The organism is Cupriavidus metallidurans CH34, assembly GCF_000196015.1.
Classification (GTDB): Bacteria; Pseudomonadota; Gammaproteobacteria; order Burkholderiales; family Burkholderiaceae; genus Cupriavidus; species Cupriavidus metallidurans.
Genome location: NC_007973.1, coordinates 1 through 228984 on the forward strand (window position 1 = coordinate 1; position 228984 = coordinate 228984).

Here is a 228984-nt window from a genome sequence, read left to right on the forward strand (position 1 = left end):
TTGGGAATGACGCGGAGACGGCTTGGCAGGGCAGAGTCCGTGGCGCGCGTACGTTGCGATACTCGTGACACGTCCGCAAGGATGTGATCACTTAGAAGAACACATGCAAGATTTCTGGCAGGCAGCAGCCGCGCAACTCGAGCGCGAACTGACGCCGCAACAGTTCAAGACCTGGATCAAGCCGTTGGCGCCCGTGGCCTTCGACGAGGAAGCGCATGCGCTGCGGATTGCCGCGCCCAATCGCTTCAAGCTTGACTGGGTCAAGAGCCAATTTTCGGGTCGGATCACGGCCCTTGCGTGCGAGTACTGGGAAACGCAGGTTAGCGTTCACTTCGTGCTCGACCCCGCTGCATCGGGGCGCGCGGCCGCATATACCCAGCAAGCAATGCAACAGGGCCAGGATGCGCCCGCTGCAATGGGTACGGCCATGGGCGCAGGCCATGCGCCTTATCCGGGCATGGCTGGCATGGCCGGAGGCCAATCCTACGGGCCGGCTGGCGCGCAGGTTCCCGGCGCGCATCCGAACCAGATGGCTGGATATCCCGACTATCCCAGCCAGTCCAATGGCGCGCCCGCTGGCTATGGCGGCGCGGCGGGTGGACAAACGCCCTATTCCCAGTCGCAGCAGTCCGCGCAGGGACGCGGCGCGGCACCCACCGGGCATCCGCTTCAGGGCAATTCGGCCGCGCATTTGCCGGACATGGGCGAGATCGACGTGGCCCAGATGGACCCGGCCGAAGCCAGCGCCCGCTCCTATCGCGTGCCGTCGCCGCAGCCGGCAGCGCCGGCCGGGGCGCAGCAGCAGAGCGACACGGTGCACGAGCGCTCGCGCCTGAACCCGATCCTGACGTTCGACAACTTCGTCACCGGCAAGGCCAACCAGCTCGCGCGTGCCGCGGCGATCCAGGTGGCCAACAACCCGGGCAAGTCGTACAACCCGCTCTACCTGTACGGCGGCGTTGGCCTCGGCAAGACTCACCTGATTCACGCGATTGGCAACTTCATGCTGATGGAGAACCCGCGCGCGCGCATCCGGTACATCCATGCGGAGCAGTACGTTTCCGACGTGGTGAAGGCCTACCAGCGCAAGGCGTTCGACGAGTTCAAGCGCTATTACCACTCGCTGGACCTGCTGCTGATCGATGATATTCAGTTCTTCTCCGGCAAGAACCGCACGCAGGAAGAATTCTTCTACGCATTCGAGGCGCTGATCGCCAATCGCGCCCAGGTGATCATCACCAGTGATACCTATCCGAAGGAGATCACCGGCATCGACGACCGGCTGATTTCGCGTTTCGACTCCGGCCTGACTGTGGCGATCGAGCCGCCCGAGCTGGAGATGCGCGTCGCCATTCTGATGAAGAAGGCCGCCGCCGAGAACGTGAGCGTGCCCGAGGAAGTGGCCTTCTTCGTGGCCAAGCACCTGCGGTCGAACGTGCGCGAGCTGGAAGGCGCGCTGCGCAAGATCCTGGCGTTCTCGAACTTCCATGGCAAGGACATCACGATCGATGTCACGCGTGAAGCGCTGAAGGACCTGCTGACCGTGCAGAATCGCCAGATCTCCGTGGAGAACATCCAGAAGACCTGCGCAGATTTCTACAACATCAAGGTCGCGGACATGTATTCCAAGAAGCGGCCCGCCAATATCGCGCGGCCGCGCCAGATCGCGATGTATCTGGCGAAGGAACTGACGCAGAAGAGTCTGCCGGAGATCGGCGAGTTGTTCGGCGGGCGCGATCACACCACGGTGCTTCACGCCGTGCGCAAGATTGCCGAAGAGCGTAGCAAGGACGCGCAGCTCAATCACGAGTTGCACGTGCTGGAACAGACGCTCAAGGGCTGACACACGTGCAGGTTGCGTGCGCCGAATGCGGCGCCGCAGCCTGCCGAAAGCGGCTCATCGACGATTTCGAGAGCCAGCCTTGCCGGGCTGGCATACTACTGGGTGCGCGTCCGACGGCAAGCGGGCGCCGGTAAACTGTTGGATCGCGGGAATCTGGCCTCAGATAAGGCTTTGCGGTGAGTCGGGACGGATTGGCAGAGGTTGGCGGCGGAATGTGGCATTTTGTGCACAATCGGACGCCGTGCCGGGTTCGCCCCGCTTCACCGCAGCGGCTTATCCTTGGTACAATGCGACATTAACTCCTTGATTCCTAAGTGAATTTGGAGTTGTGCGAAACCCTGCGGTCGCTATCGACAAACGACGAAGGATAAATTCAATGCAATTGGTCAAAACCTCGCGAGACAATCTGCTGCGTCCGCTGCAAATCGTGAGCGGCATCGTGGAGCGCCGCCACACCCTCCCGATCCTGGCCAACCTGCTGATTCGCAAGTCCGGCTCGAACGTATCCTTCCTCTCGACCGACATCGAGATCCAGATCACGACCCATGCCGAATGCGGTGTCGGTAGCGACAGCGTGGCGACCACCGTGGCCGCGCGCAAGCTGCTGGACATCCTGCGCGCGATGCCTGACGGCGACGTGGCGCTGTCGCTGAACGACAAGCGCATGACCGTGCAGTCGGGCAAGAGCAGGTTTGCGCTGCAGACGCTGGCCGCGGAAGAATTCCCGACCGTTGCCGAAGCCGCCGAATTCAACGCCAGCGTGAGCCTGCCGCAGAAGACGTTCAAGCATCTGCTGGCGATGGTCCACTTCGCCATGGCGCAGCAGGACATCCGTTACTACCTGAACGGGATGCTGCTGGTGGTCGATGGCAAGAAGGTCATGGCCGTGGCGACCGACGGTCACCGCCTGGCGTACTGCGGCGTGGAGCTCGAGAATGAAGCGACCGGCGTCGGTTCGCGCCAGGAAGTGATCATCCCGCGCAAGACCATCCTGGAACTGCAACGCCTGCTGGAAGACACCGATGATCCCGTGCAGGTGCAACTGGCCGCCAATCAGGTCAAGTTCACCTTCGCCAATATCGAACTGATCAGCAAGCTGGTGGAAGGCAAGTTCCCGGACTTCCAGCGCGTGATCCCGAAGGGCTACAAGAACGCGTTTGCGATCGACCGCGTGCAACTGCAACAGGCGCTGCAACGCACGGCGATTCTGACTACCGACAAGTTCAAGGGCGTGCGTTGCATTCTCGATACGCACGTGCTGAAGATCAGCTCCACCAACGCCGATCAGGAAGAGGCGCAGGAAGAGCTGGAACTCGATTATTCGGGCGATGCGCTCGATATCGGCTTTAACGTGACCTATCTGCTCGATGTGCTCGCCAACCTGAAGAGCGAGCAGGTGCAGGTCAGCCTCGGCGACTCCAATTCGAGCGCGCTGATTACGGTGCCGGAAGACGACAACTTCAAGTATGTCGTCATGCCGATGCGCATTTGATGGCCACCATCAGACGCCATCCAGACCACAATCGGGCACACACCGCAGCAGGGGCCGGATCGAACCGATCCGCCCCTTTTGCCGTTTTTAAGTAACCCGCGAAACGCGGATCTACCGCACCCGCCGCATTTTTGGCGCAGGTTCGGTTTTCCGCTTTTTGCCGTCAGTATCGTGAGTAGAAAGACATGACCGATCAGCAGAAACCGCAGCAGGAAAACTCTTACGGCGCCTCTTCGATCCAGATCCTGGAAGGCCTGGAGGCGGTACGCAAGCGTCCCGGCATGTACATCGGCGATACGTCCGACGGCACCGGCTTGCACCACCTCGTGTTCGAGGTACTCGACAACTCGATCGACGAAGCCCTGGCCGGTTATTGCACCGAGATCCAGGTCACGATCCACAGCGACAACTCGATCTCGATCGTCGACAACGGCCGCGGCATTCCGCCGGCCGTGAAGTTCGACGACAAGCACGAGCCGAAGCGCAGCGCGGCGGAAATCGCCATGACCGAACTGCACGCCGGCGGCAAGTTCAACCAGAACAGCTACAAGGTTTCGGGCGGCCTGCATGGCGTGGGCGTGTCCTGCGTGAACGCGCTGTCGAAGTGGCTGCGCCTGACCGTGCGCCGCGATGGCCAGGTCAACCTGATCGAGTTCGCGAAGGGTGAAGTACAGAACCGCGTTATCGAGACGGTGACCGGCCCGGACGGCCAGCCCGTTGAAGTGTCGCCGATGAAGGTCATCGGTGCGACCGACAAGCGCGGCACCGAAGTGCACTTCCTGGCCGACGAGGAAATCTTCACGAACGTCGAGTTCCACTACGAAGTGCTGTCCAAGCGCATCCGCGAACTCTCGTTCCTGAACAACGGCGTGCATATCAAGCTGGTGGACCAGCGCACGGGCAAGGAAGAGGACTTCGCGTTCTCCGGTGGCGTGAAGGGTTTCGTCGAGTACATCAACCGCTCGAAGACCACGCTGCACCCGAACATTTTCTACGCGAACGCCGAGAAGGATGGCATCAGCGTGGAAGTGGCCATGCAGTGGAACGATGGCTACAACGAGCAGGTGCTCTGCTTCACGAACAACATTCCGCAGCGTGACGGCGGTACCCACCTGACCGGCTTGCGCGCGGCGATGACCCGTGTCATCAACAAGTACATCGAAGAAAACGAGGTCGCCAAGAAGGCGAAGGTCGAAACCTCCGGCGACGACATGCGCGAAGGCCTGGCCTGCGTGCTGTCCGTGAAGGTACCCGAGCCGAAGTTCAGCTCGCAGACCAAGGACAAGCTCGTTTCCTCCGAAGTGCGCCTGCCTGTGGAAGAGCTCGTCGGCAAGGCGCTGACCGACTTCCTGCTGGAAACGCCGAACGACGCCAAGATCATCTGCGGCAAGATCGTCGATGCGGCCCGCGCCCGCGAAGCCGCGCGCAAGGCCCGCGAAATGACGCGCCGCAAGGGCGTCATGGACGGCATGGGCCTGCCCGGCAAGCTCGCGGACTGCCAGGAGAAGGATCCGGCGATGTCCGAGCTGTTCCTCGTCGAGGGTGACTCCGCAGGCGGCTCCGCCAAGCAGGGCCGCGACCGCAAGTTCCAGGCGATCCTGCCGCTCAAGGGCAAGATCCTGAACGTGGAACGCGCGCGCTTCGACAAGATGCTGTCGAGCCAGGAAGTGCTGACGCTGATCACGGCACTGGGCACCGGCATCGGCAAGGAGGACTACAACCTCGAGAAGCTGCGCTACCACCGCATCATCATCATGACCGATGCGGACGTGGACGGCTCGCACATCCGCACACTGCTGCTGACGTTCTTCTATCGCCAGATGCCGGACATCATCGAGCGCGGCTACGTGTACATCGCCCAGCCGCCGCTCTACAAGATCAAGCACGGCAAGGAAGAGCGCTACATCAAGGACGACAACGAGCTGAACGCCTACATGCTGAAGCTGGCAATGGAAAAGGCTTCGCTCAGCCGCCCGGATGGCAGCGAGATCAACGGTGAAGCCCTGACCGAACTGGCACGCCAGTACCAGCTCGCCGAAGGCGTGATCGGCCGCCTGTCGCGCATCGTCGATGTGGACGCGCTACGCGCGATCGCCGACGGCGTGGCGCTCGACCTCGACAACGCCGCCGCAGCCGAAGCCTCGGCCGTGGCGCTGAAGGCCAAGCTCGCCGAGATGCACGCCAAGACGCTGCTCGGCGCCGCGGTCAACGACGACGGCACCGCCGACGTCTATGCCCAGTTCGACGAGAAGACCGACAAGCACCGCCTGATGATCGCGCGTCGCCATCATGGCAACGTGCGTCTGTCACACGTGGATGCGGACTTCGTCCACGGCGCCGACTACGCGGCACTCGCCCGCGCGGCCACGACCTTCCAGGGCCTGATCCCGGACGGCACCAAGGTTCGCCGCGGCGAAGGCGAGAAGATGCGCGAACAGACCGTCGCAGACTTCCACCAGGCCATGCAGTGGCTACTCTCCGAAGCCGAACGCGGCGTCTCGCGCCAGCGCTACAAGGGCCTGGGCGAAATGAACCCCGAGCAGCTCTTCGAAACCACGCTCGACGTCACGCAGCGCCGCCTGCTGAGGGTCCAGATCGAAGACGCCATCGCCGCCGACCAGATCTTCACGACACTGATGGGCGACGAGGTGGAACCGCGCCGGAACTTTATCGAGTCGAATGCGCTGGTGGCTCGGAATATTGATGTTTGATTGTGTCGGATGACACGGGAAGTGAAATCTGTGCCGAGTTACTGAAAACTTTGTGACGCAGTAAATGAAAAAACCGCCTTCGGGCGGTTTTTTTGTATGTAGGAAATCTGAGGGGCAAGCCGCCGGCAGGAGCCGACCGGTTGCGGTCGCCCAGGGTCTTGCTGCAAACGGCTGCTTTGCCGTGCGAAAGCGGAAGTCCGCACAAGATCCGAGGCGGTCTGCTTCACCCTCACCGCGCACGCGGCGGCCGCCTAACCTCGCTTGCGCGCCCAGATAACTCAGAACTTGCCATCCAACGACGGGCGAGACTATGGGAAGGAATAGCGGCGAGAGATATCCGAGTCAACGCATTCGACCTGAACCGCATCGGCCAAATTTTGCTGCGCCTCTGGGCGCCCCCGCGCGAAAAGACCGCATAGAGCGATCATTAGGGCATGCGTTCGCGCTAATGGACTTGCTGAGCGACTTGATCGAGTGACAAATTGGACGTATCGCTCACCCCGGCATTTGTTAGGCCAGTAGCAACAAGCTAGTCCGACTGTTTGAGCGCTGCGTAGCGGGGGCGCTTTTCACGCTTTTGATTCCTTAAGACTAGCGAGAGCGCTTCCTGTCGTCCCTACTGGATGAAAATGGTGAGTGGGCGGCGGTCGTAAGTCGCCGTCAGCCATAGCATATCTTCAAAGAAATGCCTCACTCGAGGTCATTCTTTCGTCGCTCGGAAACGGAGGGCTAGCCGTTTTTGGTATTCTGTTGCGGTTTGTTGCATGGCAGTGGCCAAGTAGGCGATACCACAACCATCTGATGCCCCACTACGATGACCAAGATTATTCCTTTTGATGCCCTCGCGACGGCCGATCTCGTTGTCGATGCGGTTTATCAGAGTCGGGCAGATGGTCAGATTGCCGGTGAGCCAATTGCAAAGCTCTTACCGGGTTCCGGCAACATGGGGGGATTCCGTGTCACCGGGAGAGGTGAGCAAAAAAGCTGGGTCGTGCTGTTCACGACTGGCGAGGATAAAGATTGGCCTGACACGCTGGATTTAAGTACTGGTAAGTTTGTCTACTTCGGTGATAACAAGACCCCGGGTCATGAATTGCATGAAACGCGTGGTGGCAACAAGGTTCTTCGATATTCGTTCGAGCGACTCCACGCTGCAGTGAATCCGCGAGCGGACGTGGCTCCGTTTTTGGTGTTCAAGAAGTACCCACTCGCACACGGTGCGAGGTCTGTTCAGTTCAAGGGCCTTGCGGTACCGGGCTTCCCAAGCTTGTCGTCGACGGAGGACCTGGTTGCTGTCTGGAAGTCCTCTGAGGGCCAGCGATTCCAAAATTATCGCGCTGTCTTTACGATCCTAAACGCGCCTGTGTTGAGCCGTGCTTGGATCAACGATCTCAAGGCAGGAGATTTAAACTCTTCCAATGCACCAAGAGCGTGGCGTCAGTGGCGCGAGTCCGGAAAATATTCGCCGCTTGCTGCGGCGCCGACCACGAACATTCGATCTGCGAACGCGCAAAGTCCAGATACGGCTCTGAAACGTGAGCTGCTCGAATGTATTTGGCAGCACTACAAAGGCGCACCGATTGCTTTTGAAGCGTTTGCCGCCCGCGTCTTTCAAATGACCGATGAGCGCGTCGTCATCGACGAAATCACGAGAGGGGTTGTCGATGGTGGTCGAGACGCAATTGGGAGATATCGGCTTGGGTCTATGGCCGATCCGGTCTATGCAGAATTCTCGCTGGAAGCAAAATGCTATCGTCCGCCACTAAACGGTGACACGCCGATTACGGTCAGCGTTAGTGATGTTGCGCGTTTAATCTCGCGTATTCGCCATCGGCAGTTTGGCGTTCTTGTCACAACCTCAGTGATTGCCTCCCAGGCTTACAAGGAGGTGCGCGAAGATCGCCACCCGATTGTCTTTATTTCGGGTGGCGATATGGTCAATATCCTCATCGACAAGGGCTACAACACCAGAGGAAGGGTGCAAGAGTTACTTTCCTCGGACTTTGCGCTTGTTGCGGCTGCTAGCAGCGAGCCGGTTGATAAGCCGCGCTAGTACCGCCAGGAGGCCACTGGGCGAAGCTATGTCCGGCGACGATCCGGGTCACCCCACAGCCTTATGACAAGGCTCTGGCAGCTATTCCATGGCAAGCAAGAATGCAAGGATCCAGAAATCGGTGAGTTTCTTGACGAGCAAGGGGCGCCTCTTCAATTTCGCTTCACGACAGATGTGCGCATGAACGCGGCAGCAAAAGACCGCGAAGCCATGCAAACCTGAAGCGGAAATGACGCCGAGCGCCATTTCCGCACCAACATCCCCCCCTCAAGCCGCAAACCGCCTCCGTCCCTCCGACCAAGTCTCCATCACCTTCAACTTACCAATCTCCTCCTGCGCCATCTGGAGCGGGTCCTTATCCACAATCACCAGATCCGCATACTTCCCGGTCTCCAGGCTGCCAACGATCTGGTCCATCTGGCATTGCCACGCCGCGTCGATCGTCACCGCCCGCAGTGCCTGCGCCACGGTAATGCGCTCCGCTGGGTTGAGCACGCCACCGCCGTCGCGCATGGTGCGGTTGACGGCGTTGTCCATGTAACGGATCGGTTCGATCGGCGTCACGTTGTAGTCGGAGTGGAGCGAGATGCGCAGGCCGCCGCGCAGTGCCGATGCGCAGGGGGCGTAGAACTGGGCGCGCTGGGGGCCGAGGATGTTGTCGCGGAATGCCTTGCCCCAGTAGTGCACGTGTCCGATCAGGAATGACGGCGACACGCCGAGCTTTGCCATTCGCTGAATCTGCTCGGGGTGCAGGACGCTGCAGTGTTCGATGCGGTGTCGATGATCCGTGCGTGGTGAGCGTTTCAGCACGTGTTCGTAGACGTCCAGCGTGGTGTCGATGGCGGCGTCGCCGTTGGCGTGGATGGCGACTTGCCAGCCGAGGTCGTGCGCGCGTTGTACGCCCTCGATCAGTTGCTCGGCGGTGTAATTCAGCGCGCCACGGCTGGTGGAGTTGAGGTATGGCTCGCGCTGGTATCCGGTGCGGGCCTGGTTGGAGCCGTCGGACCAGAACTTGATGCCGTGTAGCCGGAAGCGATCTGTGCCGGCGCCCGGCTTGATGCCTCGCTCTACCCAGCCATCCATCCGGTCGGACGTCAGGAAGCCCGAATAGCGGACAGGAGGATCGTCGCGCATGGCGGCGTTGACGATATCGAGGTCATGCACGCCGCTGGTGCCAATGCCGGCATCGTGCAGGCTGGTACAGCCCACGGCGCTGGCGCGGTCGAACAGCTTGCGAATGCTGGCCACCATTTGCGCGGCGTTGGGCATCGGGGCGACTTTCAGAAAGGGGCCGTATGCGGGGCCTTCCTCGAGCCGGCCGGTTAGTTCGCCCTTGTCGTCGCGGACAAAGCGGCCCTGGGCCGGGTTCGGCGTATCGCGCGTGACGTTGGCGAGCTTCAGGGCCGCGCTGTTGACGTAGGCAATATGTCCGTTCGATTCCAGGATGAAGACCGGATTGTTGGGCGCCACGGCATCGAGCCGTTGTCGCGTGACGGGTGCGCCGGGCATCAGCGAGGGATCGAGCGCCTGGGCGCGGACCCACTCGCCCGGTTTGGACTTTGCCGCCTCGGCGCGGATCTTCTCGAGTGCCTGGTCAATCGACGTGGTGGTGAACGGGCCCACGTCGAGCCATGCGTCGAGCACGGCCAATGCGGAGTGCATGTGTGGTTCGACAAATCCCGGCAGCAGCGTGCGTCCACCGAGGTCGATGGTTTGCGTGTCCGGGCCACGGAACTGCGCGACCGCATCCATCGAGCCAACGGCAACGATGCGGCCATCGCGCACGGCCAGGGCCTTGGCCGTTGGCGAGCCGCTGGCCATGGTGTAGATCGGCCCGTTGGTGAAGATGAATTGCGCGTAGGGAGATGTCGAAGGAGACGTAGCCGGGGGGTTCTCGGCGTATGCCGACGGGAATCCGAAGGTGGACATTGCACCGAGCGCCAGCGCGCCCGTCAGGAAGTCTCGGCGCGACGCGCGCGCGAGCAGGACTGCTGCACCACCAGGACTGCAGTAGAAGCACATGTGGTTACCCCATCGTTATCGTTGCTGTGTTGGGAATGGCGCGTATGTGGCGTCGACTGTAGCCTGCCGGACGATAGCGGTGACCGTCCATCCGCGTTTTCGTCAATTGTCGGCGTGGTTCGCAAAAGCGAATGCTGCCTATCGGTGCGAAGTGGCATCGCCTTCGGCATCTGCCATCGCACTATCGGTCATGTCAGCAGACTGAGACATCCCAAGGCTGAACACCGCGACCAGCACGCAACCGATGCCGATGATCTGGCTCTGGCCGATCTGTTCGCCGAGCAGCGCGGCAGCGAGCACCACCGCTGATACCGGTGCCACCGCAGTGAACAGCGCCGCCTCTGCACCGCTCACTCGGGCCGCGCCGGCGTACCAGAGCAGGAAGCCCCCCACGGTTGGAATCAGCGCGTAGTACGCGACGGCGGCGACCGCGTTGCCGGAGAGCGCGTGCATCCACGGCATCTCGAAGCCGGCCGGTATCACCGCCACCGCGAGTCCGAACACCGCCATGATGGTCGAGAGCGCAAGCGGCGCGATCGGTGTCTGGATCCGCTTGTTGAGCAGGATGAAGACACCCTCGCAGCCCACGGCGCCGAAGATCAGCAAGCTGCCGAGCAACGAGTGCGCGCTGCCAGCGTCGTTGCGGAATACGATGGTCAGGACACCGGCAGCCGCCAATGCGATGGCCAGCAACACGGCGCGTCGCGGCCGCTCGCCAAGCACCATGATGGCGATTGCCGCGGAGACCACTGGCAGCGTGCCAATGATCACGCCCGCGTCGGTGGCAGAGGCATGTCGGAGCCCCAGGATCAGCAGCGTCGTATAGCCGACGCTTCCAGCGCCTGCCTGCACCAGCAGCAGGCCCCATTCCCTCGGCGCCAGGATTGGCCAGGTTATTCGGGTCACGCGCATCAGCACGAGAAACAGCGGAAGCGCGATGGCGAAGCGAAGCGCCGTTGCAGTGAACGGTGGCAGGCCCGCGGCCACGATCTTGCTGGCCACCACGGTGCTGCCGACCGTAATCATCGCCAGCGTCAAATAGAGATAGCCGTGCATTCGTCTGGACATGGTCCTTCCTTTCTTCCCCGATGGGGGATGGCGGAAAGGTGCAGGATCGCGAACCGGACGCGGTGTCGTCTTGAATGAAATTGCGAGCGTGGCGGGGAAGGCCGGCTACGATGCGCCGCAGGCACGCGCGTACATGCTGGGCGAAATGCCGTACGTGCGAACAAAGATGCGCGTCATATGGCTCTGGTCGGCGAAGCCGCTCGCTGCGGCAGCGTCCGCGAGCGACATGCGGCGCGCGATCAGATGCCGTGCGGCGATGATGCGGCGCTGGATCATGTAGGCGTGTGGTGTCATGCCAGTCGCCCGCGAGAACGCGCGGATGAACTGGAAGCGGCTCAGGCGGCACTCGTTGGCCAGTTCGCCGAGCGTGAGCGGCGCGGCTGAATCGTCGTCGATGCGACGTCGCGCCAGTGCGATCTCTGCGAAGCCCGGGCCGCGTGTGTCCGAGCGGGTCTGCCCATGCATCGTGTCGGCCAGCAAGGTGAGCAGCAATTCCTCGCGCAGCACCGAGGCATGTTCCGCGTGCGCGGCCGTCATGGCGGTGAACAGTGTCAGGAAGCGTTGCGCGAGCCGCACATCGCGCATGACTGGGTGGGCGAACTCGAAGCTCCGCGTCCGCCCTTCCGTCACGTCCAGGATCGCGTCGGCGACCACGGGTGGATCGAAATAGAGCATCTGCCAGGCACGGCCGGCATCGCCGATCGGCATGCCGTCGTGCACTTCGCCAGGGTTGACCGTGATCGTGTCGCCGGGGCCGGCCTCCACGATCCCCTGCCCGCTGGCCGATCTTTGCGCGCCCTTGCCGATCACACCGATGCCGAACTGATCATGCGTATGCCGACCGAACGCGTGGCGCGAGTCGGCCTGCACAGCCTGTGTGCCGGCAACATGACAGCGGAATATCTGGAACTGGCCTCCGGCCATTTGCGCTCCCATTCGTCTGGCCATTCGTGCGACACCGCTACTTTATCGCGCCCACGGTGAAAGCGGTGACAAAGCGATCGAGGAACACGTTGTACAGCAGCGCTACCGGCACGCTGACGATCAGGCATGCACCCATCAGCGAGCCCCAGAAATAGACGTCGCCGCGCACAAGGAAAGTGGGCACGCCCACGCTGACCGTGTACTGCGAGGAACTCGTGATGAACGTCAGCGCGTAGACGAACTCCTGCATCACCAGCGTCAGCGTGAAGATGATCACGGTGAGAATGCCCGCTGACGATAGCGGCACGATGACTTTCAGGAACGCGCCAAAGCGGCTCATGCCATCCATCATCGCGGCTTCCTCGATGTCCCGGGGCACCGCCTTGAAGAAGCCCATCATCAGCCAGGTGCAGAACGGCACGGTAAAGCTCGGGTACACGAGCACGAGCGACCAGAGCGAGTCCTGCAGGCCCAGCGCGCCGACGATGCGGGAGAACGGAATGAACAGGATCGTGGGCGGAATCAGATAAGTCAGGAAGATGGCGATGGCGAGTTGCCGCCCTCGGGGTCCCGATAGTCGCGCCAGGCTGTAGCCCGCCGGTACCGCGAGCACGAGCGTGATGATGACCACGAAAACGCCCACCAGCAGCGTGTTGAGCAGCCATCGCAGGAATGCGGTTTCCTGGAACAGCACCCGCAGGTTCTCCGTCGTGGGTGGCAGATTGAACACGAACGGATTGTTGGCCGTGTTGATCAGGTCGTGCACATCCTTGAACGTGGTGATCAGCATCCAGTAGAACGGAAAGGCGCAGAACACGGCAAAAGTCGCCAACGTGGCGAACACCGCTACCCACGCGCAGCGTGCGGGCCAGCGCGACCCGAGCCACGCCAGCTTCCAGCCTCCGGATGTCGATATCGCTTCCATGTCACGTCACCTCGGAGCGATGCGCCACAGTCAGCAGCAACGTGACGACTGCCACCAGCAGTGGAAACAGGAAAAGCGAGATCGCTGCGCCTTCAGCCAGATCACCGCCTTGTATGCCTGTAAAGAAGGCCAGGCTGGCCAGCACCTGGGTCGTATCGTAGGGGCCGCCGCGCGTGAGCACGTAAATGATGACCATGTCGGTCAGCGTGAAGACGATGCCGAACAACAGGGCCACCAGCATGACCGGCATCAGCAACGGCACGTCGATCCTGAACAGCCGCCGCCAGAAGCCTGCGCCGTCCATGGCAGCGGCATCGTGCAGATCCTGCGGGATGCCTTGCATCCCGGCCAGGATGATGACGGTGGCCAGTGGCAGCAATCGCCAGACATCCACCAGAATCACGGACGCCATTGCCAGATCAGGCTGGCCGAGCCAGATCGGCCACGTGTTAGGGCCGAAAAGGCCGATCGCGCGTAACGTCCAGTTGATGATGCTGTAGACCGGGTCGAAGATCCACAACCAGCCAATCGATCCCAGCGAGATCGGCGCCACCCATGGCAACAGGATCAGCAGTCGCACGAGCCACTTGCCGGGGAAGTCACGCACCAACGCCAGCGCCAGCGCTTTGGCGAGCACGACCACCAGCGCTTGCGAGACCAGCGTGAACACCAGCGCGTTGCGCAGCGATTGCCAGAACGTCGGGTTCGCTACGACGCTCCGGAAATTCTCCAGCCCGATGAAATGCGGCATCGGACTTCCGACGGTGACATCGGTCAGGCTGTACCAGATCGACAGCAGGAAAGGAAAGCCAAGCAGCAGCGCGATATAGATGAGTGCAGGCGCCAGCATCATTGCGCCTAGCCTGCGGTCATCATCCGGCGTATCCGACGTCTCGTGGTCCGGTCTGCCAAGGGTGGCCGATAGCGCGCTCATGTCACGCCTTCCGCCACGCTCAGGCTTGTGCCACTGCTCGTGTCGAAGTGGTGCAGATCAGCACGGCGCACGGCGAACATGTGACGCGTGCCAGGTTGCGGTGACACGTTCACCGTGCACGGTATCCGGGAGATGACTTTCACGGGCGGCTGCGGTGGTGCCAGCACGCCGTACACGAGCCGGTCCGCGCCCAGGTTTTCGATGCGAGTGATGTCCAACGGAAACCGTTCCAACGATGCATCGGCGGTGAAGACGTCATCCGGTAAAAAATGCTCGGGTCGGAAGCCGATCTCCATGCCGTCGCTGGCAACGAGATTCATGGGAGGTGACCCGATGAACGTGGCGACGAACCGATCGACAGGATGCGCATACACGCGCTGCGGCGTGTCGAGTTGACGTATGCCGCCATGATCGAGCACGGCCACGCGATCCCCCAGCGCCAGTGCCTCCACCTGATCGTGGGTCACGTAGATCGTGGTGGTGCCGAGGCGGCGTTGGAGTTGCTGCAGTTCCTCTCGCGCCGAAGCACGGAGCTTGGCGTCGAGATTCGATAGCGGTTCATCGAGCAGGAATGCAACGGGGTCGCGCACGACAGCACGCGCAAGCGCCACGCGTTGACGTTCGCCGCCCGAGAGCTGACGTGGTTTCCGCGCGAGAAGATGGCCGATGCCGAACAGCGAGGCGGCCCACTCGACCTTGCTGTCGATCTTGTCGCGTGCCATATGCTGGGCCTGCAGCGGAAAGGCGATATTGCCCGCCACGGTCAGGTGCGGATATAGCGCGTAACTCTGGAAGACCATCGCCATGTTGTGCGCGCGCGGCGGGAGCCCCGTGACGATGCGCCCGCTCACCAGCACATCGCCGGAGGTCGGCGTCTCGAGTCCCGCGATCATGCGCAGCAGCGTCGTCTTGCCCGAGCCGGATGGGCCCAGCAGCACCAGGAACTCGTGCTCGCGCACGGCGAGGTCGATCGCGTCGACGGCGGTGGTGCTGTCGTAACGCTTGGTCAGCGAGCGTGTTTCCACTGTGGCCATGATGATTGCGCAGGCGGGGCTATACCAGCCCCCTCGCCTTCCATTTTGCGAAGATCCGCTTGCAAGCGTTCTCGGCATCGCGGATGGCGTCCTCCGGAGACGCGTCGCCGGTTGCGGCGCGGGCGAACATCGTGTTGAGGACCCACGTGTTGAAGATCTCGTCGATAGCGGCGTTGGCGTATCCGGGGTAGCCCACGTTGGTGGCCTGCTCCATCAGCACGCCCAGCACCTTGTACTTGTCATGCGGCGTGGCCTTGGCGTCCGCTTCGATCATCGTCTTGAGGTCGGGCACGGTGCTCGGGAAGCAGGGGAAGTTGTAGAACTCGCTGCCAACGAAGCCATCGCGAAAGTTGTCGATGTAGTCGACGAGGAACTGCTTCGCGCCGGCAATGTTCTCGGCGAATTTCCAGATCACGTAGCAGTCCATCACGTGTTCCAGGCAGATGCGTTGCGCGGGGCCGCGCAGTGCCTGCGTCAGCCAGATGTCGGGCGTGACCGGGATCTGCTTGTTTTCGCCTTCGCGCGTGATCGAGATGGCGTTCAGGCAGAGCGAGATCTTGCCGGCCAGCATGGCCCGGTTGTTCGAGGATGGGTCCCAGGCCAGCACTTCGGGTGTCATGGTGTCGCGATACAGCGCTCGCACGTACTTGACGGCCTCGAGCGTGCCGGGCGAGTTCAGCACGACATTGCCGCGCATGTCCTGCACGGCGCCACCGAATGCATAGAGGATCGTGCGCATGGCCATGGCGGTATCGAGTTCCGCGGAGAGGCCGATACCCACCGGCACGCCCTTCGCCTGCTTGATCTTGCGCCCGGCGGTCAGCACGTCGTCCCAGCTATCGGGAGGCTTCGCGCCGATGGCATCCCACAGGTCCTTGCGGTAATTGACCGGGTCCGGTACGAAGCTGTCGGAGAAGGCGAAGTACTTGCGGGTCTTCGGGTTGTAGGTACTGCGAACCGCCAGGTCCACGGGCTTGCCATGCTTGCGCTGGCATTCCTCGTAGATGTCGCGATGATCGATGACCTGGTCCTCGTACACCGGCGGCGGCGACAGGAACATGAAGAGATCGTGCCCCTTCTGGGCCGACACCTCGGCAGCGGCACGCGTAGCCAGCGCCGGAATGCCGACGTGATCGACGATGACTTCCGTATCGTGGCGCTGCCCCCATTCCTTCACATACGTGTTGTCGAACCACTTGTCGTAGCCCGGCACGAAATGGTTCCACTGAAGAATCCTGAGCGTATGCCTGGCCGCCGCGTGCGCGGCACCGGGGCGCGCCAGCGGTGCCAGGCCCGTGGCCAGTGCAGCGGCGGCCGCGGCTTGCATGACGTGGCGACGCTGCAAACTGGTGACGGAAGCATTGCCACCGCTGGGCCGGGTACGGAGCCCGGCAACGGGCGTGGTGTTCTTCATGAGAGCCTCGCAAACATGATGAGAGCCTCATGTGCTCTGTTTGCGTGGCTACTGGGCAGGGTGGCTACGCGCCGGGGCGCATGTGCCTATTTTTCAAGCATAGGCCCGTGTGCGGGAAATTCAATCACGGTGTGATGCCAAGGGCTTGATTCGATTGGATTCCCGCCACGTGATCCGCGCGCGGGCCTAGCGCGGGCCTAGTACAAGCCCGGCAACATGCGCCACGTACGTGCGCAGTACTGTTCGTACTCGACCCCGAACTGGCTCTGCAACAGCGCTTCCTCGGCCCGGATGCGGGCTACAAGCGGCGGGAGCATCAGCAGCGCCAGCAGCACGCCCACCCATGAGCGGAACACCAGTCCCCATCCCAGCGAGCTGATCACGAAGCCCACATAGCTTGGATTGCGAATGACGCTGTAGATGCCCGTCGTGACCAGGGTATGCCCGGGCTGGATCGCCACGAGCCCGCTGAAACGCCGGCCCAGCACGAAGACGGGCCAGAGCCGCAGCGCGCCGCCGGCGACAAACAGGAACAGGCCGATCCAGCGAATCGTATTGCCGTCGATCGACCAAACGTCGAGGCGGTCCGTATAGGCCGGCAGGAATCCCGCGAGCAGGCTGAGCACGCTGAATGCCACCAGTACCCATCGGTTATCGCGGTCCTCGCGTTCGCCAGCGCTGATATTGCCGCCGGAGAAGATGGCGATGACAGCCATCACCAGCGTCGCAACGACTGCCAGCGTGCGCGCGGTATCGGCGAAGTACGCCGTGATACCACCCCATCCGAACACGGGCAACGCCAGGTACGCGAGGGCGCCCGCGATGGTGATGATCGCCATTTTTGGAGTGGGACGCATGAGTGCCTCCGTCTGCAGTGGGCTTCACATGCGAGCCTATGCCTCGCGCGCGGCCGTGTCGAGAGGTGGCGTGTGGCGGCGTGTGGGAGCATCCGGCTGCCGTTCGGTGTGACAATACATGCCTGTCAGCGACATCCACATTGCATTCACAATGGCTCTCATCGATATCAGCAATCTCCAGCAAGCGGCGGCCGCCTTCGGCGAGGCCCGGGGCTGGGGCAAGTATCACAGCCCGAAGAACCTCGCGATGGCGCTCAGCGTCGAAGTGGCCGAACTGGTGGAGATCTTCCAGTGGCAAACCGAAGAGGAATCGCGCGGGATCATGTCAACGGACGAGCGCGCGCACGTCGAGCAGGAACTGGCCGATATCACCATCTACCTGACGCAGCTCGTGACCGCGCTTGGCGTCGATCTCGACGCGGCGGTGCAGGCGAAGATGGAGATGAACGCACGTAAATATCCCGCGCCAAAGTAAGGCCGGAGACGAGCAGGAGGGCTGCGCCGCCCTCGCCCACCGGCGTGTTTCGATTCACATGTCCGCGGGCTTCCGCCACGCCGCTCAATTCCGGCTAGACTTCCTCCACCAATCCTCGCGGAGATCGGGTCATGGCGGTTACCAGACAGGGCAAGTCGGCGAGCAACATCCATATTGGCATCGGCGGCTGGAACTATGCGCCGTGGCGCGATAACTTCTATCCGGCAGGTCTCGCGCAGGCACGCGAGCTGGAATATGCAAGCCGGCATCTGACCGCGATCGAGATCAACAGCACGTACCACGGCACGCAGAAGCGCACGTCGTTTGCGAACTGGCGCGACGCCACGCCCGATGGCTTCGTCTTCTCGGTCAAGGCTTCGCGCTTTGCGACCAATCGCCGCGTGCTGGCCGAAGGGAGTGATTCGATCAGCCGGTTCATCGACAGCGGCATTGCCGAATTGCGCGAAAAACTGGGCCCGGTCGTCTGGCAGTTCGCACCGACCAAGCAGTTCGTGGCCGACGATTTCGAGGCCTTCCTGAACTTGTTGCCGACCTCGGTGGAGGGTGTGAAGCTGCGGCACGTGATGGAGGTGCGTCACGAGAGCTTCATGTGCGACGCGTACCTGAAGCTGGCGCGCAAGTTCAAGGCGGCCACCGTCTTCACCGACTCACCGAAGTTTCCGTCGTTCGCTGATCTCACTTCGGACTTCGTGTACGCGCGGCTGATGAACGCCGACGAGAAGGTCGCGACGGGCTATGCGCCGAAGGTGCTGGACCAATGGGCGCAGCGGGCATCGGCGTGGGCTGGCGGCAAGTCACCGGACGATCTGCCACGTGTGGAAGACGAACCCGCTGGCAAGCTCAAGCCGAAGGAAGCGTTCCTGTTCTTCATCAACGGCGCGAAGGAGCGCGCGCCGGCGGCGGCTGGCGCCTTGCTTGAGAGGCTTGGCTGGGTGCCGACCGAGGCAGTGCCGATGAAGGCTTCAACGCCGAAGCCGCCCGCCGCGAAGAAGATCGCGGTGGTCAAGACGGTGACCAGGAAGCCGGCGGCCACGAAGACCGTGGCGCGAAAGACTGCATGACGGTGTCTCTGCCATGCGCGTCACCAAGTTCTCCGCATCGATTCCGCTTTCGACCGGCACACTGTTTTCCGCGCTTCCGCTGGCGCCTGCGTTGCAGGTGACGCTGACGGAACTCGGATGGCATGCCATCAATCCGCTTCAGGCGGCCATGCTGCCAGAGGCGCTGGCCGGCCGCGACCTCATCGTGCAGGCGTCTCCCGGCAGCGGGCGTACCGTGGCCTTCACCGTTGCCCTGCTCCATCATCTCGATCCGCGCCGGTTCGATGTGCAGGCGCTGGTGCTCTGCCCGACGCGCGAGCGCGTGCAGCATGTGGCCCAGTGCATCAGGGACTGCGTGCGCGCCGCCCGGCACGTGAAGGTCGTGGCGCTGATGCATGGCGCGGCGATGCGTCCGCAGATCGACAGTCTGATCCACGGCGCGCATGTCGTGGTCGGCACACCGGGCAGGGTTGTCGACCACCTGGATGCCGGCAGCCTCGATCTGCGCGCGATCGGCATCCTGGTGATCGACGACGCCGAATCGATGCTCGACCTCGGACTTGTCGACGATGTCGGCTTTGCGGCGAGCCGATGTCCGAAGAGCCGGCAGACGCTGTTGTTTTCCACATCGTTCAATAGCGACCTGGATCCCGAGGTGGAGCGGTTCTCCAGGCTCTGGCTCAGGAAGCCGCGACGCATCGCTCACTTGCCGGATTGACGCCGGGGTGCGTGCCCCATTCCGATGCGCGTTCTGCGTGAAACAAAGATTCGTGAAAGTCACCCTGTGAGTGCCGCGATTCCTTTGCTAATCTGAATGGACGCAGCCGGATGCACGTTGCGCAGTGCCGCTGGCGCGGCCCGCACAGGGCAGTGAATATTTCCAAAACGGCAACAAGGAGTCGGTGTCATGAAAACCGCGCGGCAGGTTCTGGAAAGCAAGGCAAATCAGGCGATCTTCAGCATTCCTCCCACGGCGACGGTCTATGCTGCGCTGCAACTCATGGCCGAGAAGGGCATTGGTGCCCTGCTGGTGATGGAGCAGCAGAAGATCGTCGGCATCATCAGCGAACGGGATTACGCGCGCAAAGTGATCCTGATGCAACGCACGTCGCGTGAGACCCTCGTGCGTGAAATCATGACCACCGCGGTGATCTATGTCCGGGCCGACCAGACCACCGACGAGTGCATGGCGTTGATGACCCGGCATCGCTTGCGTCACTTGCCGGTGATGAATAGCGATCAACTGCTCGGCATGATCTCGATCGGTGACCTCGTGAACGACATCATCAGCGAGCAGCGCTTCACCATCGAGCAACTGGAGCACTACATCCACGGCGGTTCGCGCTAAGCGGGCTGTTATCGCGGCCGATCGCATGGCGATCGGCCGCGATCTCCGGATAACGTCAAATGTGATGCGAGGACGCCCGCAGGCCGGCCTTTGCCTGTCCGGTATTCGGACAATTCCGCCAGCGCCAAATGCTAAGCATGCATATAATTATGCGGTTACTGAATTAGGCCGCATACACCGACTTGCGGCCGCACCCTCCCTCCCCGCATGTCGTCGACCGCCCCCGCCAGCCAGTCCACCGCAGAGGCCCTAGAGGCCACAGCTTCCCTCCCCCAAGCCGCCGTTCACGATCACGCGTCGATCATGCGTGTGATCGGTGGCATCGTGCTGTGCATTCTGCTCGCGGCGCTCGACCAGACCGTGGTGATCCCGGCCGTGCCGGCGATCGCGAACGATCTCAACGGATTCGGGCACCTGTCGTGGATCGTGACCGCGTACCTGATCGTGTCGACGGTGACCACGCCGCTGTACGGCAAGCTGTCCGACAGTTTCGGGCGTCGCCGTCTGCTGATGGTGGCGATCTCGCTGTTCATCCTGGCCTCGGTGGCCTGCGCGCTGGCGCAGACGCTGCCGCAGCTAATCCTGTTCCGCGCGCTGCAGGGCCTCGGCGGTGGCGGCCTGATGTCGCTGGCGCAGGCGGCCATTGCCGACGTGGTGGCGCCGCGCGAGCGCGGCCGCTATCAGGGCTATCTGGCCACGGTCTGGGCGATCTCGTCGATCGCGGGGCCGCTGGTAGGCGGCTGGGTGTCCGATCACATGTCGTGGCGCTGGCTGTTCTGGATCAACGTGCCGCTCGGTCTGCTGGCGATGACCATGTGCTATCGCGGGCTCGCGCATCTGAAGCCGCGCGGCGGCCGGCCCCAGGTCGATTGGCTAGGCGCCCTGCTCCTGGCCGTGGCCATTGTCGCGTTCCTGCTTGCCATGAGCTGGGGCGGCGAGGCGTTCGCCTGGATCTCGCCCGAGATGGCCGCCCTGCTGGCGATCTCGCTAGTGGCCGTGCTGTTGCTGGCCTGGCAGGAGCGCCGCGCCGCCGACCCGATGCTGCCGCCGCGCCTGTTCCGCAATCGCGCCTATGTGATGGGCGTGGGCGCATCGGCGCTGGCCGCGCTCAATATCTTCCTGTGCATCTTCGCCCTGCCCCTGCATTTCCAGCTTGTTCGTGACGCCGATGCGTCGATGTCGGGCCTGCTGGTGGTGCCGTTCCTGCTGGCGACCGTCGCCGGCAACTTCGTGGTGGCATGGCTCGCGCCGCGTCTGGGCCGTATGCGCGTCATCCTGACCATCGGCTTCGTTGCCGCGGCGGTCGGGCTAGTCTCGCTGGCTGCCGTGACGGTCGCCGTACCGACCTTCTTCGTTCTGCTGGCGATGACGATCGGCGGTATCGGCCTGGGTATGGCGATGGTTGGCACGCTGATCAGCGTGCAGAACGCGCTGGAGCGCCGTGACATGGGCGCGGGCACCGGCGCCTTGCTCGTGCTGCGTTCGCTCGGCAGCTCGATCGGTGGCGCGCTGGCCGGCACGCTGCTGGCCATGGAGTTTCGCGACGCGCTGGCCCGGGCCGGCGTCACGCAGGCGCTGGACCTTGGCGCGCTACGGCATGGCAGCGAGGCGCTGGCGCACCTGTCGCCAGCCGTGCGCCATGTGCTGGCTGGCGGCGTGGAATCGGGCTTTCATCTGATTTTTGCGGCCGGCGCGGTGGCCACGATCATCGCGCTGCTGATCGTGCGTCGGATGCCGGATCTGGAACTGCGCAGCAGCGTGACCGAGCACGCGGCCAAGATCCACATGGAATAAGGACGTCAAACCAGGGAAGAGGCCGGGTGTGCCCGAATGACGCGAATCGGCCGAGAGCGTAGACTTCCTTGCACCTAAAGTCACTCCTCAAGCCACCGGAGCCCCGATTCATGTCCCGCCAACGTACCCTGGAATCCGTGCAACGAACCGCTCTGGCTGGCGCGCTGACGCTGGCTGCCGCCGTGGCAGTCATGCTGCCGCCACCTGCTCACGCCGCCGAAAAGGCCGTGCCGGCGGCCGCGCAGCCGGCGGGCAATTGCCCGGCGTCGTTGAACTTCCGCTTCCCGCGGCTCCAGGACGAATCGCCGCAGAACCTGTGCCAGTACGCTGGCAAGGTGGTGCTGGTCGTGAACACGGCCAGCTATTGCGGCTTCACGCCGCAGTACGAGGGCCTTGAGGCGCTCTACGCCAAGTACCGCGAACGCGGGCTGGTGGTGCTCGGTTTCCCGTCCAACGACTTTTCCCAGGAACCCGGCTCGTCCAAGGACATTGCAGACTTTTGCTACAACACCTACGGGGTCAAGTTCCCGATGCTCGGCAAGAGCCATGTGCGCGGCAGCGACGCCAATCCGATGTACGCACTGCTGGCCCAGGAGACGGGCACCGCGCCGAAGTGGAACTTCTACAAGTACCTGATCGACCGCAAGGGGCAGGTCATCGGCAGCTACAACAGCATGGTCAAGCCGGACGACAAGCAGTTTGTCTCGAAGATCGAAGAACTGCTGAACGCGCGCTGATGCGCGGCTTGCCCCGCAGCGTGTCCATGCGGCTGTCGTTTCGTAGCTTGTTTCTGCCATAGTTTGATCACCGTCAATAAAGAAACGCCTACGTCTCATTACTTTCGCCCCTAGCCATTTACAACAAAACTAGAGCGGCGAGAGAGGGATCATGAGTAACGTGTTGTACGAAGCGGGCGGGCATGTCTGTCTGGCATTCACGGATCTGGTCGACGAGGGTCAAGGCGAGGTCGTCCAGAGCAACCAGTTTCTGGTGGTCGACAACGGCCATGCGGCGTTGATCGATCCGGGCGGAAACATGACCTACAGCGAGCTGTATCTGACGATCAGCCGCTATTTCCCACCCAAGCAGCTTGACTACGTGCTGGCGTCCCATGCGGACCCGGACATCGTCGCTTCGGTGGGGCGCTGGCTGACATCGTCGGACAGCCGCGTGCTGATCTCGCAGGTCTGGGCACGCTTTCTGCCGCATTTCTGCCAGGCAGGCAAAACGGCGGGGCGCATCGTAACCATCCCGGATGGTGGCATGGTGATACCGCTCGGCAATTGCCAGCTGATCGCGGTGCCCGCGCACTTCCTCCATTCCGAAGGCAATTTCCAGTTCTACGATCCGGTCAGCAAGATCCTGTTCTCGGGCGACCTTGGGGCCACGATGACATCGGGGACGGAAGCCGGCACAGTGGTCACCGATTTCGATGCCCACGCCCGCCGGATGCTGGCGTTCCATCGCCGCTATATGAGCGGCAACCGGGCGTGCCGGCTCTGGGCCGCGATGGCGCGGACCATGGATATCGAGTGGATCGTGCCTCAGCACGGGCCCTCGTTCCGGGGCCGCGAGATGGTCAATCGCTTCATCGACTGGATCGACCAATTGCAGTGCGGGCTGGATCTGCTCGAGCCCGCCCACTACCGTGTGCCGTCGATGCTGGGCTGAACGGGCAGGGGTCTCGCGCTTGCGCTATGCTCGCGGGCTGGTGCTACCGCAAGGAGACGAGACCCATGAAACTAGTCCGCATTGGAGAACCCGGCGCCGAGCGCCCCGGCATGTTGGACAGCGACGGCCGCGTGCGCGACCTGTCCGGCGTGATCGACAACATCGGCCCGCAGGAACTGGCGCCTGGCGTGCTGGCCCGTCTGGCGAACATCGACCCCGCCACGCTGCCGGTGGTGGAGGGCGGACGCTTCGGCGTGCCCTGGAGCGGCGTTGGCAAGATCGTTGCCATCGGCCTGAACTATGCCGACCACGCCGCCGAAGCCGGCATGCCGCTACCGACCGAGCCGATCGTGTTCCTGAAGGCCAACACGTCGCTGAACGGCCCGAACGACAACGTGATGTTGCCGCTCGATTCGCAGAAATCGGACTGGGAAGTGGAACTGGGCGTGGTGATTGGCACCCGGGCTCGGAATGTGTGGAAGGAGCAGGCGCTCGACTACGTGGCCGGCTACTGCGTGGTCAATGATGTCTCCGAGCGCGAATTCCAGCTCGAGCGCGGCGGCACGTGGGACAAGGGCAAGGGCTGCGACACCTTCTGTCCGGCGGGCCCGTGGCTGGTCACGCGTGACGAGGTACCCGACGCGCAAAAGCTGGGGATGTGGCTCGACGTCAATGGCGAGCGCATGCAGAAGGGCAGCACGGCCACCATGGTTTTCGATGTGGCGACGATCGTCAGCTATGTCAGCCGCTTCATGACGCTGGAGCCCGGCGACCTGATCGCCACCGGCACGCCGCCGGGTGTGGGCATGGGCTTCAAGCCGCCGCGCTACCTGCGTGCCGGCGACGTGATGCGCCTGGGCGTCGAGGGGCTTGGCGAGCAGTCCCAGAACGTCGTGGCCTACGTCGGGCGCGGTGGCGCAATACGAATCTAGGCGGATTCAGACGGATCCAGGGCAGGGCGGTTGGGTGTCCGCGGCGACATCGGCGCGGGTTCCCAACGGAAACGTCTTCACACAAATCGTCGCAGTTCCACACAAAGCGTCCGATCAGGGCAACAGTTTTGCCGTGATTCCGGGCGTTTTCGCACGAAATCAGCATTCCAGGTTTTCTTCCTTGGGGTGCGTGAAATACTGTTCATACATGTCTGCCGTTTAGAGCACTGTCATGTCTGAACACGCCCCCGAAATCGAAGACCCCGACATCGACGCCCCTGAAGTCGCATCGATCCTCAAGTCTGTCTCCGTCCGCCTCGCCAAGGATTCCCCCACCCGGTCCTTCTGCACCCTGCACGACACGCTCGACTCGCGTGACGAACTGCAGGACATCCGCCGCCATATCCACCAGCATCCCGAGCTTGCCTTCAACGAGGTCCACACGGCCGAACTCGTCGCCAGCAAGCTGGAGAACTGGGGCTACACGGTCACACGTGGCGTGGGCGGTACTGGCGTGGTGGCCTCGCTGCGAGTGGGCGCGGGGCAACGCAGCGTCGGCATTCGCGCCGACATGGATGCATTGCCGATCCACGAGCGGTCGGGCTTGCCCTATGCCAGCGTGCACGACGGCAAGATGCACGCGTGTGGCCATGATGGCCACACCGCCGTGCTACTGGGTGCCGCGCGGCAACTGGCACGTACCCGGCAATTCGATGGCACCGTGCACCTGATCTTCCAGCCGGCCGAGGAGATCGGGGCGGGCGGTGGCGCGGAACGGATGCTGGCCGACGGCCTGTTCGAACGCTTTCCGTGCGATGCGATATTTGGCCTGCATAACCATCCGGGTGCCGAGGCCGGTACCTTCATGTTCCGTTCGGGCCCGTTCATGGCCGCGTGCGACACCGTAGCGATCACCATCCGAGGGAAGGGGGGCCATGCCGCGCGGCCGCATCAGTCGATTGATCCGATCCTGGTCGCGGGCAGTCTGGTCATGGCGCTGCAGTCCATCGTGGCGCGCAACGTCGATCCGAATGAGACTGCCGTGGTGACCATCGGCACGCTGCATGCGGGCCACGCGCCCAATGTGATTCCAGATAGCGCGCGCATGGAACTCAGCGTGCGCTCATTCAGTGCGGATGTCCGGGCATCCATGGAAACGCGCATCAAGCAGCTTGCCACGTCACACGCCGAGGGCTACGGCGCGACGGCCGATATCGAGTACGTGCGTGGCTATCCGGTGCTCGTCAACAGCGAAGCGGAGACCGAGTTCGCACGCCAGGTGGCCGAGGAACTGGTGGGCCCCGAACGTGCAATCGCGAATTTCCACCGCATCGCCGGCAGTGAGGACTTCGCTTACTTCCTGCAGCAGCGGCCCGGGTGTTTCGTCCGGATGGGCAATGGGGTCAACCAGCCGCTGCTTCACAACGCCGGCTACGACTTCAATGACGACAACCTGACCGTCGGGGCGGCTTACTGGACGCGGCTGGTCGAGCGTTACCTCGCCGGGTAGGACAGGGCGACAGGACTATTTGAAGAAGGCACTCGGCGGCACGCCGAACTGCCGGCGGAACATCGTCGCGAAGGCGCTCGGGCTGCCATAGCCCATGTCGAGCGCCACATCCACCACCTTGTCGCCTGCCGCCAGCCGCTCTAGCGCGGCCAGCAGCCGTGCCTGCTGGCGCCACTGGCCGAACGTCATCCCGGTCTCCCGCGCGAATCGGCGCTGAATGGTCTTGGGGTCCACGCCAAGCCTGTCGCCCCAGTCAGCCAGCGTCAGGCCAGAGTCGGGGCTGTCGGTGATCCGCTCGCAGATCACGCGCAGGTCCTTGTCCTTCGGGCGGGGCAGGTGGAGCGGCAGCGTGGGTACCAGCGTGACTTCATCGAGCAGCAATTGCATCAGCCGGGATTCGCGCGAGTCGGGCGAATAGGGCAGGGGAATGTCGATCGCGGCCAGGATCAACTCGCGCAGCAGCGGAGAAATACCGAGTACGGTACAGCGCGTGGGCAGGTTCGGCGCGGCGTCGGGGCGAATGTAGGCCGTGCGCATCTGCACGTGCCCGACCATGCGGATCCAGTGCACGGTGCCACCGGGCATCCACATGCCGCGTGTCGGCGGCACGATCCACTGTCCTTCTGACGTCGAGACCACCATTACCCCGTGCACGGCGTGGATGAGTTGCGCGTGCGGGTGCTGATGGGGCTTGGTGACATGGGTCGGCAGGTAGTCCGCCGCCATGGCCGCCACAGGCATCGGGCCGCGGTCGTACTGGAGGTAGGCGGGCTGTTCCGAGTAGGTATCGGGCCGCCCGTCGGCATGGGCAGCGTTCGGCGCTTCGGCTGGCATGTCCTTTTCTCCAAAGTTACGGCCTCATTCTCGCAGGACAGGCGGCAGTTTGCCAATTAGCATCGTCACACTTCCCGGCCGCGCGCTGTTCGGGCGCCCGGGCTTTTGCCAAGCATGACTGGCCAATGCGCCCCCGCACCATGAGCACAACCATCAATCCGGCCCATCCGGCCGACCGTGAGGAAGGCACACGCTTCCGCGTGCTGTACGCGATCAGTTTCGCGCACTTCCTCAACGACATGATCCAGTCGCTGATCCTTGCCATCTATCCGATGCTCAAGGGCGGCTTCAACCTGAGCTTCACGCAGATCGGTCTGCTGACGCTGACGTATCAGGTTACGGCGTCGCTGCTGCAGCCGGTGGTCGGCCTGTACACGGACAAGCATCCGAAGCCGCATTCGCTCGCCATCGGCATGGGATTCACGCTGTGTGGCCTGTTGCTGCTGTCGGTGGCCCCGACCTATGGCGTGCTGCTGGTTGCCGCAGCGCTGGTGGGAACCGGTTCGTCGATCTTCCACCCGGAATCGTCGCGTGTGGCGCGGCTGGCGTCGGGCGGACAGCATGGGCTGGCTCAGTCGATCTTCCAGGTGGGCGGTAACGGTGGCAGCGCGATGGGTCCGCTGCTGGCGGCGTGGATCGTTCACTCGCAGGGCAGCGTGGCGTGGTTCTCGCTGGCCGCGCTGCTGGCCATCACCGTGCTGTGGCAAATCGGCGGCTGGTACGGCCGGCACCTGGCCGAGCGCGCCGCGAAGAAGAAGGGCGCCGGCGTCGTGGTCAACAAGCTGCCGAAGTCGACAGTGGTGCGCGCCATCGTGGTGCTGCTGCTGCTGATCTTCTCGAAGTACTTCTACATGGCCAGCCTGAACACGTACTACACGTTCTACCTGATGGAGAAGTTCGGCCTGGCGCGTCAGACCTCGCAGATCTACCTGTTCCTGTTCCTGTTTGCCGTAGCGGCGGGCACGATCATGGGCGGGCCGATTGGTGACCGTATCGGCCGCAAGCGCGTGATCTGGGCGTCGATCCTGGGCGTGGCGCCGTTCACGCTGATGCTGCCCCATGCCAACCTGTTCTGGACCGCCGTGCTGTCCGTGGTGATCGGCTTCATCCTGGCCTCGGCCTTCTCGGCCATCCTGGTGTTCGCCCAGGAACTGATCCCGGGCAAGGTGGGCATGGTGTCCGGGCTGTTCTTCGGGTTTGCCTTCGGCATGGGCGGTATTGGCGCCGCCGTGCTCGGCCGGCTGGCCGATGCGCACGGCATCGAGACCGTGTACCAGCTTTGCGCGTTCCTGCCGCTGCTGGGCCTGCTCGCGGTATTCCTGCCGGACCTGCGCGAGAGGGCGAAGGCGGCTTGAACGGCTGATGGTTTTAACCCCCTCGCGCCAGAGCGGGAGGGGGCGTCACTTCCCTCCCGCGATCACTTCCCCGTCTTGTCCTGCGAGACATCCATGATCATCCGCGTCAGCAGATACAGACGCGGCGTGACCGAGTTCAAGTCCACATACTCCGCATCGTTCGAATGCGCGCCGAAGCCGCGCAAGCCGAAGCGCTCGATCACCGGTGCCTTGGTGGCCGCCGCCGCAAATGCCGCATCGGTGCCGCCGCCTTCGGCGGTGTCATAAACAGCCAGCTTTTCGCCGATTTCGGCATAGATGCCCTGCGCGTGCACAGCCAGCGCACGCGATGCCGGTGTCGCTTCCAGCGGCGGGCGACGGCGCTCGAACTTCACCTCGACCTTCGTGTCGGGAATCAGCTTCTTCTGGATCCGCTCCTGTAGCGTGCGCTCCAGGCTGTCGTAGTCGGCGGTGCGCAGCACGCGCACATCGGCCTGCGCGGTGGCTACGGCCGGAATCACGTTGCGGTTGGTGCCGGCGTGGGACAGGGTCCAGTTGACCTTGAGGCCAGTGTCCGGGTTGGACAGGTCGCGCATCTGCAGGATTTGGTGCGATAGCTCGTAGAGCGCATTACGCCCCAGTTCCGGCGAGCTTCCCGCATGGGAGGACTTGCCGTCGACCTTGAGCGAGATGGCGCCAATGCCGCTCGTAGCCAGCGAGAGCCGGTCGCCGGTGACGCGCGAGGCTTCGCACGAGAACACGGCATCCTGCTCCGCCCCCAGCTTCGTCAACGTGGCGCGCGCGCCCGGCGAGCTGATTTCCTCGTCGCCATTGATCAGCACGGTCAGCGTGCCATAGTCCTTGAACTTCATCTTCTGCAGGATGGCCACGGTATGCAGGATCACCGCCACACCGTTCTTGTCGTCGGCAATGCCCAGGCCGTAGGCGCGATCCCCGTCGACGCGGAAGGGCTGCTGCGCGAGCATTCCGCGCAGGTACACCGTGTCCATGTGCGCGATCAGCATGATCTTGCGTTGGCCGGTGCCCTTGAACTGGGCCATGACCATCTTGCCCACCTTCGCCGGGGTGTCCTCCATGCGATAGATCTCAGTTGGCTCGACCAGCTTCGCGTCGCCGCCGAGCGCGGCCAGGCGGTCGCGAAGCAGGTTGGCGATGCGGTCCAGGCCTTCGATATCCTTGCTGCCAGACTCGATCGAGACCAGGTCCTTGAGCGTGTCGATCAGCGCCGGCTTTTCCTGCTGCGCAAGCTGAAAGGCCGGCTGCACGGGCTCGGCCTGGGCCGGCAGGGCGCAGATCGCGCCAGCCAGCGCCAGCGCGGCGGGCAAGAGGGCCAGGCGGGCCAGGCGGGTACGCAGGGCAGGGTGAGGGGCAGCGTGCATGACGGGAACACTCCTTGTGGTGTCTTCTGTGCGGAAAGTTGGAATGTTGCGGAATCGGGGCGTCGCGGTAAAGGCCCCGGCGTGGGTCTCGTCACGATTCACGCGCCGTCCGCGCATCCTGTCGCGCGGGCGCTGCAGACATTGGTCATCCTGGCATCGAATTTGCGGCATCATGGTGGTCATGAAGTCCGCCGTACTCCAGCCCCCCGGGACCCCCGCCATGCCTGCCGCCGTGCCTTCCCGTGCGCCTGCGCACCCTGCCTGTGCCCATTGCCTGGCACTGGCTGACGACCCGCGCCGGCGCGAACCCCATCCCTGCCTGGCCCTGCACAACACGGCGCCGCTGGTCAGCCAGAGCGCGGCCGGCGTGCCGTTCAGCATGTTGTCGTTCAGGTGCCGGGAATGCGGTACCGCATGGCGGCTCTATGACCGGGCCAACGAGCTGTTCGTGTCGTGGGTGCCGGAGCATCCGCTGGTGCGATAACCGCTCGCCCGTTTCAGGGGCGCGGGCCGGATCGGCTAAGATGGCGGCAATTCGGACGCGGCCATGCATTTCCCGCCACGTCCCGCCAAATCCGCAGATTCCCGCTAATTTCCCGCCAATTTCCCGCTCAAGCCCGATCATGGTCGCCTTCCGATCCCTGCCGCTGCACGCCGCGTTCATCGCGGCCGCTGCCCTGACCGCCTCCATCTCCGTCCCGGCCTTCGCCGCGGACAACTATCCGAGCCGCCCGATCCGCATGATCGTCGCCTATCCGACCGGCGGCATCAGCGACGCCGTGGCGCGTGCGCTGGGCGAAAAGCTCTCGGTGCAGATGGGCACCTCGGTGGTGGTCGAGAACAAGGCCGGAGCGGGTGGCAGCATCGGCATCGACGCCGTGGCCAAGGCCGCGCCGGACGGCTACACAGTCGGTTTCTCGTCGACCAGCCCGCTGACGCTCAATCCGCACGTGGGCCACGTCAACTACGACCCGCAGCACGACGTGGCGCCGGTGATGAGCGTGATGTACTCGCCGGTGCTCGTGGTCGCCACGCCGAGCTTCTCCGGCAAATCGTTCCAGGACCTGATCGCGCAGGCCAAGGCCAAGCCGGGCTCGGTGCGCTGGGCCACGTCTGGCCTTGGCACGGTGGGCCACGTGATGCTTGAGCAGATCAAGGCCAAGTCGAAGACCGAACTGACGATGATCCCGTACAAGGGTGCCGGCCAGCAGATGAATGACGCGCTCGGCGGACAGTTCGAGGTGATGAGCACCAACGCCAGCCCCATGCTGACGCAGCACATGCAGGCCGGGCGCCTGCGCGCCATCGCCGTGGGCGCGCCGAAGCGCATCGACTCGCTGCCCAATGTGCCGACCATGGACGAACTGGGCTATCCCAAGGCCAACCTGACCTCGACGTTCGGTATCTTCGCGCCGGGCAAGACGCCGCCGGCCATCATCAACAAGCTCAATGCGGAACTGAACAAGGCGCTGGCCGAGCCCGACGTGCGCGACCGCCTGCTGCGCGGCGGCGAGGTGCCCACGGGTGGATCGGCGGCACAATTCGGCGCGGCCATTCGCGCCGAGTCGGCGGAGAACGCGCGCATCGTCAAGGAAGCCGGCATCAAGATCGATTGAGATGGATTCCGCTCAGCCGAAGGCGGCGGCCACATCTGCCACATTCGCCTCATCCGCCTCATAGGGCAGCCAATGACGGCCGGCCGCGTGTCGCGACGGCTGTTTCTATCGGGTCCAGGCGGCTCCCGAGCCGATAGACCGAACGCAGCATGATGCCGTTGAACGGCCAGAGCGCGAGTTTGGTGCGTACCCGTGACAGGTGGCTGTCGATGGTGCGCGCCTGCTCCTTGATACCCGTGGCAGGCCAAACGTGCTCGATCATCGCGCGGCGCGTCACCAGCGCGCCAAGGTTGCGGAACAGCAGCAGCGCCAGCGCGTATTCCTTGGGCGACAGGGCCACGGTCATGCTGTTGACCCACACGCGGTGCTCCGCTACCGCAAAGCGGAACACGCCGCAGACGAGTTGATCGGAGGTGTCCCCTAGCGCGCCGGGCGGCACGGTGGCAACCGTCATGCCGGGCACCGCTGCCCGCCGGGTCAATGCCTCGATGCGGGCCCGAAGTTCATCGCATCGCGCGGGCTGTGGCACGTACGCATCCGCGCCAGCCGCGAGGCAGCCCACGACCACTTCCTCCGCATCGCTCTGGCCCAGCATCATCACCGGCATCCCGTGTCCCAGTGTGCGCCGCACCCAATCGAGCAGATCATCGGCGTTGGTACCGGCCACGTCCCGGTCCAGCAGCAGCAGATCGAACGGCTCACGACGCATGGCCTCGATCATCGGCTGGCTGCTGCGAAATCGCGCAAGCGTGTGTCCGCCGGGATGCAACGCTCGCTCCAGCACGATGGCGCGGGCGGGGTCGTCTTCGAGCGCGGCGATTCTCAAGATGCGTTTCCTTCCTGTTCAGGTCAGATGTTCCGGGTCATGGTAGGCCGATGCGCGCGCCAAACGAAAGTAAACATTTGTGGCCGATGCAGAAAATGAGCATCGTCTTATAGGGTTTTCTCGCTCACACGCCTCTAATGGTCGTCAGCGATTTCACTGGACGCTCCACGTGGGAGCGACGACGCATGACAAGGATGGGACTGAGGGTTGCCTCGCTGGAGGACGACGCCGCCGAGGCCGCGAGGATTCGCGAGATCGTGACGGCGGAAGGGCACGAGTGCGTAACGTTCGCCGATGGCAGGCGCATGCTGGTCACGTTGCGCAAGGTCACGTTCGACCTGCTGCTGCTTGACTGGCACGTGCCGCATGTCTCGGGCCGGGAAGTACTGGACTGGGTGCGCGCGCACCTGGACCCGCGCATACCGGTGATGTTCCTGACTGGGCGTGACACCGAGGCGGACATTGTCGCAACGTTGAGTGCCGGCGCCGACGACTATATGGTCAAGCCGATCCGGCCGCGCGAACTCGGCGCGCGCATCGCAGCGCTGCTGCGGCGAGCGTACCCGGACTCTCGCCAGCCAGACGATGGACGGCTGACCTGGGGCTGTTTCCGCTTTGATGCCGTGACGCGCGAAGCCACGTGCCACGGGCAGGAGGTACGGCTGACGCCGAAGGAGTTCGAAGTCGCGCTGCTCCTGTTCCGCAATGAGGGCCGCGCCGTGCCGCGCGAATACATGCTTGCGGCGATCTGGGGCAAGGAACTGCCACCGCTGTCGCGCACCATCGATACCCATGTCTCGCGCGTGCGTACCAAGCTCGGCCTGTGGGAGCACAACGGCGTGCGGCTCCAGCCGCTCTACACGCATGGCTATCGTCTGGAACTGCTGACGACGCCGGGGATGGCGCCACCGTCAACACCACCGCCAACTCCACCTTCGACTCCGCCATCGCAAAAAAAGAAAGGCACCCGAAGGTGCCTTTCTGCCAACTGATCAAACCAACAATCAGAAGATGTGGCGGATGCCAGCGCCGAAGCTGGTCTGGTTGTTGCGGCCCGGCAGTTCGGTCGTGGTAGCGCCCGAAACCTTGTTGAAGTCCGCAGCACCATAGACTTGCGTGCGCTTCGACAGCGAGTACTCGGCGATCAGCGCGGCCGTGTAGCGGCGGCCATTGTTGTCGGCGATACCGTTCTTGTTTTCGACGTAATCGGCGTAGAACGCACCGGTCAGCGCCAGGGCCGGAGTGGCCTGGTAGGTCGCGCCGATGTAGCCCAGCGTGTCCTTGCGCGGATTGGCGTTGGCAGCAGCCGTACCGACGGTGTTCGGAGCCGGGTTGGCGTTCGTCGTGACGACGGCGGCGTTGTTCAGGATGTTGTCCATCAGGCCGGTGTGGTCGCGACCACCGATGTAGCCCAGGAAGATCTTTGCCGGGCCGATCGAGTACTTACCAGCAGCGCCCCACATTTGCTGCTTGTTGCCATTGGCGTCGCGAATTTCCTGGTACACGCCACCCACGCCGAACGGGCCGTAGTTGTAGGCTGCGCGCACGCCAAAGTACGGCGTGTTGATGCCGGCGCCCGAACCGCTTGCCTTCGTGAAGCTGCCCGGGGTTTCGCCGAAGCCGTAGCTTGCGCCGAAATCAAAACCGCTGAACGAACCGCCGTAGCTGACCACGTTGTTGCGACGGAGCTGCGTCAGGCTGTAGTACATCCACGAGTTACCGGTGTAGTTACCGATGGTCAGCGGATCGTAGTCACCGAAGAAATTAAACCCTTCGGTGTACTGACGGCCCAGCTTCACGGCGCCGAAGTCACCAGCCAGGCCAACGTAGGCTTGACGGTTGAGCTTGCCCCCGCAAAACGAATCCCTTGCTGAGGTTAAACTGAAGCAAGGAGAGATGTGATGACAAGCAAGACAAAGCGGGCGCAGTACACGCTGGAATTCAAGCTGGAAGCGGTACGGCTGGTGAAGAGCGGGCAGAGCATGGCAGTGGTTAGCGCGACCCTGGGCATCAGAGCGCAGACGCTGCATAACTGGGTCAAGGCGGAGCGGGAAGGCAAGCTGACTGGTGCGGGTATGAAGCCGGTCAGCCCGGAGCAGATGGAGCTGGCCCGGCTTCGGGCGGAGGTGGCGCGCTTGAAGATGGAGCGCGATATTTTAAAAAAAGCCGCAGCATACTTTGCGAAGGAGTCGGTGTGAGGTATGCGTTCATCGAGCGAAACCGACGTTACTGGCCGGTCTCGGTCCTGTGTGAGCTGTTAGGGGTCAGCCCCAGCGGCTATCACCAGCGCAAGCAACGCACAGTAAGCACCGACAGGCCAGATAGAGGCCGACTCAGTGACGATGCCTTGTTGGCCCACATCAAGGCGATTCACGCCGGGGTCAAGGGGGAGTACGGCTGGCCGCGCATGTGGAAGGAACTGCTGGCGCGTGGGGTGCGGGTGGGCAAGGAGCGTGTTCGCAAGCTGATGGCGCTGCACGGCATCCGTGCCCGCCACAAGCGCAAGTACATCGCGACAACCAACTCGAACCACGATTTGCCGGTGGCCCCCAATCTGCTGCAACGCGACTTTAGCCCAGCAGCACCCAATCAAGTCTGGACGAGCGACATAACCTATGTGGCGACCGCCGAAGGCTGGCTCTACCTGGTGGTCATCATCGACCTGTTCAGCCGGCAGGTGGTTGGCTGGTCGATGCAACCACACATGAAGGCCGAATTGGTCACGGACGCGCTGCGCATGGCCTGGTTCCGGCGCCGCCCGGAAGCCGGTGTGATTGTGCACACCGACCGGGGAAGCCAGTATTGCAGCCATCTGTTTCAAGACGCCCTGAAGGCGTATGGCATGCGCTCGTCAATGAGCCGCAGGGGCGATTGCTGGGACAACGCGCCGACTGAGAGTCTGTGGGGGTCGTTGAAGGTCGCTCGCCTGCACGGTCGCCAGTTCGCTACCCGCCGCGCCGCAATGGACGAGGTAATTGACTGGCTTGGCTTTTATAATGCCAGCCGACTCCACTCGACGCTGGGCTACGTCAGCCCCATGACGTTCGAGAAAAACTGGTCCGCAGCTCAGCAACACCGGGCTGCCTAATTCCCTCGGTTATGGGATTCGTGGAACAGGGGCAAGGTCAGGTTGAAGATCTGGCCCGACGAGCTCATCGTGCCGTTGGGCACGTTGAAGCCGTTTTCCAGTTGGAAGATGGCCTTCAGGTTGTTGCCCAGGGCTTCGGCGCCCTTCAGGCCCCAGCGGCTTTGCGTGATGGCACCATTGTCCATCGCGAGTTGGCCGTGGTTGTTGGCATCGGCGTTGGTCGTGTAGTGGATGCTGGCGTCGGCAATGCCGTACAGCGTGACCGACGTTTGCGCGTAGGCGCCGCCGGCAAACAGCGAACCGAGTGCGAGGGTCAGTAGCGATTTCTTCATGGTGCTCCTTTTCTGTCTTGTGGTTGTCCGCTGCCGGATCACGGCGCGTCCATTTGAATAACGTTTGCTGTAAACGCCGCGAAAATTTAACAAAAGGCGGATCGTTCGGACATAAAACCAAGCAAGAGCAGTGCTTCAGGAGGAGATTTGGTGCAATTCCGTTGGTTTGCCGCTACACAATGCCTCCGCACCCTGAAAATGGTGCGCAGCAGCACGCGTCGTTCTGGTGCAAGGGCACGAACGGGCAGCGACAGGGCAACGAAAAACAGGGGGATAAACGGAAGTGCGGAGGACAGCGCAGCGGTCGTGAAATACGACTGCTGCGCTGCAATAACCTAATCGAAAATGCGGGTTTTCCCTTAGAAGAAAATACCGCGGATTTATCGCGGATTTACTTTGGAATTACCCACAGCCTCGATCTCAGGCTTGTGGAATTTCTATCTTGACCTCGAGAACCTCGAGGTTGTCCTGACGCTCCAGGCTGACGCGCAGGTCCTGATCGCTGATTTTGACGTACTTCGAAATCACGGCCACCAGCTCGCGCTGAAGGGCCGGCAGGTAATCGGCCGGCGCCGAATGGCCCGAACGTTCATGGGCAAGAATGATCTGCAGGCGCTCCTTGGCGACCGATGCGGATTTCTTCTTCTCTCCCAGCAGGAAGGACAGGATCGACATGTGGATGAGCCCTCCTTATTTGTTGCCGAAGATGCGCGAGAACAGCCCCGGCTTCTGATAATCGGTAAAGCGCAGCGGTTTGTCCTTGCCCAGGAAGCGGTCCACGATGTCGCCGTAGGCATCGGCCACATCGGTGCCTTCCAGGTGGATCGCCGGCGTGCCCTGGTTGGAGGCATGGAGCACCGCCTCCGATTCCGGAACCACGCCGATCAGCTTGATGCGCAGGATTTCCTGAATATCGGTAAGCGACAGCATCTCGCCACCGTGCACGCGCTTGGGGTTGTAGCGCGTGATCAGCAGGTGTTCCTTGATCGGCTCGCCTTCGCTGGCGCGCTTGGTCTTCGACGACAGGATACCGAGAATGCGGTCCGAATCGCGTACCGACGATACCTCGGGGTTGGTCACGATCAGCGCCTCGTCAGCGAAATACATCGCCATTAGCGCGCCCGTCTCGATGCCGGCCGGCGAGTCGCAGATGATGTACTCGAAGCCCATTTCCTTCAGGTCGTTGATGACCTTCTCCACGCCCTCGCGCGTCAGCGCTTCCTTGTCGCGCGTCTGCGACGCCGGCAGGATGAACAGGTTTTCGCACTTCTTGTCCTTGATCAGCGCCTGGTGCAGGTTCGCTTCGCCCTGCACCACGTTGATCAGGTCATACACCACGCGACGCTCGCAGCCCATGATCAGGTCGAGGTTGCGCAGGCCGACGTCGAAATCGATCACGGCAGTCTTGTGGCCACGCAGGGCCAGACCGGCGGCGAAACTCGCGCTGGTGGTGGTCTTGCCAACGCCCCCCTTGCCGGAGGTCACTACGATGATTTTTGCCATGGCTCTATGGTCCGGTATGAGTGGAATTCGTTCGATTGCGTGCTGCCGTTATTTCATGCGCAGCGGTTCAAGGATCAGCTTTTCGTCGGCCAGGCGAACCTGTGCCGACTTGCCGAGCACGTCGGCCGGGAGTGTCTGCTCCGCGGTCCGGTAGATGCCGGCGATGGAAATCAGTTCGGGCTCCAGGCACGTGCAGAAGATGCGCGCATCGGGATTACCCTTGACACCCGCCAGTGCGCGGCCGCGCAGCGGGGCATAGATATGGATATTGCCTTCGGCGATGACTTCGGCGCCGTAGCTGACCAGGTCCAGGATCACCACGTCGCCCTGGGCGTAGATCTGCTGGCCCGAGCGCAGCGGCTTGTCGATCAGCAGCGTGGGGATTGCGCGGGGGGCGGAAGCCGCGTTCGCGGCCGCCATGATCTCGGCGATTTCCGAGGCCTTGCCATTGACGGCGGCGCCCTCGCTGTCCTTGCCCTTGCCGGTGTTCCCGGCCGCCTCGGCGTCCGTCTGCCCGCTTGCCGCCGTGGCTTCGGGTTTGCCCGCCTTCTCTTTAGGGGCCTCGTCCTTGCCGCCACGCCGGCTCTGGCTGTCCAGCAGCGGCAGGCCGAAGCCGCCGGCCCAGTCGCGCTGGTCGGCACGGGCCACCACGCCGATGGCACGGGCCTTGAGGGTGGCCAGGGTGTCGATCACACGGTCCAGCGCCAGCGCCCCGGTGCCTTCCAGGCGGCGCAGGTCCAGCGCGACAACGTCATCAGAAAAGAAATCGGGGGTTGACTCGAAGCGGGAGAGGAGGTCGTCCCGCACCGCGTCCAGGTCGGCGGTATTGAGAGCGAGAAGGAGGGCGTCGACGTTGCCACTGCGCAGCTCGAAGCGTGGCGATTTCTTCTGAGACATAGCCGGGTGACCGTGGAAATGCCACATTCTAACGTCGTATCTCCGGGGAACTGTAACAAATGTCGGACGGCCGGCCCCAGGTGGCCGATGCGGACCACGGGCGCGCCAGCCGCACGTCAAAAAGTGGTGATGGCGGGGATGGTTCACATCAAATGCCTCGGCTTGTTACGATTGCACGTCCTCAAGTACGGAGCATCCATGGGAGCCATCGTTAACTGCGCGGCCTATCGCGACGGCAGAAAGGTCGGAGATGTGGAGTTCGACGGCATTGCCAGAGCGCTGGCCGAGCCCGGCACCTTCGTCTGGCTGGGGCTGCACGAGCCAGACCTGCCGCTGCTGCGCAAGGTGCAGCAGGCGTTCGGTCTGCACGATCTGGCCGTGGAGGACGCGCTGGAGCCACATCAGCGCCCCAAGATCGAGGCCTACGGTGACTCGGTGTTCGTGGTGCTGGGTACCGCGCGCCTGGTCGACGACGAAGTGGTGGTGGGTGAGACGCATCTGTATGTCGGCCCGAACTACGTGGTTTCGGTGCGGCATGGCGCCAGTTCCACCTACACGCCGGTGCGCGAGCGCTGCGAGGAAGACCCGCGCGGCATGGCGCATGGCACGGGGTTCGTGCTCTATGCGTTGATGGACTACATCGTCGATCACTACCTGCCAATCGTGAACCGGCTCGAGGAAGCCTTCGAGGCGCTGGAGCAGGATATCTTCCACGACGAGTTCGATCGCGCGGCCATCGAGCGCCTCTATAAGGTCAAGCATCAGGTCCTGCGCCTGCGCAACGTGGTCTATCCGGTCGAAGACATCTGCAGCCAGTTGATCCGCCTGCATGAAGACCTTGTGCCAAAGGATCTGCGCGCGTACTTCCGCGATATCCAGGACCACAGCAGCCGCGTTGTGCGCACACTCGACGTGGTACGAGAGATGCTGACGACGGCCGTCCAGGTCAACCTGGCGCTGGTCACCGTGACACAGAACGAGGTGGTCAAGCGGCTGGCCGGGTGGGGTGCGATTCTGGCGGTGCCCACCGTCGTGTTTTCGCTCTATGGCATGAACTTCAATTTCATGCCGGAACTGAAGTTTCACTACGCGTATCCCGTGGTGATCGGCTTCACGGCGGCCGCGTGCAGCTTTCTCTGGCGCAAGCTGCACCGCGCGGGCTGGATCTGACGGTTTCGTCGCCATGATCTCCCTTCTCCCGCATGCTGGAGTGGGGGGATCCCCCTCCTGAAGACATCGGCCGAACCGTCTTCCAGCGCCAGCAGTTGCTGGTCTTCTGCATTTTTATATTTCGTTTACACCCCCCTCCCGCCTCTCTACCCCGTTTTTACCCCCCGATCCCTAACCTGCTATCCGTAAATCACTCAGTCAGGTGTTATCGCCTGCACAAGTCATGGACGGGATCTACTTCCTTGTATTGCTGGCCTTCGGCGCGTTGACGGGCGCGCTGCTGGCTCTGTGCGCCGCGCTTGGCGCCAATCCGCCGGCCAGTCGAGGTAACGGCGAAGCCGCCGCTGCCGATTCCAGGCCAGCCGCCGACAACAGGGGGCAGTAATGGAATGGACTGACCTGCTTAGCGCCGGCCTGGCCGCTGCGCTCTTCATCTACCTGCTCATTGCGCTGTTCCGGCCGGAGAAATTCTGATGTCGACACCGCACTTCACTCAATTTCTCGGACTGCTGGTTCTGTTTCTGGCCATCCTGTTCGTGGTGGGCCCATTCCTGGGCCGCTATATGCGCCGTGCCGTCGAGGAGGGCAACTTCAGCCTGACCGCCTGGGGGCGGCCCATCGAGCGCGTGCTGTATCGCGTGGCCGGTGTGCGTGCCGATGCCGAAATGGGCTGGAAGCAATACGCCATCGCGGTGCTTGTCTTCAATGTGATCGGCGTGATCGCCGTCTACGCGCTCCAGCGCGTGCAGGGTTTGCTGCCACTGAATCCGCAGGCGTTTGGCGCGGTCTCGCCCGATTCGTCGTTCAACACCGCCATCAGCTTTGTCACCAATACGAACTGGCAAGGCTACAGCGGCGAGTCGACGATGAGCTACCTGACGCAGATGCTGGCGCTGACGGTCCAGAACTTCGTCTCCGCAGCCACTGGCATTGCCGTGGTCTTCGTTCTGATCCGTGGCTTCGCGCGCCATACCTCGGCCACGATTGGCAACTTCTGGGTCGATATCACGCGCACCACGCTCTACGTGCTGCTGCCGCTGTCGGTGATCACAGCGCTGCTGCTGGTCAGCCAGGGCGTGATCCAGAACTTCGACGGCTACAAGGACGCGAATCTCGTCACGGCGGTCGAGTACACGCAGCCCAAGGTCGACGCGGCGGGCCAGCCCGTGCTCGACCCGCAAGGCAAGCCCGTGACAGAGGCGATGAAGACGACCACGCAGACGCTGGCGATGGGGCCCGTGGCTTCGCAGGAAGCGATCAAGATGCTCGGCACTAATGGTGGCGGCTTCTTCAACGCGAACTCGGCGCACCCCTATGAGAACCCGACGCCGCTGTCCAATTTCATCGAGATGCTGGCGATCTTCCTGATCCCGGCGGCCCTGTGCTTCACGTTTGGCGAGATGGTGCGGGACCGGCGTCAGGGCGTGGCCGTGCTGGCCTCGATGACGGTGATCTTCGTCGTGATGGCCGTGGCGGCGATGGCGTCCGAGCAGCACATCACGGCGGCCCTGTCGTCTCTGTCGATCGACCATGCCGCGTCCGCACTGCAGGCAGGCGGCAACATGGAAGGCAAGGAAGTGCGCTTCGGCATATCGGCCACTTCGCTGTTCGCCACGATCACGACCGCCGCTTCGTGCGGCGCGGTCAACGCCATGCACGACTCGTTCACGGCCATTGGCGGTCTGGTGCCGATGTTGCTGATGCAACTGGGTGAGGTCGTGTTTGGCGGCGTGGGATCGGGCCTCTACGGAATGCTCGTGTACGCCGTGCTGGCCGTGTTTATCGCGGGCCTGATGATTGGACGCACGCCCGAGTACCTCGGCAAGAAGATCGAGGCCTACGAGATGAAGATGACCGCCGTGGCGATCCTGGTCACGCCGCTGCTCGTACTCGTGGGTACCGCCATCGCGGTGATGCTGGAGCCGGGTCGCGCCGGCGTGTTCAACCCGGGCACGCACGGTTTCTCCGAGATCCTGTATGCGCTGTCGTCGGCGTCGAACAACAACGGCAGCGCGTTTGCCGGCCTTTCCGCCAACACACCCTTCTACAACACGCTTCTGGCTGCGGCTATGTGGTTCGGGCGCTTCTGGATCATCGTGCCGGTGCTGGCGATGGCCGGTTCGCTGGCCGCCAAGCGCCGTACGCCGGTCACGGCCGGCACCATGCCGACGCATGGCCCGCTGTTCATCGTTTTGCTCGTGGGTTCGGTGCTGCTGGTTGGCGCGCTGACCTATGTGCCGGCGCTGGCCCTGGGGCCGGTGGCGGAGCAACTGCAGCCCGCGGCGGTGACCGCGGCTGCCAAGTAATCCTGCGGAGAATCGCACATGCAACAACAATCCACCGCGACACGCTCCAGCGCTGCCGGCACGGCGTCGCGCAATCCGGCACCGGGTTCCACGGTGATGACAGGCGGCGGCCTGCCAGGCCATCCGCGTCCCTCGCGCGGCATGATGTCGCCCGAGCTGGTGAAGCCGGCCATCATCGATGCCTTCCGCAAGCTGAATCCACGCGATCAGTTGCGCAACCCGGTGATGTTCGTGGTCTACGCCGGCAGCATCCTGACGTCGATCCTGTGCGTGCGTGCCTGGCTGCACCCGACGCCGGGTGGCGAATCGGCAGGCTTCATCCTGGCCGTGACGGTATGGCTCTGGTTCACGGTACTGTTTGCGAACTTCGCCGAAGCACTGGCTGAAGGTCGCAGCAAGCAGCAGGCCGCTGCGCTGCGCGGACTCAAGACCACCACCATGGCACGCGTGGTGCGCGCCGGCCATCGCGATGCGCGCGCGCAGGGGGCTACCGAGCAGCGTGCGGCCACGGAACTGCGCAAGGGCGATGTCGTGCTCGTCGAGGCCGGCGACATGATCCCTGGCGATGGCGAAGTCATCGAGGGCGTGGCGTCGGACGATGAAAGCGCCATCACCGGCGAATCGGCGCCGGTGATCCGTGAGTCGGGTGGCGACTTCTCATCGGTCACTGGTGGCACGCGTGTGCTGTCGGACTGGATCATCGTGCGCATCACGGCCAACCCCGGCGAGAGCTTCATCGACCGCATGATCAGCATGGTCGAAGGTGCCAAGCGCCAGAAGACACCGAACGAACTCGCGCTGACGATCCTGCTGGTGGGGCTCACGCTGGTGCTGTTGCTGGCCACAGCCACGCTGCAGCCGTATTCGCTCTACGCGGTGCTGGTGACCAAGGCCGGCGTGCCGGTCTCGGTGACGGTGCTCGTGGCGCTGCTGGTCTGCCTGATTCCGACCACGATCGGTGGCCTGCTGTCGGCGATCGGCGTAGCCGGCATGAGCCGCATGATGGAAGCGAATGTGATCGCCACGTCGGGCCGCGCGGTGGAAGCGGCGGGCGATGTCGACGTGCTGCTGCTCGACAAGACCGGCACGATCACACATGGCAATCGCCAGGCCTCGCGCTTTATCTGTGCGCCCGGCGTTACCGAGCGTCAGCTCGCCGAGGCCGCGTGGCTGTCGTCGCTGGCCGATGAAACACCGGAAGGCCGCAGCATCGTTGTGCTGGCACGCCAGCAGTCAGACGTGAGCGCGCCGGAGATGGGCGAGCGGGGACTGGCAGCGCCGGTGTTCGTGCCGTTCACCGCGCAGACGCGCATGAGCGGTGTCGACGTGGCCAATGGCCAGATCGTGCGCAGCGTGCGCAAGGGCGCGGCCGATGCGGTGCGCCGCTACGTGACCGAGCGCGCGGGCAAGTTCCCCGATGTGGTGATGCAGGCCGTCGATGATGTGGCGCGCGCGGGCAGCACGCCGCTGGTGGTGGCGGAATCCATCGCGCAGGGTACCGAGGAATCGGTGCGAGTGCTCGGCGTGATCGAGCTCAAGGACATCGTCAAGGCCGGCATCCGCGAGCGCTTTGTCGAACTGCGCAAGATGGGTATCCGCACGGTGATGATCACCGGCGACAACCGGTTGACCGCTGCGTCGATCGCGGCCGAGGCCGGTGTCGACGACTTCCTCGCCGAGGCCACGCCAGAGGCCAAGCTGGCGCTGATTCGCGAGTACCAGAGCGAAGGGCGTCTTGTGGCGATGACCGGCGACGGTACCAACGATGCACCGGCGCTGGCGCAGGCCGATGTGGCCGTGGCGATGAACAGCGGCACGCAGGCCGCGCGCGAGGCCGGCAATATGGTCGACCTGGACAGCAATCCAACCAAGCTGATCGAGATCGTAGAGATCGGCAAGCAGATGCTGATGACGCGCGGGTCGTTGACCACGTTCAGCGTGGCCAACGACGTGGCCAAGTATTTCGCCATCATCCCGGCCGCGTTCGCGACCACCTATCCGCAGCTCAACCTGCTCAACGTGATGGGGCTGTCGACACCGGGCTCGGCCATCATGTCCGCCGTGATCTTCAATGCGCTCATCATCGTCGCGCTGATTCCGCTGGCGTTGCGCGGCGTGGTGTACCGCCCGCTGGGCGCGGCGGTGCTGCTGCGCCGCAACCTGCTGATCTATGGCCTGGGTGGCATCGTGGTGCCGTTCGTCGGGATCAAGCTGATCGACATGTTGCTGACGATGTTCGGCTGGGTCTGAGCATCGCAAGGAGAATCGCAAATGACTACACAAAGCAATACCGTCGCGCAGGTGCCGCGTCAGACTGGGCTGCTGCGTCCGGCGCTGACTGTTTTCATCGTGCTGTCGGTGGTGACCGGCCTGCTCTATCCCGGCGTTGTCACCGGCATCGCGCGCGCGGTGTTTCCGCATCAGGCAGCAGGCTCGTTGATCGTCAAGGATGGCAAGACGGTCGGTTCCGAACTGATCGGCCAGCCGTTCTCGGACCCGAAGTACTTCTGGGGCCGCCTGTCGGCTACGGCGCCGATGTCTTACAACGCCACGGCATCAGGTGGCTCAAACCTGGGGCCGACCAATCCGGCGCTGACGGACGCCGCGAAAGCACGTATAGACGGGCTCAGGGAAGCGGATCCGGACAACAAGGCGCCGGTTCCGGTGGATCTGGTGACGGCCTCGGGCAGCGGTCTCGATCCGCATATCAGCCCGGCAGCGGCGCAGTACCAGGCGGCCCGCGTGGCGCGGCTGCGCGGTGTGTCATTGGAGAAGGTCGAGGCGCTGATCGCCGCCAATACCAAAGACCCTGGTCTGGCGGTGCTTGGCGAGCCGGCGGTCAATGTGCTTGCGCTGAACCTGGCGCTGGATGGGCTGAAATAGATCTGGTGGCCGTTGATACCTGGTTTGCCCTCCGTCTTCCCCTCGCCCTTGCCCTGCCCGTGCAGGCGGGAGCCGGGGGAACGCCGAAGGCCTGTGAAACGCTGATGGTTTGCCCCGCCCTCCCGTGTGTGGAGTTGGGGACAGACGCATGTACGCATGGCAATCGCCTGCGTGGCACAATCATCGCCACCAACCGCCGTTGCCGATGACCGATCCAGACGCCCGCCCGGACCCCGACGCCCTGCTGCAACGCATGCAGGCGGAGCGCGCGCGTGCCGCTCGCGGCAAACTGCGCGTGTACTTTGGCGCGTCGGCCGGCGTTGGCAAGACCTTTGCCATGCTGGGCGCCGCGCGTGCGTTGCGCGAGCAGGGCGTGGACGTGGTGGTCGGCGTGGTCGAGACACATGGCCGCGCCGAGACCGAGGCTCTGCTCGATGGACTCGAGCGCCTGCCGCTGCGCGAGGTTCCATATCGGGACCGCGTCCTGGCGGAGTTCGATCTCGACGGCGCGCTGGCCCGACGCCCCGCGCTGATTCTGGTGGATGAACTCGCGCATTCGAATGCTGCGGGCAGCCGGCATCCGAAACGCTGGCAGGACATTCAGGAACTACAGGCCACGGGCATCGACGTCTGGACCACGGTCAATGTGCAGCACCTGGACAGCCTCAATCAGGCCGTGGGTGGCATCACCGGTGTGCGCGTCTGGGAGACCGTGCCCGATGCGGTGTTCGACGGCGCCGACGAAGTGGTGCTGGTGGACCTGCCCGCCGATGAACTGCTGCGCCGGCTGCGCGAGGGCAAGGTCTACCTGCCCGATCAGGCGCGCCACGCCGCACGTAATTTCTTCCGCAAAGGCAACCTGATCGCGCTGCGCGAACTCGCGTTGCGGCGGACCGCCGATCGCGTCGACGACGATGTGCGCGCGTATCGACATGCCGAATCGATCGATCTGGTCTGGCGCACGCGGGAAGCCCTGGTGGCGTGCATCGGCGCCGGCGACGATGCCGAGCAGGTGGTGCGCAGCGCGCAGCGTCTGGCGGGCCAGCTCGATTGCGACTGGCATGTGGTGACGATCGCCACGCCCCAGTTGATGCCGCCATCCAACGAGGTCCGCGCGCGCATGCGCGCCGCCATGCAATTGGCAGAGGAACTGGGGGCCCGCACGGAGACGCTCGCCGGCAACGACATGGTCAAGGCGGTGGCAGGCTACGTGCGACGCCACAACCTGACCAAGGTGCTGCTTGGCCGTGCCCCCGCCGACTGGTATGCGCGAGGGAACTGGATCGACAAGGGGCGTGCCTTGCTGGCCCGTGCGCTGTCGCCGTTGCTTGGTGTCGGTAACCGGCTGTTCGGCCGGCAGATGTTCGCCGATGCGCTGGCGGCGGGTTGCCCGGAGATCGACGTGATCAGGGTGGCGGCCGACTCCACACGGGCGGACCTGCGTCCGCGAGTCCAGGAGGGGCTATCCACCGAGGCGCACGATGCGGAGGCCGAAGCCGAGTTGGCCCGCGTGCGCCGTCATAACTATGGCTGGGCCGTGGTCTGGTGCATGGCGGCGACGTTCCTGTCGACGTTGACCAGACCCTGGTTCGACCTGGTCAATATCGCGATGCTGTTCCTGGTTGCCGTGGTAGGCGTGGCGTTGCGTCATGGCCGGGGACCGGCGGCATTGGCATCGGTGATTTCGGTGGCGGCGTTCGACTTTTTCTTCGTGCCGCCGAGAATGTCGTTCGCCGTCAGCGACGTGCAGTACCTGTTGACGTTCTTCGTGCTGCTGACGGTTGGTCTGGTGATCGGCCAGCTTACGGCGGGACTACGCGAGCAGGCTCAGGTGTCCGTGCGGCGCGAAACCGATGCGCGCACGCTCTATGAGCTGGCGCGCGAGTTGTCCGCTGCGCTGACGGCGCAGCAGATCGTCGAGATCGGCGGTCGCTTCCTGCGTGCCGCCTTTGACGCGGATGGCACTTTTTTCCTCGTCGCAGAGAACGGACGGCTCATGCCGATGGCCGGCGGAGAAAAGACACCGGAGCCGCGGACAGGCAAAGGCGATGCCATCGACAAGGTGTTGGCGCAATGGGTGTTCGATCACGGTCAGCCTGCCGGCACGGGCACGCACACGCTACCCGGCAGCACGGTGCTGTATCTGCCGCTGAAGGCGCCGATGCAGACGCGCGGCGTGCTGGCCGTGGAGCCGCGCGCGTGGCGGGCGCTGGCGGACCCGGCGTTGCGTCGTCAGGCCGATGTCTTTGCCACGCTGATCGCGATCGCGATCGAGCGTATCCATTACGTCGACGTGGCGCAGCGCGCGCTGGTGTCGATCGAGTCGGAACGGCTGCGCAGTTCGCTGCTGGCCGCGGTGTCGCATGATCTGCGTACGCCGCTGACCGGGCTGATCGGCATGGCCGAAACGCTGCAGCGCGCGGAGATGCCGCTGCCGGCCAGCGTCGCGGAGACAGTCGAGGCAATGCGCGTTCAGGCACAACGGATGCGCACGATGGTCGTCAACCTGCTCGACATGGCGCGCCTGCAGCATCACGACCTGGCGCTCAAGCGTGGCTGGCAATCGCTTGAGGAACTGATTGGCGCGGCGCTGGCGTCGATGCGCGACGTGCTCGGTCGGCACCATGTGGAAGTGATGAATCTTGTGGAGCTGCCGCTGGTGGAGTGCGACGATGTGCTGATGGAGCGTGTGCTGTGCAACCTGCTGGAGAACGCGGCGAAGTACACGCCGGCAGGCACCGCCATCCGCATCCGCGGCGCGGTGGTGGGCGACGAGGTGCAACTGTCAGTGGAAGACGAAGGCCCGGGCGTGCAGTCGGGCCAGGAGCGCTACATCTTCGAGAAATTCACGCGTGGCGAGCGCGAATCGGCCACCTCCGGCGTCGGGCTCGGCCTGGCGGTCTGCGAGGCGATCATGCAGGCCCATGGTGGTCGCATCTGGGTGGAGGCCGCCCACCCACATGGTTCGCGATTCACGCTGGCGCTGCCGCGCGGCAATCCACCGGCTATCGAGCCAGAGTCGCTGGACGAACCCATTCCGGATCATCACTGACATGCCTTTTGATTATTCGCCGACCGTGTTGCTGGTCGAGGACGAACCCCACATCCGCCGCTTCGTGCGTGAATCGCTGCAGTCCGAGGGCTGCACGGTGCACGAGGCCGATACGCTCAAGCGCGGCCTGATTGACGCCGGCACGCGCCAGCCGGATGTGGTGATCCTGGACCTTGGCCTGCCTGATGGCGATGGCATGACACTGATCCGCGAGATGCGCACCTGGACCGAGGTGCCTGTGCTGGTGCTATCGGCACGCACTGGCGAAGCCGACAAGATCGCCGCGCTCGATGCGGGCGCGGACGACTACCTGACCAAGCCGTTCGGCGTCGGTGAACTGGTGGCGCGCGTGCGCGTGCTGCTGCGCCGGCACGCCAAGGCGAATCCACAAGGCACGCCCCAGATCACGTTCGGCGACGTGCGCGTGGACCTGGCCAACCGGCTCGTCACGCGCGGCGAAGATCAGGTGCATCTGACGCCGATCGAATACCGCCTGCTGGCCGTGCTGATCGCCAATCGTGGCAAGGTCATGACGCACCGGGAACTGCTGCGCGAGGTCTGGGGCCCCTCGCACTCGGAGAGCAGCCACTACCTGCGGGTCTATATGGGCCACCTGCGCCACAAGCTCGAGGTCGATCCGGCCCAGCCCGCGCATCTGCTGACAGAGGTGGGCGTCGGATACCGGTTCGCCGGCTGAGCCAGATTATAAGAATGACGAATAATAACGAAGAATAATTTGAGTCGATAATCTGTTATCGACATATAAGTTCCCACGGATCGCCCACTACACTGAATCAAACACCCCCAGACGCGCCTAGCCGGATCGGAGCCAGCCATGTCGCAACTTGCCGCCCCTACGATCCGCCAGTCCGTCGTTGCACTGGCGCTGGCCTGCGCCCTGTCCGGCTTGAGTGCTTACGCGGCCACCGAGCGACCGCAACCGGCACAGGAACAGACCCAGGCGGCGGTGGCCGCCTACGAGGCTGGCAATTTCGAGGTGGCGATCCAGGGCTTTGCAGCGGCCGCGCAGAAGGGCAACCGGCTGGCCCAGTTCGACTACGCGATGATGTTGCTGCGTGGCGAAGGCACGCCGGCGAAGCCGCAGGAGGCGCTGGTCTGGCTGCGCCGCGCGGCGGACAACCAGATGACCCACGCGCAGTTCACATTCGGCGATCTGTACGAACGCGGTGACGTGGTGCCGAAGTCGCTGCCCGAGGCCAACCGCTGGTATGAACTCGCGGCGCAGGGGGGACATGTGCAGGCGCAGGTGGCGCTCGCCACCAATTACTTCACCGGCCGGGGCGTGCCCCTCGACTACGGTCGCGCGTTCCACTGGTACAGCAAGGCCGCCGCAGCCGGCGACGAAGGCGCGCAGTACATCGTCGCCAGCTATTACGAGCGCGGGTATCCGGGGGTGGTGGATCGCGATATCGAACAGGCCAAGCTCTGGTACGCCCGTGCCGCCGCGCATGGCGATCCGGGCGCGCTGGCCAAGCTGCGTTCGCTGCAGGACGAGGGGGCGCAGCCCGCGAAGGGCCCAATGTGAGCGCTATGCGCGACGCGAGCGCCGATCCTGTCATACTCGCAGCGCATTGCGCCGATGCATCCCGGAGACCGTAGCCCTTGCCCTCGCAGTCGTCACTGCCTCTTGAAGGACCCGATGCGCCTGCCCTGATGGCTGGCCAACTGGCGCTGCCCGTGCCGGATGGCCACCTCGACGAGTTGCGCCTGCCAGATGGCGCGTTGCGCGAATGCTGGGCACGCTTCTTCTCGGTACTCGGCGATCCACCGCCAGACGTACTGAATGCCCACGCGTCTGCCGTGGCGCGGCAGATTCGCCAGAACGGCGTCACGTACAACATCCGTGCCGACCAGGGCGATGGCGCGCGCGCGTGGCAACTCGAAGTGTTTCCGCTTCTGGTGCCGGAGCAGGACTGGGCCACTATCGAAGCGGGCGTGGCGCAGCGCGCGACGTTGGCCAACGCGATCATGGCCGACATCTACGGCCCACAGCTGCTGCTCAAGCGCGGCCTGCTGCCACCGGGGCTCGTCTACGGGCATCCCGGCTACATGCGGCCACTAAAGGGATACCGGCCGCCGGGTGGCAGCTACCTGCAGACCGTGGCAGTCGACCTCGTCCATACCGCGAGCGGCTGGACCGTGATTGCGCATCGGACGGAGACGCCGTCCGGCATGGGCTATGCGCTCGAAAATCGCCTGATCGTCTCGGGCCAGTTCGCCGAGGCGTTCCGCGAGATGCGTGTGCGGCGGCTCCCGCAGGCGTTCGCCCAGTTGATCTCCACACTCGCGCTGGCGCCGCTGACGCCGCTGACGCCGCTGGGGGGCGAGCCCGGCAGCCCGAGACCCTTGCAGGCGGGGCGGCAGATCGTGCTGCTATCGCCGGGGCCATACAACGAGACGTTCTTCGAGCACACGTTCCTGGCGCGCTATCTCGGCATCACCCTGGTCGAAGGCAAGGACCTGACCGTGCGCAATGACGTGGTCTATCTGAAGACGTTCGGCGGTCTGGAGCGCGTGGACGTGATCCTGCGTCGCCTCGACGATGTGTTCTGCGACCCCCTCGAACTGCGCGGCGATTCGATGATCGGCGTGCCGGGCCTGCTCGAAGCGATGCGTGCGGGCAATGTGATGGTGTCGAACGTGCCGGGCTCTGGCTTTCTCGAGTCGCCCGCGATCCACGGTTTCCTGCCCGGCGTGGCGCAGGCGTTGCTCGGCGAACCGCTGGTCCTGCCGGCGGTGTCGAGCTGGTGGTGCGGCGAGGCGCCGGCGTGGCAGGAGGCACTGGGTCTGCTTGACGAAGCGTTCGTGATGCCCACCTATCCGCGCACGCCTGCAGACGCGCCGCTTGGCATGGAGCAGGGGCTGCAGACGCTGGCGGACTGGCGCGCGCGCATCGACGCGTCGCCCGATCGCTATACCGTGCAGGCGCCGCTGCCGCTCTCGCATATGCCGTGCTGGGAACCCGACGGCCATGGCGGCGGCCGCATTGGCTCGCGCCCGGCCATGCTGCGGGTTTATGCGATTGCCGATGGCAATGGCGGCTGGCAGGTGATGCCGGGCGGATTCACGCGTCTGGCCCCGCCGCATCGCGAGGCGGTATCGATGCAGATCGGCGGTACCAGTGCCGACACGTGGGTGTTGTCGAGCCAGCCGACGCACGCGGTGCCGCTGACCTCGGCGCGCGCCGGTTTGGCGGCGATGAGCGCGACGGCAGGATCGGCGCTTGCCCGGCAGCTGACGGTGTCGAGCCGCGCGGCCGAGAACCTGTACTGGGCGGGCCGCTACGCCGAGCGCGCCGAGAACCTTGTGCGTCTGTGCCGGCAAATCCTTGGTTCGATCGAATCGAACGACGAAACCGACGACGGCACGCTGACGATGATCGGTGACCTGGCAACGTGGTTCGGGCTGGTGCCGCCGCAGACGCCATCGCCGCGAGCATCGTTGAGAGCGTTCGAACATGCCCTCGTTTCCACGCTGGCCAACCCTGACGCGGACTCCGGGCTGGGCCCGACGCTCGCCAGCCATGCCGGCGCCGCCAACGAGATCCGCAACCGGCTCTCGAACGATCACTGGCGCACGATCTTGGCCGCGCGTAATGACTTTCGCGATGCGATGCAGGCAGCCTGCCCAGATGGTCCATCGGCGGGGGAGGGCACTTACGATCGCTCGAAGGTGCTGGCAGCGCTCGAGCACCTGTCGATGCAGCTTGGCGCGATCAGCGGCGCGCAGGGCGACCGCATGGCGCGCGACGTGGCGTGGCGGCTGGTATTCATCGGCCGCCATATTGAACGGCTCGGCACGCTGGCGCTGTTCCTGGAAGTGGCCGAGCGCAGCGGCGCGCTGTACTCGCGCAGTGGTGTGGACCTGCTGCTGCATCTGTTCGACAGCACGTTGTCGTTCCGATCGCTGTTTCCCGGCCGCGCCGATGTACCTGCGCTGGTCGATCTGCTCGTGCTCGATCCGACCAATCCGCGCGGCATCTATGGTGTGCTGGATCGCTTGCGCGCCAAGCTCGTGCAACTGCCCACCGGCGCCACGGGGCAGACGCGTGTGCCGCTGGCGGAGATGCTGCCGCCAGCCAGCGCGCTACCTTCGCGCACGCTGCTGTGCGCGAGCAATCGGCAGGGGCGTCAGACCACGCTCGGGGCGCTGTGTGATCAGCTTGGCGCGCGCATGGCAAAGTTGTCCGAAGAGATCGGCGGCCGCTACTTCAGTCATGCCGGCGTGACAATCGAAACCGAACTGCCATGAGCGACATCGGCACGACCACGCTCAGCGTGCACCACACCACCACCTACCACTACGCATGGCCGGTAGAGCTTGCGCAGCAGCGTGCCGTGGTGACGCCACCGTCCTGCGCGTGGCAGACCGTCGGGGCCCATTCGATCGAGGTGGACCCCGCCCCGTCCCACCAGCACATGCGCACCGACGGGTTCGGCAACAACGTGCTGCATTTCATGCTCGACGTGCCGCACGAGACGATGTGGCTGACGGCTACCAGCACCGTCACACTGAAGCCGCGCTGGCAGGCGCTCGATATCGCCCGCAGTCCGCGCTGGGAAGACGCAGCGGAGCGGCTACGCTATCGCGCAGGCCAGCCCTTTCATCCCGAGACGGAGTTTGTGTATGCGTCGCCCAACGTCGCATTGCATGACAGCCTGCGCAACTACGCGCTCCTTAGCTTCGCGCCTGGCGTGACGGTCGCGGCTGGCGCCATCGATCTGATGCATCGTATTCACGCCGACTTCGACTATCACAGCGAGATCACGGAGGTGCATACGCCGGCGCTGGAAGCGTTCGCGCTGCGCAGCGGCGTCTGCCAGGACTTCGCACAGGTGATGATCGGCTGTCTGCGCTCGATTGGCCTGCCGGCACGCTACGTCAGCGGTTACCTGTGCACCGATCCACCGCCAGGCGAGCCGAGGTTGCTGGGCGCCGATGCCTCACATGCGTGGGCCGGCGTCTGGTGCCCGGAGAACGGCTGGATCGATCTCGATCCCACCAATGCAATGCTGGCCGACACGCGACACGTGACGCTGGCCATCGCACGCGACTATAGCGATGTGCCGCTGCTGCATGGCGTGATCGTGGGGGGCGGGGAGCATACGGTGGGGGTGGAGGTCAGCGTGGTGCCGGTGATGTCGGCATAGCGAACGCCAGGCGCAAAAAAACCGGCCACGCTTGATGCATGGCCGGCTTCTTCACTTCCGGAGCGCCGATATCAGCCCAGCTTCTTCTTCAGCAGTTCATTGACCTGCGCCGGGTTAGCCTTGCCCTTGGTGGCCTTCATGGCCTGGCCGACCAGTGCGTTGAACGCCTTCTCCTTGCCAGCGCGGAATTCCTCGACTGACTTGGCGTTGGCGGCCAGCACGTCGTCGATGATCTTCTCCAGCTCGCCAGTGTCGGACATCTGCTTCAGGCCCTTGGCCGCGATGATCGCGTCGGCGTCGCCGTCGGACTCGCCAGCCCACATCGCCGGGAACACGTCCTTCTTGGCGGTGTTGTTCGACACCGTGCCGTCCGTAATGCGTGCCAGCAGCTTAGCCAGTTGCGCCGGGCGCACGGGCGCTTCGTCGATCGAGATGCCTTCGCGGTTCAGTTGCGACGCGATCTCGCCCATCACCCAGTTCGCCGCCGGCTTGGCGCTGGCTGCGCCAACGTTGGTCACGACGGCCTCGTAGTACGCCGCCAGCGCCTTCGTCGCCGTGATGGTGCTTGCGTCGTACGCCGACAGGCCGTACTGGGACACGAAACGGGCCTGCATCGTGGCCGGCAATTCGGGCAGTTCGCTCTTCACGCGCTCGACCCACGCCGCGTCGATCTCCAGCGGCATCAGGTCCGGATCGGGGAAGTAGCGGTAGTCGTGCGCGTCTTCCTTGGTGCGCATCGCGCGTGTCTCGCCGGTGTCCGGGTCGAACAGCACGGTGGCCTGCACGATCTCGCGGCCATCCTCGATCTCGGCGATCTGCCACTGCACCTCGTAGTCGATGGCCTGTTGCAGGAAGCGGAACGAGTTCAGGTTCTTGATCTCGCGGCGTGTGCCGAATTTTTCCTGGCCCACCGGACGCACGGACACATTGGCGTCGCAGCGGAAGCTGCCTTCCTGCATGTTGCCGTCGCAGATGCCAAGCCACACCACCAGCGAATGCAGGGCCTTGGCATAGGCCACGGCCTCGGCCGAGCTGCGCATGTCGGGCTCGGTCACGATTTCTAGCAGCGGCGTGCCCGCGCGGTTCAGGTCGATGCCGGTCATGCCCGCGAAGTCCTCGTGCAGCGACTTGCCGGCGTCCTCCTCAAGGTGGGCGCGCGTCAGGTTGACGGTCTTCTCGTACACGCCCTGCTTGCCTTCCACCTGAATCGTGATCTGGCCGCCTTGCACGACGGGGATCTCGTACTGGCTGATCTGGTAGCCCTTCGGCAGGTCAGGATAGAAGTAGTTCTTGCGCGCGAAGATGCTGCGTGGCGCAATCGTCGCGCCAATGGACAGGCCGAACTGGATGGCGCGCTCCACGGCGCCGCGGTTCAGTACGGGCAGCACGCCCGGCAGCGCCAGGTCCACGGGCGAGGCCTGCGTATTGGGCTCGGCTCCGAACGCGGTGGAGGTGCCGGAGAAAATCTTGGAGGCCGTGGAGAGCTGCGTGTGCGTCTCCAGGCCGATCACCACTTCCCATTGCATGGCGGTTGTTCCTTCGTAAGCCTGATTTGAGTCTTTCTGTATCTGTGTTCGGTGCTCGTCGAGCCGGGTCCCGGTTGTATCAGGGATCCGGGCTCGCAAGCCATGAATCGAGCTGTCCCAGCGCTGCCACGCGGGCCACGGCATCGCCGCCCACCGTGACGCCGCCGTTGCGCCGCGCTGCGATCACATCGCGCCGCACATGCAGTTCGCTCGTGCCGTCGAAGCCATGGTACGCGCCCGGATAGATCTCCAGCCGGAAGCGCGCCCCCGGCTGCCGCGACTGCACGGCGTTCTGCAGCATCGCGCAGCGCGTGGCGGGCGTCCAGTCGTCCGCGCCGCCGATCAGCAGCAGCAGCGGCGAGCGCAGCCGGAAGTTGTGCTGTTGCACCGCGCGCTTGCATCCCGGATAGAACGCCACCGCACGGTCCACCGTGGGCGTGCCGCCGGGCCAGGGCCGGCTGGCGTCGATCGTGGCCAGCACGGCTTGCGCACCGTTGGACCAGCCCAGCAGCACGATGCGGCGGGCATCGATGCCAGGTTGCCGGGATACCCATCGCATTGCGGCCAGTGCGTCGCTGCGGCGTGTCCGGTCGTCGATCGCACGCGATTCGAGGGCGTCGCCGCAAGTGCCCTGGGCCCTGCCGCGCACGCTGTAGCTGTCCGGCATCAGCACCGCATAGCCGCGCTCGGCAAGCCAGTGCGCGTACTCGCGGTAGCGGCTCTGCAGCGCGCCGGCCGGATCGATGACTTCCTCGATCGTGCCCGCGCGTTTCGCGGCCACGCGCATGTCGATCAGACCATTGCAACCGTGCAGTGCCACTACCACGGGCAGTGGCTGCGAACGCGGCAGGCCACCATCGCGGGGTGTGAACCAGTATCCGGTCAGCTCCGGCGAGCCGCCATCGCCGGGAATGCGCACCCGCTGGGCCGCTGGTTCCATGGCCGCCGCTGCCGGTGTCATGGGTGCGCTGGCGGAAGCGGCCGGCGCCGCCGACGGTACTGCCGATGACACAGCAGGCTGCGCGGGCGCGGCCTGCAGGAGCGCCATGCCGATGGCCACCGCCGCCACGCTCGCGCGCAGCCAGTGCCCCGCCATGGTCGGAACCAGCGGCGTGGGGGTCAGCGTGGAAAGGTGCGGTCGGCGCCTCATGATCGGTCGATGGACGGTGTCGCTTCGTGCGTGTTAGCGCGTGCGGGCGCAGTCGCCCGAACCCGGTTCGAACATCACCGGCCATGCCTGCTCATAGATGCCCGGCGTGCAGTGCGCCTGGCAATTCGCGTGCGCCAGCGTGATGCGGCGCGGGTCCTGCCAGACCATCAGCTCGCAGGCGCTGCCGTCGTTGGCGCGCAGTTCGATATGCGGCGTTTTCTTGACCTGACGGAAGTCGGCCAGATTGAAGCTGCACGAGCCGCGCTTGCCCACCCAGAGCTTCCACTGGAGCTGCTGCACGGTGTTGTTGGCCACGCGCAACTGCGCGTCCTCGCGGAAGCCATCCTCCTCGGTGCGGCGGCAATCGCCAACGAGGTCGATATCGCGCGCGGCGATCGGCGTCGAGCGGCCGCCGAACGGCAGCGGAATGCAGCCGGCCAGCGTCGCCAGCAGGGCCATGGCCGCAGCGGCGCGCATGCTGACGATGGGCAGGGGGCGTGTTTGCATGGCGTTGTCAGGCCGGGCGGCGCAGGTGCCAGTCGGTGGCCTGCTGGAACGCATGGGCCGTCTGCAACAATTGCGCTTCGTCGAAATAGTTGCCGATAAGCTGCAGGCCAACAGGCATGTTGCCTTCGCCAAAGCCGCACGGCACGCTCATGCCGGGCAGGCCCGCCAGGCTGGTGGACAGCGTGAAGATGTCCGCCAGGTACATCTGGACCGGATCGGCAGTCTTCTCGCCGAGCTTCCATGCCACCGTGGGCGCCACCGGACCCATGATCACGTCGCACTGGGTGAACGCGCGCTGGAAGTCGTCGGCGATGATGCGGCGGATCTTCTGCGCCTGCAGGTAGTAGGCGTCGTAGTAGCCGTGCGACAGCACGTACGTGCCCACCATGATCCGGCGCTTGACCTCGGGGCCGAAGCCTTCGGCGCGGCTCTTCTTGTACATGTCGAGCAGGTCGCCATACTGCGCGGCGCGATGGCCGTAGCGCACGCCATCAAAGCGGGACAGGTTCGACGATGCCTCGGCCGGCGCGATGATGTAGTAGACGGGGATCGACAGTTCGGTCTTCGGCAGGGTCACGTCGACCAGCGTCGCGCCCAGCTTCTCATACTCGGCCAGCGCGGCGCGCAAGGCCTGTTCGACGTCGGCCGAGAGGCCTTTGCCGAAATACTCGCGCGGCAGGCCGATGCGCAGGCCGGCCAGCGGCTGGCTGGCGGTGGCGCCGGCGCGGGGCTGGCCCAGCAGGCGCGTGAAGTCCTCGGTGACGCCGCCCAGTTCCGGGGTCAGGCTGGTCGAATCCTTCGGGTCGAAACCGGCCATGCCATTAAGCAGCAGCGCGCAGTCCTCTGCTGAATGGGCCATCGGGCCGCCCTGGTCCAGCGACGACGCGAACGCAATCATGCCGTACCGCGACACGCGGCCATACGTCGGCTTGATGCCGGTGATGCCCGAGAACGAGGCCGGCTGGCGAATCGAGCCACCGGTGTCCGTGCCGGTGGCCGCAGGTGCAAGGCCGGCGGCCACGGCGGCGGCGGAACCGCCCGAGGAGCCACCCGGCACGCGGCTGGTGTCCCACGGGTTGCTCACCGGGCCGAAGAACGAGTTCTCGTTCGACGAGCCCATCGCGAACTCGTCCATGTTGGTCTTGCCCAGCGTGACCATGCCGGCGGCGGCCAGGCGTTCGACCACGGTGGCGTCGAACGGGCTTTCGTAGTTGGCCAGCATCTTCGAGCCGGCGGTGGACTTCCAGCCGCGCGTCACGAAGACGTCCTTGTGGGCGATGGGCACGCCGGTCAGCGGCGTGGCCTGGCCCTGGGCGCGGCGCTCGTCGGCGGCGCGGGCCTGGGCCAGGGTCAGTTCGGGGTCGACGGCAACGAACGCATTGAGGGCGCGGCCGGCCTCGATGCGGGCCAGGTACTCGCGGGCGAGTTCCTCGGCGGAAACGGAGCGCGCCGCCAGGGCATCGGCGATCTGGCGCAGGGAAGTCACGGAATCAGCTGAAAAGGGCATGTCGATGATGGCGTCTGGGTGGTGGGCAACGTGGTATCGGAGACCGCGTTGTCACTCGATGACCTTCGGCACCAGGTAGAGGCCGTTTTCGGTAGCTGGCGCGGGGCGCTGGTAATCGGCGCGGCGGTCGGATTCCGTGACGGCGTCCTCGCGCAGGCGCTGGGCGATGTCGCGCACGGCGGACAGCGGGTGCGCCAGCGGCTCGATGCCGGTGGTGTCCACCGCCTGCATCTGCTCCACGAGCGAGAAGAAATTGTTCAGTTGCGCAAGCGTTTGCTCGGCCTCGGCATCGCTAGTTTCGATGCGGGCCAGATGCGCGATGCGCTTGACGTCGGAGAGTGCGAGAGCCATGGCGTGATGCGGCGCGTGCGCCGGGTTCGGTCCGTTGGACTGGAAGTATCTTGGCCGGATTCGGGGGTGCCGGCCATCTGGGGGCCGGAAGGGCGCTTCGGGTGGCACGGCGGCGGGGTGGCCAGGGCGTGCCGGACTGGTGCGCCCGGGGAGGCGCCCCAGGATCGTCGAAGTTACAAGTTTTTCCGGGGCCAAACGCCCCGAAACAGCGAGAATTATAAGGTATGATTATGCGTTGCAGATTCCCCGCAACGCGCGCTCCACTTCGGATGGGCAGGGATGCCCGATGGTGACGCCGTCGGCACAGTCCGGACGGTTTTCGCGGTCGACCAGAACGGCCCCGGGACCCGGAACGGACCAGTTCCGAGCGTCGGCCGTCGCAGCCGTGCAACACTGGCGGCGCATGATAGCCGTCGGCGCCATACAAAAGGGGGACGCACTATCCGGTACGGCGTGGAAGTCCGGCGCGTATTGGACACGGGGTTGCGCGGTGACCATCCTGCGATATGCAGAGGGAAATCATCGCATTTTCAGTCGTAACAATCAGGTTCCTCCGATTAGGCTACTGCCACACGTCAGGTGTATTTGACCTGTCCGGCGCATCTGGCGGCGAACTTTCGCGCAGAGTCTAATCAAAGGTTCCCGTAAGGGGTGCTAACAAAGCGAAGCCTGGTGGGTCTGGCCGGGCGCGGCGAAGGCGTTTGTCCGTCACCGCGCTGCCAGAATTGCCAGAGTCGTTTTGTTAGCACCTCTCGGTTCGGCGCGTGCAGGTCTGCGCCGGTTGCGGAGCGCCGTGGGCTGCCGATCCGGCGTGTCAGCGGCATCGGCCCGCGCCAGCATGACTGGCGCGGGCCGCACGCACCGGGGAGCCGTGAACCATCACCCTTGCAAACGATTCGTGGCCGGGCCGCAGGCGGCGCCGGCCGCTTCGCATACCCGCGAAACAACAGAAGACAGGATTCCTGATGTTCGGATTTCTCCGCAGCTATTTCTCCAACGACCTGGCCATCGACCTGGGCACCGCCAACACCCTGATTTACATGCGCGACAAGGGCATCGTCCTGGACGAACCGTCGGTCGTGGCTATCCGTCAGGAAGGTGGCCCCAACGCCAAGAAGACGATTACCGCGGTGGGCAAGGAAGCCAAGCAGATGCTGGGCAAGGTCCCGGGCAACATCGAGGCCATCCGCCCGATGAAGGACGGCGTCATTGCCGACTTCACCGTGACCGAGCAGATGCTCAAGCAGTTCATCAAGATGGTGCACGACTCGAAGCTGCTGCGTCCGAGCCCGCGCATCATCATCTGCGTGCCGTGCGGTTCCACCCAGGTGGAACGCCGCGCCATCCGTGAATCGGCCCTGGGCGCCGGCGCCAGCCAGGTGTACCTGATCGAGGAGCCGATGTCGGCGGCGATCGGCGCGGGCTTGCCCGTGTCGGAGCCGTCGGGCTCGATGGTCGTCGATATCGGCGGCGGTACCACCGAGGTGGGCATCATCTCGCTGGGCGGCATGGTCTACAAGGGTTCGGTGCGCGTGGGCGGCGACAAGTTCGACGAGGCGATCGTCAACTACATCCGCCGCAACTACGGCATGCTGATCGGCGAGCAGACCGCCGAAGCGATCAAGAAGGAAATCGGCTCGGCCTTCCCGGGTTCGGAAGTCCGCGAAATGGAAGTCAAGGGCCGTAACCTGTCCGAAGGCATTCCGCGCGCGTTCACGGTGTCGTCGAACGAAATCCTCGAAGCGCTGACCGATCCGCTGAACCAGATCGTGTCGGCCGTGAAGATCGCGCTGGAACAGACCCCGCCGGAACTGGGCGCCGACATCGCCGAGCGCGGCATGATGCTGACCGGCGGCGGCGCGCTGCTGCGTGATCTGGACCGTCTGCTGGCCGAGGAAACCGGCCTGCCGGTGCTGGTGGCCGAAGACCCGCTGACCTGCGTGGTACGCGGCTCCGGCATGGCGCTGGAGCGTATGGACAAGCTCGGCAGCATCTTCTCGTACGAGTAATGCAACCGGACCCGGCAACGTGGTGAGTCGCGTCGCCGGGCCCTCCCCCATCTTGAACGTTTTCTCCGCCAGCCCGACCCGCCCCGTCCCGCAAGGGACGGGGCGTCGCGCTGGCGGATTGGCATCGCCTGCGCACGGGTAAATGGATTACTCTCCACCGCCGCTCTTCAAGCAAGGCACGTCCGCCGTTGCGCGTCTGGTTATCTTCGTGACGATCGCGCTGGTGCTGCTGATCGTCGACGCGCGCTTTGACGCCATGCGCAACGTGCGCCAGGTGGCTGCCACCGTGCTGATGCCGGTGGAGCGTCTGGTGCTGGTACCGCGCGACGCCATCCGTGGCGTCTTCGACTACGCCCAGTCTTCCGTCGAACTGGCCAACGAGAACCGCGAGCTGCGGCGTGCGGCGCTCGAGCAGGCCAATGCCTCGGTTCGCCAGGCCCAGCTCGAATCCGAGAACAACCAGCTTCGCAAGCTGCTGAACCTGACGCAGCAATCGACCACGCCGGTGACCCCGGCGGAAATCCTCTACGACGCCCGGGACCCCTACAGCCAGCGTATCGTGATCGATCGCGGCAGCATGCAGGGCCTGCGCGCCGGCTATCCGGTCATCGACGAGCGCGGCGTGATCGGCCAGGTGACGCGCGTTTCCCCGTTCCAGTCGGAAGTGACGTTGCTGACCGACAAGGACCAGGCGATCCCGGTCCAGGTGGTGCGCAACGGTCTGCGCAGCGTGGCCTTTGGCGGCTCACGCGCCGGTCTGCTGGACCTGCGCTTCATGGCGGCATCGGCCGATCTGCAGCAGGGCGACCTGCTGGTGACGTCGGGCCTCGATGGCACCTATCCGCCGGGCCTGCCGGTGGCGAAGATTGTCCAGATCGAACGCAAAGCCGATACGGCGTTCTCCCGCGTGTATTGCGAGCCCGTGGCCGGTGTGCGTTCGCACCGCCAGTTGCTAGTGGTGCGCTATGAGTCGGGCCTTGCCCCGCGCCCGCCGGAGGCAGCCACGTCGCAGAAGGCCGAGCGCGGCTCGCGGTCGGCGGCGGCACGCGCTGGCGCCGAGCAGAAGGCAGACAAGGCGGCCACGTCGGCCGACAAGCCCGCGGACACGCCCACGGCCGCGCCGGCGCAGAAACCCTCGGAGCCCGCACGGTGACGACATCCCAATACCTGCTGCGCCCGGTCAATCCCGCGTTCATCGCGCTGACCTTCGTGCTGGCCTTCCTGATCAACCTGATGCCCTGGGGCGAGACGCTCTGGATTCCGGACGTCGTGGCGCTGGTGCTGGTGTTCTGGAACATCCACCAGCCACGCAAGGTTGGCATGGGCGTGGCGTTCCTGCTGGGTTTGCTGATGGACGTGCATGACGCTCGCCTGCTTGGCGAACATGCGCTTGCCTACACGCTGTTGGCCTACTTCGCGATCACGATCCATCGCCGGGTACTGTGGTTTTCGGTCTACGCGCAGGCGCTGCACGTGCTGCCGTTGTTGTTCATCGCGCACGCGGTGCCGGTGGTTATCCGCCTGGCCATGGGCGCGCCGCTGCCCGGCTGGCAATTGCTGCTGGCCCCGGTGATCGAGGCGGTGCTGTGGCCGATGGCCACCAGCCTGCTGCTGGCGCCGCAACGCAGATCGAACGAAGTCGATGAGACGCGTCCGATCTAGTCCCAATCCCTGACGCGCTCACCACGCCGCCCGCAGTACCGCCATGACCGAAATTCGCAACGTCGAACTGGAAATCGGCCGCTTCCGCATCCGCGTGGCGGCCGCCGCCCTGTTCACGGTCGTCTGCTTTGGCCTGCTGTTCTCCCGCTTTCTGTGGCTGCAGTGGTACAAGCACGACCAGTACTCGGCCAAGGCCGAGGACAACCGCATCTCCGTGGCGCCGATCGAGCCTAACCGCGGCATCATCATGGACCGCAACGGCGTGGTGCTGGCGCGCAACTACTCCGCGTACACGCTTGAAATCACGCCGTCCAAGCTGACCGACACGCTCGACAACACGATCGAGGAGCTGGCCACGCTCGTCGATATCCAACCGCGCGACCGTCGCCGCTTCAAGCGGCTGCTGGAGGAATCGCGCAGCTTCGAAAGCCTGCCGATACGCAGCCAGCTCACCGACGAGGAGGTAGCCCGGTTTTCGGCGCAGCGCTTCCGCTTTCCGGGCGTCGACGTGCGCGCGCGGTTGTTCCGCCAGTATCCGCTGGGCGAAGCGGCCAGCCACGTGGTCGGCTACCTGGGTCGCATCTCGCAGCGTGACCAGGAGCGGATCGAGGCCATGGACGAGGCCAACGACGCCGCCGATGGCGACAAGTACGATCCGCGCAAGGACGCCGACAACTACAAGGGCTCCAACTACATCGGCAAGATCGGGCTGGAACAGAGCTACGAGACCGAGCTGCACGGCCTGACGGGCTTCGAGGAGGTGGAGGTCAGCGCAGGTGGGCGGCCGATTCGCACCCTGTCCACGTCGCCGGCCACGCCGGGCAACAACCTGATCCTGTCGCTCGACATCCGCCTGCAGCAACTGGCCGAGCAGCTGTTCGGCGATCGCCGTGGAGCGCTGGTGGCGATCGAGCCCGAAACGGGCGACATCCTGGCCTTCGTGTCCAAGCCGACCTTCGATCCGAACCTGTTCGTCGAAGGCATCGACTCCAAGACCTGGGACGAACTGAACAACTCACCCGACAAGCCGCTGCTGAACCGACCGTTGCGCGGCACCTATCCGCCTGGCTCGACGTACAAGCCGTTCATGGCGCTGGCTGCGCTGACCACGGGCAAGCGCACTGCCGCCTGGGGGATGCACGATCCAGGGTTCTTCACGCTTGGCAACCACACGTTCCGCGACGACAAGCCCGGCGGCCACGGCTGGGTGGACATGCAGGCGTCGATCGTGCAGTCGTGCGACACCTATTACTACATGCTGGCGCGTGACATGGGCGTCAACGCGATCCACGATTTCATGAAGCCGCTCGGCTTCGGCCAGATCACCGGCATCGATATCGAGGGCGAAAACCGCGGCATCCTGCCATCCACGGACTGGAAGCGAAAGGCGTACCGCCGCCCCGAGCAGCAGAAGTGGTATGACGGCGAAACCATTTCGCTGGGCATCGGGCAGGGCTACAACAGCTTCACGATCCTGCAGTTGGCCAACGCGGTGTCGATCCTGGTCAACAACGGCGTGGCGATGAAGCCCCACCTGGTCAAGGCCGTGGAGGATTCGGTCTCGCGCAAGCGCACGCTGACCGTGCCCAAGGAAAGCTATCGCATCCCGCTCAAGCAGGGCGATATCGACGTGATCAAGCGTTCGATGGTTGCCGTGACGCACTCCGGTACCGCTGCACGGGTGTTCGCCGGCGCTGCCTACGAGTCGGCCGGCAAGACCGGTACGGCGCAGACCTACACGCTGGGCAAGAACGAGAAGTACAACCACCATGCGCTGGACGAGCGCAAGCGCGACCACTCGCTCTACACCGCGTTCGCCCCGGCCGATCATCCGAAGATCGCGCTGGCGCTGATCGTCGAGAACGCGGGTTTTGGCGCCGCCGTGGCCGCGCCGATCGCGCGCAAGGTGATGGACTACTACCTGCTGGGCAAGTGGCCGGAGGAACTGGCCGCGACGGCCCCGCCGCCCGCGGAGCGCGAGCGCGCTGGCGGCAAGCCGCCTGTCGACACGCCGAGCGTGTTCACGACTGGCCAGACCGCCAATGCCGCCAGTGCCACGGTGATGCAGACAGCACCGGCCGCCGCGTCGGATGCCACGACGGGCGCTGCAAATGCCGCAGGCGCGAGCGCGGCGGGGGCTTCCGCATCGGTGCCGGCGGCACGGTCGGCATCCGACACGATTGCCGGCCAGCTCGACCCGGATGCCATCGCCCCGGCCTCGGCCGAAGTGACGCTCGATGCGCGGATGCTGCAGGCGCTTGGCCACAGCAAGCCAGCGCCGACGCCACCCGCCACGCCGTCGCGCGCAACGCCCGCCTCGGCCCCGGCACCCGCCAAGCCGAAGACGCAGCCCGCCCGGCCAAAGCCCGCCAATGTCGCGGGCCCGGCCTCGGGCTCGTCGGCCCGCAACAACGTTTCAGAGTAATAAGGAGACGCGCATGGACCGACGCCGCGTCGTATCGATCATCAAGTCTGCCCTGACCGGCTTCGACAAGCCGCTGGCCTTGATCGTCTTTCTGCTGTTCGCCACCGGCATCGTTGCGCTGTACTCGGCCGCGATCGACATGCCGGGCCGGGTCGAGGACCAGCTGCGCAATATCCTGCTGTCGTACGTGGTGATGCTGGTGATCGCCTACATGCCGACCCAGCTGTTGATGCGGATTGCCGTGCCGCTCTACACCGTGGGGGTAGCGCTGCTGATTGCCGTGGCGATGTTCGGCCTGATCCGCAAGGGCGCGCGGCGCTGGCTGAACGTGGGGATGGTGATTCAGCCCTCCGAGATCATGAAGATCGCGATGCCACTGATGCTGGCGTGGTACTTCCAGAAACGCGAGGGGGTGATCAAATGGTTCGACTTCGTCGTGGCACTGATCATGCTCGGTATTCCGGTCGGCCTGATCGCCAAGCAGCCTGACCTGGGCACTGCGTTGCTGGTGCTGGCCGCCGGCATCTACGTGATCTACTTCGCGGGCTTGACGTGGAAGATCATCCTGCCGATTCTCGGTGCGGGCGTGGTCGTGATCACGCTGATCGTGACTTACCAGAACCAGATCTGTGCGCCGGGCGTGAACTGGCCGATCCTGCACGACTACCAGCAGCACCGTGTCTGCACGCTGCTCGACCCGACCACTGATCCGCTCGGCAAGGGCTTTCACACGATCCAGTCGATCATCGCGATTGGCTCGGGCGGGGTGACCGGCAAGGGCTGGCTCAAGGGCACACAGACGCACCTCGAATTCATCCCCGAGAAGCACACCGACTTCATCTTCGCCGTGTTCTCCGAGGAGTTCGGGCTGATCGGTAATGCGGTGCTACTGGTCCTGTACCTGCTGCTGATCTTCCGCGGGCTCTATATTGCGGCGAACGCGCCAACGCTGTTCTCGCGTCTGCTGGCCGGCTCCATCACGCTGATCTTCTTCACCTACGCCTTCGTGAACATGGGCATGGTGAGCGGGATCCTGCCGGTGGTGGGCGTGCCGCTGCCGCTGATGAGCTACGGGGGAACCGCGCTGGTGACGCTGGGAATGGGCATCGGCATTCTGATGAGCATTTCCAGGCAGAAAAGGTTGATACAAACGTAGTGGATGGCGTCTTTGCTACACTGCCATCCAAAATTTGTTCCGGTGGAAGCCCATGAACGCTCAAGACGTTGCCGCTTACCTGCAGAGCCATCCGCAGTTTTTCGAAGATCACGCCGAACTGCTGGCGACGGTGCAACTGACCAGCCCGCACAGCCATCGGGCGGTGTCGCTGCAGGAGCGCCAGATGGAAATCCTGCGCGAGAAGAACAAGGGTCTGGAACTCAAGCTGGCCGATCTCGTCCGGCACGGCCACGAGAACGATCGCACGCAGCAGCGTATGCATGACTGGCAGATGCGCCTGCTGGCCGAGGCCGATTCCCACGCGCTGCCCTATGCGGTGCGCGACGGCCTGCAGCAGGTGTTCGACGTGCCCGCCGTGGGGCTGCGCCTGTGGAGCGTCGGTGAGACCTATGCCCACATGGAAGTGGCGCAGGGTGCCAGCGATGACCTGCGCCTGTTCGCCGAAGGCCTGCGCGCGCCGTTCTGCGGCGCGAACGCCGGTTTCGAGGCCGCTCAGTTGCTGGAGCGCGACGACGTCGCGTCGCTGGCGATGGTGGCGCTGCGCGTGCCGGCCAAGCCCGACGAGGACGGCCCGGGCGCGGCGTTCGGCCTGCTGGTGCTGGGCTCGCCCGACGCGCGCCGCTTCCATGAGGGTATGGGCACTGCCTATCTGGCCCAGATCGGCGAAGTCGCCGGCGCGGCGCTGAATCGCCTGCGCGACTAAGCGGGGCAAACACTCCTCCATGCGCACGCGCCAGCCGGCACGCAACAGGGCCCATGCGGTCGATGAGGCTGATGAGGCGTCGGCCGAGAAGCCGGCCCCAGACCCGCTGGTGGTGCGCTATCTCGACTGGCTGGCGACGAGCCGAAAGCTCGCCGCGCACACGCTGACCAGCTACGGGCACGATCTGTCCGTGTTGCAGTCGCAAGCCATTCGCCTGGCGCCCGGCGTGGCGTTGCTGGCGCTGGAGACCCGTCACATTCGTTCGTTTGCGGCGCGGCTGCATGGCAATGGCCTGTCGGCCCGCACCATCGCACGCACGCTGTCGGCGTGGCGCGGCTTCTATCTCTGGGCGGCGCGGCATGGTCACGGCGTACAGTCCAATCCCGTCGACGGCGTGCGCGCGCCCAAGCGTGGCAGGCCGCTGCCCAAGGCGCTCTCGGTCGAACATGCGGTGGCGCTGGTCGCCCATCGCCAGGACGACACCAACGAATCGCTACGTGATCAGGCTGTCTTTGAGCTGTTCTATTCGAGCGGCCTGCGGCTGTCAGAGCTGATCCAGCTAGACGTCCGCTATACGGAGGACGGCGACTATCGCTCGTCCGGCTGGCTCGATCTCGATGGCGCCGAAGTGACCGTGCTCGGCAAGGGTTCGCGCCGGCGCACCGTGCCGGTGGGCAGCAAGGCGATCCAGGCGCTGAAAGCCTGGATTCATGTGCGCGAGATGATGCTGCGGCCCGGCGCGCTGCCCGAGGATGCCCACGCGCTGTTTCTTGGCACGCGCGGCCGGCGGTTGCCGATCAGCACGGTGCAGCAGCGCATCAAACGCCAGGCGCTGGCCGCGGGCGTGCCCAGCGATGTCCATCCGCACATGCTGCGCCACTCGTTCGCCACGCATATGCTGCAGTCGTCCGGTGACCTGCGGGCGGTGCAGGAAATGCTGGGCCACGCCAGCATCTCCACCACGCAGATCTACACTTCGCTCGATTTCCAGCACCTGGCCAAGGTCTACGATCAGGCCCACCCGCGCGCCGGTCGGGCAAGCAAGTCGCCGAAGGCATCCAGCGTGAAACCCAGCAAGCCGGACGAATCGGACGAGTTGGCCGAGCCGGACGATTCAGGCGAAGACTAGTTCCACTGCGAGAGGATGTTGCGGAATCGCTCCATCTCGGGCAGCAGCCAGTGCCGGAAGGCCTGGACTTTGGGTGTCTCCAGACTGGCGTGCGTGCAGACGAAGTGGAGCAGCCACGGGCATGGAATGCTGACGTCGAACAATCGCACCACCCGGCCGGACAGCAGGTCGTTGTAGGCCAGCGACGAGCGGATCAGCGCCACGCCCTGTCCTTCGGCCGCAGCCTGCAGCAGCAGCGACGAATCCTGCAGCAGCAGGCCCTTGGTCGGCTCGGGCCAGTCGAGCCCGGCCGCTTCGAACCACGGTTTCCACGGATCGCCTTCACCCCGCAGCAACGGCATGCCGGCCATGTGGGCCGGCTGCTCGGGCAGGCGGCCACCGTTGTAGTTCGGGCTGCAGACGGGGAAGAACACATCGTCGAGCAGCCTCTCCACGTAGAGGCCCGGGTAGTGGCCGGTGCCCATGCGCAGCGCGATATCGACCTCCTCGCTGGCGAAGTCGACGAGCGAGTTCGACGACAGCAGTTCGACGTCCAGTTCCGGATGCTGCTCGATGAAGCTGCCGATGCGGGGCGTCAGCCAGCGCGCGGCAAAGGACGGCATGGTGCTGATGGTCAGGCGCTTGTCGCGATTGCCGGCCTGCAGCACGCGCGTGGCGTCGGCGATCTGCAACAGCGCGTCACGCACGCGCTCGGCATAGAGACGTCCGTTGGTGGTCAGCATCACGCGCTTGCCCCTGCGCTCGAACAGTTGCTGCCCCAGTTCCTCTTCCAGCGCGCGGATCTGGTGGCTGACCGCGCCGTGCGTGACGAACAATTCGGTGGCGGCCCGCGAAAAGCTCTCGTGGCGAGCCGCGGCTTCGAAGGTGCGCAGCGCGGCCAGCGCGGGCAAGCGCGGAAACTCGCGCTTCCAGCTACGCGGTTCGTCGGGATTCCAGGCTCCGCTCCAGACCATGGTGCTCTCGGCTATGTGAGGTTGGCTAACAAGACACAAGAATATATATCGTTTTGATAGTGGCAGGGCAATCACTAGAATTCACTTCACCGGAGACCGCTGGACACAATGAATAACTGGCCCGGTCCAAATGCCAAGCCAGTTTCTGAACCCCCGCCAAGACAGCTGGAATCCGGACTCACGGAGAGTCATCATGAAAGCCCTGCTCACAACGACCGTCTTCACCCTCGCCCCCGGGGAAGTCACCGCGCTGTCGCTGCACGCGGCACAGCGTCTGTTCGTGGAAGATGCAAAAGGCATGGATGTATGGGTGACCCGCGAAAACGACTCGGAGGATTACTGGCTGCGCTGTGGTTCGAGCCTGATGCTCCGGCGCGGCGATGAGATCGTGCTCAGCGTGGACCCGCGTGCCGCCGGCACGGTACGGTTGGCGCTGATCGCCGAAGCGCGCCGTCCGGCGCTGACGCTGGCCGATGTGCCGCATATTGCATATCGCGCTGTGAGGCGGCTGGTTCGAGGCACGGAGTGGACGCCCGCGGAAGACAAGATCACCGCCTCCTGATGCTGATGGTGCGGTGCCGGAGCGGCGGCTCAGACTTGTCTGGCCGCCGCGCGACGAACCCTGAACACCAGCATGACGAAGCAAATCGGGCCGGCCCGCGCTCTGCGTAGGCCGGCCCTTTTCGTTACACTCCTGCCCATGCATCCGATTCACGTCATCGACCGGGGCCGCCAGCCGTATCAGCCCTGTTTCGACGCCATGCGGGACTTCACCGCCACCCGCACGCCCGAGACGCCCGACCAGATCTGGCTGGTCGAGCATCCGCCGGTCTACACGCTTGGCCAGGCCGGCGACCCCGCGCATCTGCTCGCCCCCGACGACACGATTCCGGTCGTGCAGATCGATCGTGGCGGCCAGATCACATACCACGGACCGGGACAGGTCGTGGCCTACCTGCTGCTCGATTTGCGCCGGCGTCACCTGATGGTGCGCGAGCTCGTGCACGACATCGAGCAGGCGGTACTGGACACGCTCGCGGCGTATAATCTCGCAGCCGAACGCAAGGCCGGCGCCCCGGGTATCTACCTGTCCGACGGTAAGCACCAGGGTGCCAAGATCGCCGCGCTTGGTCTCAAGATCCGCAACGGTTGCAGCTATCACGGCGTCAGCCTCAACGTGCAGATGGACCTGTCGCCGTTCCTGCGCATCAATCCCTGCGGCTATGCCGGACTGGAAACGGTCGACATGGCTACCGCGGGCGCCGCCTTCACGGCGGCGGACGATGCCGGCGGCGCGGTGCATCGGCCCGTCACCGCGACACAACAACCCGAGATCGCACAACGCCTGGCGGCGGCCCTGTGCGAGGTACTGGCGGCACGCGAAGCGCGTGCCCCGGTGCCGGGACAAGCCGCTGCCGAGGCCGCCTGAGCATGGCTAGCCCGGCCCGAATCACAGCCTATATTTACAGCCTACATTGCACGCTGACGCGCGTGCGGAGAACAGTATGAGCGACGCCCCGATCGCCACGTCCAGCGAAGTCACGCAATCCCCTGCCGACTACGATCCGACCAAGAAGCAGAAGTCGGCCGAGAAGACCGCTCGCATCCCTATCAAGATCGTGCCGGCGGAAAAGCTCAAGAAGCCGGACTGGATTCGCGTCAAGGCTGCCACTGGCAATTCGCGCTTCTATGAGATCAAGGACATCCTGCGCGCCAACAATCTCGTGACCGTGTGCGAGGAAGCCAGCTGCCCGAACATCGGTGAATGCTTCGGCAAGGGCACCGCCACGTTCATGATCATGGGTGACAAGTGCACGCGTCGCTGCCCGTTCTGCGACGTGGGCCACGGCCGCCCGGACCCGCTCGACGTGAACGAGCCCGGCAACCTGGCGCGCACGATCGCCCAGCTCAAGCTCAACTACGTGGTGATCACCAGCGTCGACCGCGACGACCTGCGTGACGGTGGCGCCCAGCACTACGTCGACTGCATCTCGCAAACGCGCGAGCTGTCGCCGAACACGCGTATCGAAGTGCTGGTGCCGGACTTCCGCGGCCGCCTGGACCGCGCGCTGGACATCCTGCAGGCATGCCCGCCCGACGTGATGAACCACAACATGGAAACCGTGCCGCGCCTGTACAAGCAGGCCCGCCCCGGCGCTGATTACGCGCATTCGCTGAAGCTGCTGCAGGATTTCAAGCGCCGCAATCCCAATGTGCCGACCAAGTCGGGCCTGATGGTGGGCCTGGGCGAAACTGACGAGGAAATCCTCGACGTCATGCGCGACATGCGCGCCCACGACATCGACATGCTGACGATCGGCCAGTACCTGGCGCCGTCGAACCACCACCTGCCGGTTACGCGCTACGTCCACCCGGACACCTTCAAGATGTTCGAAGAAGAGGCGTACAAGATGGGCTTCACCCACGCCGCTGTCGGCGCGATGGTCCGCAGCTCGTATCACGCTGATCAGCAGGCGCATCAGGCGGGGTTTGCCTGATCGATCGACGTTTTCTTGCGCGTCACGAAAAGCGGCCGGATTTCCCGGCCGCTTTTTTTTGGCCCGTACGTAGCCACACCCTTTCAGCAGCCTTTCCATTGAGGTGGTGCAAGCACCTCTTTTGCATCTTCTTGGCGTGTTCTTGTCGCTAACGGTGCATAACTACCTAGGGTCAACACCGAGTGCCGTGCACCGGTAAGTTTCGATACCATGAATTTATCGATAAATCGTCGATGAAATTCGATTGAGTCGCGTCGGCTTCATCGGCGAGTCAGCACCGTGGTCTTGTGGCGCCTACACTGCCTGAGACTGCGGGCTGCAGTTACCTCGCGAGTTCCAAATGCCTCAATGCACCGTCCATCGTCTGGCTGAACAGGCGCTGCTTTACAGCGTCGAGCCGCCGGCGTCGCTCGATGTCCAGCGACGTATCTGGGCGATGGCCGCGCGTGCCGCCGACTGGCGGGGTGTGGTCGATGTGGTGCCGGGCATGAACAACCTCACCGTGACCTTCGATGGCACGGCGGACGTGGCAGCGCTGGAGCGCAACCTGAAGCTCGCCTGGGCTTCGGGAGAGGCGCGCAATGCGACGGGCAGGCTCGTGGAAGTCCCGGTCCGCTACGGCGGCGAGTTCGGGCCCGATCTGGCCGATGTGGCCGCCCACACGGGCCTGACACCCGCTGAGGTCGTGCACCGCCATGCCGCTGGCGAGTACGTGGTCTATTTCCTTGGATTCCAGCCCGGCTTTACCTACATGGGCGGGCTTGCGCCCGAATTGGCCACGCCGCGCCGCCGCGAGCCGCGTCTGGCCGTGCCGGCTGGCGCGGTGGGCATTGGTGGCGAGCAGACCGGCATCTACCCGGCCGTGCTGCCGGGTGGCTGGCAACTGATCGGGCGTACCGACGCCCAGCTATTCGTGGCCGATCGCGATCCGCCGTCGTTGTTCGCGCCCGGCGATACCGTGCGTTTTGTTGCCGAGGAGATCCTGCTGTGATCGAGATCATTCGGCCTGGCGCGCAGGCATCGGTGCAGGACCTCGGCCGTGTGGGCTTCCGCCGCTTCGGCGTGGGCCGCTCGGGCGCGGCTGACGACCTGGCGCTGCGCGTCGGCAATCGCCTGCTCGGCAACGATCCCGGCGCGGCGGCGATCGAGTTCACACTGGGCCGCGCCGCCGTGCGTTTTGAGGCCGACATGCGCGTGGCGCTGACGGGCGCCGAATGCAGCGCGAATCTTGACGGTGTCCCGGTCTGGTCGTGGCACGCGTTCGACGTGCGCCGTGGCGAGACGCTCACGCTGCCGTCGCCGCGCGGCGGCACGCGCACCTATCTCTGCGTGGCCGGTGGCATCGACGTGCCCCTGGTCATGAATTCGCGTAGCACCGATCTCAAGTCCGGTTTTGGCGGATTCGAAGGCCGCGTGCTGCGTGAAGGCGATCGCCTGCCCGTGGGCCGGCCCGGCATCGAGCAGGGGCAGGACTGGGTGGGCGTGGCCGCGCCGGGTTGGGCGCTGCCCGGGCAAGACGGTGGCAATGCCATCGCAATCCGCCTGCTGCCCGGCCCCGAATACGCCGACTTCGAGCCGGCGTCGCAAGCCGCGCTATGGCAGTCCGAATGGACCATCACGCCGCAGAGCAACCGCATGGGCCTGCGTCTGCAAGGTCCCGCATTGGCACGCCGAGCCGAGCGCTCGGCCGATCTGTTGTCGCACGGCGTGGTGCCGGGCGTGATGCAGGTGCCGCCGTCAGGCCAGCCTATCGCCCTGATGAGCGATGCGCAGACCACGGGCGGCTATCCGAAGATCGGCACCGTGATTGGCGCGGACCTGTGGCGACTGGCGCAGGTGCCGCTGGGCGCGACCGTGCGCTTCCGCCAGGTCACGCTCGAGGAAGCCGCCGCCGCGCAGGCCGAGGTGGACCGCTACCTGCGCCAGATCGACCAGGCACTGGCATGGCAGCGCGACGGCATGCAGATCGCCGCGCGGCGCCGCGCAACCACGCGCTTTGTCGCCTGAACGCCCAGACGATGCAACGACGCAACGAAACAACGAATTCCAATCGCCTGCCCCGACATATCCCCGGAGAACGCACATGCAAATCGACCTGAATGCCGACCTCGGCGAAGGCTGCGGCAATGACGAAGCCCTGCTGGCGCTGATCAGCTCCGCCAACATCGCCTGCGGCTGGCACGCGGGCGATGCCGCCACGATGCTGCAGACCGTGAAATGGGCGTTGGCCAACAAGGTGTCGATCGGCGCGCATCCGAGCTTCCCGGATCGCGAGAACTTCGGCCGCACCGAGATGCAGCGCGATCCCGAGGCGGTCTATGCCGATGTGCTGTACCAGATCGGCGCGCTCGATGCGATGGTGCGCGCGCAGGGCGGCGAACTCGCCCACGTGAAGCCGCACGGCGCGCTCTACAACATGGCCGTGCGCGACGCAAAGCTGTGCGAGGCGATCGTGCGCGCCGTGCGTGACTACGACTCCGACCTGGTCTTCTTTGGCCTGGCCAACAGCCAGATGATCGACATCGCACGCGCGGCGGGCCTGCGCGTGAAAGAAGAAGTCTTCGCCGACCGCGGCTATAACCCCGATGGCACGCTGGTCAAGCGTGGCACGCCGGGCGCGTTGCACGAGGACGAAGACGTGGCCCTGAACCAGACGCTGTCGATGGTCCGCGACAAGCAGGTGCGCGCGATTGATGGCACCTGGGTACCGATTCGCGCCGAAACCGTGTGTCTGCACGGCGACGGTGCTCACGCGCTTGCCTTCGCGCGCCGCATCCGGGAACGGCTCGGCGCGGAAGGCATTGCCATCCGTGCCGGCAACTGACGAGCCATCACGACGGGCTCACTCACGCGCTGGTTTTGCTCCCCCCAAACCTTATCCGGTGCACTCCATGGAAACCGCACTCAATCTTTGGCCCCTGCTAGGGGTCGGCGTCATCATCCTTGGCTTTGTTCTGCGGTTCAATCCCATGATGGTGGTGGCCGCGGCTGCTATCGTCACCGGATTGGCCGCGTCGATGCCTGTCATGCAGATCTTCACGGCGATCGGCACGGCATTCGTCAAGGCGCGCAACTTGCCGCTGATCATCCTGCTGCCGCTGGCGGTGATCGGCCTGCTCGAGCGTCATGGGCTGCGCGAGCATGCCCAGGCGTGGATCTCGCGAATCGCATCGGCTACCGTTGGCCGTCTGCTGATCGTCTACCTGGGTGTACGTGAACTCACCGCAGCGGTGGGGCTGACAAGCCTGGGCGGCCATCCGCAGATGGTGCGCCCGCTGCTGGCGCCGATGGCCGAAGGCGCGGCCGAGAACCGATTCGGTCATCTGCCCGAACCGGTGCGCCAACGCATCCTGGCGTTCTGTGCCGCTACCGACAACGTTGGCCTGTTCTTCGGTGAGGACATCTTCGTGGCCTTCGGCGCCATCGCGCTGATGCACACGTTCCTGCTGTCATCGAACATCGACGTCGAGCCGCTGCACATCGCCGTCTGGGGCATCCCCACCGCCATCTGCGCGTTCCTGATCCATGCCGTGCGCCTGAAGCGTCTCGATGGCTGGCTCGAACGCGAACTCGGTGGCAAGCAAGCCGCCGGCACGCCGGCCACTGCCGTAGCGAAAGGGGAGTAAGCCATGATTGTCTCGATCGACTATCTCTACTGGCTGGCCGGCTTCGTCCTGCTGATCACGGCCCTGATGACGTTCACGGACAAGACGCACCCGCGTCGGCTGTCCACGGGGCTGTTCTGGCTGCTATATGCGGTCATCTTTCTCGTCGGCGACAAGATCCCGCCCGCGATCGTTGGCGTGGGCGCGGTGGTGATGGCGCTGATCGCCGGATTCGGCGGCGTGGGCCAGGGCAAGCATGGCAGCCTGCCAGAGGAAGAGCGTCGCGCCAGCGCGCGTCGCCTGGGCAACAAGCTGTTCATTCCGGCGCTGCTGATCCCGCTGGTCACGGTGCTCGGTACCGTGCTGTTCAAGGATGTGAAGATCGCCGGACTGGCGCTGCTCGATCCGAAGAACGTCACGTTCGTGTCGCTCGGTATCGGCTGTATCGTCTCGCTGATCGTGGTTTGCTGGCTCACACGCGACACGGTGACGCAGAGCATGCGCGAATCGCGTCGTCTGATCGAGTCGCTCGGCTGGGCGCTGGTGCTGCCGCAGATGCTGGCGATGCTGGGTCTGGTGTTTGCCGATGCAGGCGTAGGCAAGGCCGTGGCGCACCTGACCACGGCGTACATCAACATGGACTACAAGCTCGTGGCCGTGGCGGTGTACTGCGTGGGCATGGCGCTGTTCACGATCATCATGGGCAACGGCTTTGCCGCGTTCCCGGTGATGACCGGTGGTGTTGGCGTGCCGATCCTGGTCGGCATGTTCAATGCGAACCCGGCCGTGATGGCGGCGATCGGCATGTTCTCCGGCTACTGCGGCACGCTGATGACGCCGATGGCCGCGAACTTCAACATCGTTCCTGCCGCGTTGCTGGAACTGGAAGACAAGAACGCCGTGATTCGCGCGCAGGTGCCTACCGCGCTGTGCATCCTGGTGGCCAATATCATCCTGCTGTACTTCCTGATGTAACCGGAGCCTGGCCATGACCACCCGTACTGTCCTGCTGACCGGCTTCGAGCCGTTCGAGAATGAACCGGTGAATCCGTCCTGGGAGGCGGTGCGTGCGCTCGATGGCGAGCGCGTGGGCGATGCCTTGATCGTTGCGCGGCAGTTGCCCTGCGTCTTCGGCAAGGCCATCGAGGCAATGGACGCGCTGGTCGATACGCTACGCCCTGACGTGGTGATCGCCGTCGGGCAGGCCGGTGGCCGCACCGAGCTGTCGATCGAGCGCGTGGCGATCAATGTCGACGATGCCCGCATTGCCGACAACGCCGGGGCCCAGCCGATCGACGCGCCGATCGCCAAGGATGGCCCGGTCGCGTACTTCTCGACCCTGCCGATCAAGGCGATCGTGCGCGACATGCGCGCGGCCGGCGTGCCCGCGATGGTCTCGCAGACCGCCGGTACCTTCGTCTGCAATCACGTGTTCTATGGGCTGATGCATGTGCTTGCCCATCGCAAGGCGGGCAGCGCCGCCGCGCCCACGCGCGGGGGATTCATCCATATTCCCTATCTGCCCGAACAGGCCGCGCGTCATCCGGGGGCGCCGAGCCTCGCACTCGATACGCTGATCGCGGGGTTGCGCGTGGCGGTGGCCACGTCGCTATCGACGGACGCGGATATTCGCGAGGGCGGCGGACAACTGCACTAGCAGGAGCGGCCTCAGGATTGCGGCCGCTTCGATTCCTGCTGCGCTTCCGTCGCGGCCGCCACCGCGCGCTCGGTGGCGCGGCGCCTCGCGCGCCGCACCAGCCGGCGTCGCACGCTGGCCTGCTCGAATCGCCAGATGATGTAGAAGAACGCCAGGAGCGGCCATAGCCAGCCCAGCCATTGCGCGAGGCTGTTGAAATGGATGAAGCGGCCCATGCGCCAGCCTTGCTCCGAAATCCACGCGTACGGGTTCGACGGCAGCACGTTGGTCAGCACGATCAGCGTCGCCAGCGCCAGCGTGGCGAGGATCGCCCGCAGCCAGCGTGGCAGGCGCAACAGCAGCACCAGCACCAGCGAACTCGTCAGCAGCGCGAAGCGGCCCCCCTCGGACAGCCAGTTGAAGGCGTTGTCGTCCGGGAACTGCAGCTCGGCTACCGCGGCCTTGATGATGAGCGCGGCAGTCAGCAGGCCCGCCAGGATGCGCAGCATCGGCGCGGTGCGCCGCATGGCGATCGAGGCGAACAGGCCGGTGCCGATCCAGCTCGATGCCGTGACCATGGTCTCCAGCATCAACTGGCCCTGCATATCGTCAGGGCGCAGGCCGATGTTGTCCTGCCATGCGATCAGCGAAGGGAAATAGGCCTGCACCAGCTCCATCGGCCACGAGTCCGGGTCGGTCAGCCATTCCCGCACGATCCCGCCCATGCCGAACAGATGCTCCTGCGGGAAGATCTGCGCGAACGGCCAGAGCAGGATCAGGATGATCGCGAAGCTCGCGTACGGCTCGAACCACGCATAGCGCAGTCGCGTCAGGGTGCCGCGGTCCACCAGCGCACTGGTGAACGGCGCCACCACGGCCGCGCCGAGCAGTGAGCCCAGCGCATTCGTGATCAGGTCAATGTTCGAGGAGATGCGCGTTGGCAGCCAGGTCTGCAGCGCCTCCATCGAGCCGGACAGCAGCGCGCCGGCCACCAGCGCGATCAGCGTGGCCCGTGCGCCGGACACGCGCGGATGCAGAGACAGCACAACGAGCGCGCCGAACGGGCAGTAGCCGAGCACATTGGTCAGCAGGTCGAACTCGGTGATGTAGCGCGGCTTCGGCGCGGTCAGGAAGGCAAACGCCGAGACGCCGTTGTTGACCCATCCGGTGAACGGATAGAGGCTCGCGTACACCACGAGCAGTGTGAAGCAGAGCAGGCCCACGCGCGCCACCGGCGAGTGACGCGGCAGCAGCGCGACTTCGAGCTCGGACTGGCGCGTGTCCTCCGGTTGGCTCCGCTGCGGTTCCGGAGGCGCGGGGGAGTGGGGAGAGGGCGGGGGCGTTGCCTGTGCCATGACTACGGTAAGACGGCGAGCAATGTGACCGACACGGCTACCACTCTACGCTCATCGGCGCTGCGGAGCCGGCGGGGCCGGCGGCGCGCTCGATGCCTGCGCGCCATCGAGCGGGAGCGTCGCGGTCCAGTCGAGGATCGCGGCGATTACGGCATCGACGCCGGCCGAAAGTGCCTTGACGCCACCCTGGCCGTCCGCGCTTGGCGCCGGCTGTTCGGCGACGAACGTTTTCTGTCCGATCAAGCCCTTGTGGTAGACCGTCGCGCGGGCTCGAACCACGCCGCGGCTGCTGGTCGGGGAGTCGAAAACCTGTTCGAAGGCGAGCAGGTCGACCTTGAGCGCCGGGATCGTCGTATCGCCCGACCATGACAGCGGGCCGCGAGCGGCCACCGCGTCGCGGAGGCGATCGTTGAACAGGTGCTGCGGGGAGTCTACCCAACGCTGCGTCGAGTAAGCCTGCAGCCGCTGCGCCTGCGTGTACTGGAGCCGGTAGTAGATGCCGCTGCCGTCCATCCAGACCGGCCCGTCGGTCTGCGTGATGCGCAGCTTTGGCAACGGTGCCGGCGGCTGAGATGGCGCCGCTGCCAGCGGGCCGAAGTCATAGGTGGTCGAAGGCGGCTGCGAGGACAGCACGCTGCAGCCCGACAGTGCGATCAGCAGGCCCAGCGCGGTGAATCGGAGAGCGGAGGCGATGGTCATGGTGAATTTCCGTCGAGTTACCGTCAAATGTTGGGCGCTGCGGATCAGGGCGCCTGGAAACCCGGCTCGCCCGGGCCAGGCGTGGGCGATGGCCCGCCGAACAGCACGCTACTTGGCTTGTCGTTGAACTGACTGGCGGCGCGGTCGATGCTGCGCACCGCCTGGCGTGACTCGCGTGCCAGTCCGTTGATCTGTGGCAGCGTTTCCTGATTCACGATGGTGGTGGTGGACTGTACTGAATCGGCAGCCACCTGCAGGTCGTTGCCAACGCGGTTGACCGTGCGCATGACCGTGCCGTCGGGGTTGCCGATCTCATCGGTCAGCCGCTTCGTCGACACCAGCGCTGCGTTCAGGTTGTCCACGGCCTTGGGCAGCTTCTCGGCGGCCGGCTGCAGGGTCGACTTCAGATGCGAGTAGTCGTCCGCGGTCTTGTGCACGGCCCGGATGGCCGCCATCAACTCGTCGCGGTTGGCGGGCTGGAACATGCTGTCGAGCGATGCCATCAGTGTTTCGGCCTGCGTCAGCAGTGAATCGCCGCGCTTTTCCAGTTCCTCGAAGAAACCGGGCCGCATCACGATGCGCGCGGGCTCGCGTGCCGACGTCGTCAGCCGCGGCGAGCTGCTCGTGTCGCCCTCCGTGCGCTCGGAATCGTCGAGCTGCACGTAGGCAATGCCGGTCACGCCCTGGAAGCCTAGCGTGGCATACGTGGTGCGCGTGATTGGCGTGTCATGGTTGATGCTGATGCGGACGATGATCTGGCCCGGCACCTGCGGATCGAACTTGATAGATAAGACCTTGCCGACCTCGAGTCCGCGATATTTCACGTCGGCCTGCGGCCCCAGTCCGTTCACCGTCGATCGCGTGATCAGGTCGTACGGCACGCGCACGGTGTGATCGCTGCTGAACCAGAACAGGGAAACCGATACCAGGATGGCAAGGCCGATGGTGAACACGCCGGCCAGGAAGGCGTTTGACTTGTTTTCCATCAGACTTCTCCAGGATGCGCGTCCGGCGCGCCGGGGCCCTTGGGGGCCGGCAGCGCCTGCAGCGCGCGCTGGGCGCGTTCGCCCAGGAAATATTCGCGAATGAATGGGTGGTCGACCTTGATCACCTCGGGAATTGGCGCGGCGGCCAGCACTCGATGGTCGGCCAGCACGGCCACGCGATCGGACAGCGCCACTAGCGTGTCGAGGTCGTGCGTGATCATGACCACGGTCAGGCCGAGTTCACGGCGCAGTTCGCGGATCAGGGCCACATAGTCGTCCGAGGCCATCGGGTCGAGGCCAGCGGTTGGCTCGTCCAGAAACACCAGCTCGGGTTCCAGCGCTAGGGCACGGGCCAGCCCGACGCGCTTGATCATGCCGCCGGACAGGTCGGACGGCATCTTGTCGGCGTCCTTGGCGGAGAGCCCCACCAGTTGCAGCTTGAGCAGGGATGCCCGGCAGATGAGGTCGTCCGGCAGCGCGCGCATTTCGCGCAGCGGCAGCGCGACATTGTCGATCACCGACAGCGCGGAGAACAGCGCGCCACGCTGGAACTGCAGCCCCCAGCGGCTGCGCAGGGCCTGCAACTGGTCAGCGGACAGTTCCGCGGGATTCTCGCCGAAGACCCGGATCGTGCCCGAGGTCGGACGGTCCAGGCCGACGATCTGGCGCAGCAGCACGGTCTTGCCCGAGCCAGACCCGCCAACGATCGACAGCACCTCGCCGCGATAGACCTCGAGGTTCAGATCCTTGTGGACCACGTTGTCGCCGAAGCGCTTCTCGAGGTTGCGCACCTCGATGATCGTCTCGCGCGGGGTGCCGCGCTCAATGGTTGGACTCATATGCCGATGTCCTTGAACAGGATTGCGAACACGGCGTCGGCGATGATGACCACGGTGATCGACGTCACCACCGATGCGGTCGTGCCCTGGCCCAGGCTCTGCGTATTGGGTTTGACGCGCAGGCCGAAGTGGCAGGCCGTCAGCGCGATCAGCATGCCGAAGACCACGCCCTTGCACAGGCCGAACCACAGGTTGGCAACCGGCACTGCATCGGGCAACTGGCGCAGGAAGTACACGTAGCTGATGTCGAGCTGCAGGCGGGCGGCGACCATGCCACCGAATAGCGCCAGCAGGTCGGTCCAGGCCACGAGCAGTGGCATGGAGATGGCCAGGGCGATCACACGCGGCATGACCAGCCGGAAGCCATGGGAAATCCCCATCACGGACATCGCGTCGAGTTCCTCGGTCACCCGCATGACGCCGATCTGCGCGGTGATGGCCGAGCCGGAGCGGCCGGCGATCAGGATCGCGGCCAGCACCGGACCGAGCTCGCGGATAACGGCCATGCCGAGAATATTGACGATGAACGTGCTGGCGCCAAATATCCGCAGCTGATTGGCCGACAGGTAGGACAGCACGATGCCGATCAGGAAGGCGACCAGCGCCGTGATGCCGAGCGCCTTGTAGCCGACGTTGTAGATATTCGCGGAGATTTCGCGCCAGGGGCCGCGCTGCGGCGCGCGCAGGAAGCGCAACAGGTCGAACACCAGTTGCCCGAGCATCGTGACGCCGACGCCGAGTTGGGCCAGAAACGACAGCACGCTCGCGCCGACGATTGTCACCGGGTTGAAGCGTTCGACCATGTGCTTCTTCCAGCCCTCGGTGCGCAGGCCGGCGATGCGCGCGAATACGCGCTTCTGGCCGTCATTGAGCGACACGTTGTCAGGCATGTGGCCATTCCAGGCCTGCCAGATCAGTTGTGCGCCGATATGGTCGAGGCGCGTGATGCCATCGAGGGACCACTCGGCGTGGCGCGGCGCCTCGGACAGTTCGTGCAGTTGCGCGCGCAGGCCACGTGCTTCATGGCATCCGGCTAGCGCAACGGCCGTCCACTCTCCCTGCAACTGCACGCGGAAGTCGGTGTCCTGGCGCGATATCTCAATGACGGGTGTCGGCTGGCGTTCCAAATGAGGCTGATGTGATGGGCGAGTCTCGATTCTATGCTACTGGCCGCCGGCATGGCGATCAGACACCTTCTGACACGGTGGCGGCTACAATCTCGCCAGACCGCGCCGCGCGGGTTTGATTCCCTGAAACTCCCCGAATTCCGAGTTCTTTGCTTTCGACATGTCAGAAGCCCCCGACCGTTCCCCATCCGCCCCCGACTGGCGCATCGATGCCGATTTCCTGCATCTCGAGCTTGGAGCAGGTGCCGCGCACGCCTGGGCCGTCGAGGTGGTCGAGGAAACCGGCTCGACCAATGCCGACCTGACACAGGCCTGCCGCGCCGCGCCCTGGTCGGACGACGCGTGCAGCGTGCGGGTGGCCTATCGCCAGACAGCAGGCCGTGGTCGGCATGGCCGCCCGTGGCGGGGGCAAGCCGGCCTGACTTTCTCGGTGGCGATGCCGCTGGCGCTGTCGCCGGCGCGCCTGAGCGGACTGAGTCTCGCCGTGGGACTGGCGTTGGCCGAGGCGCTGGAGGACGTGGACCCGGCGCTTGGCGCGCGCGTTGGCCTGAAATGGCCGAACGATCTCCAGATCGACGGCCGCAAGCTGTCGGGCATCCTGATCGAATCGGTGCCTGCCGGGCCGGAGCGGGTCTGGGTGGTGATCGGCATTGGCCTGAATCTGGTGCGTGACCCGGCGATGGAAGCCGCCCTGGGCCGCGATCTGGCTGGCGTGGCCGAGGCCATGACGACGTTTGATCCGCAGCGGGACCCGACGCGCATCCTGGCTGCGATCGCGAACCGGCTGGCGCGGATGCGCGAGGCATTCCTGGTGGATGGCTTCGCGCCGATGGCGGCGCGCTGGTCTGCGCGGGATGCATTTCGCGATGAGCCGGTGCGCCTGCTGCACGATGGCGTGGTGCAGGCCGAAGGGCTGGCGCGTGGTGTGGATGGCGAAGGCTACCTGCTGCTGCACACGCCCGAGGGGCTGCAGCGCATCGCCAGTGGCGAAGTCTCGCTGCGCGGAGCCAGTGCATGAGTCGGCTCCTGATCGACATCGGCAACACACGCCTCAAATGGGCGTGGTGCGATGACGCGCCCGTGGCTGCGGAGCATGTCGTCGAGGGTGGCGCGGTCCTGCCCTCACCTTGGCGACACGGCGGCGCGGCGGCGCACGCCGTGCCTGCCGAGCGCTCGGCGCTGGTCGGCACATGGCGGCAACTTGCCGCCGGGACCACGCCCGAGATCTGGATTGCCAACGTGGCCGGCCCGACCATCGCGGCGGCCATGGAAGCCGTGATGGAGGATGCATTTGGCGCGGTGTCGCCACATTGGGTACGTACCACGGCCGCGCACGGCGACCTCGTCAACGGCTATCGCGAGCCCACGCAGCTTGGCGTGGACCGTTGGGTCGGCAGTATCGGGGCGCACCGGTGGTTGCCCGGCGAGACCCTGCTGATCGTGACGGCGGGCACGGCCACCACACTCGATATCGTCACGGCCACGGCGGATGGCGCCCGCTTCGAGGGTGGGCTGATCTTGCCCGGCCTTGAACTGATGCTCGGCACGCTGGCCCGCAATACTGCGCAATTGCCTGAACTCGATGTGCTCGACACCGGCGCGGGCGCCGAACGAGCTGTTCGGGCGTTGGGCGCGGACAACACTCACGATGCGATCGCGGCGGGCTGTCTGGCCGCGCAGGCCGGTGCCATCGAGCGCTCCTGGCGTGCGCTCGCGGGACGCGGCCCGGTCCGCTGCCTGCTCTCGGGCGGCGCGCGGCACGCGGTGGCTGGCGCGCTCGCGATGCCGTTCGAGATGCACGATAATCTCGTGCTGCTCGGGTTGCACGCCATGGCGCTGCCTGCCTGACATACCTGCGCAACCCCTATCCGTCGCCTGTCATTCGTCACCATGCTCCGCAAAGGTTTCAACGCCCTGCTGCTGATCCTGCTGCTCGTCAACCTTTGGCTTGCGGCGGCCGTGGCCGGCAAGTTCGGTCCGGAACCACTGGCCGGCTGGGCAGAAAGCCCGCGCGAGCCGCAACGCCTGGGGCAGCAGGCGCGGGTGGAGCGGATGCAGATCCAGCCGCCGAGGGCGGCGGAGGCTGCGGACGCGGCAGTGGCTCCGGCATCGTCCCCGGCAGCGCCACGCGCGGCCCATCCGGCGGCCATCTCCAGCACCGCGCGGACATCCGCCGATAGTTGCATGGAGGTGGGCGGCTTCACGGCGCAGAACGTGCAGCGCGCGATCGAGGACCTGAAGGCGATTGCCGTGACCGCACCCCTGCCGATGGAGCAGTTCGAGCGATCGGAGCAGGTGCGGTGGTGGGTTCATCTGCCGGCCCAGCCGACGCGCGAGAACGCCGATCGAAAGCTGGCGGAGCTGCGTCGCCGCAAGGTCACCGACGTATCGGTGGTGGCGGGCGAGAATCCCGAGTCGTACACGGTTTCGCTCGGACTGTTCCGTGACCGCGAGCGTGCCGACAAATTCCTGGAAGTATTGCGCGGGCAGGGCGTGCGCACCGCGCAGATCAGCGATGCGCCGAGAGCGATCGCGCGGCAGTGGCTGCGCGTGGCGCACGCCGACGATGCCGTGCGCGCGCGGATGGACGAAGTGAGGCTGCGCTATGGCGGTGATGTGCTGCAGGACTGCCGCCCGGTGACCCAGGCGCGCGGCGAGCCAGTCGCGACGCGTGCCGAGGGTTAAAAAGCGGGTTCAAAATGAAGCGAAGCAGTTCTGGCTAGACGAGGGGCTGCAGACAGTAGAAGTAGAACGGCAAGGCCCTGCAACGACGCCAGAATCTTCTTGAAACGGCTTCTAACACCCGGCTCAGCCGCCGCGTACCTTCGTCAGCAGCTTGGTGGTCGAGCGGTCGTGCAGGAACTGGATCGCGTATGCCTGTCCGCCCCAGCTACGCACCAGCCGCGTTTCCTCCAGCGTGTCGATGTCGTAGTCGCCGCCCTTCACGTAAACGTCCGGCCGCACCAGCCGGATCAGTTCCACCGGCGTCTTCTCGCGGAACATCGCCACCAGATCCACTGACGCGAGCGCGGCCAGCAGCGCCATGCGATCGGCATCGTGATTGAGCGGGCGATCGTTGCCCTTGCCGAGCATCTTCACCGAAGCGTCGCTGTTCACCCCGACCACCAGGCTGGCGCCCATCGCGCGCGCCTGCGCCAGATACGTGGCGTGGCCGCGATGGAGGATGTCGAACACGCCGTTGGTGAAGACCAGCGGGCGCGGCAGCTTTGCCACTGCGGCGTGCAGGGCCGCGACATCGTCGGCGGGGACCAGCTTGGATTCGAAGGCGGGTGCGTTCATGTGTCGTGGAGAAAGAAAAACCCCATCGTATCCGATGGGGTTTGGCATGCTCAGGTGCTCAAGCGGGGCCGGAACGCTCAGGCTTGGGCAGGTTGGGCACCGCCGCTCTGCAGGCTGATGTTCAGTTCCTTGCGGTAGCGGTTCAGGTCCTGCACCGTGTCGAACGTGCGCTCGAACAGCAGCGACATGTTGTGCAGAATCCGCTCGATGACCTTCTTTTCCCAGATCTCGTCGAAGCGGATCTGTTCGTCGAGCCAGTGCTCGAGCCAGTCCGGATCGGGCAGGCGGGACTGCACCGTGTCGTTCGGGAACAGCGCCTTGTTCACGTGCAGGTTGGTCGGGTGCAGCGGCTTTTCCGTGCGACGGGCCGACGCCATCAGCACGCCGATCTTGGCGAACGCGGCACGCGCGTTGTCGCCAAACTGGTTCAGGTACTTCTTCATGTAGCGCAGGTAGGCGCCGCCATGGCGTGCCTCGTCCTGCGACAGCGTGCGGTAGATATGCTTGATCACCGGTTCCGAGTGCCATTCGGCGGCACGGCGGTACCAGTGGTTCAGGCGGATCTCGCCGCAAAAATGCAGCATCAGCGTTTCCAGCGGCGGGGCCGGATCGAACTCGAAGCGCACGGCGTGCAGCTCTTCCTCGGTCGGCACCAGGTCCGGACGGAAACGGCGCAGGTACTCCATCAGCACCAGCGAGTGCTTCTGTTCCTCGAAGAACCAGATGCTCATGAACGCCGAAAAGTCGGAGTCGTGGCGGTTGTCGCGCAGAAACATCTCCGTGGCGGGCAGGGCCGACCATTCGGTGATGGCATTCATGCGGATGGTTTTCGCCTGGTCGTCAGTGAGCAGGCTGGCGTCGAAGGTATCCCAGGGGATGTCCTTGTCCATGTGCCAGCGGACCGCCTCCAACGATTTGAACAGTTCGGGGTAGAGCATGCTAAGCCTTTGAAATTACGGGCGGATTCTACCAGACAAGAATTATTCTCGAATGATTTCTCTACTCCGTTGTAGCCCGGATCGTAGCGATTTCAATCAGATTGCCGGTTGTTGTCGCAAAAAGTGGCGCTATTGCGACACTTCTGTCACTTCTTTTTTGGCCGGCGTGGTTTCCGGCACCACTCCATAGAGGAATGCGGCGATCTGGTCGCCCTGGGCGGCCGCGTCACGTTCGCCCAGCGCCAGCAAGGCCTGGGTGAACTCGGGTTCGAACAACAGATAGCTCGCGAACGCGGCGCCGCGCGCCTCGGTGCCGCCCAGTGGCGACAGGAACGCGCGCACGGTGCGTGGCAGGCGATTCAGGTGCTCGGCCGCGATGGCCTCGATCGGCTCGCTGGGTGAAATCGTCATGACCTGCACCGGGCGCCAGCCTTCGGTGTCGTTGGCCATCTCGGGCATCCGCGACAGCAGCCGGTTGATGTGCATGAGTCGCTCGATGTCGGCCTGCAGGCCATCCAGGAAGATGCTGGCCAGGGCTTGGCCGCCAACCTGCGCCAGCGACGGATAGCCGCCCGATGGCACGGTATCGAACCAGCCGGCCCGCTGGCGCGACGCGGCGCCGATGGCCAGGATGCGCGACGCGCCAAGGTGAATCGCGGGTGACAGCGGCGACATCTGCCGCATCGTGCCGTCGCCGAACCATTCGTGATGGCCTTCGAGTTCGAGCGGTATGGCCGGGAACAGGAACGGAATCGAGGCCGATGCCAGCAGGTGATCGACGCCAATCGCGGACTCCACGGCCATGCGCTGGCTGCGTTGCCATCCGTGGATACGGCGGTGAGACTGATAAAACGTGACATGGCGGCCGGTGCTGTACGACAGCGCCGTGACCGCGAAGGCTTGCAGCACGCCGGCGTCCAGACTGGCCTGGACGCGCTCCGGCTCGAACAGCTCGGTCAGGAAGCTGCCGAGCGGCGCATTGTCGAATAGCGCGCGTGGCGATGACCGCCGCGTGACCCAGCCGAAGGCCAGCGAGGACAGCCATCGCGCGCCGGAAACGCCCACGCGCAGCACGTCGGTCCGGTAGACGTCGTCGGCGTGCAGGCTGTGCCAGAGCGCTGACAGCTTGTCCGTGGCCGCGCGGAAGTCGGCGGCGCCGACCGCCAGGCCCGCGCCATTGATCGCACCCGCGGATGTCCCGGCGATGATGCCGAACGGCAGCGGGCAATGTGCCAGCCCAAGACGCGCGGCGATCTTCGCAATACCGGACAGCACACCGGCCTGGTACGCGGCCCGCGCGCCACCGCCCATCATCACCAGAGCGGTGCTCTGGCGCTGGCGGGCGCGGGCCGAGGCCTCCGCCGAATGTGCGGAGAGCGCGCTCACTCGAACGTGTCCTCCGGCGTGCCGGGCGCTGGCGGGGTCTCAGGCTTGGCCGTCGATTTCCCGGCCGATGCCTTTCGGGCTGCGGGTTTCTTTGCAGCCGGCTTGCCCGATGTCTTCGCCGCCGGCTTTGTCGCCGATTTTGCGGATTTCCTGGCTACGGTCTTTGTTCCCGCCTTCTTCGTCCCGGACGTCTTCGCCCCCTTGGGTGCAGGACCGGACTTGTTATCGCCGGCGCTCGTGGTGCTCGTGGTGCTCGTGGTGCTCGTGGTGCTCGTAGCAGACTCGCTGCCTGCCGGGCTGGCGCCGAAGCCACCAAGGTTGCTGAACGGCGTGACATTGGCCGCCGCCGCCGCGCTGCTGGCGATCTGGTTGAACTGTTGCTGCATCAGGTCCCACCACAGCGATGCATTGGGCGGCACCTGGGCGGGTCCGGTGGAAGTGGCCGAGGCTTCGGCGCCGGATTCGGGCGGCGCGTCGATGTCGTCATCGGCGGGCTCGTCATTTTCCGCATCGGCTTGTGCTTCCGAGACCGTCTCGGCAGCGCCGTACTGGTGATGCGGTGCGGCGCTCGGGGCGCTGGCGGCGCGCGCCACGTTTTCCATCGCGCTCTGCATGGCATCGGGGGAGAGCGCGCTGCCAAACGTCTGCAGCGCTACCAGCGTGGCCCGTTGCACTTCAAGGCCCTGGATGGTCGTGCGCAGCAGGCTCGAGTTGAGCTGCAGCCAGCTTTCCACTGCCTTGAGGTCGTGAATCCGCTTGTCGATGCCCTCGAGATCCATCGGGGGCGTCATCGCGCTCAGGCCGGGCATCAGCCCGCTGGGCATTCCGCTGCCGGAAGCCCAGAGCTTGCGAAGGAACTCGTAGCTGTTGGTGAAATCGGGTAACTGTCCGAACATGGTCGCGCAACTCCGTCTGACATGGTCGTCCCGAAACGTGAGCAGGACGACCGGTTACTTGAATTCGGGCGGCCGCTTCTGACGCAGGCTCGCCATGCCTTCGTGCACGTCGGGGCCGGCAAAGCCCATGAATTCGAGCGCCAGCGAGGTATCGAACGCGGGGCCGGCCATGCGCAGCCAGTTGTTGAGCGCGTACTTGGTCCAGCGGATGGCGGTCTGCGATCCGGCAGCAAGCCGGTTGGCCACCTCGAACGCTTTCGCGACCAGTTCGTCTTCTTCCACCGCCAGCGATACCAGGCCGATCCGCTCGGCTTCCTCGCCGCTGACCGACTCGCACAGCATCAGATAGTACTTGGCCTTGGCCATTCCGCACAGCAACGGCCAGACGATGGCGGCATGATCGCCGGCGGCCACACCCAGCCGGGTATGGCCATCCACGATGCGCGCGGTCTTTGCCGCGATCGAGATATCGGCCAGCAGCCCGGCTACCAGCCCCGCGCCAACGGCCGGGCCATGCATCGCGGAGACGATCGGCTTGTCGCAGTTGATGACGTTGTAGACCAGGTCGCGTGCCTCATGCCAGACGCGGGTGCGCGTCTCGAAATCGTTGGCCATCTCCTCGACCAGTCCGAGGTCGCCGCCGGCCGAGAAGCCCTTGCCTTCGCCACGGATCAGCGCCACGCGGATTTCGGGTTCCGCCGAAATATCACGCCAGATCTCGGCCAGTTCGCGGTGCATGGAGGCGTCGGCGGTGGCCAGTTTCTGGTTGGCCGATTGGGCCGCGCCCATGATCACCTCAAGGATGGGGCCGTGGCGGCGCAGGGTCAGGGCGCGATAGCGCGCAAGGCGCGGGGGCAGGGTATTGGCGTCGGAAGTGGTCATTTGGGCGGGTATCGAAGAAGTTTCGGGCCGCCGGGCAGGGGAACTGGATGTCCGAAAGAGGCGAAGGAGCGCGAAGGGACGCAAGGAAGACGCGTCGAATGCAATTCCCCGACCGGCTGGTCGGGGAATTATAGGCCCAGGAACGCCTGGCGCGGCAAGGCTTGCATGCCTTAGAGGCGCTATCAAAAAGATTCTGGCGTTGTTGCGCGGCCTTGGCCGGTCCACTTGTACTGTCTGCGGCCGCGCCCTTGCAGGGCGCGCATGTGCTCGCAGGCACGTGCCGTTCCGCAGGCGGCTCGCATACGAGCCGAAACCCCTGCGTCACCCTAGCCAGAACCGCTTCGCTTCATTTTGATAGCGCCTCTTATGGGCCGGTGCCCGTTATGGTGCGGCCACCACCTGGTCGATCGCGCCGAAGATCGACTTGTGTTCGGCGTCGAACATCTCGATACGGACGGCATCGCCGTACTTCATGAACTCGGTCTCGGGTTTGCCGCCGTCGATCGTCTCGATCATGCGTTTTTCGGCGATACAGCAGTACCCCTTGCTGCGATCGACGTTCGAAATCGTGCCCGAGCCGACGATGCTGCCCGCGCGCACGTTGCGCGTCCTGCAGATGTGGGCAATCAGCTGGCCGAAGTCGAACACCATATCGGTGCCGCAGTCGGGCGAGCCCACCTTCTTGCTGTTCCAGTGGACCACCATCGGGCGATGCACGCGGCGCTCGCGCCAGGCGTCGCCGAGTTCGTCCGGCGTGACCGCCACCGGCGAAAACGCCGTGGCGGGCTTGCTCTGGAAGAAGCCGAAACCCTTGCCGAGTTCGGCCGGGATCAGGTTGCGTAGCGAAACATCGTTGGCCAGCATCACCAGCCGGATGGCCTCCCCGGCCTGGTCGGGGGTGGCGCCCATGCGCACGTCGCCGGTGATCACGGCCACTTCGGCCTCGAAATCGATGCCGAAGGCCTCGCTGGCGCAGACGATGTCGTCCTGCGGGCCGATGAAGTCGTCGGAGCCGCCCTGATACATCAGCGGGTCGGTCCAGAACTCGGGCGGCATCTCCGCGCCGCGCGCCTTGCGCACCAGTTCCACGTGGTTCACGTAGGCCGAGCCGTCGGCCCACTGGTACGCGCGCGGCAGCGGCGCCATGCAGTCCTTGGTCTGGAACGGGAACGGGTGGCGTGACCGGCCGGCGTTCAGCGCGTCATACAGGTCCTGGAGCTGCGGCGCGTAGAAGGCCCAGTCGTCGAGCACGGTCTGGAGCTTGCCTGCGATATCGGTGGCGAAGTGCGCGGTTTTCAAGTCGCGCGAGACAACGACGAGCTGGCCGTCGCGCGAACCATCCTTCAGGGTGGCGAGTTTCATGCGGAGTCGAACATAGGCAAATCGGATGGGCCACAGTCTACCGGAGCGGCGCGGGCGCACCGTATAGAATGGCCGGCAATACCGATACGCTTGCCAGGAACGCATGACCGCAGCCGAAGACGACGATACCCGGGACGATATTGCCGACGACACCAGGCGTGCGGGCATCCAGTCCATCGAGGTGGGATTCCGGCTGCTGCAGGCGCTGGCCGCGTCGCCGCGCGCGATGATGCTGCGCGACCTGGCCGCGGCGGCGGACATGAGTCCGGCCAAGGCGCACCGCTATCTGGTTAGCTTCCAGCGGCTGGGCGCCGTGACGCAGGACGCCGTGAGCCAGCGCTACGACCTTGGCCCGTTCGCGCTGCAGCTTGGCCTGGCCGGGCTGAACCGGCTCGACCCGGTGCGCAAGGCGCGCCCGATCCTGTCGCAGCTGCGTGACGAGATCGACCAGACCGCCGGTATCGCCGTGTGGGGCAACCACGGGCCGACCATCGTCCACTGGGAGGAATCGAGCCATCCGGTCAGCGCCAGCCTGCGGCTCGGTGACGTCATGCCGATGCTCAACTCGGCCACGGGCCGCCTTTATGGGGCTTATCTGTCGCGCCGCCAGACACTGCCGCTGATCGAGCGGGAACTGGCCACGCGTGGCACCGTCCCACTGCCTGACATGCCCGTATCGCTGGACGAATATGACGCGATCTGCGCGGACGTGCGAGAGCACGGCGCGGCACGCACGCGCGGCGGGGTGTTGCCGGGCATCAATGCGATCTCCACGCCCGTGTTCGACGCGAATGGCCATCTGGCGATGGCGCTGATCGTGCTCGGCGCGCAGAGCGTATTCGATGCAGAATGGGGCGGTACGGTGGATCGGCGCGTGCGCGATATCGCCCGGCAAATCTCTTCGGAACTCGGTTACCTAGATGGCAACCAACGGGCCGGACAAACCGGTCAAACCTCGTAGTCGGTCGCGGGGCGGCACGCTGAGCTGGTGGCAGCGCCGTCGCAGATGGGTTGTGGTCATTCTGCTGGTGGTGGCCGCCCATTTGCTGGCGCTGCTGCGTCTGGTTCATGCGCCGGCGCCGAGCCTGCCCGATATCGAGCCGACCCCAACGCTCGACGCCATCCTGCTGCCGCCGCCCAAGCCACCGGCTCCGCCGGCGCCTCCTCCGCCCGTGCCCGCGCCACGACCGGTGCCGCAGCCGCCAGCCCCTTCACCACCGCCAAAACCTGCGCCGCCGGAACCCGCGCCGGCACTCGCCACGGCGGAAAGCGGCCAGACCACGACAACCACCGGATCAGGCGGAGAGGGATCGGCGGCGGCTGCGCCGCCCGCAGCGACGCCGGCAGCCCCAGCGGCCCCACCGAGCCCGCCCGCGCCCAGGTACGACGCACCGCCGTCGGTGGTGCTGCGCTATGCCAGTTTTGTCAATGGCGTGCAGAACCCCGATGGCCGGATCACGTGGCAGCAGGACGGTCAGCACTACCGGCTGGCGGTGGAAACCCGCGTGCTCTGGTTCCGCTTTGCGTTTCAGAGCTCGGGCGACATGAACGACGGGGGGCTGAATCCCACACGTTACGAGGAGGCCCGGCGCAGCAAGGTCGAAGTCGCCCGCTTTGATCGCACGGCAGGCACAGTGGTGTTTGAAACGCGTGGCGGACAGGTGCCAATGCCGTCAGCATTCCAGGACCGCTTCAGCGTGTTCCTGCAACTGGTTGGGTGGGCGCGGGGCGATCCGCAGCGCTATGCGACCCCGGGCGTGACGGAGACGTTCAACGTGTCCGACACGCGGGAAGTGGAAGTCATGCAGGTGCAGTACGTTGGCGAACAGGACATTGATATCGGTATCGACAGGGTGCGCACGAAGCACTTCGTGCGCCTGCCGCGCCACCCGAACGACAAACGCAAGGTGGAAATCTGGCTGGCGCCGTCCCTGAACTGGATGCCGGCGCGTCTGCGTCAGACGGAGCCTGATGGCACTCAGATCGATCTCGTCTATCGTAGTAGTGAGACACATTGACGAATGCGCCTTGGGAGCCGGTGGGTGGCGCCATGACCGTACGGAGACTGACACATGTCTGACACTTCCGCATCGACCGCGTCGCAAACGAACCGGCTTCGGGTCGGGGATGTGCATTTGCAAGTGCGCGTCGATGGTACCGAAGGCCCTTGGGTGATCCTGGCCCATGCGCTCGGTGCGAATCTGACTTTGTGGGATGACACCGCGCGGCACCTTGCCGCACGCTATCGCGTGCTGCGTTTCGACATGCGGGGCCATGGGGGTAGCGATGCGCCGGTGGGCGCCTACACGATGACGCGGCTGGCCGACGACGTGGTGGCGCTGATGGACGAACTCGATATCGCGCAGGCCCACTTCTGTGGGGTGTCGGTGGGCGGTATGGTGGCGCAGACGTTGGGCGTGCGCCATCCGGAGCGGCTGTTGTCGCTGACGCTGGTGGACACGATTCACCACACGCCGCTGGAAGCCCGGGCGATGTGGGCCGACCGGATCGGACAGGTGGAAGCGCATGGCATGGGCGGGACCGTCGAGTCGACGCTGAATCGGTGGCTGACCGCACCGTTCCGGGAGCGGCACCCAGAAATCGTCGAGAGAATCAGGAAAATGTTGCTGGAAACACCAGTGCGCGGCTATGTTGGTGTAGCGCAGGCCATCGAAGCCTTCGATCTGGCCCGCGCGATCTCCCGGATTCACTGCCCGACGCTAGTGGTGGTCGGCGACAAGGACGAGGGCTCGCCGGTGTCGATCGCCGAAGCCATCGCCCGTGAGATTCACGGTTCAAGGCTGGAAGTGCTGCCGGACGCGGCGCACCTGTCATTCATCGAACAACCGGAACGTTTCCATGCGATGTTCGACGCGTTCCTGGGACACGCGGCTTGTGGCGGCCAGTGTGATATTCCGTAACGCCATTGGAAATATCGCAACACAGTAGTGCACGGCGCTCAAGAAACTTGCAGGCTGCGCCGATGCCCAATGTAAGAGGGCAGCAATGGCACGACAAGGTCCGCCCGGTCGTACAACTTGAATTACGGGCGACTACCCTCAGCTTGGAGAGGAAATCGCGTCAATTCCATAGGCCTTGTGCCGGGAGCGCAGCAATGCGCGGAGTTGCCGCTAACTATGCCAGGAGGAAAGTGCGATGCAAATGATCTACAACAGCGACAATTACTGCATTGTCGAGTTTGGAGCAGACGTCGAGCATGCGACCCTTGCCTCGGGCGGTTACGAGATCGTCGACAAGAATCTGAAACGCGAAATTTTCCTCGGTGGCCTGATGGCCGAGACCTTCCGCGCCGATGTGACGCGTTTGATCGAGAGCGAACCCTCCGTGGAAGAAGTCGATGAGTTTCTCGGCAAATTCGATACGGTGATGAACAACCCGCTGGTCATGCACTGACCACTGGCGCGTCGCATCACACCGGGAGGCGCGGCGGCGGTAGACCGTTTGTCCGCCTCCAAAAACAAACGCCCGCTTTTGCGGGCGTTGCTGTCTTCTCAGAAGTCGCGAAATCAGATCAATATTGTTCCCAGGGTAGCCCGTCGTGACGCCAACCGTTGACCGTGTTGCGATGGCGCTGGGCGTCGAGGTCGCCTTCGAATCCATGCAGTACGCAGTAGATAGTGGCGAATCCGGCGCCTTCCAGCGCGCGAGCGGCTGCGGACGACCGGTTGCCGCTGCGGCAGATCAGCACGACCGGGCGGGCCGAGGCTTGCCCGGCCAGTTTTTTCACCGCCTGCACGAAATGCGGATTGACCTCCCAGTCGGGGCCGTCGTTCCAGGGAACGTTGTGCGCCCCGCGGGGATGACCGACGAACAGGTATTCCATCTCGCTGCGGCAATCGATGAACAATGCATCGGGCTCGCCTTCGAGCAGGGTCCGGGCGTCATTGGGGCTGAGGGTTTGCATGGTGCGGATAAGCGTGACGAATGCGTCTCTCAGTGTAGGCGCGCGGCCGGTTGCTGACAACTGGCCCGGCACCCGGGCCGACACCGGGCCCGACACCCGGCCATCAATGTGGCAGGGCAAGTCCCTGACCGCCGCAATGCCTTGATCTACCTGATAAAATCGCCGGTTCTGAATTGTCACAAACTGCGCGGCTCCGCCGTCGCATCGAAGATCGAGCCCCACCATGAGCGCCGCCCAATCCCAACCACGCCCCTACACCCGGGCCGCCAGCCTGCCGAAGCTGCTGCGCGACCGCATTCTGATTCTCGACGGCGCGATGGGCACGATGATCCAGCGTTACAAGCTCACGGAAGCTGACTATCGGGGCACGCGCTTCGCCGACCATCGGATCGACGTGAAGGGCAATAACGAATTGCTGCTGCTGACCCGTCCGCAGGTCATCACGGAGATTCATGAGCAGTACCTGGCCGCCGGCGCCGACCTGATCGAGACGAACACGTTCGGCGCCACGCGCGTGGCGCAGGAAGACTACAAGATGGCCGACCTCGCGTACGAGATGAACGTCGAGGCCGCCCGCCTGGCGCGCGCCGCGTGCGACAAGTACAGCACGCCGGACAAGCCGCGCTTCGTGGCCGGTGCGTTCGGCCCGACGCCGAAGACGGCCAGCATCAGCCCGGACGTCAACGACCCGGGCGCGCGCAATGTCACCTTCGAGGAACTGCGCGATTCGTACTACGAACAGGGCAAGGCCCTGCTCGAAGGCGGGGCCGATGTGTTCCTGGTCGAGACAATTTTTGACACGCTCAACGCCAAGGCCGCGCTGTTCGCGATCGACCAGTTGTTCGAGGACACCGGCGAGCGCGTGCCGGTGATGATCTCGGGCACCGTGACCGATGCCTCGGGCCGCATTCTCTCCGGTCAGACCGTGGAGGCGTTCTGGAACAGCCTGCGCCACGCGAAGCCTGTCACGTTCGGCCTGAACTGCGCGCTTGGCGCCACGCTGATGCGCCCGTACATCGCCGAACTGGCCAAGGTGTGCGATGCCGCGGTGTCGTGCTACCCGAACGCCGGCCTGCCCAATCCGATGAGCGATACCGGCTTTGATGAAACGCCCGAGGTCACTTCCGCGCTGGTGGAGGAGTTCGCGGCATCCGGCCTGGTGAACCTGGTGGGCGGCTGCTGTGGCACCACGCCCGATCACATCGCTGCCATCGCCAAGAGCGTGGCCAACAAGACGCCACGCACCTGGCCCGGCCAGTATCGCGAAGACACCGCACAATCCGCCGCCTGAAGCCATCGTACGCAAGAGAACAGAAATCATGAGCCAGCAAAACCTGCCCCCGCGTCCGATGCGCCTGTCCGGTCTGGAGCCGTTTACGATCGACGACGACACGCTGTTCGTCAACGTTGGCGAGCGTACCAACGTCACCGGTTCGAAGGCATTCGCGCGCATGATCCTGAACGGCCAGTTCGACGAAGCCCTGGCGGTGGCCCGCCAGCAGGTGGAGAACGGCGCGCAGATCATCGACATCAACATGGACGAGGCGATGCTCGATTCGAAGGCGGCGATGGTGCGCTTCCTGAATCTGATCGCATCTGAGCCGGACATCGCGCGCGTGCCGATCATGATCGATTCGTCGAAGTGGGACGTGATCGAGGCGGGCCTGCGCTGTGTGCAGGGCAAGGCCGTGGTGAACTCGATCTCGCTCAAGGAAGGTGAGGAACAGTTTCGCCACCACGCCACGCAGATCCGCCGTTATGGCGCGGCCAGCGTGGTGATGGCATTCGACGAGAAGGGCCAGGCGGACACGTTCGAGCGCAAGACCGAGATCTGCAAGCGCAGCTACGACTTCCTCGTGAACGAAGTGGGCTTCCCGCCCGAGGACATCATCTTCGATCCGAACATCTTCGCGGTGGCCACCGGTATCGAGGAGCACAACAACTACGCGGTGGACTTCATCGAAGCCACGCGCTGGATCAAGCAGAACCTGCCGTACGCCAAGGTCAGCGGCGGGGTGTCGAACGTGTCGTTCTCGTTCCGCGGCAACGACGTGGTGCGCGAGGCGATCCACACCGTGTTCCTGTACCACGCGATCGCGGCGGGCATGGACATGGGCATCGTCAACGCCGGCCAGCTTGGCGTGTACGACCAGCTCGACCCGGAATTGCGCGAGCGCGTGGAAGACGTGGTGCTGAACCGTCGCGACGACGCCACCGATCGCCTGCTGGAGATCGCCGACCGCTTCAAGGGCGGTGGCACGAAGCGGGAAGAGAACCTGGCCTGGCGCGGCACGCCCGAGCAACCGGTGCCGGTGGGCGATCGCCTGGCGCACGCGCTGGTGCACGGCATCACCACGTTCATCGTCGAGGACACCGAGGAAGTGCGCCAGCAGATCGCGGCGCGCGGTGGCCGTCCCATCGAGGTGATCGAGGGGCCGCTGATGGATGGCATGAACATCGTCGGCGACCTGTTCGGCGCGGGCAAGATGTTCCTGCCGCAAGTGGTGAAGAGCGCCCGTGTGATGAAGCAGGCCGTGGCGCATCTGCTGCCGTTTATCGAGGAAGAAAAGCGCCTGGTGGCCGAGGCCGGCGGCGACGTGCGCGCGCGCGGCAAGATCGTGATCGCCACCGTGAAGGGCGACGTGCACGACATCGGCAAGAACATCGTGTCGGTGGTGCTCCAGTGCAACAACTTCGAAGTGGTCAACATGGGCGTGATGGTGCCGTGCAACGAGATCCTGGCGCGCGCTAAGGTCGAGGGCGCGGACATTGTCGGGCTGTCCGGCCTGATCACGCCGTCGCTCGAGGAAATGGCCTACGTTGCCTCGGAGATGCAGCGCGACGATTACTTCCGCGTGAAGAAGATTCCGCTGCTGATCGGCGGCGCCACCACATCGCGCGTGCATACCGCGGTCAAGATCGCGCCGAACTATGAAGGCCCGGTGGTCTACGTGCCCGATGCCTCGCGCTCTGTCAGCGTGGCGTCGAACCTCTTGTCTGACGAAGGCGCGGCGAAGTATCTGGACGAGCTGAAGTCCGACTACGACCGCATTCGCACGCAGCACGCCAACAAGAAGGCCACGCCGATGGTGTCGCTGGCCCAGGCGCGCGCCAACAAGACGCCGATCGACTGGAGCGCCTATGTGCCGCCGAAGCCGAAGTTCATCGGCCGCCGCGTGTTCCGCAACTACGATCTGTCCGAACTGGCCAACTACATCGACTGGGGCCCGTTCTTCCAGACCTGGGACCTGGCCGGCAAATTCCCGGACATCCTAAACGACGAGATCGTCGGCGAATCGGCCCGACGCGTCTTCTCGGATGGCAAGAGCATGCTGGCTCGCCTGATCCAGGGACGCTGGCTGACGGCCAACGGCGTGATGGCGCTGCTGCCGGCCAATACGGTCAATGACGACGACGTCGAGATTTATACCGACGAGTCGCGCAGCAAGGTCGCGCTGACCTGGAACAACCTGCGCCAGCAGAGCGAGCGTCCGGTGGTGGATGGGGTGCGTCGCCCGAACCGTTGCCTGGCTGATTTCATCGCGCCGAAGTCGAGCGGCGTGGCCGACTACATTGGCCTGTTCGCGGTCACGGCCGGGATCGGCGTGGACAAGAAGGAGGCGCAGTTCGAGGCCGACCACGACGACTACAGCGCCATCATGCTCAAGGCGCTGGCCGATCGTCTGGCCGAGGCGTTCGCCGAATGCCTGCACGAGCGCGTGCGCAAGGATCTCTGGGGCTACGACGCCGCAGAGTCGCTGAACAATGATCAGCTCGTCGCCGAGGCGTATCGCGGTATTCGTCCGGCACCCGGCTATCCGGCGTGCCCGGAGCACACGGTCAAGGCGCCGATGTTCGCGTTCCTCGATGCTGCCGACATCGGCATGGGCATTACCGAGGGGCTGGCCATGACGCCGGCGGCATCGGTGAGCGGCTTCTACCTGTCGCATCCGGACTCGACCTACTTCAGCATTGGCAAGATCGGCCAGGACCAGCTCGACGATATGGTGGCCCGTCGCGGCGAGGACCGCCTTACGCTCGAGCGCGCTCTGGCGCCGAACCTGTAGAAGCTGTAACCAGGTGCAAGAGCCGGGATACCGCGCGCGCGTGGCATCCCGGCTTTTTCATATTTGGCGTCAGCCGTTGATGGTTGGGGGCAGGCCCGCGATGCCCTCGCATGGCGCGCTGTGTTGAATCGCGTCGAATCGTGCCGATTTGTAGCAGCGATGTCCTCACCTCTGCTTACAGGGCATTACAAGTCCTCACAGAAGCGAGTGGAGCGAGTCCATAGACTGGGCCTCAGTTCACGTGACACCGCGTGAATGCCGCGGCGAATGTTTCGCTGCGGGGCATTCCAGTAAAGGAGTCTTCCATGAACAAGCTGCTGATCTCCCTGTCCGCCCTGTCGATTGCCGCCGCCTCGTCGCTTGCGATGGCGCAAGGCACTGGAGCCACCGCCGGAACTGCCGGCACACAGGCCGGCGTCGGTGCCGCTGTGAACGCGCCGTCCCTGCAAACCGGCACTGGCGCATCGGTCAATGCTTCCGGTGGTGCGGTGACGCCTGGGGCCTCGGCTGACGGCGGTACCGGTGCCCAGATGGATGCGCCGAAGGGCCATCAGGGCAAGCAAGCCAAGGGCAAGTCCAAGAAGGGCGAAACCAGCGAATCCAGTGCCAGCGCGGGTGGTCAGGCCGGTACGAAGATGCAGTAATCCGGTCAGGTGCCGGGGCGGGCCCCTCCAGACCGCCCCAGCTCCCACTGTCGACAGACCTCGACAAACCGGCAACGGGCGCCTTGTGCGCCCGTTGTGCATTTCCGACAGCGCGCGTGGGGGCAGGTATCCCTCCAGACATGTCAGCCTGAGACTGACATATTTGGCCGCGCGGCAGCACTACAATGCAAAAAAGCCGGCCCGGTCCATCCATCCGAAGCCGGGCCGTCCTTCACCGTGGAGACACAGATGATTCGCGTCCTGATCGCCGACGATCACGAGATCGTGCGTGCAGGTCTGCGCCAGTTCATTGCCGAGGAGCCTGACATCGAGGTGACGGGCGAAGCTGGCAGCGGCGACGAAGTGATGGCGCAGTTGCGCGACAGCGAGTTCGACGTGCTCGTGCTCGACATTTCCATGCCGGATCGGAATGGCATTGACGTGCTGAAGCTGATCCGACAGAGACTGCCTGCCTTGCCGGTGCTGATCCTGTCGACCTATCCGGAAGACCAGTACGCCATCAATCTGATACGTGCGGGAGCATCCGGTTACCTGACCAAGGAGTCGGCGCCGGACGACCTCGTCAAGGCGATCCGCACCGTTGCCCAGGGACGACGTTACGTGAGTCCGACCGTGGCCGACCTGCTGATCGGCGGACTGGACAAGCCCACCGATCAGCCCGTGCACCGCACGCTCTCCGAGCGCGAGTTCCAGATCTTCTGCAAGCTGTCACGCGGGCAATCCGTCTCGGTCATCGCTGACGAACTGTTCCTGAGCGTCAAGACGGTGAGTACCTATCGTTCACGCATCCTGGAGAAGATGGGGATGAAGACCAATGCCGATCTGACGTACTACGCCATCAAGAACGGCCTGGTGGAGTAAGAGGTGCTATCAAAAAGATTCTGGCGTCGTTGCGGGGCCTTGCCGTACGACTTGTACTGTCTGCGGCCCCCCGCCTAGCCAGAACCGATTCGCTTCATTTTGATCGCGCCTCCAAGCAGGCTTCCATAAATCGCTCAATTTTCGGAACCATCATCGCACCATGCCGGAGCAGCCCACTGCCTCCATACCCCGACCACTGCGCGTCCTCCTGATCGAGGACTCGGCCGTGATTCGGAGCATGTTGATGGAGTACCTGACCGCGTTTCCGTTCGTGGAAGCCGTGGATTGGGCCGATACGGAAAGCAAGGCGGTGGGGCTGGCCGCGGCCGGGGCCTATCACGTGGCGATCGTCGATCTGCAACTACGTCAGGGCAACGGCATCAATGTGCTGCGCGAGATGCAGAAGGCGCGGTTCCCGGGCATCCGCATCGTCTACACGAACCATGCGCAGGTATCGATGTACCGGCGCCAGTGCGCCGAAGCCGGCGCGGACTATTTCTTCGACAAGTCACTCGAAATGGAGCAAGTGTTCCGGGTGATCGAGGACTACGCAATGTCGACGCCCTGACGTTGACGTCCCTTGCTGCGTCACCTATTCCAAGGCCCTTGGATCGGCGCCTCCATGCCTTCCCCTCACTCGGCCGGCTCTTCCTGCGCCAGCACCGCCGCGGTCAGCGGCACCTCGATCCCGATCGTCACACCGTGTCCCGGCGATGAATCCACTTCCATCGTGCCGCCCAGCGCCAGTACGCGCTGCTCCATGCCGAGCAGGCCGTGATGGCCGGCAATGCTGCCAGCGTCGAAATCGGGCGGCAAGCCACGGCCGTCGTCGCGCACGGTCAGCACCAGATGTTCGGTCGTGCACGCCAGGGTCACTGACACTTGCTTGGCCTCTGCGTACTTGCTGGCATTCGTTAGCGATTCCTGCACGATGCGGTACAGCGCGATGGCCGCAGGGTCGTTCAGTCTTGGCAGCGTCTCGGGCAGGTCCAGCGCGGTATCCCACTGGTTGCGCGTGCCGACATCTTCCACCAGTTGCACGATGGCCTCGCGCAGGCCCAGGTTCAGCAGCACGGTCGGACGCAGGTCCTCGATCAGTTGTCGCTTGATCTGGATGGCCTGGTCCGCGTGCTGCATCACGCGCGTCAGCTTGTCGCGCGCCTCCGGATGCGTGTCTTGCACGCGCATCCGCACCCAGTGCAGATCGAGCTTGATGGCGGTGAGGATGGCGCCGAGTTCGTCGTGCAGCTCGCGCGCCAGGCGCGTCTTTTCGTCTTCGGTCACGCGTTGCAGGTGAGCGGCCAGGGCGGACAGCTGGCGCGTGCGGGCGCGCACCTTGCGGTCGAGCCGCGCGCTTTCCTCTTCCAGTTCGGCCCGGGTGGCATCGGCCATTGCCATGCGGCGCGCGTGGCCCATGCCGAGCGTCACCATCAATACGATGTTGATGGCCGTGAGCAGCCCAATGCCATAGCGCGACAGTTGCAGGTCATGCTCGGCCGCTTCGAGATTGTGCGTGACCGTGCCCGACTCGCGCACCTGCAGATGCTCGAGACTGCGCCGGGCGTTCTCCATGGTCTGCTTGCCGAAGTCGGTGCGGACCATGTCGAGCGCCACGTCGAAGTCGCGCTTGCCGTAGACCAGCGTCAGTGCCATCTCGTTGAGTTTGCGCGTCACGAATTGGGACGCCTCGCCGAATTGGCGCAGGCCTTCCGGATCGTTCGCGTAGTGCTGGCGGATGCGCGACATCAGTTCGTTGATGCGCGGCAGCGCCTTGTAGTACGGGTCGAGGTAGCTGTCCTTCCCGGTCAGCAGGAAGCCGCGCTGGCCGCCCTCTGCATTGACGAGTTCGGCGATCAGGTCGCCCAGGTCGTTCTGAAGCTGCTGCGAACGGATTGCCTCGATGTATCCCTCGCGCAGGCGCTGGTTGCCGGTCTCGGATGCGATCAGCACGGCCAGCGTCAGCATGATGCCGCTGACCAGCAGCAGTGTGTTTCGCACGAGTAGGGAATGCTTGGCCATTGAGAATTACCGGTTAGAAGACCGTTTCCAGATGCGCGGCGGCCCGATGGGCGACCATCGCATCACATTGAGGGGCGGGGTCAATCGTAGCCGTGGGCCGGCCGGTCTCGCACCCGGTGTGGCGCTCGGTGCGCTGTAGGACTTGGCTGACATGGGAATCGGTCTGGATTCGGTGCCTGCTCTGGCGAGCGAACCCTACGATGAGGCTATGAGCTTGCGCGCCGTGGTGCAAGCCGGACGCGCCACTTTCGGCTCGCCCATCATCCGAGGGAGGCTGGACATGCTGTACTACGCACTCGTCTTCTTTATTGTTGCCCTGATCGCGGCGATCTTCGGATTCGGCGGCATTGCCGCCGGCGCGGTGGAAATTGCCAAGATCCTGTTCTTGATATTCCTGGTGGTGGCAATCGTAACGTTTGTAATGGGCCTGGTGCGCCGACGGTAAGTCGCCCCACGTCCGGAAACAGGAGATCCAATGCTTACGCAAAACCCCAAGGTTCGCAAGGAAATCAACCACCTGCACGACAGCGCTGACGCAGCCGTCCGGCAGATCCGCCATGCCGCGCGCGATACCCGCGACGCGGCACGCGATGCCGCTGGCCCGGTGTCGGAGGACGTCAAGGCACTGATCGGGCAGCTTCAGCAAACGATCGATGTGCTGGCGCGTGAGGGTTCGGCGGAAAGCCTGGCGGCGGGGCGCCGACTGCGTGACCGTGCGCAGGAACTGGCCGAACGGCTGCGCGAACGTGGCCGGGACGGCATGGACTGGGCGCGTGTGCATGTTGACGATGCCGTCGACCACAGCCGTCAGCGCGTGGTGGAATCCCCGCTGATGGCGGTGGGGATTGCCGCGCTGGTTGGCGCGTTCGTCGGCCTGCTGCTGGCCGGCGGCCGCCGAAGCGACGACTAAGAAGCCGTTTCAAAAAGATTCTGGCGTTGTTGCGGGGCGCGCATGTGTTCGCAGGCACATGCCGTTCCGCAGGCGGCTCGCATGCGAGCCAGAACCCCTGCTTCACCCTGGCCAGAACCGCTTCGCTTCATGTGGAAGCAGCTGCTAAGGAAACGAAGCCGGAAGGCGCGCGGCGGGCTGCTGCCTTGCGCTTTTCCGCAGTAATCCCCCTTCCCGGATACCAATCCCTGGTCCGGGTCGCCCGGTCGCCCTGTGGCAGCCGGGCGCTTTTTCGTGTGCGACGACCGGGTGTCGGGAAACCTTTCAAACGGCTTTCTGTGGAAGGGCGTGTGGAGACTGGCGGCATGGTGTCGCCGGACGAAGGTGCAGCAGGGCGCCAGCGAAGGCGGCGCCCGGGGGGGCGTCAGAGGGTCAGACGCCCCACATCACATCCGCGCCTTCCTTGGCGGACTCGCGCAGCATGTCCAGGAACGGATAGGCGCGCTGGCCCAGATGGAGCGGTTCCTCTTCGCGCTCGTCATCCTTGCCGGGGTGAACGGTGGCTTCGGCCGGGTGGACTTTCTTGGCGTCCTGGACGGCGGCTTCGAGCTTTCGGATTGCCGCCGGCATTTCGTCGGCCTTGATCACCCCGCGCTCGCCCAGATGCTTGCCGATGATGCCAAGCAGCGTAATGGCAAGATCCTTCATCATGATCAGGTCTTGCGCCGCGTGGGATTTGAAGGTGATCAACATAGTGGTTCCTTTCACGAGTGGCGGTGTCTGGCGCAGGGCGTACAGGCCATCCGCATGATGTCAGCATAGCACCTGATAAAATTCCGCGTTTCCCGATTTCCACTGCCGGTCACGCGGCGCGGCGTTCACTTGCCGACGCATGGCCGGAAGCACCCCAGCCTCAGGGCCCAGATATCCATGCTGCCTGTTCAGACCTCCCAACTTGCCGCCGCGTTCACGGATGCCGTGCGTGCGCTCGCCCCCGCCGATGCCAACCTGCCCGCGGTGACATTCGAGCGACCCAAGGCAGCCGCCCACGGCGACCTGGCCTGCAACATCGCCATGCAGGTGGCCAAGTCGCTCAAGACCAACCCGCGTGAGCTGGCGCAGAAGGTCGTCGACGCAGTCAAGGCCGATTCGCGCGCGACCGCGCTCGTGGCCGCGCTCGAGATCGCCGGCCCGGGCTTCATCAACCTGCGCCTGAGCCCCGAGGCCCGCGCGGAAGTCCTGCGTGCCGTGCTGGCGGATGGCGACCGCTACGGCGCGCGTCCGGTCGGCGAGCATGGCCAGGTGCTGGTGGAGTTCGTCTCCGCCAACCCGACTGGCCCGCTGCACGTGGGCCACGGCCGCCAGGCCGCCCTGGGCGATGCGCTGGCGAACCTGCTGGCCTGGCAGGGCTGGTCGGTCCATCGCGAGTTCTACTACAACGACGCCGGCGTGCAGATCCATACGCTGGCCATCTCGGTGCAGGCCCGGGCGCGCGGCCTGAAGCCGGGTGACGCCGGCTGGCCCGAGTCCGCCTACAACGGTGACTACATCGCCGATATCGCAGCCGATTTCCTGGCCGGCAAGACCGTGTCCGCCTCGGACGGCGAGCCGGTGACGGCCTCGGGCAACATCGAGGATCTGGAGTCGATCCGCAAGTTCGCGGTGACCTACCTGCGCAACGAGCAGGACATCGACCTGCAGGCGTTTGGCGTCAAGTTCGACCGGTACTACCTGGAATCGTCGCTGTACAGCGATGGCCGCGTGGAAGCCGCCGTGCAATCGCTGATCGCCAAGGGCAAGACGTACGAGAGCGAAGGCGCGCTGTGGCTGCGCACCACCGACGACGGCGACGACAAGGACCGCGTCATGAAGAAGGGCGACGGCACGTACACGTACTTCGTGCCGGATGTGGCGTACCACACCACCAAGTGGGAACGCGGCTTCTCGAAGGTCATCAACGTGCAGGGCAGCGACCACCACGGCACCATCGCCCGCGTGCGTGCCGGCCTGCAGGGCCTGGACATCGGCATTCCGCAGGGCTACCCCGACTACGTGCTGCACAAGATGGTCACCGTCATGAAGAACGGCGAGGAGGTGAAGATCTCCAAGCGCGCTGGTTCGTACGTGACCGTGCGCGACCTGATCGAATGGAGCAACGGCGGCGAAGAGACGATCCGCGGTTGCCTGGAAGCAGGCGTGGCCGACTGGCCCGCGCACTTCACGCGCGGCCGCGACGCGGTGCGCTTCTTCCTGCTGTCGCGCAAGGCCGACACCGAGTTCGTGTTCGACGTGGACCTGGCGCTGAAGCAGAACGACGAGAACCCGGTGTACTACGTCCAGTACGCTCACGCCCGCATCTGCTCGATTTTCGAGGCATGGGGCGGCGCGGACTGGGAAGCGCGGCTGGGCGAGCTGGCCAGCGTGGACCTGGCCGCCGTGACGGCTGCTGACGTGAGCCCGCAGGCGATCGCGCTGGGCCGCCGTCTGGCCGAGTTCCCCGACATGCTGGCCGCGGCCTCCAGCGAACTGGCCCCGCACGCGGTGGCCTTCTACCTGCGCGACCTGGCTGGCGATTTCCACGCGTTCTACAACGCCGACCGCGTCCTGGTGGACGACGAGACGGTCAAGCGCGCGCGGCTGGCACTGCTGGCTGCCACGCGCCAGGTGCTCAAGAACGGCCTGGCGGTGATCGGTGTTTCGGCACCGCAGCGCATGGACCGCGAAGCGGCTCCGGCCTGATCGTGGTACGGGTGGTGGGTTGACGCACCACCCGCCAGCCCATGGCATCGGCGGCCGGCAGTCGACAATTTGCGACGAATCTGAAGCCGTGCGTCATGGGTCTGGCTCTATAATCCCCGGCATCACCGAAGAGGACTTCATGCAACAGATTGCCAAGCGCGCCCCGCGCACCGTCCGCCATACCAAGACGCAGCGTGGCGGCACGTTCCTGGGCCTAGTGCTCGGGTTGATCGTCGGCCTGGCCATTGCCGTGGTGGTGGCGCTGTACATCACCAAGTCTCCTGCGCCGTTCCAGCAGAAGGGCGGCAGTAGTGCCCCGGCCCCGCGTCCCAGCGAGCCTGGCAACGTGGTCAGCACCTTGCCGAGCCCGACGCAACAGGCGCAGCAGCCCGAGGAGCCGTCGGACCCGAACCGGCCGCTCTGGAGCAAGACGCCGGCCAAGCCGGTGGGCCAGCCCGAACAGGCGCAGCCCGGCCAGCCCGCGCCACAGGCGCCGGTGGCGACCACCCGTCCGGCCGATGCTGGCACCAACTCCGCCAGTTCCACCGTTGCCGGCAAGACCCCGGAGAAGCCTGCCGCGCGCCCGGCCGAGAAGCCGGTGGCCGACCCGATCGCGGAGATTGCCCAGGCCGATGCCAACAAGGTGGGATATCTGCTGCAGGTAGGGGCGTTCCGGTCGCAGGATGACGCCGACCGTCAGAAAGCCAACCTGGCCATGCAGGGTTTCGAGGCCAAGGTGACGGATCGCGATGTCAACGGCGTGAAGATGTATCGCGTTCGACTGGGACCGTTCAACCGCATCGACGACATGAACCGCGCACGTGACCGCCTGCAATCGGCCGGTTTCGAAGCCTCGGTGATCCGCTTTACCAAGCAGTAACAGGTTCGCGGCGGCAGGCGGTGAACCGCGCGCCGCCGCCGTGGTCATAGCCTGAGATCCGGGGCCCGGCCGGGCGCTGGACAACGCAATCCGATGCTTCGCTGTACCCTTGCATACCCTCGATAAACCGGAAGGCCCTTCGAACATGAAGAAAATCGCCGCACTGCTTGCCACCGTTGCCGCTGTCAGCGGCCTGCTGATGACCGCGCCCGCCGCCATGGCCGCGCCGACGGAAGGCAAGGACTACACGGTCCTGAAATCGCCGCAGCCCGTGCCGGCCGGCAAGATCGAGGTGACCGAGTTCTTCTGGTACGGCTGCCCGCACTGCTACGACTTCGAGCCCGAGCTTGAGGCGTGGGTCAAGAAGCAGGGTAAGGACGTGGTGTTCAAGCGCGTGCCGGTGGCGTTCCGCGACGACCTTCTGCCCCACACGAAGATCTTCTATGCGCTGGAAGCCATGGGCAAGCTGGACGCGATGCACACCAAGGTGTTCGACGCGATCCACAAGCAGCGCAAGCGCCTGCTGACCACCGATGAAATCGCCGATTTCATGGCCCAGAACGGCATCGACAAGAAGCAGTGGCTGGACACCTACAACTCGTTCTCGGTGACCACCAACTCGCAACGTGCCAACAAGATCGCCGACGCCTACAAGATCGACGGCGTGCCGACCGTGGTGGTGCAGGGCAAGTACGAGACCTCGCCTTCGATCGCCGGCACCAAGCCTGGCGCCATCCAGGCCATGGACTTCCTGGTCACGGGCGTGCGCGACAAGAAGCTCTGATCGCCGCGATCTGACCGACGACGGCCCGGCGTACCGTGTGGTGCGCCGGGCCGTTCTGTTTTGGAATCTCCGATTTCGCTATATTGACGCGATGCGACCACAGAAAATCTTTATCACCGGCGCCTCCAGCGGCATTGGCCAGGCGCTGGCACGCGCATACGCGGAGCAGGGTGCCATCCTTGGCCTGGTCGGCCGGCGCGAGGATGCGCTAAGGGCTTTCGCGGGCACGCTCCCCAATCCCGGCGCTGTGCGCGTCTATGCCGTGGACGTCCGCGACGTCGACGCCATGGGGGTCGCGGCTGCCGATTTCCTTGCGAACGTGGGCTGTCCCGACGTCGTGATCGCCAACGCGGGCGTCTCGGTGGGTACGGTGGCCAGCGAGCGCGAGGATCTGGAGGTGTTCCGCACGGTCATGGATACCAACTGGTTCGGCACGCTGACTACGTTTCAGCCATTCCTCGGGCCGATGCGCGAGCAGCCACCCGGTGCCGACGGATGGCGTGGCACGCTGGTCGGCATCGCCAGCGTGGCCGGGGTGCGGGGATTGCCCGGCGGCGGGGCCTACAGCGCATCGAAATCGGCGGTGATCAAGCTGCTGGAGAGCCTGCGGCTCGAACAGGCGCGCGAGAAGATTCGCGTGGTGACGATTGCGCCGGGTTACATCCGCACGCCAATGACGTCGCACAACCCGTACCGGATGCCATTCCTGATGGATGCCGAGGTGTTTGCGCAAAAAGCGGTGCGGCGAATTGCCGCAGGCAGCCGCTTCGCGGTGATCCCCTGGCAGATGGGTGTTGTGGCTTCGCTGCTGCACCTGATGCCGCGCTGGCTCTACGACGCGCTGTTCGCACGCGCGCCGCGCAAGCCGCGCCGCCCCCGGGACGCATGATGTGGACCGACGCAGGCGGGCAGGTACATGAGGCGGCATCCGGCGATGTCCGCATCGCATCGCTCGTGCCCTCGATCACCGAACTGCTGTTCGATCTCGGCTTGGCTGACCAGCTTGTGGCCCGTACCGGCTTCTGCATTCATCCGGAGCCAGCGGTACGCGCCGTTGCCAAGGTCGGCGGCACCAAGGATGTGAAGCTCGATCGCCTGCGCGCGCTGGCTCCGACGCACGTGGTGGTCAATATCGATGAAAACCGACGGGAGACCGTCGACGAAATCCGCACCTTCGTGCCGCACGTGATCGTCACCCATCCGTGTGCCCCGGAAGACAACCTCGCGCTCTATCGGCTGCTGGGCGGGATTTTCGGGCGCCGGCCACAGGCCGAAGCGCTGGTGGGGCAGTTACGCGGCGAACTCGATGCCATCCAGGCACAAACCTGGCCGGCCCGGCGTGTGCTCTATGCGATCTGGCAAGACCCCTGGATGACGGTGTCGCGCGCGACCTATATCAGCCGGATGCTGGCGCTGGTGAACTGGGCGACGTGGCCCGATGACGCGGATACTTCGGACACGCCGGCTGCCTGCGTCGACGGCGACTGCAGCCGCCCGAACGCGCCGGGCGAGCGCTATCCGACCTTCCGCTGGAGCGACGCGCTAGTGCGCGAGCTGGATGCCGTGCTGTTGTCGACCGAACCCTATCGCTTTACCGAGGATCATGCCGACGCGCTGGAGCGGCAGATCGGCAAGCCGGTATTGCTGGTCGATGGAGAGATGCTGTCGTGGTACGGCAGCCGCGCCGTGGCCGGCGCGCGCTACCTCAGGTCATTGGCACAGGGCTTCTGATCAGCCCGCCTTCTTGAACCGGATTACCCCATCGTCACCTACCACGCGCACCAGTTCGCCGCGGTGCCACAGCGCGTGCAGGTGGGCCAGCGCCTCGCCGATCGCGAACGTGAGTTGGTGAATGTCGAACTGGCGACGGAAGATCACGCTGACTATGTCGTGCGCGTTGCAGGGCTTTTCCGCGCACGCGGCCAGCGTTTCGGCCAGACGATCGACGTGGTGTTCGCGAAGCTGGTTGATGCGAGTGTGAAGATTGCGGAACGGACGACCGTGCGACGGCAGGATCAGCACATCCTTCGGCAGGCCTTCGTACTTGCCGAGCGAGTCCAGGTAGAGCTGCAGCGGATTGGCTTCCGGCTCCATGTCGAACACGCTGACGTTGGTCGAGATACGCGGCAGCACCATGTCACCGGAAATCAACACGTTGGTGGCCGGGTTGAACAGCGCAACGTGTTCCGGCGCATGGCCGTAACCGGTGATCACGCGCCACGACGCGGTGGCCGGGTCCGCGCCTATCTTGACCGTGTCGCCATCCATCAGCCTGCGGTACTGGGTGGGCAGGTCCGGCACCAGCGACGGGTAGTAGCTCTTGCGGGCCCGCAGCTTCTCGAGGTTGTCGGGATCGACCATGCCGTGACGGGCGAAGTGGCTGGCCGCGAAGTCGCCGCCCGCGTTCGATCCGACGCCCGAGCCGCCGGCCATCACGCGCGCCGACATGTAGTCACCCAGACTCATCCACAGCCGCACATCCCAGTGCTTGCAGAGCCAGTGCGCCAGGCCGACGTGGTCGGGGTGGCAGTGCGTGACCAGCACCCGCAGCACGGGCAGGCCTTCGAGTTCGTTGGCGAAGATGGTTTCCCAGTGCGCCTTGATGGTGTCGTTGGTGATGCCGCAGTCCACGATCGTCCAGCCGTCGCGCCCGTCGATGCGGTCACGCAGCAGCCAGAGGTTGATGTGGTCCAGCGCGAACGGTAGCGGCATGCGCAGCCAGTACACGCCAGGTGCGACTTCCTGCCGAGTGCCCGGTTCGGGCATGGTTTCGCCAAACGGGTATTGGAGCTGGTGTTCGAGTGCGTTCATGGGGCTGTCTCTGGTCGTTATAAGGCGCTAGACTTGACGCTAACGTTAACGTCAATTCGCTCTGCTTGTTCGTCATCTTAGACGAAAACTTGATTGCGCAACGAACGATCGTTCACTTTTTCCGGACGCACCATGTCGGCTCAGCCATCAACCGTTACCTACACGATTACCGATCTCGCCCGCGAGTTCGACATTACACCGCGCGCGATCCGATTCTACGAGGACCAGGGCCTGTTGGCGCCTGATCGCGAAGGGCCAAGCGGCCGGCGGCGTGTCTACAACAGCCGTGAGCGCACCCGGTTGAAGTTGACGCTGCGCGGCAAGAGGTTAGGGCTTACTCTCAATGAAATCCGCGAAATTCTGGATTTGTACGAGTCCCCGCGCGATACGGCTCCCCAACTCGAGCGCTTCCTGCATCTCCTGGCCGGCCACCGTGGCACGCTCGAGCGCCAGTTGGAAGACCTGCAGGCGCAGCTTGCCGAGATCGATCAACACGAGCGTCAGTGCCAGGCGCTGCTGGCTGCCCAACATGCCAAGAACGCTGGCAACAAGACTCCCACAGCCTGAGATTGCCGCCCCGGCGGCACACCATGCGACTTCTAATTGACGTTTACGTAAACGTCAATAAAATAGCCGACACCGACCTCATCGAACCCATCGAACCCATCGAACTAACAGGAGACACCACCATGACCGAACTACCCGGCCTGAAATTCGACCTTGGCGAAGACATCGAGATGCTGCGCGAATCGGTGCGCAACTGGGCGCAGGCCGAACTGGCGCCGCGCGCCGCCGAGATCGACCGGACCGACCAGTTTCCGATGGATGCATGGCGGAAGATGGGCGACCTCGGCGTGCTGGGCATCACGGTGGCCGAGGAGTACGGCGGCGCCAACATGGGGTACCTGGCCCACATGATCGCGATGGAGGAGATCAGCCGCGCGTCGGCGTCGGTCGGCCTGTCGTACGGCGCCCATTCGAACCTGTGCGTGAACCAGATCCACCGCAACGGCACGGCGGCCCAGAAGGCGAAGTACCTGCCGAAGCTGGTTTCCGGCGAATGGATCGGCGCGCTGGCCATGAGCGAGCCGAACGCCGGATCGGACGTGGTCAGCATGAAGCTGCGCGCCGATTTCAAGGGTGACCGCTACGTGCTCAACGGCACCAAGATGTGGATCACGAACGGGCCGGACTGCGACGTGCTGGTGGTCTACGCCAAGACCGAGCCGGACCTGGGCGCGCGCGGCATGACCGCCTTCATCGTCGAGAAGGGCATGAAGGGCTTCTCGGTAGCCCAGAAGCTGGACAAGCTCGGCATGCGCGGTTCGCACACCGGCGAACTGGTGTTCCAGGACGTGGAAGTGCCGGTCGAGAACATTCTCGGGGCCGAGAACGGGGGCGCCAAGGTGCTGATGAGCGGCCTGGACTACGAGCGCGCCGTGCTGTCGGGCGGCCCGGTCGGCATCATGCAGGCCTGCATGGACGTGATCACGCCGTACATCCACGATCGCAAGCAGTTTGGCCAGAGCATCGGCGAGTTCCAGCTGATCCAGGGCAAGGTGGCCGACATGTACACCACGCTGCAGGCCGCGCGCAGCTACCTGTACACCGTGGGCAAGAACCTGGACTCGCTGGGCACGGACCACGTGCGCCAGGTCCGCAAGGACTGCGCCGCCGTGATTCTGTACACCGCGGAGAAGGCCACGTGGATGGCGGGCGAGTCGGTGCAGATCCTGGGCGGTAACGGCTACATCAACGAATACCCGGTCGGCCGCCTGTGGCGTGATGCCAAGCTGTACGAGATCGGCGCGGGCACTTCGGAGATCCGCCGCATGCTGATTGGCCGCGAATTGTTCTCCGAAACGATGTAATCCGCCCAGTCGACTGAAAAGTGCTCTATGAGGCGTTCGGTGCCGCCATTGGGCCGGCACCGAACGCCTTTACAATCTCAACATCGCCGCCTGCCCGATTCTCACAGTCTTCGAGCCCTCCGAGCCATGTCCCACTTCCCCAAGCTGCTCTCGTCGCAGATTGCCTACGATGTGGCGCGGACCATGCTGGATGGCTTCGACAAGCACTACCGGCTGTTCCGCGAAGTCAGTATCGAGGCCAAGGCGCGCTTCGAGGTCGGTGACTGGCATGGTCTGCAGCAACTGCAGCGGGACCGCATCGCGTTCTACAACCAGCGCGTGCACGAAACCATCGTGACGCTCCAGGACGAGTACGACGCGGAGGACATCGAGGACGAGATCTGGCAGCAGATCAAGCTGCACTACATCGGCCTGCTGACGAACCATCATCAGCCCGAACTGGCCGAGACGTTCTTCAACTCGGTCTTCACGCGTATCCAGCACCGCTCGTACTTCAACAACGATTTCATCTTCGTGCGTCCCGCGATCTCGACCGAGTACATCGAGAACGAGGAGTCGCCGATCAAGCCGACCTACCGCGCCTACTACCCGGGCAGCCGCGAGGGCATGGCGGCCTGCTTCGAGCGGATCGTGAACAACTTTCAGCTCGAGCGTCCGTTCGAGGATCTCAAGCGGGATGCCGGCTATGTGGCCCGCGCGATCACCGAGCACTTCGGCGAATTCCGCATTGCGCCGAATTTCCAGGTGCATACGCTGTCGTCGCTGTTCTTCCGCAACAAGACTGCGTTCGTCATCGGCCGGGTGATCAACGGCGACCATACCTATCCGCTGGTGGTGCCGATCATTCACGCGGCATCTGGCAAGCTCGTGCTGGACACGGTGCTGCTGCACCGGGAGCAGATCCTGATCCTGTTCTCGTTCGCGCACGCCTACTTCATGGTCGACATGGAGATCCCGTCGGCCTACGTGACTTTCCTGCGAGACCTGCTGCCGCGCAAGTCGCGCGCGGAGATCTACACCTCGCTGGGTTTGCAGAAGCAGGGCAAGAACCTGTTCTATCGCGACTTCCTGCATCATCTGCAGCATTCGTCGGATAAATTCATCAGCGCGCCGGGCATCAAGGGGCTGGTGATGCTGGTGTTCACGCTGCCGTCGTTCCCATACGTGTTCAAGGTGATCCGCGATTTCTTCCCGGCGCCGAAGGAAACCACGCGCGAACTGGTGAAATCGAAATACCAGCTCGTCAAGCAGCATGACCGCGTGGGCCGCATGGCCGATACGCTCGAGTACTCCGATGTGGCGTTCCCGCTGTCCCGCTTCGACGACGCGCTGGTGCGCGAGCTGGAGCAGCACGCGCCGTCGATGATCGAGTACCAGCGCAGCAAGCAGGGCGAGGACGAGATCGTCGTGCGCCATGTCTATATCGAACGCCGCATGACGCCGCTGAACATCTGGCTTCAGGAGGGAACGGACGAGCAGGTGGATCACGGCATCCTCGAATACGGCAACGCCGTCAAGGAACTGATCGCCGCGAACATCTTCCCCGGCGACATGCTTTACAAGAACTTCGGCGTAACCCGCCACGGCCGCGTGGTCTTCTACGACTACGACGAGATCGAGTACCTGACCGACTGCAACGTCCGCCGCGTACCCGCCCCGCGCAACGAGGAAGAGGAAATGTCCGGCGAGGTGTGGTACACCGTACGTCCGCACGACATTTTTCCGGAGACCTACGGCACATTCCTGCTGGGCGATCCGCGTGTGCGCGCCGCCTTCATGCGGCATCACCCCGATTTCTTTGACGCTGCGATGTGGCAGCACCACAAAGACCGGCTCCTGGCCGGCCATGTCCATGACTTTTTTGCGTACCACAGCCAAGAACGCTTCATCCACCGCTACGGGTCCGGCGCAACCGGCCCCGCAACTGAAGAACCAAGGAGGGCAGCATGAGTGACGCCATCGCCCAGCTGTTCCGCAACAACCGCGAATGGGTAGACCGCGTCAACGCGGAAGACCCGACTTTCTTCACGCGCCTGGCCAACCAGCAGGCCCCCGAGTACCTGTGGATTGGTTGTTCCGATTCGCGCGTGCCGGCCAACCAGATTCTTGGCCTGGCGCCGGGCGAGGTCTTCGTCCATCGCAATATCGCCAACGTGATTTCGCACAGCGATCTGAACGCGCTGTCGGTGCTGCAATTCGCTGTCGATGTGCTCAAGGTTCGCCACGTGACCGTGGTGGGCCACTACGGCTGCGGCGGCGTGAAGGTGGCGCTCAAGCGCGAGCGCGTCGGCCTGGCCGACAACTGGCTGCGCCACGTGCAGGATGTGGCCGACAAGCACGCGGGCTATCTGGGCACCGTGCTGCGCGAGGACGACGCGCATACCCGCCTGTGCGAGCTGAACGTGATCGAGCAGGTCAACAACGTCTGCCAGACCACCGTGCTCCAGGATGCCTGGGCGCGCGGTCAGGCCGTCACGGTGCATGGCTGGGTCTACGGCGTGTCCGACGGCCTGCTGCGCGATCTCGGCATGGCCGCCAGCAACAATGACGAACTGCACGCGCAGATTGCAGCCGCGCTGCGCCAGTACGGCGATCCGCCACAAGCATCGATTCGCTGATTTCAACCCACGAAGCTCCACCCCTGCTTCAGGAGACAGACATGCAGAAGGACCCAGTCGTTATCGTTTCCGCGGTGCGTACCCCGATGGGTGCGTTCCAGAGTGAACTGAGCAGTCTGATGGCGCCGCAGCTTGGCGCCGCCGCGATCCGCGCGGCGGTTGAGCGCGCGGGCATCAAGCCTGAGCAGGTGCAGGAGGTGGTGTTCGGCTGTGTGCTGCCAGCCGGACAGGGTCAGGCGCCCGCCCGACAGGCCGCGCTTGGCGCGGGCCTGCCGCTCGACGTGGCGTGTACCACCGTCAACAAGATGTGCGGCTCCGGCATGCGTGCGGCGATGAGCGTCTACGACGGCCTGCTGGCCGGATCGTTCGATATCGCCGTGGCCGGCGGCATGGAAAGCATGACCAACGCGCCATACCTGGTGCCGAAGGCGCGTGGTGGCTATCGCATCGGCCACGGCATGATCTACGACCACATGATGCTGGACGGCCTGGAGGACGCGTACGACAAGGGCCGGGCCATGGGCACTTTCGGCGAGGACTGCGCCGCCAAGTACCACTTCACGCGCGAACAGCAGGATGCGTTCGCGATGGAGTCGGTGCGCCGCGCCCAGCGTGCCACCGAGCAGGGCGACTTCCGCTGGGAGATCGTGCCGGTGACGGTGTCGGGCAAGGGTGGCGATACCGTCATCGACACCGATGAGGGGCCGCGCCGCATCAAGGTCGACAAGATCCCGTCGCTGAAGCCGGCGTTTGCCAAGGACGGCACGATTACCGCTGCGTCGTCGTCGTCGATCAATGACGGCGCCTCGGCGCTGGTGATGATGCGCGAATCCACCGCGAAATCGCTCGGGTTGCAGCCAATCGCCAGAATGCTCGGCCATACCTCCCACGCACAGGCGCCGGGCTGGTTCACCACCGCGCCGGTGGAGGCCATCGCCAAGCTGTATCGCAAGCTCGACTGGAACACTGGCAGCGTCGATCTGTTCGAAATCAACGAGGCCTTTGCCGTGGTGCCGATGGCCGCGATGCACGATCTCGACATTCCGCGCGACAAGGTCAACATCCATGGCGGCGCATGCGCGCTGGGCCATCCGATCGGCGCGTCCGGCGCACGTATCATGACCACGCTGATCGGCGCATTGCGCAAGACCGGCGGCAAGCGCGGCGTGGCCAGCCTCTGCATCGGCGGCGGCGAAGCCACTGCGGTCGGCATCGAACTCTACTGAAGTTACGGACGTTACTGACGCGCTCGCAATCATCCACAGGAGGCTGAACATGCCCACCGCTCTCGTCCTCGGCGCCTCGCGCGGCCTGGGTCTCGAATTTGTCCGGCAGTACCGCGCCGATGGCTGGCGCGTCATCGCCGCCGCGCGTAGCGACGAGGGCGTTGCCGCGCTCACGGCGCTCGGCGCGGAAGCGCACAAGCTCGACCTCACCGACGCGGCCGCCGTGGCGGGGCTCGCCTGGAAGCTCGATGGCGAGACGCTGGACGTGGCGATCTACAACGCCGGCGTGATCGGCCCGCGTTCGGAAACGGCGGAACCGGTGACCCGCGAGGAATTCGACGCGGTGATGCACACCAACGTGCTCGGTCCGATGATGGCGCTGCCGGTGCTGCTGCCGTTCGTCGAATCCGGCAATCATGGCCGCGGTGGCGTGCTGGCGGTGCTGTCGTCGCGCATGGGCAGCATCGGCGCGATGGACAGCAACCGTAGCTGGCTCTATCGCGTGAGCAAGGCATCGGTGAACGCCGCGCTGAAGTCCGTTTCGCTCGATGCGCGCCATGCGATCTGCGTGGCACTGCATCCGGGCTGGGTGCAGACCGACATGGGTGGCCCGAAAGCCGACCTCACGCCGCAGCAGAGCGTGGCGGGTATGCGCCGCGTGCTGGCCGGCGTAGCGCGTCACGATAACGGCAGCTTCCACAACTACGACGGTACGTCGATTCCCTGGTAAGAGACCCGGTACAACATGCTGCTGACCCCTGAACAGGAAATGATCCGTGACGCCGTGCGGCAGTTCGCGCAGGACGTCATCGCGCCGCAGGCCGCCCGATGGGATCGCGACAAGACGTTCCCGAAGGACGTGCACAAGGAACTGGCGCGTCTGGGTGCCTACGGCGTGGCCGTGCCCGAAGCCCTTGGCGGCGCCGGGCTCGACTATCTGTCGCTCGCGCTGATCCTGGAAGAGATCGCGGCCGGAGACGGCGGCACCTCCACTGTCATCAGCGTCAACAACTGCCCGGTGTGCAGCATGCTGATGGCCTTCGCCAGCGACGCGCAGAAGCAGCAGTGGCTGGTGCCGCTGGCGCAAGGTGACATGCTCGGCGCATTCTGCCTGACCGAGCCGCACGTCGGCTCCGACGCATCGGCGTTGCGCACCACGGCCACGCGCGATGGCGACCACTACGTGCTCAACGGCGTGAAGCAGTTCATCACCAGTGGCAAACATGCCGACGTGGCGATCGTGATGGCCGTGACCGACAAGGCCGCGGGCAAACGCGGCATCAGCGCATTCCTGGTGCCGACGTCAACGCCCGGCTATATCGTCGCGCGTCTGGAGGAAAAGCTGGGCCAGCACTCTTCCGACACCGCGCAGATCGTGTTCGAGAACTGCCGGATTCCGGCCGCGAACATGCTTGGCGAGGAGGGCGCCGGCTACAAGATGGCGCTCTCCGGTCTCGAAGGTGGCCGCATCGGTATCGCTTCCCAAAGCATCGGCATGGCGCGCGCGGCATTCGAGGCGGCGCTGGCCTACGCCAAGGAGCGCGAGAGCTTCGGGCAGCCGCTGTTCCAGCACCAGGCCGTGCAGTTCCGGCTTGCCGATATGGCGACGCAGATCGACGTGGCGCGCCAGATGGTGTGGCATGCCGCATCGCTCAAGGATGCCGGCCGGCCCTGCCTGAAGGAAGCGGCCATGGCCAAGCTTTTCGCCAGCGAGATGGCCGAGCGGGTATGCTCGGATGCCATCCAGGTGTTCGGTGGCTACGGCTACGTGACCGATTTCCCCGTCGAGCGCATCTATCGCGATGTGCGCGTGTGCCAGATCTATGAAGGGACCAGCGATATCCAGAAGATCCTGATCGCCCGCGCGCTTGGCTGACAGGCATCTCGAATACGAAGACGAACACAAGTACGAACACGAGTATCCGCACTTTCCTCAACTGTTGTCCGTGAACCGGAGCCTTTGCGATGACCGCCCCCATCGACTTCTACTTCGATTTCTCCTCGCCCTATGGCTACTTCGCCAGCACGCGCATCGACGATATTGCCCAGAAGTACGGCCGCTATGTGATCTGGCATCCGATCCTGCTCGGCGTGGTGTTCAAGACAACCGGCTCGTCGCCGCTTCCCAGCATTCCGCTCAAGGGCGATTACTGCTGGCGTGATTTCGAGCGGACCTCGGAATTCAACCATATCGACTACAAGCGGCCCACGCATTTCCCACTGCCGACGCGACATGCAGCGCGCGCGATGCTATGGCTGCAGAACAACCACGGTGCGGATGTGGCCACGGCGTTTGCCAAGGCCGTGTATCGCGCGCTGTTTGTCGACGACATCAACATTGCCGAACCCGCCGAACTGGCGAAGCTGGCCGAGCCGCTCGGCGTCGACCCGATCGCCATGAACGAAGGTGCCAACAACTACCAGATCAAGGACCAGCTCAAGGCCGAGATCGACGTGGCGATGGCCAAGGGTGTGTTCGGCTCGCCGTTCGTGATCGTCGACGGCGAACCGTTCTGGGGCTTCGACCGCTTCGACCAGGTCGAAGCCTATCTGAAGAGCCGGCGGCAGACCGAACTGCGCGCCGTCGGCGGTAACGAACTCAACAAGGAAAAGAAACCCGCATGACCGCAGCAAACCAGGCCGCACGCTTCGATTGCGTGATTTTCGATTGTGACGGCGTGCTCGTCGATAGCGAACCGATCGTGCATCGCGTGCTGAATCGCGTGCTGAACGAGATTGGTATCGAGATCACGCTCGAGGAATCCATGAAGTGGTTCCTCGGACGCGCGGTGCGTGACGAGCTTGGCAATATCGAGGCGCGCCTGGGCAAGCCATTGCCCAGGAATTTCCTGTCCGAGTGGTTCGTGCGTCGCGACGCGGCACTCATCGAGGAACTGGAAGCCGTGCCGCACGTCCGTCAGGCGATCGAAGCCGTCAAGGCACGTGGCCTGCCGGTGTGCGTGGCGTCCGGCGCCGACCGCATCAAGGTCAAGCTGCAGTTGAACCACACGCAGCTGGTGGAACTGTTCACCGACGATGCCGCGCGCGAGCACATCTTCTCGGCTACCGAAGTGGAGCACAGCAAGCCCGCGCCCGACGTGTACCTGCTGGCTGCGCGCACGATGGGCGTCGATCCGTCGCGCTGCGCGGTGATCGAGGACAGTCCCACCGGCGCCACGGCGGGCGTGGCTGCCGGCATGACGGTGTTTGGCTACGCCGCGAGCACCAACGCCGACGCCTTGCGCGCGGTTGGCGTGACGACGATCTTCACTGACATGCGCGAGTTGCCGGGGCTGATCGGATGACGAACAAGGGTCGGGCCGGCACCGGCCCGGCACCGTGCCCCTGCGGCAACGGCGCCTACGACACGTGCTGCGGCCGCTTCCATCGTGGCGAGGCATCGCCACCCACGGCGGAGGCGCTGATGCGGTCGCGTTACAGCGCCTATGTGCTGGGTGACGTGAGCTGGCTGCGGCAGACCTGGCACGCGTCGACCTGCCCGCCGGACCTCTCGGCCGATCCCGGCACGAACTGGCTCGGGCTGACCGTGAAGTCCCACGCGCAGCAGGACGCCACGCACGCCACAGTCGAGTTCGTCGCGCGTTACAAGGTGGGGGGCCGCGCGCACCGGCTGCATGAGCTGAGCCGTTTTGTATTCGAGTCGCGTGAGCCGGGCGAAGCGTCGCGCTGGCTCTACGTGGATGGTGACCTGCGCGAACCGGCCTGACCGGCGCTGCAATACATCCTGGCGAATTGCGCCAGTAACGTTTTCTGAAGAAGGTTGGTTGTGAAGTCTCGCGTCGTCTCCTCCATCTGCGGCATCGCGGCCGCGCTCGCTGGCCTGGTCTGGTGCGCGACGGCCATCGCGCAGGTGGCTCTGCCCGCGCATACGATCGAGCAGGTCGTGATGGTGCCGAAGGTCGGCGCGGAGGACACGGTGGACCTGGAAACGACGATCTTCCGGCCACCCGGCGAAGGACGCCGGCCGCTCGTGGTGATCAACCACGGCAAGACGCCGGGCAAACCGGCGTTTCAGCGACGTGCGCGCTTTGCCGCGCAGACCGCCGAATTCGTGCGGCGCGGTTTTGTGGTGGCACTGCCAATGCGGCAAGGCTTTTCCAAGTCTGGCGGCAAGTATGTCGGCGGAAGCTGCGATGTCGGCGCGAACGGCATGGCGCAGGCGGAGGATGTGATCGCCGCGCTTGATTACCTAGTGCAGCAGCCCTACGTGGACCCGACACGCATCGTCGTGATCGGCCAGTCGTTTGGCGGCCTGTCGACCATGGCGCTGTCCACGATCGGCTATCCGGGCGTGGTCGGCGTGATCAACTTCGCTGGCGGGCTGCGCAATGAAAGCTGCAGCGGCTGGGAAAACAACCTGGTTGATGTGTTCGGCGACTACGGCCGCGGCGCGCGCTATCCGTCGCTCTGGATCTATGGCGACAACGATCGCTTCTGGCCGTGGCCGTTGCCGGAGCGGATGTTCAACAGCTACAAGGCCAACGTGAGCGGCGCGGCAAAGGACACCCACTTTGTCGACGTCGGCGAGTTCGATGGCGATTCACACCAGCTTTTCAGCGATAGCGCGGGCATCGCCGTATGGCTGCCAGAGGTGGAAACCTTCTTCCGCGACCACGGCCTGCCTTTCGACGTGGAGCCGCCGGAGGCAGAGCCCGTCACGCGCGGCGTGACCAGCAACCGGCGCCAGAAATCCTGAATTGGCCGCATTCGACGGAATTCGGCCCCGTCCATTACACATCCGTTTCTCGGAGGAGACATGCAATTCACCACGCTTACGGTTACCGCTGAACGCCACGTTGCGACGGTCACGCTCAATCGTCCCGACGTCCGCAACGCATTCAACGAGACGGTCATCGCGGAACTGACCGGTGCGTTCCGTGCGCTTGGCGATACGCCCGACGTGCGCGCGATCGTGCTGGCGGGCAACGGCCCGGCCTTCTGCGCCGGCGCGGATCTGAACTGGATGAAGAAGATGGCCGGTTACTCGAATGACGAGAACCGGGCCGACGCGCTGACGCTGGCGCAGATGCTGCACACGATCTGGTCCTGCCCGAAGCCCGTGATCGCGCGTGTGCACGGCGATACTTATGCCGGCGGCGTGGGGCTGGTGGCGGCATGCGATGTGGCGGTAGCGGCCGAGGGCGTGAACTTCTGCCTGTCCGAAGCGCGCCTGGGCCTGTTGCCGGCGACGATCAGCCCGTATGTGATTCGCGCGATGGGCGAGCAGGCCGCGCGCCGCTACTTCATCACCGCAGAGCGGTTCGATGCGGCGGAAGCGCTGCGCATCGGCTTCGTCCATGCCACGGTGCCGGCGGCGGGGCTCGACGCCAAGGTGGCCGAACTGGCCGCGACGCTGGTCGGCAACAGCCCGAATGCCGTGCGCGAAAGCAAGCGGCTGGTGCAGGACGTGGCCGGCCGCGCCATCGACAAGGACCTGCTGACCGATACCGCGGACCGGATCGCCGTCATCCGCGCGTCAGAGGAGGGCCGCGAAGGCGTGCGTTCGTTCCTGGAAAAGCGCGCGCCTGCCTGGAAGCCGCAGTAACGGCAATCGGGCGCCAGCCCTCTCGCGCCCGCGGGAGGGTGCGACCCCGCCACATCGAGAGATTTTTTTTGTAGTGCGTTAGCCGATGTTATCGGCGCGTAGCAGGTAGCAGGGCGAAGTGCACGGCACTGCGGGCGGCAAGATCGTCCAACGTCTGTGAAATTGCACTCAACTGGCTGAGTGCGGCCGGTTTGCCAATCCGGCGGGGACCTTTCTACCATGAGCTTCCCACATCCGGCCGCGCGCGATGCGCGGGCGGACACTCATAGGAGAGTCCCTTTGACACATCCTGTCCTCGATTCCGGAGGCGGTGACACGTCGCTCGCGGCACGCAGCCAGCGCGCCGTGTGGCATCCGTGCACGCGCCTGCGTCCCGACGCCAGCGCCAACGAGCCGCCGCTCGCCATTGTGCGTGGCGAAGGGCCCTGGTTGATCGACGCTGGCGACAAGCGCTACTTCGATGCCATCAGCTCCTGGTGGGTCAATCTGTTCGGCCATGCCAACCCGGCCATCAACGCCGCCATCGGCGAACAACTGCAGACACTGGAACACGTGATGCTGGCCGGCTGCACGCACGCACCGGCCGTGGAACTGGCCGAGCGGCTGACGGCGCTTACCGGTGGCGCGCTCGGCAACGCGTTCTATGCGTCCGATGGTGCCTCTGCCGTCGAGATCGCGCTCAAGATGAGCTTCCACTACTGGCGCAACACCGGCCTCACGGCCAAGCGCGAGTTCATCTGCCTGCGCCATGGCTATCACGGCGAAACCGTGGGTGCACTGGCCGTGACCGACGTGGAGATCTTCCGCGATGCCTACGATCCGCTGACGCGCCGCGCCCACGTGGTGATGTCTCCCGATGCACGCCAGGCCGCGCGTAGCGAATCCGCCGCCGATGTGGCCACCCGGGCGCTGGCTGAACTCGAAGCACTGCTGCGCGAGCGTGCCGGCCAGATCGCGGCGCTGATCGTCGAGCCGCTGGTGCAGGGCGCGGCCGGCATGGCGATGTACGACCCGTCGTATCTCGAAGGCGCGCGCGCGTTGTGCGATCGCTATCGCGTGCACCTGATCGCCGACGAGATCGCTGTGGGCTGTGGCCGCACCGGCACGTTCTTCGCCTGGGAGCAGGCACGCGGCGGCGACGCGGTGCCCGCACATGCCTGGCCGGACTTCCTGTGTCTGTCGAAGGGCATTACCGGCGGCTACCTGCCGCTGTCGCTGGTGCTGTCGCGTCCCGAGATCCAGCGTGCGTTCGTGGCCGACGATATCGCGCGCAGCTTCCTGCATTCGCATTCGTACACGGGCAATCCGCTGGCCTGCCGGGCCGCGCTGGCCACGCTGGACCTGTTCGAATCCGAAGATGTGCTCGCCCGCAACCGCGAGCGCGCGCAATGGCTTGGCACGGCGATGGCCGGTATTGCCGCCGACCCGCGCGTCAGCCACGTGCGCCAGCGCGGCATGATCTGGGCCGCCGACATCGACCCGCAGGCAGCGGGGGCGAACTTTGCCGGACGCTTCCATCTGGCCGCGCGCGAACGCGGCGTGCTGGCGCGCCCGATCGGGCACACGCTCTACGTGATGCCGCCGTATGTTTTCGATGCCGAGCTGGCCAACTGGCTCGGTGAACAATTGCTGGACACGCTGCAGGCAGTGCTCGATCCGGCGGAGGAGGCACGCCATGCTGCTTGATCACCTGAAACGCGCGGCCGCGGAACGCGATGCCCAGTCGCTGACGCGCCGTCGCCGCATTGCTCACACGGCCTGCGCGCCGCACCAGTCGGTGGGCGGGATCGACGCCACGCCCACGCCGCTGCTCACGTTCTGCAGCAACGACTACCTGGGCCTGGCCAATCACGGCTCGATCGCGCACGCGCTGGCCGAAGGCGCGCATCGCTACGGTGCGGGCAGCGGGGCATCGCACCTGGTCAGCGGACATTCGCTGGCGCATGCGCAGCTCGAGCGTGAACTGGCGCGCTGGCTGGCACCTTACATCCCACAGGCGCAGGCGCTGTATTTCTGCACTGGCTACATGGCAAACCTGGCGGTGCTGACGTCGCTCGGCGCGACTGGTGCGACGCTGTTCTGCGAATCGCTCAACCATGCCTCGCTGATCGACGGCGCGCGTCTGGCGCGTGCCGATGTCCAGCGCTACCCTCATGGTGATGCAGGGGCGCTTGACGCGCTGCTGGCGGCCAGCACGACCGCGCTGAAGCTGATCGTGACCGATAGCGTCTTCAGCATGGATGGCGATATCGCACCGCTGGCGGCGCTGCTGGAAGTCGCCGAACGCCACGATGCATGGATCATCGTCGACGACGCGCACGGCTTTGGCGTGCTCGGCGAGAACGGCCATGGTGTGCTCGAACACCTGGGCCTGCGTTCAGAGCGGCTGATCTACATCGGCACGCTCGGCAAGGCCGCTGGCGTGGCGGGCGCGTTCGTCGCGGCGCACGAGACGATCGTCGAACACCTGATCAACACGGCGCGCCCGTACATCTACACCACGGCAGCACCGCCGGCGGTTGCCCACGCGCTGCTGACGAGTCTGGAAATCATCGCTGGCGAGGAGGGGCGCTCCCGCCGGGCGCATCTGACCGGGCTGATCGCGCAACTGCGCGCGGGGCTCGCGGTGCTGGCTGCCCAGGCCGGGTGGTCGCTCGGTGAGAGCGAGACCGCCATCCAGCCGCTGATCGTTGGCGACAATGCCGCCGCGCTGGCGCTGTCGGCCGCCCTCGAAGCCGAAGGCATTCGCGTTGGGGCGATTCGCCCGCCGACGGTGCCTGCCGGTACCGCGCGGCTGCGCATCACGCTGTCGGCATCGCACTCTGCAGCCGACGTGGCGCGACTGCTGGAGACCATCGCGCGCGCCGCGCCCCAACTGCACAAGGAGGCTGCATGACCGGCATCGCCGACCGGCCAGAGCGCTTCGCCTGCTTCATCACCGGTACCGATACCGGCGTGGGCAAGACGCATGCGACCGCCACGCTGCTGCACGCGCTGCATGGCGCGGGTTACAGCACGGTGGGCATGAAGCCTATCGCCGCGGGCGGAGAATGGCTCGACGACCAGTGGCAGAACGACGACGTCGATCAGCTTCGCGCGGCCGGCTCCGTGATCGTGCCGCAGGAAAAGATGTGCCCGTTCTTCTTTCGCACGCCGGTATCGCCGCATCTGGCCGCCGCGCTCGAAGGCGCGCGCATTACGCCCGAGCCGATTCGCGATGCATTCGAATCGTTGCGTCAGCGCGCCGAGGCCGTGGTGGTCGAAGGTGTGGGTGGCTTCATCGTGCCGCTCGACATGGGCGCCGCGCGCTGGAACACGGCGGACCTGGCCGTAATGCTCGACCTGCCGGTGATCATGGTGGTCGGTATCCGCCTGGGTTGCCTCAGTCACGCCATGCTGACCGCCGAAGCGATTCGCGCACGCGGCCTCAGGCTGGCTGGCTGGATCGCCAACCGTATCGACCCCGACATGCTGCTGCCAAGCGAGAACATCGTCACGCTGCAGGATGCGCTGGGCGCGCTTGACGCACCGCTGCTGGGCGAACTGCCGTGGCAGGTCGCGCCCGCCGTGGCAGCCCAGTACCTCGACCTCGCGCCGCTGCTGTCGGCCGCGCCGTCCGTTGTCCCCCATCACAGTGCCGCGACGCATCGCGCGTGAAGTGGCCAAACCGAATCCACTACCGAACCCCATACCGATCATGACGCAACAAGCCAACCAGACCGTCGCCACCATTTCCGCCGAAGCCCTGCGCCAGTCGGCCCGCAATATCGCGGCCGCCGCGCCGAAGGAGGGCGATGCATGGCGTGTCGACGATGTCGCCGCACTGTTCGCACTGCCGTTCAACGACCTGCTGTTCCGCGCCCAGCAAGTGCATCGCGAGCACTTCGATGCCAACACCGTGCAGCTTTCCACGCTGCTGTCGATCAAGACTGGTGGTTGCGAGGAGGACTGCGGCTACTGCCCGCAGAGCGCCCACCACGATGCGGGCGTGAAGGCTGAAAAGCTGATGGACCTTGAGGCCGTGCTCGACGCCGCCAAGGCGGCCAAGGCCAACGGCGCCACGCGCTTCTGCATGGGCGCGGCATGGCGCGAGCCGAAGGAACGCCACCTCGAGCCCGTGATCGACATGGTGCGCGAGGTCAAGGCGATGGGCCTGGAAACCTGCGTGACGCTGGGGATGCTCAAGGCCGAACAGGCGCAGCGTCTGAAGGACGCGGGCCTCGACTACTACAACCACAACCTCGATACCTCGCCCGAGTTCTACGGCAAGATCATCACCACGCGCACGTACCAGGATCGGCTGGACACCATCGGCCATGTGCGCGAAGCCGGCATCAACGTCTGCTGTGGCGGCATCGTCGGCATGGGCGAAGCCCGAGAGGCGCGTGCCGGCCTGATCGCGCAACTGGCCAATATGGACCCGTACCCGGAGTCGGTGCCCATCAACAACCTGGTACAGGTGGAAGGCACGCCGCTGGCGGGCACCGAGGCGCTGGACCCGTTCGAGTTTGTCCGCACGATCGCGGTGGCGCGTATCACGATGCCGCGCGCGATGGTGCGTCTGTCCGCTGGCCGCGAAGCCATGGATGAGGCGCTGCAGGCACTGTGCTTCATGGCCGGCGCGAACTCGATCTTCTACGGCGAGAAGCTGCTGACCACCGGCAATCCCCAGGCTGACCGCGACCGCGCGCTGCTGGCGCGTCTGGATATCCGCGCCGAGGGCTACGCGGGGTAAGCTGCCCTGGCACCTGTTTTCCACAACGTGGGAAACAGGTGCCTCCCATCGATCCGCCATGCGGAACGCGCTTCCGCAATCCAACCGCTGGCCCGCGACCTCTGCCAAAATACTTCATCCCATCCCCCAAAAAGAAAACTGGAGTCGAGATGAAGTTGCAGCTGTACGTGCCGGATGGCCGCTATGCCCCGTGGATCGATGGTTTCGCCGAAGTACTGCCGGAAGCGCAGTGCGTGACCTGGGAAGACAGCCAGGGCCAGTCCGTGGACTACGCAGTGGTGTGGCGTCCGCCGGTGGAAATGCTGCGCGGCCGTACCGATCTCAAGGCCATCTTCAATCTCGGCGCTGGTGTCGACGGTATCCTGAAGCTGAATGCCCAGCATCCCGATGCCCTGCCGGCCGGCGTGCCGATCATCCGGCTCGATGACGCCGGCATGGCGGCCCAGATGGCCGAGTACGTCACGGCCGCCGTGCTGCGTTACTTCCGCCGGCTCGATGTGTACGACGCGCAGGAACGCGCCGGCACGTGGAAATTCCAGAAACCGCATCGTCGTGCCGATTTCACGATCGGCGTGATGGGTGTTGGCACGCTCGGCGCCCATATCGCCCGCACGCTGGCTGGCTTCGGCTTCCCGGTGCGCGGATGGAGCCGCTCGCCGAAGACGGTGGACGGCGTGCAATCGTTCCACGGTGAAGACGGGCAGGCCGCCTTCCTCGATGGCTTGCGCGTGCTGGTCAACGTGCTGCCGCTGACGCCCGAGACCCAGGACATCATCGACACGGGCCTGCTGCATCGCCTGGCGCACGGCGCCTACCTGATCAACGTGGCGCGCGGCCAGCACCTCGTGGAAGAGGATCTGCTCGCCGCCGTGCGTGAAGGACAGATCGCGGGTGCCACGCTTGACGTGTTCCGCACCGAGCCGCTGCCTGCCGATCATCCATACTGGCAGGAGCCGCGCATCACGATCACGCCGCACATCTCGGCGCTGACGCTGCGCGAGGACAGCATTGCGCAGATCGCCGGCAAGATCCGCCTGCTCGAGTCGGGCAAGCCGATCGCCGGCGTGGTGGACCTGCAGCGCGGCTACTAGACCGCGACGCGCCCAGACAAAGGAGACACGATCCATGAGCGAGAGCCCCACGCTTCCCGATGCCGCGCAACGCGTGGCCGATCTGTTGGTCGGCATCGGCCACGACCGCCCCGTGGTGATGCTGCCGGCCACCGGCAAGACCTCGGCGGAAGCGGCTGCCGGTCTGGGCTGCACCGTGGCCGAGATCGCGAAGTCCATCATCTTCCGCCGCGTGGAAGACGATGTGCCGGTGCTGGTGATCGCCAGCGGCAGCAATCGCGTCGACGAGGCCAAGGTGGCGGCGCGCGTGGGCGCGCTGGGCAAGGCCGATGCGAAGTTCGTGCGCGAGAAGACCGGCTACGCGATTGGCGGTGTCTGCCCGATCGGGCACGCCGTCGCACCCGTGATGTTGCTCGATCAGGACCTGTTCCAGTACGACAGCGTGTGGGCAGCAGCGGGACATCCGCATGCCGTCTTCAACCTGACGCCGCAACAGCTTCAGGCGATGACCGGAGCGGAAGTCGCGGACGTGGCCCAGGTGACTTCGGCATGACCGCCGCGCAACGCCGTCTGCTGGCCGATCTGGTACGTGGCGCTGCCGCGGCACAGATCGTCGCGCCGGTGCCGTCGCCCTGCCGCAACGTCTGCAAGATGGACGCGGCCAGCGGCTATTGCGAAGGTTGCCTCCGCACGATTCCGGAGATCGCGGGTTGGTCGAAGGCCGATGACGAGGAACGCCGCCGCATCTGGGCCCTGCTGCCCGCGCGCGTGCCGCGCCTGTGCGCCGCGGGGAGCGAAGCATGAGCACGCCTCCGCTGCTGCCATCGACGATGCGCGTGTTCGAACGCGGCTGGCTATCGGCAAACAACATCCTGTTCATTGACGATGCCACCGGGGAGTCGGCGCTCGTCGATACGGGCTACGTCACACACGCAGCGCAGACCGAGGCGCTCGTGGCGGCAGCGCTCGATGGCCGGCCGCTGACTCATATCATCAACACGCATCTGCACTCCGACCATTGCGGCGGCAACGCGGCATTGCAGGCACGCTGGCAGCCCCGCACGGCGATTCCGGCGGCGGAGGCAGCGGCGGTCGCTTCCTGGGACCATGTCGCGCTGTCGTTCGATGCCACGGGCCAGCAGTGCGCGCGCTTCGGCTTCGATGCCTTGCTGCACGATGGGGACCGCCTGCGGCTCGGTGGGATCGACTGGGACGTAGTGGCTGCTCCGGGCCATGATCCACACGCGGTGATGCTGTTCGCGCCGTCGCACGGCATCCTGATTTCTGGCGATGCGCTCTGGGAAAGCGGCTTCGGCGTGATCTTTCCGGAGCTCGATGGCGAGAGCGGCTTCGTCGAGCAGGCCGCGGTGCTCGAGCGCATCGCGGCGCTCGATGCGCGCATCGTGATCCCCGGACACGGGCGGCCGTTTGACGATGTGACGGGCGCCATCTCGCACGCCAGAAGCCGGCTCGACTACCTGCAAGGCGATGGCGTGCGCAATGCCACCCACGCCGTGCGCGTGCTCGTGAAATTCAAGCTGCTGGAACTGCAGGCGGTCTCGCGCGAGGCGCTGTTCGCGTGGATGCGCGACACGCCGCTGATGCAGCGCATTCACGCACGCTTCATGGCGGGGCAATCCATCGAGGATGTGTTCGACCAGACGTTGCGCGCGCTGGCCAAGGCGGGTGCGCTGACGACCGAAGGCGATCAGGTCCGCAACCAGGACTGAGAATGCAGCCGCTGCGGGGCAAGGACTTCCTGTTGCGACCGTTCCGCGCCAGCGACGTGGACCCGTTCGTTGCCGCCGTGCGGGAGTCCATGGGCACCGTGGGCGCGTGGATGCCGTGGGCGCACCCGGACTACAACACGCTCGATGCGCAGGAGTGGTTCGCGCGCTGCGAGACGTGCATGGAAGAGGGCAGCGCGTATGACGTCGGCGTGTTCTCGGCCGACGGGCGCACGCTGTACGGTGGCGTGGCCATCAACCAGATCCGTCGCGAGGACAACCTTGGCAATCTCGGTTACTGGATTCGCCAGAGCCATCAGCGGCAGGGCCTGGCGTCGGGCGCGGCAACGATGATGGCTTGCCACGGATTCCACGCGCTGGGCCTCACGCGGATCGAGATCGTGGCAGCCGAGACCAACCTCGCAAGCCGCGGCGTCGCCGAGAAGATCGGTGCAGCGTTCGAATGCATCGCCCGTAACCGCCTGATCCTGGGCGGCCGGCCCGTGGCGGCCGCCGTGTATTCGCTCGTGCCCGAGTCATTTGATTTCAGCCGATAGCCGTCGTTATGCGCGCCCCTCCCCCGTGAGAGGGAGAGGGGCGTTTCCAGATCGTCAGAACATCGTCCGCATTCCGATCTTGACGCTGCGACCCGGCAGCGGCGCGATGTCGCGCAGGATCGACGTGGCGCTGCGGGCTTCCGTATTGGTCAGGTTGTCGCCGCGGAGGTAGAGCAGCGTCTGGGTACCCGACACCTTGAGCTTGTATGTCAGCGATACGCCCAGCATCGTGTATGCGTCGGTCGGCGTGTCGCCGGTCGGCACGCGGGTCTGGCGCGCGTTCCAGTCCACATTGATGCGCGCGCCCCACGGGCCGGCCGCATAGACCAGCGATCCACCCAGGCGCAGCGGTGCCAGTCGCGGCAGTGGCTCGCCGTTGTTGCGGTTTTCGCCATGCACGTAGTCGGCGCGGGCCTCGAAGTCGAGGGTGTCGCCGGTGGTCAGCATCTTCTGCAGCAGGCGCGTCTTGCCTTCCGCCTCGAAGCCATACAGCGTGGCTGGCACGCCCGCGTACTGCAGGACAGGTAGCGCGCCGTCGCTGCCGGCCGTCACGACATTGCCTTCGGCGTCGCGGAACGTGCCCGTGTTCAGCAGGGCAAGGTAGTTCTGGAAGCGGCTGTAGTAGCCCGACACGCTGCCGCTATGATCCCCTTGCTTGAAGCGCATGCCGAGGTCGATCGACGTGGCGCGTTCCTTGTTCGCATTCGGGTCGCCGATTTCGTAGGCGTTGGTGGCCAGGTGCGGACCGTTGGCGTACAGCTCGTAGAACGTTGGCGCGCGCTCGGTGTACGACAGGTTCGACGTGACCGTCCAGATCGGATTGAGCTTGTACAGCAGCCCGGCCGACGCGCTGCCCGCGTTGAAGCTGCGGTTGTCGTCGGTGAAGCGATCGTTGCCGTTGGCGCTGGCCTTGACGCTGCTGTGGTCGATGCGGCCGCCAAGGTTGAGCTTGAGATCGCCCGACGAAATCAGCGGCAGTTCCTCGAAGACGAAGAGCGCGGCGTTGTCGGTGGTGGTGCTCGGGACGAAGGCTTCCTCTCCCAGCGCCGAGAAATCGGAATGGCCGAACTGCGTGCCGATCACGCCGCTCATATTGCCGATCTTGCCGTGCGTGGCCTCGATGCGCGTATCCCAGCCACGGTTCTTGAACGTCGTGCCGGTCACGCCGTCTTCGATTTCGCGGTGTTCGTAGTCGGTGTAGTTGAAGCTGCCCTTCACCGATTCGATGATGCCGTTGGTATTGCCGGCCAGATTGCGCGCCTCGCCCGCCAGGCCGATGCGGTCCTGTCGCATCTTGATGCGGGCGTCGGCCTCGGCCGGGGTGCCGTAATCGTTGCGGTAGGTCGAGTAGTTGGCGCCGAGGAACCCGTCCGCCCAGGTGTAGGAGCCGCCCATCGAGCCGCCTTCCTGATGGGAGCTCGTGTTCGGCAGCGTGCCGTAGGCCTCGCTCTCTCCTGCGGGCAGCGGCTGCGTGGCACGCAGGTTGGCGCTGCGCGCGAATCCGGGGATGCGCAGGTCGCTGGTCTGGCGGACAAAGGCGTCGGCGTGCACGGCGAAAGTGCCATTGCCCGCTTCCAGCAGGCCGCTGGCGTTGCGCCCCTTGTCGCCACCGATCGTGCCACTGACATCGGCCGCGCCGGATACCCCGGTGACGGGGTCGCGCGGGATGCGATTGTCGATCACATTGACCACGCCGCCCAGTGCATTGCCGCCGTACATCAGCGCCGCGGGGCCGCGCACCACTTCCACTTTCTCGGCAACCAGCGGGTCGATCGGCACCGCGTGGTCATAGGACAGCGACGATGCGTCGAGCGTGGAGCCGCCGCTCTGCAGCAACTTGATGCGGTCGCCATCGAGGCCGCGGATGGAAGGACGGCTCGCGTTCGGACCGAAGTAGGTGGAGGTGACACCGGGCATGCCGTTCAGCGTCTCGCCAAGCGTGCTGGTCTGGCGCACGGTCAGCGCGTCGCCACCGAGCGTGGAGACGGGCGCGACCATCTCGTTCAGGTCGCTGCCGAGCGGATTGGCCGTGACCACCACTTCCTTCAGCGTTTGCGGTTGCGGTTGCGGTTGCGTTTGCGGCGCGGCCGGCGCTGCAGCAGCGTTGTCCTGGGCCATCGCGTGCGAGGCAACGCCGGAAGTGACGATCAGGGCGGCAAGCGCCGCCAGCGGGGTGCGACGCACCGCCGGAATACGGGTGTTGTTCGAGAACATGGCTCGCGATTTTCGTTTTCGTTCATGCGTGCGCGGTGCTGCGCGGGCGAGATGCCCGGCACCGCGCCGTGAGGCAGGCGCGAGCGCGCGGCAAGATACCGCGCCCCCGGCCAATCAGGCGAAAGCGAATGCGGCCGGTGGGGCGCGCGAGCGGAATGGTTGCGCGGACGGCAGGTCCGGCCAGCGCCAGGCCAGGTTGGCTGGCTTGACCGGCTTGCCGAAGGCGAGCAGCGGCAGTTGGAAGCTGCCGACGTGAATGTCGGCCACGGTTGCGCCGTCGAACAGCACGCAGGAGTGAAGGCCGAGCTTCAGGGAAAACGGTTCGGTGTGCGTTGCATCGTCGGACGCCACCGTCAGCGCCGGCTGCGAGGCGTTGGGCAGGCCACCATGCAACACGCGGTGGACCAGACCCGCGTGCTGGGCGAGCAGCAGGCACGCGACCAGCCACAGCACGGCCCAAAGGCTCGGGCCGCGCGCGCGCAAGCGAGAGAGGGTGCAGGACTCAGTGTGCATGTCCGCAATCGCACGGCCCGTCGCCATGATCGTGGTCGTGGCCGTGATCATGGTCGTGGTCGTCGTCGAACGCGTTGCCCCAGTCGGGGAACGGATCGGGGTAGGCCGCCCATGCCTCGGGGCCGGCGGCCATTTCGTCGTCGGTGAGCAGGCACGCATCGAGCTGCGCTTCCAGCGCGTGCGCGTCGAGATCCAGGCCGATCAGCACCAGTTCCTGGCGACGGTCGCCGTACTCTGCGGGCAGGCCGTCCTCGATCAGATCGGCCTCGATGGCGGCGCGTGCCGGACCTTCGGGCGGCCATTCTTCGGCGTCGATCGCTGCCCACCATGCACCGGCGGCGCCGGGACGGCACACGCCGCCTGCCTGGCTCCAGTCGCCGGCGATGTCCATGCGGCTGGCGAGCCAGAACAGACCTTTCGAACGCAGCACGTCGCCATGCTCGCGCATCCATTCGGTATGGATCAGGTCCGCGAAACGCTGCGGGTGGAACGGGCGGCGCCGGCGGTAGACCAGCGTCGACACGCCGGCGGCATCGGGCACCGTATCGCCCTGCAGCGCGGCTTGCCAGCCGGCGGCGTTGGGTGTGGCGTCGATATCGAAGCGTCCGGTATCCAGCACGCGTGCGGCGGGCACTTGGCCGTGGCTCGCGTCGACGATGTCGGCGCGCGGATTGAGCGCATGGAGCATCACGTGCAGGCGCCCGAGCTGGCCGGCATCGACGAGGTCGATCTTGTTGACGACGAGGACGTCGCATACCTCGACCTGGTCGATCAGCACATCGACGACCGTACGGTCGTCGTCATCGTGCGCGGCCAGTGCGCGGGCCGACAGAAAGTCGGCGTCGTGGTAGTCCTGCAAGAAGCGGCTGGCGTCGATCACCGTGACCAGCGTGTCGAGGTGCCCCACGCTGGTGGTCTCGCCGTGCTCGTCCTCGAAGGCGAAGCCCTCGGCCAGGCCCAGCGGTTCATCGGTGGCACCGGCTTCGATCACCACATGATCGTACTGGCCGGTCTGGGCCAGCCGTTCGACTTCGGCAAGCAGGTCGCCATGGCTGTCGACCACGGCCACGCGCGCGCCGGCCTGGGCTTCCAGGTGGCGCAGCACGGTGGTCTTGCCGGCGCCGGTAAATCCGGACAGCACGGTGACGGGCAGACGAACGGCCATGATGATCGATGTTGATGCAACAAAGTTGCGACTGTAGCAGAAAGCCTGCCCCGGGGACAGGCGGTCATTCTGAAATCATTCTGCAATGGTAGTGTCGCAATCGTTACACCATCAAGGCAAATACGACTCCGGAAAAGAAAAAGCGGCCCGGATCACCGGGCCGCCGAGTTTTCCGCCTCTCGAAGGATCGAATCAGTCCCCGAACAGCTTCTGGCGCAGTTCGCGGCGCTGTTGCGCTTCCAGCGACAGCGTGGCGGTCGGACGGGCCAGCAGGCGCGGCACGCCGATCGGCTCGCCCGTTTCCTCGCACCAGCCATAGTCGCCGGATTCGATGCGCTGCAGCGATTGCTCGACCTTCTTCAGCAGCTTGCGCTCGCGGTCGCGCGTGCGCAGTTCCAGGGCGTGTTCTTCCTCGATCGTGGCGCGGTCAGCCGGATCCGGCACGATGACCGTTTCGCGCAGGTGTTCCGTCGTCTGGTCCGCATTCTTGAGGATCTCGTCGCGAAGCTGCTCAAGGCGATTTTTGAAGAAGGCGAGTTGCGCCTCGTTCATGTAATCCTTGTCGCTCATCTTCAGGATTTCAGCTTCAGTCAGAAGTTTGTTGCTGCTCATGGTCCCTGCTGATTCTCTTGTTGATGCGACCGGCGGCGTCGTCGTCCGCTCGGGTGCAGTGGCCGTCCGCTTGCGCGGGGCGGCTGTTTCACTCTGGCTGGCTGCAGTCTTGCTGCTTCGCGTGCCTCCCTTGGCCTCGCCCGCATCGGCGTGCGCCGCCGTACTGCCGCGAGGAGCTGGCGTCGCCTTTGCAGGCGCTGCCTTGCGCGTCTCCACCGCAGCGCTACCAGTCTTGCTGCGGCTTTCCTTCGTCTTTGTTGCGGCTGTCATGGGGACACCTCTCTACGCGTCGAAGAGTGACGGCGCATTGTCGAGGCGACCCCAGGCGGAGGGCGGTCTCCGCACAAAGCCCACGACCGCGCCTGCTGGCGGCCCCGCCTCATGCTGACGACGACTGCCGCCCTGCGGATACGGTTGCGGCCAAAACGTGCGCCGTCCGTATCAAATCCGGCCTATTGTACTTGAACAACTTTCCGGTAGATATGGGAGAAAACCGGACAAAAGCCACGAGTTTTCCCTGTACCCCCTTTCGGGAGGGATTATCGGGCCGGATTTACGCAGGTGTCTGATGGCGCACTAAACGTAAAGTCAGGCGAGGCAGGCCGCAAGTCCCTTCAGAATTGCGTCGCGCGGCAGGTCCACGCCAATGAAGACCATCTTCGTGCCCGGTTGTTCATCTTCCCACTTGGCGCCGATATCGCTGCCCATAAGCTGGTGCACGCCCTGGAACACCACCTTGCGGTCCACGCCTTCCATATAGAGCACGCCTTTGTAGCGCAGCAGCTTCTCGCCGTACACGGACAGGATGCCCGACAGGAATTCCTCTAGCTTGCCGTAATGGAACGGCTTGTCGCTGCGGAAGACGAACGACGCGATCCGGTCGGTGTGATGATGATGGTGGTGGTGGTCATGCGCGTGGCCGTGCCCGTGATCGTGGCCATGCTCATGGCCGTGGTCGTGACCGCAATCGGTGCCGCAGTGTTCGCCGTGTTCGTGGTCATGTTCGTGGTCGTGCTCGTCGGCGCGCAGGAAATCTGGGTCGATCTCGAGCTTTTCGTTCAGGTTGAAACCGCGCAGGTCAAAGATCAGGTCGATCGGCGCTTCGCCGAAGTGCGCGGCGTTGATCGGCGCGCGCGGGTTCATGTGCAGCAGGCGATGACGCAGATCCGCCACCTCGGCTTCGCTCACCAGGTCGGCTTTGGTGATGAAGATGGCGTCGGCAAAGCCCACCTGGCGCTGTGCTTCTTCCTGCTTGTCGAGCTGCAGGTTGGCGTGCTTGGCATCGACCAGCGTGATCACGGCGTCCAGCAGGTAGCGCGAGGCGATTTCCTCGTCCATGAAGAACGTCTGCGCCACGGGGCCCGGATTGGCCACGCCCGTGGTTTCGATCACCACGCGATCGAACGCGATCTTGCCTTCATCGCGCTGGGTGACCAGATCGGACAGCGCCTGCACCAGATCGCCGCGGATCGTGCAGCAAATGCAGCCGTTGCTCATCTGCACGATCTGCTCGCGGCCGTCCTGCACCAGGATCTCGTTGTCGATGTTTTCTTCGCCGAACTCGTTTTCGATCACGGCGATCTTCATGCCGTGCTGCTCGTTGAGGATACGCTTGAGCAGCGTGGTCTTGCCGCTGCCGAGGAAGCCGGTAAGGATCGTGACCGGAATCAGTTTGGACATGTTGTGGTACTCCGAGAAAAGGGCTCGCCGTCTAAAGGTGTCTGGATGTGTCAGTGCGCGGATGCGTCGCCGTGCGATCGGCCGCATTCGGCGCAGATGCCGTTGACCGTCAGTTCCACGTGTTCGACCGCAAATCCGTTGGGTACCCGGGGGGCCACGGATTTCCCGGCCGACTCCAGGCAAAACGTACGATCGCAGCGTGTGCAGTGAAAGTGGCTGTGCTGTCGATGGACTTCGGCGCGCGCCGCTTCGTGCTCCACAAGCGAGAAGCGGAACACGCGGTCGTTGCCGGCGCGTTTCTGTGCCAGGCCCTGGTCCACCAGCCAGTCCAGCACCCGGTACACGGTCACGCGGTCCACGTCGCCTTCGGCCGGCAGGTGATCGATCACGGCCTGGTGGGTGAGTGGCTCGGGTGCTTCGATCAGGCAGGCCAGAATTGCCAGGCGCGGTTGCGTCACACGTGCGCCAAGCTGGCGCAGACGCAATTGCGCCGTGGCCAGCGGATCTCCGGGCATGACTGCGTCATCGGACGCAGCCGCATGTGGGGTGGTGCGTGTCATGCGAAGGATTTAACCATAGGCCCCTACCCGATGCAATTCAGTTGCACCAACAGGGTCTTCGAGACGGCGGTGCGCCGGGATTCAGCCTATGATCGGCACAAAGCGCCAGAAAAGAGGCCCGGAGACAAAGTCATGCAGAACGATGCCAGTGCGTTGCTGTTTCCCAATTTCGAGTGGTTCCGGCTGAAGGTGGACGAGGTGGAAATCGCTGGCGTGCGTGGCGGTTCCGGCCCGCCGCTGCTGTTGCTGCACGGGTTTCCGCAAAGCCACCTGATCTGGCACAAGGTGGCCCCGGCGCTGGCCGACCGCTTCACGGTGATTGCCACCGACCTGCGCGGATATGGCAGCAGCGGCGCGCCACCGGCCAGCCCTGGGCACGAGGCCTACAGCAAGCGCGAGATGGCGCGGGACCAGGTGGAGGTCATGCGCCAGCTTGGTTTTTCCCGTTTCGCGCTGTGTGCCCACGACCGTGGCGCGCGCGTGGCGCATCGGCTCTGCATCGACCACCCCGAGGCGGTCAGCCGCGCGATGCTGCTCGATATCGCGCCGACACTGGCGATGTACGAGGCCACCAGCATGGCCTTTGCCGCCGCCTACTGGCATTGGTTCTTCCTGATTCAGCCGGCGCCGTTCCCGGAGACCCTGATCAATGCCGAGCCCGCGTTCTTCATCGACAAGCTGCTGGGCTTGCGCCACGCGGGCCCGAGCCCATTCGCCCCCGATGCGATGGCTGCGTATGTCGCCGCGATGCAGGAGCCGGCGCGCGTCCATGCGATGTGCGAGGACTATCGCGCCGCCGCTACCATCGATCTGGACCACGACCGCGCCGACCGCGAGGCCGGGCGCAAGCTGGCCATGCCTGTGCGCGTGCTATGGGGCGAACACGGCGTGGTGGCGCGCTGCTTCGAGCCGCTGGCGCTCTGGCAGGCCCTGGGCGACGCGGTCAGCGGCGCGACGCTGCCGTGTGGCCACTATGTTCCGGAAGAGGTGCCCGAGCCGCTGCTTGAGGAAATGCTCGAATTCTTCCGTTAGATAACAGTGGGTCACATTCTCACGGGTTAGCCCCTATACCTCGCAATTGTCCGGGGTTGCTAACATCCACCTCCGGCTCCGCCTGTCGGCGGGGTTCGCTGCCGCATATCACCACTTACATAGATAGATGCCGATGGTCATCGTGGCGATTCCACCCGGATCGCCATGTTCGGGCGTGCCATGAAGACTGGCCTGCCCGGCGGCATACGCGGCGTTGGTACGGGGTAAAGAGGGAATCAGGAGAGACGTATATGAAACGAGTTGCATTGAAATTCGCGGCCGTGCTGGCTGTTGCTGGCGTGGGCGTTTTCTCGGGAGCACAGGCGCAGGAATATCCTGCCGGCAAGCCCGTGCAGGCGGTGGTGCCGTTTGCTGCTGGCGGCCCGACCGACAAGGTCGCGCGCGAACTGACGATGGTGATGTCCAAGCACCTGGGCACCACGATCGTGATCGAAAACCTGGGTGGCGCCGGCGGCACGATTGGCGCCAAGAAGGTGGCTCAGTCCAAGGGTGACGGCTACACGATCCTGATCCACCACATCGGCATGTCCACCGCCCCGGCGCTGTACCGCAACCTGGGCTTCGATCCGCTCAAGGACTTCGAGATGGTCGGCGAGATCGCCGACGTGCCGATGGTGCTGGTGGGTAACAAGCAACTTCCGCCGGCCAGCTTCAAGGAGCTGGTGCCGTACATCAAGGCCAATTCCAGCAAGCTGTCGCTGGCCAATGCCGGTATCGGCTCGGCCTCGCACCTGTGCGGCCTGCTGTTCCAGAGCGCAATCCAGACCGAACTGACCACCGTGCCGTACAAGGGTACTGCGCCGGCGCTGACCGACATCCTCGGCGGCCAGGTGAACCTGATGTGCGACCAGACCACCAACATCGCCGGCCAGCTCAAGGCGGGCGCGCTCAAGCCGTACGCGGCAATGCAGCCGCGCCGCGTGGAAGCATTCAAGGACATCCCGACCGCCGCCGAGCAGGGCCTGCCGGGTGTGGAAGTGAAGATCTGGCACGCGATGTACGCGCCGAAGGGCACGCCGAAGCCGGTGATCGACAAGCTGTCGGCCGCGCTGCAGAAATCGGTGGCCGACCCGAACTTCCGCGCCAAGATGGCTGAACTCGGTGCCGAGGCCGTGCCGGCCCAGCGCGCCACGCCGGATTCGCTGCGCGTGTTCCTGGCGTCGGAAATCAACAAGTGGACGCCGGTGATCAAGAAGGCGGGTGTCTACGCGGACTGATCGGCAATCGCTGCTCCGTGCCGCAAAGGCCACGCGTATCGCGTGGCCTTTTTTATTGTCCGTCCCGCCCGCAGATAGGGATGGCGGCGGGAGAACGGGCGATTTCCTATATTGGAGAACCGTATCGGCGCCGGGCTCTTGAAAGCTGCCGAGCCGGCGCCACCTACGCGGCTGACACCTATCACGGAAGGCACCATGGAACAGTATCACGGCACCACCATCGTCAGCGTCCGCCGCGGCAATCAGGTCGCACTGGGCGGTGACGGCCAGGTCACGCTGGGCAATATCGTGATGAAGGGCACCGCGCGCAAGGTACGCCGCATCTACAACGGCAAGGTGCTGGTTGGGTTTGCCGGCAGCACGGCCGATGCTTTCTCACTGCTCGACCGCTTCGAAGCCAAGCTCGAGAAGTACCAGGGCAACCTGACCCGCGCCGCGGTGGATCTCGCCAAGGACTGGCGCTCGGATCGCGCGCTGCGCCGCCTGGAAGCCATGCTGATCACGGCAGACAAGGACACCACGCTGGTCATCACTGGCAACGGTGATGTGCTCGACCCCGAAGGCGGCATCGCCGCGATCGGCTCGGGCGGCGCCTACGCGCAGTCCGCGGCCAAGGCACTCGTGGAGAACACGGAGCTGCCGCCGAAGGACGTGGTCGAAAAGGCCCTGACCATCGCGGGCGAGCTCTGCATCTACACGAACACCAATTTCGTTATCGAAACCCTCGACTGACGCGCTGAACGGATTCCCATGTCGCACACCATGACCCCGTCGGAAATCGTTTCCGAACTCGACAAGCACATCATCGGCCAGAACAAGGCCAAGAAGGCCGTGGCCGTGGCGCTGCGCAACCGCTGGCGCCGCCAGCAGGTGGCAGAGCCGCTGCGCCAGGAAATCACGCCGAAGAACATCCTGATGATCGGGCCGACTGGCGTCGGCAAGACCGAAATCGCGCGCCGTCTGGCCAAGCTGGCCGATGCGCCGTTCATCAAGATCGAGGCAACCAAGTTCACTGAAGTCGGCTACGTCGGCCGCGATGTGGACACGATCGTGCGTGACCTGGCCGAAATGGCCGTCAAGCAGACGCGCGAATCGGAAATGAAGAAGGTGCGCACCAAGGCCGAAGACGCCGCCGAGGACCGCCTGCTGGACGTGCTGCTGCCGCCGCCGCGCGACATCGGCTTTGCCCAGCACGAGGAGAAGGACTCGAACACGCGCCAGGTCTTCCGCAAGAAACTGCGCGAGGGCGAGCTCGACGAGAAGGACATCGAGCTCGAGGTCTCCGCTGGGATGCCGAACATGGACATCATGGGCCCCCCGGGCATGGAAGACATGACCGAGCAGATCCGTTCGATGTTCGCGGGTCTGGGCCAGGGCAAGAAGGCGCGCCGCAAGATGAAGGTCAAGGACGCGTTCAAGCTGCTGATCGATGAAGAGGCCGCCAAGCTCGTCAATGAAGAAGAGCTCAAGCACAAGGCCATCGCCAACGTCGAACAGAACGGCATCGTGTTCCTGGACGAGATCGACAAGATCGCCAGCCGCAGCGAAGTGGGCGGCGGCGAAGTGTCGCGCCAGGGCGTGCAGCGAGATCTGCTGCCGCTGGTGGAAGGCACCACGGTGAACACGAAGTACGGGATGATCAAGACCGACCACATCCTGTTCATCGCGTCCGGCGCGTTCCATCTGTCGAAGCCGAGTGACCTGATTCCGGAACTGCAGGGTCGCTTCCCGATCCGCGTGGAACTCGAATCGCTGTCGGTGCAGGACTTCGAGGCCATCCTCACGCAGACCGATGCCAGCCTGACCAAGCAGTACCAGGCGTTGCTGAAGACCGAGGAAGTGGAACTGCAGTTCTCGCCGGATGGCATTCGCCGCCTGGCCGAGATCGCGTTCTCGGTCAACGAGAAGGTCGAGAACATCGGCGCGCGCCGCCTGTACACGGTGATGGAGCGCCTGCTCGAGGACCTGTCGTTCCACGCAACGAAGTCGTCGGGGGAAACCGTGACAGTCGATGCGGCATACGTCGATGCGCGCCTGGGTGACCTGGCGGGCAACGAGGATCTGTCGCGCTACGTGCTGTAACGCAGGCCGAAGTCTGAAAGTAAAAGAGCCGGGTGACCGGCTCTTTTCGTTTGGGGTGGCGTCGGACGCCCGGTTACTCAGTGCGAGTGCACGTGGCCGCCGGCAGGTGGCAACACCTCAAGCTCCGCTGCCGGGGTCTTCAGGTCCCGGGTGGTCTGGCCATCGGCGGGAATCTGGGTCCACTCGGACTTGCCGCTCTCGCATTCCTGTAGCACCGGGAAGTAGAGCTTGCCGCCCTGTTCGGGCAGCTTCATCAGCATGCGGAATTCGTCGAAGTGTTCGTCGGCGAGCGTGTTGCCAAACCACCGGATCGTATGCACGTCCTCGTCGATAGTCTTGCCGTGCGAGGTATAGGGCTTGGCGAGCTTCGCCCGTTTGATCTCGAGTTGCCAGCCCGGCTTCGGTTGCGGATGCACGCCCTGTACGCCATCCGGGATTGTCACCGTTACCGCGCGCGTCGCGCTGCCGTTGCAGCCATGACCGACCAGCAACGTGCCCTTGTAGTAGCTGCCCGCGGGCGCCTGCTTCTGTTCGAAAACGATATGGGCCGAAGCCATGGGGGCGGCAACGATAAGCAACGATGCCAGCAGGGTGCGGATGTTCATGGGAAAAGGTCAGGATGGCGAGCCGTGATAGCGCGTCAGTCTAGCGCCAAAGCACCCTTGCGCCGTGCGACCTGGTGACGCAGCACATGGCGAGAGGCCGTTCACGTCCTCGGCTGGGCGTTGATGTCAGCGCGATGTATTGCCTCTGCTCACGCCGGTAAGGTTGGTAAGCATTGGTAAGCACACTGGCGCGGTTCTATCGGGAAATGAGACCCTTGCGCATCTTGATGGTCCTGGGAGTCTGCCCATGTCGCAGAACATTTCGCGAACCCCCTTTTTCCATCGCAACCAGGTGCGCAAGCGCCGAGTGGCGATGGCCACTGTTGGCGTTATGGCCGGCATTACCGCGGCAACGTTGTTCCTGTGTGTCCGTCCAACGATGGCGCAGCAGGGTGTCGCCGCATTGCCGGTGACAGATTCGGCCCATGCCGACCAGCCTGAACGTCGCGCCATGCACGAAGGTCAGGCCGCGGTGGCGGCCTTGGCGATGGCGTCCGGCGCGATGGTGACGCTGGCCGATCGCCATGCGACTGATGCCGTGCGCATTGCCGATGCGTCTGCGTCGGCGGATGCCGACGATCTTGGTTGGGATTACGTCCAGCTGCGCCTGTGAGCCAGTGCGATGGCCGCGCGGCTGGCGCGAGCCGGCCGGATTCAGCGTGAAACCGGCCGCTTGCCCAGCTTGCGCTGCAAGGTGCGCCGATGCATATTCAGCGCGCGCGCCGTGGCCGAGATATTGCCCCCATGCTCGGTGAGCACACGTTGAATATGCTCCCATTCGAGCCGTGCCACCGATAGCGGCACCGGTTCCTCCAGCGCGGCCTCGGCCGCATCCTCGGAAACACCCGCCATCAGCGCGGTCAGGATCGAGTCGACATTGGCCGGCTTGGCCAGATACTCATCAGCCCCTTGTTTGACCGCGGCCACGGCCGTGGCGATGCTTGCGTAGCCGGTCAGCACCAGGATGCGCGCATCGGGCAACGCCGCGCGCAGCGGCGCCACCAGATGCAATCCCGATTCCGAGGCTGACGTGCCGCCCGACTCCGGCGGCGGTCCCAGATGCAGATCCAGCGTGACGTAGGCGAATGGTGTCCTGCCGGCCAGGGCCAGCGCTTCGGCGCCGTTATGGGCGACCTGCACGGCATAGCCGCGGCGCGTGAGGGCGCGGGCCAGGGTGCCGGAAAAAACTTCGTCGTCATCGATGACGAGGAAGGGCATGGCGTCGTTGGAGGCGGTGACGTCGGTCATCACGGTTGGAAGTCGGGTTGTGCGGCGATGGCGCGTTCGGATGCGGCCGTGAGCGGAAGGCGAAGTTCGAGCACCGTGCCGCCCGCCGGATTGTCATGCCACGAGATCTGGCCGCCGAGCTGGCGCGCGGCGCTCTGCGCGAGGTACAGGCCGATGCCCTGGCCACCATGGGCGCTGGCCACCGGCGATTCGCCCAGCCTTGCGCGCAGCCCCGGCGGAAGGCCGTGGCCGTGATCAGTGACGCGGTACACCAGCGCATCGGCCTCGCGCGCGATGTCCAGCCGCAGCGGTGGCCCCTGGCGATGGTCATGCCCGGCGGCCTGCTGGCTGCGCGCGGCATTGTCGAGCGCGATCGTCAGGATCTGGCTGATGCGTGCCGTGTCCACGGCCTGCGCGGCCGCATCGGGCGCGGCACCGGCCTGCAGGCTTGCCTGTGGATGACGCAGTTGCCAGCGTTCGACGAACGGCGCCAGCCACGCATCGATTCGCTGCGGTGCCAGTGTTTCATGGTCGGCGCGCAGCCGGGCCAGGATCGAACGGCAGAGTTCAAGCTGCTGTTCCATCGTGCGGAGGTCGGCCTGGTAGTCGGCCACCGGTGTGTCGCTGCGATTCGTGTTCTCGGCGTCGGCACGCAGTTCCCCGGCGATCACGGCCAGCGTGGCCAGCGGGGTGCCGATCTCGTGCGCCACGGCGGCGGCCTGGTCATTGAGCGCCTCCACGCGCGCCTCGCGCAGCAGCAGCTCGCGCGCCTCGTTCAGTTGCGCGTCGCGCTGGCGCAGCGCGTTGGACAGCCGCGCCACGAAGAACGCGATCATCACCGCACTGGCCACAAAGTTGAGCCACATCCCGGCCAGGTGATAGTTCACCGCGTTGTCGGGGTTGTGCAGATCGAGCGGTATGTACTCGAGCAGCAGCATCGAATAGCAGGCCAGCGCGTACGCCGCGAGCGTCACCACCAGCCGCCACGGCAGGATGGCCGAGGCAATCGCCAGTCCGGGCAGGTAGAACGACACGAATGGATTGGTCGCGCCGCCCGTGTAGAACAAGATGGCCGACAGCGCGGTCAGGTCGACCATCATCTGCACCATCAGCTCGGCGTCGGACGGCGCCGTGCCGTGGCGCGTGTGCCAGTGCAGGCGCGCCACGGTGAACACGTTGAACACGGTCTGGACGGCGAACAGGAACAGCAGCGGCTTGTAGGGCAGGGCGATGCCGGCCAGCGACTCGCATGACACCAGCAGCAAGGCCTGGCCCGCCAGCAGCGCCCAGCGCAGCCAGCTAAGGCGGCGCAGGCTCACCAGGCTGTGACGCTGCGGCGCCGTGCCGATGGGCGGGGCGACGGAGGGCGGTAGGGTGGACATGACGATCGGGGGATGCATGGCGCGAGTGTAGCAATGCCGCGGATCGGCGCTTGCAACGTGCGACACAGTGCCGCATTCTGAACGGCGGGCGGCGCTGCCAGACTGCGAGGTTCAGATCGCGGCAAGACACGCGGGGTGCTGCGTGATCTAATGACCGCCCTCAACACCCAATTCGTGCTGAATCGTGGAGATGTTCCCTATGCAAGCCAAGTTCCGCGCGGCCCGCGCCGCATCGATCGCAACCCTCGCCCTGGCCGGTCTGCTGGCCAGCGCCCAGGCCATGGCGCAAGTCGACGTCAGCGACGCCTGGGTGCGCGGCACCGTGCCGGCGCAGACCGCGTCTGGCGCGTTCATGACGCTGCACGCGCATCAGGACGCCAAGCTGGTCGGCGTGTCGTCGCCGGTGGGCACCGCCGAACTGCATGAAATGAAGATGGAAAACAACGTCATGCGGATGCGCCAGATTCCCTCGCTGGATCTGCCGAAGATGCAGGACGTGCAACTGAAGCCGGGCGGCTATCACGTGATGCTGATGGGCCTGAAGCAGCAGCTCAAGGCGGGCGACACGGTGCCCATCACGCTGAAGTTCGAGCAGAACGGCAAGGTGGTCGAGCAGCAGGTGAGCGCGCAGGTTCGCGACATGACCGCTTCCGCGCAGGGTGGCGGCCACGGCGATCACAAGCACTGAAGCAGCGATGCGCTGATTTCCGGTGCTGATCCGGGTACGTTGAGCGTCGGCACCGGACCCCGTCAGGGGTCATCGGACGGGGTGGTCAGCCGCGCAGGCTGATCGCGTCGGAGCTTTCCGCTTCCGGCGCGACCGCTTGCAATACCCGTTCGCGTAGCCAGGTCAGTCCCGGGTCCGCGTCGGCCTTCGCCGGCCAGATCATGCAGAACGCGAAGCCGGGGATCGTGAACGGCGCCTCGAAGATCGCCAGACGGTCGTCTGCCAGCGCTTCCAGCGAGCGGCGCGCGGTGGTCAGGACCATGTTGGTGCCAAGGATCAGGCCGGGCGCCACGCTCCAGTGCGGCACGGTGCAGGCGATCTTGCGTCGCCCGCCCAGTCGGGTCACGGCCGCGTCGATGGCGTCCCCGCGCTCGGTGGCTGCGGTCACCAGCACGTGCGAGCGCGCCAGATAGGCCACGTGATCTAGCCGGCCCGTATCGCGAACCGTTGCGGCGTCCACGGCACATGCAAAATCGTCGTCGAACAGCACCGCGGTGCGCACGCCTTCCGGCTCGAATGCGAAGGCGCCGAATGCCAGGTCGATCTGGCCATCCGCTACCTGAGCGGTCATCGTTTCCAGACTGCCCTGCGTGACGGTGAGGTCAATATTGGGCGCGGCCTTGCGCACCGTGCGCAGCAGGCGCGGCAACACCACCAGCGAACCATAGTCGGACATCGCCAGCTTGAACGTCCGCCGGGCCGTGGCGGGCTGGAAGCCACCGGGCCCCAGCAGGATGCGGACCTGCGCGAGCGCCTCGGCCAGTGGCGCGGCCAGTTCGTGGGCGCGCGCGGTCAGCACCAGGCCGCCCTGGCCACGTACCAGCAGGGGATCGTCGAGCAACTGGCGCAGCCGCGCCAGCGAGTGGCTCACGGCGGGTTGACTGAGCTGCAGGCGCAGTGCGGCGCGCGAAATATGGCGTTCCGCAAGCAGCGCTTCCAGCACCACCAGAAGGTTGAGGTCGATTCCACGAAGGCTATTCATGCCGCGAATGTTAAACCGAACTTGGGGTGTTTGGGCATTCGCTGCTCTAAAAATTCAATCTGGAGCAACGGCGTCCTGGGGGACGTCGTCCTGCCGCTGCCGAAGGCAGGTTGGACACAGGCAATGTTGGCCCGCCACGATCTTGCGCGACGGCAGCAGCGGCAGGCTGGCGCACCAGCATTCGGGCAGCCCGGCCACGTAGCCACAGACGAACGCGGCGCCGCAACGGCTGCAATGTTCGACCGGGCGCAACTGGCCTGTCTGGATCGTCGACGGATCGGTCATCGTATGCCACTCATCCGGATTGCAATGTGGTCGCGGGTTTCTTGTAAAATCGGCGCCTGCCGTGGCCGGATGGCGCACCCGGGGGGATCCCCGTGACGCGCTGCTTCCCAGACGGCTATTGCCGCAACGCCGGCCTCGCGCGTCCTTTGCCTGTCCGGCGGACGATTAGTCATGATACCTGCTCCACATCACACGGAATGTCCAAAGCCATGAACGCTGACAATCCTGAGCCTGCTACCAAGTCGGTTGCGGCCATCGCTCCCTCCCTCAAGGCTGAAATCCTTGCCGAGGCGCTGCCTTATATCCGGAAGTTCCACGGCAAGACCATCGTGGTCAAGTACGGTGGCAACGCGATGACGGAAGAGAAACTCAAGCACGGTTTCGCGCGCGACGTGATCCTGCTGAAGCTCGTCGGCATGAACCCGGTGGTTGTGCACGGCGGTGGCCCGCAGATCGACGAGGCGCTCAAGAAGGTCGGCAAGGTCGGCACGTTCATCCAGGGGATGCGCGTGACCGACGAAGAGACGATGGAAGTGGTCGAATGGGTGCTCGGCGGCGAAGTCCAGCAGGACATCGTCATGCTGATCAACCAGTACGGCGGCCAGGCCGTGGGCCTGACCGGCAAGGACGGCGGGCTGATCCGCGCCAAGCGTCTGCAGATGCCGGACCGCGAGAACCCGGGCACCTTCATCGACATCGGCTACGTGGGTGATATCGAGGCGATCAACCCGGCCGTGGTGAAGGCGCTGCAGGACGATGCCTTCATCCCCGTGATCTCGCCGATCGGTTTCTCCGACGATGGCCAGGCCTACAACATCAACGCCGATGTGGTGGCTGGCAAGATGGCCGAGATCCTCAAGGCCGAGAAGCTCGTCATGATGACGAACATCCCGGGCGTGATGGACAAGAAGGGCAACCTGCTGACCGACCTGTCCGCGCGCGAGATTGAGGAACTGTTCGCCGACGGCACGATCTCGGGCGGCATGCTGCCGAAGATCTCGTCGGCGCTCGACGCGGCCAAGAGTGGTGTGCACTCGGTGCACATCATCGACGGCCGCATCGAACACTCGCTGCTGCTCGAAATCCTGACCGAACAGGCCTTCGGCACGATGATCCGCTCGCACTGAGCGCGTCATAGGGGAATCCGCCGCGTGCGGGTTCCCGCCTCTTCCTCCATTTCCAGATACCCGCGTGTTCATTCGTCAGCCCACCCAGCGTCGCGGCGTAGAACGCGCTCGCCTGCATTCCTCCCACCGGCCGCGGCGCCATCTGGTCCGCGGCGTGGCCGGCAACACGTCTGGCGACACCGTCTGGCTGTTCGATCTCGACAACACGCTGCACGATGCCTCGCACGCCATCTTTCCGGCGATCAACCGACTGATGACGGCCTACGTGGCGCGTGTGCTCGGCTGCGACGACGCTACGGCCAGCCGGGTGCGCGTCGACTACTGGCAGCGCTACGGCGCCACGCTGCTCGGCATGGTCCGCCACCATCAGGTCGATCCGGCGGACTTCCTGCGCGCCGCGCATGATTTCCCCGAGCTGGCGGACATGGTGCGCGTGCGACGAGGTCTGGTGGCCGCACTGCGCCAGTTGCCGGGGCGGAAGATCCTGGTCACGAACGCACCGCGCAACTACGCGCGCAGCGTGATGGCGATCGCTGGCATCGATCGATGTTTCGAGCGGGTCGTGGCCATCGAGGACATGTGGGTGCACGGACACCTGCGTCCGAAACCGGACCGCCGCATGATGCTGCGATTGCTGGCGCAGATCGGCGTGGCGCCGCACCGGGCGGTACTGGTGGAAGACACGCTGTCGCACCTCAAGCACTATGCGGGGTCGGGTATCCGCAGGGCCTGGGTGACCGGCTACCTGCGCACGATCGCGCCGTCACGGCCGCACGTGGTGGTGCCGGCTCAGGACGCCAGCGTGCCCGGCGCGGCGCGTGACGCGGTCACTCGCTCGACGCTGGCTGCCGAAGACCGCCAGCGCGTGGCGCATCTGGCGCAGGAACGGTCGGTGACGCTGGTGGCGGCCGAGAGCCAGGACCCCACCCGTGCGGCAACCACGCCACAGTCGCAGCCCGATCATTTGCCGCGTATGCGGGCACGCGTGACGAATCGGCCCGGCTATGTGGACATAAAAGTACAATCGATGCATCAACTCCTACGACGAATGTGGAGAACCGGGTCATGACTCAAACCATTTCAAGCCAGGCAGAGGCGGACACGCCCGCTGGCCACTCGCCGGAAGCGGCGCCCGCGCGCAAGCGTCCGCGCCCGGGTGAACGCCGTATCCAGATCCTCCAGACGCTGGCAGGGATGCTCGAACACCCGCGCGGGGAAAAGATCACCACCGCGGCGCTGGCTGCGAAGCTCTCGGTATCCGAGGCCGCGCTGTACCGGCACTTTGCCAGCAAGGCGCAGATGTTCGAAGGCCTGATCGGCTTCATCGAGCAGACCGTCTTCGGCCTGATCAACCAGATCACCACGCAGGAAGAGCATGGGCTGCGCCAGGCGCAGGCGATCGTGCGCATGCTGCTGTCGTTCGCCGAGAAGAACCCCGGCATGACGCGTGTGCTGACTGGCGAGGCGCTCGTCGGCGAACACGAGCGCTTGCAGGAGCGCATCAACCAGATGATCGACCGTATCGAGGCGTCGCTGCGTCAGTGTCTGAAGGTGGCCGTCAGTCAGGCGGCGTTTCCGCCCGATGCCGATATTCCGTTGCGCGTGGCGCTGATCACGGCGGCCGTGCAGGGGCACTGGCATCGCTTCGTGAAGAGCGGTTTCCGCAAGGCGCCGACCGAGAATATCGATGCGCAACTGCGCATCCTGCTGGGCTGATCCGAACAGGAGCAGGCACAAAAAACGGTTTGCACTATAATGTGCGGGTCGCGCCGATTTGATGACTGGCTTGCGGGCGCGCGGCGATGGGAAGGGAAGTCTTCCGGTTGCCAATATAAATGCGGCTAAAGAGGTTGGGTCGGTGCCTCGCGGAAGATTCATGCATGGCACCGGCACGCGGGACACCGCGAACGCCCGACTTGGCTGCGAAGCATCACACGCACTGCCAGTCGGGTTTTTTTATGCCTGCCTCACTCGCGGGCCCCGCTCATGACCGATGTCGCTCCTCCCGCTGGTGTGCTCGACGTGCCGACCGATTCCGTCGGTGTCGTTACGCCCCAGCGCATGCATTTTTCGGAGCCGCTGCAGCTCCGCAACGGCAGCCAGATCGCCGACTACGACCTGATGGTCGAAACCTACGGCACGCTGAACGCCGCGCGGACCAATGCCGTGCTGGTCTGTCACGCGCTCAACGCCTCGCACCACGTCGCCGGCATCGCCGCGGACAATCCGCGCGATATCGGCTGGTGGGACAACATGGTGGGCCCCGGCAAGCCGCTCGACACCAACCGCTTCTTCGTGATCGGCGTGAACAACCTCGGCTCGTGCTTCGGATCGACCGGGCCGATGAGCACCAATCCGTCGACCGGGGCGCCGTATGGCGCGTTGTTCCCGGTGGTGACGGTGGAAGACTGGGTCAACGCGCAGGCGCGCGTGGCCGACATATTCGGCATTCAACAGTTCGCCGCCGTGATGGGCGGCAGCCTGGGCGGCATGCAGGCGCTGGCCTGGAGCCTGATGTATCCGGAGCGGCTGCGCCACTGCATCGTGGTGGCTTCCACGCCGAAACTGTCCGCGCAGAACATCGCGTTCAACGAGGTCGCGCGCAGTTCCATCCTGTCGGACCCGGATTTCCACGGCGGCAACTACTACGCGCACAACGTCAAGCCGAAGCGCGGCCTGCGCGTGGCGCGGATGATCGGCCATATCACCTATCTGTCCGACGAGGACATGGCCGAGAAATTCGGCCGCTCGCTGAAGGCCGAGGACATCCGCTTCTCGTTTGACGTCGAGTTCCAGGTGGAAAGCTACCTGCGTTACCAGGGCGACAAATTCGCCGAGTACTTCGACGCGAATACCTACCTGCTGATCACGCGCGCGCTCGACTACTTCGATCCGGCGCTGGCGCACGGTGGCGACCTGACGCGCGCCATGGCGCAGACGCAGGCCGGCTTCCTGGTCGTCAGTTTCACCACGGACTGGCGCTTTGCGCCGAACCGCAGCCGCGAGATCGTCAAGGCGCTGCTCGACAACAAGCGACCGGTGTCGTACGCGGAGATCGACGCTCCGCACGGCCACGATGCCTTCCTGCTCGACGACGCCCGCTATCACAACCTGATGCGCGCCTACTACGACCGCATCGCAGAGGAGATCGGCGCATGAACGCGGCTTCCAATCCGAATATCCTCGCGCTGCGTCCGGACTTCCGCGCTATCGCGCGCTGGATCGAACCGAACTCCACCGTGCTCGACGCCGGCTGCGGCGACGGCAGCCTGCTGCGCGTGCTGCAGGACGAACTGGACGTTCAGGCCTACGGCATCGAGATCCGCGATGAAGAGGTACTGGCTTGCGCCCAGAAGGGGGTGCATGTCATCCAGCAGAACCTGGAAGGGGGGCTGGCGCTGTTCGAGGACCAGAGCTTTGACACGGTGATCCTGTCCCAGACGCTGCAGACCATCCACAACACGGCCCAGGTGCTGCGCGACACCCTGCGCGTGGGCCGCGAGTGCATCGTCTCGTTCCCGAACTTCGGCTACTGGCCGCACCGGCTGTCGGTGTTTCGTGGCCGGATGCCGGTGTCCGAGTCGCTGCCGTACCAGTGGTACAACACGCCGAACGTGCGTGTGCTGACGATCAGCGATTTCGAGGCGCTGGCGCCCAAGGTGGGCCTGCGCGTGCTCGACCGCGTGGTGATGCATGAGGGTGTGACGGTGAACTGGGGCGTCAACTGGCGCGGCAGCCTGGCGGTGTACCGAGTCTGCGCGGTCTGATGGGGTATCGGTCCGATGAGTCGATAGCTTGACGCAAGCCTCTGGCAGGCATACCGTACGTGAGTTACCGAACGATCGTACTATTTCCTGCCATGACGCAAGCGCCCCTGCATCCACTCGATCAAGCACTGAAGCTCGAACCCGCTGGCGAACATCGCTATGTGGGCCATACCAGCCAGGCTTACTGGAACATGATCGGCCCGTTCGGCGGAGCCACCGCGGCCGTGATGCTGCAGGCCGCCCTGGTGCACCCAGAGCGCCTGGGCGACCCGATTGCGCTCACCGTCAACTTTGCGGGGCCGATTGGGGAGGGTGACTTCGAGGTCGAGGCGCGGCCGTCGCGCACCAATCGCTCGACCCAGCACTGGCATCTGGAACTGCGTCAGAACGGCGAGGTGACGACCACCGGCAGCGCCGTGTTTGCCGTGCGTCGCCAAACCTGGAATTCGGGCGAGGCCGTGATGCCGCAGGTGCCCGCCGCCGAATCGCTGCCGGTCATGAGCGGTTTCGCGCCGGTGAAGTGGCTGGGCAGCTATGACATTCGGGCAGTCCGCGGCGCCAAGCCGACCACGGCCCCCGGGACCGAGAACCCCGACAGCCTGTCCCAGTTCTGGATTCGGGACGAACCGGCACGCACGCCCGACTATGCGTCGATGGCGGCATGGTGCGACGCGTTCTATCCGCGCATCTTCCTCAAGCGCGCGGGCTTCGTGCCGGCGGGCACGGTATCCCTGACCACATATTTCCATGCCGATGCCGCCACGCTGGCGGCAGTTGGCGACAGCCATGTGCTGGGCTGCGCGCAGGCGCGCGTGTTCCGCCAGGGCTTCTTCGACCAGAGCGCGGAGATCTGGAGCGCGAGCGGCGAGTTGCTCGCTACCTCGCACCAGATCGTCTACTACAAGGAATAAGTTACGCCGGGCGCGGCACCGCAGGTTCTGCCGGTTCCCGCGCCTGCGCTTCGTAGCGGTGGACGGTGTTGCGCATGGCCCAGAGCAGCGCAACGCCGGGCACGGCCGCGATGACGGTGCCAAGGTAGAACGGCGCCCATCCCCAGGCTTCGACCATGTAGCCGGAGGTCGGCCCCACGTAGACGCGTCCGATCGACGCCAGCGCAGATAGCAGCGCGTACTGGGTGGCCGAGAATGACCGGTTGCACAGCGTCATCAGCAGCGCCACGAAGGCCGCGGTGCCCATGCCGCCGCAGAGGTTTTCGACGGCGATCGTCGCACCCATCGTCCACAGGTGCGGCGGCGTGACGGACAGGATCCAGTAGCCCAGATTCGACACGCCCTGCAGGATGCCGAACAGCATCAGCGAACGGTACAGGCCCAGGCGCACCATCAGCGAACCGCCGAACAGCGCGCCGATGATCGTCGCGGCCAGCCCCAGCGTCTTGTTGACGATGCCGACCTCGCCCGGATCGAAGCCCAGGCCGCGAATCAGGAACGTGGTCGACAGGCTGCCCGCGAAGGCGTCGCCGAGCTTGTACAGCACGATCAGCAGCAGCAGCCACCACGCGCCCTGGCGGCCAAAGAAATCGCGCAGCGGACCGACTACCGCTTCTTCCAGCGAGCGCGGCGCGCGCGCCGGGACGTCCGGCTCCGGCGCCCAGATCAGCGTGACCAGCCCAACGCTCATCAGCGCCGCCATCAGCAGGTACATGTGTGGCCACCCCAGCACGCGATCGGCCAGATAGAGCGCCAGCCCACCCGACACCAGCATCGCCAGCCGGTAGCCGAGCACCTTGACCGCCGCGCCGGCGCCGCGCTCGGACGGGCGTAGCACGTCGGTGCTGTAGGCATCGAACACGATGTCCTGCGAAGCCGACAGGAAGGCGACCAGTGTGGCCAGCGCGGCCAGCGCCCACAGTGCCTCGTGGGGTGGGCAAAACGCCATCGCCGCGATGCTGCCCACCAGCCCGAGCTGCGTGACCAGCAGCCAACCGCGCCGACGGCCCAGTAGCGGCGGCGTGAAGCGGTCCATCAGCGGAGCCCAGAGGAACTTGAAGATATAGGCCTGGCCGACCAGCGAGAAAAAGCCGATCGTCTTGATGTCCAGCCCTTCGACCGTCATCCACGCCTGCAGCGTGCCCGAGGTCAGCGCCAGGGGGAGTCCGGAGGCAAAACCGAGCGTCAGCATGGCCCCGATGCGGCGATTGCGGAAGATGTCGAGATAGTCTTGAAAAGTCATGATGGCGAGGACGGCGCGCGGCTGGCTGTGTATTATTGCATCACCAATTCCGCGCCCCCGAACAAGTCGAAATTTTCTACCCAGCGAGCCCTGCCTTGAACCCGAACGTGTCCGACACATCGTGCCGGTTGCGCCAGCAGGCCGTGGCCGCAGCCTTCGTACTGGCTGCCGCGCTGGGCGCCGCGCATCCGCTTCCCGCGCGGGCGCAGGGAGTTGCCGTGGTTTCCGCGCCCGACGATGGCGTGCGGGTTGATCGCCGCTATTCGAAGGTGCGGGACATCGTGCCGATGGAGGTGATCGACCAGCAGGCGGCGCGCGAGTACGAACAGGTCAAGCAGGAAGCGATCGCCAAGCACACGCTGGTCGACGAAGACGATCCGCAGGTGAAGCGCCTGCGCGAGATCGGCATCCGGCTGCTGCCGCAGACCGTGCTCTGGAATCCGCGCGCCGGGCGCTGGGCCTGGGAAATCAACCTGATCCGGTCCAAGCAGGTCAACGCCTTCTGCATGCCGGGTGGCAAGATGGCCGTCTATTCCGGCCTGCTCGATGAGCTCAATCTGACCGACGACGAAGTGGCCATGGTCATGGGCCACGAGATCTCGCACGCATTGGAAGAACACGCCCGCCAGCGCGCGGCGCAGGCCGAGATCTCGAACCTGGGCGCAAACGTGGTGTCGCAACTGACCGGCTTCGGCAACCTTGGCAATATGGATATCGGCTCCAATGCCAAGATGCTGTCGCTGCGCTTTTCGCGTCAGGAAGAGACCGAAGCCGACCTGATCGGCATGGATATCGCCGCGCGCGCCGGGTATGACCCCCGCGCGGCCATCACGCTTTGGCAGAAGATGGGCGCAGTGCTCAAGGCCGGCGACGAGTTCACCTCGACCCATCCGTCCGGCCGCAGCCGGATCGCCGTGCTTCAGGCGCATATGAATGAAGTGCTGCCGCTCTATGCCAAGGCCATGAATATGCCGATGGAAAAGCTGCCGCCTTACAAGGCCAATATGGCTGACCTGCACGACGCGCCGGTCGACGCGGGTGACGAGGATCTCCAGCATCCGCTGAAAAAGTAGCGGCGGTGGCCCGGACGGGCGAAAAAAAACCGGCTCAGATCGAGCCGGTTTTTCTTTTGAAGCGGGCGAGACCTCAGGCAACGAGCCCCGTGGCTTCGTCGGCGCCGATATGGACGTTCATGCATTGCACGGCCGCACCGGCCGCACCCTTGCCGAGGTTGTCCAGGCGCGCCACCAGGTTCAGGCGTTCTTCGTTGCCGAAGACGAACAGGTCCACGCGGTTGGTGTCGTTGTTCGCCTGGACGTCGAAGAAGCCGTTGTCCAGATTGGCGTCGCTGTTGAACGGATGGACGCGCACGAACTGCTCGCCTTCATAGTGCTTGCGGTAGATGTCGAGGATGGCTTCCGCATCGGCCTTGCGCGACAGCAGCCCCGGATACACCGGCACCGTCACGGCCAGACCCTTCAGGAAGTTGCCGACGATCGGGTTGAAGATCGGCGCCTGCGACAGGCCGGTCTGCACACGCATTTCCGGCAGGTGCTTGTGCGCCAGACCCAGCGCGTACGGACGCGGGCTCATCAGCTTCGGATTTCCGCCGGCTTCGAACTCCGCGATCATCGACTTGCCGCCGCCGCTGTAACCGGTCAGCGAGAACGCCGAAGCCGGATAGTCGGCAGGCATCAGGCCGGCTTCCACCAGCGGACGCACGGCCAGCACGAACGCGCTGGCGTGGCAGCCCGGCACGGCGATGCGCTTGCTGCTGCGCACCTTCTCGCGCTGGCCACGGGTCAGTTCCGGCAGGCCGTAGGCCCAGTTGTCAGCCGTGCGGAACGCCGTGCTGGCGTCGATCACGCAGGTGTCGGGGTTGGTCACCAGCGACACGGCCTCGCGCGAGGCCACGTCCGGCAGGCACAGGAAAGAGACGTCCGAGGCGTTCAGGAATCGTGCTCGCTCCTGCGGGTCCTTGCGCTTGTCATCGGCAATGCGCAGCAGTTCCACATCGGTGCGACCCGAGAGATAGTCAAGCAGCCGGAGACCGGTGGTGCCTTCCTGACCATCGACGAACACTTTGAAAACCATGGCGGACTCACTCTGAAAAATGCGAAAAGTCTCGCGTCCTTGGGGGCGGAGAACCAGCATTGTAGCGAGGTTGGGTGTCTGGTGCAGGGTTTACGCGAGAGCGGCGGCCGCAGCCATCCGATCAGGCTGCTGAAGCTGCTGGACCGTCACCCGAACCTGTTCGATGAGACGCGCGCCATCTGAAGGCGGACGGCACCCCCGGCGTTGCGCCGGGGGATGCGCACATCACAACGGAAAATCGTAATCGATCGACAGCGGGGCGTGGTCGCTGAACTTCTCGTCCTTGTAGATCGACGTAGCCTTGGCGGTAGCCGCGATTTTCGCCGTGGTCAGGTGGTAATCGATGCGCCACCCCACGTTCTTCGCGTACGCCTGACCGCGGTTGCTCCACCATGTGTACTGTTCGGGGCGCGGGTCCAGCTGGCGGAATACGTCGACATAGCCGTGGTTGTCGAACAGTTCGCCGATCCAGGCGCGCTCTTCGGGCAGGAAACCGGAGTTTTTCAGGTTGCCCTTCCAGTTCTTGATGTCGATTTCCTTGTGGGCGATGTTCACGTCACCGCACAGCACGATCTCGCGGCCGCTGGCTTTCAGCTCCAGCAGGTGCGGCAGGAAGGCTTCCATAAAGCGGAACTTGGCCTGCTGGCGCTCCTCCGAGCTTGAGCCGGAAGGCACGTAGACCGAGATCACGGCGAGGTGCGGATACTGCACTTCGACGTAGCGACCCTCAGCATCGAACTCCGTATTGCCGAAGCCGATGATCACGCGCTCCGGCTTGTGGCGGGTATAGAGGCCCACGCCGCTGTAGCCTTTTTTCTCGGCATAGTGGAAGTAGCCGTGATAGCCGTGTGGCGCCAGGAACGCCTCGGTCATGTCGGCTTCCTGGGCCTTGAGTTCCTGAACGCAGACCATGTCCGCTTCCTGCTTGCCCATCCACTCGAAGAAGCCTTTCTTGGAGGCGGAGCGGATGCCGTTGAGGTTGGCGCTGATAATCCGTAACATCTCGGGAAATTTTGAATTCAGAGAGAAAAGATGACGCAGCAGACGACGCCGGACGACCTTAGCCAGTCCTTCATCCGCTTTGCACTGGACGCGGGCGTGCTGTCCTTCGGCGAGTTCGTGACCAAGGCTGGCCGCAAGTCGCCGTACTTCTTCAACGCCGGTTTGTTCAACCAGGGCGCGATGCTGGGCCAGGTGGCGCAATTCTACGCGAAGACCCTGCTGGAATCGGGCGTGCAGTTCGACGTGCTGTTCGGGCCGGCCTACAAGGGCATCACCCTGGCCTCCGCCACGGCGGTGGCGCTGGCCGGTATGGGGCGTGACGTCGGCTTCTCCTACAACCGCAAGGAAGCGAAGGACCATGGCGAAGGCGGCACACTGGTCGGCGCCAAGCTTCAGGGCAAGGTCGTGATCATTGACGACGTGATCTCCGCCGGTACCTCGGTGCGCGAGTCGATGCAACTGATTCGCGCCGCGGGCGCCGAGCCTGCCGCCGTGCTGATCGCGCTGGACCGCATGGAAAAGAGCGGCACGGCCGACAACATCGGCACGCATTCGGCGGTGCAGGATGTGCAGCGCGAGTACGGCATTCCGGTGATCGCGATCGCCACGCTCAAGGACCTGCTGGCGTATCTGGATGCGTCGAAAGACCCGTCGCTCGGGAACTCCCGGGAGGCTGTGGCAGCCTATCGTCAGAAGTACGGCGTCTGACAACGAACACGGCCCCGGATGGGGCCGTTTCTTTTTGGGAGCATGGCGTGGCGGTCAAGCGGCGAAACAAGGAAGCGATCCAAAGGGAAATCGGCGAACAGGGTGGTCCGCCGCAGGATTCATCGTCACCGGCCACACCGGAGCGGGCGAAACGCGGCGCCAGTGCGCGTGGCTCGGTGCTCAGCGAGCATTGCGGCCAGCCGGTCGAGCCCGGTGACGGGCCGCCGCACGAGGCCTACGCGATCCGCGCGCTGGTGCTGCAGGGCGGTGGCGCGCTTGGTTCCTATCAGGCCGGCGTCTACCAGGGGCTGGCCGAAGGGGGCATCCATCCCAACTGGATCGCGGGCATCTCGATCGGCGCGCTCAACGCGGCCGTTATCGCCGGCAATCCTCCCGAGACCCGCGTGGCGCAACTGCGCGCGTTCTGGGAATACATCTGTGCCCAGCCGTGGTTGCCCGGGCTGCCGCTGGAGATGCTTAGCGACTCCGCGCCGACATGGCCCGAGCCGATGCGAATCTGGTTCGACAGCTTCAACGCCGCGCGTGCGATCGTGGAGGGACAACGCGGCTTCTTCTCGCCGCGCGCGGTGACCGACCTCTGGGCGCATTTCGAAGATCCCACGCGGGTCAGCTACTACGACACCGCGCCCTTGAAATCCACGCTCGAGCGGTTCGCCGATTTCGACCGGATCAATCATCCGAAGGGGATGCGCGTGTCGGTGGGCGCCGTCAACGTCCACACGGGCAACTTCGCCTACTTCGACAACACGCGCACCACGCTGCGTCCCGAGCATTTCATGGCGTCGGGCGCGCTGCCGCCGGGATTCCCGGCGATCGAGATCGATGGCGAGTACTACTGGGACGGCGGGCTCGTATCGAACACGCCCTTGCAAGAGGTGCTGACCGCCCAGCCGCGACGCGATGCGCTGATTTTCCAGGTGGACCTGTGGAGCGCCCGTGGCGGGCTGCCGCACAATCTGCAGGACGTGGTCGAGCGCCAGAAAGATATCCAGTACTCCAGCCGCACGCGGGCCATCACCGACTACATGCGCGAGCAGCAGAACTATCGCCGGATGCTTGGCGAAGTGCTGGCGCTGGTGCCGCAGTCAAAGCGCAACGACCCGTGGTATCAGCGGGCAGCGGACCATGCCTGCGACGCACGGCGCAACGTGATTCAACTGATCTATCGTGACAAGTCGTTCGAGGGCAGCGCGAAGGATTACCAGTTCGGCGTGCTGACGATGCACGAGCATTGGGCCAGCGGCCTCGAGGACATTCGCGAAACGCTCAAGCACCCGAAGTGGCTGGCCATGCCGGGGCCGGACCACCCGTTCGTTACCCACGACGTGCATCGCGGCAACGGCGGCAACGACTGATCCGGGCGCCTATTCCACGGTCGCTTATTCCACGGCCACCTTTGCCAGCTCGGGTTTGGGCGGCGGATAGCTTGGCTTGAGTTTGTGGAACACGTCCGCAAGGATCTCCGCGACCATCAGGTTGCGGTGGCTTTTCGAGTCGGCGGGCACGATGTACCAGGGGCACGCCGGCGTGGCTGTGGCGGCAATTGCGGCCTCGTAGCTCTGCTGGTACTCCTTCCAGTACTTGCGCTCTGCCAGATCCTGCATGTCGAACTTCCAGTGCTTCTGCGGATCGGCGATGCGGTCTTCGAGTCGCCGCTTCTGCTCGGCTTTCGAAATGTGCAGGAAGCACTTGATGATCGTCGTCCCGGTCTCCGTCAACATCTCCTCGAACGCGCGGATCTGGCGGAAGCGGCGCTCGCATTCCTCGTCGTCGATCCAGCCATGCACGCGCGTGATCAGCACGTCTTCATAGTGGCTGCGGTTGAAGATGGCGATCTCGCCCTGGCGTGGTACCTGCAGGTGCACGCGCCACAGATAGTCGCGCGCCAGTTCCTCTGCCGTAGGGGCCTTGAAGCTGGCGACACGCACGCCTAGTGGGTCGAAATTCCGGAAGACCGAGCGCACGGTGCCGTCCTTGCCGCTGGTGTCCATGCCCTGCAGGATGAACAACAGCTTGCGGCGGTGCTCGGCGTAGAAAATGTCCTGCTCCGCATCGAGTCGTGCCGACAGGTCGGCAACATGCGCAACGTCAGCGTCCTTTTCCCCCAGGGAGAACGGCTTGCTCTCCGGGTCGAAGGCGGCAAGCTTGAACCCCTTGCCCGAGGTGATGCAGAAATCGTCCAGCTTCATTGGTGCTCCCGAAGACGGGGCCGGGCCGGCCCCGTGTGTCTGCGAGCCTCAATGGTCAGGCAGGCAGCGTGGAGAGGTCAATAGTGCCTTCGAACACGGTCGTCGCGGGGCCCGTCATCTGCACGGGCTGGCCAGCGCCTTGCCACGCGATGGTCAGGTCGCCGCCGTGGGTGTGCACCTTGACCGGAGAGTCCAGCAAGCCGCGGCGGATGCCAGCCACCACGGCCGCGCAGGCGCCCGTGCCGCACGCCAGCGTTTCGCCCGCGCCGCGTTCGAACACGCGCAGCCGCACCGTATTGCGGTCGACGATCTGCATGAATCCGGCATTGACCCGGTTCGGGAACGACTTGTGGTGCTCGATGACCGGGCCGTCCTGAAGCACCGGGAATTGCTCTACGTCGTCCACGATCTGCACCGCGTGCGGATTGCCCATCGACACGGGCGAGATCCACTCGGTGCGGCCGTTGACTTCGAGACCATAGAGCGTGTCCTGGGCTTCGGCGCGCGTCGGCAGGCCGTCGGCGATGAATGGCACGCGGGCGGGCGTGAGTTCGGGCTCACCCATGTCCACGGTCACCTGACCGTCGTCCTGCAGCTTCAGCGTGATGACGCCGTTCATGACTTCCACGCGGACCGACTGCTTGTCGGTCATGCCACGATCCGTGACGAAGCGGACGAAGCAACGGGCGCCGTTGCCGCAGTGTTCGACTTCGCCGCCGTCCGCGTTGACGATCCGGTAGCGGAAATCCACATCGTCGCGCGAGGATTTTTCAACGATCAGGATCTGGTCGGCGCCGATGCCGAAATGGCGATTCGCCAGCGCGCGCCATTGCGCGTCGGTCAGGTCGAGCTTCTGGTGAATGCCGTCCAGCACGATGAAATCGTTGCCGGCGCCGTGCATCTTGGTGAACTGGAGTTTCATGTCCGGAATTGTAATCAGTAGATGTCAGGTTCGCCGGGCGGGCGGTGCTTGAAGCGTTTGTGCACCCAGTAGTAGTCGGGCACGCGCGGACGGATGGCATCCTCGAAGAACGCGTTCATGCGCCGTGTGTCGTCGGTGACGCTTTCGCCGGGGTAGTCGTCCCAAGGCGGCAGGATGTGCAGTACATACCCCTTGTAGTCTGGCAACTGCTCGGTGTAGATGGGTACGACCTTGGCGCCCGCAAGCCGGGCCAGCCGGGAGACCGATGTCAGGGTCAGCGCCTCCACGCCGAAGAACGGCACGAACTCGGAGTCGCGCTCGCCGAAGTCCATGTCGGAGATCAGCTGCAGGGCCTCGCCTTTCTTCAGCACGCGGAGGATGTTGCGCACGCTGTCGTTGCGCGAAATCATGTTGGCGCCAAAGCGGCCGCGCGCGACCTTCAGGAAGTCATCGAACAGCGCGTTCTTCTGCACCGTGTAGAGCGAGGCGCCCGAACGGCCCACGGTGTCGCGCAGGTGCATCGTCAGGCGAATCGCACCAGCTTCCAGGCCGGACAGGTGCAGTGTCACCAGGATATGGGGCGAGCCGTCGAGCGAGGGCAGGTTGCCCTGGTCGTTGATCTGCACCAGCTGGCGCATCTTTTTCTCGTTGCATGTCCAGAAGATGCCGCCCTCGGCAAAGCTGCGGAAGACCTTGCGGTAGGTCTCGCGCGACATCGCCTCGATTTCCGCATCGGTCTTGTCCGGGAAGCACAGCCGAAGGTTGGCCCGCACCACTTCGCGGCGCGGATTTGGGATCATGAACAGAATGCTGCCCAGCGCCTCGCCGAAGCGGGCCACGAACGGGTAGGGGAGTTTGCCCAGCACCGTCAGCAGACCGATGCCGAGCCACGTGAAGATCCGGCTCATTGAATGTTGTTGTTGGTAGTGGCCTGTGTAGTGGCACGTGTAGTGGCCTGTGTGGTGGCGAACGTGTCCGGCGGCAATTCCGTGCCGGTCGGACACTTGTAGCGGTTATACCCCCACAGGTACTGGGTCGGGTCGATAGTGATCAAGTCTTCGATAGCTGCATTGATTACGGCCGACGCCGCAGCGGGATCTTCGGGCAGCATCCCGCCATCGTTCAGGATGCGCAGGTGGCCGCGATAGCCTGCGCCCTTCGGCAGGCGTTCGGCATAGACCATCACCACCGGGGCCTTCGTCAGTTGCTGCAACCGGTGCACCAGCGTCATCGAATAGGCTGGCTTGCCGAAGAAAGGCGCCCAGGTGCCCTCGCCGCCGCTTGGCACCTGATCAGGCAGGATGCCGACAGCTTCGCCGCGCTTCAGGGCCTTGACCAGCATCCGCACGCCGCGTGGATTGGCCGGGGCCATCGCCATGTTGGGCCGGCTGCGCATCCGTTCGACGAACTCGCGCAGCCAAGCCTGGTGCGGCGGCTTGAACATCGCGGTGACGCGGCGCAGGCGCGCGTACGACTGGGGCAGCACCTCGAAGCAGCCCAGATGCGGCGTCAGGACGATCACGCCATTGCCGGCCGCCTCCAGGCGCGCCAGTTCTGGCCAGAGATGATCGTCGAAGTTGTCCGTGCGGACCGTGATGGATTTGCGGCTCCAGAAGTACGGCATTTCCATGATCAGCCGGCCCGAATGGCGCGCGGCTTCCGCCAGCATGGCGTCGGATACATCCGGATAGGCGTGGCGGAAGTTCTCCTCCAGTCTGCGTCCATAGCGGCCTGGCAGCCGCGCCGCCAGCAGTCCCAGGGCGCCGCCGATCGCGTGGAGCGCGCGCAGTGGTAAGCGGGAAATCAGCCAGAAAATAAATGTCATGACGCCGTCAGGGCTAAATTCGGCAGCGCGCCGGCCGAGAATAACAATATCGGGTTCGCGTCGGCCGCCGCCTGTGGCATACCCAACATGGCACGCTGCAGCGAGGCCGGCAGGCGCGTATAATAGCCTGCATCGCCGAGTTAACTGACAACTTGCGGGGCGATGCCGCTCTACCCGAGGGGCTTGAAAATACCGCTAAAGCGTCGCCGCATCGTTTCCCGAGGCTGGCACGCAATAGCCAACTTGGAGAAACCAGATCGTGTCGAACGATTTCCTCTTTACTTCGGAATCTGTCTCCGAAGGCCATCCCGATAAAGTAGCCGACCAGATTTCGGATGCTGTCCTGGACGCGATCCTTGCCCAGGACAAGTACGCCCGCGTGGCGGCCGAGACGCTTTGCAATACGGGACTTGTCGTGCTGGCGGGTGAAATCACCACGACCGCCAACGTCGACTACATCCAGGTCGCGCGCGAAACCATCAAGCGCATCGGTTACGACAACACCGAGTACGGCATCGACTACAAGGGCTGCGCCGTGCTGGTGGCCTACGACAAGCAATCGCCCGACATCGCCCAGGGCGTCGACCGCGCGTCGGACGACTACCTGAACCAGGGCGCTGGCGACCAGGGCCTGATGTTCGGCTATGCCTGCGACGAAACGCCGGAACTGATGCCGTTCCCGATCTACTACTCGCACCGCCTGGTGGAGCGCCAGTCGCTGCTGCGCCGTGACGGCCGCCTGCCCTGGCTGCGTCCCGACGCCAAGTCGCAGGTGACCGTGCGCTACGTGGACGGCCGTCCGCACAGCGTGGATACCGTGGTCCTGTCGACCCAGCACGCGCCGGACATCTCGCAGGCCCAGATCCGTGAAGCCGTGATCGAAGAGATCATCAAGCCGGTGCTGCCGGCCGAGATGCTCAAGGAAACCAAGTACCTGGTGAACCCGACCGGCCGTTTCGTGATCGGTGGCCCGCAAGGCGATTGCGGCCTGACCGGCCGCAAGATCATCGTCGATACCTATGGTGGCGCTTCGCCGCACGGTGGCGGTGCGTTCTCGGGCAAGGATCCGTCGAAGGTGGACCGTTCGGCCGCCTACGCCGCCCGCTACGTGGCCAAGAACGTCGTGGCCGCCGGCCTGGCGCGCCAGTGCCAGGTGCAGGTCAGCTACGCGATCGGCGTGGCCCGCCCGATCAACGTGACCGTGTACACCGAAGGCACCGGCAAGATCTCCGACGAGAAGATCGCCGCGCTGGTTCAGGAGCATTTCGACCTGCGCCCGAAGGGCATCGTCCAGATGCTGGACCTGCTGCGTCCGATCTACGAGAAGACCGCCGCCTATGGCCACTTCGGCCGCGAGGAGCCGGAGTTCTCGTGGGAAGCCACTGACAAGGCCGCGATTCTGCGCGCTGCCGCCGGCCTGTAAGCGCCTGCTGCTGCGTCCGGGCGTTCTGCCGGATCAAGACCCCGCCGGTCCTTCGGGAGCGCGCGGGGTTTTTTGTTGATCTTGCTGCACAAGACCTCGGGCGCAGTAGGGGTAAAATCCGGTCCAATCCGAACTTAATGGAATGGCTATGTCTCTGGATCTGATCCGTACTCAGCCCTACACCGACTGGTCGCCCGAAGTCTCGCCGGAGACGCAGGCGACTCTGCGCCGTGAACTGGAACAAGGCGCCGTGCTGTATTTCCCGAACCTGCATTTCCGATTTGCGCCGGGAGAAGAGCGTTTTCTCGATAGCCGCTACTCGGACGGCAAGTCGAAGAACATCAACCTGCGTGCCAACGAAGGTGCCGTGCGCGGCGCGGCGGGTACCCAGCAGGACCTGACCGATCTCTACAACCTGATCCGCCGGTACGCCGAATCGACCGAGTCGCTGATTCACGCGCTGTTCCCCGAGTATGGGCCGCACATGACGCGCGCGGGTACCTCGCTGCGGCCGAGCGAGATCGCCGGACGCCCGGTGAGCTGGCGCAAGGACGACACGCGCCTGCACGTCGATGCGTTCCCTTCGAATCCGCTGCTTGGCAAGCGCCTGCTGCGTGTGTTTCACAACATCGATCCGGAGGCACCCCGCGTCTGGCGCGTGGGCGAGCCATTCGCCGATTTCGCGGGGCGCTTCGTGCCGAAGACCCACGGGATGTGGCCCGGTCAATCCTGGCTGATGAAGACGCTGCACATCACCAAGCGCGCACGCAGCGAGTACGACCATCGCATGCTGCAGTTGCATGATCTGGCCAAGGCCGATCTCGACTACCAGAAGTCGGTGCCGCAACAGGAATTCCAGTTCCCGCCAGGTTCGACCTGGATCGTGTTCAGCGACCAGCTTCTCCATGCGGCCATGCGCGGCAAGGCCATGATGGAACAGACCATCTACCTGGACCCCGCCGCCATTGGTGACCGCACGCACTCGCCCGAGGCTGTGTTGTCGAAGATGCTGGGCAAGCCGATGCTGGCGGCTTGAAGGCGGGAAATACGCCCGTTCCCGTAGCGCGGGAGCGGGGCGTTGTCAGCGCAGCAGCAGCTTCAACATCGACTCGAACCGCTTGCCATAGGGCGGCTTGAGCAGCCCGGCGCCATTAAGGCCGGCCTGATGGAAGATCGGCTTGAGCTTCGAGAACGTCTCGAAGCCGGCCTTGCCGTGATAGACGCCCATGCCGCTCGGGCCGACGCCGCCAAATGGCAGGTCGTCCTGGGCGATATGGAATAGCGTGTCGTTGACGGTCACGCCGCCGGCTACGGTCTGGCGCATCACACGGTCCACCACATCCCCCGATTTGTCGAACACATAAAGCGCCAGCGGGCGCGGGCGCGCGTTCACGAAGCCGATCGCGTCCTCGATGCTGCGATACGTCACCACGGGCAGTACCGGCCCGAAGATTTCCTCCTGCATCGCCATCACGTTGTCCGGCACATCCGTCAGCAGCACAGGTGGCAGCCGGCGCGCGGCGGCGTCCGGCGTGGCGTCGGTCAGTGGCACCGCGTGCGCCCCCGCCGCAGTGGCGGCGGCGATCATCGATACCAGCCGGTCGAAGTGACGCGGGCTGATGATGCTGGTGTAGTCGGGGTTGCGCGCGATATCGGGATAAAGCCGGCTGGCGCAGCGGCGAGCCGCCTCCGCGAAGCGGTCGCGTTGGTCGGCTTGCACCAGCACGTAGTCGGGCGCGATGCAGGTCTGGCCCGCGTTCAGCAGCTTGCCCACCAGAATCCGCTCCACGGCCCGCTCGAAATCCGCGTGCGGCCCGATGATCGCGGGTGACTTGCCGCCCAGTTCCAGCGTGACCGGTGTGAGGTTCGCCGCAGCGGCCCGCATCACATGGTGGCCGACATTGGTCGAGCCCGTGAACAGCAGGTGGTCGAACGGCAGGGTGCTGAAGGCGGCGGCCACTTCGGCGTCGCCGTTGATCACGGCCACCTCGTCGGGCGCGAAGGCCGCCTGCACCAGTTGCGCGAACAACGCGGAGAAGCGCGGCGTGTACTCCGACAGCTTGACCATTGCGCGATTGCCGGCCGCCAGCGCGCCGGTCAGCGGTCCGATGGTCAGGTACAGCGGGTAGTTCCACGGCACCACGATGCCGACCACGCCAAGCGGCTGCGGCATCAGGCGCGAGCGGCCAGGCTTGAACCAGAGGCCGGTGCTGGCGCGGCGCACGCGCATCCAGCGCTTGCCGTGCCGCAATGCGTCATCGATCCCGGCCACGCTCGGGAACACTTCCAGCAGCGCGGTCTCCTGATGTGGACGGTTGGTGAAGTCCGCGCTGATGGCTGCGGCGATGGCGTCATGATTGGCCTGCACGAGCCTGCGCAAGCGGCGCAGCCGGTCGGCCCGCACATCCCATGGTGGTGTCTGGTCGTGCCGCGAGGCTGCGCGCATTGCATCAAACAAGGACGACATGGCGGGCACTTCTCTCATTGGCGGTCTCCTTCTGGGACACGGTTTGGTTCCGGGGCGGGGCGGCAGCCCGCAGGCCATCGGCCACCATAAGCCAGCCGCGCGGTTATCGCAATGGAGGGCGACTACCAAACACCGCGCGGCGACCGGGTTGGGAGAAGTGGCATCGCCGCGCTTCACGACCCCCCGCGCCAGCGCCTACACTGGATTCTCGCGACACGCGTCCGCTGGGGACTGGCAGTACGGACACCGACACGCGAGGAGACAGATGGAAGCGACCTTTGACTATCTCGTCGTGGGCGCCGGCTCAGCCGGCTGCGCGCTGGCCGGGCGGCTGGCCGACAGTGGCAACGACAGTATCGCGCTGCTCGAGGCAGGCGGCCACGATCACCATGTGCTGGTACGCACACCCGCCGCGGGCGCTGCGTTCCTGCCACGGGCCGGCTCGCGCAACGTCGGATACCGGACCGTTCCGCAGGAAGGGCTGGACGGCAGGCGAGTCAGCCAGCCGGCTGGACGCGGCCTCGGCGGCTCGTCCTTGATCTCCGCCATGATCTACACGCGCGGCCGCCCGGCCGACTACGACGCCTGGGCCGATGCCGGCTGCGACGGCTGGTCGTGGGACGACGTGCTGCCGTATTTCCGCCGCGCCGAGTGCAACGAGCGTCTGGCCGGCGAGGACGACGATCCGCTTCACGGTGGCACTGGGCCGCTGCACGTCAGCGACCTGCGCTCGCCGAACCCGTTCGCGCACCATTTCATCGACGCAGCACAGCGCGCCGGCATCGTACGCAACGGCGACTTCAACGGCGACGAGCAGGAAGGCGTGGGCTGGTATCAGGTGACCCAGCACAATGGCGAGCGATGGAATGCCGCGCGCGCCTATCTGCACGGCGGCAACGCCCGCAACCGGACCAGCAACGGCGGACGCAGCCACCTGCACGTGCTGACAGGGGTGCAGGTGCTGCGCGTGCTGTTCGAGCGCAGGCGTGCGGTGGGCGTCGTGGCGTGGCGCGACGGCAAGGAACTGGAAATCCGCGCGCGGCGGGAGGTGATCCTTGCCGCAGGCGCGTTCGGGTCTCCGCAATTGCTGATGGCCTCCGGCGTGGGGCCGATGATGCATCTGCGCGAGTTTGGCGTTCCGGTGGTCCACGATCTGCCTGGCGTTGGCGCCAATCTGCAGGATCACGTGGATGTCGCGGTGCAAAGACGCGTGCGTGCGTCCGAGCTGTTCGGCATTTCGCTGGGTAGCGCCTTCCGGCTGATTGGCGAAAGCCTGCGCTATCGGCGCGGGCGATCGGGCATGCTGACATCGAACCTGGCCGAAGCAGGCGCCTTCGTGCGCAGCCGCCCCGGGCTGGCCGAGCCCGACCTGCAATTGAGTTTCGTGGTGGGGCTCGTCGACGATGAGACGCGCCGCCTGCGCCTGGGGCATGGCTACGCGTGCCATGCCAGTGTGCTGCGCCCGCGCAGCCGTGGCGTGGTGCGGCTGGCGTCGCCGGACTCGCGCAAGGCGCCGCTGATCGATCCGCATTATCTGTCGGACCCGCAGGACATGGACGGCCTGCTCGACGGGTTGCGTATCGCGCGACGTATCCTGGCGCAGGCGCCGCTTGCGGCATTCGGCGGGCAGGATCTGCGGCTGGGCCAACTGCGTGACGATGGCGGCAATGACGAAGCCGCGCGGGCCTGGATTCGCGCGCACGCGCAATCGGCCTGTCAGCCGGTGGGCACCTGCCGCATGGGCATGGACCCGCTGGCGGTGGTGGACCCTCAACTGCGCGTGCGCGGCATCGAGGGCCTGCGGGTGGTGGATGCATCGATCATGCCGACGCTGATAGGTGGTGACGCAAACGCGCCGGCGATCATGATCGGCGAGCGTGCCCACGACCTGATTCGCTACGCGCCGCATGTGACGTTGCGGATTCTCGAAACCGTGGCGGCCGATTGACGCAGGCCGCCGCGTTGGCGGCGTACCGGGTGACCTCCGTGGACGGCGTACTCAGACGCTCATCCTGAACTGGCCCACCATCTCGCGCAGCTTGCTGGCTTGTTCGTCAAGCGACTGCGCGGCGGCGGCGGCTTCTTCGACCAGTGCCGCGTTCTGCTGCGTGACCTGGTCCATCTGGCCCACTGCGTGTCCCACCTGCTCGATGCCGGTGCTCTGCTCCCGCGAGGCCGCAGAGATCTCCGTGATGATGTCCGACACACGCCTCACGGCTTGCTGGATCTCCGTCATCGTGCTTCCCACGCCATGCGCCTGCTCGGAGCCGGCACGCACGGTTTCCGCCGAGGCTTCGATCAGATCCTTGATTTCCTTGGCCGCGCTGGAAGAGCGTTGCGCGAGGCTGCGCACTTCGCCCGCCACCACGGCGAATCCGCGGCCCTGTTCCCCCGCGCGTGCGGCTTCCACGGCGGCATTGAGCGCGAGGATGTTGGTCTGGAACGCAATGCCCTCGATCATGTTCGTGATCTCGGCGATGCGCCCGGAACTGGTGCTGATCGCGCCCATCGTCTCCACCATCTGGTTGACCGCCTGGTTGCCTTGATCTGCCACCTGCGCGGCGTTGCTGGCCAGCGACGATGCCTGCTGGGCGTTGTCGGCGTTCTGGCGGACAGTCGTGCTCAATTGCTCCATGCTCGAGGCGGTCTCCTCGAGCGAGGCCGCCTGTTGTTCCGTGCGCGAGGACAGGTCGGTGTTCCCGGCGGCAATCTGCGCGGCCGCGACGCCGACAGAATCGGTCGATCGACGTACGTCGCGCAACGTACCCGCCACGCGCTCGAGCAGCGTGTTGAACGATTGCGCGGTAAGGCCGATTTCGTCGAGCCGGTCCACGGCGGCACGATGATCGAGGTCGAGCGTGCGGCTGACGTATTCGAGCGAGCCCTGGATCTGCGCCAGGCTGCCTCGGATCCGCCGGAACAGCATCAGCGCCATGATGGCCGTGAGGGCGACGGTAATGACGATCACGCTCAGGGAAATGCTGACAGACCGTGCATGTTGGGCCTTGTTGTTCTCCACGGCGATCCCGCCCTGCTTGGTGTTGTACTCGAGGTGCTCGGCCACCGTTTTACGCAGCGCCAGGGAGGCCTTGAACAGCTCGCCGGCCGTCAGCATCTGCTTCGCGCCGGCATAGTCGCCGGTACGGGAGCGCTCGAAGAAGGCCGGGATCTGGTCGCGATAGTGTTTGACCGCGGCGCGATCGGCCGCAAGCATTGCGCGGTCCGTTTCGTCCGAGATGTCATCGCGCTCGTACTTGTCGATCATCCTGTCAAAGCGCTTGCTGGCCTCGTCGAATTGTTGCTCGATCTCGGCCAGACCCTTGGCGTCCTCGCTGAGGCCGTGGCGATACAACTCGATACGCATTGCGGCGACCGATTCGGCGACGGTATTCAGGTCATGGACGCTGCCGAGCGTGTTGTCGTTGAAGTACTCGAGGCGTTTCTCCGATTCGCCCATCTGCCAGATGCCGCCGATGCCGACAAAGAGCAGCGCGAGCAGTGCAATGGAGAGCGTAAGTAACAGACGTTTGCTGATAGTCATGGGGCTATTCGACGCACGCCGCAAGGCAAGCGTCGTCCGTTGGGTGACTTGGATTTCGCAGCGGGCCGACTGCCCGTCACCTCAACGTTTACGGAGTGCACGCATCCCCATGAAGATGAGTGAATTGCGGCACATCAACTTTCGTGCGATCTCTCCACACGGTCTGTCGTTGCTTTTCGGTGGCCTCAGGCGGGCCAGGCGCGTGCCGCGATGCGCGCCAGCGTGCTGGCGTCGGCGTCGAGCGTGCCGAACACGCGGCCGTGTTGGCGGCCAAGCCGGCTTGCGACGAACAGCGCCGCCGATTCGGCATTGCCGTGCGCGATCATCAGCGCGGCCTGTGCCGTCAGCACCAGTCCTTGCGCAAAACGTCGCGCGCTGGTTTCGAGCTGTTCAGCGGGCCCTCGCAGCATTGCCTGCAGCGACGCCAGCTCCGCGCGCACGGCGGCGTCACCATTCGACAGCCGCGCCAGATCCTGCAGGATGCGCGCGCCATCGCCGGGGTCACGCTGGAGTGCGCGCAGGACATCCAGGCACATGATGTTGCCCGAGCCTTCCCAGATCGAGTTGACCGGCGCTTCGCGATACAGCCGCGCCATCGGGCCGTCCTCCACGTAGCCGTTGCCGCCCCAGACCTCCATCGTCTCGCCGGTGGCCTCCAGCGCGCGCTTGCAGATCCAGAATTTGGCCGCCGGGGTCATCACGCGTTTCCAGGCGGCGGCCAGCGGATCGTCGTCGGCATGTTCGAAGGCATGTGCCAGCGCCATCATCATCAGTGTGGCGGCCTCGGATTCGAGCGTCAGGTCGGCCAGCACGTTGCGCATCAGCGGCTGGTCCGCCAGCAGCCTGCCGAACGCCATGCGGTGCCGTGCATGGTGGAGCGCCTGCACCAGACCGGCTCGCAGCAGCGCCGCGCTGCCGATCACGCAGTCGAGTCGCGTGTTGGTGGCCATCTCGATGATTGTGGGGATGCCCCGGCCTTCCTCGCCAATCAGGATACCGGTGGTGCCGCGGAACTCGACTTCGCTGCTCGAGTTGGAGCGGTTGCCGAGCTTGTCCTTGAGCCGCTGGATCAGGATCGGATTCTTGCTGCCGTCGTCGCGGAAGCGCGGCACGAAGAAGCACGAGAGCGGCCCGTCGGCCGCGCCCATGCGGGCGACCACCAGATGCGCGTCGCACATCGGCGCCGAGAAAAACCACTTGTGGCCTGTCAGCGCATATTCCGCGCCCCGGCCGTCGCCGCGCACGGGCAGCGCCACCGTGGTGTTGGCGCGCACGTCTGAGCCGCCCTGTTTCTCGGTCATGCCCATGCCGATCATCACGGCGGTCTTGCCGCGCCACGGCAGGTCGCGCGCATCGTGTTCGGTGGCGTAGAGGCGCGGTTCGAGATCACAGAACAACGCGGGTTCCTTGCGCAGGACCGGAATACTTGCGAGCGTCATCGTGGTGGGACACAGCGAGCCAGATTCAACCTGGGCCTGCAGGAAGTAGCCCACCGTGCGCGCGGCCCAGACGCCGGGGCGTGGCTGGGCGAAGGGCATGGCCTGGAGTTGCTGGCTGCGCAGCAGCGCCAGCAGGTTGTGCCACGACGGGTGGAACTCCACCTGGTCGATCCGCTCGCCAGTGCGGCTGTGCGTATGCAGTTCGGGGGTAAATCGGTTGGCGTCCGCGGCCCATGCCTGCACCTCCGGATCGCCCAGCCGCGCGCCGAATGCGGCGAGCGTATCCGCGTGCCACGCGCCGCCCAGGCGATCCAGCGCGGCACGCAGGCCGGGGTCCGATTCGAACAGGTTGTAGTGCGCCAGATCGGGCACCTGGTTGAACACCGTATGGGTTTGCGCACTGCCGGCATCGGGAAAGGATGTGGCGTCCATGGCATCTCCTGCGTGCGGAATTCGATCGAGGGGGCAGCCTGATGCGGTTCATGGTACGGCAACAACGGCGCGCGCAACACTGCCGAATCCCGCCACAAGACCGGCCAGCCTGCTTGCATCCGCCGTTATCGTGCACCGCAACATATCGATTCCGATACTGTGATGCATGACAGATGCAACCGATCTTTGGCTGGCGTCAGGCAGGGGCTTGTGCTTAAATTCACCCCGTTGGATGAAACAGGGGTGCCGTTCGGATGGGCCGGGCGGCTGAGAGAGTCCCTTCGAACCCGATCCGGCTAGTACCGGCGTGGGAAGTTTCAAATAGAACCGAATTGCTCTAGTCCCGCGGATTTCCACATTGATCCGCACAAACGGGACACCGCCGCCGGCCATGCCTCGCGACGGACCTCACAGGGCTCCTGGTTTCGTCCATCCCCGCATGAGAGAGGACGATACCCATGGCCCGTACTGCCCCCGCTGCTTCGTTTGAATCGCTCGAAAGCGATCTCGACCAGAAATTCGCCTACCCGGCTTCCAGCAAGACCTATATCACCGGCAGCCGGCCGGACATCCGCGTGCCGCTGCGCACGATCCTGCAGACCGCCACGCGCACCGAGAAGGGCGAGATGGCGAACCCGCCGATTCCCGTCTATGACACCTCGGGACCGTACAGCGATCCGGACGTGCATATCGACCTGAAGGCCGGCCTGCCGCCCGTCCGCGCCAAGTGGATCGAAGAGCGCAACGACACCGAGGTGCTGACTGGCCTGTCGTCGGAGTACGGCCTGGCACGCGCCAATGACCCCGCCACGGCACACCTGCGCTTCGCGCAACTGACGAACCCGCGCCGCGCCAAGGCCGGCGCGAACGTGTCGCAGATGCACTACGCACGCAAGGGCATCATCACGCCCGAAATGGAATACGTGGCGCTGCGCGAATCGCTGAACCTGCAGGCGCTCTACGACAAGCCCGAGTACAAGGCGCTGCTGCGACAGCATCCGGGCAACGCCCTGGGCGCCGCTCTGCCGCTGCGTCCGGAAGACATGACGCCGGAATTCGTGCGCCGCGAAGTGGCCGCCGGCCGCGCCATCATTCCGGCCAACATCAACCACACGGAACTGGAGCCGATGGCGATCGGCCGCAACTTCCGCGTCAAGATCAACGGCAACCTGGGCAATTCGGCGGTGACGTCGTCGCTGGCCGAGGAAGTGGAAAAGATGGTGTGGTCGATCCGCTGGGGCGCCGACACCATCATGGATCTGTCCACCGGCAAGCACATCCACGAAACGCGCGAGTGGATCCTGCGCAACTCGCCGGTGCCCATCGGCACGGTGCCCATCTACCAGGCGCTGGACAAGACCGGCGGTATCGCCGAGGACCTGACCTGGGAGATGTTCCGCGACACGCTGATCGAGCAGGCAGAGCAGGGCGTGGACTACTTCACGATCCACGCCGGCGTGCTGCTGCGCTACGTGCCGATGACGGCCGACCGCGTGACCGGCATCGTCTCGCGCGGTGGTTCGATCATGGCCAAGTGGTGCCTGGCGCACCACAAGGAAAATTTCCTGTACACGCACTTCGACGAGATCTGCGAAATCATGAAGGCGTACGACGTGTCGTTCAGCCTGGGTGATGGTCTGCGTCCGGGCTGTATCGCCGATTCGAACGATGACGCCCAGTTCGGCGAACTGCGCACGCTTGGCGAACTGACCGCCAAGGCGTGGGAGCACGACGTGCAGGTGATGATCGAAGGCCCGGGCCACGTGCCGCTGCAGCGCATCCAGGCCAACATGGACGAAGAGCTCAAGCACTGCTACGAAGCGCCGTTCTACACGCTGGGACCGCTGGTCACCGACATCGCGCCGGGCTACGACCACATCACCAGCGGCATTGGCGCCGCCAACATCGGCTGGATGGGCACCGCGATGCTGTGCTACGTCACGCCGAAGGAGCACCTGGGCCTGCCGGACAAGGAAGACGTGCGCGAGGGCATCATCACGTACAAGATCGCCGCGCACGCCGCCGACCTGGCCAAGGGCTGGCCCGGCGCGCAGCTCCGCGACAACGCGCTGTCCAAGGCGCGCTTCGAGTTCCGCTGGGAAGACCAGTTCAACCTCGGTCTCGATCCCGAGCGCGCGCGTTCGTTCCACGACGCCACGCTGCCGGCCGAAGGCGCCAAGATCGCCCACTTCTGCTCGATGTGCGGGCCGAAGTTCTGCTCGATGAAGATCACGCAGGAAGTGCGCGACTACGCGGCATCGCTGCCGGAAGCCGAACGCGGAATGCAGGAGAAGTCGATTGAGTTCGTGAAGACGGGCTCGAAGATCTACTCGTAAGCCGCTATCTGCGCCGACGTGCAGACGGGTGCGGCCCTTGTGGCCGCGCCCGGCAGTATCCGCAGTACCCGTAGCACCTGAGTCCCGCGCGCGGCGCCCCCACGCGGCGCGGCGGTATTCACCCAACCGGAGGCCGGACGGCACATACCTTTCTCATGCCGCCGGCAAACAATCTCATGACAGCAGTACAGTCCTTCGATGTCGCCATCCTCGGTGCCGGCCTGGCCGGGCGGTTATCCGCCTGGCAGCTCGTGCGTGCCGGCGCCCGCGTGGCGCTGATCGAGCGTGGCGGACCCGACGGCAGCGGCTCGGCCGCGCATGTGGCGGCGGCCATGCTGGCGCCGCTGGCGGAATCGGCGATTGCCGAGCGCCGCATCGTCGATCTCGGCATGACCAGCGTCGATCTCTGGCGTACCTGGATCGGCGAATTGCCAGAGCCCGTGTTCTTCCAGGAGGACGGCACGCTGGTGGTCTGGCACGCGCGTGACCGCAGCGAGGTGTCGCTGTTCACGGGGCGTATGCGTGCCGTGGCGCCGCCCGATCTGGTGCAGCAACGCCTGCGCGCGCTCGACGGCGAAGGCGTAGGCCAGATCGAGCCGGCCTTGGCGGGGCGCTTTCCGCAAGGCCTGCTGCTGCAGGGTGAAGGGCAGCTCGACAACCGAGGCGCGATGCACGCGCTGCTGAACTGCGCCGTGACCGAGGGCTTGCACTGCGTCTGGGAGGCCGGTGACATCGATGCCGACGCCTTGCCCGCGCTGGGTATTCGCGCTGGCGTGGTGCTCGACTGCCGCGGCCTGGGCGCGCGCGCCGCATGGACCAATGCGTCCGCGGGCGGCGAGACCGCGCTGCCGGGCCTGCGCGGCCTGCGCGGCGAAGTTGTGCGCGTCCACGCGCCGGATGTGAAGCTGCATCGCCCGGTGCGACTGCTGCATCCGCGCTACCCGATCTATATCGCTCCGAAGCCGAACGATCTCTACGTGATCGGCGCCACGGAACTCGAAAGCGAGGACGAATCGCCAATGAGCGTGCGTTCCGCGCTCGAACTGCTCTCGGCCGCGCATTCGCTGCATCCAGCGTTCGGCGAGGCGCGCGTGCTCGAACTCAATGTCCAGCGGCGGCCAACCCGCCCCGACCATCTGCCGGCGATTCGCGTCGACCAGCAGGCACGCGTCGTGCGAGTCAACGGACTCTATCGACATGGCTGGCTGATCGCGCCGGCCGTGACGGAGGCTGCGTGTGCCGTCGTGCGCGCGATGCTCGGCGGTGACCCCGCCGCGCACGCGGTGCCAGCCGCGTTGCGCTGGCCCGGCATGATCGAAGCCGTGCAGGAGCGTGGCACCGCGATGCTATCGGCTAGGGCCGGGGCCGGCAGCGGCCTGCTGCACTAATCAGACAGACACCATGGAAATCCTGCTCAATGGCCGACCGACCGAGTTGCCCGAAGCCGCCACGCTGGCGGACGCGGTGACGGCGGCGGCCATCGCGCCGCCGTTCGCCGCCGCGGTGAACGGCCAGTTCGTCCCGCGCACCCGCCATGCGGCCACGCTGTTGGCCGCGGGCGACCAGATCGATCTCGTGCAACCCGTGACGGGAGGCTAAGTCCCTTATGACATTCGAACCAACTGAAACCCTGCGCGATCCGTTCGTGCTGTACGGGGAATCGTTCGCGTCGCGCCTGCTGCTCGGCACGGCACGCTACCCGTCCCCCGCCACGCTGCAGGCGGCCGTGGAAGCCTCGCGTCCGGCCATGATCACGGTGGCGCTGCGCCGTCAGACCGCCGTGGGCAGCGGTGATGGCCAGACGCTCGGCGGCGAGACCTTCTGGCAGATGCTGCGCACGCTGGGCGTGCCGGTGCTGCCCAATACCGCCGGCTGCTTCACGGCGCAGGAAGTGATCACCACGGCGATGATGGCCCGCGAGGTATTCGAGACCGACTGGATCAAGCTGGAACTGATCGGCGACGACTACACGCTGCAGCCCGACACGCTCAACATGCCTGCCGTGGCCGAGACGCTGGTCAAGGAAGGCTTCAAGGTGCTGCCGTACTGCACCGAGGACCTCGTGCTGTGTCGCCGCCTGCTAGACGTCGGTTGCCAGGCGCTGATGCCGTGGGCTGCCCCGATCGGCACAGGCCGTGGCGCGGTGAACCCGCACGCGATGCGCACGCTGCGCGACCGTCTGCCCGACACCCCGCTGATCGTCGATGCCGGCCTCGGCCTGCCGTCGCATGCGGCGCAGGTGCTGGAGTGGGGCTACGACGGTGTGCTGCTCAATACGGCCGTGGCCCAGTCCGCGTATCCGGTGAACATGGCGCGCGCGTTCGCGCTGGCCGTGGAAGCCGGGCGCACCGCCTACCTGGCCGGCCCGATGCCCGAGCGCGAGGTGGCCCAGGCCAGCACGCCTGTGGTGGGGATGCCGTTCTGGCACGCCGAAGGCGCGGAGGACCGCGCATGACACGTCAGGGTGTTGCCGCGGCCATCGACGCCGCGCTGTTCGATGACTTGATGGCGCGTTACGCCGCGATGTTTGGCCGTGACGAAACGCCATGGCGCATCTGGTCGGCGGCGAATGCTCCCGCCGCGCTCGATCGCCATGACGTGGTGCTGTCCGATGGCGAGGCCACGGGGGATCTGATCGATCGCGTGGTGGCCGCCGATGCTGTGCTGATCGAATCGGAGCGCGAAGGCGGCCGCTGGATCGACACCGTGCGCTCGCCGATGGGTACCTGGGTGCTCGACGTGCGGGCCGACGACGACACGCCGCATTCGGCCGCGTTCGTGGCCGTGCTGCGCGCCGCGTTGTCGCTGCACTTTCCGGCGCACGACGCCCTGTGCATTGCCCGCGCCTGGCTGCCGGGCGCCACGGCCTGGCCGAACGATTTCGCGCGCTTTCCGCAGGTGCGACATGCGGCGCTGGTGCCGCCGGGCCAGACCGCGCAGCCCTTCGCGCCTTGTCCGCCGGATCTCGGTCTCTATGCCGTGATGCCGAGCGCGGCGTGGATCGAGACGCTCGTGCCGCTGGCCGTGCCGACCGTGCAGCTGCGCTTCAAGTCTGGCGATGCCGACGCGGTGAAGCATGAAGTGGCACGCGCCGCGAAGGCCGCCAAGGGTTCGCAGTCGCGCCTGTTCATCAACGATCACTGGCGTGTGGCGATCGATCACCACGCAGCTTGCGGTGGCGACAGCGGCATCTACGGGATTCATCTCGGGCAGGAGGATCTGGACGACGCCGACCTCGACGCGATCCGCGCGTCGGGCCTGCGCCTCGGGGTGTCCACGCACGGCTATGCGGAAATGCTGCGCGTGGCCGCGATCTCGCCGAGCTACCTCGCGCTTGGCGCGATCTTCCCGACCACCACCAAGGTCATGCCAACCCAGCCGCAGGGCATGGGCCGCTTCCAGTCCTACGTGGCGTTAATGCAGCCTGTGATCCCGTCGCTGGTCGGCATCGGCGGGGTGAACGCAGGCAACATGGGGGAAGTGCTTGCGGTGGGCGTCGGCAGCGCTGCCGTGGTGCGTGCGATCACGGAAGCCAGCGATGTGCCGGCGGCGGTGGCGGGGCTCAACGCCTTGTTTGCCTGATCCGGACGTAGACTTTGGGCGCTGACCGGCCAGCCCGGCTGGTGGCGCCCGGCAATTGCGCATATCCTCTTTCGCTCACCATTAAAGGACTGAGGTTCCGCACTACGGAACGGAACCCTGCAGAGAGGAAACAGCAGTGAACGAGATCATCCCCGCCGCACCGGGCACCCCCGATAAGCCTTACTTCGGCATTGACATTCCGTTGATGCGCCTGCTGGGCCTGCAGCCCGTGCATATGGAAGAGGGTCTGTGCCGCACGCGTCTGCCGGCCAATCCAAACGTGGTGAACAGCCGGGGCGATGTGCATGGCGGCACCCTGATGGCGGTGCTCGACTTCACGCTGAGCGGTGCGGCACGGTCTCATGCCCCGCTGGAGACCGGCGTCATCACGATCGACATGTCCACGCATTTCCTGTCCGCCGCACGCGGCGAGCTGACGTTCGAGGCGCGCATCATGCGTCGTGGCGCCAAGATCGCGTTCTGCGAAGGTGAGGCACGCGACGCGACGGGCACGCTCTGCTGCGTGGCCCGTGCATCGTTCAAGCTCGTGAAGCTGGTCGGCGGCGATTAATCTTTCGGACCGTCCGCCGGACGGTACACCGCTTCAAATCGCGCGCGCTCGGTGATGCCATAGTCGCCGGGCGCGTATTGCATCAGCCAGTCGCCCGGCTTGCCGGTCAGCACATCGCCGCCGGTCGAACGCGCAATCGCGAATGCGTGCGTCATCTCCTTGGCCAGCACCGGCACCGGCTTGTTGCGATAGGGGCCGGACTCGCCATGGGCGTTCGGCCCCACCGCCACATACCGTGGGTCGAAGCGCCCGCGCGAAACCACCCAGCGATCGCCGGTGGCGCCGGTCACGATCGCGTCGCCCGGCTGATAGCGGTTTGGGCCCTCGCGGCTGATCAGTTCTCCCGGCTCGGTGGCAAAGGCCACCTGCACCGTTTCATCCTTGACGTACCAGTTGGCGGCGCGGTCTTCGCGCAGGTCGATGTTGGTCAGTGTCTGCATGGTTTTCGCGATGCTCGCGATCAGCCCAGCGCGCGCGGCGCGAAGCTGTGATTGAGGGGGCCGTTGCCGTCGCCAAGGCGCAGCCGGGCGCCCGAGCGGATGGCTTGCGCGACGAAGTCGAGCGCGGCGGCGACCGCATCGGGCAGCGCATCGCCCCGGGCGAGCTGCGCCGCGATGGCGGCGGCCAGCGTGCAGCCGGTGCCGTGCAGGTTCGGCGTATCGACGCGCGGATGGGTGTAGACGCGCACGGTGCCGTCGGCCAGCATCAGCAGGTCGTCCAGGCCCAGGCTGCCGGGCCCGTCATCTTCCAGATGGCCGCCCTTGAGCAGCACCGCCTTGCAACCGAGCGCAAGCAGGTCTGCTGCGGCCGCCTCCATTTCGGCGCGGCGCGTGATGCGGCGGCCCAGCAGGTATGACGCCTCAGGCAGGTTCGGCGTGACCAGCATCGCGCGCGGAAACAGCAGTTTCACCATCGCCTGGCTGGTCGCGTCGTCGGACAGCGTGGCGCCCGAGGTCGAAATCATCACCGGGTCCACCACAAGCTTGCGGATGCCATGCCGATCCACCGCCCCGGCCACGGCCTCGACGATCGCGGCCGTTCCCAGCATGCCGGTCTTGGCCGCGTCCACGCCGATGTCGCTGGCCACGGCGTCGATCTGCGCGGCCACCATCTCGGCAGGTATGGCGTGGACGCCGGTCACGCCGAGCGTGTTCTGAGCCGTGATCGCGGTGATCGCGCTCATGCCGAAACATCCCAGTGCCGCGAACGTCTTCAGATCGGCCTGGATACCGGCCCCGCCTCCGGAGTCGGATCCGGCGATGGTCAGGGTGCGGGGTGGCGTGGGGAGCATGTGCAAGGTGAGGAGAGACGGAGAAAGACCGGAAAAATGTGCCTGTTCACGCCGCAAGGCGCGGACAGGCACGCTACAATACCGCCACTCCGAGGAGCGTTGCAACGGATGGCCTCGCCTTCCGCCAGGCTCGGAATGTTTCAACGGCGCTCGCAGTTCCGTGGTTCGCACGGACGCGAGTCGACCTGTCCGCCCGCCATGCCAAGTGCTGGCGCGGCCATCGGCACCCCATCGGGGCTGCCGTCATCTTGTCGCCCTCCCGTTTCTTGCGTGACCACTTCAACTACGGAGTGACGTATGAACGCAGTGACCGACCTGAAGCAAGACTACATCGTGGCCGATATCGGCCTGGCCGGCTGGGGCCGCAAGGAAATCGCCATCGCCGAGACCGAAATGCCCGGTCTGATGGCCATTCGCGACGAATTCGCCGCCGCGCAGCCGCTCAAGGGCGCGCGCATCGCCGGTTCGCTGCACATGACGATCCAGACCGCCGTGCTGATCGAAACGCTCAAGGCACTGGGCGCCGACGTGCGCTGGGCCTCATGCAACATCTTCTCGACGCAGGATCACGCCGCCGCCGCCATCGCCGCGTCGGGCACGCCCGTGTTCGCCTTCAAGGGCGAATCGCTGAAGGAATACTGGGACTTCACGCACCGCATCTTCGACTGGGCCGACGGCGGCACGCCGAACATGATCCTGGACGATGGCGGCGACGCCACGCTGCTGCTGCACCTGGGTGCCCGCGCCGAAAAGGATGCGTCGCTGATCGCCAAGCCGACCAGCGAGGAAGAAACCTTCCTGTTCGCGGCCATCAAGGAAAAGCTGGCCAAGGATTCGACCTGGTACAGCCGCAACCTGGCCGCCATTCGCGGCGTGACCGAGGAAACGACCACCGGCGTGCACCGCCTGTACCAGATGGCGCAAAAGGGTGAACTGAAGTTCCCGGCCATCAACGTCAACGACTCGGTGACCAAGAGCAAGTTCGACAACCTCTACGGCTGCCGCGAATCGCTGGTGGACGGCATCAAGCGCGCCACCGACGTGATGATCGCCGGCAAGATCGCCGTGGTTGCCGGTTACGGCGACGTGGGCAAGGGCAGCGCCCAGGCTCTGCGCGCGCTGTCCGCGCAAGTGTGGGTGACCGAGATCGATCCGATTTGCGCGCTGCAAGCCGCCATGGAAGGCTACCGCGTGGTGACGATGGACTACGCCGCCGAGCACGGTGACATCTTCGTGACCTGCACCGGCAATTACCACGTGATCACGCACGACCACATGGCCAAGATGAAGGACCAGGCCATCGTCTGCAACATTGGCCACTTCGACAACGAAATCGACATCGCATCGGTCGAGAAGTACGAATGGGACGAGATCAAGCCGCAGGTTGACCACGTCAAGTTCCCGGACGGCAAGAAAATCATCATCCTGGCCAAGGGCCGTCTGGTGAACCTGGGCTGTGCCACGGGCCACCCGTCGTACGTGATGAGCAGCTCGTTCGCCAACCAGACGATCGCCCAGATCGAACTGTGGGCCGAACGTGACAGCGGCAAGTACCCGGTTGGCGTGTACGTGCTGCCGAAGCATCTGGACGAGAAGGTCGCGCGCCTGCAGCTCCGGAAGCTGAACGCGCAACTGACCGAGCTGACCGAGCAGCAGGCGGCCTACATCGGCGTGAAGAAGGAAGGCCCGTACAAGGCCGACCACTACCGCTACTGATCGGCCACGGCTCTCGCCCCCGGCGCGGCTCCCCGCTCCCGCGCGGGAGCGGGGAGCCGCGCCGGCCGTGCGACACGGCGTCATCAAGACCGTGCACAATTAGTGTCATCCAACCAAAAACAAAGGAGTTGCAATGAGACTGTTGGCCGTATGGATCATCAATGCCGCAGCGCTGTTCCTGGTGGGCTACCTGATCAGCGGGGTCCATCTTGGCAGCTTCGGCTCCGCCATGATTGCCGCGCTGGTGCTGGGCCTCGTCAATGCGCTGATTCGACCGATCCTCGTCATCCTGACGCTTCCGGTCACGCTGCTGACGCTGGGCCTGTTCATCTTCGTCATCAACGCGCTGCTGTTCCTGTTCGTGGGCAACCTGCTGCAGGGATTCGTCGTGGACGGTTTTGGTCCGGCGCTGCTTGGCTCGATCTTGTACAGCGTGATTGCGTGGATCCTGGCCAGCGTGCTGCTGGGCGAGCGCAACTGACGCGTTGAGACTCTTTTTCTGGGCGCCGCCACGGCGGCGTGCCAACCATGACTGATCGTTACTTCAGCTTCGAATTCTTCCCGCCCAAGACGGCGGAGGGCGCGGAGAAACTGCGCAATACGCGCGCGCAGCTTGCGCCGCTGCAGCCCAAGTACATCTCGGTGACGTTCGGCGCCGGCGGTACCACGCAGCAGGGCACGCTCGATGCCGTGCTGGAGATCCAGCGCGAAGGTATCGAGGCCGCGCCGCACTTGTCCTGCGTGGGCTCCACGCGCGACAGCATCCGGCAGATTCTCCAGACCTATCGCGATGGCGGCATCCGCCACATCGTGGCCCTGCGCGGCGATATGCCGTCGGGCATGGGCGAGATCGGCGAGTTCCGCTATGCCAACGAACTCGTCGAGTTCATCCGCGCGGAAACCGGTGACTGGTTCAACATCGAAGTGGCCGCCTATCCCGAGTACCACCCGCAGGCCCGTTCGCCGCGTCACGACCTGGAAAACTTCGTGCGCAAGGTCAAGGCCGGCGCGGACTCGGCGATCACGCAGTACTTCTTCAACGCCGATGCGTACTTCCGCTTCGTCGACGACGTGCGCGCGATGGGCGTGGAAGTGCCGATCGTGCCCGGCATCATGCCGATCACGAACTACTCTCAGCTGATGCGCTTTTCCGAGATGTGCGGCGCCGAAGTGCCGCGCTGGGTGGCCAAGCGGCTCGAGTCGTTCGGCGATGACAAGGAAGCAATCCGCGCCTTCGGCCTGGACGTGGTGACCGACCTGTGCACGCGCCTGCTCGAAGCGGGCGTGCCGGGCCTGCACTTCTACACGCTCAACGCCGCCGGCGCGACCAAGGCGATCTGGCAGCGCCTGAAGCTGTAATCCCCGATGCCCGCCGCGCGCCGCCCGGACCCATTCGTCGAGCACCTGCTCGAGCTGATGACGCCGCTGGCGGCCAACATCGGGGCCATCGCGGCCAAGCGGATGTTCGGCGGGCATGGCCTGTTCTACGATGGCCTGATGTTCGCGCTCATCAGTGACGGCCAGTGTTTCCTGAAGGCCGATGACGTCACGCTGGCGCGCTTCGAGGCCGAGGGCAGCGAGCCGTTCCGGTATCAGTCCGCGCGCCGCGAGGTGACGATGCGTCACTACCTGAGCCTGCCAGCCGCATGCCTGGAATCGCCCGCAGCGATGACACCGTGGGCGCGCATGGCCGTGGAAGCCGCGTTGCGTCTGGGCAACGCACGCTGACGACCTGGCCACTTGGTCACTGGCGTGGCCGTTGGTGTCATACTCGGCGGCATGGTCACCGCCACATTCCGTTTCTACGAGGAACTGAACGACTTCCTGGCGCCGGCACAACGTCGCCGGGATCTGTCGTGCCCCTGCGCGCGCGCCGCCACGGTCAAGCACATGATCGAAGCGCTGGGCGTGCCGCATACCGAGGTGGAGCTGATTCTCGTCAACGGCGAGTCGTCGCCGTTCGAGCGCATCGTGTGCGACGGCGACCGCATCGCGGTCTATCCAAAATTCGAATCGTTCGATATCGCGCCGCTGCTACGTGTCCGCGAGCAACCGCTGCGCGAAATCCGCTTCGTGGCGGACGCCCATCTCGGCGGCCTGGCGCATCTGCTGCGCATGACCGGCTTCGATACGCTCTACGACAACCACTTTGAAGATTGCGAGATCGCCCGCATCGCCTCGGACGAAAAGCGCATCGTACTGACCCGCGACCGCGAACTGCTCAAGCGCCGCGGCATCACCCACGGCTGCTACGTGCGGGCGATCCGGTCGTCATTGCAGGTCAGGGAGATCTTTTCCAGACTGGACCTGGCTCGCAGCGCCAGGCCATTCTCGCTCTGCCTCGATTGCAACGTGCCCCTGCGTCGTATTGGCAAGACCGATGTGGATGGGCGCGTGCCGGAAGGGGTGTTCGAGCGCCACGAGCATTTCGTCACCTGCCCGCATTGCCACCGCGTGTTCTGGGAAGGATCGCACTGGCGCAAGATGCGGACGCTGGTGGAGGAGCTGATGAGCGCCCAGGCCGACCAGGTGGCCCCAGATGGTTCTGGTAGCTCAGGTAGCTCAGGTGGCCCTGGTTGAAATAGCTAGCGCGCCCCTAGTTCCGTGACCAGCCAGTCCATCGGCAGGTCATGTGACGCTGCCTGCAGCGGCGCCTCGCACGCGGCAAAGCCGATCCCGATCGCTATCGGCGTGGCGTTCGCGGCAGCCATGGCCGCCAGCGTGCGGTCGTAGAAGCCGCCGCCGTATCCGAGGCGGAACTTATTGGCGCTGAATCCGACACATGGAATGAGCAGCGCGTCGGGCGTCACGGCGCCGGTGCCATCGGGCACCGGAATGCCGTACTGGCCGACGCGCATTGTTGTGTCTGGCGTCCAGGCATGGAAATCGAGCGGTGCGGCGGCCCGGCTCACGACGGGCAGGGCGGCCACGCGGCCGGGCATGGCGGCCAGCCATCGGGCCACGGTGTCGCGTGCGTCGAATTCCTGCTGGATCGGCCAGTAGAACCCCAGTCGTTGCACGCCGAGACGTTCGAGCAGTGGCGCGAGCGCTGCCGCGATCTGTGCATCCGCCGTCTCTCGATCGGGTAGCGCGGCGCGCAGCGCGAGCAGCCGGCGGCGCAGGGCGCGACGGTCCTCAGGGGCCGTGAAATAAAGGCTGTCCGGCCCGTTGTCCGGTGCTTGGTTTGGCGGCATGGCGTGCAATAATGGCCATCGAACAGACATTTGAAAACAATGCTGGACGCGCAAATGAAGATGCGCGCCGGTGGTACGAATCACGAATCCTGCGTGCCTGTCGCGTGACAGGCGCGCACCCAACAAGGAATACCAAGAATGCCGAAGGGAGTATATCTGCGCCGTGCCGGGCGCTTCGCCTGGCTTGCGTTCGCAGGTGCGCTGCTGGCTACCCCAGTCTACGCGCAGAAACGTACGGCGACGCCCCAGAAAGCGGTACAGCAGCAACCGGCCGCCCTGACGATTCCGTCGGACCCGGACGATGCCTTCGTCGCGCTGCGCGAGGCCGCCCGCAAGAATGACGCGGACCGCGCCGCGGCCATCTCGGCCACGCTGGTCGACTATCCGATTCCGTCGTACGTCGAATACTTCCGCATCAAGTCGCAGATGTTCGACTCGAGCGGCCAGCCCCTGATCGATACGCCGGATGCCGAGATCAGCGCGTTCCTGCAACGCTACCAGGGCGAGGCGATTGCCGACCGGATGCGCAATGACTGGCTGCTGGTGCTGGGCAAGAAGCGCGACTGGGCCAACTTCGATGTCCAGTATCCGCAGTTCGTGCTGAAGGACGATACGCAGGTGGAGTGCTACGCGCTGCTGTCGCGCGCGCTCAAGGGCCAGAACGTGGCCGCCGATGCGCGTGCGATGCTGGTCGATCCGCGCTACTACGGCGACGGCTGTGTCGACCTGATCAGCTACATGGCGCAGAGCCAGCAGATCCAGCGCGGCGACGTGGCTTTCCAGGCACGCCAGGCGCTGGAGCAGAACTACACGACGCTGGCCGGCAAGATCGCCGCAGCGTTGCCCGATGCGCGCGTGGATGGCGATTCGCTGGCCACCGTGGTCAAGATGGCACGTAATGATCCCTCGCAGGCCGCCGCCTACATGGGCACGATCTCGGGCAACCTGTCGCGCGACGAGCAGGGTGCGGCCTGGGGCGTGATTGGCCAGTTCGCGGCCAAGAAGCTGATGCCGGAGGCTGCCGGCTACTACCGTCGCCAAATGGACCTGGGCGGTAACCAGTGGCTGTCCGATGAGTCGCAGGAATGGCGCGTGCGGGCCGCGTTGCGTCAGGGCGACTGGAAGCAGGTGCGCCAGTCCATCGAATCGATGCGTCCCGAACTGCGTGCCAAGGATCCGGCATGGACGTACTGGTACGCGCGCGCGCTCAAGGCCGATGGCCGTGGCAGCGATGCCCAGCAGCAGTTCCAGTCGATCGCCGGCCAGTTCAATTTCTATGGCCAGCTGGCCAGCGAGGAACTGGGCAACCGCATCACGATTCCGACGCGGACCACGGTCAGCGATGCCGAGGCGATGGCGATGCGCTCGCGCGCCGGCTTCACGCGCGCCAAGAAGTTCTATGACCTGAACCTGCGCTTCGAAGGCAACCGCGAGTGGAACTGGGAACTGCGCGGCATGAACGATCGTGACCTGCTGGCCGCGGCCGAGTACGCGCGCAAGATCGAACTGCTCGACCGTACCGTCAACACGTCCGACCGCACCAAGGCCGAGCACGATTTCACGCAGCGCTTCCCGATGCCGTACCGGGACATCATGCAGCGTGCCACGGACGATGTCGGCCTCGACATGGCATGGGCCTATGGCCTGATCCGTCAGGAATCGCGCTTCATCATGAATGCGCGTTCGTCGGCGGGCGCGCATGGCCTGATGCAGGTGATGCCGGCCACGGCCAAGTACGTCGCGCGCAAGATCGGCATGACCGATTTCTCGCCGTCGATGATGGGAGACCCCAACATCAACATCATGCTCGGCACCAACTACATGAGCATGGTGCTGACCGATCTGGACAGCTCCTGGACGCTGGCGTCCGCCGGCTACAACGCCGGTCCGGGACGGCCCAAGGCGTGGCGTACCAGCCTGTCGCGACCGGTGGAAGGCGCGATCTTTGCAGAGACGATCCCGTTCACCGAGACGCGGAACTACGTGAAGAATGTGCTTTCGAACGCCACGTACTATGCTGCTTTAATGAGTGGCCGGCCCCAGTCCCTGAAAGACCGTCTGGGAATGGTCGCGCCGTCAGCGGTTACGACGACCAGCCTCCCCTGAGCCTGACGAGGCACTCTCGCACTCAGACGGAGGCGGTGGGCCCCGTGGCCACGGACGCGCGCATCGATGCCTGCGTAACGTGTTCGTCACGGAGCCCACCATGCAGACCAGCAATGTTCTTGTCATCGGGGGCGCCGGTTTTATCGGCAGCCACCTGATTTCCCGCCTTGCCGGCGCAGCCACCGCCTCTGGCGCGCCGCTCGATCCGGCTTCCCATCCCGATAGTCCCATCGCGCCCGAACGCATTATCGTCGGCACGCGCAATGTCGAGCACGCCCAGCACCTGCTGCTGCTGCCGCGCGTCGAAGTGATCGAGCTTGGCCTGGCCGACGACGCAGTGCTCGACGACGCCATCGGCTCGCTTGGCGTCGACGGTATCGTCGTCAATCTGGTCGGCGTCCTGCATGGCGAGCGTGGCGACCCGTATGGGCCGCAGTTCGCCGCCGCGCATGTCGATCTGCCGCGCCAGGTCGTCGAGTCCTGCAAGCGCACTGGCGTTCGCAGGCTGCTTCATATGAGCGCGCTCGGCGCCGATCCACAAGGACCGTCGATGTATCTGCGCAGCAAGGGCGATGGCGGGCGGATCGTGCGCGAAAGCGGGCTCGACTGGACGATCTTCCGTCCGTCTGTCGTATTCGGTCCCGACGACCATTTCCTGAACCTGTTCGCCCAGTTGCAGCAGATGGCGCCGGTGGTGCCGCTGGCGTGCGCCCATGCGCGGTTCCAGCCGGTGTTCGTGCTGGACGTGGTGCAGGCCTTCGTCAATGCGATGGTCCATCCCGAAACGATCGGGCAGGTCTACGAGCTTGGCGGTCCGCAGGTCTACACGCTCGAGGAACTCGTCCGCTTTGCCGGCCGCGCGTCGGGGCATCCCCGTCCCGTCATCGCGCTACCCGACGCGCTCGCGCGGATGCAGGCGGCCGTGCTCGAACACGTGCCCGGTGGCACGGTGCTGTCGCGCGACAATCTCGACTCGATGCGGCTGGACAACGTGCTGGCGCACCCGATGGCGGCCGAGCTTGGCGTGCGCCCGGTCAGCCTGGAAGTCGTGATGACCGACGTGCTGTCAGGCCGCAACCGCGACAGCGCGCTGCAGTTCATGCGGGGCAGCGTGCATCGATGACCGGGGCTCGCTCCTGATCGATGTGATTGTGGCTCACACGCTTGCGAGCGTAATTCGCTTGGAACGCGCCCCGCGAGGTCGATAGAATGACCGGTTCGGGGCGCGCGCGTCGCTTTCCGCACGTTCACCGCCCGAAAACCTTTTCGACCCTCGCCCCAAGGATCTGCGATGAAGCTCGTCATCGGCAACAAGAACTACTCTTCCTGGTCGCTGCGCCCCTGGCTGTTGCTGCGCCACGCCGGCATTGCCTTCGAGGAAATCGCGGTACGTCTGTTCACAAAGGAGTTCGCGGCCGAGATCGCGCGTTATTCGCCGGCTGGCAAGGTGCCGGCGCTGATCGATGGCGACGTGACCGTATGGGATTCGCTGTCGATCAGCGAATATGTCGCCGAACGCTTTCCGGAGAAGGCCCTGTGGCCGAAGGACGCCGCCGCGCGCGCGCTGGCGCGTTCGATCTGCGCCGAGATGCATTCCGGGTTTGGCAACCTGCGCAGCCAGATGCCGATGAACGTGACGGCAATGCTGCCGGGGCTGGGCTGGAACGTCGCCGTGCAGCGTGACATCGACCGCATCGCGTCGATCTGGACCGATCTTCGCACGCGCTACGCGTCCGAAGGTCCGTTCCTGTTCGGCAGCTTTACGATTGCCGACGCGTTCTACGCGCCGATAGTCAGCCGCTTTGCCACCTACGGCGTGCATCTGCCCGAATCCGCCAAGGCGTACGCGGACTTCGTGCTGGCGCTGCCCGCGATGCAGGAATGGGCGGCGGCGGCACGCGAGGAACGGGACTTTGTCCCGGCCGATGAACCGTATCGCACCGAGCCGGATCGTCCGGACGCGATCATCGTTTCGGGTTGATTCATGCAGGTGTACGCAGTGGGCGGCGCCGTCCGCGACCAGTTGCTCGGAAAGCCGAGCCAGGACCGTGACTACGTGGTGGTGGGCGCCACGCCCGCGGACATGGAGGCCGCCGGCTTCAAGCCGGTGGGCAAGGATTTCCCCGTTTTCCTCCATCCGCACACCAAGGCCGAGTACGCGCTGGCGCGGACCGAACGCAAGACCGCGGTCGGCTACAAGGGCTTTGCCTTCTATACCGGCGCCGACGTGACCCTGGAAGAGGACCTCGTCCGGCGCGACCTGACCATCAACGCGATGGCCCAGGCGGTGGACGAGCATGACAACCTCGTCGGCCCGGTGATCGACCCCTATGGCGGCCAGAAGGACCTGGCCGCGCGCAAATTCCGCCACGTGTCCGACGCCTTCGCCGAGGATCCGGTGCGTATCCTGCGCGTGGCGCGTTTCGCGGCGCGCTTTCACGAATTCACGGTGGCGCCGGAGACCGTCGCGCTGATGCGCAAGATCGTCGACGCGGGCGAGGTGGATGCGCTGGTGCCCGAGCGCGTCTGGCAGGAACTGTCTCGCGGGTTGATGGAGGCAAAGCCGTCACGCATGTTCGACGTGCTGCGCGAATGCGGCGCGCTGGCCCACCTGCTGCCGGAACTCGATCGCCTATGGGGCGTGCCCCAGCGCCCGGAATATCATCCCGAAGTCGATACCGGCGTGCACGTGATGATGGTGATCGACTACGCGGCCAGCGTCGGCGCATCGCTGCCGGTGCGCTTCGCCGCGATGGCGCACGACCTCGGCAAGGGCACCACGCCCGAGGACATGCTGCCCCGGCACATCGGCCACGAGCAACGTGGCGTCAAATTGCTCGAAGCCATCTGCCAGCGCCTGCGCGTGCCGAACGATTGCCGTGAGCTGGCCCTGGTGGTGGCGCGCGAGCACGGCAATATCCATCGCAGCACGGAGTTCGGCGCGGCGGCACTGACGCGGCTGGTCGAGCGTTGCGACGCGCTGCGCAAGCCGGAGCGGTTCGCTGAGGCGCTGCTGGCCTGCGAGGCCGATGCGCGTGGACGCCTGGGTTTTGCGGATAAGGACTACCCGCAGGCGGATCGCCTGCTAGCTGCGCGTGACGCGGCGGCATCCGTGGACGCCGGCGCGATTGCCAAGGCTTGCGGGGACAAGGTCGATCAGATCAAGGACCGGGTGCACAAGGCCAGGGTGGCGGCGGTGGCGCAGCGGCTGGGAATGGCGGAGGAATAGGGGGCCAGACATAGGGGGCCAGACATAGGGGGCCGGCCCCCTACAGCAGCTTCCCGATCACCAGCGCCGCGAGCGACAACAGGATCGTCGACGCGAATGGCAGCACGTACTCGCGGCCGAACAACCGGAACCGGACATCGCCCGGCAGGCGTCCCAGCCCGATCTTCTGCAGCCACGGCAGCGAGGCTGACAGCACGATCACGCATAGAAAGATGGTGAACGTCCAGCGCAACATGGCGACCCGGGCTCCCTTAGTAGACTTAGAGTGCGAAGCTGCGGTCGCCGCGCGCGAAGCCGTCGAGCGGCATGGCGTCGTCGATGCCGCGGGTGAGGGCGATGACCTTGAACAGCTCACCCATCTCAGCTTCCGACAACAGTTTCTGCACCGCATTGGCCTGCGGCAGGAACGCGCGGGCATCGCTCGGGTCGAGCGACATCATAAGTTCCGTGATGCCGGCATTCATCAGGAAGCGCGCCTGCGAGGCGTAGCCGGACACTTGCAGGCCTGCCTCCACGCCCGCCTGGGCGATCCCGCTGAAATTCACGTGCGCGGTGATGTCCTGCAGTCCGGGGTAGAGGAACGGATCGGGGTGGGCGTGATGACGGTAATGGCACATCAGCGTGCCGCCGGTACGGTGCGGATGGTAGTACTCGGACGCCGGGAAGCCATAGTCGATAAAGAACGCTGCGCCGCGCGCCAGCAGCGCGCCCACGGCGCGGGTGAATCCTTCCGCTTCGGTATGGGTCTCGGTGACGATGTCGTGGTCGCCCGGAATCCCGAGCAGTACCGCAGGGATCGCGCCGTCCTCCAATGGCCGGTCTTCGAAGGCGAAGGCCTCGGCGCCCGCCTTTCCATCCTTCGCGCAGACCACGCCACGCTCGTGCCAGCGGCCGCCAGTACGCGCGTAGAGGCGCACCGGCATTGCATCGAGCACTTCGTTGCCGACCACCACACCCTCGAAGCGGTCCGGCAGGGCGTCCAGCCAGGTGACGCGCCCGGCCAGATGCGGGGCCCGCTGGTCCAGCGTGGCCTGCTGGCGCGCGCGCAGTTCACCGGACAGTTCAACGATCTGGTAGGTGTCTGGCAGCGCATCCTCGGTTTCGAGCGCGAGCAGCAGGTCGGCGGCGAGCCGGCCGGTGCCCGCGCCGAATTCCATGACCCGCGGCAGGTTCATTCTGACCAGCGGCGCGAACTGGCGTGCCAGCGTGCGAGCAAAGAATGGTGTCAGTTCGGGGGCGGTGATGAAGTCGCTGCCGTCGTTGACGTCGCGGCCGAACTTGGCCGCACCGCCACTGTAGTAGCCCAGCCGGGGGGCGTAGAGTGCCAGCGACATGAATCGGTCGAAGCCGATCCAGCCGCCCGCTGCGTCGATGGCGCCGGCAATACAGATGGAAAGGGCCGCGGAGGCGTCCAGCGCATCTGCGGAGGGAAGGGGTAGACTAGCGACTTTCTGCATACCGCGAATTGTAGCAATGCCAGATTCTCAGACTATGGGCACTTCACAGGCTTCGAGCGACAAATCTCGCGGCGTAGCGCTGGTCACCGGCGCCGCACGCCGCCTGGGTCGTGCCATCGCTCTCGAACTTGCCGCACAAGGCTGGGACGTTGCCGTTCACTGCAACCGCTCGCGCGACGAAGCGGACGCGCTGGCCACCCAGATCCGCGGCCTCGGTCGCCGCGCCGCCGTGCTGCAGGCCGACCTGTCGGATGAAGCCGCCACGGCCCGTTTGATTCCCGCCTGCATCGACGCCCTTGGCGTGCCGGCCTGCCTGGTCAACAACGCGTCGCTGTTCCAGTACGACGTGGCGACGAGCTTCTCCTATGGGTCGCTCGACACGCACATGCGCACCAACGTGGCGGCCCCGCTGCTGCTGGCGCGTGAGATGCACAAGGCGCTTGGCGCCGACGGCAACGAGACCGGGCAGCTCGGCGTTGTGATCAATCTGCTCGACCAGAAGCTGAACAACCTGAATCCAGATTTCCTGTCGTACACGCTGTCGAAGGCCGCGCTGCAGACTGCCACGGTGCAGCTTGCGCAGGCACTGGCGCCGCGTCTGCGGGTGGTGGGCGTCGCGCCCGGCATCACGCTGGTGTCCGGCGACCAGTCCGACCCGGGCTTTGTCCGCGCCCATGGGATGACGCCGCTGGGCAAGTCGTCCACGCCGGAAGACATCGCGCAGGCCGTGGCCTACCTGGCCGTGGCGCGCGCCGTTACCGGCACCACGTTGTACGTCGACGGAGGCCAGCACCTGATGCCGCTGGCCCGCGACGTGATGTTCCTTACTGAATAAGCTGTTTCTGATTTGCCAGCCATGACCTTTGCCGCCCTTTCCCATCCCAGCCTGCAAAACTGCCGTCGCATGTTCCTGCGCAACTATGAAGTGCAGATCAACATTGGCGTGCACGAATTCGAGAAGAAGGGCGAACAGCGCGTGCTCGTCAATATCGACCTGTTCGTGTCGCTGGCCGAGACCACGCCGCAGGCCGACAAGCTCGAGGAAGTGGTCGACTACGACTTCATGCGCAACACCGTGGCCGAGCGCATGGCGCGTGGCCATATCCACCTGCAGGAAACGCTGTGCGACGACGTGGCGCGTGCCATGCTGCAGCATCCGAAGGTGCGCGCCGTGCGCGTGTCGACCGAAAAACCGGACGTCTACCCGGATTGCGATGCCGTCGGCGTGGAAGTGTTCCACGTCAAGCCCGCCTGATCTGGCCGCTCTGCCCGAGCGGGACCGCGCAGCGCCGGGCGGTGGGCTCCAGTAGAATGTTGGCCCGTTGAAACCGGGCCATTGTTCAGCGCCCGTACTGATCCAGGTATGTCATATGAGTCACTCCGCTAACTTCTATCGTCTCGAAACCCGTCTGCAGTCGCTGACCGGCAAGGCCATCGGCGACTTCGGCATGATCGAAGACGGCGACACAGTGCTGGTCTGCATGAGTGGCGGCAAGGACTCCTACACGATGCTGTCGGTGCTGACGGCGCTTCAGAAACGGGCGCCGATCCAGTTCAAGCTGATCGCGATGAACCTGGACCAGAAGCAGCCCGGCTTTCCCGAGCATGTGCTGCCGGCATACCTGAAGTCACTCGGCGTGGAGTATGTGATCGTCGAGGCGGACACCTACTCGATCGTCAAGGAGAAGGTGCCCGAGGGCAAGACGACCTGCTCATTGTGCTCGCGCCTGCGCCGCGGCGTGATCTATCGCACGGCCAAGGAGCTGGGCGCCAACAAGATCGCGCTGGGCCATCACCGCGACGACATCGTCAACACGTTCTTCCTGAACATGTTCTTCGGCGGCAAGATGAAGGCGATGCCGCCGAAGCTGGCCACCGACGACGGCCAGCACATCGTGATCAGGCCGCTGGCGTACTGCGCGGAGAAGGACATCGCGTCGTATGCGCGTGCCATGGCGTTCCCGATTATCCCGTGCAACCTGTGCGGCTCGCAGGAAAACCTGCAGCGCAAGAAGGTGAGCGAAATGCTGCAGGCGTGGGAGCGCGAGAACCCGGGCCGGATCGACAACATCTTCGCGGCACTACGCAACGTGGTGCCGTCGCACCTGGCCGATACGGACCTGTTCCCGTTCACGGGGCTGGCTACCGGGTTGGCCAAGATCGACGAGGCATCGCTGTTCGGCGAGACCACGTTCACGCAGCAGGCGCTGACCTTCACGGGCAATGTCGAGGCGAACCGGATGGAGTTCGTGCGTTTCGACAAAATCCAGAAGGTCCAGGAGGCGCCGGAGCGAGCTTCGGAACCGTCGGCCTGACGCCTCCCCCCGCCTCCCCCAAAGGTTGGCTACTGTGACGCCCGCGTCGAGCGCCCGGGCTCGCGCATCAACGCCTGCACATCCTCGATCCATCCCTGGAAGCGCTTGACCGCGTGGGCCTTCTGTTCCGGCGTTGTCAGGTTGGCGATCGTCACCGTCAGGTTGATCCCCGCATCGGTACTCCGCTGCTGGCCCGTAGCCGGGCGCTGCCAGTCGTCGGCATAGTGGCGCAGCATCTCCTCGGCCTGGGCCTTGGGCGGGCGCGTCGTCGAGATCTCGCGCGCCAGCGCCACCCATTCCTGCTGGCGGCGCACGCGCTCGCTGTATCGGGCGTCGGCGTTCAGCATATAGGGCCCCATCGCGTCGCGGATGGCCTTCTCCTGGTCGCGCGAGAAGCTGCCATAGACCAGCTTGGTATAGTCCATGATCTTGTCGAAGCGGGCATCGGTGCGCGCGTCGGCATCGGAGCCGAGGAACTGCTTGCGATATTTCGTATTGCTCTCGGCGAACTTCGTCTCCATCCGTTTGATCTGGTCGGGCGATAGCGTGAGCATCAAATCTGCAAGGTCAGGAATCGTGTTCTCGTACGCCTGACGTCCCAGTCGCTGGCTGTCCTGCTGGGCCTGCCGGATCATCGCGATATCGACGGGTCCGGCCACCTCGCCCTTGACTCTCGCAAGGACCTTGGCAACTTCCGGAAGCTGCGAGCGCCGGTGCCACGCGAAGAATCGGGCGATGGCGTCGCGCGTTGGCACCTCCTGGGCATCCGAGACATCCACGTAGCGGTCCACCCACCAATAGGCGAGCCGGTCTCCCTGCTCGTAGCCCAGTTTCATGGCATTGCAACCGCCAAGTATCGCGACGAACGTGAGTGTTGTGATCACCACAAACACGCGACGTGACCAATTGTGAACAACGGTAACTCGACGTGATCGGGCCAGATCGGTCCGGGGGGGCATGCTAGAATCTGCGCGCATGTTTCCAGGGGTGGCGGATCGCCCGCCAGCCCAAGCGTGGCAAGGGTTTGGGCGCGGCCAGCCAGTTCGGTGCACGGCCGGACGCGGCGCTCCCAGGCACGGATTCTCCAGCTTATTCTCAGACACACTCACTTAGGGACCTCCTTGTGAATATCGTCATTCTTGCCGCGGGCATGGGCAAGCGGATGAACTCCGCTCTGCCCAAGGTGCTGCACCCGGTGGCCGGCCAGCCAATGCTATCCCACGTCCTCGATACCGCGCGCACGCTGTCGCCGTCGCGGCTCGTGGTGGTGGTGGGTCATGGTGCCGAACTGGTGCGCAAAGCCGTTGGCGCGGACGATGTTGCCTTTGCCGAGCAGGCTCAGCAACTGGGCACCGGCCACGCCGTGATGCAGGCCCTGCCGCTGCTCGACGACAGCCAGCCCACGCTGGTGCTGTACGGCGACGTGCCGCTGACCTCGGTCGACACCCTGAAGGGCCTCGTGCAGGCCGCGGGCGCCGAGCGTCTGGGCGTGCTGACTGTCGAGATGCCCGATCCTACCGGATATGGACGGATCGTTCGTGACGCCGCCGGCAATATCGTGCGCATCGTCGAGCAGAAGGACGCCAGCGAGGACGTCCGCGCGATTCGCGAGATCAACACCGGCATTATCGTCTGCCCGACGGCGCATCTGCGCCAGTGGCTGGCCACGCTGCGCAACGACAACTCGCAGGGCGAGTACTACCTGACCGATACGATCGAGCGCGCCGTCAATGATGGCGTGGAGGTCGTGTCGGCCCAGCCGGCCGCGCTGTGGGAGACGCTCGGCGTCAACAGCAAGGTCCAGCTTGCCGAGATCGAACGTATTCACCAGCGCAACATTGCCCAGCGGTTGCTGGAGGCGGGCGTCACGCTGCTCGACCCGGCACGCATCGACGTGCGCGGCGAGCTAACCTGCGGGCGCGACGTCACCATCGACGTGGGCTGCGTGTTCGAGGGCCGCGTGCACCTGGAAGACGGCGTGTCCGTTGGCGCGCACTGCGTCGTTCGCAACACGACGATCGGCGCCGGCGCGCGTATCCAGCCGTTCTGCCACTTCGAGGACGCCAAGGTCGGGCCTGACGGACGCATCGGACCGTACGCGCGGTTGCGCCCGGGCACGGAACTCGGCCAGGACGTGCATATCGGCAATTTCGTCGAGATCAAGAACAGCCAGATCGCCGACCACAGCAAGGCCAATCACCTGGCCTACGTGGGCGACGCGACGGTGGGGCAGCGCGTCAATATTGGCGCGGGTACCATTACCTGCAATTACGATGGCGTGAACAAGCACCGCACGGTGCTCGAGGACGATGTGTTCATCGGCTCCGACACCCAGCTGGTGGCGCCGGTGACGGTGCGCCGCGGCGCCACGATTGGCGCGGGGACCACGCTGACCAAGGAAGCGCCGGCTGACAAGCTGACGTTGTCGCGCGCCAAGCAGATGACCCTGGATGCGTGGCAGCGTCCGGTCAAGCAACCGAAGAAATAAGAGGGGTTCAAAACATGTGTGGCATCGTTGGGGCGGTCTCTCACCGCAATATCGTTCCTGTCCTGATCGAAGGCCTGCGCCGCCTTGAGTACCGTGGCTACGATTCCTGCGGCGTGGCCGTGGTGCGTGACGGTATTCTCGAGCGCGCCCGTACCGTATCGCGCGTGGCCGAACTGGACGCGCAGACGCAATCGTCTGGCCTGGCCGGCCACATCGGCATCGCGCACACGCGCTGGGCGACGCACGGCAAGCCGGACACCGTCAACGCCCACCCGCACTTCTCGGACGAGACCATCGCGCTCGTTCACAACGGCATCATCGAGAACTACGAGCCGCTGCGCGACGAACTGCGCGCGGTCGGGTACGGTTTCGAATCGCAGACTGATACTGAAGTGGTGGCGCACCTGATCCACCAGGCTTACACGTACCCGAGCAGCGCCACGCGAGGCGACCTGTTCGGCGCGGTGCGCGCGGTCACCAAGCGCCTGCATGGCGCCTACGCGATCGCCGTGGTGGCCAAGGACCAGCCGGACGTGGTGGTCGGCGCGCGCGCCGGCTCGCCGCTGGTGGTGGCACTGGGCGAGGACGAATCGTTCCTGGCCTCTGACGCGCTGGCCGTGGCCGGCACCGCCAACCGCATCATCTATCTGGAAGAGGGCGACGTGGTCGAGATCTCGCGCGGTGGCGCGCGGATTCGCGACGTGCACGATCACGAGGTCGAGCGCGAAGCGCGCGTGGTGGAAGCCCACGCCGCCGCGGTGGAACTGGGCCCGTACCGGCACTTCATGCAGAAGGAAATCTTCGAGCAGCCGCGCGCGCTGGGCGACACGCTGGAAGGCATCTCCGCGATCACGCCCGAGCTGTTCGGTGAGAACGCCGCGCAGGTGTTCTCGGAAATCGACAGTGTGCTGATCCTGGCCTGCGGCACGAGCTACTACTCGGGCTGCACGGCCAAGTACTGGCTCGAATCGATCGCGAAGATCCCGACCCAGGTGGAAGTGGCCAGCGAATACCGCTATCGCGACACCGTGCCGAACCCGCGCGCGCTGGTGGTGGTGATTTCGCAGTCGGGCGAGACGGCCGACACGATGGCCGCGCTGCGTCATGCCCGCTCACTGGGCCACACGCACACGCTGGCCGTCTGCAACGTGGCGACGAGCGCCATGGTGCGTGAGACCGAGCTGAGCTTCCTGACACGCGCCGGTACCGAGATCGGCGTGGCGTCGACCAAGGCCTTCACGACACAACTGGCCGCGCTGTACATGCTGACGCTGGCGCTGGCCAAGGTGCGCGGCTACCTGACCGATGCGCAGGAAGCCGAAGCCCTGACCAACCTCCGCCACCTGCCGGCCGCGCTGCATGGCGTGCTGGCGCTGGAGCCGCAGATCATCGCGTGGTCGGAAGACTTCGCGCGCCGCGAGAACGCGCTGTTCCTGGGGCGCGGCCTGCATTACCCGATCGCCCTGGAAGGCGCGCTCAAGCTCAAGGAAATCTCGTACATCCACGCTGAAGCCTATCCGGCCGGCGAACTCAAGCACGGCCCGCTGGCGCTCGTGACCGAGGCGATGCCGGTGGTGACCGTAGCGCCGAACGACGCGCTGCTGGAGAAGCTGAAGTCGAACATCCAGGAAGTGCGCGCCCGCGGTGGCCGTCTCTATGTGTTCGCCGACTCGGATACGCATATCCAGTCGTCGGATGGCATCCAGGTGATCCGGTTGCCGGAGCACTATGGTGCGCTGTCCCCGATCCTGCATGTGGTGCCGCTGCAACTGCTGGCGTATCACACCGCCTGCGCACGCGGTACCGACGTCGACAAGCCGCGCAACCTGGCCAAGTCGGTGACGGTGGAGTAAGCGCGGCCGTCCTGCTGTTTCCTCTCCTCTTTATCCTCGCCTCGGTCGTGACGTTGGTTTGGACACGTCCGCCGTGGCGACGGAACTGTGACGGTCTGCTGCGCAAATGCCGATTTTGTGCCGCAAACGCATCATTTGTGCCATATTCGATGGCCGGAATGGTTGTCAGGGCCACATAGTGGTTGCTAAACGCCGACATAGAATTGGTGTTCTCGCCACGCGGTGATTGACATAGGGTGGCGGGTATTCCACTATTTCGTCGCCTCGCCAGTAAAAGTGCTAGTGCTGCCGAAACACGTTTCGACGGAATTCGGCAAGCCATAAACAATCAAGAAGAATCCTTTTCGGGTGTGCCGCGAAATCGCTCCACAGAGGGCGGCTCGCGTGCCAACAGTGCCTATCGGGGGTCAGATGCACAGGGTCAATTCAGGAATCTCGCAGGAAGCTTTGCTCGTCAGCCGGTGGTTGCGCTGACATGGCTCGCCTTCCTCACGCTCGGCTGACCGGGCGTGGAGGGCGCGCGTTGGCAGTCCGCATCGAGGATGCGGATGTCGATGGCGTGCGCGCTTCACGTGCCAACCGGAAGCCTTCTCTCCGTACCGTATCGGGATCGGCTGGTCTGACGCTGATCGAGATGGCGGTGACGGTTGCTATCGTTGCCATCGTGGCGGCCATCAGCACGCCGTCGTTCCTCTCCTTCATCCAGTCCAATCGCGTCCAGAGCGAGGTGAACTCGATGGTGAACTCACTGCAGTTAGCGCGCAGTGAAGCCATCAAGCGCGGCCAGTCGGTCAGCATTTGTCCGTCCAGCAATGGTTCCAGTTGCCTGGGCGCCAATACCTGGAATGTCGGCTGGCTCGTGTTCGTGGATCGCAATGCCGATGGTGTTGTCGACACGCCCGCGAACGCGGCGGATCTTCTGCAGTATCGGGCACCCTGGGCCGGTACCGATACGTTCGTGGCCACACCGACCGCGACATTCGTGACCTACAACCGCGATGGTTTCGGGGTCAATCTGCCGGGAGGCGCCGTGACACTCGCGGCACAGACCCGTCCAGTTTCGGCTCAGGCCACGCGCTGCATCGCGCTCAACATGGTTGGCCGGCAGACCGTGCAGCAATCGGGGGTGGGCGCATGCAACTGAAGACGACAGGAAACCGGCACGCCGCGGGCTTCTCCTTGCTTGAAGTTCTGATTGCCCTGGTGATCACGGTGATCGGATTGTTCGGCATTGCCAAGATGCAGGCCGCCGCGATTGCCAATACGCAAGTCGCACGAGGACAGTCGCTGATTGCGCTGCAACTGGAAAGTCTCGCTGGTGCCATGCACGGCAACAAGGGATTCTGGGCGGCCGGTCTGGTGCCAGCGACGTTCAGCATGACAGGCGCGACTGTTACGGACACCACTGGCAAGCTCAGCACTACCGCACCGGATTGCAAGGCAACGACGTGCACGCCGACGCAACTGGCCGCCTATGACGTCCAGGGCTGGGCCGCGGAGATGAACGCCCATTTCCCGACCTATTCGGCTGCCGTCAATTGCGTCGTGCTGATCAACAAGCCCGTCACCTGCACGGTGTCCGCAAACTGGAATGAATCCAATCTGGCATACAACCAGACCACGGCAACCCTTGCCGGTCAGACGGCGCAAAGCCTGACGCTCTACGTGCAACCGTGATGGGTCAATCAATGCGACACCTTAGAAGAACCAGATCACGCCAGGCGGGGGTATCGCTGGTGGAAATCATGGTGGCGATGATCATCGGGCTATTCATGCTGTTGGCCCTGAGCACGCTGTTTCTCAATTTTCGTGGCACCTTCAGGGATCAGGATCAACTGGCCCAGCTTCAGGACAATGAGCGCCTGGCGCTGACCATGTTCTCCACCACCATTCAGTCCGCGGGCTATTTTCCAGACCCCGTGAACAATGTGGTGACCGGCGCGTTGCCGCTATCGACGGGCAATGCCTATGGCGACTTTGCCGCGGGGCAGGCCGTGGTCGGTACGTCGGGTGCGAACGGCGCAAGCGATACGCTGACTGCCCGTTTCATGACGGCCAATGGCGATGGCATTCTCAACTGTCAGGGTCAGTCCAATACGTCCGGTGCCAATGTGGTGTACGTCAACAGTTTTGCAGTCAATGTGAACAACGAACTGACGTGTGCCATCAATGGTGGCGCGGCGGTGCCGCTGGTCAGCGGCGTGACGGGATTCAGCGTCCTTTATGGAACAGACACCGCAAACGGTGGCAACGTCGATCAGTATCTGTCCGCCGCCGCGGTGACCGCAGCTGGGTACTGGCCCCAGGTCCGTACCGCGAGGGTGACGGTGACCTTCGTCAATCCGTATGCCACGCAACCGAGCCAGCCGGCAACACTGAGCTGGACCCAGACGATCAGCTTGATGAACCGGTCATGAAACATCCCACGCGCCATCGCCCGCCCGGACGGGGTACCAGTCAGGGTTATGTCCTGATCGTCGGGCTGCTGTTCCTGCTGGTGCTCTCGTTACTGGCGGTCTCGATGATGAAGAGCTTCGGCATGCAGGAAAAGATCGCCGGCAATACGCGCGAGAAGCAACGTGCGTTCGAGGCAGCGCAAAGCGCATTGCGATATGGCGAATGGTGGCTTGGCCAGGGCAACGGTTCAAGCGGAGCCCTATGCAAAAGCATTGTCAGTGTCACGGCCAATGATTGGTCAAGCATGCAGGTATGCAGCAACGCGCTGACTAACCCAACGGCCTTGCCCTGGACGCCGGCGCGTGCCGACTACAGCCCGCCATCTATGGCCGTGGCGCTCAATGGCAATCTTGGCGGGAAGGCAGCGAGCGGCGACATCAACTATGCGGCCCCGCCGAGCCTCTACATCAACTACCTCGGCCTTTCACAGGACGGGTTGTCAATGCTGTACAGCGTGACTGGCGCCGGTTACGGCGGCAGCGCGGCCACGGCTGCCGTGGTGCAAAGCACCTATCAGGTTGGCGCGAGTACCAAAGATCTCGGGAAAGAATGATGAGAAATCCTCCACGTCTCGCATTGGTGGCCTCGGCCGTGGCGGCGCTGCTTGCTGCGCAGGCTCGCGCGGTTGTGATTCAGGACAATCTGAATGGGGCATCGTCCAGCTATCCATGGACCGCAATCAATGGTGCCTGCCTGACCGCTGGCGATGGCTCGGGGACGATCCCTGGATGCACGGCATCAAGCTTTACGTACTACTCGAGCAAGAGTTCGAAGCTCGTGGGCGGCGTGACAGGAACGCTTCCAGATACGGCTGGCTCCGGCGCGCTTCGGTTGACCAATGGTGACACGGGTAAGGGTTCGAACGGGAACAGCCAGAACGGCGCTGTCGTATCGAACTTCACCTTCCCGATGCAGGAGGGCTTGCAGGTTACGTTCTCCACCGTGACCTATGGCGGCAATGCATTCGGCAATACCGGTGCCGACGGCATCAGCTTCTTCCTTGCCGACGGCAATCAGGCCGCGAGCGTCGGGGCGCTGGGTGGCAGCCTGGGATATAGCTGCTCCAACGTGAACGCTGTCTATGACGGGGTGGTTGCCGGTTACATCGGGATCGGCATCGACGAGTATGGCAACTTCTCCAATGGGAGTTCCGGTGGCTCCAAGAATGACAACACCAGCACTGGACCGGGTTTCAAGGCGAACCGGATCAGTATTCGTGGCTCGGGGAATACGAACTGGGCAAATCTGCTGGCGACCTACAACTCGTACTACAAGAAGGTCCCCACATCGAAGATTCCTACTGCGGTGCAGAACACGTGCGCTGCAGGATATGTACAAGACTGGTCGAGTGGCAAGGACAATGGCTCGGTAACAAGCAAGCCACTGGCCTACAACTACAACTTCATTGCATCGAGCGATCTGCCGAACGCGATCGCGAACCAGCAGGCCACAGCCACGCCAACCCGTGGCAAGGCCATCCCGATCGTCTACTCGCTCAAGCTCACGCAAAACGGACTGCTGAGCATGTCGTACAGCTATAACGGCGGTGCGGCCACGCCAATCATCACGAACCAGGACATCACGAAGTCGAACGGACCGGTGCCGACCCAGTTCCGTTTCGGGTTTGCCGCTGGCACCGGTAGCGGTAGCAACGTTCATGAGATTACCTGTTTCAAGGCGGAGCCTGTTGGTCAGTCAAGCAGTTCGGCAGGCACCAACGTGCAGCAGTCCGCGCGCGTGGAAGCTGGATCGCAGGTGTACCTGGCCTACTACCATCCGACCAACTGGTGGGGAGAGCTGAGCGCGCAGAACCTGCTCTACGACGCTTCGAGCGACACGGTCTCGATGAGCACCACCGCCAACTGGAATGCAAGTTGCGTGCTGACCGGTGGAAGCTGCCCGTCCACTGGCGGCACCAACACCGCGCAATCTCCGACCGCGCGAAAGATCCTCACCTGGAGTGGCTCGACTGGCATCCCCTTCCGCTGGGATAGCACCTATACGCCGCCAGCTGCCGTGCAGACACTCATGACCGCGGGCGACGCCAGTGCGACCAACAAGCGCCTGAACTATCTGCGCGGCGACCGTACCAACGAGATCACGACATCAGGAACGGGTTTGTATCGCGCACGCACGGGCGTGCTGGGCGACATCATGGATTCAAGTCCGACCTGGGTGGGGGCGCCTTCCTCGCCCTACAGCGGGCCCTGGACGGACGCCCTGTACAAGACCGCCACCGCTGCAGAGCCAAAAGGCAGCTATGACACGTTCAAGCAGAACAACGCGCTGCGCCAGAATATCGTCTACGTCGGGGCCAACGATGGTCTGCTGCACGGCTTCCGTTCCGGCTACTACGACGCGGGCGGAAACTTCGTCGGCAGCGATGCCAGCAAGCCGAATGACGGGAGCGAGGCGATCGCTTACATGCCGGGCGCCGTGCTGAAGACGATCCATTCCTCGACCAGTGCGCTGGACCTCGCCTCGGCGCAGTATGTGCACAACTACTTCGTGGATGCGACGCCAGGCACGGGCGATCTCTACTATCAGAATGCCTGGCATACGTGGCTGGTTGGAGGCCTCGGTCCCGGCGCGAACGCAACCGGGCCGATCGGCGACAAGACGACGACGGGTACGGGTGGTGCCATCTACGCGCTCGATGTCACGAACCCTGCCGGGTTTGCCGATGACGCCGCAACGGCAAGCAGCCTGGTAATCGGCGAGTGGGACAACACGCTGAAATGCACCGGTAATACCGGCTGTGGCACGAACCTTGGAAACACCTACGGCACACCGGTGATTCGCCGCCTGCACAACGGCAACTGGGCGGTGCTGTTCGGCAACGGCCTGAACAGCGCATCCGGCTCGGCGGGACTGTATGTGATGCTGGTCAACCCGGCGGACGGCTCAAAGTCGTTCCTGTACCTGGATACGGGATACGGTCCGGCCAAGGATCCGGCCGGCAAGAATTCCAAGAATGGCATTGCCTATGTGACACCCGCGGATCTCGATGGCGACCACATTACCGACTACGTCTATGCCGGCGATATGTTCGGCAATGTCTGGCGTTTTGACCTGACTTCGAACACGCCTGCCAACTGGAGTGCGTCGGCCAAGCCGCTGCTGGCCACCGGGCTCCCCATTACCAGCAAGGTTGCCGTGGCTGCCGTGCCCGGCAGCGGCACCGGGGCCAATGCGATACCGCGTGTCATGGTCAGCTTCGGCACCGGTCGTCGCCTGGAACAGACGCAGAGCAGCGAAGCTGTGTTCGAGAGCGCCACCCAGTCACTTTTCGGTGTGTGGGACTGGAACATGACGGCATGGAACGGCGTGGCCCCGGCCAGCGCGAAGTATGCGGCGTTGGCAACCGCGCCGCAGCCGCTGGCAATCGCCAACCTTACGGCGCAGTCGATCACCAACGAAGGCCGCGCCAGTTCGAATACCGCGATGTTGCGCACGGTCAGCGCCACCGCCGTCTGCTGGCAGGGCAGTACCGTTTGCTCCAGTGGCAACACCAAGTATGGCTGGCAATTGCCGCTGTCCACGAATCCTGGCGAACAGGTGATCTACAACCCCGTGATCGCATACGGAATGTTCATCGTCAATACGACGATCCCACCGAGTTCGGCGGCTGCGCAGGCGCTCTCCTGCAATACGGAGGTGCCTACTGGATTCACGATGGGGGTTTCCATGGCCACTGGCGGCGCGGCATCCCAATCCTTCTTCAGTACTGCCAACAGCAACACATTCCCGCTGCTTAATGGCGGAATCGTCAGCGGCATTGGCCTGAGCGGTACGGGCTCCCCGTCGATCGTGACAGCGCAGAAGAGACCGTACATCGTGCAGCAGACGGTTGGGGGCACGGGCGTCGTTACCCAGATCAACCCCGGTGCCAATGCCACGGGATCACGCATCAACTGGATCAAGTTGCGCTAATCATGAACCGTCGACCAAAACATTCCGCGGGCTTTTCGCTTGTCGAACTCATGATCGTCGCGATAATCGTCGCGATCCTGGCGGCTATCGCATTCCCTTCGTACATGCAGCATGTGCGCAAGTCACGTCGAACCGATGCCAAGACGGCGTTGCTCGATGCTGCGGCAAGGCAGGAGAAGGTCTTTAGTACGCAAAACCTGTACGGTGGCGCCCCGGGCGATCTGGGCTACGCGGGCGCCGCGTATCCGGTGCAGATTCAATCGAGCGGACAAACGTTCTATCAGCTCACCGTTGCCACAGCCAACTCGGGTACGACGTACACGGCCACGGCCGCGCCGGTCGGCGCGCAGGCCGGGGATGACTGCGGCTCGTATGTCATCAACAATCTGGGCGTGCAGTCCAACACCGGGACGTCCAACGGGGCCACGTCCGCCACCTGCTGGTAGGCAGCAAGAGGTGCGTCGATGCGCGCGCGGGAAGTGCCGCATGTGATGGCCGGCAGGTCACTCCAAGGCCGCAGGTCCAAGAGGCATCATCAAAATGATCTGGCGTCGTTGCGCGGCCTTGCCGTACTACTTGTACTGTCCGCGGCCGTGCGCCTAGCCAGAACCGCTTCGCTTCATTTTGATAGCGCCTCTTAATGCCTGAGGACATGCCCATACCGCGGCGCCGGCCGTGAAGGATGCGTTCCATCTACCGCCCGGTAACCCCGCGCAGGGTAGGAAATTGCGTTTCGCGGTATCCTTGCCGGCGTGCCACGTCCGCGCCGCCTGCCCGGCGCCGCCCGGCGCGCCTGCCCCGGCCCGGTATCATGCCGCTCGGGCCCCACGGCGCATCAAGCATTTTGCATACCCTATGAAAGATCTAGAAAGTGAGCTGATCGGCTCTGCCCGGCTGCCGACCCGCTATGGAGAATTTACCGCACACGCCTTCCAGGGCGTTGATACCGGTACTGAACATCTTGCGCTGTCGATGGGCGAAATCTCGGGCGAAAACCTGCTCGTGCGCCTGCATTCGGAATGCCTGACCGGTGACGTCTTCGGTTCCTGCCGCTGCGACTGCGGCGAGCAACTTGACCTCGCGATGCAGCGGATCGCCGAAGAGGGCCGCGGCATCCTGCTGTACCTGCGTGGTCACGAGGGGCGCGGCATCGGCCTGTCGAACAAGATCCGCGCGTACGCGTTGCAGGATGGCGGACTGGATACGGTTGATGCCAATCTGGCGCTAGGCCAGGCGATCGATTCGCGCACCTATGCGTTCGCGGCCGATTTCCTGCGTCAGTGGGGGGTGAGTTCGGTCCGTCTGATGAGCAACAACCCGATCAAGATCAAGGCGCTCGAGGATGCAGGCATCAAGGTGACCGAGCAGGTCCGCCATGTGGTGCCGGCGAATGCCGAGAACGAGAAGTATCTGGCCACCAAGCGGTCGCGCATGGGGCACCTGCTCGATTGATCGACTGGGTTGTGGCCGCAGCCGATGGCTGACACCGAAGGCGCTTCGTATGACGAAGCGCCTTTTCTTTTATGCGTCGAAATCGAAATCAAAATCAGTCGCATAATCGCCGGCACCAATGATATTTTCGGGCAAAGCCACGCCGGAGCTTGATCTTCCGCTGTCGGGAATTACCATGAAAATCACGCCGAAAGTCTTCCGGAGGGATTTGTCATGAAGGCAGACAAAAAGGTTATCCAGTTACTGAATGGCCAGCTCAAGCACGAGCTGACCGCCATCAATCAGTATTTCCTGCACGCGCGCATGTATCGTCACTGGGGGCTCAAGGAACTCGGCAAGCACGAATACGAAGAGTCGATCGAGGAGATGAAACATGCGGACAAGCTGATCGAACGCATCCTGATGCTCGACGGTCTGCCTAATCTGCAGGACCTGGACAAGCTGCTGCTGGGCGAGAATACCGAAGAGATGCTTGGCTGCGACCTCAAGCTCGAACTCGCGTCTCAGGTCACCAGCAAGGATGCGATCAAGTACTGTGAGTCGGTGGGCGACTATGTCTCGCGCGAGATCCTGAGCGAGATCCTCTCCGATACCGAGGATCATATCGACTGGCTGCAGACGCAACTCGAGCTGATCGGCAAGATCGGCCTGCAGAACTACCAGCAAAGCGCGATGGGCGGCGTCGAATAAGCCCATCGCCTGCAGGTTTTTCCAACATCGGATACACTGCGCCCCGCACCTCGGAGCGGTCCCACACGCGGACCGGCATCCCACGGCGGGGTGGCAGAGTGGTTATGCGACGGCCTGCAAAGCCGTTTACGACGGTTCGATTCCGTATCCCCGCCTCCAATTCCCCAATCCCCCCCCGAAATCCCTTTTCATTTTCCGGACGCATTTTCGTCATCGCGGTGTCTTTGGGCTCGTGAATAAAAGCTGGCGCGCTTCATGCTGCATGGAAGGTGATTTGCAGCGTCATGCGCGGTCAGGCGTGGCGCGCGTCGCATTGGGCCATCTCCCTCTGGTAAGTCCGCCCCGATTGCGATACTGTCGAACCGGGTGTGCACCAAATGTCAGCATCTCGCAGCTCCCCAAGGGCGCACGTTCGTCGTACGACAAGTCCGGCTCTGGTACAGCCGCCGGCGACATTATCTGACCATGCAGGGCTTCCATGGCGTATCCGTCCAACGTGATGAGACATACAGAGGCTCCAGATGATTAGGGACTTGCGAATCCGCGCGGCGCAGCCGGCGGATGCCGCCGCAATCGGAGCGGTACTCGAGCGGTGTGGCCTTCCCGTGGACGACCTGGCGCGACTCGTCGGCGAGTTCCATGTGGCTGTACTCGAATCGCAGATTGTCGGTTGCGCGTGTGCCGAACTGTTCGGCGACTCCGCCATCGTGCGATCGGTGGCAGTACTGCGCGAATGGCGCGACCAGGGGATTGCGAGCCATCTCGTCAACGCCGTGATGATGCGCGCCCGTGCCAACGGCAGCCGCCGCGCCGTGCTGCTGACGTCGACTTGTCCGAGCTACTTCGCGCGTTATGGCTTCACGCTGATTCACGCATCGAAGCTGCCGCCGGAAATTCTCGAAAGCAAGGAGTTCCAGCGGATGCGCAATACCAGCGCGCTTTGCATGTGCTGCGAACTGGCCTGAGTGACTTGGGCGTCGGCAGGATTCCGCAAAAGCGTCAATAATCGGGTCTCCGCAATTCGTACGAGCATCGAGGAGCCCCCATGCCAACCACCGTCCGCGCCGTCCGCCTTCACGAATTTGGTTTGCCGCAAGTGATGCGGCTCGAGTCCGTCGAATTGCCGCCACCAGCGGCGGGCGAGGCGCGCGTGCGGCATACCGCAATCGGTTTCAATTTCATCGACGTCTACCAGCGGCGCGGCACCTATCCACTGCCGGTCGGCACGGGTCTGGGCCATGAGGCCGCCGGCGTGGTCGAGGCGATTGGCGATGGTGTGACCGATGTCGCGGTCGGCGATCGCGTGGCCTACATGAACGCCGGACTCGGCGCCTACGCCGAAGGGCGCAATATCCCCGTGGACAAGCTTGTGAAGCTGCCGGATGCGATCAGCGACGAGCAGGCCGCGGCCGTGATCTTCAAGGGCATGACCGCGCAGTACCTGGTCCGCCATACCTACGCGGTGAAGCCGGGCGACACGGTACTCGTGCACGCGGCGGCAGGGGGCGTCGGGCAGATCCTGAGTGGCTGGGCGAAGGCGCTGGGCGCCCGCGTGATCGGCACGGCCGGGTCGGCGGCAAAATGCGAAATTGCCCGCGCCGTGGGATGCGACGTCGCGATCGACTACAGCCATGGCGATTGGGTCAAGCAGGTGCGTGACGCCACCGATGGGCGCGGCGTGAACGTAGTCTATGACGCCGTGGGCAAGGACACCTTCCTCGGCTCGCTCGATTGCGCGCAGACCTTCGGCATGGTGGTGCTCTACGGCGGCGCGTCCGGCCCGGCGCCTGCCATCGAGCCCGAGTTGCTCAACAAGAAGGGCTGCCTGTACCTGACGCGACCCTCGGTGTTCCCGCACAACGCTGATGCAACACGTTTCCGCGCCAATGCGAAGGACCTGTTCGATGCCATCGCCGCCGGTCACGTGAAGGTCCAGATTGGCGCGCGCTTTCCGCTGGCGGACGTGGCGCGCGCGCACGAGGCTGCCGAAGGCCGGGCGACTACCGGCGCGATCCTGCTGCTGCCCTGAGTGACCTGAGCGGGTTTGCCGCCTAGTGACGGTGGCCGCGATGCGCCGCGTGGCCATCGTGGCCGTCTCGGCCATCGTCGCATTGATTGATTTCGACGCTCACGTGCACGAGTTCATCGTGTATCGATAGCGCGTGCCGCACGCGCTGCGGCGTCAGGCTGGCGTCGTGGGTGACCAGGCTGGCGATGCACGCGAATTTTTCACGGCCCACGCGCCAGACGTGCAGGTCGGCCACGCGCGTGCCGTCCTCGCCGTGCGAGAACTGCGCCAGCACTTCGCGTACTTCTTCGACCACCGGGTGATCCATCTCGCGATCGAGCAGCACCGTCCCGCTCTGGCGCATCAGGCCGATGGCCCAGCGGCCTACCAACACCGCGCCGACCAGACCCATCACCGGATCGAGCCAGCTCCATCCCAGCCACCAGCCACCCGCCAATGCAACGATCGCCAATACCGAGGTGGCGGCATCGGCCACCACGTGCAGATAGGCCGAACGCAGGTTGATGTCGTGATGGCGGTGGCCATGATCGTCGTGACCGCCGTGACCATGACCATGACCATGACCATGATCGTGGTGATCATGCCCGTGCGCCTGATGGCCGTGGTCGTGCCCGTGCCCGTGATCATGGCCGTGGTGCGCGCCGCCGAGGATCAACGCACAGGCCAGGTTGACGATCAGGCCGATCGCGGTGATCGCCATCGCCTCCTGATAGTGAATCGGCTGGGGGGTGAACAGCCGCTCGACCGAGCCAAACACCATCAGGCCAGCGACGCCAAGCAGGAAGATGGCGCTGGCGAATGCGGCGAGAACTTCGATCTTCCAGGTTCCGAAAGAGAATCGGCCATCCTGCGACAGCCGGCGGGCCGCCGCATAGGCGAACGCGGACAGACCGATGGCCAGTGCGTGCGAGCTCATGTGCCAGCCATCGGCTAGCAGTGCCATCGAGTTGAAGACGAGACCCGCGGCGATTTCGACGATCATCATCGCCAGCGTGATCCACATGACTAGCCGCGTGCCGCGTTCGGCCGCCTGGTTGCCTGCGTCGAACACGTGGGAGTGGGTCCACGCGGAGAGGTTTTGCGTGTGCATGGCGGTGCAGTCCGGATGGGTTGGATCGGGTTTGAAGTATGCGCGAAGGGTAGCAGCATGGGCGGTCGACAGGGCCTTCATCCCTGCCGTCGACATGGCTGCCCGGCTGCAGTCGGCTACCAACGGGGAGCTACCACCCGTGATATGGCGCGGCGGGGTCGTAGTGACCGAAGCGCTCGGCGAGGAAGTCGACGAAAGCACGTACGCGTGCCGAGAGCTTGTCACGAGACAGATACACCGCATGGATGTCGGCGGCCTGCGCGGACCACTCCGGCAACACTTGCCGCAGCCGTCCCGAGCGCAGCAGCGGCGCGACCTCCCATTCGGACCTCAGCACGATGCCGTGGCCCTGCAGCGCCCAGTTGACGGCCACCTCGCCATCGTTGGTCGCCGCCATGCCGCGTACCTTGACCGTCTCCTGCCGTGCGGCGGATTGCTGGTGCTGGAGGTGCCAGGTACCGTAAGCGGCCTCGCTCTCGCGGATTACGATGCAGCGATGCTGCGTCAGCGCGCGTGGCGAGGCGGGTTCGCCGTGGCGGGCGAGGTAGGCGGGGGATGCGCACAGGAGCCGGCTATTGAGCGCGAGCCGTCGGGCGTTGAGGCGGGCGTCGGGCAGGTCACCCACCAGGATGCCGACGTCGTAGCCTTCCTCGGCCAGATTCAGCGCGCGGTCAGTCAACTGAAGCTGCACTTCGATATCGGGACAGGCCACGAGAAAATCACCGATGGCGGGTGCCAGGTGGCGGCGTCCGAACCCGAGCGTGCCGTTGACGCGCAGCAGGCCGCGCGGCGCCACGCGGCTGCCACGCAAGCCCTGCTCCAGCTCGTCGAGCTCGGCCAGGATTCTTCCACCCTGGGCCAGATATGCCTCGCCCTCCGGCGTGACCGACAGTCGCCGCGTGGTGCGATTCAGCAGCCGCACCCCCAGGCGTGCCTCAAGCGCCGCCAGCCGCTTGCTGGTCGCCGATGGCGTGACGCCAAGCTGCTGCGCCGCGCCGGCAAGACTGCCGCGCTTGACGAGCAACACGAAGAACGCGAGATCGGAGAAGGCATCCATGGCGGCCGATTATTCGTGATGCATTCGTGAATTAAAGGCACGAATGTAAGTAATTTGGCGAAATTATAGCGATGGATTCCGCGATTAGACTGCGTGCATTCATTCATTCGAATTGCATTCACCCAGCCAATGCCATGACCGGTCGCACGCTATATCAGAAGCTCGTGGACTCGCACACGGTCGTCACGCTCGATGCGGACAACGTGCTGCTGTACGCGGATCTCCACATCATGAACGAGTACACGAGTCCGCAGGCGTTCGCCGGGCTCGCCGAGCAGGGCCGCAAGGTGGCGGCGCCGGGCCAGAACCTGGCCGTGGTCGATCACATCATCCCGACGCACGCGGAATCCCCGCGCGTGATCCAGGATCCCGCCTCGGCGCTGCAGGCTCGCAACCTGAAACGTAATTGCGACCTGCACGGTATTCCGCTGTTCGACACCAATGATCCGCTGCAGGGTATCGAGCATGTCATCGCGCCCGAGCACGGCATGATCCGGCCCGGCATGGTCGTGCTTTGCGGCGACAGCCATACCACCACCTACGGCGCATTCGGCGCGCTGGGCTTCGGTATCGGCACCTCCGAGGTGGAGCACGTGCTGGCCACGCAGACGCTGGTCTACCGGCTGGCGCGCGACATGCGTATCCGCGTGGATGGCCCGCTGCCATCGGGCACGACTTCGAAAGACCTGATCCTCCACATCATCGCGCGCATCAGCGCGCAGGGCGCGCGTGGCTACGCGGTGGAGTTCACGGGCAGCACGATCCGTGCGTTGTCGATGGAAGCGCGCATGACCCTGTGCAACATGACCGTGGAGGCGGGCGCGCGCGGGGCACTGATCGCGCCCGATGCCACGTCGATCGACTATGTCCTGCGCCGGGCACCAGACATCGACGCCGACATGGCCGAAACCGCGCGCCGGGCATGGGCCGGGCTGCGGTCGGATGCCGATGCCGGCTTCGATCTCGAACTGGCATTCGATGCCGCTGCGGTGGAGCCGTTCGTCACCTGGGGCACGAGCCCGGATCAGGCGATTCCCGTGAGCGCCACGGTGCCGCAGCCGGCCGACGCCGGGGACAGCAACGCCCGCGTTTCCGCCGAGCGCGCGCTTGAGTACATCGGCGTGACGCCCGGCGTGTCGCTGCAGGGGCTGCCTGTGCAGCGGGTGTTTATCGGCTCCTGCACGAATGGCCGCATCGAGGACTTGCGCCAGGTGGCCGCCGTGGTACGCGGCCGCAGGGTGGCGCCGGGCGTACGTGCAATGGTGGTGCCGGGCTCCGGCGCCGTGCGCGATCAGGCTGAAGCCGAGGGCATCGCGGCCTTGCTGATCGATGCTGGATTCGAATGGCGCAAGCCCGGCTGTTCGATGTGCCTTGCGATGAACGACGACGTGTTGGCGCCGGGCGAGCGCTGCGCGTCGACCACCAACCGAAACTTCGAGGGCCGCCAGGGCCGTGCCGGACGCACGCACCTGATGAGCCCGGCCATGGCAGCCGCCGCAGCCGTTACCGGCTGTATCACCGACGTGCGGGAACTGGAGATCCAACATGGATGACATCACGACGATCGAAGGTGTCGGCGCGCCACTACCGCTGCCGAACCTGGATACCGACCAGATCATGCCGAAGCAGTTCCTGCGTGGCATCGACAAGGCGGGGCTCGACCGCGGGCTGCTTCACGACATGCGTTTCGACGCGAACGGAGCCCCGCGTGCGGACTTCGTGCTGAACCAGCCGGCGTGGCGCGACACGCGCGTGCTGGTCGCCGGGCCGAACTTCGGCTGCGGTTCGAGCCGTGAGCACGCGGTCTGGGGGCTGCAGCAATATGGCATCCGCGCGGTCATCGCGCCGAGCTTCGGCGAGATCTTCTACTCGAACGCGATGAACAACCGGTTGTTGCTGGTGGCGCTGCCGCAGGCGGATGTCGACCAGATCATGGCGGCCGTGAGTGACCCCGTGGCGCCGGCGTCGATCCGTATCGACCTGTCGACCATGACGGTCAATGCCGGCGACTTCGCCAAGTCGTTCTCGCTCTCTCCGCGCCACCTCGACATGTTCCGGCTCGGCCTCGATGTCATCGGCATGTCGTTGACGCACGCCGATGCGATTGCGGCATTCACAAGTCGGCACCACGCGGACAACCCCTGGCTACGCGACGTGGCCGCGACTACCATGGCACGGCTCGGCCGCATGGCTGGCTGACGGAGGAGATACGATGTTCGAAGGATTCACGACCCAGCGCATTGATCACGACGGCGTGGCGATCCATGCGGTGGTCGGCGGAGAAGGTCCGCCGCTGCTGCTGTTGCACGGCCATCCGCAGACCCATGTGATCTGGCACAAGGTGGCCGGTGAACTGGCCCGGCATTTCACGGTGGTGGCCACCGATCTGCGTGGCTACGGCGATAGCGACAAGCCGGCGGGTCTGCCCGACCACAGCAACTACAGCAAGCGGACAATGGCGGCCGATCAGATGGCGGTGATGCGGGCACTCGGCTTCGAGCGTTTCCGCGTGCTCGCTCACGACCGCGGCGCGCGCGTGGCGCACCGGCTGGCCGTCGATCATCCGCAGGCTGTGGAGAAGCTCGTGACGCTCGATATCGCCCCGACGCTGGCGATGTACGCGCAGACCAACGAGGCGTTTGCCCGGGCCTACTATCACTGGTTCTTCCTGATCCGTCCCGCGCCGTTCCCGGAGACGTTGATCGAGGCCGACCCTGAGCTTTACCTGCGCCAGACCATGGGTAGCCGCAGCGCCGGCCTGGCGCCATTCACCGACGAGGCGCTGGCCGAATACCTGCGCGGGCTGCGCCAGCCGGGCGCGGCGCATGGACTGTGCGAGGACTATCGCGCCAGCGCGGGCATCGATCTCGATCACGACCGCGCCGATATCGAGGCTGGCCGCATGATCGAATGCGAGATGCTGGCGTTGTGGGGAGCCGACGGGGCTGTCGGAAAGTGTTTTCAGCCACTTGAAGAATGGCGCAAGGTCGCCCGCCGTGTGACCGGTCACGCACTACCATGCGGGCACTACATCGCCGAGGAAATCCCGGAGCAACTGCTGGCGGAAGTGCTCCCGTTCCTGCGCGCCTGAGCGCGGCAACCTGTTGATTCCGCGATGTTTATCCTTCTCCCGCAGTCAGCCGGGAGAGGGATAATCGGCATCGGCGTGTGACTCGCGCCGATCGCGCCCGCGTAGGCCCCAGCATATCCCACCTCGCACTATCTCCAATTTTTTTGATATTCATGTTTAAGCGCTGCTGTGCAGCATATGTCCTACGCTGGCATGATGGCGGCCAGGTGATTCTTTGATGAGTCGGATGTTGTCGTGTCAACGTGCGCGACAACCTGCGCAAACATACATTCATGAATGGATGTATAATGCGCAGCAAAAATTCATTCCAAGACCCCTTTACTGCTGTTAGTTTTCACAATGACGTACCGATTTATTGCAAGCTGTCTTGCCGTCTGGCTCGGAATCTGTGTCGCCGCGAGCTGGTTGGTGGAGCGACTCTGGGCTTGACCGCCACTTGAGCGGTAGAGTGCTTCAGCCGGCATGGCTGCCTATGCAGTTCCCTTCGATGTCCGTTGCCGAGCCAATCTCTCTTCCATGTCCATGAACAAGAAGACAGAACAACAAGAACATCACATGCCCCCCGCTAATCTCTCCCGCAAGCTACCCTCCGCCCGCCTTCTGGCCATTGCCGCGCTGGTGGCGGGCGCCAGTTCGGCGGCCAGCGCCGAGGAACTGGTTGGTTGGGCGCACCCCGCCGTGCAGGCCGCGTTCGCGCGCGATACCGACCATGGCATCAACAAGTACGAAATCGCGGTCAACTTCAACACGCCAATCCAGTACGGCAATCCCGATGGCTGGCTGTTCAGGCTGCAGGCGGAAGCCAATATGGGCTACTGGGACGCGCGCAGCGGCACCAATCGCCAGAACCTGATGGAGTTCGGCCTGACGCCGATCCTGCGTGTGGAAAAGCGCGGCGGCTACTTCGTGCCGTTCCTGGAAGCCGGCGTGGGCTTGCGCCTGCTGACGCACACCTCGACGTCAGACCAGCACAATTTCAGCACAGCCTTCCAGTTTGGCGACATGGTCGGCCTGGGTGTGGGGTTCGGCAAGAATGCCGCGACCGAAGTGGGCATGCGCTTCCAGCACATCTCGAACGCCGGCATCAAGGAACCGAACCCGGGCACCAACCTGTACACCGGGTACGTGCGCTATCGCTTCTGATTCTGACGGCCGGCTGATCAGGCGGCGCGCGCCAACGCGCCCTGATCGGTGCGTACCGCATCGAAGAAGTCCCACAGCTGCGGTGCGTCGCTGGTCGCCACATTGAAGCGAATCCAGGGCGAATCGGCTTCGCCGGGCTCGAAGTAGGCGCCCGGCGCCAGCCAGATGCCGTGTTCCAGCGCAAGCGTGGCCAGCCGGTTGCCCGACGGCGCGGGCCCGTCGGTTTCCCGCATGCGTGCCCACGCAAACATCCCGCCTTCGGGGCGCAGCAGGACCTCCAGGCCGTGCGCGTCCATCTTCTCGGTCACCAGATCCTGCTGGGCGCGTAGCCGCTCGGCGAGCGCCGCCACGTGCCGGCCATAGTGCCCGCTGGTCAGGACCGAATACACGAGCCGCTCGGTCACTTCCGAGGACGTCAGTCCCACGGCCATCTTCGTGCGTGCGAAGGCCTTGGCCAGATCCGGGCTTGCGGCCAGATAGCCGACGCGCAGCGACGGCGCGATCGTCTTCGAGAAACCGTTCACATAGACCACCTGCGAGAGCCCGTCCATTGCCGCGAGCATCGGCGACCCGGCCGGCGCCAGTTCGCGATAGATGTCGTCTTCCACCACCAGTAGCCGGTGCTGCTCCGCGATCTGCAACACGCGGAACGCGTTCATGCTGGTCAGGCTCGCGCCGGTGGGGTTCTGCAGCACCGTGTTGATGAACAACGCACGCGGCGAGTGCTGGCGAATGGCGTCTTCGAGCGCGTCCGTGTCGAGGCCCGCAGCCGTGCGCGGCACGCCGATCGCGCGCAGGCCCGCCAGCCGAAGGATCTGCAGCAGATTGCAGTAGCACGGCGACTCCACCAGTACCGTGTCGCCGGGGCGCAACAGTGTGCGCACGACCAGATCCAGCGCCTGCGTGGCGCCCTGGGTCAGCACCACCTGTTGCGATTGCGCCGGAATGCCGTACTGGCTCAGGTGCGCGGCGATATGCTCGCGCAGCGCGCCGAAGCCATAGGGATGGCCGTATCCAGACACCTGCGCGGCCGGCACGCGCGCCGCGCTGCGCATGGCCTGATGCAATCCTTCCTCGTTGAGCCAGTCGCCGGGCAGCCAGCCGGCCCCTGCCTTGATCGGCACGGAGTGGTCGGCGAATACGTCGGAAAGCAGCCAGGCCGCGTTGAGTCCCGGGGCTTCCCAGTGCGGCACGCGCGCATGGCCGGCTGGGGCGTGCCGGTGTGCCACCGTGTAGCCGGAGCCGGGGCGGGCCGCGAGATACCCGAGCGCTGTCAGCCGGCCATAGGCCTCGGCTACGGTGAAGGTGCTGACATCGTGTTGCTGGGCGAAGCGACGCACCGACGGGAGCAACGCGCCGGCCCGCAGGGCCCGGCTGTCCACGAGCGCGGCGATGCCGGCGACGATCTGTTCGGTCAGCGTCTCGCCGCCACGGCGGCTGCGAACAAGGTTTAGGTTGAGCATTCGACGCCCGCAAGAGAACGAAACCTGTACAGTGTAGCGGGTACGGCAGATTGATGCGTTGCAGCGTGAGTCCTTATTCCAGTGCCAGCACGGGGTCTTTTGCTCGTGTCGTGTGATGTGATGTACCTGTACGGTTTGAGCTTCCTAAACTGTACGGTACGGCGTCGATCTCGCGACCGTATATTCTTGATGCCAGACCTCGCCGGTAGAGTTGCCCGAAACCGTGGCCGAACTCCCGAAATGAGCCCGGCTCCGCCCCACAACGCCTCACACCGCCATCAGGAGAATGTATGGACGCCGCCAAGACCGTGATCCCCGATCTCGAATCCCTGTGGATGCCCTTTACGGCCAATCGCCAGTACAAGTCCGCGCCGCGCCTGCTGGTATCGGCCAGCGGCATGTACTACACGACCCATGACGGTCGCCAGATCCTGGACGGTTGCGCCGGCCTCTGGTGCGTGGCCGCGGGCCACGCCCGCAAGGAAATCGTCGAGGCGATCGCGCAACAGGCCGCCACGCTCGACTACGCGCCGCCGTTCCAGATGGGCCACCCGCTCGAATTCGAAGCGGCGACCAAGGTGGCGTCGCTGATGCCGCAGGGGCTGGACCGCATCTTCTTCACGAACTCCGGTTCCGAATCGGTCGATACCGCGCTGAAGATCGCGCTGGCCTATCACCGTGCCCGTGGCGAAGGCCAGCGCACGCGCATCATCGGCCGCGAGCGCGGCTACCACGGCGTGGGCTTCGGCGGCATGGGCGTTGGCGGTATCGGGCCGAACCGCAAGATGTGGTCGGCCAATGTGATGCCCGGCACCGACCACCTGCCGGCCACGCTGAACATCGCAGAGGCCGCGTACTCGAAGGGCCAGCCGCAATGGGGCGCCCATCTGGCCGATGAACTCGAGCGGCTGGTCGCGCTGCACGATGCCTCGAACATCGCCGCTGTGATCGTGGAGCCGATGGCCGGTTCGGCCGGCGTGCTGATTCCGCCGGTCGGATATCTGGAAAAACTGCGCGAGATCACCAGCAAGCACGGCATCCTGCTGATCTTCGACGAAGTGATCACTGCGTTCGGCCGCCTGGGCGCCGCAACCGGCGCCGAGCGTCTGAAGGTGACGCCGGACCTGATCACCATGGCCAAGGCCATCAACAACGCCGCCGTGCCGATGGGCGCCGTGGCCGTGCGCCGCGAAGTGCATGACGCGGTGATCAACGCCACGCCGCAAGGCGGCATCGAGCTGCCGCACGGTTACACGTACTCGGGCCATCCGCTGGCGATGGCGGCCTGTATCGCCACGCTCGACATCTACAAGCGCGACAAGCTGTTCGAACGCGCGGCCGAGATGTCGCCGAAGTTCGAGTCGGCCGTCCACGGCTTGCGTGGTGCGCCGTATGTGAAGGACATCCGCAACCTTGGCCTGGTGGCGGGCGTGGAACTGGAATCGCGCCCCGGCGCGCCGGGCGCACGTGCCTACGAGGCATTCCTGAAATGCCTGGAGCTGGGTCTGCTGGTACGCTACACGGGCGATATCCTGGCGTTCTCGCCGCCGCTGATCATTTCGGAGGCCGAGATCGACCAAATGTTCGACACCGTGCGCCAAGCCTTGCATAGCATCAAGTAAGACCCGCCCCAGAGCGCCAGAGACAACGAGGAAGACCGCAGTGAACATTGCAGAAAACCGGCAGATCGCCGAAATCCATCACTACGTTGGCGGAACCGTGCGCCGTGCGGGCACGGACCGCTTTGCCGATGTGTTCAACCCCGCCACGGGCGAAGTGGCTGCGCGCGTGGCCATGGGCTCAGCCGATGACGTGGCGGCAGCAGTCGCCGCCGCCAAGGCCGCGGCCCCGGCATGGGCGGAGATGCCGCCGCTGCGCCGCGCCCGCATCCTGTTCAAGTTCAAGGAACTGCTCGACCGCCATCACGACGACCTGGCCGCGCTGATCACGCGTGAGCACGGCAAGGTGTTTTCCGATGCCAAGGGTGAAGTGACGCGCGGTATCGAGGTGGTGGAATTCGCCTGCGGCATCCCCAACCTGCTCAAGACCGACTTCACCGACAACATCGGCGGTGGCATCGACAACTGGAACCTGCGCCAGCCGCTGGGCGTGGTGGCCGGCATCACGCCGTTCAACTTCCCGGTCATGGTGCCGATGTGGATGTTCCCGGTGGCCCTGGCGTGTGGCAACACGTTCGTGCTGAAGCCGTCCGAGCGAGATCCGTCGCCGAGCCTGCTGATCGCCGATCTGCTCAAGCAGGCCGGTCTGCCCGATGGCGTGTTCAACGTGGTGCAGGGTGACAAGGTCGCCGTCGACGCGCTGCTGGCGCACCCGGACGTGCAGGCACTGTCGTTCGTCGGTTCCACGCCGATCGCCGAGTACATCTACACGGAAGGCACGAAGCACGGCAAGCGCGTGCAGGCGCTGGGCGGCGCGAAGAACCACCTGGTGGTGATGCCCGACGCCGATCTCGATCAGGCCGTGGACGCGCTGGTTGGCGCGGCGTACGGTTCCGCCGGTGAACGCTGCATGGCGATCTCGGTGGCCGTGGCCGTTGGCGACGTGGCCGACCGTCTGGTGCCGCGTCTGGCCGAGCGCGCGGCCACGCTGAAGATCCGCAACGGCATGGAGGACGACGCCGAAATGGGTCCGCTGGTGACCGCCGCGCACAAGGCGAAGGTCGAGGGCTATATCGCCAAGGGCGTGGCCGAAGGCGCGAAGCTGGTGACCGATGGCCGCGGCCACAAGGTGGACGGTCACGAGAACGGTTTCTTCGTCGGTGGCACGCTGTTCGACAACGTCAAGCCGGACATGACGATCTACAAGGAAGAGATTTTCGGTCCGGTGCTGTCAGTGGTACGCGTGCACGACTTTGCCGAGGCGGTGGATCTGATCAATCGCCACGAGTTTGGCAATGGCGTGTCGTGCTACACCAGCGACGGCGGCATCGCACGCGCTTTCGCGCGTCAGATCCAGGTGGGCATGGTCGGCATCAACGTGCCGATTCCGGTGCCGATGGCGTGGCATTCGTTCGGTGGCTGGAAGCGCTCGCTGTTCGGCGATCACCACGCTTACGGCGAGGAAGGTGTGCGCTTCTACACACGCTACAAGAGCGTGATGCAACGCTGGCCGGACAGCATCGCCAAGGGTGCGGAGTTCACGATGCCGGTGGCGAAGTAACGGCGTCAGCGCACGGCGACTGTCGGTTGGATCGGGCGTCCCTTAGGGGGCGCCCTTTTTTTTGGCGAGTTTCTTTTGCGAGTATCATGCCGCCCTTTCGCTGGCGCCGCTGCCGTTCAAAAGATGCGCAGCCCAGACCGCCGGCGGATTCCGCACAACCTATAGTCCTTACACGGACTTTCTGCCGGAGCCGCGCCATGAGTCTCTTTCGCACCAAAAACATCGACGCCATGCTGGAAGTCAGCGAGCACGACGGATTGCGAAAGGTGCTGGGGGCGGTGGATCTGGTGCTGATGGGTATCGGGGCCATCATCGGCACCGGGATTTTCGTGCTGACTGGCACCGGGGCGCTGACCGCGGGCCCCGCGCTGACGGTGTCGTTCGTGATCGCGGCCATGGCCTGCGGCTTCGCGGCGCTGTGCTATGCGGAGTTCGCTTCCGCGATCCCCGTATCGGGTTCGATCTACACGTATAGCTACGCCACGCTCGGCGAGATCGTGGCGTGGATGATTGGCTGGGACCTGCTGCTCGAGTACGGGCTGGCCACGTCGGCGGTGTCAGTAGGGTGGTCCGGCTACTTCCAGTCGCTGATCGCCGGGTTCGGCATCCATCTGCCGACCGTGCTGACTGCCGCGCCGGGCGCGGTGCCCGGTGAACACACGCTGTTCAACCTGCCCGCCTGCCTGATCATGCTGGCGATCACCTGGATCGTTTCATACGGCGTCAAGGAGTCGGCGCGACTCAACAACGTGATGGTGGCGATCAAGATCGGCGTCGTGCTGCTGTTCATCGCCGTCGGCGTCTGGCACGTGAAGCCCGCCAACTGGCAGCCGTTCGCGCCGTTCGGCATGACCGGCGTCTTCAACGCCGCCGCGCTCGTCTTCTTCGCGTTCATCGGGTTCGATGCGGTGACGTCGGCCGCCGAGGAAGTGCGCAACCCGCGCCGTGACCTGCCGATCGGCATCATCGGCTCGCTGGCGGTTTGCACCATCCTTTACGTGACCGTGGCAGCCATCATGACCGGCATCGTGCCATTCATGAAGTTCGAGGGCGTTGACCATCCGGTGTCGCTGGCGCTGCAATACGCGGGGCAGAACTGGGTGGCCGGGTTTGTTGATCTGGGCGCCATCCTCGGCATGACCACCGTGATTCTGGTGATGACCTACGGGCAGACGCGGATCATCTTCGCCATGTCGCGCGACGGGTTGCTGCCGGAAGCGTTATCGACGGTGCACCCGGTTCATGCAACGCCGTACACGGCCACGTGGACCGTCGGCATCGTGTTCGCGGCGATCGCCGCCTTCGTGCCGCTGAACGTACTGGCCGAACTGATCAACATCGGCACGCTGGCCGCGTTCACGCTGATCTCGATCGCGATCCTTGTGTTGCGCCGCACGCGCCCAGATTTGCGGCGCGGCTTCCGCTGCCCGGGCGTGCCCGTGGTGCCGCTGCTGGCCGTTGGCTTCTGCCTGTTCCTGATGGCCCATCTGCAGGCGCTGACCTGGATTGCATTCCTGTGCTGGATCGGGCTGGGTCTGATCATTTACTTCGCTTACTCGCGCCGCAACGCGGTGCTGCACAACCACGGCGGCGACGCCGAGGGCTGATCAGCGGCTGCCGGCGTCCTCGAGGAACGCGCGTGCGCGGGGATCGCTCGCGTAGGCCGAGTTGATGCGCACCCACGCCGTGGTCTCGCCGCCGGGGCGAAAGAAGTGTCCCGGCGCCAGCGCCACGCCGTGGTTTTCGGCCAGCGCGACGAGTTCGCGCGAGTCCTCGATGCCGCGCGGACGCGCCCACAGGAAATTGCCGCCTGCCGGCTCGCAGAACACGTCCCAGTTGTACTGACCCAGAAGCTTGACCACATCGGCCGTGACTTCGCGCGTGCGTACGCGCAGCCGCTCCACGTATTTGCGGTAGTTGCCGCGCTCCAGCATCGTCGCGGTGACGGCTTCGGCGAAATGGGAGCCCGCCACGCTCGTCAGCACCTTCACGTCGATCAGATCCTTGACCAGCGCCTTGTCTGCGACGATGTAGCCCACGCGCAGCGCCGCCGACACCGTCTTCGAAAACCCGCCAACGTAGATCACGTGCTCGAGCTGGTCGAGCGTGGCCAGCCGGTCGGTGAAGTTGAGCTGGAAGTCCGAGAAGATGTCGTCTTCCACGAAACGGAAGTTGTGCTTGCGCGCCAGTTCGAGCAGCCGGAATGCCACCGGTGGCGCCAGCGTCGAGCCGGTGGGGTTCTGCAGCACGCTGTTCGTGAAGAACAGCTTCGGCTTGTGATCACGCAGCAGGTGCTCGCAGGCCTCGGGGTCAGGCCCGTTCGGCGTGTGCGGCACGCCCACGAGCTGCACGCCCTGCATGCGCAGCAAGCCGAACAGGTTGTAGTAGCCGGGGTCTTCCACGAACACGGTATCGCCGGGCTTGAGCAGGTGGCGCGCCACGAGGTCGAGCGCCTGGCTTGCGCCCGTCGTGATCAGGATCTGAGACAACTCGGCCTGGATGCCGACCTGCCGCACGCGCGTCAGCACCTGCTTGCGCAGTTCCGGATGACCCAGCGGCGTGGCGTAGTGGATCACGCTGTCGATGTCGTGGCGCGTGATGTGGCGAATGGCCTGCGTCAGGCCCTCCACGTCGCGCCATTCCTCGGGCACGAAGCCGCCAGCCAGCTTCAGCGTGCCACTGGGGTGGTGGAACTGGTCGATGATATGGAGCGACAGGTCCTCGGCCAGACTCGGGTCGGACCAGCCGCGCCCACTGCGCCCGGCCAGCGTGCTGTCCGCGACGTAGAAGCCCGAGCCTTGCCGCGAATCGACCAATCCCTGCGAGACCAAGCGGTCGTAGGCCTCGATAACCGGAAAACGGCTGATGCCGTGCTCGGCGGCCATTTGCCGGATCGACGGCAGACGCGCGCCAGGCAGCGCTTCCCGCGAGCTGATCCAGGCCTTCACGCCCAGCACGATCTGTTCGGTCAGCGGTACGCCGGTGGAGGGGTCTAGTAGGAGTCTCATAGGAGGCGGCAGCGGCAACTGTCAGCAAAAACTACTGAACAGTTCAATGAAAACTGTTCGGAACTGTGCATGGGATTGTAGTCCGCGCCATGAATAATGGAAGCGTGGCGCGGCGTCACCGGAATCCTCACCGTCGCGCCGGCAAGATCAGGAGACACCCATGCGCGAACTCAGGACATTTGAGCTTGAAGAACCCGACCAACCCGTGACGTGGCGTGCCCGGCACGGCCACAGCGTCACCGCGCTGGAAGGCCGGTTGTGGCTGACCGTGGAAGGGCATCTGGCCGATATCTGGCTGCGGCCCGGCGATGTCATGACGCTGCCGGAAGGCACGCGCGTCTGGCTGTCGGGCGACGCACCCGGGTCGCGGTTCCTGCTGACCGAATCCCCCGCGCCGTGGTCGTTGCGGCGCGCGGTCTTCATCACCCGCCAGTTTGCCCGCCGCTGGGGCGAACACAAGACCGCCGCCTTCGGCGACTGCCCGCGGATCAGCGCCTGATCCGCCCCTGATTCGCCGCTACGGCTTTACTGTCTGGACCCCGACGCCCGCCTGGCGGGCGTCCGTGGCCATCACGCCGCTTCACCCAGTCCCTCCTCTGTGCGACGATGCCGCCATGGCGACCGAGGCTTACGCGCGCGCCTTGCCTTACGTTAACGTAAACGTCATATAATCGTCCGGCCCTCGTCAACGTGGTCGTCAGAACCACCGGCGTGCGGCAGCCAGCCACAAAACAGAGCGGTGGAGACAATGACTGATCTTTCTGATGTGAGCAGGACCGCGGCCGCCAAGCCGCCGGCAGTGCCTGGCCGGGGACCGGCCAACAAGGTGCGCTTTGTCACCGCGGCGTCGCTGTTCGACGGCCACGACGCGTCGATCAACATCATGCGGCGCATCCTTCAGTCGCAGGGGTGTGAAGTCATCCACCTCGGCCACAACCGCTCCGTGCAAGAGGTCGTCACGGCCGCGCTGCAGGAAGACGTGCAGGGCATCGCCATCTCCAGCTACCAGGGCGGGCACGTCGAATACTTCAAGTACATGATCGATCTGCTGCGCGAGCACGGCGGCGAGCACATCCAGGTGTTCGGCGGCGGCGGCGGCGTGATCGTGCCGGACGAGATTCGCGAGCTCCAGGCCTACGGCGTGGCCCGCATCTACAGTCCCGAGGACGGCCAGCGCATGGGGCTGGCCGGCATGATCACCGACATGGCGCAGCGTTGCGATATCGACTTGACGCGCTACGCACCCACTACGCTCGACACCGTGGTCGCCGGCGACCGCCGCGCGCTGGCGCAACTGATTACCGCGCTCGAGAACGGCAAGGCGGACCCGGAACTGGTCAGCGCATTGCATGCCCAGGCGAAGGCCGCTGCCGTGCCGGTCCTGGGCATCACTGGCACGGGCGGCGCGGGCAAGTCATCGCTGACCGATGAACTGATTCGCCGCTTCCGGCTTGATCAGGACGACGCGCTTTCGATCGCCGTGATCTCGATCGACCCGTCGCGCCGCAAATCGGGTGGCGCATTGCTGGGCGACCGCATTCGCATGAATGCGATCAACCACCCGAACATCTTCATGCGTTCGCTGGCCACCCGCGAGGCTGGCTCGGAGATCTCCCAGGCGCTGCCCGACGTCATCGCCGCGTGCAAGGCGGCGCGTTTCGATCTCGTGATCGTGGAGACGTCCGGCATCGGCCAGGGCGACGCAGCCATCGTGCCGCACGTCGACCTGTCGCTCTACGTGATGACGCCGGAATTCGGCGCGGCCAGCCAGCTCGAGAAGATCGACATGCTCGACTTCGCCGACTTCGTGGCCATCAACAAGTTCGACCGCAAGGGTGCGCAGGACGCCTGGCGCGACGTGGCCAAGCAGGTGCAGCGCAACCGCGAGCAATGGCACAGCCGGGCCGAGGACATGCCGGTCTATGGCACGCAGGCATCGCGCTTCAATGACGATGGCGTGACCATGCTCTACCAGGGACTGGTGGGGGCGCTGGGCGCGCGTGGCATGAGCCTGAAGCCGGGCACGCTGCCGAATCTGGAAGGCCGGATCTCGACCGGCCAGAATGTGATCGTGCCGCCTGCGCGCAGCCGGTATCTGGCGGAACTGGCCGATACGGTGCGCGCCTACCATCGCCGCGTGGTCGCCCAGAGCAAACTGGCGCGTGAGCGCCAGCAACTGCGCGCGGCGCATGACATGCTGCAGGGCGCTGGCCACGAGAGTGCCGCGCTCGAGACGCTGGCCAGCGAACGCGACGTCTCGCTTGGCGCGGTGGAGCGCAAGCTGCTGGCGATGTGGCCGCAAATGCAGCAGGCCTACAGCGGCGACGAGTACGTCGTGAAGATTCGCGACAAGGAAATCCGCACCGGCCTGATCAGCACCACGCTGTCGGGCACCAAGATCCGCAAGGTGGTGCTGCCGCGCTTCGAGGACGAAGGCGAGATCCTGAAGTGGCTGATGCGCGAGAACGTGCCGGGCAGCTTCCCGTACACGGCCGGCGTGTTCGCGTTCAAGCGCGAGGGTGAGGACCCCACGCGCATGTTCGCGGGCGAGGGCGATGCTTTCCGCACCAATCGCCGCTTCAAGCTCGTTTCCGAAGGCATGGAGGCCAAGCGGCTGTCCACGGCGTTCGACTCGGTCACGCTCTACGGTGAAGACCCGCACGAGCGGCCGGACATCTACGGCAAGGTGGGCAACTCCGGCGTGTCGATCGCCACGCTCGAGGACATGAAGGTTCTCTACGATGGCTTCGACCTGACCAACCCGTCCACGTCGGTCTCGATGACGATCAACGGCCCGGCGCCCACGATCCTGGCGATGTTCATGAACACGGCCATCGACCAGCAGATCGACCGTTTCCGCGCCGATAACGGCCGCGATCCGACAGCCGACGAGGAAGCGAAGATTCGCGCGTGGGTGCTGCAGAACGTGCGCGGCACGGTGCAGGCTGACATCCTGAAGGAAGACCAGGGCCAGAATACGTGCATCTTCTCGACCGAGTTCTCGCTCAAGGTGATGGGGGACATCCAGGAGTACTTCGTCCACCATCAGGTGCGCAACTTCTACTCCGTGTCGATCTCGGGCTATCACATCGCCGAAGCCGGTGCGAATCCGATTTCGCAACTGGCCTTCACGCTGGCCAACGGCTTCACGTATGTCGAGGCCTATCTGGCGCGCGGCATGCATATCGACGACTTCGCGCCCAACCTGTCGTTCTTCTTCTCGAACGGCATGGACCCGGAGTACAGCGTGCTGGGCCGCGTGGCACGCCGCATCTGGGCGGTGACGATGCGCGACAAGTACGGCGCCAACGACCGCAGCCAGAAGCTCAAGTACCACATCCAGACATCGGGCCGGTCACTGCACGCGCAGGAGATCGATTTCAACGACATCCGCACCACGCTGCAGGCCCTGATCGCGATCTACGACAACTGCAATTCGCTGCACACCAACGCCTATGACGAAGCCATCACCACCCCGACGGCCGAATCGGTGCGCCGGGCGCTGGCGATCCAGCTGATCATCAATCGCGAATGGGGCGTGGCCAAGTGCGAGAACCCGAATCAGGGCAGTTTCCTGATCGAGGAACTGACCGATCTCGTCGAGGAGGCGGTGCTGCAGGAGTTCGAGCGCATCGCCGAACGCGGCGGGGTGCTGGGCGCGATGGAAACCGGCTACCAGCGCGGCAAGATTCAGGAGGAATCGCTGTACTACGAACAGCTCAAGCACGACGGCACCTTGCCGATCATCGGCGTGAACACGTTCCGCAATCCGAACGGGGACCCGACGCCACAAACGCTGGAACTGGCCCGCTCCAGCGAGGACGAGAAGCAGAGCCAGTTGCACCGCCTGACGGAATTCCATGGGGCGCACCAGGCCGATGCGGAGGCGATGCTGGCAAGGCTGCGCCAGGCCGTGATCGACAACCGGAACGTCTTTGCCGTGCTGATGGACGCCGTGCGCGTGTGCTCGCTGGGGCAGATCACGCACGCGCTGTTCGAGGTCGGTGGGCAATACCGGCGCAATATGTAATTGCGTCGATGGAAATAATGGGTGGGGCGGTTCACGGCGGCGGACGCTGGGGCTACACTCAGCGTTCCGCTTGAAAAACCGAGACACCCATGCAGGCCGAGTACGACAGCAACAACATCTTCGCGCGCATCCTGCGCGGCGAACTCCCGTGCTTCAAGGTTTATGAAGACGCGGACACGATTGCGTTCATGGACATCATGCCGCAATCAGACGGTCACACACTAGTGGTGCCGAAGGAGCAGGCCGTCGACGTGTTCGGCCTGTCCGAGGCCGGCGCGGCCGCGGCGATCCGTGCGACGCAGATCGTCGCGCGTGGCGTGCGCGAGGCCTTCCAGCCCGATGGCGTGGTGATCAGCCAGTTCAATGGCGCAGCGGCCGGCCAGACCGTGCCGCACATCCACTTTCATATCGTGCCGCGCTACGTGGACCAGCCGCTGCGCGGCCATGCACGCCAGCAACAGGACATGGGCGTGCTCAAGCAGCACGCCGAGCGCGTCATTGCCGCGCTGGCGAAGCTCAAGGGCTGAGCGCGCCCGAAAATCGAATCACCAAACAACTGGAAACTGAAGGAAGGAAGACAGACATGGCAATCAAGACAGTGGGCATCGTTGGTGCCGGCACGATGGGTAACGGCATTGCGCAGGCCTGCGCGGTGGTCGGCATCGACGTGGTGATGATCGACATCAGCGACGCCGCCGTCCAGAAGGGCATCGCCACCGTGGCCGGCAGCCTCGACCGTCTGATCAAGAAGGAAAAGGCCACCGAGGCGGACAAGGCCGCGGCGCTGGCACGTATCCACGGCAGCACGTCGTACGACGATCTGAAGCGCGCCGACATCGTGATCGAGGCGGCCACCGAAAACTTCGACCTGAAGGTCAAGATCCTGAAGCAGATCGATGGCATCGTCGGCCCCGACGTGATCGTTGCATCGAACACCTCGTCGATCTCGATCACCAAGCTGGCCGCTGTAACGTCGCGCGCGGACCGCTTTATCGGCATGCACTTCTTCAACCCGGTGCCGATGATGGCGTTGGTCGAACTGATTCGTGGCCTGCAGACCAGCGATGCCGCGCACGCCGACGTCGAGGACCTCGCCAAGCGTCTGGGCAAGTACCCGATCACGGTCAAGAACAGCCCGGGTTTCGTGGTCAACCGCATTCTCTGCCCGATGATCAACGAAGCGTTCTGCGTGCTCGGTGAAGGCCTGGCCTCGCCCGAGGAAATCGACGAAGGCATGAAGCTCGGCTGCAATCATCCGATCGGTCCGCTGGCGCTGGCCGACATGATCGGTCTGGACACGATGCTTGCCGTCATGGAAGTGCTCTACACCGAGTTCGCCGATCCGAAGTACCGTCCGGCCATGCTGATGCGCGAAATGGTGGCCGCAGGCTATCTGGGCCGCAAGACGGGCCGTGGCGTGTACGTGTACAGCAAGTAAGTCTCACGCGCGCGTTGCGCGCTGATCCGGCCCCTTCCGCCACGGCGAGGAGGGGCCGAAGGTGGCGAAAGGCCTACCGGAAATGGCTGCGCAGCGCTGGCTGATCGTCATTCCCCATACTGCCGCAGTCCCTCCAGATCGAGTGCTTCGATCACACCATAATCCACACGCACCAGCCCCTGTTGTTCCAGCACCTTGAGGGCCTGGTTCGCGCGCTGACGCGAGATGCCTGCGAGCAGTCCGATCTCCTCCTGCGAGATTTCGAGCGTGGTGCCAATGCCGGGATAGAGGCTCTCATTGAACAGCGACGACACGGCGCGTGCCACGCGTGAATCGATGTCGAGCAGCCGTTCGTATTCGACCGCCGCGATGAACTGGCCAAGCCGGTCATTGAGCTGCATCAGCAGAAATCGCGTGAACGGCAGGCTGGTATCCAGCAACCACTGAAAAGTCTCGATGGGAATGAAGGCGATACGTGATCGGCGCAGCGCCATGACGTCGTACTTGCGGATCTCGTGCTTGAGCACCGCGCCTTCGCCAAACCATCCGCCCGTGGGCACGCCCGTGAACGTGACCGACTTGCCCGACGGCGAGACAGTTGTGATCTTGACCACGCCTTCCACGACGCCGAGCCAGTGCTCGGCCATCTCGCCCTTGTGGCAGACATACTCGCCCTGGGTGTACTCGCGCACCGTAGTCACGCGTTTGACACGCGCGCGTTGTTCGGGGCTCAGGTTGGTGGCCCAGGCGCATCGGTCGATGAAGTCGTTGTTGGTGGCGGTCATCTCAATCGTAGGGATTAACCCGGAATTGTCATCGGCGTGACAACCCCGGGGGATGGCATCGGCTATCTTACGATCACGCGGAACCGGCCTTTGCCAGCACATCCAGGTGCGATTGCACAAACAGGCAAGGCAGGCATGATGCAGTGCGGCAGCGCCGCATGTGACGTGCCCAGTATAACGACCGGTCTGGGGGCTTGATACCCGGCGTGGCCCGTAGGGAACCAACCCTGCGTCCGATGGTGGAGAGGAGACAGCGATGCAGGAATCGTCGGCAACGACCTTCCCGCGATGCCTGCTGGCGCACGCCACGCAGCGGCCCGATCATCCGGCCTATCGCGAGAAGGATCTCGGTATCTGGCAGACATATGGCTGGTCGCAGACCGCGAACGAGGTTAGGGCCCTTGCCTGTGGGCTCGCGGCGCTGGGCTTCCGGCGCGGCATGAACCTGGCCGTGGTCGGTGACAACCGTCCGCGTCTTTACTGGGCCATGACCGCCGCCCAGGCGCTGGGCGGCATTCCGGTGCCGCTGTACCAGGACGCGATCGCCAACGAGATGATCTACGTGCTCGACGATGCGGAGATCGAGTTCGCGATCGTCGAGGACCAGGAACAGGTCGACAAGCTGCTCGAAGTGGAATCGCAGCTCGCCGCGCGTGGCCGCGCGGTACGCCACCTGATCTACGAAGACCCACGCGGATTGCGCGACTACGATCATCCGTCGCTGCTTTCGTACGAACGCGTGCAGGAGATCGGCCGCGAGTTCGACCGCGCGAACCCCGGATTCTTTGACGCGGCAGTGCAGGCCGGCGCGCCGGAAGACACGGCCATCATCCTCTATACATCCGGCACCACTGGCAAACCGAAGGGCGTGTGCCACTCGCATGCGGGCCTGATTGGCTCGGCCCGTAACGGCTGCAAGTTCGATGGCCTTGGTGCCGATGACGACGTGCTGTCGTACCTGCCGATGGCCTGGGTAGGCGACAACCTGTTCTCGTACGCGCAGGCGCTGGTGGCAGGCTTCACCGTGAACTGCCCGGAGTCCCGCGAGACCGTGATGACAGATCTGCGCGAGATCGGCCCGACCTACTACTTCGCGCCGCCGCGCATCTATGAAGGATTGTTGACGCAAGTCATGATTCGCATGGAGGACGCGGGCTGGATCAAGCGCCGCCTCTTTCAATGGGCGATGAACGTGGCGCGCCGTTGCGGCGCGGACATCCTCGACAAGCGGCCGGTAGCGACGCTGGATCGGCTGCGCTATGCGCTGGGTGAAGCGCTAATCTACGGCCCGCTGCGCAACGTGCTTGGCATGAGCCGCATCCGCGTGGGCTACACGGCGGGCGAGGCGATCGGCCCGGACCTGTTCCGCTTCTATCGCTCGATCGGCATTAACCTGAAGCAGTTCTACGGCCAGACCGAAACCTGCGCTTACGTCTGCCTGCAGCCGGACGGCCAGGTCAAGTTCGATACGGTGGGACCGGCCGCCCCAGGCATGGAAATCCGCATCGCCGAAAACGGCGAAGTGCTGGTGCGCGGCGTGGGGCTGCTCAAGAACTACTACAAGCGCGACGACGCCACACGCGAGGCGATCAACGACGAAGGCTACTTCCTGACCGGCGACGCCGGCGTGATCGATGCCGACGGGCACCTCAAGATCATCGACCGGGCCAAGGACGTGGGCAAGCTGGCCGATGGCTCGATGTTCGCGCCCAAGTACATCGAGAACAAGCTCAAGTTCTTCCCGTACATCAAGGAAGCGGTGGCCTTCGGTACCGACCGCGACCGCGTCTGCGCGTTTATCAATATCGACTTCGACGCCGTGGGCAACTGGGCCGAGCGCCGCCATTTGCCCTATGCGGGCTACGTCGACCTGGCTGCCCAGCCCGACGTGATCGCGATGATCGCCGAATGCGTCGAGCAGGTGAACGCCGATCTGGCCGCCGATGCGATGCTGGCTGGGTCGCAGATCGCACGCTTCCTGATCCTGCATAAGGAACTCGATCCGGACGACGACGAACTCACGCGCACGCGCAAGGTGCGGCGCGGCTTCATCGCGGAGAAGTACGGCGTGCTGGTCGAGGCGCTCTATGCGGGCAAGCCCGAGCAGTTCATCGAGACGCGCGTGAAGTTCGAGGATGGGCGCGAGGGCAGCGTGTCGGCCACGCTGAAGCTGGTGGATGTGAAGCGCTTCCCGCCCGTAGGCGGCGCGCGCGCGGCGTGAGCACGGAGGGTATGGCATGACGGTCACCCAGACAGCGTGGCAAGGCGGCATGGCCCGCGTGGACGCCACAGGCACGTTGGTGCCGCCGGGCGCGATTGCCCCGGCCGGGCACGTGGAGGGCACGCACGGCGACAGCCCGCGCCCCGGCAGTGCGCGTGAGCCAGAGTCGACGTCCCACGTTCGCACGCGCGGCGACGTGATTCTCGATCTGCAGAACATCTCGCTGT

The 228984-nt window shown here is 64.9% G+C and carries 215 protein-coding genes, 1 tRNA gene, 3 pseudogenes and 2 riboswitches (1 of these 221 only partly in view); of the genes and pseudogenes, 150 read left to right on the forward strand and 69 right to left on the reverse strand.

What is annotated here, in order from left to right:
• Nucleotides 1–103: 103 nt before the first annotated feature.
• The 5 genes and pseudogenes from dnaA to RMET_RS34485 all read left to right on the forward strand — a co-directional run.
• Nucleotides 104–1843, forward strand: a complete 1740-nt coding sequence (dnaA, locus tag RMET_RS00020) for a chromosomal replication initiator protein DnaA (protein ID WP_011514936.1) — start codon at nt 104–106, stop codon at nt 1841–1843.
• Nucleotides 1844–2219: 376 nt separating this feature from the next.
• Nucleotides 2220–3335 (forward strand): DNA polymerase III subunit beta, encoded by a 1116-nt coding sequence (dnaN, locus tag RMET_RS00025; RefSeq protein ID WP_008650852.1) that lies wholly within the window; start codon nt 2220–2222, stop codon nt 3333–3335.
• Between the two features lie 185 nt (nt 3336–3520).
• Nucleotides 3521–6046 (forward strand): DNA topoisomerase (ATP-hydrolyzing) subunit B, encoded by a 2526-nt coding sequence (gene gyrB / locus RMET_RS00030; RefSeq protein WP_011514937.1) that lies wholly within the window; start codon nt 3521–3523, stop codon nt 6044–6046.
• An 814-nt stretch (nt 6047–6860) separates the two neighbouring features.
• Nucleotides 6861–8099 carry a restriction endonuclease gene (locus RMET_RS00035; RefSeq protein ID WP_029306802.1) on the forward strand — a complete coding sequence of 413 codons (1239 nt, stop codon included), beginning with the start codon at nt 6861–6863 and terminating at the stop codon, nt 8097–8099.
• Between the two features lie 36 nt (nt 8100–8135).
• A pseudogene (locus RMET_RS34485) lies at nt 8136–8321 on the forward strand (DUF6216 family protein); the annotation flags it as partial.
• 45 nt (nt 8322–8366) lie between these two features.
• Here RMET_RS34485 and RMET_RS00040 read toward each other — a convergent pair.
• From RMET_RS00040 to RMET_RS00075, 8 genes are all read right to left on the reverse strand, one after another.
• Nucleotides 8367–10121, reverse strand: coding sequence for an amidohydrolase (locus RMET_RS00040; protein WP_011514939.1), 1755 nt, complete (start codon nt 10119–10121; stop codon nt 8367–8369).
• Nucleotides 10122–10259: 138 nt separating this feature from the next.
• Nucleotides 10260–11189: a DMT family transporter gene (locus RMET_RS00045; protein WP_011514940.1), complete on the reverse strand. Its 930-nt coding sequence runs from the start codon at nt 11187–11189 to the stop codon at nt 10260–10262.
• Nucleotides 11190–11294: 105 nt separating this feature from the next.
• Nucleotides 11295–12113 (reverse strand): AraC family transcriptional regulator, encoded by an 819-nt coding sequence (locus RMET_RS00050; protein ID WP_011514941.1) that lies wholly within the window; start codon nt 12111–12113, stop codon nt 11295–11297.
• 37 nt (nt 12114–12150) lie between these two features.
• On the reverse strand, nt 12151–13038 hold the full coding sequence (locus tag RMET_RS00055; protein WP_011514942.1) for a carbohydrate ABC transporter permease: 888 nt from the start codon (nt 13036–13038) through the stop codon (nt 12151–12153).
• A gap of 1 nt (nt 13039) precedes the next feature.
• A complete protein-coding gene (locus RMET_RS00060; RefSeq protein ID WP_011514943.1) occupies nt 13040–13972 on the reverse strand; it encodes a carbohydrate ABC transporter permease in 933 nt (310 codons plus the stop codon).
• Nucleotides 13969–15006 (reverse strand): ABC transporter ATP-binding protein, encoded by a 1038-nt coding sequence (locus RMET_RS00065; protein WP_011514944.1) that lies wholly within the window; start codon nt 15004–15006, stop codon nt 13969–13971. The genes RMET_RS00060 and RMET_RS00065 overlap by 4 nt, the downstream gene beginning before the upstream one ends.
• 19 nt (nt 15007–15025) lie before the next feature.
• Nucleotides 15026–16420 carry an ABC transporter substrate-binding protein gene (locus RMET_RS00070; RefSeq protein ID WP_011514945.1) on the reverse strand — a complete coding sequence of 465 codons (1395 nt, stop codon included), beginning with the start codon at nt 16418–16420 and terminating at the stop codon, nt 15026–15028.
• 197 nt (nt 16421–16617) lie between these two features.
• Nucleotides 16618–17277, reverse strand: a complete 660-nt coding sequence (locus RMET_RS00075; RefSeq protein WP_011514946.1) for a methyltransferase family protein — start codon at nt 17275–17277, stop codon at nt 16618–16620.
• A 151-nt stretch (nt 17278–17428) separates the two neighbouring features.
• Between RMET_RS00075 and RMET_RS00080 the strand changes: the two genes are divergently transcribed.
• The 9 genes from RMET_RS00080 to RMET_RS00120 all read left to right on the forward strand — a co-directional run bounded on the left by RMET_RS00080 (nt 17429) and on the right by RMET_RS00120 (nt 26068).
• Nucleotides 17429–17752 carry a nucleotide pyrophosphohydrolase gene (locus RMET_RS00080; RefSeq protein WP_008645810.1) on the forward strand — a complete coding sequence of 108 codons (324 nt, stop codon included), beginning with the start codon at nt 17429–17431 and terminating at the stop codon, nt 17750–17752.
• A 131-nt stretch (nt 17753–17883) separates the two neighbouring features.
• Nucleotides 17884–18834: a DUF72 domain-containing protein gene (locus RMET_RS00085; RefSeq protein ID WP_011514948.1), complete on the forward strand. Its 951-nt coding sequence runs from the start codon at nt 17884–17886 to the stop codon at nt 18832–18834.
• A 13-nt stretch (nt 18835–18847) separates the two neighbouring features.
• Nucleotides 18848–19531 carry a DEAD/DEAH box helicase gene (locus RMET_RS00090; RefSeq protein WP_011514949.1) on the forward strand — a complete coding sequence of 228 codons (684 nt, stop codon included), beginning with the start codon at nt 18848–18850 and terminating at the stop codon, nt 19529–19531.
• Nucleotides 19532–19720: 189 nt separating this feature from the next.
• On the forward strand, nt 19721–20161 hold the full coding sequence (locus RMET_RS00095; RefSeq protein WP_011514950.1) for a CBS domain-containing protein: 441 nt from the start codon (nt 19721–19723) through the stop codon (nt 20159–20161).
• A 207-nt stretch (nt 20162–20368) separates the two neighbouring features.
• Entirely contained in the window at nt 20369–21955 is a 1587-nt protein-coding gene (locus RMET_RS00100) for an MDR family MFS transporter (protein ID WP_011514951.1), read from the forward strand.
• Nucleotides 21956–22065: 110 nt separating this feature from the next.
• Entirely contained in the window at nt 22066–22692 is a 627-nt protein-coding gene (locus tag RMET_RS00105; protein WP_011514952.1) for a glutathione peroxidase, read from the forward strand.
• 151 nt (nt 22693–22843) lie between these two features.
• Nucleotides 22844–23626 (forward strand): oxygen-binding di-iron domain-containing protein, encoded by a 783-nt coding sequence (locus tag RMET_RS00110; RefSeq protein ID WP_017514029.1) that lies wholly within the window; start codon nt 22844–22846, stop codon nt 23624–23626.
• Nucleotides 23627–23691: 65 nt separating this feature from the next.
• Entirely contained in the window at nt 23692–24558 is an 867-nt protein-coding gene (locus tag RMET_RS00115; RefSeq protein WP_011514954.1) for a fumarylacetoacetate hydrolase family protein, read from the forward strand.
• Nucleotides 24559–24790: 232 nt separating this feature from the next.
• A complete protein-coding gene (locus RMET_RS00120) occupies nt 24791–26068 on the forward strand; it encodes a M20 aminoacylase family protein (RefSeq protein ID WP_008645138.1) in 1278 nt (425 codons plus the stop codon).
• 15 nt (nt 26069–26083) lie between these two features.
• Here the strand turns inward: RMET_RS00120 and RMET_RS00125 are convergent, their stop codons facing one another.
• The gene (locus RMET_RS00125; protein WP_011514955.1) at nt 26084–26902 is read right to left on the reverse strand and encodes an AraC family transcriptional regulator; all 819 of its coding nucleotides are present in this window, start codon (nt 26900–26902) and stop codon (nt 26084–26086) included.
• 140 nt (nt 26903–27042) lie between these two features.
• On the opposite strand from RMET_RS00125, the gene RMET_RS00130 reads away from it, so the two are divergent.
• A complete protein-coding gene (locus RMET_RS00130; protein ID WP_029306798.1) occupies nt 27043–28257 on the forward strand; it encodes an MFS transporter in 1215 nt (404 codons plus the stop codon).
• A gap of 62 nt (nt 28258–28319) precedes the next feature.
• Here RMET_RS00130 and RMET_RS00135 read toward each other — a convergent pair whose 3' ends face one another.
• Nucleotides 28320–29636 carry a M20/M25/M40 family metallo-hydrolase gene (locus tag RMET_RS00135; RefSeq protein ID WP_011514957.1) on the reverse strand — a complete coding sequence of 439 codons (1317 nt, stop codon included), beginning with the start codon at nt 29634–29636 and terminating at the stop codon, nt 28320–28322.
• Nucleotides 29637–29856: 220 nt separating this feature from the next.
• Here RMET_RS00135 and RMET_RS00140 point away from each other — a divergent pair, with 220 nt between their 5' ends.
• Nucleotides 29857–30120, forward strand: a complete 264-nt coding sequence (locus RMET_RS00140) for a hypothetical protein (protein ID WP_029306797.1) — start codon at nt 29857–29859, stop codon at nt 30118–30120.
• Between the two features lie 139 nt (nt 30121–30259).
• On the forward strand, nt 30260–31252 hold the full coding sequence (locus RMET_RS00145) for a Bug family tripartite tricarboxylate transporter substrate binding protein (protein ID WP_017514557.1): 993 nt from the start codon (nt 30260–30262) through the stop codon (nt 31250–31252).
• A gap of 58 nt (nt 31253–31310) precedes the next feature.
• Here the strand turns inward: RMET_RS00145 and RMET_RS00150 are convergent, their stop codons facing one another.
• Nucleotides 31311–32078: a response regulator transcription factor gene (locus RMET_RS00150; protein WP_011514960.1), complete on the reverse strand. Its 768-nt coding sequence runs from the start codon at nt 32076–32078 to the stop codon at nt 31311–31313.
• Between the two features lie 185 nt (nt 32079–32263).
• On the opposite strand from RMET_RS00150, the gene RMET_RS00155 reads away from it, so the two are divergent.
• Complete coding sequence (locus tag RMET_RS00155) at nt 32264–33070, forward strand: response regulator transcription factor (RefSeq protein WP_011514961.1); 807 nt, start codon at nt 32264–32266, stop codon at nt 33068–33070.
• A 12-nt stretch (nt 33071–33082) separates the two neighbouring features.
• Here the strand turns inward: RMET_RS00155 and RMET_RS00160 are convergent.
• Nucleotides 33083–33931: pseudogene (locus RMET_RS00160) on the reverse strand (porin); the annotation flags it as partial.
• A gap of 48 nt (nt 33932–33979) precedes the next feature.
• Here RMET_RS00160 and RMET_RS00170 point away from each other — a divergent pair.
• A protein-coding gene (locus RMET_RS00170; RefSeq protein WP_085960481.1) for an IS3-like element ISRme13 family transposase occupies nt 33980–35166 on the forward strand; the annotation gives its coding sequence in 2 pieces (ribosomal slippage) (nt 33980–34235 and nt 34235–35166; 1188 coding nt in all).
• A 44-nt stretch (nt 35167–35210) separates the two neighbouring features.
• Here the strand turns inward: RMET_RS00170 and RMET_RS00175 are convergent.
• Nucleotides 35211–35498 (reverse strand): annotated as a pseudogene (locus RMET_RS00175) (porin); the annotation flags it as partial.
• 53 nt (nt 35499–35551) lie between these two features.
• Between RMET_RS00175 and RMET_RS33905 the strand changes: the two are divergent.
• Complete coding sequence (locus tag RMET_RS33905) at nt 35552–35944, forward strand: hypothetical protein (protein WP_198162175.1); 393 nt, start codon at nt 35552–35554, stop codon at nt 35942–35944.
• Here the strand turns inward: RMET_RS33905 and minE are convergent.
• From minE to minC, 3 genes are read right to left on the reverse strand one after another with little or no spacing between them, the layout of a single operon-like run.
• Complete coding sequence (minE, locus tag RMET_RS00180) at nt 35919–36173, reverse strand: cell division topological specificity factor MinE (RefSeq protein WP_008645119.1); 255 nt, start codon at nt 36171–36173, stop codon at nt 35919–35921. The genes RMET_RS33905 and minE overlap by 26 nt on opposite strands.
• Before the next feature lie 15 nt (nt 36174–36188).
• Nucleotides 36189–37001, reverse strand: a complete 813-nt coding sequence (minD, locus tag RMET_RS00185) for a septum site-determining protein MinD (RefSeq protein ID WP_008645118.1) — start codon at nt 36999–37001, stop codon at nt 36189–36191.
• A 48-nt stretch (nt 37002–37049) separates the two neighbouring features.
• On the reverse strand, nt 37050–37898 hold the full coding sequence (minC, locus tag RMET_RS00190) for a septum site-determining protein MinC (protein WP_011514963.1): 849 nt from the start codon (nt 37896–37898) through the stop codon (nt 37050–37052).
• 198 nt (nt 37899–38096) lie between these two features.
• Here minC and RMET_RS00195 point away from each other — a divergent pair, with 198 nt between their 5' ends.
• The 11 genes from RMET_RS00195 to RMET_RS00240 all read left to right on the forward strand — a co-directional run bounded on the left by RMET_RS00195 (nt 38097) and on the right by RMET_RS00240 (nt 52480).
• The gene (locus RMET_RS00195) at nt 38097–39068 is read left to right on the forward strand and encodes a magnesium and cobalt transport protein CorA (protein ID WP_029306794.1); all 972 of its coding nucleotides are present in this window, start codon (nt 38097–38099) and stop codon (nt 39066–39068) included.
• A gap of 223 nt (nt 39069–39291) precedes the next feature.
• Nucleotides 39292–39453 (forward strand): hypothetical protein, encoded by a 162-nt coding sequence (locus RMET_RS33910; RefSeq protein ID WP_008651794.1) that lies wholly within the window; start codon nt 39292–39294, stop codon nt 39451–39453.
• Nucleotides 39453–39542, forward strand: a complete 90-nt coding sequence (gene kdpF / locus RMET_RS00200; protein WP_008651796.1) for a K(+)-transporting ATPase subunit F — start codon at nt 39453–39455, stop codon at nt 39540–39542. Before RMET_RS33910 ends, kdpF begins: the two co-directional genes overlap by 1 nt.
• On the forward strand, nt 39542–41374 hold the full coding sequence (gene kdpA / locus RMET_RS00205) for a potassium-transporting ATPase subunit KdpA (protein WP_011514965.1): 1833 nt from the start codon (nt 39542–39544) through the stop codon (nt 41372–41374). The genes kdpF and kdpA overlap by 1 nt, the downstream gene beginning before the upstream one ends.
• A gap of 18 nt (nt 41375–41392) precedes the next feature.
• Nucleotides 41393–43624: a potassium-transporting ATPase subunit KdpB gene (gene kdpB / locus RMET_RS00210; protein WP_011514966.1), complete on the forward strand. Its 2232-nt coding sequence runs from the start codon at nt 41393–41395 to the stop codon at nt 43622–43624.
• A 21-nt stretch (nt 43625–43645) separates the two neighbouring features.
• Nucleotides 43646–44257, forward strand: coding sequence for a potassium-transporting ATPase subunit KdpC (gene kdpC, locus RMET_RS00215; protein ID WP_011514967.1), 612 nt, complete (start codon nt 43646–43648; stop codon nt 44255–44257).
• Between the two features lie 148 nt (nt 44258–44405).
• Complete coding sequence (locus RMET_RS00220) at nt 44406–47309, forward strand: sensor histidine kinase (protein WP_011514968.1); 2904 nt, start codon at nt 44406–44408, stop codon at nt 47307–47309.
• 1 nt (nt 47310) lies between these two features.
• Complete coding sequence (gene kdpE / locus RMET_RS00225; RefSeq protein ID WP_011514969.1) at nt 47311–48006, forward strand: two-component system response regulator KdpE; 696 nt, start codon at nt 47311–47313, stop codon at nt 48004–48006.
• A gap of 138 nt (nt 48007–48144) precedes the next feature.
• Nucleotides 48145–48855 carry a tetratricopeptide repeat protein gene (locus tag RMET_RS00230; protein WP_011514970.1) on the forward strand — a complete coding sequence of 237 codons (711 nt, stop codon included), beginning with the start codon at nt 48145–48147 and terminating at the stop codon, nt 48853–48855.
• A 77-nt stretch (nt 48856–48932) separates the two neighbouring features.
• A complete protein-coding gene (locus RMET_RS00235; protein WP_011514971.1) occupies nt 48933–51581 on the forward strand; it encodes a circularly permuted type 2 ATP-grasp protein in 2649 nt (882 codons plus the stop codon).
• Nucleotides 51578–52480, forward strand: a complete 903-nt coding sequence (locus RMET_RS00240; protein WP_011514972.1) for a transglutaminase family protein — start codon at nt 51578–51580, stop codon at nt 52478–52480. The genes RMET_RS00235 and RMET_RS00240 overlap by 4 nt, the downstream gene beginning before the upstream one ends.
• Nucleotides 52481–52551: 71 nt before the next feature.
• Here RMET_RS00240 and gatB read toward each other — a convergent pair whose 3' ends face one another.
• The 5 genes from gatB to gatC are packed head-to-tail and all read right to left on the reverse strand — an operon-like array spanning nt 52552 to nt 57521.
• Nucleotides 52552–54048, reverse strand: a complete 1497-nt coding sequence (gatB, locus tag RMET_RS00245; protein WP_375199096.1) for an Asp-tRNA(Asn)/Glu-tRNA(Gln) amidotransferase subunit GatB — start codon at nt 54046–54048, stop codon at nt 52552–52554.
• A gap of 37 nt (nt 54049–54085) precedes the next feature.
• Nucleotides 54086–55156, reverse strand: coding sequence for a dienelactone hydrolase family protein (locus RMET_RS00250; protein WP_011514974.1), 1071 nt, complete (start codon nt 55154–55156; stop codon nt 54086–54088).
• A gap of 33 nt (nt 55157–55189) precedes the next feature.
• Nucleotides 55190–55663, reverse strand: coding sequence for a hypothetical protein (locus RMET_RS00255; RefSeq protein WP_011514975.1), 474 nt, complete (start codon nt 55661–55663; stop codon nt 55190–55192).
• A 7-nt stretch (nt 55664–55670) separates the two neighbouring features.
• Nucleotides 55671–57170, reverse strand: coding sequence for an Asp-tRNA(Asn)/Glu-tRNA(Gln) amidotransferase subunit GatA (gene gatA, locus RMET_RS00260; RefSeq protein WP_011514976.1), 1500 nt, complete (start codon nt 57168–57170; stop codon nt 55671–55673).
• Between the two features lie 51 nt (nt 57171–57221).
• Nucleotides 57222–57521 carry an Asp-tRNA(Asn)/Glu-tRNA(Gln) amidotransferase subunit GatC gene (gatC, locus tag RMET_RS00265; protein ID WP_008648047.1) on the reverse strand — a complete coding sequence of 100 codons (300 nt, stop codon included), beginning with the start codon at nt 57519–57521 and terminating at the stop codon, nt 57222–57224.
• A 965-nt stretch (nt 57522–58486) separates the two neighbouring features.
• Here gatC and RMET_RS00270 point away from each other — a divergent pair.
• The 7 genes from RMET_RS00270 to RMET_RS00300 all read left to right on the forward strand — a co-directional run bounded on the left by RMET_RS00270 (nt 58487) and on the right by RMET_RS00300 (nt 66626).
• On the forward strand, nt 58487–59530 hold the full coding sequence (locus tag RMET_RS00270; protein WP_008648066.1) for a rod shape-determining protein: 1044 nt from the start codon (nt 58487–58489) through the stop codon (nt 59528–59530).
• 142 nt (nt 59531–59672) lie between these two features.
• On the forward strand, nt 59673–60683 hold the full coding sequence (gene mreC, locus RMET_RS00275) for a rod shape-determining protein MreC (protein WP_011514978.1): 1011 nt from the start codon (nt 59673–59675) through the stop codon (nt 60681–60683).
• Entirely contained in the window at nt 60680–61192 is a 513-nt protein-coding gene (gene mreD, locus RMET_RS00280; RefSeq protein WP_008640831.1) for a rod shape-determining protein MreD, read from the forward strand. Before mreC ends, mreD begins: the two co-directional genes overlap by 4 nt.
• 43 nt (nt 61193–61235) lie before the next feature.
• Nucleotides 61236–63617, forward strand: a complete 2382-nt coding sequence (mrdA, locus tag RMET_RS00285) for a penicillin-binding protein 2 (protein ID WP_011514979.1) — start codon at nt 61236–61238, stop codon at nt 63615–63617.
• Between the two features lie 13 nt (nt 63618–63630).
• The gene (gene rodA / locus RMET_RS00290; RefSeq protein WP_011514980.1) at nt 63631–64773 is read left to right on the forward strand and encodes a rod shape-determining protein RodA; all 1143 of its coding nucleotides are present in this window, start codon (nt 63631–63633) and stop codon (nt 64771–64773) included.
• A 52-nt stretch (nt 64774–64825) separates the two neighbouring features.
• The gene (locus RMET_RS00295; RefSeq protein ID WP_011514981.1) at nt 64826–65497 is read left to right on the forward strand and encodes a DUF484 family protein; all 672 of its coding nucleotides are present in this window, start codon (nt 64826–64828) and stop codon (nt 65495–65497) included.
• Nucleotides 65498–65516: 19 nt separating this feature from the next.
• A complete protein-coding gene (locus RMET_RS00300) occupies nt 65517–66626 on the forward strand; it encodes a tyrosine recombinase XerC (RefSeq protein ID WP_011514982.1) in 1110 nt (369 codons plus the stop codon).
• Here RMET_RS00300 and RMET_RS00305 read toward each other — a convergent pair.
• Complete coding sequence (locus RMET_RS00305) at nt 66623–67579, reverse strand: transcriptional regulator GcvA (protein ID WP_029306792.1); 957 nt, start codon at nt 67577–67579, stop codon at nt 66623–66625. The genes RMET_RS00300 and RMET_RS00305 overlap by 4 nt on opposite strands.
• A gap of 193 nt (nt 67580–67772) precedes the next feature.
• Between RMET_RS00305 and RMET_RS00310 the strand changes: the two genes are divergently transcribed.
• From RMET_RS00310 to pcp, 9 genes are all read left to right on the forward strand, one after another.
• Complete coding sequence (locus tag RMET_RS00310) at nt 67773–68141, forward strand: DUF2917 domain-containing protein (RefSeq protein WP_011514984.1); 369 nt, start codon at nt 67773–67775, stop codon at nt 68139–68141.
• Nucleotides 68142–68279: 138 nt separating this feature from the next.
• Entirely contained in the window at nt 68280–69008 is a 729-nt protein-coding gene (lipB, locus tag RMET_RS00315) for a lipoyl(octanoyl) transferase LipB (RefSeq protein ID WP_029306791.1), read from the forward strand.
• Nucleotides 69009–69084: 76 nt separating this feature from the next.
• Nucleotides 69085–70077, forward strand: coding sequence for a lipoyl synthase (gene lipA, locus RMET_RS00320; RefSeq protein WP_011514986.1), 993 nt, complete (start codon nt 69085–69087; stop codon nt 70075–70077).
• A 340-nt stretch (nt 70078–70417) separates the two neighbouring features.
• Nucleotides 70418–71068, forward strand: a complete 651-nt coding sequence (pxpB, locus tag RMET_RS00325) for a 5-oxoprolinase subunit PxpB (RefSeq protein WP_011514987.1) — start codon at nt 70418–70420, stop codon at nt 71066–71068.
• Complete coding sequence (locus RMET_RS00330) at nt 71065–72084, forward strand: 5-oxoprolinase subunit C family protein (protein WP_011514988.1); 1020 nt, start codon at nt 71065–71067, stop codon at nt 72082–72084. The genes pxpB and RMET_RS00330 overlap by 4 nt, the downstream gene beginning before the upstream one ends.
• Nucleotides 72085–72160: 76 nt before the next feature.
• The gene (gene pxpA, locus RMET_RS00335) at nt 72161–72901 is read left to right on the forward strand and encodes a 5-oxoprolinase subunit PxpA (RefSeq protein ID WP_011514989.1); all 741 of its coding nucleotides are present in this window, start codon (nt 72161–72163) and stop codon (nt 72899–72901) included.
• A 67-nt stretch (nt 72902–72968) separates the two neighbouring features.
• Nucleotides 72969–73703: a DUF969 domain-containing protein gene (locus RMET_RS00340; RefSeq protein ID WP_011514990.1), complete on the forward strand. Its 735-nt coding sequence runs from the start codon at nt 72969–72971 to the stop codon at nt 73701–73703.
• Between the two features lie 3 nt (nt 73704–73706).
• A complete protein-coding gene (locus RMET_RS00345; RefSeq protein WP_011514991.1) occupies nt 73707–74657 on the forward strand; it encodes a DUF979 domain-containing protein in 951 nt (316 codons plus the stop codon).
• Between the two features lie 13 nt (nt 74658–74670).
• Nucleotides 74671–75339, forward strand: a complete 669-nt coding sequence (gene pcp / locus RMET_RS00350) for a pyroglutamyl-peptidase I (protein WP_011514992.1) — start codon at nt 74671–74673, stop codon at nt 75337–75339.
• Between the two features lie 11 nt (nt 75340–75350).
• On the opposite strand, the gene RMET_RS00355 is transcribed toward pcp, so the two are convergent.
• From RMET_RS00355 to RMET_RS00375, 5 genes are read right to left on the reverse strand one after another with little or no spacing between them, the layout of a single operon-like run.
• Nucleotides 75351–76673, reverse strand: coding sequence for a VanZ family protein (locus tag RMET_RS00355; protein WP_011514993.1), 1323 nt, complete (start codon nt 76671–76673; stop codon nt 75351–75353).
• Nucleotides 76674–76724: 51 nt separating this feature from the next.
• Nucleotides 76725–77372 carry an ABC-type transport auxiliary lipoprotein family protein gene (locus RMET_RS00360; protein ID WP_011514994.1) on the reverse strand — a complete coding sequence of 216 codons (648 nt, stop codon included), beginning with the start codon at nt 77370–77372 and terminating at the stop codon, nt 76725–76727.
• Between the two features lie 44 nt (nt 77373–77416).
• Nucleotides 77417–78358 carry an MlaD family protein gene (locus tag RMET_RS00365; RefSeq protein ID WP_011514995.1) on the reverse strand — a complete coding sequence of 314 codons (942 nt, stop codon included), beginning with the start codon at nt 78356–78358 and terminating at the stop codon, nt 77417–77419.
• Nucleotides 78358–79197: an ABC transporter ATP-binding protein gene (locus RMET_RS00370; protein ID WP_008648922.1), complete on the reverse strand. Its 840-nt coding sequence runs from the start codon at nt 79195–79197 to the stop codon at nt 78358–78360. Before RMET_RS00370 ends, RMET_RS00365 begins: the two co-directional genes overlap by 1 nt.
• Nucleotides 79194–80324, reverse strand: coding sequence for an MlaE family ABC transporter permease (locus RMET_RS00375; RefSeq protein ID WP_011514996.1), 1131 nt, complete (start codon nt 80322–80324; stop codon nt 79194–79196). Before RMET_RS00375 ends, RMET_RS00370 begins: the two co-directional genes overlap by 4 nt.
• Before the next feature lie 160 nt (nt 80325–80484).
• On the opposite strand from RMET_RS00375, the gene RMET_RS00380 reads away from it, so the two are divergent.
• From RMET_RS00380 to RMET_RS00390, 3 genes are read left to right on the forward strand one after another with little or no spacing between them, the layout of a single operon-like run.
• Nucleotides 80485–81342 carry a biotin--[acetyl-CoA-carboxylase] ligase gene (locus RMET_RS00380; RefSeq protein ID WP_011514997.1) on the forward strand — a complete coding sequence of 286 codons (858 nt, stop codon included), beginning with the start codon at nt 80485–80487 and terminating at the stop codon, nt 81340–81342.
• A complete protein-coding gene (locus RMET_RS00385; protein WP_011514998.1) occupies nt 81339–82172 on the forward strand; it encodes a type III pantothenate kinase in 834 nt (277 codons plus the stop codon). The genes RMET_RS00380 and RMET_RS00385 overlap by 4 nt, the downstream gene beginning before the upstream one ends.
• Nucleotides 82173–82214: 42 nt before the next feature.
• Nucleotides 82215–83009 carry an SPOR domain-containing protein gene (locus RMET_RS00390; protein WP_011514999.1) on the forward strand — a complete coding sequence of 265 codons (795 nt, stop codon included), beginning with the start codon at nt 82215–82217 and terminating at the stop codon, nt 83007–83009.
• A gap of 123 nt (nt 83010–83132) precedes the next feature.
• On the opposite strand, the gene rfaE2 is transcribed toward RMET_RS00390, so the two are convergent.
• The 6 genes from rfaE2 to RMET_RS00420 all read right to left on the reverse strand — a co-directional run bounded on the left by rfaE2 (nt 83133) and on the right by RMET_RS00420 (nt 89088).
• On the reverse strand, nt 83133–83624 hold the full coding sequence (gene rfaE2, locus RMET_RS00395) for a D-glycero-beta-D-manno-heptose 1-phosphate adenylyltransferase (RefSeq protein ID WP_011515000.1): 492 nt from the start codon (nt 83622–83624) through the stop codon (nt 83133–83135).
• A gap of 77 nt (nt 83625–83701) precedes the next feature.
• On the reverse strand, nt 83702–84562 hold the full coding sequence (locus tag RMET_RS00400) for a ferritin family protein (protein ID WP_011515001.1): 861 nt from the start codon (nt 84560–84562) through the stop codon (nt 83702–83704).
• A 129-nt stretch (nt 84563–84691) separates the two neighbouring features.
• Nucleotides 84692–85876 (reverse strand): patatin-like phospholipase family protein, encoded by a 1185-nt coding sequence (locus tag RMET_RS00405; RefSeq protein ID WP_224446175.1) that lies wholly within the window; start codon nt 85874–85876, stop codon nt 84692–84694.
• A 68-nt stretch (nt 85877–85944) separates the two neighbouring features.
• Nucleotides 85945–86844 carry a PhaM family polyhydroxyalkanoate granule multifunctional regulatory protein gene (locus RMET_RS00410; RefSeq protein ID WP_011515003.1) on the reverse strand — a complete coding sequence of 300 codons (900 nt, stop codon included), beginning with the start codon at nt 86842–86844 and terminating at the stop codon, nt 85945–85947.
• A 54-nt stretch (nt 86845–86898) separates the two neighbouring features.
• Nucleotides 86899–87726, reverse strand: coding sequence for an enoyl-CoA hydratase/isomerase family protein (locus RMET_RS00415; RefSeq protein ID WP_008648241.1), 828 nt, complete (start codon nt 87724–87726; stop codon nt 86899–86901).
• A gap of 381 nt (nt 87727–88107) precedes the next feature.
• Nucleotides 88108–89088, reverse strand: coding sequence for a fumarylacetoacetate hydrolase family protein (locus RMET_RS00420; RefSeq protein ID WP_029306789.1), 981 nt, complete (start codon nt 89086–89088; stop codon nt 88108–88110).
• 103 nt (nt 89089–89191) lie between these two features.
• Between RMET_RS00420 and RMET_RS00425 the strand changes: the two genes are divergently transcribed.
• The 4 genes from RMET_RS00425 to RMET_RS00440 all read left to right on the forward strand — a co-directional run bounded on the left by RMET_RS00425 (nt 89192) and on the right by RMET_RS00440 (nt 92502).
• Nucleotides 89192–90049 (forward strand): IclR family transcriptional regulator, encoded by an 858-nt coding sequence (locus RMET_RS00425; protein ID WP_011515005.1) that lies wholly within the window; start codon nt 89192–89194, stop codon nt 90047–90049.
• 52 nt (nt 90050–90101) lie between these two features.
• Nucleotides 90102–91106, forward strand: coding sequence for a DUF3108 domain-containing protein (locus tag RMET_RS00430; RefSeq protein WP_011515006.1), 1005 nt, complete (start codon nt 90102–90104; stop codon nt 91104–91106).
• Between the two features lie 54 nt (nt 91107–91160).
• Nucleotides 91161–92009 (forward strand): 3-oxoadipate enol-lactonase, encoded by an 849-nt coding sequence (gene pcaD / locus RMET_RS00435; RefSeq protein WP_011515007.1) that lies wholly within the window; start codon nt 91161–91163, stop codon nt 92007–92009.
• Between the two features lie 235 nt (nt 92010–92244).
• Entirely contained in the window at nt 92245–92502 is a 258-nt protein-coding gene (locus tag RMET_RS00440; protein ID WP_008644526.1) for a BTH_I0359 family protein, read from the forward strand.
• 118 nt (nt 92503–92620) lie between these two features.
• Here the strand turns inward: RMET_RS00440 and RMET_RS00445 are convergent, their stop codons facing one another.
• Nucleotides 92621–93013 carry a rhodanese-like domain-containing protein gene (locus tag RMET_RS00445; protein WP_008644527.1) on the reverse strand — a complete coding sequence of 131 codons (393 nt, stop codon included), beginning with the start codon at nt 93011–93013 and terminating at the stop codon, nt 92621–92623.
• A 223-nt stretch (nt 93014–93236) separates the two neighbouring features.
• Between RMET_RS00445 and RMET_RS00450 the strand changes: the two genes are divergently transcribed.
• From RMET_RS00450 to RMET_RS00470, 5 genes are all read left to right on the forward strand, one after another.
• Entirely contained in the window at nt 93237–94304 is a 1068-nt protein-coding gene (locus tag RMET_RS00450) for a homocysteine S-methyltransferase family protein (RefSeq protein ID WP_011515008.1), read from the forward strand.
• A 28-nt stretch (nt 94305–94332) separates the two neighbouring features.
• Nucleotides 94333–97080, forward strand: coding sequence for a methionine synthase (gene metH, locus RMET_RS00455; protein ID WP_011515009.1), 2748 nt, complete (start codon nt 94333–94335; stop codon nt 97078–97080).
• A gap of 305 nt (nt 97081–97385) precedes the next feature.
• On the forward strand, nt 97386–97724 hold the full coding sequence (locus RMET_RS00460) for a hypothetical protein (RefSeq protein ID WP_011515010.1): 339 nt from the start codon (nt 97386–97388) through the stop codon (nt 97722–97724).
• Nucleotides 97725–97973: 249 nt separating this feature from the next.
• Nucleotides 97974–98606, forward strand: coding sequence for a response regulator (locus RMET_RS00465; RefSeq protein ID WP_011515011.1), 633 nt, complete (start codon nt 97974–97976; stop codon nt 98604–98606).
• A 160-nt stretch (nt 98607–98766) separates the two neighbouring features.
• Nucleotides 98767–99174, forward strand: coding sequence for a response regulator (locus RMET_RS00470; protein ID WP_011515012.1), 408 nt, complete (start codon nt 98767–98769; stop codon nt 99172–99174).
• A gap of 65 nt (nt 99175–99239) precedes the next feature.
• Here RMET_RS00470 and RMET_RS00475 read toward each other — a convergent pair whose 3' ends face one another.
• Entirely contained in the window at nt 99240–100625 is a 1386-nt protein-coding gene (locus tag RMET_RS00475; protein WP_011515013.1) for a sensor histidine kinase, read from the reverse strand.
• Between the two features lie 280 nt (nt 100626–100905).
• Between RMET_RS00475 and RMET_RS31980 the strand changes: the two genes are divergently transcribed.
• Nucleotides 100906–101070 (forward strand): DUF1328 domain-containing protein, encoded by a 165-nt coding sequence (locus RMET_RS31980; protein WP_008644540.1) that lies wholly within the window; start codon nt 100906–100908, stop codon nt 101068–101070.
• Between the two features lie 30 nt (nt 101071–101100).
• Nucleotides 101101–101535: a DUF883 family protein gene (locus RMET_RS00485; protein ID WP_011515015.1), complete on the forward strand. Its 435-nt coding sequence runs from the start codon at nt 101101–101103 to the stop codon at nt 101533–101535.
• A 411-nt stretch (nt 101536–101946) separates the two neighbouring features.
• On the opposite strand, the gene RMET_RS00490 is transcribed toward RMET_RS00485, so the two are convergent.
• Nucleotides 101947–102267 (reverse strand): DUF1840 domain-containing protein, encoded by a 321-nt coding sequence (locus RMET_RS00490; protein WP_011515016.1) that lies wholly within the window; start codon nt 102265–102267, stop codon nt 101947–101949.
• A gap of 177 nt (nt 102268–102444) precedes the next feature.
• Here RMET_RS00490 and argS point away from each other — a divergent pair, with 177 nt between their 5' ends.
• From argS to RMET_RS00515, 5 genes are all read left to right on the forward strand, one after another.
• Nucleotides 102445–104253: an arginine--tRNA ligase gene (gene argS / locus RMET_RS00495; RefSeq protein WP_011515017.1), complete on the forward strand. Its 1809-nt coding sequence runs from the start codon at nt 102445–102447 to the stop codon at nt 104251–104253.
• 139 nt (nt 104254–104392) lie between these two features.
• Nucleotides 104393–105133 (forward strand): SPOR domain-containing protein, encoded by a 741-nt coding sequence (locus RMET_RS00500; protein ID WP_011515018.1) that lies wholly within the window; start codon nt 104393–104395, stop codon nt 105131–105133.
• Nucleotides 105134–105278: 145 nt separating this feature from the next.
• On the forward strand, nt 105279–105917 hold the full coding sequence (locus tag RMET_RS00505) for a thiol:disulfide interchange protein DsbA/DsbL (protein WP_011515019.1): 639 nt from the start codon (nt 105279–105281) through the stop codon (nt 105915–105917).
• A 91-nt stretch (nt 105918–106008) separates the two neighbouring features.
• Nucleotides 106009–106806, forward strand: coding sequence for an SDR family oxidoreductase (locus tag RMET_RS00510; protein ID WP_011515020.1), 798 nt, complete (start codon nt 106009–106011; stop codon nt 106804–106806).
• The gene (locus tag RMET_RS00515) at nt 106806–107648 is read left to right on the forward strand and encodes a helical backbone metal receptor (RefSeq protein ID WP_011515021.1); all 843 of its coding nucleotides are present in this window, start codon (nt 106806–106808) and stop codon (nt 107646–107648) included. The genes RMET_RS00510 and RMET_RS00515 overlap by 1 nt, the downstream gene beginning before the upstream one ends.
• Here the strand turns inward: RMET_RS00515 and RMET_RS00520 are convergent, their stop codons facing one another.
• Nucleotides 107649–108728 (reverse strand): MBL fold metallo-hydrolase, encoded by a 1080-nt coding sequence (locus tag RMET_RS00520; RefSeq protein WP_011515022.1) that lies wholly within the window; start codon nt 108726–108728, stop codon nt 107649–107651.
• A gap of 132 nt (nt 108729–108860) precedes the next feature.
• Between RMET_RS00520 and RMET_RS00525 the strand changes: the two genes are divergently transcribed.
• The 21 genes from RMET_RS00525 (at nt 108861) to RMET_RS00625 (ending at nt 128098) form a co-directional block, all read left to right on the forward strand.
• Nucleotides 108861–109295, forward strand: a complete 435-nt coding sequence (locus RMET_RS00525) for a MerR family transcriptional regulator (protein ID WP_011515023.1) — start codon at nt 108861–108863, stop codon at nt 109293–109295.
• A gap of 122 nt (nt 109296–109417) precedes the next feature.
• Nucleotides 109418–110599: an isovaleryl-CoA dehydrogenase gene (locus RMET_RS00530; RefSeq protein ID WP_008642884.1), complete on the forward strand. Its 1182-nt coding sequence runs from the start codon at nt 109418–109420 to the stop codon at nt 110597–110599.
• Nucleotides 110600–110725: 126 nt separating this feature from the next.
• Complete coding sequence (aceK, locus tag RMET_RS00535; protein WP_011515024.1) at nt 110726–112549, forward strand: bifunctional isocitrate dehydrogenase kinase/phosphatase; 1824 nt, start codon at nt 110726–110728, stop codon at nt 112547–112549.
• Complete coding sequence (gene can / locus RMET_RS00540) at nt 112546–113217, forward strand: carbonate dehydratase (protein WP_011515025.1); 672 nt, start codon at nt 112546–112548, stop codon at nt 113215–113217. The genes aceK and can overlap by 4 nt, the downstream gene beginning before the upstream one ends.
• Nucleotides 113218–113258: 41 nt before the next feature.
• Nucleotides 113259–114443, forward strand: coding sequence for an acetyl-CoA C-acetyltransferase (locus tag RMET_RS00545; protein WP_011515026.1), 1185 nt, complete (start codon nt 113259–113261; stop codon nt 114441–114443).
• A gap of 49 nt (nt 114444–114492) precedes the next feature.
• Nucleotides 114493–115173 (forward strand): SDR family oxidoreductase, encoded by a 681-nt coding sequence (locus tag RMET_RS00550; protein WP_011515027.1) that lies wholly within the window; start codon nt 114493–114495, stop codon nt 115171–115173.
• A 15-nt stretch (nt 115174–115188) separates the two neighbouring features.
• A complete protein-coding gene (locus tag RMET_RS00555) occupies nt 115189–116319 on the forward strand; it encodes an acyl-CoA dehydrogenase family protein (protein ID WP_011515028.1) in 1131 nt (376 codons plus the stop codon).
• Between the two features lie 89 nt (nt 116320–116408).
• Nucleotides 116409–117068, forward strand: a complete 660-nt coding sequence (locus tag RMET_RS00560; RefSeq protein WP_011515029.1) for a 2-hydroxychromene-2-carboxylate isomerase — start codon at nt 116409–116411, stop codon at nt 117066–117068.
• The gene (locus RMET_RS00565) at nt 117065–117748 is read left to right on the forward strand and encodes an HAD family hydrolase (protein ID WP_011515030.1); all 684 of its coding nucleotides are present in this window, start codon (nt 117065–117067) and stop codon (nt 117746–117748) included. The genes RMET_RS00560 and RMET_RS00565 overlap by 4 nt, the downstream gene beginning before the upstream one ends.
• Nucleotides 117745–118170 (forward strand): YchJ family protein, encoded by a 426-nt coding sequence (locus RMET_RS00570; RefSeq protein ID WP_011515031.1) that lies wholly within the window; start codon nt 117745–117747, stop codon nt 118168–118170. The genes RMET_RS00565 and RMET_RS00570 overlap by 4 nt, the downstream gene beginning before the upstream one ends.
• Nucleotides 118171–118230: 60 nt before the next feature.
• Nucleotides 118231–119160 carry a dienelactone hydrolase family protein gene (locus tag RMET_RS00575; RefSeq protein WP_011515032.1) on the forward strand — a complete coding sequence of 310 codons (930 nt, stop codon included), beginning with the start codon at nt 118231–118233 and terminating at the stop codon, nt 119158–119160.
• Between the two features lie 60 nt (nt 119161–119220).
• Entirely contained in the window at nt 119221–120009 is a 789-nt protein-coding gene (locus RMET_RS00580) for an enoyl-CoA hydratase/isomerase family protein (protein ID WP_011515033.1), read from the forward strand.
• Between the two features lie 279 nt (nt 120010–120288).
• Complete coding sequence (gene bioA / locus RMET_RS00585) at nt 120289–121695, forward strand: adenosylmethionine--8-amino-7-oxononanoate transaminase (protein WP_049799647.1); 1407 nt, start codon at nt 120289–120291, stop codon at nt 121693–121695.
• Nucleotides 121685–122905 carry an 8-amino-7-oxononanoate synthase gene (gene bioF / locus RMET_RS00590; RefSeq protein ID WP_011515035.1) on the forward strand — a complete coding sequence of 407 codons (1221 nt, stop codon included), beginning with the start codon at nt 121685–121687 and terminating at the stop codon, nt 122903–122905. Before bioA ends, bioF begins: the two co-directional genes overlap by 11 nt.
• A complete protein-coding gene (gene bioD, locus RMET_RS00595) occupies nt 122902–123666 on the forward strand; it encodes a dethiobiotin synthase (RefSeq protein WP_011515036.1) in 765 nt (254 codons plus the stop codon). The genes bioF and bioD overlap by 4 nt, the downstream gene beginning before the upstream one ends.
• Nucleotides 123667–123706: 40 nt before the next feature.
• Nucleotides 123707–124744, forward strand: a complete 1038-nt coding sequence (bioB, locus tag RMET_RS00600; RefSeq protein ID WP_008642857.1) for a biotin synthase BioB — start codon at nt 123707–123709, stop codon at nt 124742–124744.
• Between the two features lie 149 nt (nt 124745–124893).
• A complete protein-coding gene (locus RMET_RS00605) occupies nt 124894–125835 on the forward strand; it encodes a 2-hydroxyacid dehydrogenase (RefSeq protein ID WP_011515038.1) in 942 nt (313 codons plus the stop codon).
• Nucleotides 125836–125869: 34 nt separating this feature from the next.
• Entirely contained in the window at nt 125870–126367 is a 498-nt protein-coding gene (locus RMET_RS00610; RefSeq protein ID WP_008642855.1) for a YbaK/EbsC family protein, read from the forward strand.
• Nucleotides 126364–126618, forward strand: coding sequence for a DUF1289 domain-containing protein (locus tag RMET_RS00615; RefSeq protein WP_008642854.1), 255 nt, complete (start codon nt 126364–126366; stop codon nt 126616–126618). The genes RMET_RS00610 and RMET_RS00615 overlap by 4 nt, the downstream gene beginning before the upstream one ends.
• The gene (locus tag RMET_RS00620; protein WP_011515039.1) at nt 126615–127544 is read left to right on the forward strand and encodes an MBL fold metallo-hydrolase; all 930 of its coding nucleotides are present in this window, start codon (nt 126615–126617) and stop codon (nt 127542–127544) included. The genes RMET_RS00615 and RMET_RS00620 overlap by 4 nt, the downstream gene beginning before the upstream one ends.
• Before the next feature lie 2 nt (nt 127545–127546).
• Nucleotides 127547–128098 carry a GNAT family N-acetyltransferase gene (locus RMET_RS00625; RefSeq protein WP_011515040.1) on the forward strand — a complete coding sequence of 184 codons (552 nt, stop codon included), beginning with the start codon at nt 127547–127549 and terminating at the stop codon, nt 128096–128098.
• Between the two features lie 54 nt (nt 128099–128152).
• Here RMET_RS00625 and RMET_RS00630 read toward each other — a convergent pair whose 3' ends face one another.
• The 6 genes from RMET_RS00630 to RMET_RS00655 all read right to left on the reverse strand — a co-directional run bounded on the left by RMET_RS00630 (nt 128153) and on the right by RMET_RS00655 (nt 134842).
• Nucleotides 128153–130312 (reverse strand): TonB-dependent receptor, encoded by a 2160-nt coding sequence (locus RMET_RS00630; RefSeq protein WP_011515041.1) that lies wholly within the window; start codon nt 130310–130312, stop codon nt 128153–128155.
• A 114-nt stretch (nt 130313–130426) separates the two neighbouring features.
• Nucleotides 130427–130876, reverse strand: a complete 450-nt coding sequence (locus RMET_RS00635) for a hypothetical protein (protein WP_063834243.1) — start codon at nt 130874–130876, stop codon at nt 130427–130429.
• Nucleotides 130815–131990, reverse strand: coding sequence for a GTP-binding protein (locus RMET_RS00640; protein ID WP_011515043.1), 1176 nt, complete (start codon nt 131988–131990; stop codon nt 130815–130817). The genes RMET_RS00635 and RMET_RS00640 overlap by 62 nt, the downstream gene beginning before the upstream one ends.
• A 192-nt stretch (nt 131991–132182) precedes the next feature.
• Nucleotides 132183–132602: an RNA polymerase-binding protein DksA gene (gene dksA / locus RMET_RS00645; RefSeq protein ID WP_008642844.1), complete on the reverse strand. Its 420-nt coding sequence runs from the start codon at nt 132600–132602 to the stop codon at nt 132183–132185.
• 588 nt (nt 132603–133190) lie between these two features.
• On the reverse strand, nt 133191–134282 hold the full coding sequence (locus tag RMET_RS00650) for a CobW family GTP-binding protein (protein ID WP_011515045.1): 1092 nt from the start codon (nt 134280–134282) through the stop codon (nt 133191–133193).
• Nucleotides 134283–134332: 50 nt separating this feature from the next.
• A complete protein-coding gene (locus RMET_RS00655; protein ID WP_011515046.1) occupies nt 134333–134842 on the reverse strand; it encodes a Fur family transcriptional regulator in 510 nt (169 codons plus the stop codon).
• A 132-nt stretch (nt 134843–134974) separates the two neighbouring features.
• Between RMET_RS00655 and RMET_RS00660 the strand changes: the two genes are divergently transcribed.
• From RMET_RS00660 to hslU, 4 genes are all read left to right on the forward strand, one after another.
• Complete coding sequence (locus RMET_RS00660; protein WP_011515047.1) at nt 134975–135874, forward strand: alpha/beta fold hydrolase; 900 nt, start codon at nt 134975–134977, stop codon at nt 135872–135874.
• A gap of 251 nt (nt 135875–136125) precedes the next feature.
• A complete protein-coding gene (locus RMET_RS00665; RefSeq protein ID WP_011515048.1) occupies nt 136126–137112 on the forward strand; it encodes a tripartite tricarboxylate transporter substrate-binding protein in 987 nt (328 codons plus the stop codon).
• A 195-nt stretch (nt 137113–137307) separates the two neighbouring features.
• Nucleotides 137308–137844, forward strand: coding sequence for an ATP-dependent protease subunit HslV (gene hslV / locus RMET_RS00670; RefSeq protein ID WP_008642837.1), 537 nt, complete (start codon nt 137308–137310; stop codon nt 137842–137844).
• A gap of 18 nt (nt 137845–137862) precedes the next feature.
• On the forward strand, nt 137863–139194 hold the full coding sequence (gene hslU / locus RMET_RS00675) for an ATP-dependent protease ATPase subunit HslU (protein WP_029306786.1): 1332 nt from the start codon (nt 137863–137865) through the stop codon (nt 139192–139194).
• 77 nt (nt 139195–139271) lie between these two features.
• Here hslU and RMET_RS00680 read toward each other — a convergent pair whose 3' ends face one another.
• On the reverse strand, nt 139272–139799 hold the full coding sequence (locus RMET_RS00680; protein WP_011515050.1) for a YcnI family copper-binding membrane protein: 528 nt from the start codon (nt 139797–139799) through the stop codon (nt 139272–139274).
• A 247-nt stretch (nt 139800–140046) separates the two neighbouring features.
• On the opposite strand from RMET_RS00680, the gene RMET_RS00685 reads away from it, so the two are divergent.
• Nucleotides 140047–140412 carry a hypothetical protein gene (locus RMET_RS00685; RefSeq protein ID WP_008642831.1) on the forward strand — a complete coding sequence of 122 codons (366 nt, stop codon included), beginning with the start codon at nt 140047–140049 and terminating at the stop codon, nt 140410–140412.
• Nucleotides 140413–140453: 41 nt separating this feature from the next.
• Here RMET_RS00685 and RMET_RS00690 read toward each other — a convergent pair whose 3' ends face one another.
• Together RMET_RS00690 and RMET_RS00695 are read right to left on the reverse strand one after the other, a co-directional pair.
• Nucleotides 140454–141047 carry a response regulator transcription factor gene (locus RMET_RS00690; RefSeq protein WP_008642829.1) on the reverse strand — a complete coding sequence of 198 codons (594 nt, stop codon included), beginning with the start codon at nt 141045–141047 and terminating at the stop codon, nt 140454–140456.
• Nucleotides 141047–142426 carry an ATP-binding protein gene (locus RMET_RS00695; RefSeq protein WP_011515053.1) on the reverse strand — a complete coding sequence of 460 codons (1380 nt, stop codon included), beginning with the start codon at nt 142424–142426 and terminating at the stop codon, nt 141047–141049. Before RMET_RS00695 ends, RMET_RS00690 begins: the two co-directional genes overlap by 1 nt.
• A 181-nt stretch (nt 142427–142607) precedes the next feature.
• On the opposite strand from RMET_RS00695, the gene RMET_RS00700 reads away from it, so the two are divergent.
• Entirely contained in the window at nt 142608–143096 is a 489-nt protein-coding gene (locus RMET_RS00700; RefSeq protein WP_011515054.1) for a copper chaperone PCu(A)C, read from the forward strand.
• A gap of 85 nt (nt 143097–143181) precedes the next feature.
• Here RMET_RS00700 and RMET_RS00705 read toward each other — a convergent pair whose 3' ends face one another.
• Both RMET_RS00705 and RMET_RS00710 read right to left on the reverse strand, forming a co-directional pair.
• Nucleotides 143182–144117 carry a LysR substrate-binding domain-containing protein gene (locus RMET_RS00705; protein ID WP_008647224.1) on the reverse strand — a complete coding sequence of 312 codons (936 nt, stop codon included), beginning with the start codon at nt 144115–144117 and terminating at the stop codon, nt 143182–143184.
• A 54-nt stretch (nt 144118–144171) separates the two neighbouring features.
• A complete protein-coding gene (locus RMET_RS00710) occupies nt 144172–144402 on the reverse strand; it encodes a cysteine-rich CWC family protein (protein ID WP_029306785.1) in 231 nt (76 codons plus the stop codon).
• Between the two features lie 209 nt (nt 144403–144611).
• Here RMET_RS00710 and argB point away from each other — a divergent pair, with 209 nt between their 5' ends.
• The 6 genes from argB (at nt 144612) to RMET_RS00740 (ending at nt 150207) form a co-directional block, all read left to right on the forward strand.
• Entirely contained in the window at nt 144612–145529 is a 918-nt protein-coding gene (gene argB / locus RMET_RS00715; protein WP_008647220.1) for an acetylglutamate kinase, read from the forward strand.
• Between the two features lie 64 nt (nt 145530–145593).
• Nucleotides 145594–146598 carry a pyrimidine 5'-nucleotidase gene (locus RMET_RS00720; RefSeq protein WP_011515057.1) on the forward strand — a complete coding sequence of 335 codons (1005 nt, stop codon included), beginning with the start codon at nt 145594–145596 and terminating at the stop codon, nt 146596–146598.
• Nucleotides 146595–147245, forward strand: coding sequence for a nucleoid occlusion factor SlmA (gene slmA, locus RMET_RS00725; RefSeq protein ID WP_011515058.1), 651 nt, complete (start codon nt 146595–146597; stop codon nt 147243–147245). The genes RMET_RS00720 and slmA overlap by 4 nt, the downstream gene beginning before the upstream one ends.
• 270 nt (nt 147246–147515) lie before the next feature.
• Nucleotides 147516–148688, forward strand: a complete 1173-nt coding sequence (gene metX, locus RMET_RS00730; RefSeq protein WP_008647216.1) for a homoserine O-succinyltransferase MetX — start codon at nt 147516–147518, stop codon at nt 148686–148688.
• Nucleotides 148685–149296: a methionine biosynthesis protein MetW gene (metW, locus tag RMET_RS00735; RefSeq protein ID WP_008647215.1), complete on the forward strand. Its 612-nt coding sequence runs from the start codon at nt 148685–148687 to the stop codon at nt 149294–149296. The genes metX and metW overlap by 4 nt, the downstream gene beginning before the upstream one ends.
• Before the next feature lie 92 nt (nt 149297–149388).
• Nucleotides 149389–150207 (forward strand): acyl-CoA thioesterase, encoded by an 819-nt coding sequence (locus tag RMET_RS00740; RefSeq protein WP_011515059.1) that lies wholly within the window; start codon nt 149389–149391, stop codon nt 150205–150207.
• Between the two features lies 1 nt (nt 150208).
• Here RMET_RS00740 and RMET_RS00745 read toward each other — a convergent pair whose 3' ends face one another.
• On the reverse strand, nt 150209–151489 hold the full coding sequence (locus RMET_RS00745; RefSeq protein ID WP_011515060.1) for a muropeptide transporter: 1281 nt from the start codon (nt 151487–151489) through the stop codon (nt 150209–150211).
• Between the two features lie 107 nt (nt 151490–151596).
• On the opposite strand from RMET_RS00745, the gene RMET_RS00750 reads away from it, so the two are divergent.
• Nucleotides 151597–152562, forward strand: coding sequence for a M48 family metallopeptidase (locus RMET_RS00750; RefSeq protein ID WP_035820371.1), 966 nt, complete (start codon nt 151597–151599; stop codon nt 152560–152562).
• Nucleotides 152563–152635: 73 nt separating this feature from the next.
• On the opposite strand, the gene argC is transcribed toward RMET_RS00750, so the two are convergent.
• A complete protein-coding gene (gene argC, locus RMET_RS00755; protein WP_029306783.1) occupies nt 152636–153583 on the reverse strand; it encodes an N-acetyl-gamma-glutamyl-phosphate reductase in 948 nt (315 codons plus the stop codon).
• 225 nt (nt 153584–153808) lie between these two features.
• Nucleotides 153809–154585 (reverse strand): exodeoxyribonuclease III, encoded by a 777-nt coding sequence (locus RMET_RS00760; RefSeq protein ID WP_011515063.1) that lies wholly within the window; start codon nt 154583–154585, stop codon nt 153809–153811.
• Nucleotides 154586–154615: 30 nt separating this feature from the next.
• On the opposite strand from RMET_RS00760, the gene pyrE reads away from it, so the two are divergent.
• A complete protein-coding gene (gene pyrE, locus RMET_RS00765; RefSeq protein WP_008647201.1) occupies nt 154616–155293 on the forward strand; it encodes an orotate phosphoribosyltransferase in 678 nt (225 codons plus the stop codon).
• A gap of 47 nt (nt 155294–155340) precedes the next feature.
• On the forward strand, nt 155341–156669 hold the full coding sequence (locus RMET_RS00770) for a DUF3734 domain-containing protein (protein WP_011515064.1): 1329 nt from the start codon (nt 155341–155343) through the stop codon (nt 156667–156669).
• Nucleotides 156670–156693: 24 nt separating this feature from the next.
• Here RMET_RS00770 and RMET_RS00775 read toward each other — a convergent pair whose 3' ends face one another.
• The 4 genes from RMET_RS00775 to RMET_RS00790 are packed head-to-tail and all read right to left on the reverse strand — an operon-like array spanning nt 156694 to nt 160250.
• Nucleotides 156694–157503, reverse strand: a complete 810-nt coding sequence (locus tag RMET_RS00775; protein WP_011515065.1) for a polyphosphate kinase 2 family protein — start codon at nt 157501–157503, stop codon at nt 156694–156696.
• Nucleotides 157504–157558: 55 nt separating this feature from the next.
• Complete coding sequence (gene dapF, locus RMET_RS00780; protein WP_011515066.1) at nt 157559–158425, reverse strand: diaminopimelate epimerase; 867 nt, start codon at nt 158423–158425, stop codon at nt 157559–157561.
• A gap of 14 nt (nt 158426–158439) precedes the next feature.
• The gene (locus RMET_RS00785) at nt 158440–159333 is read right to left on the reverse strand and encodes a lipid A biosynthesis lauroyl acyltransferase (RefSeq protein WP_011515067.1); all 894 of its coding nucleotides are present in this window, start codon (nt 159331–159333) and stop codon (nt 158440–158442) included.
• Nucleotides 159330–160250, reverse strand: coding sequence for a lysophospholipid acyltransferase family protein (locus tag RMET_RS00790; RefSeq protein ID WP_011515068.1), 921 nt, complete (start codon nt 160248–160250; stop codon nt 159330–159332). Before RMET_RS00790 ends, RMET_RS00785 begins: the two co-directional genes overlap by 4 nt.
• A 259-nt stretch (nt 160251–160509) precedes the next feature.
• Here RMET_RS00790 and metK point away from each other — a divergent pair, with 259 nt between their 5' ends.
• The gene (metK, locus tag RMET_RS00795) at nt 160510–161673 is read left to right on the forward strand and encodes a methionine adenosyltransferase (RefSeq protein ID WP_008648556.1); all 1164 of its coding nucleotides are present in this window, start codon (nt 160510–160512) and stop codon (nt 161671–161673) included.
• Between the two features lie 142 nt (nt 161674–161815).
• Nucleotides 161816–162709 (forward strand): Kdo hydroxylase family protein, encoded by an 894-nt coding sequence (locus RMET_RS00800; RefSeq protein ID WP_011515069.1) that lies wholly within the window; start codon nt 161816–161818, stop codon nt 162707–162709.
• A gap of 45 nt (nt 162710–162754) precedes the next feature.
• Here RMET_RS00800 and RMET_RS00805 read toward each other — a convergent pair whose 3' ends face one another.
• Nucleotides 162755–164158 carry a coniferyl aldehyde dehydrogenase gene (locus RMET_RS00805; RefSeq protein ID WP_011515070.1) on the reverse strand — a complete coding sequence of 468 codons (1404 nt, stop codon included), beginning with the start codon at nt 164156–164158 and terminating at the stop codon, nt 162755–162757.
• A gap of 247 nt (nt 164159–164405) precedes the next feature.
• On the opposite strand from RMET_RS00805, the gene RMET_RS00810 reads away from it, so the two are divergent.
• Nucleotides 164406–166088 (forward strand): GMC family oxidoreductase, encoded by a 1683-nt coding sequence (locus RMET_RS00810; RefSeq protein WP_011515071.1) that lies wholly within the window; start codon nt 164406–164408, stop codon nt 166086–166088.
• Between the two features lie 51 nt (nt 166089–166139).
• Here the strand turns inward: RMET_RS00810 and RMET_RS00815 are convergent, their stop codons facing one another.
• Both RMET_RS00815 and RMET_RS00820 read right to left on the reverse strand, forming a co-directional pair.
• Nucleotides 166140–167681, reverse strand: a complete 1542-nt coding sequence (locus RMET_RS00815) for a methyl-accepting chemotaxis protein (RefSeq protein ID WP_011515072.1) — start codon at nt 167679–167681, stop codon at nt 166140–166142.
• A 185-nt stretch (nt 167682–167866) separates the two neighbouring features.
• Nucleotides 167867–169552 carry an acyl-CoA dehydrogenase family protein gene (locus tag RMET_RS00820; protein ID WP_011515073.1) on the reverse strand — a complete coding sequence of 562 codons (1686 nt, stop codon included), beginning with the start codon at nt 169550–169552 and terminating at the stop codon, nt 167867–167869.
• A gap of 229 nt (nt 169553–169781) precedes the next feature.
• Nucleotides 169782–169883: riboswitch (TPP riboswitch) on the forward strand.
• A gap of 121 nt (nt 169884–170004) precedes the next feature.
• On the opposite strand from RMET_RS00820, the gene thiC reads away from it, so the two are divergent.
• The 6 genes from thiC (at nt 170005) to RMET_RS00850 (ending at nt 176041) form a co-directional block, all read left to right on the forward strand.
• Nucleotides 170005–171888 (forward strand): phosphomethylpyrimidine synthase ThiC, encoded by a 1884-nt coding sequence (gene thiC / locus RMET_RS00825; RefSeq protein ID WP_175582377.1) that lies wholly within the window; start codon nt 170005–170007, stop codon nt 171886–171888.
• A 176-nt stretch (nt 171889–172064) separates the two neighbouring features.
• A complete protein-coding gene (locus RMET_RS00830; RefSeq protein WP_227874052.1) occupies nt 172065–173276 on the forward strand; it encodes an FAD-dependent oxidoreductase in 1212 nt (403 codons plus the stop codon).
• A gap of 13 nt (nt 173277–173289) precedes the next feature.
• Entirely contained in the window at nt 173290–173487 is a 198-nt protein-coding gene (thiS, locus tag RMET_RS00835) for a sulfur carrier protein ThiS (RefSeq protein ID WP_011515076.1), read from the forward strand.
• A 7-nt stretch (nt 173488–173494) separates the two neighbouring features.
• On the forward strand, nt 173495–174343 hold the full coding sequence (locus tag RMET_RS00840) for a thiazole synthase (RefSeq protein ID WP_008648498.1): 849 nt from the start codon (nt 173495–173497) through the stop codon (nt 174341–174343).
• Nucleotides 174340–175470, forward strand: a complete 1131-nt coding sequence (locus tag RMET_RS00845) for a thiamine phosphate synthase (RefSeq protein ID WP_011515077.1) — start codon at nt 174340–174342, stop codon at nt 175468–175470. The genes RMET_RS00840 and RMET_RS00845 overlap by 4 nt, the downstream gene beginning before the upstream one ends.
• Before the next feature lie 136 nt (nt 175471–175606).
• Nucleotides 175607–176041: a PaaI family thioesterase gene (locus RMET_RS00850; RefSeq protein WP_008648494.1), complete on the forward strand. Its 435-nt coding sequence runs from the start codon at nt 175607–175609 to the stop codon at nt 176039–176041.
• Here RMET_RS00850 and RMET_RS00855 read toward each other — a convergent pair.
• Both RMET_RS00855 and thiD read right to left on the reverse strand, forming a co-directional pair.
• The gene (locus RMET_RS00855) at nt 176038–176481 is read right to left on the reverse strand and encodes a PGDYG domain-containing protein (protein WP_011515078.1); all 444 of its coding nucleotides are present in this window, start codon (nt 176479–176481) and stop codon (nt 176038–176040) included. The genes RMET_RS00850 and RMET_RS00855 overlap by 4 nt on opposite strands.
• Before the next feature lie 20 nt (nt 176482–176501).
• Entirely contained in the window at nt 176502–177332 is an 831-nt protein-coding gene (thiD, locus tag RMET_RS00860; protein WP_011515079.1) for a bifunctional hydroxymethylpyrimidine kinase/phosphomethylpyrimidine kinase, read from the reverse strand.
• A gap of 85 nt (nt 177333–177417) precedes the next feature.
• Nucleotides 177418–177491: riboswitch (S-adenosyl-L-homocysteine riboswitch) on the forward strand.
• Nucleotides 177492–177629: 138 nt separating this feature from the next.
• Here thiD and ahcY point away from each other — a divergent pair.
• From ahcY to RMET_RS00885, 5 genes are all read left to right on the forward strand, one after another.
• Entirely contained in the window at nt 177630–179048 is a 1419-nt protein-coding gene (gene ahcY, locus RMET_RS00865; RefSeq protein WP_008641860.1) for an adenosylhomocysteinase, read from the forward strand.
• Nucleotides 179049–179181: 133 nt separating this feature from the next.
• Nucleotides 179182–179529 carry a phage holin family protein gene (locus tag RMET_RS00870; protein WP_011515080.1) on the forward strand — a complete coding sequence of 116 codons (348 nt, stop codon included), beginning with the start codon at nt 179182–179184 and terminating at the stop codon, nt 179527–179529.
• Between the two features lie 47 nt (nt 179530–179576).
• A complete protein-coding gene (gene metF / locus RMET_RS00875; protein WP_011515081.1) occupies nt 179577–180407 on the forward strand; it encodes a methylenetetrahydrofolate reductase [NAD(P)H] in 831 nt (276 codons plus the stop codon).
• Nucleotides 180408–180413: 6 nt separating this feature from the next.
• Nucleotides 180414–180776, forward strand: coding sequence for a TfoX/Sxy family protein (locus RMET_RS00880; RefSeq protein WP_011515082.1), 363 nt, complete (start codon nt 180414–180416; stop codon nt 180774–180776).
• A gap of 51 nt (nt 180777–180827) precedes the next feature.
• Nucleotides 180828–181628, forward strand: coding sequence for a Mut7-C RNAse domain-containing protein (locus RMET_RS00885; RefSeq protein ID WP_011515083.1), 801 nt, complete (start codon nt 180828–180830; stop codon nt 181626–181628).
• A gap of 5 nt (nt 181629–181633) precedes the next feature.
• Here the strand turns inward: RMET_RS00885 and RMET_RS00890 are convergent, their stop codons facing one another.
• Entirely contained in the window at nt 181634–182242 is a 609-nt protein-coding gene (locus tag RMET_RS00890) for a 5-formyltetrahydrofolate cyclo-ligase (protein WP_035821843.1), read from the reverse strand.
• Between the two features lie 138 nt (nt 182243–182380).
• Here RMET_RS00890 and RMET_RS00895 point away from each other — a divergent pair, with 138 nt between their 5' ends.
• The 4 genes from RMET_RS00895 to RMET_RS00910 all read left to right on the forward strand — a co-directional run bounded on the left by RMET_RS00895 (nt 182381) and on the right by RMET_RS00910 (nt 187577).
• On the forward strand, nt 182381–184348 hold the full coding sequence (locus tag RMET_RS00895) for a lytic transglycosylase domain-containing protein (protein WP_011515085.1): 1968 nt from the start codon (nt 182381–182383) through the stop codon (nt 184346–184348).
• A gap of 100 nt (nt 184349–184448) precedes the next feature.
• The gene (locus RMET_RS00900; RefSeq protein WP_011515086.1) at nt 184449–185471 is read left to right on the forward strand and encodes a complex I NDUFA9 subunit family protein; all 1023 of its coding nucleotides are present in this window, start codon (nt 184449–184451) and stop codon (nt 185469–185471) included.
• A 168-nt stretch (nt 185472–185639) separates the two neighbouring features.
• Nucleotides 185640–186329, forward strand: coding sequence for a glutathione S-transferase family protein (locus RMET_RS00905; RefSeq protein WP_011515087.1), 690 nt, complete (start codon nt 185640–185642; stop codon nt 186327–186329).
• Nucleotides 186330–186332: 3 nt separating this feature from the next.
• Nucleotides 186333–187577: a multifunctional CCA addition/repair protein gene (locus RMET_RS00910; protein ID WP_011515088.1), complete on the forward strand. Its 1245-nt coding sequence runs from the start codon at nt 186333–186335 to the stop codon at nt 187575–187577.
• 40 nt (nt 187578–187617) lie between these two features.
• Here the strand turns inward: RMET_RS00910 and RMET_RS00915 are convergent, their stop codons facing one another.
• Nucleotides 187618–187812, reverse strand: coding sequence for a DUF2905 domain-containing protein (locus RMET_RS00915; protein WP_008641842.1), 195 nt, complete (start codon nt 187810–187812; stop codon nt 187618–187620).
• Between the two features lie 25 nt (nt 187813–187837).
• The gene (locus RMET_RS00920; RefSeq protein ID WP_011515089.1) at nt 187838–189034 is read right to left on the reverse strand and encodes a class I SAM-dependent methyltransferase; all 1197 of its coding nucleotides are present in this window, start codon (nt 189032–189034) and stop codon (nt 187838–187840) included.
• Nucleotides 189035–189068: 34 nt separating this feature from the next.
• Here RMET_RS00920 and RMET_RS00925 point away from each other — a divergent pair, with 34 nt between their 5' ends.
• From RMET_RS00925 to ttcA, 3 genes are all read left to right on the forward strand, one after another.
• Nucleotides 189069–189869 carry an SDR family oxidoreductase gene (locus RMET_RS00925; protein WP_011515090.1) on the forward strand — a complete coding sequence of 267 codons (801 nt, stop codon included), beginning with the start codon at nt 189069–189071 and terminating at the stop codon, nt 189867–189869.
• 21 nt (nt 189870–189890) lie between these two features.
• Complete coding sequence (locus RMET_RS00930) at nt 189891–190289, forward strand: dihydroneopterin aldolase (protein WP_008641837.1); 399 nt, start codon at nt 189891–189893, stop codon at nt 190287–190289.
• A 115-nt stretch (nt 190290–190404) separates the two neighbouring features.
• Nucleotides 190405–191349, forward strand: coding sequence for a tRNA 2-thiocytidine(32) synthetase TtcA (gene ttcA / locus RMET_RS00935; protein ID WP_011515091.1), 945 nt, complete (start codon nt 190405–190407; stop codon nt 191347–191349).
• Between the two features lie 29 nt (nt 191350–191378).
• On the opposite strand, the gene RMET_RS00940 is transcribed toward ttcA, so the two are convergent.
• Nucleotides 191379–192233, reverse strand: a complete 855-nt coding sequence (locus RMET_RS00940) for a DUF6279 family lipoprotein (protein WP_227874053.1) — start codon at nt 192231–192233, stop codon at nt 191379–191381.
• Nucleotides 192234–192472: 239 nt separating this feature from the next.
• Between RMET_RS00940 and glmU the strand changes: the two genes are divergently transcribed.
• The 14 genes from glmU (at nt 192473) to RMET_RS01005 (ending at nt 206251) form a co-directional block, all read left to right on the forward strand.
• Nucleotides 192473–193837, forward strand: coding sequence for a bifunctional UDP-N-acetylglucosamine diphosphorylase/glucosamine-1-phosphate N-acetyltransferase GlmU (gene glmU / locus RMET_RS00945; protein WP_008641833.1), 1365 nt, complete (start codon nt 192473–192475; stop codon nt 193835–193837).
• A gap of 14 nt (nt 193838–193851) precedes the next feature.
• Nucleotides 193852–195690: a glutamine--fructose-6-phosphate transaminase (isomerizing) gene (gene glmS, locus RMET_RS00950; protein WP_011515093.1), complete on the forward strand. Its 1839-nt coding sequence runs from the start codon at nt 193852–193854 to the stop codon at nt 195688–195690.
• Nucleotides 195691–196213: 523 nt separating this feature from the next.
• The gene (locus tag RMET_RS00955; protein ID WP_227874054.1) at nt 196214–196834 is read left to right on the forward strand and encodes a GspH/FimT family pseudopilin; all 621 of its coding nucleotides are present in this window, start codon (nt 196214–196216) and stop codon (nt 196832–196834) included.
• Nucleotides 196825–197367, forward strand: coding sequence for a type IV pilus modification PilV family protein (locus RMET_RS00960; protein WP_011515095.1), 543 nt, complete (start codon nt 196825–196827; stop codon nt 197365–197367). Before RMET_RS00955 ends, RMET_RS00960 begins: the two co-directional genes overlap by 10 nt.
• 11 nt (nt 197368–197378) lie before the next feature.
• Nucleotides 197379–198107 carry a PilW family protein gene (locus RMET_RS00965; RefSeq protein WP_011515096.1) on the forward strand — a complete coding sequence of 243 codons (729 nt, stop codon included), beginning with the start codon at nt 197379–197381 and terminating at the stop codon, nt 198105–198107.
• Entirely contained in the window at nt 198104–198700 is a 597-nt protein-coding gene (locus tag RMET_RS00970; protein ID WP_011515097.1) for a pilus assembly PilX family protein, read from the forward strand. The genes RMET_RS00965 and RMET_RS00970 overlap by 4 nt, the downstream gene beginning before the upstream one ends.
• Nucleotides 198700–202080, forward strand: coding sequence for a pilus assembly protein (locus tag RMET_RS00975; protein WP_029306778.1), 3381 nt, complete (start codon nt 198700–198702; stop codon nt 202078–202080). Before RMET_RS00970 ends, RMET_RS00975 begins: the two co-directional genes overlap by 1 nt.
• 2 nt (nt 202081–202082) lie before the next feature.
• Entirely contained in the window at nt 202083–202526 is a 444-nt protein-coding gene (locus RMET_RS00980; RefSeq protein ID WP_011515099.1) for a type IV pilin protein, read from the forward strand.
• Nucleotides 202527–202935: 409 nt separating this feature from the next.
• Nucleotides 202936–203532: a GTP cyclohydrolase II gene (gene ribA / locus RMET_RS00985; RefSeq protein WP_011515101.1), complete on the forward strand. Its 597-nt coding sequence runs from the start codon at nt 202936–202938 to the stop codon at nt 203530–203532.
• A 24-nt stretch (nt 203533–203556) separates the two neighbouring features.
• A complete protein-coding gene (locus RMET_RS34350) occupies nt 203557–203685 on the forward strand; it encodes a hypothetical protein (RefSeq protein WP_267880297.1) in 129 nt (42 codons plus the stop codon).
• 60 nt (nt 203686–203745) lie between these two features.
• The gene (gene bfr / locus RMET_RS00990) at nt 203746–204222 is read left to right on the forward strand and encodes a bacterioferritin (RefSeq protein ID WP_011515102.1); all 477 of its coding nucleotides are present in this window, start codon (nt 203746–203748) and stop codon (nt 204220–204222) included.
• 84 nt (nt 204223–204306) lie between these two features.
• Nucleotides 204307–204381 (forward strand) — tRNA-Cys (locus tag RMET_RS00995).
• A gap of 362 nt (nt 204382–204743) precedes the next feature.
• On the forward strand, nt 204744–205187 hold the full coding sequence (locus RMET_RS01000; RefSeq protein WP_008641821.1) for a GNAT family N-acetyltransferase: 444 nt from the start codon (nt 204744–204746) through the stop codon (nt 205185–205187).
• Between the two features lie 80 nt (nt 205188–205267).
• The gene (locus tag RMET_RS01005; protein ID WP_011515103.1) at nt 205268–206251 is read left to right on the forward strand and encodes a quinone oxidoreductase family protein; all 984 of its coding nucleotides are present in this window, start codon (nt 205268–205270) and stop codon (nt 206249–206251) included.
• A gap of 22 nt (nt 206252–206273) precedes the next feature.
• Here the strand turns inward: RMET_RS01005 and dmeF are convergent, their stop codons facing one another.
• Complete coding sequence (gene dmeF / locus RMET_RS01010) at nt 206274–207341, reverse strand: CDF family Co(II)/Ni(II) efflux transporter DmeF (RefSeq protein WP_035821846.1); 1068 nt, start codon at nt 207339–207341, stop codon at nt 206274–206276.
• 130 nt (nt 207342–207471) lie between these two features.
• On the reverse strand, nt 207472–208398 hold the full coding sequence (locus tag RMET_RS01015; protein ID WP_011515105.1) for a LysR family transcriptional regulator: 927 nt from the start codon (nt 208396–208398) through the stop codon (nt 207472–207474).
• Between the two features lie 134 nt (nt 208399–208532).
• Between RMET_RS01015 and leuC the strand changes: the two genes are divergently transcribed.
• The 4 genes from leuC (at nt 208533) to RMET_RS01035 (ending at nt 212632) form a co-directional block, all read left to right on the forward strand.
• Nucleotides 208533–209951 carry a 3-isopropylmalate dehydratase large subunit gene (leuC, locus tag RMET_RS01020; protein WP_029310020.1) on the forward strand — a complete coding sequence of 473 codons (1419 nt, stop codon included), beginning with the start codon at nt 208533–208535 and terminating at the stop codon, nt 209949–209951.
• Nucleotides 209944–210597 (forward strand): 3-isopropylmalate dehydratase small subunit, encoded by a 654-nt coding sequence (gene leuD, locus RMET_RS01025; RefSeq protein ID WP_011515107.1) that lies wholly within the window; start codon nt 209944–209946, stop codon nt 210595–210597. Before leuC ends, leuD begins: the two co-directional genes overlap by 8 nt.
• Before the next feature lie 13 nt (nt 210598–210610).
• Nucleotides 210611–211489, forward strand: a complete 879-nt coding sequence (locus RMET_RS01030) for an alpha/beta fold hydrolase (RefSeq protein WP_011515108.1) — start codon at nt 210611–210613, stop codon at nt 211487–211489.
• Between the two features lie 555 nt (nt 211490–212044).
• Nucleotides 212045–212632: an acyloxyacyl hydrolase gene (locus RMET_RS01035; protein ID WP_029306771.1), complete on the forward strand. Its 588-nt coding sequence runs from the start codon at nt 212045–212047 to the stop codon at nt 212630–212632.
• Between the two features lie 17 nt (nt 212633–212649).
• Here the strand turns inward: RMET_RS01035 and RMET_RS01040 are convergent, their stop codons facing one another.
• Entirely contained in the window at nt 212650–214095 is a 1446-nt protein-coding gene (locus tag RMET_RS01040; RefSeq protein ID WP_011515110.1) for an aminotransferase-like domain-containing protein, read from the reverse strand.
• A 290-nt stretch (nt 214096–214385) separates the two neighbouring features.
• Between RMET_RS01040 and RMET_RS01045 the strand changes: the two genes are divergently transcribed.
• From RMET_RS01045 to RMET_RS01055, 3 genes are all read left to right on the forward strand, one after another.
• Nucleotides 214386–215717, forward strand: coding sequence for an omega-aminotransferase AptA (locus tag RMET_RS01045; RefSeq protein WP_011515111.1), 1332 nt, complete (start codon nt 214386–214388; stop codon nt 215715–215717).
• 40 nt (nt 215718–215757) lie between these two features.
• Complete coding sequence (locus RMET_RS01050) at nt 215758–217275, forward strand: CoA-acylating methylmalonate-semialdehyde dehydrogenase (protein ID WP_008641802.1); 1518 nt, start codon at nt 215758–215760, stop codon at nt 217273–217275.
• A gap of 197 nt (nt 217276–217472) precedes the next feature.
• On the forward strand, nt 217473–218882 hold the full coding sequence (locus RMET_RS01055) for an amino acid permease (RefSeq protein WP_011515112.1): 1410 nt from the start codon (nt 217473–217475) through the stop codon (nt 218880–218882).
• On the opposite strand, the gene RMET_RS01060 is transcribed toward RMET_RS01055, so the two are convergent.
• Complete coding sequence (locus RMET_RS01060; RefSeq protein WP_011515113.1) at nt 218883–220283, reverse strand: aminotransferase-like domain-containing protein; 1401 nt, start codon at nt 220281–220283, stop codon at nt 218883–218885. It lies immediately after the preceding gene.
• Nucleotides 220284–220443: 160 nt separating this feature from the next.
• Here RMET_RS01060 and RMET_RS01065 point away from each other — a divergent pair, with 160 nt between their 5' ends.
• The 4 genes from RMET_RS01065 (at nt 220444) to RMET_RS01080 (ending at nt 225751) form a co-directional block, all read left to right on the forward strand.
• Nucleotides 220444–220782, forward strand: coding sequence for a DUF2917 domain-containing protein (locus tag RMET_RS01065; RefSeq protein WP_011515114.1), 339 nt, complete (start codon nt 220444–220446; stop codon nt 220780–220782).
• A 249-nt stretch (nt 220783–221031) separates the two neighbouring features.
• On the forward strand, nt 221032–224313 hold the full coding sequence (gene icmF / locus RMET_RS01070; RefSeq protein ID WP_011515115.1) for a fused isobutyryl-CoA mutase/GTPase IcmF: 3282 nt from the start codon (nt 221032–221034) through the stop codon (nt 224311–224313).
• Between the two features lie 89 nt (nt 224314–224402).
• The gene (locus tag RMET_RS01075; protein ID WP_011515116.1) at nt 224403–224840 is read left to right on the forward strand and encodes an HIT family protein; all 438 of its coding nucleotides are present in this window, start codon (nt 224403–224405) and stop codon (nt 224838–224840) included.
• A 56-nt stretch (nt 224841–224896) separates the two neighbouring features.
• Nucleotides 224897–225751: a 3-hydroxybutyryl-CoA dehydrogenase gene (locus RMET_RS01080; protein ID WP_011515117.1), complete on the forward strand. Its 855-nt coding sequence runs from the start codon at nt 224897–224899 to the stop codon at nt 225749–225751.
• 107 nt (nt 225752–225858) lie between these two features.
• Here RMET_RS01080 and RMET_RS01085 read toward each other — a convergent pair whose 3' ends face one another.
• Nucleotides 225859–226536 carry a Crp/Fnr family transcriptional regulator gene (locus tag RMET_RS01085; protein WP_024569295.1) on the reverse strand — a complete coding sequence of 226 codons (678 nt, stop codon included), beginning with the start codon at nt 226534–226536 and terminating at the stop codon, nt 225859–225861.
• Between the two features lie 256 nt (nt 226537–226792).
• Here RMET_RS01085 and RMET_RS01090 point away from each other — a divergent pair, with 256 nt between their 5' ends.
• Together RMET_RS01090 and RMET_RS01095 are read left to right on the forward strand one after the other, a co-directional pair.
• Entirely contained in the window at nt 226793–228757 is a 1965-nt protein-coding gene (locus RMET_RS01090) for an AMP-binding protein (protein ID WP_011515119.1), read from the forward strand.
• A 16-nt stretch (nt 228758–228773) separates the two neighbouring features.
• A protein-coding gene (locus tag RMET_RS01095; RefSeq protein WP_011515120.1) for an ABC transporter ATP-binding protein crosses the window boundary here: on the forward strand, nt 228774–228984 show its 5' end (the start). Its footprint extends 731 nt past the window's final position; only the first 211 of its 942 coding nucleotides appear in the window; the start codon lies at nt 228774–228776; its stop codon lies beyond the right edge, outside the window.

Coding starts and splice junctions, on each gene's coding strand:
- dnaA (WP_011514936.1), top strand. CDS start 104: ATGCAAGATTTCTGGCAGGCAGCAGCCGCGCAACTCGAGCGCGAACTG.
- dnaN (WP_008650852.1), top strand. CDS start 2,220: ATGCAATTGGTCAAAACCTCGCGAGACAATCTGCTGCGTCCGCTGCAA.
- gyrB (WP_011514937.1), top strand. CDS start 3,521: ATGACCGATCAGCAGAAACCGCAGCAGGAAAACTCTTACGGCGCCTCT.
- RMET_RS00035 (WP_029306802.1), top strand. CDS start 6,861: ATGACCAAGATTATTCCTTTTGATGCCCTCGCGACGGCCGATCTCGTT.
- RMET_RS00040 (WP_011514939.1), bottom strand. CDS start 10,121: ATGTGCTTCTACTGCAGTCCTGGTGGTGCAGCAGTCCTGCTCGCGCGC.
- RMET_RS00045 (WP_011514940.1), bottom strand. CDS start 11,189: ATGTCCAGACGAATGCACGGCTATCTCTATTTGACGCTGGCGATGATT.
- RMET_RS00050 (WP_011514941.1), bottom strand. CDS start 12,113: ATGGCCGGAGGCCAGTTCCAGATATTCCGCTGTCATGTTGCCGGCACA.
- RMET_RS00055 (WP_011514942.1), bottom strand. CDS start 13,038: ATGGAAGCGATATCGACATCCGGAGGCTGGAAGCTGGCGTGGCTCGGG.
- RMET_RS00060 (WP_011514943.1), bottom strand. CDS start 13,972: ATGAGCGCGCTATCGGCCACCCTTGGCAGACCGGACCACGAGACGTCG.
- RMET_RS00065 (WP_011514944.1), bottom strand. CDS start 15,006: ATGGCCACAGTGGAAACACGCTCGCTGACCAAGCGTTACGACAGCACC.
- RMET_RS00070 (WP_011514945.1), bottom strand. CDS start 16,420: ATGAAGAACACCACGCCCGTTGCCGGGCTCCGTACCCGGCCCAGCGGT.
- RMET_RS00075 (WP_011514946.1), bottom strand. CDS start 17,277: ATGCGTCCCACTCCAAAAATGGCGATCATCACCATCGCGGGCGCCCTC.
- RMET_RS00080 (WP_008645810.1), top strand. CDS start 17,429: ATGGCTCTCATCGATATCAGCAATCTCCAGCAAGCGGCGGCCGCCTTC.
- RMET_RS00085 (WP_011514948.1), top strand. CDS start 17,884: ATGGCGGTTACCAGACAGGGCAAGTCGGCGAGCAACATCCATATTGGC.
- RMET_RS00090 (WP_011514949.1), top strand. CDS start 18,848: ATGCGCGTCACCAAGTTCTCCGCATCGATTCCGCTTTCGACCGGCACA.
- RMET_RS00095 (WP_011514950.1), top strand. CDS start 19,721: ATGAAAACCGCGCGGCAGGTTCTGGAAAGCAAGGCAAATCAGGCGATC.
- RMET_RS00100 (WP_011514951.1), top strand. CDS start 20,369: ATGTCGTCGACCGCCCCCGCCAGCCAGTCCACCGCAGAGGCCCTAGAG.
- RMET_RS00105 (WP_011514952.1), top strand. CDS start 22,066: ATGTCCCGCCAACGTACCCTGGAATCCGTGCAACGAACCGCTCTGGCT.
- RMET_RS00110 (WP_017514029.1), top strand. CDS start 22,844: ATGAGTAACGTGTTGTACGAAGCGGGCGGGCATGTCTGTCTGGCATTC.
- RMET_RS00115 (WP_011514954.1), top strand. CDS start 23,692: ATGAAACTAGTCCGCATTGGAGAACCCGGCGCCGAGCGCCCCGGCATG.
- RMET_RS00120 (WP_008645138.1), top strand. CDS start 24,791: ATGTCTGAACACGCCCCCGAAATCGAAGACCCCGACATCGACGCCCCT.
- RMET_RS00125 (WP_011514955.1), bottom strand. CDS start 26,902: ATGCCAGCCGAAGCGCCGAACGCTGCCCATGCCGACGGGCGGCCCGAT.
- RMET_RS00130 (WP_029306798.1), top strand. CDS start 27,043: ATGAGCACAACCATCAATCCGGCCCATCCGGCCGACCGTGAGGAAGGC.
- RMET_RS00135 (WP_011514957.1), bottom strand. CDS start 29,636: ATGCACGCTGCCCCTCACCCTGCCCTGCGTACCCGCCTGGCCCGCCTG.
- RMET_RS00140 (WP_029306797.1), top strand. CDS start 29,857: ATGCCTGCCGCCGTGCCTTCCCGTGCGCCTGCGCACCCTGCCTGTGCC.
- RMET_RS00145 (WP_017514557.1), top strand. CDS start 30,260: ATGGTCGCCTTCCGATCCCTGCCGCTGCACGCCGCGTTCATCGCGGCC.
- RMET_RS00155 (WP_011514961.1), top strand. CDS start 32,264: ATGACAAGGATGGGACTGAGGGTTGCCTCGCTGGAGGACGACGCCGCC.
- minE (WP_008645119.1), bottom strand. CDS start 36,173: ATGTCGATCCTGTCCTTCCTGCTGGGAGAGAAGAAGAAATCCGCATCG.
- minD (WP_008645118.1), bottom strand. CDS start 37,001: ATGGCAAAAATCATCGTAGTGACCTCCGGCAAGGGGGGCGTTGGCAAG.
- minC (WP_011514963.1), bottom strand. CDS start 37,898: ATGTCTCAGAAGAAATCGCCACGCTTCGAGCTGCGCAGTGGCAACGTC.
- RMET_RS00195 (WP_029306794.1), top strand. CDS start 38,097: ATGGGAGCCATCGTTAACTGCGCGGCCTATCGCGACGGCAGAAAGGTC.
- RMET_RS33910 (WP_008651794.1), top strand. CDS start 39,292: ATGGACGGGATCTACTTCCTTGTATTGCTGGCCTTCGGCGCGTTGACG.
- kdpF (WP_008651796.1), top strand. CDS start 39,453: ATGGAATGGACTGACCTGCTTAGCGCCGGCCTGGCCGCTGCGCTCTTC.
- kdpA (WP_011514965.1), top strand. CDS start 39,542: ATGTCGACACCGCACTTCACTCAATTTCTCGGACTGCTGGTTCTGTTT.
- kdpB (WP_011514966.1), top strand. CDS start 41,393: ATGCAACAACAATCCACCGCGACACGCTCCAGCGCTGCCGGCACGGCG.
- kdpC (WP_011514967.1), top strand. CDS start 43,646: ATGACTACACAAAGCAATACCGTCGCGCAGGTGCCGCGTCAGACTGGG.
- RMET_RS00220 (WP_011514968.1), top strand. CDS start 44,406: ATGTACGCATGGCAATCGCCTGCGTGGCACAATCATCGCCACCAACCG.
- kdpE (WP_011514969.1), top strand. CDS start 47,311: ATGCCTTTTGATTATTCGCCGACCGTGTTGCTGGTCGAGGACGAACCC.
- RMET_RS00230 (WP_011514970.1), top strand. CDS start 48,145: ATGTCGCAACTTGCCGCCCCTACGATCCGCCAGTCCGTCGTTGCACTG.
- RMET_RS00240 (WP_011514972.1), top strand. CDS start 51,578: ATGAGCGACATCGGCACGACCACGCTCAGCGTGCACCACACCACCACC.
- RMET_RS00250 (WP_011514974.1), bottom strand. CDS start 55,156: ATGAGGCGCCGACCGCACCTTTCCACGCTGACCCCCACGCCGCTGGTT.
- RMET_RS00255 (WP_011514975.1), bottom strand. CDS start 55,663: ATGCAAACACGCCCCCTGCCCATCGTCAGCATGCGCGCCGCTGCGGCC.
- gatA (WP_011514976.1), bottom strand. CDS start 57,170: ATGCCCTTTTCAGCTGATTCCGTGACTTCCCTGCGCCAGATCGCCGAT.
- gatC (WP_008648047.1), bottom strand. CDS start 57,521: ATGGCTCTCGCACTCTCCGACGTCAAGCGCATCGCGCATCTGGCCCGC.
- RMET_RS00270 (WP_008648066.1), top strand. CDS start 58,487: ATGTTCGGATTTCTCCGCAGCTATTTCTCCAACGACCTGGCCATCGAC.
- mreC (WP_011514978.1), top strand. CDS start 59,673: ATGGATTACTCTCCACCGCCGCTCTTCAAGCAAGGCACGTCCGCCGTT.
- mrdA (WP_011514979.1), top strand. CDS start 61,236: ATGACCGAAATTCGCAACGTCGAACTGGAAATCGGCCGCTTCCGCATC.
- rodA (WP_011514980.1), top strand. CDS start 63,631: ATGGACCGACGCCGCGTCGTATCGATCATCAAGTCTGCCCTGACCGGC.
- RMET_RS00295 (WP_011514981.1), top strand. CDS start 64,826: ATGAACGCTCAAGACGTTGCCGCTTACCTGCAGAGCCATCCGCAGTTT.
- RMET_RS00300 (WP_011514982.1), top strand. CDS start 65,517: ATGCGCACGCGCCAGCCGGCACGCAACAGGGCCCATGCGGTCGATGAG.
- RMET_RS00305 (WP_029306792.1), bottom strand. CDS start 67,579: ATGGTCTGGAGCGGAGCCTGGAATCCCGACGAACCGCGTAGCTGGAAG.
- RMET_RS00310 (WP_011514984.1), top strand. CDS start 67,773: ATGAAAGCCCTGCTCACAACGACCGTCTTCACCCTCGCCCCCGGGGAA.
- lipB (WP_029306791.1), top strand. CDS start 68,280: ATGCATCCGATTCACGTCATCGACCGGGGCCGCCAGCCGTATCAGCCC.
- lipA (WP_011514986.1), top strand. CDS start 69,085: ATGAGCGACGCCCCGATCGCCACGTCCAGCGAAGTCACGCAATCCCCT.
- pxpB (WP_011514987.1), top strand. CDS start 70,418: ATGCCTCAATGCACCGTCCATCGTCTGGCTGAACAGGCGCTGCTTTAC.
- pxpA (WP_011514989.1), top strand. CDS start 72,161: ATGCAAATCGACCTGAATGCCGACCTCGGCGAAGGCTGCGGCAATGAC.
- RMET_RS00340 (WP_011514990.1), top strand. CDS start 72,969: ATGGAAACCGCACTCAATCTTTGGCCCCTGCTAGGGGTCGGCGTCATC.
- RMET_RS00345 (WP_011514991.1), top strand. CDS start 73,707: ATGATTGTCTCGATCGACTATCTCTACTGGCTGGCCGGCTTCGTCCTG.
- pcp (WP_011514992.1), top strand. CDS start 74,671: ATGACCACCCGTACTGTCCTGCTGACCGGCTTCGAGCCGTTCGAGAAT.
- RMET_RS00355 (WP_011514993.1), bottom strand. CDS start 76,673: ATGGCACAGGCAACGCCCCCGCCCTCTCCCCACTCCCCCGCGCCTCCG.
- RMET_RS00360 (WP_011514994.1), bottom strand. CDS start 77,372: ATGACCATCGCCTCCGCTCTCCGATTCACCGCGCTGGGCCTGCTGATC.
- RMET_RS00365 (WP_011514995.1), bottom strand. CDS start 78,358: ATGGAAAACAAGTCAAACGCCTTCCTGGCCGGCGTGTTCACCATCGGC.
- RMET_RS00370 (WP_008648922.1), bottom strand. CDS start 79,197: ATGAGTCCAACCATTGAGCGCGGCACCCCGCGCGAGACGATCATCGAG.
- RMET_RS00380 (WP_011514997.1), top strand. CDS start 80,485: ATGTCAGAAGCCCCCGACCGTTCCCCATCCGCCCCCGACTGGCGCATC.
- RMET_RS00385 (WP_011514998.1), top strand. CDS start 81,339: ATGAGTCGGCTCCTGATCGACATCGGCAACACACGCCTCAAATGGGCG.
- RMET_RS00390 (WP_011514999.1), top strand. CDS start 82,215: ATGCTCCGCAAAGGTTTCAACGCCCTGCTGCTGATCCTGCTGCTCGTC.
- rfaE2 (WP_011515000.1), bottom strand. CDS start 83,624: ATGAACGCACCCGCCTTCGAATCCAAGCTGGTCCCCGCCGACGATGTC.
- RMET_RS00400 (WP_011515001.1), bottom strand. CDS start 84,562: ATGCTCTACCCCGAACTGTTCAAATCGTTGGAGGCGGTCCGCTGGCAC.
- RMET_RS00405 (WP_224446175.1), bottom strand. CDS start 85,876: ATGATGGGCGGTGGCGCGCGGGCCGCGTACCAGGCCGGTGTGCTGTCC.
- RMET_RS00410 (WP_011515003.1), bottom strand. CDS start 86,844: ATGTTCGGACAGTTACCCGATTTCACCAACAGCTACGAGTTCCTTCGC.
- RMET_RS00415 (WP_008648241.1), bottom strand. CDS start 87,726: ATGACCACTTCCGACGCCAATACCCTGCCCCCGCGCCTTGCGCGCTAT.
- RMET_RS00420 (WP_029306789.1), bottom strand. CDS start 89,088: ATGAAACTCGCCACCCTGAAGGATGGTTCGCGCGACGGCCAGCTCGTC.
- RMET_RS00425 (WP_011515005.1), top strand. CDS start 89,192: ATGACCGCAGCCGAAGACGACGATACCCGGGACGATATTGCCGACGAC.
- pcaD (WP_011515007.1), top strand. CDS start 91,161: ATGTCTGACACTTCCGCATCGACCGCGTCGCAAACGAACCGGCTTCGG.
- RMET_RS00440 (WP_008644526.1), top strand. CDS start 92,245: ATGCAAATGATCTACAACAGCGACAATTACTGCATTGTCGAGTTTGGA.
- RMET_RS00445 (WP_008644527.1), bottom strand. CDS start 93,013: ATGCAAACCCTCAGCCCCAATGACGCCCGGACCCTGCTCGAAGGCGAG.
- RMET_RS00450 (WP_011515008.1), top strand. CDS start 93,237: ATGAGCGCCGCCCAATCCCAACCACGCCCCTACACCCGGGCCGCCAGC.
- metH (WP_011515009.1), top strand. CDS start 94,333: ATGAGCCAGCAAAACCTGCCCCCGCGTCCGATGCGCCTGTCCGGTCTG.
- RMET_RS00460 (WP_011515010.1), top strand. CDS start 97,386: ATGAACAAGCTGCTGATCTCCCTGTCCGCCCTGTCGATTGCCGCCGCC.
- RMET_RS00465 (WP_011515011.1), top strand. CDS start 97,974: ATGATTCGCGTCCTGATCGCCGACGATCACGAGATCGTGCGTGCAGGT.
- RMET_RS00470 (WP_011515012.1), top strand. CDS start 98,767: ATGCCGGAGCAGCCCACTGCCTCCATACCCCGACCACTGCGCGTCCTC.
- RMET_RS00475 (WP_011515013.1), bottom strand. CDS start 100,625: ATGGCCAAGCATTCCCTACTCGTGCGAAACACACTGCTGCTGGTCAGC.
- RMET_RS31980 (WP_008644540.1), top strand. CDS start 100,906: ATGCTGTACTACGCACTCGTCTTCTTTATTGTTGCCCTGATCGCGGCG.
- RMET_RS00485 (WP_011515015.1), top strand. CDS start 101,101: ATGCTTACGCAAAACCCCAAGGTTCGCAAGGAAATCAACCACCTGCAC.
- RMET_RS00490 (WP_011515016.1), bottom strand. CDS start 102,267: ATGTTGATCACCTTCAAATCCCACGCGGCGCAAGACCTGATCATGATG.
- argS (WP_011515017.1), top strand. CDS start 102,445: ATGCTGCCTGTTCAGACCTCCCAACTTGCCGCCGCGTTCACGGATGCC.
- RMET_RS00500 (WP_011515018.1), top strand. CDS start 104,393: ATGCAACAGATTGCCAAGCGCGCCCCGCGCACCGTCCGCCATACCAAG.
- RMET_RS00505 (WP_011515019.1), top strand. CDS start 105,279: ATGAAGAAAATCGCCGCACTGCTTGCCACCGTTGCCGCTGTCAGCGGC.
- RMET_RS00510 (WP_011515020.1), top strand. CDS start 106,009: ATGCGACCACAGAAAATCTTTATCACCGGCGCCTCCAGCGGCATTGGC.
- RMET_RS00515 (WP_011515021.1), top strand. CDS start 106,806: ATGTGGACCGACGCAGGCGGGCAGGTACATGAGGCGGCATCCGGCGAT.
- RMET_RS00520 (WP_011515022.1), bottom strand. CDS start 108,728: ATGAACGCACTCGAACACCAGCTCCAATACCCGTTTGGCGAAACCATG.
- RMET_RS00525 (WP_011515023.1), top strand. CDS start 108,861: ATGTCGGCTCAGCCATCAACCGTTACCTACACGATTACCGATCTCGCC.
- RMET_RS00530 (WP_008642884.1), top strand. CDS start 109,418: ATGACCGAACTACCCGGCCTGAAATTCGACCTTGGCGAAGACATCGAG.
- aceK (WP_011515024.1), top strand. CDS start 110,726: ATGTCCCACTTCCCCAAGCTGCTCTCGTCGCAGATTGCCTACGATGTG.
- can (WP_011515025.1), top strand. CDS start 112,546: ATGAGTGACGCCATCGCCCAGCTGTTCCGCAACAACCGCGAATGGGTA.
- RMET_RS00545 (WP_011515026.1), top strand. CDS start 113,259: ATGCAGAAGGACCCAGTCGTTATCGTTTCCGCGGTGCGTACCCCGATG.
- RMET_RS00550 (WP_011515027.1), top strand. CDS start 114,493: ATGCCCACCGCTCTCGTCCTCGGCGCCTCGCGCGGCCTGGGTCTCGAA.
- RMET_RS00555 (WP_011515028.1), top strand. CDS start 115,189: ATGCTGCTGACCCCTGAACAGGAAATGATCCGTGACGCCGTGCGGCAG.
- RMET_RS00560 (WP_011515029.1), top strand. CDS start 116,409: ATGACCGCCCCCATCGACTTCTACTTCGATTTCTCCTCGCCCTATGGC.
- RMET_RS00565 (WP_011515030.1), top strand. CDS start 117,065: ATGACCGCAGCAAACCAGGCCGCACGCTTCGATTGCGTGATTTTCGAT.
- RMET_RS00570 (WP_011515031.1), top strand. CDS start 117,745: ATGACGAACAAGGGTCGGGCCGGCACCGGCCCGGCACCGTGCCCCTGC.
- RMET_RS00580 (WP_011515033.1), top strand. CDS start 119,221: ATGCAATTCACCACGCTTACGGTTACCGCTGAACGCCACGTTGCGACG.
- bioF (WP_011515035.1), top strand. CDS start 121,685: ATGCTGCTTGATCACCTGAAACGCGCGGCCGCGGAACGCGATGCCCAG.
- bioD (WP_011515036.1), top strand. CDS start 122,902: ATGACCGGCATCGCCGACCGGCCAGAGCGCTTCGCCTGCTTCATCACC.
- bioB (WP_008642857.1), top strand. CDS start 123,707: ATGACGCAACAAGCCAACCAGACCGTCGCCACCATTTCCGCCGAAGCC.
- RMET_RS00605 (WP_011515038.1), top strand. CDS start 124,894: ATGAAGTTGCAGCTGTACGTGCCGGATGGCCGCTATGCCCCGTGGATC.
- RMET_RS00610 (WP_008642855.1), top strand. CDS start 125,870: ATGAGCGAGAGCCCCACGCTTCCCGATGCCGCGCAACGCGTGGCCGAT.
- RMET_RS00615 (WP_008642854.1), top strand. CDS start 126,364: ATGACCGCCGCGCAACGCCGTCTGCTGGCCGATCTGGTACGTGGCGCT.
- RMET_RS00620 (WP_011515039.1), top strand. CDS start 126,615: ATGAGCACGCCTCCGCTGCTGCCATCGACGATGCGCGTGTTCGAACGC.
- RMET_RS00625 (WP_011515040.1), top strand. CDS start 127,547: ATGCAGCCGCTGCGGGGCAAGGACTTCCTGTTGCGACCGTTCCGCGCC.
- RMET_RS00630 (WP_011515041.1), bottom strand. CDS start 130,312: ATGTTCTCGAACAACACCCGTATTCCGGCGGTGCGTCGCACCCCGCTG.
- RMET_RS00635 (WP_063834243.1), bottom strand. CDS start 130,876: ATGATCACGGCCACGACCACGATCATGGCGACGGGCCGTGCGATTGCG.
- RMET_RS00640 (WP_011515043.1), bottom strand. CDS start 131,990: ATGGCCGTTCGTCTGCCCGTCACCGTGCTGTCCGGATTTACCGGCGCC.
- dksA (WP_008642844.1), bottom strand. CDS start 132,602: ATGAGCAGCAACAAACTTCTGACTGAAGCTGAAATCCTGAAGATGAGC.
- RMET_RS00650 (WP_011515045.1), bottom strand. CDS start 134,282: ATGTCCAAACTGATTCCGGTCACGATCCTTACCGGCTTCCTCGGCAGC.
- RMET_RS00655 (WP_011515046.1), bottom strand. CDS start 134,842: ATGACACGCACCACCCCACATGCGGCTGCGTCCGATGACGCAGTCATG.
- RMET_RS00660 (WP_011515047.1), top strand. CDS start 134,975: ATGCAGAACGATGCCAGTGCGTTGCTGTTTCCCAATTTCGAGTGGTTC.
- RMET_RS00665 (WP_011515048.1), top strand. CDS start 136,126: ATGAAACGAGTTGCATTGAAATTCGCGGCCGTGCTGGCTGTTGCTGGC.
- hslV (WP_008642837.1), top strand. CDS start 137,308: ATGGAACAGTATCACGGCACCACCATCGTCAGCGTCCGCCGCGGCAAT.
- hslU (WP_029306786.1), top strand. CDS start 137,863: ATGTCGCACACCATGACCCCGTCGGAAATCGTTTCCGAACTCGACAAG.
- RMET_RS00680 (WP_011515050.1), bottom strand. CDS start 139,799: ATGAACATCCGCACCCTGCTGGCATCGTTGCTTATCGTTGCCGCCCCC.
- RMET_RS00685 (WP_008642831.1), top strand. CDS start 140,047: ATGTCGCAGAACATTTCGCGAACCCCCTTTTTCCATCGCAACCAGGTG.
- RMET_RS00690 (WP_008642829.1), bottom strand. CDS start 141,047: ATGACCGACGTCACCGCCTCCAACGACGCCATGCCCTTCCTCGTCATC.
- RMET_RS00695 (WP_011515053.1), bottom strand. CDS start 142,426: ATGCATCCCCCGATCGTCATGTCCACCCTACCGCCCTCCGTCGCCCCG.
- RMET_RS00700 (WP_011515054.1), top strand. CDS start 142,608: ATGCAAGCCAAGTTCCGCGCGGCCCGCGCCGCATCGATCGCAACCCTC.
- RMET_RS00705 (WP_008647224.1), bottom strand. CDS start 144,117: ATGAATAGCCTTCGTGGAATCGACCTCAACCTTCTGGTGGTGCTGGAA.
- RMET_RS00710 (WP_029306785.1), bottom strand. CDS start 144,402: ATGACCGATCCGTCGACGATCCAGACAGGCCAGTTGCGCCCGGTCGAA.
- argB (WP_008647220.1), top strand. CDS start 144,612: ATGAACGCTGACAATCCTGAGCCTGCTACCAAGTCGGTTGCGGCCATC.
- slmA (WP_011515058.1), top strand. CDS start 146,595: ATGACTCAAACCATTTCAAGCCAGGCAGAGGCGGACACGCCCGCTGGC.
- metX (WP_008647216.1), top strand. CDS start 147,516: ATGACCGATGTCGCTCCTCCCGCTGGTGTGCTCGACGTGCCGACCGAT.
- metW (WP_008647215.1), top strand. CDS start 148,685: ATGAACGCGGCTTCCAATCCGAATATCCTCGCGCTGCGTCCGGACTTC.
- RMET_RS00740 (WP_011515059.1), top strand. CDS start 149,389: ATGACGCAAGCGCCCCTGCATCCACTCGATCAAGCACTGAAGCTCGAA.
- RMET_RS00745 (WP_011515060.1), bottom strand. CDS start 151,489: ATGACTTTTCAAGACTATCTCGACATCTTCCGCAATCGCCGCATCGGG.
- argC (WP_029306783.1), bottom strand. CDS start 153,583: ATGGTTTTCAAAGTGTTCGTCGATGGTCAGGAAGGCACCACCGGTCTC.
- RMET_RS00760 (WP_011515063.1), bottom strand. CDS start 154,585: ATGTTACGGATTATCAGCGCCAACCTCAACGGCATCCGCTCCGCCTCC.
- pyrE (WP_008647201.1), top strand. CDS start 154,616: ATGACGCAGCAGACGACGCCGGACGACCTTAGCCAGTCCTTCATCCGC.
- RMET_RS00775 (WP_011515065.1), bottom strand. CDS start 157,503: ATGAAGCTGGACGATTTCTGCATCACCTCGGGCAAGGGGTTCAAGCTT.
- dapF (WP_011515066.1), bottom strand. CDS start 158,425: ATGAAACTCCAGTTCACCAAGATGCACGGCGCCGGCAACGATTTCATC.
- RMET_RS00785 (WP_011515067.1), bottom strand. CDS start 159,333: ATGAGCCGGATCTTCACGTGGCTCGGCATCGGTCTGCTGACGGTGCTG.
- RMET_RS00790 (WP_011515068.1), bottom strand. CDS start 160,250: ATGACATTTATTTTCTGGCTGATTTCCCGCTTACCACTGCGCGCGCTC.
- RMET_RS00800 (WP_011515069.1), top strand. CDS start 161,816: ATGGCTATGTCTCTGGATCTGATCCGTACTCAGCCCTACACCGACTGG.
- RMET_RS00805 (WP_011515070.1), bottom strand. CDS start 164,158: ATGAGAGAAGTGCCCGCCATGTCGTCCTTGTTTGATGCAATGCGCGCA.
- RMET_RS00810 (WP_011515071.1), top strand. CDS start 164,406: ATGGAAGCGACCTTTGACTATCTCGTCGTGGGCGCCGGCTCAGCCGGC.
- RMET_RS00815 (WP_011515072.1), bottom strand. CDS start 167,681: ATGACTATCAGCAAACGTCTGTTACTTACGCTCTCCATTGCACTGCTC.
- RMET_RS00820 (WP_011515073.1), bottom strand. CDS start 169,552: ATGGACGCCACATCCTTTCCCGATGCCGGCAGTGCGCAAACCCATACG.
- RMET_RS00830 (WP_227874052.1), top strand. CDS start 172,065: ATGACAGCAGTACAGTCCTTCGATGTCGCCATCCTCGGTGCCGGCCTG.
- thiS (WP_011515076.1), top strand. CDS start 173,290: ATGGAAATCCTGCTCAATGGCCGACCGACCGAGTTGCCCGAAGCCGCC.
- RMET_RS00840 (WP_008648498.1), top strand. CDS start 173,495: ATGACATTCGAACCAACTGAAACCCTGCGCGATCCGTTCGTGCTGTAC.
- RMET_RS00845 (WP_011515077.1), top strand. CDS start 174,340: ATGACACGTCAGGGTGTTGCCGCGGCCATCGACGCCGCGCTGTTCGAT.
- RMET_RS00855 (WP_011515078.1), bottom strand. CDS start 176,481: ATGCAGACACTGACCAACATCGACCTGCGCGAAGACCGCGCCGCCAAC.
- thiD (WP_011515079.1), bottom strand. CDS start 177,332: ATGCTCCCCACGCCACCCCGCACCCTGACCATCGCCGGATCCGACTCC.
- ahcY (WP_008641860.1), top strand. CDS start 177,630: ATGAACGCAGTGACCGACCTGAAGCAAGACTACATCGTGGCCGATATC.
- RMET_RS00870 (WP_011515080.1), top strand. CDS start 179,182: ATGAGACTGTTGGCCGTATGGATCATCAATGCCGCAGCGCTGTTCCTG.
- metF (WP_011515081.1), top strand. CDS start 179,577: ATGACTGATCGTTACTTCAGCTTCGAATTCTTCCCGCCCAAGACGGCG.
- RMET_RS00880 (WP_011515082.1), top strand. CDS start 180,414: ATGCCCGCCGCGCGCCGCCCGGACCCATTCGTCGAGCACCTGCTCGAG.
- RMET_RS00885 (WP_011515083.1), top strand. CDS start 180,828: ATGGTCACCGCCACATTCCGTTTCTACGAGGAACTGAACGACTTCCTG.
- RMET_RS00890 (WP_035821843.1), bottom strand. CDS start 182,242: ATGCCGCCAAACCAAGCACCGGACAACGGGCCGGACAGCCTTTATTTC.
- RMET_RS00895 (WP_011515085.1), top strand. CDS start 182,381: ATGCCGAAGGGAGTATATCTGCGCCGTGCCGGGCGCTTCGCCTGGCTT.
- RMET_RS00900 (WP_011515086.1), top strand. CDS start 184,449: ATGCAGACCAGCAATGTTCTTGTCATCGGGGGCGCCGGTTTTATCGGC.
- RMET_RS00905 (WP_011515087.1), top strand. CDS start 185,640: ATGAAGCTCGTCATCGGCAACAAGAACTACTCTTCCTGGTCGCTGCGC.
- RMET_RS00910 (WP_011515088.1), top strand. CDS start 186,333: ATGCAGGTGTACGCAGTGGGCGGCGCCGTCCGCGACCAGTTGCTCGGA.
- RMET_RS00915 (WP_008641842.1), bottom strand. CDS start 187,812: ATGTTGCGCTGGACGTTCACCATCTTTCTATGCGTGATCGTGCTGTCA.
- RMET_RS00920 (WP_011515089.1), bottom strand. CDS start 189,034: ATGCAGAAAGTCGCTAGTCTACCCCTTCCCTCCGCAGATGCGCTGGAC.
- RMET_RS00925 (WP_011515090.1), top strand. CDS start 189,069: ATGGGCACTTCACAGGCTTCGAGCGACAAATCTCGCGGCGTAGCGCTG.
- RMET_RS00930 (WP_008641837.1), top strand. CDS start 189,891: ATGACCTTTGCCGCCCTTTCCCATCCCAGCCTGCAAAACTGCCGTCGC.
- ttcA (WP_011515091.1), top strand. CDS start 190,405: ATGAGTCACTCCGCTAACTTCTATCGTCTCGAAACCCGTCTGCAGTCG.
- glmS (WP_011515093.1), top strand. CDS start 193,852: ATGTGTGGCATCGTTGGGGCGGTCTCTCACCGCAATATCGTTCCTGTC.
- RMET_RS00960 (WP_011515095.1), top strand. CDS start 196,825: ATGCAACTGAAGACGACAGGAAACCGGCACGCCGCGGGCTTCTCCTTG.
- RMET_RS00965 (WP_011515096.1), top strand. CDS start 197,379: ATGCGACACCTTAGAAGAACCAGATCACGCCAGGCGGGGGTATCGCTG.
- RMET_RS00970 (WP_011515097.1), top strand. CDS start 198,104: ATGAAACATCCCACGCGCCATCGCCCGCCCGGACGGGGTACCAGTCAG.
- RMET_RS00975 (WP_029306778.1), top strand. CDS start 198,700: ATGAGAAATCCTCCACGTCTCGCATTGGTGGCCTCGGCCGTGGCGGCG.
- RMET_RS00980 (WP_011515099.1), top strand. CDS start 202,083: ATGAACCGTCGACCAAAACATTCCGCGGGCTTTTCGCTTGTCGAACTC.
- ribA (WP_011515101.1), top strand. CDS start 202,936: ATGAAAGATCTAGAAAGTGAGCTGATCGGCTCTGCCCGGCTGCCGACC.
- RMET_RS34350 (WP_267880297.1), top strand. CDS start 203,557: ATGGCTGACACCGAAGGCGCTTCGTATGACGAAGCGCCTTTTCTTTTA.
- bfr (WP_011515102.1), top strand. CDS start 203,746: ATGAAGGCAGACAAAAAGGTTATCCAGTTACTGAATGGCCAGCTCAAG.
- RMET_RS01000 (WP_008641821.1), top strand. CDS start 204,744: ATGATTAGGGACTTGCGAATCCGCGCGGCGCAGCCGGCGGATGCCGCC.
- RMET_RS01005 (WP_011515103.1), top strand. CDS start 205,268: ATGCCAACCACCGTCCGCGCCGTCCGCCTTCACGAATTTGGTTTGCCG.
- dmeF (WP_035821846.1), bottom strand. CDS start 207,341: ATGCACACGCAAAACCTCTCCGCGTGGACCCACTCCCACGTGTTCGAC.
- RMET_RS01015 (WP_011515105.1), bottom strand. CDS start 208,398: ATGGATGCCTTCTCCGATCTCGCGTTCTTCGTGTTGCTCGTCAAGCGC.
- leuC (WP_029310020.1), top strand. CDS start 208,533: ATGACCGGTCGCACGCTATATCAGAAGCTCGTGGACTCGCACACGGTC.
- leuD (WP_011515107.1), top strand. CDS start 209,944: ATGGATGACATCACGACGATCGAAGGTGTCGGCGCGCCACTACCGCTG.
- RMET_RS01030 (WP_011515108.1), top strand. CDS start 210,611: ATGTTCGAAGGATTCACGACCCAGCGCATTGATCACGACGGCGTGGCG.
- RMET_RS01035 (WP_029306771.1), top strand. CDS start 212,045: ATGCCCCCCGCTAATCTCTCCCGCAAGCTACCCTCCGCCCGCCTTCTG.
- RMET_RS01040 (WP_011515110.1), bottom strand. CDS start 214,095: ATGCTCAACCTAAACCTTGTTCGCAGCCGCCGTGGCGGCGAGACGCTG.
- RMET_RS01045 (WP_011515111.1), top strand. CDS start 214,386: ATGGACGCCGCCAAGACCGTGATCCCCGATCTCGAATCCCTGTGGATG.
- RMET_RS01055 (WP_011515112.1), top strand. CDS start 217,473: ATGAGTCTCTTTCGCACCAAAAACATCGACGCCATGCTGGAAGTCAGC.
- RMET_RS01060 (WP_011515113.1), bottom strand. CDS start 220,283: ATGAGACTCCTACTAGACCCCTCCACCGGCGTACCGCTGACCGAACAG.
- RMET_RS01065 (WP_011515114.1), top strand. CDS start 220,444: ATGCGCGAACTCAGGACATTTGAGCTTGAAGAACCCGACCAACCCGTG.
- icmF (WP_011515115.1), top strand. CDS start 221,032: ATGACTGATCTTTCTGATGTGAGCAGGACCGCGGCCGCCAAGCCGCCG.
- RMET_RS01075 (WP_011515116.1), top strand. CDS start 224,403: ATGCAGGCCGAGTACGACAGCAACAACATCTTCGCGCGCATCCTGCGC.
- RMET_RS01080 (WP_011515117.1), top strand. CDS start 224,897: ATGGCAATCAAGACAGTGGGCATCGTTGGTGCCGGCACGATGGGTAAC.
- RMET_RS01085 (WP_024569295.1), bottom strand. CDS start 226,536: ATGACCGCCACCAACAACGACTTCATCGACCGATGCGCCTGGGCCACC.
- RMET_RS01090 (WP_011515119.1), top strand. CDS start 226,793: ATGCAGGAATCGTCGGCAACGACCTTCCCGCGATGCCTGCTGGCGCAC.